Consider the following 227,656-nt stretch of genomic DNA (forward strand, 5'->3'; position numbering starts at 1 on the left):
GAGGAGAAACGCAGTAGCAAGCAGATCCACACAGTACCCCTGGCCCCAAGACCTCCTCCCTTGACCGTCCGTCTGCGACGCTGCGCTGGCCGACTATTTTATCTCGAACTTTACATACACAAAACTATAATTTAACAGATCTCCGCCCCCGCCGGCATTTCTTTCTCCGGAACCATCAGGGCCAGTTCACCATTTTCATTTTCTGCACAGAGTATCATACCTTCGGACACAACGCCTGCCAGTTTGGCCGGTTTGAGGTTTACCAGTACCATAACCTTTTTCCCAACCATTTCTTCTGCTGTATAATGTGCCTTGATTCCAGATACGATCTGCCTTACCTGGCTGCCGACTTTTACCTGGGAGCATAGCAGCTTTTTGGATTTTTTTACTTCCTCGCAGGATAGGATCTCTCCTACCTGGAACTGCATTTTCATGAAGTCGTCAAAGGTAATCTCCTCTTTTGCCTCTATATCAATTCCATTGGATTCCGGAGCGGAAGACTCTTCCTGAGGAGCCTCGGCGGCCTTCTTTTCTTCTACTTTCGCCAATACTTCCTTTACATCCAGGCGGGCAAACAGGATCTCCGGTTTTTCTGTTACTTTACTGCCGGAGGGATATAATCCAAAGGAGGACAGCTGTTCATAGGATCTTTTCTCTGCATGCAGCTGGCACAGGATTTTCTGGGTGGTCTCAGGCATAAAGGACTCCAGAAGGCCGGCACCGATACAGATTCCCTCTACCAGGTTGTAGAGAACAGTGGAGAGTCGTTCTTTTTTTGACTCATCTTTGGCAAGAGCCCAGGGCATTGTCTCATCAATATATTTGTTGCAGCGCTTGAAGACTGCAAATATCTCAGTGATTGCGTCGGCAACTCTAAGATCTTCCATTTTAGCGGCCACCTTTTCTCTGGCTGCGGTGACTACGGACTTCAGATCTCCATCCACTTCTTCCTCAACGCCTGTGTTGGCAACTACGCCGCCGAAATACTTGTTGGACATGGAAATGGTACGGTTCACCAGGTTGCCCAGGGTGTTGGCCAGCTCTGAGTTCATTCTCTCAACCATCAGTTCCCAGGTTATGACACCGTCATTTTCAAAAGGCATCTCGTGAAGTACGAAGTAGCGCACCGCGTCAACCCCGAAGAAATCTACCAATTCGTCCGCATACAAAACATTTCCTTTGGATTTACTCATTTTTCCTTCGCCCTGGAGCAGCCACGGGTGGCCGAATACCTGTCTGGGAAGTGGCAGATCCAGTGCCATTAAAAAGATTGGCCAGTAAATGGTATGGAAGCGGATGATATCCTTGCCGATCAGATGGAGATCTGCAGGCCAGTTTTTCTTAAACAGGTCAGAGCTTTCGCCGTCACATTCGTATCCGATGCCGGTAATATAGTTTGTGAGGGCATCCAGCCATACATAGACTACGTGCTTAGGATCAAAATCCACTGGGATTCCCCATTTGAATGAGGTTCTTGAGACACAGAGATCCTGCAGGCCCGGGAGCAGGAAGTTGTTCATCATTTCATTTTTCCTGGACACCGGCTGTATAAATTCCGGGTGTGCGTTGATGTGCTCAATTAAACGGTCTGCGTATTTACTCATTTTAAAGAAATATGCTTCTTCCTTGGCAGGGGTCACTTCCCGGCCACAGTCAGGGCATTTGCCGTCCTTCAGCTGGGACTCTGTAAAGAAGGACTCACAGGGGGTACAGTACATTCCTTCATAGTATCCTTTGTAGATATCCCCCTTGTCATATAACTTCTTAAAGATTTTCTGGACCTGTTTTTCGTGATCTGCATCTGTGGTGCGGATAAATTTATCGTAAGAGGTATTCATCAGATCCCAGATGTTTTTGATTTCTCCGGCTACGCTGTCTACGAATTCTTTGCAGGTTACGCCGGCCTCTGCAGCCTTTAATTCGATTTTTTGGCCGTGTTCGTCAGTTCCTGTCTGAAAAAATACGTCGTAACCCTGTTGTCTTTTAAATCTGGCAATACTGTCTGCAAGAACGGCCTCGTAGGTATTGCCGATATGAGGCTTTCCTGAAGTATAGGCGATTGCCGTTGTCATATAGAATTTCTTTTTGTCCATGTTCATTTCCTCCTGGCTGGGATGGAACTCTCCCTTGTTTGCTTGTTTAGTAAAGCACGATATAGAGCAGTAAAACAAAAAAACCGCCCTCCGGATGCAGCTGCATTCCAGAAGACGGGACTGTCCCGTGTTACCACTTCTATTTATTCATATCTCGCGATATGAACCTCATGGAGTACCTATACCGGTGCGGTGTTGTCTGTCCCGGGTCTATACTCTTTCGCTATAACAGGCGAATCCTGTTGCAGCCTTGCGGCGGATATACCGTTCGGTGCACCTCTCAGAAGCCATGTTCAGTGATCTCTTACATATCCCTCTCAGCGTTGTATGCATCTATGGAAAGATAACAGACATGCGGGAATTCTCTGTAATGCAGGGGGACAACTTACTCTCTTCGTCATCGTGTTTTCCTATTAAAAGTTATGTTAGCATGGTTCTTCTGATTTGTAAAGGGGGATAAAATTATTCCTTAAGATCCAGACGGCGGCTCCAGCGAAGGAAGGTATCCTGGGATACCTGCAGACGGCGGGCTCCCTCCCGGGAGCTGATAAACCCCTGTGTCCAGAGGCTTTTTACTTCATGAAAGTTATCTGGGATAGGCTTGGAGGGGCGGCCGAATTTGACACCCCTGTATTTGGCGGCGGCAATTCCCTCCATCTGGCGTCTGCGGATGCTCTCCCTCTCTGTCTGTGCCACATAGCTTAAAATCTGCAGGACCAGGTCTGCGATAAAGGTTCCCGTCAAATCATTTCCCTTTGCACGGGTATCCAGAAGGGGCATATCCAGAACCACAATATCTGCCGCTATCACCTTTGTAAGAATACGCCATTGTTCTAATATCTCGTTATAATTGCGTCCCAGCCGGTCAATGCTTTTTACAACCACCAGATCTTTTTTCTTAAGAGTTTTTATCATTTTTTGATAGGCCGGCCGCTGAAAGTCTTTGCCGCTTAGTTTATCTATAAACATATTCTGATCCTGAACGGGAAATTCCCTCAGAGCCAAAACCTGACGGTCTACATTTTGATCCTTGCTTGAAACCCTGATATAACCGTATACCTCCACTGAAAAACCTCCTATTTTGATTTTACTGATATCTCGAGCAACTGTTTCTGTAACACGTGCGAAATCCGGATGCAAGTCAAAAAAATGCCATCTCAGATGTAAACCGGAGGATGGCAATCTCAGAAAAACTTTTTCCAGACATATAAATGCCCAGGCGAAAGAAATGGTAGAATTTACCGTTCTTTTCCTGCGGCAGTTGTTGCAGCACAGTTTTATAGAATATGACAGTAAATCCGCAATATTTACCAGTTTTTACAATGGATTTAATGTGTATTTACTATAGCACAATTGAACGAAAAATTCTACTTTTTCATTCAATTGTTTCTATAATATTATTTTAACCAAGTATAAAAATAATATCAGCAAAAGAAAGTTAAAACACAGGAGTAAGAAATATAATCTGAAAAGGAAGGGATATTTATGCATGTTAGTAAAAAACTAATTGATTTGAATTATTGCCGCAGCTGTCTGAATGAGACATATCAAATGAATCTAAGAAGAAAGGATGTGGTTATTCTGCAGTACCCTCAGGTCTGCAGCTGCTGCGGGCAGGTGAAGAATATTGTGTGTGGTTCCAGAGGTACTTCGAGATTCCTATTGTACCTGAAGGTCAGATAGTTAGATTCTATCCCAAAATACTTTACATGTACATAAAAATGGTACCAGCTGCTGAACACACATCTGGTACCACCTTAGAACTTAAAGAACTTTTTCCCATACTTCCCTGCCAGCAGGGGTATTGGCTATGCCTCCCTTGCCGGTTTCCTTCAGAGACTCATCCATCTTTTCCCCCACCTCTCTCATGGCATCGATCACCTGATCCGGGGGGATTCTGCTTTCGATTCCCGCCAGCGCCATGTCAGCACAGGAAAGTCCGTTTACAGCCCCAATGACATTTCTTTTGACGCAGGGTACTTCTACCAGACCAGCTACCGGGTCGCAGACCAATCCCAAAAGATTTTTCAGTGCCATTGCCGCTCCGTGTACGATCTGCCCATTGGATCCGCCTTTGAGGTATACCAGAGCGCCGGCTGCCATGGCCGAGGCTGACCCGATCTCTGCCTGGCATCCTCCGGACGCTCCGGCTATAAATGCTCTGGCGGCAATTACCTGTCCGATGCCTGCGGCCACATAGAGGGCTTCTATCATTCTATCCTCCGGTGCCTTTCCCTCCTGATAGAGGGGAACCAACACGGCAGGCAGGACGCCGCAGGCTCCCGCTGTGGGTGCAGCTACAATTCGTTTCATGCAGGCATTGGACTCACCCATTTCAAGTGCCTGGACGATAACCCGGGACATAAAATCTCCGCACAGAGTCTGCCCGGACTGTCGGTACGCCTCCATCTTTCCGCCCATTCCGCCTACCAGACCGCTGCGGGACATCAGCTCTTTTTGGTATCCTTCGCTGGCTCTCAGCATTGCGTGCCACATTTCTCTCATTTTGTCATAAGATTCTTCCACAGGTATGGTTCTTTCATTTATATCGTCCTGGAGAATGGCTTCCCAGAAGGGTATGTCCTTTTCTTCGCAGAGCTTTATAATGTCTTCCAGTGATTGGTATGCCATACTATTTATTCCTCCCCGTTAATATAAGTCACTTTTATAACACCCTCCAGATGCTCCAGCCATTTGACTGCATCCGCAGGGACCGGTTGATCTGTCTCCACCACCATAACCGCATATCCGCCTCTCTTATCCCGGTAAAGCTGCATAGTAGCAATGTTCACCGACTTGTGGGCAAGTGTGGATGTGACTTCTGCCACGTGGCCGGGCTGATCCAGGTTGTGTACGATGAGTGTAGGACATTCACCGGTGCAGTTTACGGTGATGCCGTCCAGCTTGTTAATCATGATTCTGCCGCCCCCAAGTGAAGAGGCCTGAACCTCCAGCAGGTTTTTATTTTCTCCCTCTACATTAAGAAGGGCGGTATTGGGATGTGCTCCGGGAATGTGGGCAGTCCCGATGGAAAAGCTAAGACCTGCCTCCTCTGCAATGGAAAAACTGTCCGGTATCCTGGTATCATCCGGCTTCATACCCAGCAGTCCTGCTACAATCGCCCGGTCAGTACCGTGGCCCTTTCCGGTATCGCCAAAAGAACCGTGCAGGCCGATTTCGGCCTTAATAGGACGGCTGCCCAATAACGTTTTTGTGAGTAAACCGATTCTAACTGCGCCTGCGGTATGAGAACTGGATGGGCCCACCATGACAGGCCCTAAAATATCAAATATATTCATATAATTATCATTCTCCTTATGTGCCCGATTATTCTTATAAATAACAAAAAATCCAAAGAAATTCAATGATGCCCTCCGGTCATTCCTTCTTTGGATGAGATCACTATACTACAAAAACCGATGATTAGCAACAGAAAACTCTTTATTCATGAGGGAACGGGAAAAGAAATCGGATCGATTCCGAGGCGTTATATTTTGTGAATGCCTGCCGCCGGTTTTAACCAGTGGATTAAATTTTAGTTTCAAACTGACCGATGTGTTTGAAAATACTTTCATTATTTGTGCACTTTAACGGATATATTTTAGGGTATACTGACTCTATATTATGCATTTTTCTGTATTAGATGAAAGTATTTTCCATAAACTAAAATCTATTGAAATGATTTTCACAAAGAATTATAATGGGCTTACAAACAGAGAACGAGATTAATAACGAAGGGAGTTTGATGATACCATGAATTCAAGCATTGAATCGCTGCAGGGACATTTGATTGTATCCTGCCAGGCATTGCCCCATGAACCGCTGCATTCCTCATTTATCATGGGACGTATGGCACTTGCCGCAAAAGAAGGGGGCGCCTTTGGGATCCGCGCGAACACCAGGGAAGATATCGCTGAAATTCAGAAAAATGTGGATCTTCCGATTATCGGCATTGTGAAGAGGGATTATGAGGACAGCGCTGTTTATATCACACCCACTATGAAAGAGGTGGATGAGCTCATGGAGGTAAAACCTGAGGTTATCGCCCTGGATGCAACCGGAAGCCTCCGGCCCGGCCAGGTGACGCTTGATGACTTCTATCATGAGATTCGGAGAAAATACCCGGACCAGCTTCTGATGGCTGACTGCTCAACCGTTGAAGAGGCACTCCACGCAGATCAGCTTGGATTCGATTTTATAGGAACAACTCTCGTGGGGTATACGCCCCAGAGCCAGGGCAACAAAATAGAAGCGGATGACTTTGAGATAATCCGCACCATTCTCTCAAAGGTGACACATAAAGTTATCGCGGAAGGGAATATTAATACACCGGAAAAAGTAAGAAGAGTCATAGACCTGGGCTGCTACAGCGTTGTTGTGGGTTCTATCATTACACGGCCGCAGCTTATCACCAAATCCTTTGCAGAAGCACTGGATAAGTAAAAGTCGGACTTTCAGCAACGGGACATACGTCACCCTTAACTATTATATATATGAGAAGAAAAAGGAGAACGATTATGATGAAAAACGCAGACATGAAAGGTATCTATAGCGCATTGCTTGTTTCTTTTGACGAGAACGGCAAAGTAAACGAAAAGGGACTCAGAGAAATCATCCGGCATAATATTGATAAAATGAAAGTGGACGGCCTTTATGTGGGAGGGAGCACCGGTGAAAATTTTATGCTCTCCACAGAAGAAAAGAGAGAGATCTTCCGCATTGCAAAGGATGAAGCAAAGGACAGTATCAAGCTGATTGCCCAGGTAGGCTCCATTAACGTGTATGAATCTGTTGAGCTGGCCAAATACGCCACAGAGCTGGGTTATGATGCCATTTCCGCGGTAACTCCCTTCTATTATAAGTTTACCTTCCAAGAGATTAAAGATTACTATAACACAATTATTAACAGTGTGGAGAACCGCCTGATTATTTACTCTATACCGGCGCTTACCGGGGTTAATATGAGTGTAGCACAGTTTGGAGAATTATTTGAAAACGAAAAAATTATCGGAGTTAAGTTTACAGCTGCAGACTTCTTCCTGCTTGAGAGGCTCAGAAAGGCATATCCTGACCACTTAATCTATGCAGGCTTTGATGAGATGATGCTTCCTGCGGCAGTCTGCGGAATCGACGGCGCCATCGGATCTACCTTTAACGTAAACGGTATCCGCGCCAGACAGATTTATGAACTGGCCCAGGCAGGAAAGATAGAAGATGCCTTGAAGATCCAGCACGTAACGAACGACCTGATTTCTGCAATTCTGGCAAATGGTCTGTATCCTACCATTAAGGAACTGTTAAAGCTTCAGGGAGTAGACGCAGGATACTGCCACAGACCCATGGCAAGCGCCGATGAGGGACAGAAGGCTGTTGCCAAAGAAATCTTTGATAATTATCTTGGATAATTCCGATAGGAGGTACCGTAATGCAGGGTTTTACCGTTATTGATTTGATTATTCTTGTTGTATACCTGGCTGCCGTATTATTCGCAGGCCTGCATTTCTCTAAGAAAGAAATGAAAGGGAAAGAATTTTTCCACGGGGATGGAACCATCCCCTGGTGGGTAACCAGTGTATCAATTTTTGCTACATTGCTGAGTCCGATTTCTTTCCTGTCACTGGCAGGAAACTCCTATGCAGGGTCCTGGATTCTCTGGTTTGCACAGCTGGGTATGCTTGTGGCTATTCCCATAACTATAAAGTTTTTCTTACCTATATACAGTAAACTGAACATTGATACTGCCTACCACTATCTGGAGCTTCGTTTCGGGAGCAAGAGCCTGCGTATTCTTGGGGCTGTCATGTTTATCGTATACCAGATTGGACGTATGTCCATCATCATGTACCTTCCTTCCATGGTACTTGCAAACCTTACAGGAATCAATGTAAATATCCTGATCATTGTGATGGGTGTGATTGCTATTATTTACTCATACACAGGCGGCCTGAAGTCCGTGCTTTGGACCGATTTTATTCAGGGGAGCGTACTTCTGGTTGGTGTAACCTTCGCCCTGGTCTTCCTGGTATGCAAAATCAACGGAGGGTTTGGAGCAATCTTTGATGCCTTCGGTCAGGGGAAGTTCCTTACGCCGGATGAGCCAATCTTCTCTCCAAGTATTATGAAAAACAGTGTATTTCTGCTCATCGTGGGCGCTGGCTTTAACACATGTTCCTCCTATATCTCAAGTCAGGATATTGTACAGCGTTTTACAACAACCACTGATACCAAACAGCTGAATAAGATGATGCTTACCAACGGTGCTCTTTCCATCTTTATCGCCACTGTATTCTACTTAATCGGAACTGGCTTATACGTATTTTACGGACAGAATCCGGCGCTGGCGCAGACTGCACAGCAAGATCAGATTTTTGCATCTTTTATCGCATACCAGCTTCCTGTGGGAATCACAGGACTTCTTCTCGCCGCTATCTATGCCGCATCCCAGTCCACTCTTTCCACAGGGCTGAATTCGGTTGCCACCAGCTGGACCATGGATATTCAGGAACGATTATCCAAAAAGGAAATGAGCTTTGAAAAGCAGACGAAGATTGCACAGTATGTATCACTGGGCGTTGGTATTGTAGCTATTCTGGTTTCCATGGTACTGGCGAATGGTGAGATAAAGTCCGCGTATGAATGGTTTAACGGATTTATGGGTCTTGTACTTGGTGTACTGGGCGGAACCTTTGTGCTGGGTGTATTTACCAAGGTTGCCAATACTACAGGAGCATTTGTTGCCTTCGGAGTGTCTGCGGTAGTTATGGTTGTTATTAAGTATACCATGCCCGGAGTTTCTATCTGGTCATACTCCATTATCTCCATTGCTCTTTCTCTGATTATCGGAGTGCCGGTAAGCTATATTTCCAGAAAAATCAAGGGGGATACTTCCGTACCCGTTGCTAATTCCACCGTCTTTAAAAATTAGGAGGCAGTTATGATATTTGGAAATGTGAAAGATTTGGAAGATTATAGTTTTCTTCCGGAAGAGATTAAGCGCTGCTTTGCCTACGCGAAGGAGCATGACCTCACAGGTTATGAAAAGGGGAGCCATACAATCGACGGCGATGACCTGTTTGTAAATATTGTGGAGTATGAGACAACAGCCAGGGAAAACCGTTTCTGGGAAGCCCACAGAAAGTACCTGGATCTGCACTTTATGCTGAGAGGGGAGGAGCAGATTGACCTGAACTTCATTGATAATATGGAGCAGAAAGAATTTGTAGAAAAAGATGATTTTCTTCCCCTGGAGGGTCCTGAAAATGCACAAACGGTTCTGACGGACGGAGACTTTCTTATCTGTTATCCCAGGGACGGGCACAGAACGGCAATTGCGGTGGGGGAACCTGCTGTGATTAAAAAAGCTATCTTCAAAATTAAAATAAAATAAGACCATCCGTCTTCCCCATAGACGGCAGGTACACGCTGATGTGCCTGAATCAGGGAGTACCGCTGACGGCATGTTTGCGGCACTCCCTATTGCCATATTATCAGAAACGGAGGATGTCATGAAGCAATATATATGTATTGATATAGGAGGAACATCAATCAAATACGGGCTGATCAGCCCGGACGGAGAATTTTTAGATACCGGGGAGAGGCCTACGGAAGCCCATATGGGCGGGCCTGCAGTCCTTGGAAAGGCAGTGGAGATTGCCCAGAACTATCTGTCCAAGGGCAACGCCGCCGGGATCTGTGTTTCTACTGCCGGAATGGTGGACTGTGAAAAGGGGGAGATTATCCATGCCGCTCCCCTGATACCCGGATATACCGGCACACAGATCAAAAAAACCATGGAGGAGACGTTTTATATTCCCTGTGAGGTAGAGAATGATGTAAACTGCGCGGGCCTGGCAGAGACCTTCGCTGGTGCCGCAAGAGGAACCAGCAGCAGCCTGTGTCTGACCATCGGGACCGGAATCGGCGGGGCCATTATCCTGAACGGTCAGGTGCTCCACGGGATTTCTAACAGCGCATGTGAAGTGGGATATATGAGTATGGATGGGAGCACATTTCAGGATCTGGGAGCCAGCAGCATACTGGTAAAAAAAGTGGCGTCGAAAAAGGGGCTGTCCAGGGGAGAAGTGAACGGCAAAATGGTATTTGATATGGCAAAGCAGGGAGATCCGGACTGTGTACAGGCTATTGATGAGATGGCGGAGGTGCTGGGTAAGGGAATTGCAAACATCTGCTATGTGATCAATCCGGAGATGGTAGTTCTGGGCGGAGGAATTATGGCCCAAAAGGAGTATTTATATGATAGAATAAAAGCAGCCCTTCACCGGTATCTGATTCCCGCAGTGGCATCTAAAACAAAGCTTGCCTTTGCCGAGAACCAGAATCAGGCCGGAATGCTGGGGGCGTTCTATCATTTTTGTGCAAAACACAAGTAAGGAGCCATCTATGGATCAATATGAGAAAACCATCATCCCGCTTATTGAGTCTATGTATAACAGCTTTACACCTATAGAAAAAACCATAGCTGATTTTTTTATTCATAACACCCAGGCTATTGATTTTTCTTCCAAAAATATCTCAAGACAGCTTTATGTCTCGGAAGCATCCCTTTCCCGCTTCGCGAAAAAGTGCGGATTCAAAGGATACCGGGAGTTCCTGTTCCGGTACCAGCAGGGATTCGGGGAGAATCAGCCTGTGATTACCGATGATTCTGCCAAGCAGGTTCTGAACACTTATCAGGAACTTCTGACAAAAAGCTATGCTCTTCTTGACGAACAGCAGCTGGATCGGATCGTCCATATCCTTTCCACAAAGAAGAGGGTCTATGTATATGGGAGGGGAAGCTCCGGTCTCGTAGCCCAGGAGATGAAGCTGAGGTTTATGCGTATCGGGGTGAATATGGAGTCTATCACTGACAGCCATATTATGAAGATGAACTCTGTCCTTCTAGACGAGGACTGTGCGGTAATCGCCATCAGTATCAGCGGCAGAACCCAGGAAGTTATGACCTCCCTCCGTGCAGCCAAGACAAGAGGGGCTACCACCATTTTGATGACCTCCAGACGGGAGAAAGAGTTTCAGGAATTCTGTGATGAGATTCTTCTCTTTGCAGTGAAAGAGCATCTGGAAAACGGGAAGGCCATATCGCCTCAGTTCCCTATTCTGATTATGGTAGATATTTTTTATTCCAGATTTATGGAGCTGGATACGTTTCATAAAGAAGCACTGCATGACTATACGATGGATATTTTGTACGGAGGACGGTGAGAGGAAGTACTTGCCGTACCGGAAATGAGGGTATGTATATGGAATATATTCCTGCGAAAACAATTGTAACGAAGAATAAAAGCACTGCCTGGTTTGGGAACGACTATACCATGAATATTTATAAAGGGTGCTGCCACGGGTGCATCTACTGCGACAGCCGGTCAGACTGTTATCGGGTAGAGGACTTTGACCGGGTGCGGGCGAAGGAAGACGCGCTTCGGATTGTCCGGGATGATCTCAGGAGAAAGACAAAAAAGGGGGTGGTGGGGACCGGTTCTATGAGCGATCCCTATAATCCTTTTGAGGAGAAGCTCTGTCTTACCCGGCATGCTCTGGAACTGATTGACGCTTTCGGATTCGGAATTACAATTGCGACCAAAAGTGCGCTTCTTCTGCGGGATACGGATGTCCTGAAGCAGATTCAGGAGCATTCGCCGGTGCTGTGCAAGGTGACGATTACAACGGCGGACGATGCACTGTGCAGGAAGATAGAGCCGGGTGTTTCTCTTTCTTCTCAGAGATTTGAAATGCTGGCAAAGCTGAGAGCGTGCGGGATTCCAGCCGGTATCCTGCTAATGCCCGTGCTCCCGTTTTTGGAGGACAGTGTGGAAAATGTGCTGGAGATTGTGGAGCGGGCTCACGAGGCGGGGGCTTGTTTTATCTATCCCGCGTTCGGTATGACCTTGCGGGATAACCAGAGGGAATGGTATTATAAGAAGATAGAAGAGCTTTTTCCCGGAGAAGGACTGGCAGAGCGGTATATTAAAAGATATGGGAACCGCTACGAGTGCAGAAGTCCTCATGCGGCAAAGCTCTGGAAGCATTTTCAAAGCCGGTGTGAAGGGTATGGAATTCTTTATGAGATGAAGGATATTATACATTTTTACAAACGGAGTTATGAAGTGACGCAGCTGAGCTTATTTGATTTTTAGATGCCAGGAGGATGCAATGGAGACGAGAATAGAATTAGAGAATCTGTATAATACCAGAGATCTGGGAGGATACCATACACTGGAGGGAAAGAAGATCCGCCCGAAAAGGCTGCTTCGCAGCGGAACGCTGGAGAGGGCAACGGACCGGGATATCCGGACGCTGACGGATGAGTACCAGATGAAGACGGTAGTTGACTTCAGAACAAGGGCGGAGATGGACCAGAAGCCGGATCCTCCTATTGAAGGGGTCACTTTTATACATAACCCGATCCTCACAGAGGCCCAGATGGGAATCACCAGGGAAGAGGAGAATAATGCAAAGAGTTTTATGAATATGCTGATGGAGTATACCCGGAAAATACAGGATAACCCAATGGCGTTCGGGGAGGATATCTATCCCCAGCTGGTTACCAATGAGGAATCCGTATACCATTACCGGAGGTTTTTTGAGATATTGCTGGAGCAGGAGGAGGGTGCGGTGCTCTGGCACTGTACGGCAGGAAAAGATCGGGTGGGAACAGGCACTGCCCTCCTTTTGAGCGCTTTGAATGTGGACAGGGAAACCATTTTGCAGGACTATATGCTGACCAATACCTACATAGAGCCTGAGACCCAGAGGATGCAGGAAATGGTTTCCAGGTTCACCACAGATCCGGTAGTGTTTCGCACGCTCCGGGTACTGAACGGAGTGGAGAGGGGATATCTGGAATCTGTATTTCAGACGATAGACCGGGTGTACGGCTCGCTGAAGGAATTTCTGGAGAACCAGATGGGCCTGAACAGGGAGCGGCGCATGGAGTTATGCCACAGGTATCTCACAGAATAAAAAGTTTACGCATTTTTTATGAGGTTTCCATTGACAATCCCAGCCGGTTCTTTTATAGTAGAGTTTAGTAAAAGGGAGTAGCTGATGCCTGAAAACCGGGCGTGTGCGGTGTCGTCAATCTCGATGGAAGCAGATTCCGTCCGTATCGTAATGAAACAGCGAGACTTTTATTGCATGACTGATTTGTGCAATAAGAGTCTCTTTTTTGCGTTTACAGAAAATCAGTTGTGTAAACTCCCCCTGGGAAGGGGAAAATATACCTAACCAAAGAACAATTCATAGTGGAGGGATTGGAATGAAGAAGTATTATCAAATGGCTAAGTCAGAGGTCCGCAAGGAGATAAACGGCGGGCTGAAGCCTCTCACAGACGCCCAGGTAAAGGAACACCAGGAAAAATATGGTCCCAATGAGCTTGCCGAGGGAAAGAAAAAAACAGTGCCTCAGATTTTCCTGGAACAGTTTAAAGACTTCCTTGTTATTATCCTGATAATCGCAGCTACGGTATCAGGCTTTTTGGGGGATGCAGAGAGTGCAATTGTAATTCTGGTGGTTATTACCATCAATGCAATTCTGGGAACCGTGCAGACGGTAAAGGCGGAGCAGTCCCTGAACAGTCTGAAAAAGCTGTCCGGGCCGGAGGCAAAGGTGAGGAGAAACGGGAACGTTGTAAAGATCCCCTCCTCCGAGATTACGGTGGGTGATGAGGTCCTGCTGGAGGCTGGGGACTGTGTGCCTGCTGACGGAAGAATCCTGGAAAATGCCAGTCTGAAGATCGATGAGAGCGCGCTTACCGGGGAGAGCCTGGGGGTAGAAAAAACTCATACCAAGCTGGAAGGAGAGAGGCCCCTTGGAGATCAGACCAATATGGTATTCTCCGGAAGTTTTGTCACCTACGGCAGAGGCACCTATCTGGTAACCGGTGTAGGGATGAATACAGAAGTAGGGAAGATAGCGTCTCTGCTGAAAAGCACGTCAGAGAAAAAGACACCTCTGCAGATAAACCTGGATAAATTCGGACAAAAATTATCCGTCCTGATCTTGGTGTTCTGCGGTATTTTATTTGGCATCAGTGTATTTCGGGGGGAATCTATAGGAAATGCATTCTTATTTGCAGTGGCACTGGCGGTTGCGGCCATACCTGAGGCTCTGAGTTCTATTGTAACCATTGTGCTGTCCTTCGGGACCCAGAAAATGGCCCGGGAACACGCTATTATCAGAAAGCTGCAGGCGGTGGAGGGACTGGGAAGTGTCTCTATTATCTGTTCCGACAAAACCGGTACACTGACCCAGAATAAAATGACCGTGGAGGATTACTACACCGATGAGACCAGAATCTCTGCAGAGAATATTGACTGTAATGACAGTGTACAGTATCGGCTGCTGAAATACAGTATTCTGTGCAACGATTCTACTAATCTCAACGGTCAGGAGATTGGGGATCCCACGGAGACAGCCCTGATTAATATGGGAGATAAGCTTGGAGTGACTGCAGCTTCTGTGAGAGAGCAGTACCCCAGGACAGATGAAATTCCTTTTGACAGCGACAGAAAACTTATGTCAACCGCACATATGCTGGAGGACGGATACACTATGGTTACCAAAGGTGCTGTGGATGTCCTTCTGGACAGAATGACACATATTCTGAAGGACGGCGGTATACAGACTTTTACCCCGGAAGACAGAAAAGCCATAGAAGCCCAGAACCAGGAATTCTCCAGAGGGGGACTGAGAGTGCTGGCGTTTGCCTGCAAGCAGATTGAGGAGGGCCGCCCCCTGACGCTGGAAGATGAAAAAGACCTTACATTTATTGGGTTGATTTCTATGATGGATCCCCCCAGGGAAGAGTCTGCCCAGGCGGTGTCTGAATGCATCCGGGCGGGAATCAAACCGATTATGATCACCGGTGACCACAAGGTTACCGCGGCAGCCATAGCAAAGCGGATCGGGATTTTGAAGGAAGAAAGTGAGGCCTGCGAGGGTGCTGCGATTGAAACTATGGATGATGAGCAGCTGAAGGACTTTGTGGAGGGCATTTCGGTATATGCAAGAGTATCCCCGGAACATAAGATACGGATTGTCCGTGCATGGCAGGAAAAGGGGAACATTGTGGCCATGACAGGGGACGGAGTGAACGATGCCCCTGCTCTGAAACAGGCGGACATTGGTGTGGCTATGGGCATTACAGGGAGCGAGGTTTCCAAGGATGCTGCCTCTATGGTATTGACGGATGATAACTTTGCCACTATTATTAAGGCAGTGGAAAATGGAAGAAATGTATACAAGAACATAAAGAACTCCATTCAATTTCTTCTTTCCGGAAATTTCGGGGCCATACTGGCGGTTCTGTATGCTTCGATTATGGCGCTTCCCGTACCCTTTGCTCCGGTGCACCTGCTGTTTATCAACCTGCTTACAGACAGTCTTCCGGCAATTGCACTGGGACTTGAGCCTCACTCCAGTGAAGTGATGGATGAAAAACCAAGACCTATGAACGAGTCAATCCTGACAAAGGACTTCTTATCTAAGATCGGGCTGGAAGGGCTCTGTATCGGTATTATGACCATGATAGGGTTTTATATTGGCTATCAGAACGGGGACGCGCTGCTGGCCAGCACCATGGCATTCGGCACCCTGTGTATTTCCCGGCTCTTCCACGGATATAACTGTAAGTCGGATCGGCCGCTTTTGTTTACTAAAAGATTTTTTAACAATAAATATTTATTCGGGGCATTTTTTATCGGCCTGTTTCTTATGACCTGTGTATTAATGATCCCAGGGCTTCACGGGATTTTTAAGGTACAGACACTTACTCTGACACAACTGTTTACCGTATATGGTCTGGCTTTTTTGAATCTTCCGGTGATACAGTTCTTAAAGTGGGTGCGCGGCAAGCTGGGCATCTGACAGCGGATAGGGGTAGAAAGTATTAGGTGAATCTATGGATTTAGGTAAAGAAAATATAAAAAAATTAAGAGGACTGATCATATTCACCATTTTGATTCTGGTGGGGCTCCAGAATTTTGGAGTGATTATCAATGCAGCCCGGTTTTTGCTGAACATAATATTTCCGTTTGCGTTGGGAGCGGCGGTAGCATTTGTGCTGAATGTACCCATGCATTTTCTGGAAAAGCACCTGTTCCATGAGAGGAAGTGGAAAGAGAATCATGCGGTCAGAAAGCTGGCCCGTCCGGTCAGTCTGATTCTTACCATGTGTATCGTAATCGGGGTTGTAGTGCTTGTAATGTTTGTGGTAGTTCCCCAGCTGGGCACGACTATTATGAGTCTGGGAACCAGCCTCCAGAATTTTGCGGTTAACCTGCAGAGTTGGGGAGAAAAACTATTTCAGGATAATCAGGAGATTGTAGGGTGGATCAACAGCCTTGAGTTTAATTGGGACCAGATGATTCAGACCGGCATTGATTTCTTTAAAAATGGCGCGGGGAGTGTGCTCAACTCCACCTTTTCAGCAGCAAAGACCATTATCAGCGGTCTGGCCAACTTCTTTATTGCATTTGTATTCGCCTGCTATATTCTTCTGCAGAAGGAGAAGCTGAGCAGGCAGATGAAAAAAATCATGTACGCTTTTTTAAAGAAGGATCATGTAGAGGTGCTGACCAATGTCTGTTCCCTGTCCTATAAGACCTTTTCCAATTTCCTCACAGGACAGTGTGTGGAAGCAGTGATTCTGGGAACTATGTTTTTTATCACTATGACTATTTTCCGGTTCCCGTACGCTCTGCTGGTTGGAGTTTTGATAGCATTTACAGCTTTGATTCCTATCTTTGGGGCATTTATCGGGTGTGTAATAGGTGCGTTTCTGATATTAATGGTGAGTCCGGTAAAGGCCATTGGATTTATCGTTATGTTCCTGATCCTCCAGCAGATTGAGGGGAATCTGATTTACCCTCATGTGGTGGGCGGGTCAGTGGGGCTTCCCTCCATCTGGGTGCTGGTGGCTGTAACCCTGGGTGGCAGCCTTATGGGGATCGTGGGGATGCTTGTATTTATCCCTCTCAGTTCCGTGGTTTATACCCTTTTCCGAGGGTGGGTTTACCAAAGGCTGAAAAAGAAAAACATACCGCTGGAACAGATAGAATGACAGAAGAACATAAGAAGCCGGAAGGAGAACGTGAGAGAAAATGGAATGTCCAATGATATTTGACAGCCATGCCCATTATGACGATGAGGCATTTGAACCAGACAGGGAAGAACTGCTGGAATCCATGGCGGACCTGGGGGTAGGCACGATTATAAATGTAGGAGCCAGTCTGCGGGGCGTCAGAGATACCGTGAAGCTTATGAAGAAATACCCCTTTATCTACGGGGCGGTGGGAGTGCATCCCGACGAAGTGGGCGATCTGGATGAGACACAGATGATATGGCTGCGGAGCCTTTGTATGGAAGAAAAGACGGTGGCCATAGGAGAGATTGGGCTTGACTATTACTGGAACAGAGAAAACCATGAGGTGCAGAAGCACTGGTTTGTCCGTCAGATGGACCTGGCAAAAGAAGTTGGATATCCCATAATTGTGCACAGCCGTGACGCAGCCAGGGATACCCTTGACATTATGAAGTCTGAGCGCGCGGATGCCCTTACGGGAGTGATTCACTGTTACTCGTATTCCAGAGAGCACGCCAGAGAGTACATGAACATGGGGTACCTTCTTGGCATCGGGGGAGTCGCTACCTTTGCCAATGCAAAGAAGCTGAAGGAAATTGTAGCATATGCCCCTCTGGATTACATTCTGCTGGAAACGGATTGTCCGTATCTGGCGCCTGAGCCCCACCGGGGGGAGAGGAACAATTCGTCCTTTCTTACGTTTGTTGCCCGGGAGATCGCCAGGATAAAGGGTGTCAGCTATGAGACCGTGGTGGAAACCACGGCCGGGAACGCCAGGCGGTTGTTTGGCATATAATATGGATGGGGATGTCGCTGCCGGCATCTCCATTTTCCATTTGTTGTATTTCGGGGGAAATGTGTTTACAATCTCTATACCGATTGGTATAATAGAATCATATAAAGGAGATGCTGCTATGGATAACAGAGATATGCTGATGCAGGTTGCCCTGGACCTTTTTTATTCCAAAGGCTATGACGCCGTAGGGGTCCAGGAGATTGTGGACAAATCGGGAGTGACGAAGCCTACGTTATATTATTATTTCGGCAGTAAAAAGGGGCTTTTGGAAAGCCTGCTGGATAAAGGATACAGGAACATTGAGGAGTCTCTTGCAGGGGCCTGCGCACACCGGGATTCGCTGTCAGACACCCTGTATCATGTAGCCAGATCCTTCTTTGATTATACGGCATCCAACAGGAAGTTTTACCTGTTAATGCTGTCGCTGTTCTATTCTGCCAGGGAGAATGAGGCCTTTCAGACCGTTTATCCTTATATTCAAAGGTATTACCAGAGAATTGTACAGATATTTGAGGATGCAGCCCCGCAGCTGGGAAATATGAGAGGCAGGCAGAGGCAGTTTGCCGTTGGATTTACCGGGGTTTTGAACCATCATATTATGATGGCCGCAGAATACGCGGCCCCTGACGGAAGAATTGAGATAACCAATGAGGCCACATATGAGATTGTACATCAGTTCATGTATGGCATATTTTCATAAGTAAATCAGTCATAATACTAAAAAGACAGGCAGGAGGTAACAGGGAATGAATAAAAAGTGGTATGAAGAGGCAGTATTTTATCATATGTACCCCATCGGGATGACAGGGGCGCCCAGGGAGAACCGAAAGCAGGAGACCGTGCACAGATTCGCACAGCTTATGGAGTGGCTGCCCCACATAGCGGAGATAGGCTGTACGGCTGTGTATATCGGGCCGCTGTTTGAGTCATCCACCCACGGGTATGATACAAAGGATTATAAGCTTGTAGACAGAAGACTGGGGGACAATGAAGATTTCCGGTGTTTTGTAGAAAAGGCGCACAAGCTGGGAATCCGGATCGTTGTGGACGGTGTGTTTAATCATACGGGGAGAGAATTTTTTGCCTTTAGGGATATCCGGGAGAAAAGGGAGGGATCCCCCTATAAAACTTGGTATAAGGGAATTGATTTCGGGGGAAACAATCCCTATAATGACGGCTTCTCCTATGAGGCATGGAGAAACTGCTTTGAGCTTGTGAATCTGAACCCGTGGGAGCCGGAAGTGAGAGAATATCTCCTGGGGGTGATTGACTTCTGGATTGAGACATTTGATATCGACGGGATACGGCTCGACTGTGCGGACTGCCTGGAGTTTACGTTTATGGAGGAGATGCGCAGAAGAACCCAGGAGAAAAAAGAAGATTTCTGGCTTATGGGTGAGGTGATCCATGGGGATTATGGCCGGTATATAGGAGACGGGCAGCGCCTGCTCCACAGCGTCACTAATTATGAGCTGCACAAAGGACTGTACTCCGGGCATAACGATCACAATTATTTTGAGATTGCTCATACCATCCGGAGGGAATTTGATGAAAACGGAGGTATCTACAGGGGAATGAAGCTTTATTCCTTTGTGGATAACCATGATGTAGACCGTATTGCCAGCAAACTCACGGTCAAAGCCCATATGAATCCAGTCTATACACTTCTCTACACACTGCCCGGCATTCCCTCTGTCTATTATGGTTCGGAATGGGGCATTACCGGGAAAAAAGAGGGGCCTGATGACAGTCCTCTGCGCCCCGCGGTGGAACTGGAGAAGGCGCTGGAGGAAAATAGGGACTCCCGAATCCTGGAATGGGTGAGAATCCTGGGCCGTATCCATAAGGAGCATCCATGCCTTGCACTGGGACGGTATCGGGAGCTGGTACTGACTAACCGGCAATATGCGTTTTCCAGAACCTGGGAGGAAGATTTACTGATTGTTGCGGTAAATAACGATGAAAAGGAAGCGTCTGTAAAGATACCTGTTCCTGACGGGGAGAGAAGGTATCAGAATGCGGTTACAAAGGAAGAGATCCCGGTGGAGAACGGAAGTCTGGGCATTACTGTGGAAGCCGCAGGGAGTGTTCTCATTACCTGGCTGGGCGGAGCGTAAGCCTGGGATTAAAGAATAAAAGAAACTAACGGTAAAAGGGGAAAGCTTATGGGTAAAAAATTAGGATTTTCGGATTTGGATGAGTATCTGTTCGGGGAAGGGACACATTATGAGATATACCGTCTGCTGGGCGCCCATCCGACAACAAAGGGTAAGAAAAAAGGTGTTTATTTTGCAGTGTGGGCTCCTCACGCGGCATCTGTAGCTGTGGTGGGGGAGTTTAATGAGTGGGATGAAAAGAAGCATCCCATGAAGCGCAGAAAGAATATGGGCATCTTTGAGCTTTTTATCCCGGACGTTAAGGAGGGAAGCCTTTACAAATACTGTATTACAACAAAAGACGGCGGGCTTCTCTACAAAGCGGATCCCTATGCCAACTGGTCTGAGAAACGTCCGGGAAATGCATCCAGAGTGGCGGATATCAGCAGATTTACATGGGGAGATTCTGTCTGGATGAATAAGCGCCAAAGTTTTGACGCAGATAAAGATCCCATGTCTGTCTATGAAGTGCACCCGGGCTCCTGGATGAAGCACCCTTTTACCGAGGAGAATAAAGAGGGATTCTACAATTACAGGCAGTTTGCCCATGCCCTGGCGGACTATGTAAAAAAGATGGGGTATACTCACGTGGAGCTTATGGGGATAGCAGAACATCCTTTTGACGGCTCCTGGGGGTATCAGGTGACAGGATACTATGCCCCCACATCCCGCTACGGTACGCCCGGGGACTTTAAGTATCTGGTGAACTACCTGCATAAAAATAAGATAGGAGTGATCCTTGACTGGGTGCCTGCCCATTTTCCGAAAGATGCACACGGTCTGGCGGATTTTGACGGCACACCTGTGTATGAGTATGCGGATCCCAGAAAGGGAGAACATCCGGACTGGGGAACAAAAGTCTTTGATTATGGAAAAAATGAAGTGAAGAATTTTCTCATAGCCAATGCGGTCTTCTGGATGGAGGAATATCATATTGACGGACTCCGGGTGGATGCTGTGGCGTCTATGCTGTATCTTGACTACGGGCGTGAGGACGGCCAGTGGGTTCCAAACAAATATGGGGAGAATAAAAATCTGGAGGCCATAGAATTCTTCCGGCATTTGAATTCGGTTGTTCTGGGCAAATATAAAGGTACGGTAATGATTGCCGAGGAATCAACAGCCTGGCCTATGGTGACAGGCAAGCCGGAGGACGGCGGCTTGGGATTCAGCCTGAAGTGGAATATGGGATGGATGCATGATTTCCTGGAATACATGAAGCTGGACCCTTATTTCAGAAAGTTTAACCATTACAAGATGACATTTTCCCTGACGTATGCATACAGTGAGCATTATGTTCTGGTACTCTCCCATGACGAGGTAGTGCATCTGAAGTGCTCCATGATCAATAAGATGCCCGGGGAGGCCAGGGAAAAGTTTGAGAATCTGAAAGCGGGCTACACGTATATGTTCGGACACCCCGGCAAGAAGCTGCTCTTTATGGGCCAGGATTTCGGCCAGCTTCAGGAGTGGAGCGAGGAGCGTGAGCTGGATTGGTATCTGCTTGCAGAGGAAAGTCACCAAAAGCTGCAGGATTACGTAAAGGAATTGCTTCTCCTCTATAAAAAATATCCAGCCCTCTATGCAAATGATCACAATCCCCAGGGGTTTGAGTGGATAAACGCGGATGACGCGGATAAAAGTATCTTTAGCTTTATCAGAAAGTCTCCAACAGGACGGAACAACCTGCTCTTTGTGTGTAATTTTACACCGGTAGAGAGGACGGATTACCGGGTGGGGGTCCCCAAAAGGAAGCAGTATAAGCTTATACTAAACAGTGCAGATCCCAGATTCGGGGGCTCCTATGGGAAGCCCCGGGAGGTATATAAGGCTGTGAAGAAAAACTGGGATAACAGGGAGTTTTCCTTTGGATATGAACTGCCGCCCCTTTCTGTATCGGTATTCTTGTATTAATAGGAGGTGCCCGTATGAATAAAGAAAAATGGACCGCAGCCCTGGTTCAGATGGATTCCCGGGAGGACGAGTCCCGGAATCTGGAAGCGGCTGCCGGGAAAGTCAGAGAGGCAGCCCGGCAGGGCGCGGATCTTGTTATGCTTCCGGAGACGGTGGATTTTATCGGACGTGACATGAGGAGCCATGGAAAGACTGTTCCGGGCCCTGTGACAGAGATGTTCCGGGAATTGGCCAGGGAGAATCACATTTATCTCCACTGCGGCAGTATCACAGAGGCAGCAGGAGAGGAAAAGTGCAGAAATACCAGCCTGCTCTTTGATCCCCGGGGAGAGATTGCCGGAAGATACAGCAAACTGCATATGTTTGATGTGGAGCTTGCAGGGGGAAAAATGATACGGGAGTCTGCTCAGATTGCGGGCGGCAGCCAGGTGGTCCTGTCCAAAACAGAGCTGGGAATGCTGGGGTTTGGCATCTGCTATGATATTCGATTCCCCGAGATTTTCAGGATTATGGGAAAGCACCAGGCGCAGGTGATACTGGTGTGCGCCAACTTTACGGACCCTACGGGACAGGCCCACTGGGAGCCTCTTCTGAGAGCCAGAGCCATTGAGAATACCTGTTATATTCTGGCCTGCGGGCAGTGCGGGGAGAAGTGGAATTATACGGCCCATGGAAATTCTATGATTGTGGATCCCTGGGGGCGGATTGTGGTCCGGGCCGATAAAAAGGAACAGATTCTGATGGGCGAAATAGATATGGGACTGGCAGTTAAGACAAGGAGACAGATTCCTTCTCTTGATAATATTAGGCAAGATGTCTATGAATTAGTGGAAAAATCAGTAAAAATCTACTGACAGAAGGGGAAAATCTCTTTGCATTTGCTGGAAAAACAAGGTATAATAACAACGAATAGAGCGATAGAATCGGACAGGAAAGGAGAAATTGGAATGAAAGTATCTAATATTAAGGATATTGAGAAATTTTTCGAAGTAATCGACAGCTGCAGCGGAAAAGTGGAATTAGTTACAGGAGAAGGCGACAGACTCAACCTGAAATCTAAACTTTCCCAGTATGTTTCTCTGGCAAATATTTTCTCCAACGGTGAGATACCTGAATTAGAGCTGGTAGCTTATGAGAAAGAAGATATTGATAAATTACTGAACTTTATGATGAATGGCTGATTAGTGAGGCAGATAAAAAGGCATAATTTAGGGACGGAGGTAATAACCTTCGTCCCCTTTGGCGTTACTTGAATAAAAAGAGAGGTAGAAAAATGACAAAGATTGATATTATTTCGGGATTTTTAGGAGCGGGAAAGACAACATTAATTAAGAAGTTATTGAGTGAAGTATTTGCAGGCCAGCAGGTAGTGCTCATTGAAAATGAATTCGGTGAGATAGGGATCGATGGAGGATTCCTGAAGGAGGCGGGCATTGAGATCCGAGAGATGAATTCAGGCTGCATCTGCTGCTCCCTTGTGGGAGACTTTGGGGCATCATTGAAAGAAGTCATTGAAAAGTACCACCCTGACCGTGTATTGATCGAGCCTTCCGGTGTTGGGAAGCTTTCCGATGTTATAAAAGCTGTTCAGGGTGTGCAGGAGGAAGTAGATATACAGCTTAACAGCTATACCACTATGGTGGATGTATCAAAATGTAAGATCTACATGAAGAACTTCGGTGAATTTTTTAATAATCAAATTCAGTGTGCAGGGGCTATTATATTAAGCAGAACGGACAAGACGCCCCAGGATAAGGTGGTGAAGGCGGTAGAGTTAATCCGTCAGATAAATGATAAATCACCTGTCATTACAACACCTATTACGCAGCTGGAGGGAAGCAAGATCCTGGACGTCATGGAGCATCCCCAGTCGCTGGAGGAAGAGATGCTGAAAGAGGAAGTGTGTCCAGTGTGCCAAGAACATCACGTCCATGAGCACGACCACCACCATGCCCATGGAGATGAATGCTGCGGACATGATCATCATCATGGAGAGGAATGCCAGGGGCACGGGGAACACCACCATGAAGAGGAATGCCAGGGGCACGGACATCACCATCACGGGGAAGAATGTTGCGGACATGACCATCACGATCATGGGGACTGCGGCTGCGGTCATGATCATCACCACCACCATGCAGATGATGTGTTCACCAGCTGGGGCAAAGAGACGGTGAGAACCTACAGCAGAGAAGAGATAAGCGGCATACTGACGAATCTAGAGACAGAGGGTATCAGAGAGGACGGCAGTATTCTCCGGGCCAAGGGAATGGTGGCAGGTACGGATGGCCGGTGGATTTACTTTGATATGGTGCCGGGTGAGCATGAGATCCGTGAGGGTGCGCCTGAGTTTACAGGCAGGATCTGCGTTATCGGCTCTAAGCTCAACGAAGACAAGCTGGAAGAGCTTTTCGGACTGAAAATATGATAGGAGACAAATAAATGGCAGAAATAGATGAAATAGATGAGATTCAGGTTCCTGTCTATTTGATGGCGGGATTCCTGGACAGCGGGAAGAGCACATTTTTAAATTTTACCATTGCACAGGATTATTTTGCCCTGGAGGAGACAACACTTCTTATTCTCTGCGAAGAGGGAGAGGTGGAATACGATCCCCGGGAGCTGAAAAAGTATAATACGGTTATGGAGGTAATAGAAGAACCCCAGGAGCTGACGCCCCAGCGTCTGGCAGCCATGGACATTGCCTGCCGACCGGGGCGGATCGTTATTGAATACAACGGGATGTGGCCGGTGAGCGCTCTGGAGGAGATGGAACTTCCCAGGGGATGGGGCATCGTCCAGCATATTACAACAGTGGACGCCAGTACCTTTCAGGTCTATATGAACAATATGAAATCCCTGTTTATGGAAATGGTAAGAGGCGCGGATCTGGTGATTTTTAACCGCTGCGAAAAGGGTCTGCCTCTGGCCACGTTCCGCAGAAGTGTAAAGGTAGTGAATCAGAGCGCGGAGATCATCTTTGAGGACGAACAGGGGGAAATTGAAAATATTTTTGAGGATGAGATGCCTTTTGATCTGGATGCCGATGTGATCTCCATCCGGGAAGAGGATTACGGGATCTGGTATATTGATGCTATGGATCACCCGGAGAGATATAAAGGAAAGACCGTGGAGTTCACAGGCATGGTATTAAAATCAAAAGAGTTTCCGTCTAAGATGTTTGTACCGGGGCGCATGGCCATGACCTGCTGTGCGGATGATACTACCTTTATCGGATATGTATGCAGAAGCCCCTATGCACCCAAGCTGAAGACGGGGCAGTGGGTAAAGGTTACGGCGTCTGTAGGCTACGATTATGTGCGCGCTTACCATGGGGAGGGCCCTGTGCTTGAGGCGAAATCGGTAGAGCTGACAGAGCCCCTCGAGGAGGAATTGGTATATTTCAATTAAGGAAAAGACAGGAGAAAATTATGTATCTGATTGTTGGCCTGGGGAATCCCTCAAAGGAATATGAAAGGACCAGACATAATGTAGGGTTTGATACCGTGGATGAACTGATAGAGAGGCATAATATCCCACAATCCGGGGTAAAGCATAAAGCCATGTTCGGCAAAGGGGTGATCGACGGACAGAAGGTCATAGTGGCCAAGCCTCTCACATTTATGAATCTCAGCGGCGAAGCGGTGAGGGCTATGGCGGATTACTATAAGATAGATCCGGAGACCCAGCTGATTATAATCTATGATGATATCGATCTGGAGCCCGGACAGGTCAGGATCCGGAAAAAGGGGAGTGCAGGGGGACATAATGGAATCAAAAGCATTATCTCTCACCTGGGAACGCAGAATTTTTACCGGATTAAAATCGGTGTTGGGGCCAAACCGAAGGGCTGGGATCTCGCAGATCATGTGTTAAGCCGTTTCTCAGCCGGGGACAGGAAGCTGGTAGATGATGCCATTGAGAGGGCGGCGGCGGCAGTTTCCGTTATTTTATCGGAAGATATCGAAGCCGCTATGAATATATATAATAGAAAGGCAGAATAATTGACCTTTTTAAGGAGATAGATATGGAGGCTTTTATAAGACCGCTGGAGGAGCTGAGCGATTACCAGGCGCTCCGGGGAAGACTGAAAGGAAACCGCGGAATTCTGCAGCTTTCCGGATGCATTGATTCTCAGAAGGCTCATGTAATGTACGCCATGTCCCGGAATTTCCGCAATTGCCTGATCATCACAGAGAATGATCTGAAAGCAAAAGAAATATATGAGGACTACCGCTTTTACGACAGGGAGGCGCTGCTGTATCCTGCGAAGGACCTGATATTTTTCCAGGCGGATATTCACGGGAATCTGCTTACCAGGGAGAGAATGAAAGCTGTGGCTGCCCTTCTTGAGAAGAAGGGAGTCACTGTTATAACCAGTATAGGGGGCTGCATGGACTATCTGCTTCCCCTGGAGACCATCGGCAGGCGGGTGCTGCGGTTTCGCAATGACAGTGAAATTGATATAGACAAGTTAAAAAAAGATCTGATTGGTTTGGGATATGAGAGAAGTGCACAGGTAGAGGCAGCCGGGCAGTTCTCTGTTCGTGGTGGAATTATAGATATTTTTCCTCTTACGGAGGAGAACCCCTGGAGGATCGAGCTTTGGGGAGACGAGATAGACTCCATCAGGAGTTTTGAGGCCGAGAGCCAGAGATCCATAGAAAACCTGGAGGAGATAGCCATTTACCCGGCGTCCGAGATTGTGCTGGATGAGGACTCAGCGGAGAAGGGAATCAAGGCCATTGAGAAAGAGATGAAGTCCTATGTGAAGAGACTCAGGGATAAGTTTCTGACGGAGGAGGCTGCACGGGTAAAAGGCTCTGTGGAGGAAGTACTGGAGAATCTGAGGGAATTTGAGAACCTTCAGGCGGCCGAGCACTTTATCCACTATTTTTATGATGAGCTGGTTTCCCTTCCGGATTATTTTGATCCGGAGGATACCCTTTTCTTTCTGGATGAGCCGAATCATCTTCTGGACAAGGGGGAGGTGATTGAAGAGGAATTCCGGGAGAGTATGCAGAACCGCCTGGAGAAGGGATATCTTCTCCCCAGTCAGGCCAGGCTGATTACCGGGTACAGGGATACCGTCAATACACTGAACCACAAGAACTGTGTTTCTGTCTGCACCATTGACCACAAGCAGGCTGACTGGAAGATAAACGGTAAGTACAGCATTGTGACAAAATCAGTAAATTCTTACAACAACAGCTTTGAGCTTCTGGTAAAGGATCTGAAGCAGTGGAAAAAGGGCGGCTATCGGGTGGCCCTTCTCTCAGGTTCCCGTACCAGGGCGGCCAGGCTGGCGGAGGATCTCCGGGAGGAGGGACTGAACAGCTTCTATTCAGACGATACGGAAAGAGAGATTCAGCCAGGGGAAATTATGGTGGTATACGGACACGCCCACAGGGGATTTGCATACCCTATGGTAAAGTTTGTTATTATAACAGAGACCGACATATTCGGCAAGGAAAAGAAAAAGCGCAGGAAGAAAACCGAGTACAGCGGGAAAAAGATCCAGAGCTTCACAGAGCTTAATGTGGGGGACTATGTTGTCCATGAGAATCATGGGCTGGGGGTTTACCGGGGAATTGAAAAGGTGGAAGTGGAGAATGTAGTCAAGGATTACATTAAGATCGAATATGCCGGCAGAAGTAATCTCTATGTGCTTGCAACCCAGCTGGATATTCTCCAGAAATACGCCGGCGCAGATGCGAAAAAGCCCAAACTGAATAAACTGGGGGGCCAGGAGTGGAAGAAGACTAAGACAAGAGTCCGGGGGGCAGTGCAGAACATTGCCCGGGATCTGGTGGATTTGTATGCGGTCAGGCAGTCCCAGGAAGGATACGCATACGGGAAGGACACGGTCTGGCAGAGAGAATTTGAGGAAATGTTTCCCTTTGAGGAGACAGAGGACCAGCTGTTAGCCATTGATGCCACAAAGCAGGATATGGAGAGCCACAAAATCATGGACCGCCTCATCTGCGGGGATGTGGGGTACGGAAAAACAGAGATTGCCATCCGGGCTGCCTTTAAAGCCATACAGGAGGGGAAACAGGTGGTATATCTGGTGCCCACAACCATTCTGGCGCAGCAGCACTATAATACCTTTGTGCAGAGGATGAAGGATTTCCCGGTACGGGTGGATCTGCTCTGCCGTTTCAACACCCAGGCGCAGCAGAAGAAGACTGTGACAGATCTGGAAAAGGGCTGGGTGGATATTGTCATAGGGACGCACAGGGTACTGTCAAAGGATGTAAAGTTCAAGGATCTGGGCCTTCTGATCATCGATGAAGAGCAGCGCTTCGGCGTTACCCACAAGGAAAAGATAAAGCAGCTCAAAAAAAATGTGGATGTTCTTACACTTACAGCTACCCCTATTCCCAGGACTCTGCATATGAGCCTTATCGGAATCCGGGATATGAGTGTTCTGGAGGAGCCGCCTATGGATCGGATGCCTATACAGACCTATATTATGGAATACAATGATGAGATGGTGAGAGAGGCAATCAGCCGGGAGATGGCCAGGGGCGGCCAGGTTTATTATGTGTATAACAGAGTAAAGCAGATTGACGAGATTACCAATCAGATTGCAAAGCTGGTTCCGGAGGCAAATGTTGCCTTTGCCCACGGACAGATGAACGAGCGGGAACTGGAAAAAATCATGTATGGATTTATTAACGGGGAGATTGATGTTCTGGTATCCACTACTATCATTGAGACCGGACTGGATATCTCCAATGTGAATACAATGGTGATACATGACGCGGACCAGCTCGGGCTTTCACAGCTGTATCAGCTGCGGGGCCGGGTGGGAAGGTCAAACCGTACCGCCTATGCTTTTTTAATGTATAAAAGGAACAAAATGCTAAAGGAAGTGGCTGAGAAGAGGCTTCATGCTATCCGGGAATTTACAGAGCTGGGAAGCGGGTTCAAGATTGCCATGAGGGATCTGGAGCTTAGGGGAGCCGGAAATCTTCTGGGCGCGGAGCAGCACGGCCATATGGAAGCTGTGGGCTATGACCTGTACTGCAAAATGCTCAATGAGGCTGTAAAAGAGGCCAAGGGAATACCTGTACAGGAAGATTTTGAAACCACCATAGATCTGGAGCTGGACGCCTTTATTCCGGAGCGGTATATTCCTAATGAATATCAAAAACTGGATATCTACAAAAGGATAGCAGGGATTGAGAATCAGGAAGAGTATGAGGATATGCTGGAAGAATTGCTGGATCGGTTTGGGGAGCTTCCTAAGTCTGTACAAAATCTCCTTTCTATCGCTAATCTGAAGGCAATGGCCCATAAAGTCTATATGACGGAGGTAAAGCAGCTGCAGGATATGGTGAAGCTTACTATGTACGAAAAAGCGAAGATCAATCCCCAGGGTATCCCTGCGGTTATCGAAATGTACAGGGATGAACTTCAGTTTAAGGCGGATCCCAGCCCGCACTTTATCTTCCGCCCCAAAAAGAAAAAGACCCGGGATACCGCTGAGATAATCGAAGGGGTGGCAGGACTGCTGAGGGATATGGAGGAGAAGCTGAAAGTTTGAAATATTTGCGAATTCTTTACAAATACCGGGAAAAATCTTGCCTGAACCTGGAAAAGAGTCTATAATGAAAAGGCTGATATGCAAAATAAGCCGATAAGATAACTATGGGAGGAAACCATGAACCGATTAACAAAGACAATGACATGCGGTATGCTTGCAGTTGCCTTGGGCGCCACAAGCCTTGCAGGCTGCGGAAAAGATAGTAAAATTGACGGAACAAAGACAGTTGCGACCTGCAATGGGGAGGAAGTATCTCTTGGAGCGGCAAGCTTTCTCATGCGATATACACAGGCTCAGATGATGAGCTATTACTCCATGTTCGGACAGAGCATGAGCTGGGACAGCGTACAGGATGAGGAGAAAGGTACTACCCTTGGGCAGTCTGCCAAGGATAACCTTATGGACCAGCTGGAGGATATGATGCTTCTGAAAGAGAATGCCAAAGAGTATGAGGTAAGCATTTCGGAGGAAGAACAAAAGGCAATTGAGGAGGCTGCAAAAAGCTTTATCGAGGCTAATGACGAGGAGACTCTGAAGAGCCTGGCAGTCAGCCAGAAGGATATAGAGACAGTGCTGGAGCTTTTCACCATCCAGAATAAAATGTATGAGCCAATGACTGCAGATGTGGACACAAATGTACCGGATGAGGACGCGGCCCAGAAAACAGTTACCTGTGTGAGGGTGTCTGCCGCAGGGACGGAGACGGATGAAGAGGGCAACACCATTGAGCTGACCGAGGAGGAGAAAGCACAAAAGAAGGAACAGGCTCAGCAGGTCCTGGATAAGATCGCAGCATCGGAGGATGTGGCGGGGGCAGATATGGATGCCCTGGCAAAAGAGGTGGATGAAAACCTCTCTGCTACCTCCAGCAGCTATGGAAGCGATGATACTGTTGTAGAAGATGCGATCAAGAAGGCTGCGGAGGGTCTGGAGGACGGACAGCTGGCGCCCGAGGTGGCAGAAGGAGAGAATGCCTATTATGTAGTGCGGCTGGACGCTAATTTCGATCAGGAGGCTACAGACTCAAAAAAGAAGTCTATTGTAGACGAGAGAAAGCAGGAAGCCTATCAGGCAAAGCTGGATGAATGGAGCGAGGCTGCCAAGTTTACGGTGGATGAAAAAGTGTGGGACAAGATAGAAGTCACTGACAGTAATCCTTTTGTATTTAAGCAGCAGGAGACAGACGCAGAAGGTACAGATACTGCAGAGCCTTCCTCTGACGCCCCGGATACTGCGGGTGCGCAGGACAGTGCAGAACAGGGAGAGCAGGCAGAAGAATAGTACTGCGGATAATAGCAGCGAGCCGGGTTAAGAATCCTGGTTCATGGCAAAAAAACGGAGGGTATATCCTGGGATATGCCCTCCGTCTGATCACCAGGGAATCCTGGTGATATTGTATTCAATGTATGGTACATAATCGTAATGACGAATGTATATGCCCCTTACAAGTGTTTGGATACAGCGACAAAGATACGCCTCGTTCTGAAAATAATAATCCGGCGTGTTACGCCTCCTGGTAGTCTACCTGATGCATATGCTGGATCATGCGGAAAATCTGGCTGGTATAGCCCCACTCGTTGTCGTAAAAACAGATAAGCTTGAAGAAATGCCCGTTCACCTGGATTCCCTCTCTGGCATCAAAAATGGAAGCATGGGAATCTCCGATAAAGTCAGAGGATACTACCTCATCGTCTACGTAGTCCAAAATTCCTGCCAGTTCGTTTTCTGTGGATTCTTTTACCCTCTTACAGATATCTTCATAGTTTGTCTCGCTCTTCAACATAACATTAAGGTCGACAATTGAGACATCTGAGGTTGGAACCCGGTATGAGATTCCGGTCATCTTTCCTTTTAAGGAAGGGATGACCTTGGATACTGCCTTCGCGGCGCCCGTACTGGAAGGGATCAGGTTTCCGAACACAGCCCGTCCCGTCCGCCAATCCTTTAGGGAACGGCAGTCTACTACTTTTTGTTTCGCGGTAGCAGCGTGAATGGTTGACATAAGGCCCTGCTCAATCCCATAGTGATCTTCAAGCACTTTGCAGATTGGAGCAAGACAGTTGGTGGTACAGGAAGCATTGGATACAACGTTCATATCCCTGGTATAGTCTGCGTGATTGATACCCATAACAAAGGTAGGAGTCTCTTCATCTTTCGCCGGAGCTGATATAATAACCTTTTTTGCGCCTGCATCAATGTGTCCCATTGCCTTTGCGGTGGTGCAGAAGGCCCCGGTGGCGTCGATAATATACTCTGCGCCGCATGAGTCCCACGGGATAAGAGATGCATCACTTTCTGAAAAGACAGGGATTTTCTTTCCGTTTACGATAATCCCCCCATCGCAGGTGGAAAGCTCTCCCCGGAAACGCCCGAATATGGTATCGTATCGGATCATATATACCATATAATCCAGATCTGCGTTGCGGACATTGATTCCGCACAGGTGGAATGTTTCGGGTTGACTGATGGCTATACGGAATGAAACCCTCCCAATACGTCCAAATCCGTTTATGCCAATGTTAATCGCCATTATTTGAATACCTCCTCATAAGATACATTGCCGTGCAGCAGTTCAGGCACGGCTGACCCGGGGCACGTGCAGCCCTTCGGGTATATATTAGTTTTTGCACTGCTCCTTCTTTGTTATGACAGCTATATTCCTGTACCAAGCGATTTTCTTTGTTCTCTGCAATCCAGTGTTAGTTTATCATGTCTGCCAGAGGAATACTATAGAGCGGGAAGTAATTAAAGTTTTAACGTGAAAGTACAGGATGTTGTACAAATGAATTCGGTTTTATGCCCGGTTAACAGGGGATAATTTGAGGATATTGTACAAAAAGCGCTGAGAAATACAAAGATTATTGATAAAATGTTCACAGAATGTTCAAAAAGTTCACAGATAAGACTTCTTTATAAGGTATTCTATTAAGAAGCAGCAGAAAGGAGAGATGAATATGCCGCATATTATCGTGCAGATGTTCCCTGGAAGGGATGAAGCGTCTAAAAAGGAATTGGCAGAAAAACTGGCAGGGCTCACCGCGGAGACCCTGGGGCTTTCTCAGAGTGCCGTCTCTGTCACCGTGGAGGAGGTGGCCAGAGAAGAATGGAAGGACAGGGTGTACCGCAAGCTCCGGGAAGACAAAAATCTTTTGGTTCCTCCGGGCTATGAGATGTAGGAGCGCAGGGTACATATGTATACGAAAGATGATTGGTGCAGGATAGATGGGGATTAGTATTGTAATAATGGAACAGATGATCCAGCTTTTTTTGATAATGGTGATGGGGGGAGTCATTGTTAAAACTGGAGTCTTAAAGGGGCAGGACAGCCATATTCTGTCGGCAGTGACACTGTATCTCATAACGCCCTGTGTGATTTTGGAGGCATTTCAGGTGGACTATACCCCCCGGGTAAGGAACGGGCTTTTGTTGGCTCTGGGGGCAGCTGTCATTATACACATACTAATCCTGCTGTCCCTCCCGGCACTTGGGAGGATATTCCGGCTGGACGCGGTGGAGAAGGCGTCTATAGCCTATTCTAACTCAGGAAATCTGATCATCCCTCTGGTGACAGCCGCCTTGGGGAAAGAGTGGGTGATTTATTCCAGCGCATTTATGTCCGTGCAGCTGTTCTTTATGTGGAGTCACGGAAAAATGCTTCTCTGCGGGGAGAAGAAGATAGCGTTAAGGAAGATATTCTCTAATATAAATATGATTGCTGTTTTAGCCGGAGCTGTACTTTTTATATCCGGATGCAGGCTTCCTTCTCTGGTCCGGGGCGCCATGGACTCTGCAGGAAAGATGATAGGACCCATGTCTATGCTGATAGCCGGAATGCTGATAGGAGATATGAGTCTGAAAAAAGTATTCTCCTACCGCAGGCTGGGGCTGGTTACATTTCTGCGGATGATTGTATTTCCCGCCCTTTCCCTGGTAATACTAAAATACAGCCCACTGGCCGGGCTCACAGAAGACGGGTTTACAATACTTTTGATTACACTACTGGCGGTTGTCACACCAACGGCTTCCTCCATCACACAGATGTCTCAGATATACGGAAAGAATGCGGAGTATGCCAGTGTAATCAATGCTGCAACATCTGTGGTCTGTATGGTCACCATGCCTCTTATGGTTTTTTTGTACCAGTTATAACACGACGTTCCCCAGACAGCGGTGTGTGAACAGCGACTGCTATGGGGTGGGGGCTGCGGCCGGAGAGAAAGGGATTGACTTTAAGAAAAAAATATGCTAATATTCCATCAATAGCAAAAGGCGTTGAGAAGAGATAGTAAGTATCCTGAATACTTCAGAGAGAAGCCGGACGGTGCAAGGCTTTGTGGAGGGGTGCTGAACCGGTCTTTGAGCCGCAGGCCGAAAAGAGATGAGTAGGCCCCGCCGGAGTTCCACCGTTACAGGGAAAGAGTATCAGACACAGGATGTGTTACGTACTCGCAGAGAGCAGAATGTAAGTTCTGAAGTTAGGTGGTACCACGGATAATGTATTTATTCGCCCTAAACCGGAGATTTCCGGTTAGGGCGTTTTTTGCTTTATGACGCGTTCCGGTGCGCGTGTTCAGCCTGCCGGACTCATTTTATGATAATATTTTAAGGAGGAATCACATTATGAAGATGGAAAGAATAGTAGGAGAGCGTTTTAAGGAGCGTCCTGCGGACTGTGTCATTGACAGCCATGCCCTAATGATCCGGGGCGGTTATATGAAATATGTGGCCAACGGTATCTACTCTCAGTATGCCCCTTTGAAGAGGATCTGCAGGAAGATCGAGCAGATTATCAGGGAGGAGATGGATGCCATAGACGGACAGGAGGTGCAGTTTCCCGTAGCGCTTCCCGCCAGTTTGTGGGAAGAGACAGGCAGATATGAGAGCGTTGGAAACGAACTGCTCCGCTTTAAAGACAGGAACGGCAGCAAAATGGTTCTGGGCATGACACACGAGGAGGCTGCGGTTCATCTGGTAAAAGAATACGGGCAGACCTATGCCAAGTATCCGTTCATGATTTACCAGATTCAGACTAAATTCAGGGATGAGGCCCGTCCGAGAGCCGGACTTATCCGTGTCCGGGAATTTACTATGAAGGATGCCTATTCCTTCCATACGTCTCAGGAGGATCTGGAAGAATACTATGAGAGATGCTATAAGGCCTACGAGCGGATCTTCGCAAGGGCCGGCATTCCTGAGACCATAGCAGTGGCTTCCGATTCCGGTATGATGGGAGGCAGTCTGTCCCATGAATTCATGCTTCTGACTCCCGTGGGGGAAGACTCCATTGCCATCTGTCCGGAGTGCGGGTACAGGGCGAACGTGGAGATGGCAGAGAGCATCATTGAGAATGAAAAGGATGCAGTCCAGGAAGAACTGAAGCTGGTCCACACACCTGATATTCACACGATAGAAGATGTGTGCAGATTCCTGGGAACACCGGAGGATAAGTCCTGCAAAGCCGTTGTGTACCAGAAGAATGCCACGGATGAGTTTGTGGTGATCTTTATCCGGGGCGATCTGGATGTAAATGAGACTAAGGTAACCAATTTCCTGAAAGAAGAGATACATCCCGGGGAGATTACAGAGGGATGCGGCCTTCTGGCCGGATATATCGGACCTTATAATCTGCCGGATCATATAACTGTGCTCTATGACAGTTCCCTGAAGGGCGCCACCAATCTTTCCTGCGGAGGGAACAAGGAAGAATACCACTATACAGGGCTGTGTATGGAAAGAGATCTGCCGGAAGCGGAATATCATGACTTTGCCAAGATTAAAGAGGGGGGGATCTGCCCCCAGTGCAAAAAGCCTGCAGTTAAGGTGTCCAGAGGCATTGAAGTGGGAAATATCTTCCAGCTGGGAACCAAGTACTCCAAGAGTATGGAGATGAAATATCTGGATAAAGACGGGACAGAAAAGTATCCAATCATGGGATGTTACGGGATTGGCGTGGGAAGACTGGCGGCCTCTGTCTGTGAGGCACACCATGATGAATACGGCCCCATCTGGCCTATGTCCATTGCTCCATGGCAGGTACATCTGTGCTGTGTCAGACCGGACAATGAGGAAGTAAAGGGATATGCGGATAAATTATATGAGGAACTGCAGAGCCAGGGCATAGAAGTTCTGTATGACGACAGAAAAGTAAGCGCCGGTGTTATGTTCTCAGATGCGGATCTTATGGGGATACCTGTAAGGGTGATTGCCAGCCCCAGGAATATGAAGGAGGGCTGCTGTGAGATTGTAAGCAGAGACAAGAGCATCCAGAAGAAGGCCGGGCTGGATCAGGTGTGCAGTGAAGTAAAACTGCTTGTGGAAGAGATGATGAGATAAATTCTGCAGAAAGAAAGGGGGGGCCGGGAATGCCGGCCCCCCTTCTTTTCTGTTGACAGACGATTTTACATACCCGGACAGGGGCCTGTTGTCTTGCGGATTACCAGGGTTGGCTCCAGGATAATCCGTTTCGGTTCTACCTGAGATTTTGTCATCAGTGAGACCATCAGCTGTGCAGCCTCTTCGCTCATAAGTTCTACGTGCTGGCTCACGGTGGTCAGCTGAATCTGGGAGAGATTGGCGTATTCGATATTGTCAAAGCTTATTATGGACAGCTCCTCCGGTATCTTAATTCCATGGCTGCCGCAGTAATCCATGAAGCCAATGGCCAGAAGGTCATTGGCCAGCAAAAGAGCAGTGGGGCGGCTGTCTGCATCTTTAGCAAAATACTCCTCGGCTGCCTGGTAGCCGGTTTCCAGTCTCCAGTCCTTGTTATAGCTGCAGTACTCTTCCCTGTATTCCAGGTGATAATTGGACAGGGCCTGCCGAAATCCCCGGTACCGGTCATAGGAAGCTGTGGAACTCTGATGATGGCCCGAGATGAAGCCGATCTCCTTATGGCCGAGATTAATCAGGTGACGTGTAGCGATGTATCCGGCCTGGAAGTTATCTGTAACCACCAGGGAGCCATCGTAGTTCGAGGTAATGCGGTTTACCATCAAAAGAGGTATATCCATATTGGTGAGATACTTGTCGGCCGCTTCCGAGTTCACGGTCACAAGGATAATACCCCCGTAGCTGTATTGCTGGGCGATCCTCATGTACTGGGCCTCTTTATCGGGATCATATTCGCTGTTGAAGGTTGTTACAATATATCCCTGCTCTGTGAGATGACGCTGGATGTAAAAGGCCAGATCAGAGTAAAAGGGATTTCTGATGTCTCCCAGGATTAAAGCTACCATATTACTGGTGCCCCGGCTGAGACTTTGGGCGATGGTGTTGGGGTGATAGCCGATCTCATCAACAAAATCCAATATTTTTTCCCGCACGGCCTTGCTGACACCCGGGGAATTATTCATTGCCCTGGAAACTGTGGAGGGGGATACCCCAAGCATTTTTGCCACCTCCGCTATGGTATAAGAATGTTCTTTCATAGTGCACTCCTCATTCTCAATGTTCTGACGCCAATACAAGCTTTATTACATATTATACAGAATCCGGGGGAAAAAGCAATGAAGGCCTCACCCGAAAATAAGAAAACCGCCGCATTCTATGGAAAATGCGGCGGTTTTTACTTAATGACAGGTGAGAGAAAAAAGAATTTCTCTGTAAGTTTCCCGTTTTGACTCAAAATCTTCAGGAGTAGAAGCCAGGCTGGCAATGACAAGACGTTTGGTTACGTCGCAGTAGGTTGTAAGCTGCAGCGACAGTATAGATTCCTCCTTGCCCAGGGTGCGGTATACCGAATGGTTTGCACGGATGGAAGACTCCATGAGATATGCCTTGTGAGGCAGGTCTTCCACAGGGGTCATGGACAGTATCTTAAAACTGTCCTTTTTGTTTTTCTTCTGCTTCTTCTCATATTGGAGCTTTATCTCGTCCATATATTCATCAATAGTGGTTTCCTTTTTCAGCTTGGCCCAGCGCAGGGCCAGAGAGGCCTGATCCGGACAGCTTTTCTCCGCGGAGCGGTCTATCTTGGCAAATCCGTCGTGGAACGCAAAGGTCTTGCTGGGATTAATGTATACCTGCCAGGTATCCGGATGGAGGATGCCTACCTGATATACCTGAAACGGAATTAAATGATAGGTATTGGGGATGACCTCATGAAGGTATTCTTCCCGCGGGGCGGGGGCGAGGCTCGTCTTGTTAAAACCAAACATGTGCAGCGTCCTTTCTTGTTATGTATTATCTTTTATCTGGCATCAGCGGCTTTCGCATTAACAGAGGCAATCGTAGCGTCTGTCAGTGAGGTAAGCTCTGCGCCGGAGTAGATAATGGAGTCAATTCTCTTATGGTATTTTGCAACAATTTCTTCGGGTACTGTTGTGAACATACTGACAGCTACCAGAAGGATGGTGTTTACCACCAAAGCCCAGATGAGTGCGGAAAAGCCTAATGGGGGAGCGATAAAGAAGGTAAATATAATAGCAACAATCAGACCTGAGACAGTGCCTGCGATTGCTCCCTCTTTGGTGGCTTTCTTCCAGAACAGCCCGAATACGGTGGCCGGAAGAATCTGGGCAAAAAATGGTGACGAAAGTTTATAGGCATAATCCGTGATCGACGCAGGTTTAATGGCAACAATTACAAGAGTAACTACCATGAGAACCAGAAGTACAATTCTGCCGAACTTTACCACCTGTTTTGGATCTGAGGTACGGCCCTTCAGCTCATACACATGATGCAGATAAATATCCCTGGATGCCATAGCGCTGGCAGACAATAATAAGGAGTCTGCAGTGGATACGCCGAATGCGAACAGGCAGAGCAGTGAGATAAAAGCAATAAAGGGCGGTGCGTACTGAGTGGATAAAACAGCAACGATGTTGTCAGGCTGTGCAAATCCTTTTCCCAGAATGGCAGGTGCCAGGATGGCCCCGATGATAACAATGGGGGAGTACACAAGTACATAAGAAATCGGCATCATCCAGGACATCTGACGGAAGTTCTCTTTGCTGGAGGCCACGAAGGTACGCATAAAAATATGAGGCCAGACAACGGTGGCAATGGCGCCGGTTAAGGCGTTGCCCAGCATTCCCTTCCAGTTGAAGGTACCGTTGGGACCGGGGCAGGACAGAATATCATAGGTACCATTCTGCTGCATGATGGCAACCGCCTCCGCGAATCCCCCGTTGGGGAAGTAGGTCATAGTGAGATATACAATTAAAGTAATCAGAGTGCCGAATCCCAGCACCATATGAAACGTATCCATCCAGGCAACAGATCCCATACCGCCGCCGATAATATGTAAGGATACTACAATTGTGCCAACGGCCACCGCCACAACGTAGGGTACCATTCCCTCTGTGGTGACAACGACTGCATCCCCGATGGCGATCAGCTGCATGGCAACATAGGGAACGATAAAAAGAACAAGAACGATGGAGATAAATAAGCCAAACCCATCGGAATAGTATCTGGAACGAAGGTAGTCTACTGGTGTGGTAAATCCATATTCCTTCCCTAAAAGCCAGAGACGGTAGCCCAGAATTACAAATAAGAGTCCGGCTACCATACCGCCGGTATTTGAATAAAAGCCGATTCCGTCTTTATAAATGCCTGAGGGTGCACCGTAGAAGGCAAGGGCACTGAAAACGGAAATGGATGTGGTGCACAGAAGCACAAAGGGATTCAGGCCCCTGTCGGCTGTAAAAAACTTTTCAGATGATTCACTTGTGGATTTAAAGGAGCGAAAGCCATGCCAGACGATAAACACGGCATAGACTAGAATTCCTAAACTGATAAAGATTGCTGGTTTCATAATATTCCTCCCGAATCTCTTATGAAAGAGTTAGTATCAATAGATTATTTTAAATCTTTCTGTGTCTTGAAAAAGGCATTAAAGTATATTCCCCAGACGATTGCCGCAGGTACTGGCAGAAACAGAAGAATTCCCAGCTGCAGCGGCAGCCATCCGAACAAAATCGGGTTGGGGAGAACTGTCACAACAATGTAATCGAAAAAGAAATAAATGATATTAAAGATTACAAATGCAATTTTCACTCCTTTTTTCATAAACGTTCCACTCCTTTCTTCATAAATTTTCCTGGATATATTTTAATACAGGGAATCGATAACGAGAAAATCGAAAATAAATACGCAATCGATTTCTCTTTTTCGGTAACCAAATAATAGCACATGAACCATGAAAATACAATGGGGTTTGTGGCAAAAATAAACAAATTGGTATATGAATATAAAAAATGAGTAAATAAATTGTAAAAAATGGACAAAAATAGAGGAAATAACAGGTGGGGTCCTAAAAAATTGCATTATAATAGAAGAATATAAAAAATGCACAAACGGAAGGGGTTTAATATGTGAATGTTATACATTGACGATAAAAAAATCATTTGCTATGATACATAAAAGAGAAATCGGTTGCGTAAGTGCAACCTTTGCGGAGGATAAGCAGTATGAAGGACGGCTATGAACTATGGAAGGGTAGATGCCCCGGAGGGATGGAAAGAAAAACCTTGGGGGAAAAGACAATTGAAACGTTTCCGGGCCTTATGGATAATCTGTACCAGGCCCTGAGACACACAGCAGAAAGATTTCCCCAAAGGCCGGCAGTTACCGATAATTACGGAAAAACCAGCAGTTATGCGCAGCTATTGGAACAGACGGAAATACTGGCAGAGTTTTTGGGGAAGGAAAAGCAGATAGGCGAGGGCACGCATGTGGGGCTTATACTGTATAACAGCGTGGAATTCTGCACGGCATTTCTGGCCCTGCAAAAGCTGAGGGCTGTTGCCGTTCCTCTGCCGGGAAAGTTCAGGAAATCCGAAGTGCTGCCTCTGGCCTGCAGAGCGGAAGCAGAATATATAATCTGCGACGAGGCATACGCAGACTGGTTCCCTGAAATCTATCCCAGAGAAAAGATGGTGGTAGTGACTGACGCCGAAAAGGGGTGGGGATACAGCGATGAATACAGGGCAGCCGGTTTTAATGTAAAAACCAGCGGCCGGGATCCATACCCGGGCGGCGGGTGGGAGAAGCCTGCAATTATTATGTTTACTTCGGGGACCACTTCCAAGTCCAAAGGAGTGCTGTTAAAAAACTATAATATCATGCACGCGGTTGAGGTGTACAGAAGAACCCTGGGAATTACGGAGAGGGATGTGTCGGTGATTGCAACCCCAATCTATCATATCACCGGATTGGTAGCCCTTCTGGGACTGTTTGTCTATACCGGAGGACATCTCTATCTCCACAAGTTTTTTGACGGAGCGCGCATTGTGGAGGAGGCCAGAAGGTATGGCTTCACGTTTATTCACGCCTCCCCTACAGCCTTTAATCTGATCATACAGTCAGGGGAAGGGACGCCCTCCATAGAAAGTCTTCGTTCTTTTGCCTGCGGGAGCAGCAATATGCCGAAGGATAAACTGCGCAGACTGCACCGATGGCTGCCAAAGTCCAGCTTTCATACGGTGTATGGCCTCACGGAGACCACATCTCCCGGAACGGTTTTTCCCGAAGATGCTGCTTCCAGTCCGTATATCGGCTCCTCGGGACTGCCTGTACCCGGTACGCGGTTTAAGATTACAGATGAGAATGGCAAAGAGCTGGAGGATGGCCAGGTAGGGGAAATCTGCATATCCGGTACGCTGGTGCCGGACGGCTACTATAAGCAGACCTCTGATACGCTCCGGGACGGATGGCTCAGGACCGGCGACCTGGGATACTTTAACCGGGACGGCTATTTGTTCGTGGTTGACCGGATCAAAAACATGATAAACCGGGGCGGAGAAAAGATCTGGTGCTTTGATGTGGAGAATGAGCTGGAAATGATGGATGGAATACAGGATGCCGCTGTGACAGGGATTCCGGATGACCTCTACGGGGAGGTGGCTGCCGCTGTGGTCTGCCTGGAACCGGGGAGCGGCCTGAAACAGGAATCCATTCAGCAGTATCTGGGGGAGAGAATCGCCAGATATAAAGTTCCGGTAAAAATAAAAATTGTTGATAAGGTTCCCCAGACACCCAATGGGAAAACCGATAAGATTGCCATCAGGAAAATGTTAATGGAGGAGTAAAGAATGTTGAAAGCTAAGTTTATTACCGCAGAAGAAGCGGCCGGATATCTGAAAGACGGTATGACCCTGTGTCCGGTGGGGATGACGCTGGTGAGCGCGTGCGAATCTATTTTAAAAGGGATTGAGGCTTCCTTTCTGGAAACCGGACACCCCTCTAATCTGACGCTGCTTCACTCCTGCGGGCAGAGCGACCGGAAGGATGGGATACAGCATCTTGCCCATGAGGGTCTTGTGAAGAGAATTATTGGTTCCCACTGGGGTCTGCAGCCCCGGTGGATGGAGATGATTGCCAACAGCCAGGTGGAGGCATACTGCCTGCCCCAGGGACAGATTGCCCAGCTATACAGAAGTATGGCCTGCGGTCTGCCGGGAAAAATGTCAAAAGTAGGGCTCGGTACCTTTGTAGATCCCAGATATGAGGGGGGCAAGATGAATGACCGGACCAAAAAGCTGGATGACATCGTGGAAATTATGGATGTACACGGAGAGGAATATATGTTTTACCGGGAGATACCTATCGATGCATGCCTCATAAGAGGCACGGAATGCGATGAGATGGGGAATCTGACGACTACGGAGGAGGCCATGAAGCTGGAAGTCCTTCCCGCAGTCCTTGCGGCTAAGAGGTACGGAGGAAAAGTAATCGCCCAGGTAAAGCGGGTGGTGCAGACAGGGACGCTGAACCCTAAGGACGTTACGGTGCCGGGCGTTTTTATTGACGGGATCGTGGTGTGTGAAAATCCAGAGCAGGATCACCGGCAGACTTCATCCTGGGTGTTTGACCCTTCCTACAGCGGACAGGCCAGGGTTCCTCAGAATGCCATAGAGCCTCTCCCATTAAATGTAAGAAAGTTTATCGGCAGGAGGGCTGTACAGGAGGTATATGCCGGATGCGTGGTAAATCTGGGTACGGGGATACCCAACGACGTAATAGGGAATATCAGCAATGAAGAAGGGATCAATAACGATATTATGATTACCGTAGAATCCGGTATCTACGGCGGAGTACAGGCCGGAGGAATAGACTTCGGCATCGGCCGGAATCTGTATGCCATGATAGGCCACCATGAGCAGATGGACTACTACAACGGAGCCGGCGTTGACATTACCTTTATGGGATTTGGGGAGCTGGATGGAGAAGGGAATATTAACGCCACAAAAATGGGGCCCAGGTGTACTGGATGCGGCGGTTTTATAGATATCACCCAGAATGCCAAGAAAGTGGTGTTCTGCGGTACCTTTACAGCAGGCGGGTGCGAATTTTCCTTTGAAAATCAAAGACTGACCATAGTAAAGGAAGGAAGGATCCGGAAAATGGTAGGCCGGGCAGCCCAATATTCCTTTAACGGGAAACTGGCCAGAGAAAAGAGTCAGGAAGTGTATGTGGTAACTGAGCGTGCGGTATTCAAGCTTGTGCCGGAAGGGGTAATGCTGACGGAGATAGCTCCCGGCATTGACTTAAAAACCCAGGTACTGGATTTGATGGATTTTGCCCCTATAATAAGCAGCGAGCTGGCTCCCATGGACGTGCGGCTGTTTAACCAGGGACCTATGAATATGAAACTGTAAAAAGAGAGGAGAAACAAGATGAGATTAGAAGGAAAAACAGCTATTGTAACAGGCGCAGGCAGAGGATTGGGAAAGGGAATTGCCCTTAAACTGGCACAAGAGGGGGCCAGTGTAATGATCTGTGACATGGTGGAGGAAAATGCCCAAAGCGTGGTTAAGGAAATTGAGGCGTCCGGAGGAAAAGCCTCTTACCAAATCTGCAACGTAGCGGTCCTGGATGAGGTAAACGCGTTATTTGAGAAGACACTGAGCACATACGGGAAGGTAGATATTCTGGTGAATAATGCCGGGATCAACCGGGATTCCATGCTGCACAAGATGTCTGTGGAACAGTGGGATCAGGTAATTGCCGTGAACCTTACAGGGACTTTTTATATGACGCAGGCAGCCGCAAAGCTGATGCGGGAACAGGAGAGCGGCGCCATTATTAATATCTCTTCCGCCAGCTGGCTGGGTAATGTGGGACAGGCTAATTATGCGGCCTCTAAGGCAGGCGTGGTTGGACTGACAAAGACAGCGGCCAGAGAACTGGCAAAAAAAGGAGTAACCTGCAATGCCATTTGTCCGGGCTTTATAGAGACAGATATGACCAGAGGCGTTCCGGAAAAGGTGTGGGACATTATGGTTGGAAAAATTCCCATGGGCCGCGCAGGCAAGCCTTCGGATGTTGCGAATATGGTAGCTTTTCTGGCTTCAGAGGAAGCAGACTATATTACCGGAGAGGTCATTAATGTGGGAGGCGGCATGGTGCTGTAAAAAAGGGGCAGAGGACCCAAAAGAAAGGATGAGAGGAAATGGAACAGAATAAAGTAGCTGTAATCGGTGCCGGACTTATGGGCAGAGGCATCGCCCAGACCTGTGCGCAGGCAGGATATGAGGTAGTAAATGTGGATGTCTTTCCAGGTGCCCTGGAAAAGGCAGAGGATAATCTGAACACTCTGTTTGACAAAAAAGTGCAGAAAGGGAAGATGACGGAAGAGGAAAAATGTGAAATCCTGGGAAGAATATCCTACAGCAGCACATACGAAGATGTGAAAGGCGCGTATCTGATTGTGGAGGCAGTTCCTGAAAAAATTGATATAAAAAAGGAAACCTTTGCAAACCTGGATCAATATGCAGATGAGGAAACCATCCTCGTTTCCAACACCTCAGGCCTAAGTATTTCAGAGATCGCCGCCGCCACAAAAAGGCCGCACAAGGTAATGGGCGTCCATTTCTTCTATCCGGCACCTGTAATGAAGCTGGCAGAGCTTATCCGGGGGCTTGCCACCTCCGACGACACCTACCGCACGGTGCGTGAATTTACAGGGCGCATAAAAAAGACCATAGTAGATGCCCCTGAATTCCCGGGCTTTATGGTAAACAGGATTCTGGTTCCTATGCAGAATGAGGCGGCATTTATGGTAATGGAAGGCTGCAGACCGGAGGATGTGGACAATGCCATGAAGCTGGGGGCAAACCACCCCATGGGTCCTCTGGAGCTGACGGACTTTGTAGGGGTGGATGTGATGCTGGCAACCATGACGGGTTTGTACGAAGGATTCCATGACAGTAAATACAGGCCCTGTCCCCTGCTGGAGACTATGGTGAAAGCCGGTCATCTGGGACGCAAGAGCGGCCGGGGATTCTACAAATATGAGTAAACAGCAGATGATCTGATAAAATGAGGAGGAAAGTAATATGAAAGAAGTTGTAGCAGTAAGCGGTGTTAGGCTCCCGGTGGGGGCTTTTGGGGGAAGCCTGAAGGACATTTCCGCTATCGATATGGGAGCCATGGTGGTAAAAGAGGCAGTAAAACGTGCGGGAATTGCACCGGAAAAGGTGGACGAAGTCATCATCGGACAGGTAGGGCAAATCGCAGAGAATGGATTTGTAGCCAGGGCCATCAGCCTCAAGGCAGGTCTTCCCAATGAGACTACAGCATACTCTGTAAACCGGCAATGCGGATCCGGGCTTCAGGCCATTGCGGACGCTGTGATGGAGATTCAGACCGGGTATGCTGACGTAGTAGTGGCCGGGGGGGCGGAAAACATATCCCAGCTGCCTTATTATGTGAAGGACGCAAGGTGGGGAGCCAGAATGGGGCACAAAGTTTTTGAGGACGGGGTGATTGATATTCTCACATGGCCGTTAGGACCTTACCACAACGGCGTAACGGCGGAAAACGTAGCCAGGGAGTACCATGTGTCCAGAGAGGAGCAGGATGCCTTTGCCCTGGAAAGCCACAGAAGGGCAGTACAGGCAATCAAAGACGGAAAATTCAGGGATGAGATTCTCCCTGTGGAGTTAAAGGATCGGAAAGGAAATGTCACTGTGTTCGACACCGACGAGGGTCCCAGAGACGGACAGACCATCGAAAAGCTGCAAAAGCTCAGACCCTGCTTTGTAAAGGATGGGACGGTTACCGCAGGGAATGCCTCCAGCCTGAATGACGGGGCAGCTGCGGTGGTTCTTATGAGCCGGGAGAAGGCAGAGGAATTGGGAATAAAGCCGGTGCTTACCATCAGAGGATATGCGGTGGCCGGCAATGACGGGGCGCTTATGGGCTATGCGCCTAAGCTGTCCAGCGAAAAGCTGGCCGGAAAACTGGGATTAGATTTACAGGCCATAGACATGTTTGAGATTAATGAAGCCTTTGCCAGCCAGGCAGTGGCGGTATCCAGAGATCTTGGCCTGGATATGGAGAAAGTAAATATATGCGGAGGGGGAATCTCCATCGGTCATCCCATTGGGGCTACGGGCGCCGTGCTTACAGTTAAGGTAATGTATGAGCTGGCGCGTACAGATAAGAGAGATGCAATGATCAGCATGTGCATCGGCGGAGGCCAGGGAATCTCTATGTATTTTACAAAGTGTGAATAGAACAGCAGGAAAAACCGGATATCAGTCCGGTTTTTCTGCTGTCTGAACGAAGGGCTCAGACAACGGCGGCTTTCCGCATTTTCTTAGGCATTCTTCGTTTTTGCAGGTGCTGCAGTCATGAACTGCGGCAAAGCAATCCTGATTGTGGGTTAGCTCCAGAATATAGCCCATACTCCTGGGGGGATGAAAGACATAGCTGTCGCTTACAGTAACTCCTGTATGCTGGTTTTTTTCTATTTTCTTTAGGATGATCTGCTGTGCTTTCCAGGGCAGCTGGCCGGGAGCTTCTAAACGCCTTTTGATTCCCACCTCCCTTCTTCTGCACTCTGCCTTTACTGCAGCAGCTACGGCCTCATCCATAGAGAAGAGCAGCTCTTCGGCGGCTTTATCTGCCAGCAGTCCTTTCAGGAGGGTGTCCTTTGCACAGGAGACAACATAAGGTTCTGCCTCCCTGCCCAGGGTGAGCAGACAGTACCAGTGAGCTTTGCCAAAGTAGATCCATGCACAGGGGGACACGGCTTTTCGCAGACCCTGTACGATTTCGGGATACATTTTTTCTGCCTTTCGGTACGACGGCCTTCCGGGATAACACTCTGCTGTTTGAAAGATGCGCTCCTTCTTTAAGATAAAATCAAATGCAGTTATAGTTCTTAGTATTTCCACTCTTATTCCCCCGGTTTCTGTCCTGCTGTAGTTATATCTACTTAAATACTACGGTATAAATCTGCACCATCATGATGACGGTCAGTACCATATAAAACATGCGCCGTACCGTCTTCTGACTGATTAAATCCGTAACCTTCCGCCCGATTAGGCCGCCGCAGATCCCTGCAGGAACACAGTAGAGAACCAGAGAGAGATCTGCGTATCCGCTCATGGTATAGCGTACCATAGAACCGGAAGTTGTGAGAAGGGTTATTAAGATACTCTGTATCGCGGCTTCCTTTGGCTCCAAATCCAGGAACACCAGAAGCACAGTCATTAAAAACGGCCCGCCCCCTATACCGAAAAAGCTGGAAAGCATACCGCAGCTCATACCGAGAAGCACCTTGAGGAGAGGATTCTCCACGGCCTTCATCTTTACTCTCTCCCGAACAATTACAGATACCAGCATGACAAGAATTGCAGCCAAATACGCTTTGTTTACAGTATCTGCAGGGACATATGCCATCATAGAAGCGCCTACAAAGCTGCCGGCAATCCCTCCGAAGCCCATATAGACAATATTATTCAGTTTTACTTTATTGCCCTGTGCCTTATAGGTAATTAGATTTGTAGCTGCCATTGCAAGGACGGTAAAGGATGAGGTGAAGGAGGCCAGACCTTTTGAGACATCAAAGAGATTCAGCAGGGGCCGCAGGATCATACCTCCCCCCACACCTACAACTGTACCGATGGCAGTGGCTGCCAAAGCTAATATGAAGTAAACCATGGACTCCCCTCTTCCTTAAAATAGCTTCATGCTTTTGCAGAACTGGTAAGCTCCCATAACAATCAGCATGGTATACACAAGAATAGACACAATTTTTTTGTCGAATTTCTTAAACAGATACAGGCCTGCGATGCTGCTGATGATAACGGCAACGGCCCCGGGTATCAGGTATTTTACTGTCTCAATGGTATAGGATCCTGACATAAATTTGAGGATAGTGGTCCATCCGTATATCATAAAGAAGTTAAATTCGATACAGGCTTTGTATTGAAGGGGAGAGTCCGCCGCTGCATTATAGTAGATTACCAGAGGCGGTCCACCTATGTTCAGCAGTCCTGTAAAAACGCCGGCTATAAATCCCGCGATCCCTCCGTTAACATAGGTAGGCTTGATCTTAATGCTTCTCTTCATGGTAGCAAAGAAATAAATGCCTACAATTACAAGGAATATGCCCAATACCAGCTGCATCGTGGTGACTGTTGTAAATGTCATAATCCACGCGCCGATCGCTGTGCTGATAAAGGATACCACAAGGGGTACAATACTCATTTTCCAGTTGATATTTTTATGGAGCTTAATGGTCATCTGGGTACCAATAATTGTGAGCATAGCCGGGGTCAGTGCCGATGCTTCCGGAAAGGTAATAACCAGGGGAAGAAAGGACATCCACACCATAGCGGATCCAAAGCCTGTGATACCCTGGACAAACGCTCCGGCAAAAGAAATAACAAATACCATAATATAAGTAAACATAATCATTTCACCTCCCAAGGTCTGATTATATTAGATTTGCTACAGCACTTTGTACATGGGGTGTTCTTTTGTCAGGGGACAGATTCCCCCGGAGCGCTTCCCGTAGACGTGGAATGCGTTTACTGCCGCAACAGAGGGCATAACCCAGCGGCATCCGTCTATGGGACCGATAAATAGAAAATTACATCCGTTTGCTGCCAGATAGGAGTTAACTGATGCATCCACGGCTCTGAACTGTTCAGTGCTGATGATTTCCTTGTTTCTTAGCCAGGGGCTGGCGTAGGTGGCGTTGGACGGCGCCGTACCTACCGGAATCCCCAGTTCCTCTTTGATCACTCTGGCGGCATAGGGGATGGTCCCCATATTAGAGAGATCCAGCGCGGGAATATCTACCATAATCTTGGTCATTCCTGCCCGGGCCGCTTTGTCCAGGAAGCCCTCCTTTCCTCCTTTGCCAGTGAGTACCTTATATGGTCCGTCAGCTTTCTTGCTGCCGGGATTGTAAGCCTGAATGACAGACGCCTGAATGGGAAGCCGGGCCAGAACGTCCAGCTCCTCTGAGGTGCTGAAGCCATTAATGGAGTTATAGACGATTCCGTCCAGCATTCCCCTGCGGTTAAGCTCCTGAAGCGCTGCAATCCGTACCTCAGGCAGAGTAGCATTTAATAAAATCGGGGCATCAGTAATACCTTTTAAAAATGTAATATACCGGATCAGGGCTTCAGGGGTATTGCCGATGACGTCAAGCATGTACTTTACCCCCATCTGTTCGGATAGTGTATTGCAGGTTTTTATCAGCGCACCTGCCTTTTCCTCGTCAAAGCTTCCGGTCTGGGGATCCTTTACAATCCGGTGGTTCATATAAAATATACTGCCGATGAGTACCGTGGGGATTTCCCCGTAATCGCCCCCGATCCTTACGTTGCCTATTGTAAAATCCTTTTCAAAACAGTCATATATTTTTTTTTGCTCCATAAAAGTTAACCTCCGCTTGGCGCCGGGCATTCAGGCTGACCCGTTCCGCTTAACATTTTCCGTATTTTTTCATAGCGTTCATCCAGGCTTTTACCAGCTCCGGCTTTGAGGTGTCGTTAAGCATATTGGGTCCCATCAGGAAATAACCTTCATATCCCCTGGCGTATGTATCGATATATTCTTTTACCAGGGCATCCATCTCATCTTCGGTCAGGTTAGCGAAGGCGGCGGGCGCTATTCCGAACCACAGGCATGCCCCGTAAGCCTTCAGGATATCCAGAATTTTTCTGATATCACAGTTTAATGCCCAGGGCGTTGCCACATGAAATACGGTATTGCCGGCTTCACAGGATTCAGTAACAAATTTCTCTATATCCGCGACCTCATCAATGCCGGACTGGGAATGCCATCTTACCCCGGGCGGAGTCATGCAGGCCAACGCCTTCTGGATCTTCATATAGGCAGGCATAAATAAGTCGTTGTATTGTTCAGGACTGCACAGGGACGGAGATCCGGTGGCATCTGCCATGGAGATTCCCACGGCGCCCCGATCCAAAAGTGCCTTTCCTATGGTTATCGTCACATCAGCACAGTAGTCCAGCAATTCCCGGACAAAGTCAGGCCGTCTTTTCATGTCGACTACAAACTTGCTGGCGCCTCTCAGGCAGCAGGCAAGAGAGATTGGACCGCTTAAATGGCCGATAACAGGATAAATATCCCCGATCTTCTCTCTCAGCAGCGCTACGGTATTGAGAACCACGGGAAGCCTTCCGTCTGTTTCCGGGTTAATTGCTTTCAGGAGCTTAAGATCCTCGGGTTTTTTCAGCACGGCAGCCCTTGGAACTGAGACTGCGTCCTCGATCATATCAATGTCCACACCCATGATTTCAGGTGTGACAGAGTAGAGATCCACGTTCGTCCATATGGTGTCAAAGCCGAATTCCACTAACCCGGCAAGCATAGATTCACATTCTTTCAGATAGTCGGTCTCCAGATCACGGACCTTATAGTTTACTAAATATCTGGGGTATTCCCTGTAAAATGCCCAGGCCATAAGGCGGTCAGGCTTTGCGTGGTGGACGTTTACGCAATTGAATCTTTCCAGGGGTGTCATCCGTTCCCCTGAATTTTTTACCTGTTCATGCAGCTGTGCGGCCAGCCTGTCAATTCTTTCATTTGATTTCATAATTTTGAACTCCTTCCCCGGGCTATGCCTGTAAATCATCCATTAAACGGTTGCACACCCGAATGCACTCATTTCCATTTTTCGACCATGCATCCGCCAGTACCTGAGCTGCAGTTTCGGGATTCGTGGAAGCCCCTCCGATGGTGATTTTAACCTTACCTCTCAGTCCCTCAGCTTCCAGCTTTTCTGCAGTTTCCTTCATATACTTCGTAGTCTGCAGCATGGGATTGGACATGGCGAGGATATCGGCATTGACTTCTTTTACTTTGCTGATGAAGGTATCCGGGGATACATTGGTACCTAAGTCATATACTTTGTAGCCCGCACCGCTCAGCATAGCCGCAACTATATTCTTTCCGATTTCCTGGCTGCATTCCTTTACAACCCCAATTACTATGGTTCCTTTGTCCTCTCCGTCTTTTTGCTCCAACAGGGGTTTTAAAATATCCAGCGCTTCTGTCATGGCGTCCGCAGAAGCGGCCAGATCCGGAACAAAATACTCTTTCTGGTCATACTTGTCTGAGACTATCTGCATACCCACAACCAGAGCCTTGTCAATAATATCCGCAGCCGGAATTCCCGCATCCAGCGCTTCCTGGACAAGCTCTGCAGCATCGTCCCCTTCCCCGTCCACAATCACGTCAATGATAGGCTGAAAATCAAAATCGCACATAAAATACCTCCTTTGGTTCACTTTTTACGGGTTACTTATTTAAAATATAGCGCTATAAATAAACACAAAGTGCTTATATACATTTAAACGTATATACGTTTATACCTTTATAAAAAGCGCAAGAATACTTGATGTATTCTAATGCGCATGGTTTTCCTGTTTATCTTGTTACACTAAAATAGTATCGGCATCTGTCGCCGCGGATCAGTGCATGGCTGTATATTGCCGGTTTATTATCATGCTGATAAATGACACGGTCCATGACCAGTGCAGGCAGACCTTCGTCAAGATCTAAAAGTTTTGCATACTTCTCGTTAATAATGGTGGGCTCTACAAAAGCGGAGACCCGGGTCAGATTAATATTGTAATCCTGTACGAGTATCTCAGTCAGCAGTTCAGTGTCAAAGTTGCGCTGCTCCAGACCTGGAAACGCAGCGGCCTCCAGATAGTTTTCCTCGTAGATCCAGGGCTCTTCATCAGCCCAGCGGATGCGGATGAGATGAATTACTTCTGATTTCTTATCTATCTCCAGTCTGTCAGTGATGCTTCTTTTGCCTGGAATAACTTCTTTTAATAAGGTCTGAGTCTTCAGGGTAAGCCCCTGCTTTCGGATTCCCATACCGAAGCTGTAATCCCCGAGAAGGTCGTGGTTCAGACTGGGCCTCCTCACACAGGTGCCCTTTCCCCGTTCCTTTGTGACATACCCTTTTTCCGCCAGCATATTGATTGCCTGACGTACAGTTCCACGGCTCAGTCCAAAGGTATCGCACAGTTCTGACTCTGACGGAAGGAGATCTCCTGACTTCAGGACTCCTGTCTGTATTAAATGGTAGATCTGCTCTTTCAGCTGATAATATAAAGGCACCATACTCTGTCTGTCCAATGTAATGTCCAAAGTGGTGACCAAAATTTTACCTCCTTTTTGTTACTGTTTCTTATGAAGTGGTTTCAATATAACATATAAACGTATAGACGTCAATACAATTAGTGATTAGTATAATATTTAACGAAAATTTCGTGATAACATAATAAATTATCTCATCTTTTTTGTGCATTATATCTTGTAAGACACACATATTGGTTTTTTCCTGACATTCTGTGGAAGTGTATGGAATCATGAACGAAAAGGGTCTGAAATGAAGGAGAGCCAGCATCCTGCGGGGGATGCTGGCTTTAGAAAAAGAAAAAGTTTTGCGTTAGGTTGTTGGCCTCTTAACAATTATTATAATACAGGTAAATTGTGATGAATCTGTGATGAAGAGTTGAAAAAAATATAAACTGTGTATAAAGACTTTGGGAGAGGAACAAACGCTTGTGAAATAAAAACTATTTGATTATAGGGTTTTTTTCGAGAATGAGCATGCTTTGTGCTTTTACGAGGAATTGCTTTCCAAGGGTAGACAGATAATTGTTTTTCCCTTTGATCCATCCGATTTCATAAGAAAAAGGGCAGTCCATAAGACGAAGAGGCTTGATTCCGTCATGGTAGGTGTATTGTTGATAGGCGTTTCTGTTTGAAGTTGCAATATGATAGCAGGGTGTTTTATGCAGAAAGTCAATTAAGGTCGCCCGGTCGGATACCTTTAACAGAGTTGAAGGTACGAATACAGAGGGGGAAATATGCGCATCTGCCCCATCAAAAAGCTTTTGTTTTTCCTCATAATCAATCATTGGCATATCCTTCAGCATCTCGATGGAAATGATGTCTTCATCCGTTTTTTCATATAACGGAGAAGCTGAACCTACCATGACCATGGGTATTTCATCGGAGATCTTCTGATATTCCAGATCATGCTGCTCAATGTATTTGATCCAGTTATTTCGTGTAGAAGTAGGCAGGCTAAGTATTCCCAATTCTGATTCACGGTTATATACGGAATGGATGATATCTCCCCGGGATGCTTCTTCAAAATGAAAAGTAATATTCTTATCCTGATTTTGCTGAAACAGCTCTAAATAAATATAGGAGGCAAACAAAAAATAATAGGAAGATATACTTAGATTCATTGACCACTTATTCTGAATATCTGCCATATTTCTGATATAATCAAACTGTTTTATAGTCAGTTTTGCCTGGGTTAGAAATTCTTCACCAAAAGGGGTGCATCAATGCACAGGCACTTCCGGAAGTAGTTAAACTGCTCTTGGGTAATATTTATCTGGTCATGACAACCATTACCATTGCTCTTAGTACGGCATTTCCAAAGGTTTTTGAAAATATCCATGGAGCAACGGAGTTGGGAACAATTATGATCACCATGTGGTTTGTCCAGGTAGGCGCAGGTGCAAAGATTATGGATGTAATAGCTGTTGCTCCTGCAGTGTTTGGGTTTAAATTGATAATGGCTGTGTTAAATATCGGCGGAGTTATGCTGGTTGGAAAATTCTTCAAATGGAACATTGAGGAATGCTTTGCCGCTTCCAATGCTTCTCTTGGGGGACCTACAACTGCTGCAGCATATGTAATCAGTAAGGGCTGGAAGAGCCTGATTGCTCCGGCAACGCTGGTAGGACTTTACGGTTATATTATCGGAAGCTATTTTGCGGTGTTTACAGCAAATATTTTCCACTAGAGACAGTTTGAATGAGAGGAAAGTCATGAAGAGGATTATAGTTGGTGAGGTGATGCATGAGAGCAGTTCTCTTGCAAAATACCCTACAGAAGAAATAAATTTCAGAAGGACATTGATGTGGTATGAGAAGGAAGATGTTTTTAATCTGTGCAAGATTAGGTTTCGGGACTACTTGACCGGTATTATGGAAGGTGGAGCGGCAATCGGCCTTGAAATAGTTCCTGCATTCTGTGCGTTTGCTTCTCCGTCCGGAAAGATCTCCCAAAGATGCTTTGAGTCACTCAAGGAAAGCTTTTTTGCCGGAATTGATGATTCAATTCCAATTGATGGGTTCTGTCTTGCTTTTCACGGCGCAGGTGTGTCTGAACCGGAGGCGGATCTTGAAGGTGCATTTCTTGAGGAGATCCGCAGCCGCTTTGGCTGGGAGATTCCAATCGTGATGACTCTGGATCCCCATGCTAATATCACAGAGAAAATGATAAAAAATGCAGACCTCCTCGTTCCCTCAAAGCTTTATCCCCATATAGATACCTATGAGACGGGGGAACTGGCAGCCAGGTTCATGAAAACTTTGATTGAAGAACCGGATAAGCTTAAGATGCATGTAGAGAAAATCCCTATTCTTTTGCCCATTACCATGGGGTGTACGGATAATGAACCTATGAAATCGATCCTTCAATACTGTAATGGGAAGGAAAAAATAGAAAATATAAGATACAGTGTCTTCGTACAGGGATTTCCTTATAGTGATATCGAAGACTGCAGCTGTGCCGCAGTTGTAATCACGGATGGAGATATCGTTTTAGCGGAAGCCGCTGCCAAAGATATTGCAGATTATGTGTATGACAGAAGAGAAGAACTGAGATCAGATTGTTTGTCTGTGCAAGAAGGACTTGACGAAGCAGAAACTTACATCACAGAAGGAAAAAAGATTATTGTTATTAACGAAACTTCAGATAATCCCGGAGCTGGCACGCCTGGAGACGGTACATGGCTCCTCAGAGAAATGCTTGAGAGAAATATTGAAAAAACATGTATTGGTGCAATCAATGATCCTGAGGCGGTTCAGGAAGCAATCCGCTCAGGCGTGGGTACCACACTTAATCTACTGGTTGGGGGGAAAACGGATGATCAACATGGGGAACCCGTACGGATCCAAAATGCTTATGTAAAGAGTATTTGCGATGGAAAATACTGTATATTGAGTGATATGACCCACGGTCAGCCGGTTAACTTCGGTGCCTCAGTGAGGATTCAGGCGGGGAATGTGGATGTGATCATAGCTAGCAATAGTTATCAGATTATGGATGATGGAATATTTTCTTTACTGGGAATAGATTTCAGAGAATACAATATCATTGGTGTGAAATCTGCTCAGCATTTTAAGGCGTATTTTAAAAAGTTTACAGATCATATTATTACGGTTGATCCACCTGGAGTCAGTACAGGGAATCTTGAAACATTGAATCTGAAAAAGGTAAAAAGGCCAATTTTCCCCCTGGACTTCTGATGAGATAAACACAATCATCATAGAGCGCCGCGGAGAACTACGTTGAGCCCTCCAATAAAAATAAATGGATGAATAGAAGAGAACAGAGCATTTCAGCAAAAAGAACAGGCATCTAAAAGCTTGCTTCCTTTTGTCGAAGTGCTCTGTTTTATCCACGGATGTGTATACAAAATGAAAGACGGAAAACAGGGAATTCAATTCCTATGGCATATTGTAGGAGAAAATTGTCATGCATAATAGCAAAAAAGTGCTATCATTTATTAAAAAAACTACTTGACACAAAAACATACAGCAATTAACAATTTTATCCTGTTTCATCCATGCTATTCTGGTGATAACAAATAAAATGGGCGGAGAAATGGAAAAAAGACATGGGAGCTATGGCAACCGGACGGTTGCATACGGGTGGAAAATGGTACTATTTGAACGGTTCAGGAGCATGGACAAAGACAAAATAACGGGACTGTAAAAATCCGTCATTATTGGAAATATCTCCGATGATGGCGGTTTTTTTAGACATTTATTTTACAGATTCCTTTGAGGAGTTGTTACTTCTTTTTTATTTTATGATATAGTATAATGAGTAAACAAAGAAAGGCGTATCTGAGATGAAGTATATGAAGAAAGGCATAATACCGGTTATAGCAGTACTGGTTGTATTGGTTTTGATTACAGCAGGGGGATGGGGATATTACCGCCACATCGTTAGAGACATGCAGACCGAAGAGATAGACAGCGGCAAGACCTACCAGTATCATTATATGCTGATTGCCGATAATATCAGTTCCCCTCTGTGGCAGGCAATTTACCAGAGTGCCAAAGAGGCCGCGGCAAAAGAAAATGCATATCTGGAGTATGTGGGCGGCGATATGGTATCAGAGTATAACACAGATGACTACCTGGAGATTGCCATTGCCGCTAAGGCCGACGGTATCATCGTAGAGCCAAACGGCGACCCGGAGGTGGAGCGGCTGATCAACAAAGCTTCTGCCAATAACATACCCGTGGTAACGGTGATGGAGGATGCCTCCGGCACCAAAAGAAAAAGTTTTATCGGGGTCAACAGCTTCCAGCTTGGGCAGGAGTACGGGGAGGTTATCTGTAAAACTATGACAGAGGCCACCAGGAAGATTCTGGTGCTGATTAATGGGGACATTGAGGACCCCAGCAAAAATCTGACCTTTTCACAGATTAAGTCAGAGATAAAAGAACATTCCCCTTATGGTGCTCAGGTGGAGATAGATGCACTGAGGATTAACAGCGGCAGTACCTTTGAGTCGGAAGAGGCGATCCGGGATGTATTCCTGGATTCCCAGATACTCCCGGATATTCTGGTCTGTCTGGATGAGATAGATACCAAATGTGCTTATCAGGCCCTGATCGATTATAATAAAGTGGGACAGATGGATATTATCGGCTACTATCCTACAGAGTCATTTTTAAATGCTATCTCCCGGGGAACAACCTCGGCTGCTTTTGAACTGGATACGGAGCAGATAGGAAGATATAGTGTGGAGGCGCTCCGAGAGTACAGAGAGATGGGATATGTAAGTGAATATTTTAGTGTAGACTTGGAATTGATAACCAAAGAAAATGTTGCGGAGTATATGGAAGAGTAAAGAGAGAATAAAAGAATGAGACATTGGAAACAGATCATAAAGGATTTATCTATCAGAAAAAAGCTGCTCCTCTGCTTTGGGTTCACTTCCCTTCTGCTGCTGATAAGCAATCTGGTGCTCTATAAGGAGGTAAATCGATCCATTAACCGGATCGATCAGATTTATGTGAGCAATATTACCCTCAATGACTTGTCGGATGCGCTGACCAGTACCCATGAGGAGGTATATGAGTATCTGAGCACCAAAAGTTCCTCAGCGTTGGAGAATTATTACAGAAGCGGACAGCAGTTTCGGGATCTGCTGGAGGATTTGAACGGGGAAACCCGGGACAACAGTATGCTTCTGCTGGAGAAAAATATTAAAAACATGTCAGATACGTATCTGGCTACAGCGGATAATACGGTAGCCGCAAAGAGAGGACGCAATATACAGAGGTATAAAAACTGCTATGCAGAAGCGGAGGAGCTGTACCGGTACATTACTTCTTACATAGATAATCTGAACCGGCGGCAGTTTCAGGTGAATTCCAGCAGCTACAAAACCCTTCTGGTTTCTCTGCAATATATGGAGGTCGTAAGCACGGCGATCCTTATATTTGTGGCAGTAGTCAATATCATTTTTCTGGTTCTGCTTACCCAAAGTATTATAGGGCCCCTGATTCTGCTGGCCCGGACTGCGGACGAGGTGGCGGAAGGGAATCTGAATGCTCCGCTTTTGGAGGTTACATCCGCAGATGAGGTGGGCACTGTTACAAAAGCCTTCAACCAGATGGTGTACAGCATCAGGGACCATATTCAGAGAACGAAGGATAGTATGGAAAAAGAGCAGCGGATGATGGAGCGGGAGCTGTTGATGAAAAACCATCTCAAGGATGCGCAGCTGAAATACCTGCAGGCACAGATTAACCCGCATTTTCTCTTTAATTCCCTGAACGCGGGGGCACAGCTTGCCATGATGGAGGATGCGGAGAAGACCTGTCTGTTTGTGGAGCGGATGGCAGACTTTTTCCGGTATAATGTGCGGAAGATGTCCGAGGACGCCACTCTGGGGGAAGAGCTGGAGGCGGTCGACAACTATATTTATATTTTAAATGTGAGATTCGCAGGGGACATTAATTATATGAAAGAGACAGATGCCGGTGTGGAGGATATCCGTGTCCCCAGCATGATCCTGCAGCCCATTGTGGAGAATTCTGTGAATTACGGAATCCGCCACATGGAGGGGGAGGGGTACATCCATGTAACCGTAAAAAGAGAAGTCGGACAGGTAATCATTAGGATTAAGGATAACGGGAAGGGGATGGAGCCTGAGAAGATAAAAGCTATACTGGAGAATACGCCGGAGGGCCATAGGGGGCAGTCAGAATCCACCGGCATTGGAATCAATAATGTAAAGAGCAGGATGGAACTTTATTATGACCGGAAGGGGCTGCTTCAGATAGAGAGCAGAGGGCCGGATCAAGGTACGGTCGTGTCACTTATCATTCCTCTGGAGACAGAGTAAGTACACGGAAAGGAGAAGGATATGTTTAGGATATTGCTGGCAGATGACGAAGGAATTATGTTGGAATCCCTGAGAACCATTATTGAATCAAACTTTAAGGGCACGGTAGAAATACAGTGTGTGAAAAGCGGTCGGGCGGCCATTGAACTGGCAGAAACCTTCCGGCCGGATATTGTCTTTATGGATATCCAGATGCCGGGAATCAATGGGATTCATGCGATGCAGGAGATACGCAAATTCCATACATCTGTACATTTTATCGTTATCTCAGCCTATGATAAGTTTGCCTACGCACAGGAGGCCATTAATCTTGGGGTTTTGGAGTACCTCACAAAGCCTGTAAACCGTAAGGTAGTCATCGACGTTCTGGTACGGGCCATGCAGAAGGTAGAAGAGGAACGGCGGAAACGGAGCGAGTCCCTGAAAATCCAGGAAAAGCTGGAGACGGTGATTCCTGTGATAGAGAGCGGGTTTATTTACAACCTTCTGCTGCAGGAAGAAAGGAACAGGGAAACCGGGAATTACAGGCAGCTTCTGGATATCAGGGAAGAGTATGGATTCATGATGGTGGTCCAGTTTGGGGAATCTATTACGGAGGGAGTCCTAACCAATGCCGTGGGAATGAGTGTAAAAGCCCAGTCCTTTTACTCGCAGTTTCGGGAAATTATCAGAGGTTTTTTCTACTGCTGCATTGGCCCTGTGATGTCCAATAAGATAGCTTTGTTTGTACCCTGGGAACAGGAGGGACTGACCTATGACGAGAGGATCCAGATCATAGAGAAGTCCAGGAATATGGTCCGCCGTTTGGAAAAAGATATAGATGCTAAGTTTAAAGTGGGTATCGGCGGGGTAAAGCCATTTGAGGAACTTCAGGATTCCTATAAAGAGGCATCCAGAGCATTGACAGAGAGCAAGGGGCGGGTTGCCCATGTGGAGGATTTGCCCATCGGATGCGGGTATGTGGGGGATTATCCCGCAGATACAGAAAAGAAGCTTTTCCAGATGGTCCTCAGAGGGGATACGGACGGCGCCAGACAGCAGGCGGATCTCTTTTTTGAGTGGATGCTGCAGAATTACCCGGACTGCCAGGCAGACATTCAGATAAAGGTTCTGGAGTTTGTGATGCGGGCGGAGAGAGAGGCATTTCTCAATGGAGGAATGACGTATGAATTCCGCTACCGGAAGGATTACCTGGAACAGGTAACGGGATGCTCCAGCTACGAGGGACTGCGCGCCTGGTTTCTGCAGAAAATCACCGAAGTGTGCAAAAACATCACCAGTAAACAGGAAGAACAGACAGAAGGAATCGTAACCAGGGTAAAACAGTACATTAAGTCCAATTTCCAAAAGGATATTTCTCTGGACGGGGTATCTGAGATGGTTAACATAAGTCCATATTACTTTAGTAAGGTGTTTAAGGAGGAGGCCGGGGAAAACTTTATTGAGTATCTCACCAAGGTAAGAATGGAAAATGCCAAAGAATATCTAAAGAACCCGGAGCTGAGTGTAAAAGAGATATGTGCCATGTCAGGATACGGTGACCCCAATTATTTTAGCAGAATCTTTAAAAAGTACATAGGAGTTACCCCCAGCGAGTATAGAGAGAGGTTAGGCTAATGAAGAAGGAAAAGAAAATGATAGGGCTGTTCTTGCTACTGGGCATCTGTGCGGCCCTGACCGGATGCGGGAGCCAAGAGAAGAAGGAGGAGCCCGCCCCACAGGAGGATAAGGTAAAGATAGGCCTTTGCTTTGACACCTTTGTACTGGAACGGTGGATACGGGACCGGGATGTGTTTGAGACAACCGCAAAAATTCAGGGAGCAGAGGTCAATGTTCAGAATGCCAACGGGGATGTGGATCAGCAGATTTCCCAGATCCGTTACTTTATCAAGAAGAGAATGGATGTAATCACTATAATCGCAGTGGACGGCAGCAGTCTGACAGAGGTAGTGAGGGAGGCAAAGGAAGCGGGAATCAAGGTGATTGCCTATGACAGGCTGATCCGGAATGCGGATGTGGATCTGTATATTTCTTTTGACAATGAACAGGTGGGAAGGCTTATGGGGGAGGCACTGAAAGAAAGACTCCCGGAAGGGGGCAATATATTTGCCATTAAGGGGCCCCCGACGGATAACAATGTCAGTCAGGTAGAAAAAGGATTTTCGGAGGCAATAAAGGACAGCGGGCTGAATGTGGTCTACCAGCAGTACTGTGACGCATGGACCGCAGAGCTGGCCTACGATGCGGTCAGCAGAGGACTGGAGGCTTACCCGGATGTGGCGGGCATCATGTGCGGCAACGACGGGCTGGCCACAGAGGCGGTGAGAGCGCTCACGGAGAACCGTCTGGCAGGTACCGTAGTAGTCACCGGACAGGATGCGGATCTGAATGCCTGTCAGAGGATAGTAGAGGGAACACAGGCTATGACTGTGTATAAACCGGTGGAGGCCGAGGCAAAGACAGCAGCTGAGTATGCGGTAAAGATGGGAAAGGACATTTACGTCAATGTGACAGGGACCATAAACGACGGTTCTTTTGATGTTCCGTATATCAGCCTGGATCCCATTGCGGTTACGAAAGACAATATGCAGACTGAGATTATTGACACAAACTTTCATTCAGAGGAAGAGGTCTATCTGAATATTACAAAAGAATAGCACATAGCATTTTTTTACCACAAAAATGTCCTGTTGACACGGGACATTTTTTTATTATGGCAATAAAGTACAGGATGTCGTAAAAAAGTCCTGTAGATCCTGTGATATAGTTTATGCATAACAAAAAACAAAAAAATTTGGGAGGTAAGTAAAGAATGAAAAAGAGAGTAGTCAGTATTTTATTATCAACCATGGTAGTCGCAGGACTATTTGCAGGCTGTGGAACTTCAGGCGATGACAGTTCAAGCGCAAGCTCCTCTGATACAAAAACTGAGGCACCTGCTGAAGATAAGGCAGATGACGCCAAAGAGGCTTCTGATACGGCAACGACCGGTGGAAACGTAGTAGGTGTGGTAATGCCCACAAAGGATCTCCAGCGCTGGAACCAGGACGGACAGAATATGGAGCAGCAGCTGAAGGACGCAGGGTACGAAGTAGATATTCAGTACTCCAATAACGACATTGCCACTCAGGTATCTCAGATTGAAACCATGATATCCAATGGCGTAAATGTTCTGGTAATTGCCTCCATTGACGGAGAGTCCCTGGGCACTCCGCTGGAAAAGGCAAAAGAGGCAGGCATTCCTGTAATTTCCTATGACCGTTTGATTATGAACTCCGATGCAATCTCTTATTATGCAACCTTTGACAACTACATGGTAGGCCAGAAACAGGGCGAGTACATTAAGGAAGCGCTGGATCTGGAAAATGCAGAGGGACCGTTTAATCTGGAAATCGTAACCGGCGACCCGGGAGACAACAATGCACAGTTCTTCTATGGCGGAGCTATGGATGTGCTCCAGCCTTACATTGACTCCGGCAAATTAGTAGTACCTTCCGGACAGATTGAATTCGCAAAGGTTGCTACCGCCGACTGGTCCACAGAGAAAGCACAGAACCGTATGGATACGATTATCTCCGGCAATTACTCTGACGGAACAAACCTGGACGCAGTTCTCTGCTCTAACGACTCCACTTCTCTGGGCGTACAGAATGCTCTGGCATCCTCCTACACCGGAGAATATCCGGTTATTACCGGACAGGACTGTGATGTTGCCAATGTGAAGAACTTAATCGCAGGAAAGCAGTCTATGGATATCTTTAAGGATACCCGTGACCTGGCAAACCAGACAGTTAAGATGGTAGATGCTATTATGCAGGGCAAAGAAGCAGAAGTAAACGATACAGAATCCTATGACAACGGCACAGGCGTTATCCCGACCTATCTTTGCGAGCCGAAGGTTTGTACAGCTGATAACTACAAAGAACTGCTGATTGATTCCGGATACTATACAGAAGAAGATTTAAAATAAACATTACTTCAGGTACAGGCGGGCATATACCCGCCTGTACTAAATGATAGAAAAGGAGGGAGACAATTGGCAAAGATACTTTTGGAAATGAAAAATATCACCAAGACATTCCCTGGCGTAAAGGCGCTGGACAATGTAAACCTGAAGGTCGAAGAAGGCGAGATCCATGCGCTGGTTGGTGAAAACGGAGCGGGGAAATCCACTCTGATGAATGTATTAAGCGGTATTTATCCCCATGGATCCTATGAGGGCGACATTATCTATGATGGGGAAGTATGCAAATTCAGTAAAATTAAAGACAGTGAATCAAAAGGAATCGTAATTATTCATCAGGAACTGGCTCTGATCCCATATATGACTATCGGAGAAAATATGTACCTGGGGAATGAAAAAGGGAAAAAAGCCGCCATAGACTGGAACGAAACGTATGGAGAAGCTGACAAATATCTGAGGACGGTAGGTTTGCAGGAGTCCTCCAGAACACTGATCAAGGATATCGGTGTGGGCAAACAGCAGCTGGTAGAAATTGCAAAAGCACTGGCAAAAAAGGCAAGGCTGCTGATACTGGATGAACCTACGGCTTCCCTGAATGAAGCCGACTCAAAAGCCCTTCTGGACTTAATGCTGAAGTTTAAGAAGGAAGGCATGACTTCGATTATAATCTCTCATAAATTAAATGAGATTGCATATGTGGCAGATAAAATCACCGTCATCCGTGACGGAAGTACCATTGAAACTCTGGACAAAAGCAAGGACGATATTTCTGAGGACCGTATCATTAAGGGTATGGTAGGAAGGGAGATGACCGACAGGTTCCCCAAGCGGGAGAATACAGTAAAACCGGAGGTTCTTCTGGAAGTAAAAGACTGGACCGTACACCATCCTCTTTATTCTGAACGGAAGGTATGTGACGGTGTATCTATGAAAGTACATAAGGGAGAAGTGGTGGGGATCGCCGGTCTTATGGGGGCGGGCAGGACAGAACTCGGTATGAGCGTGTTCGGTAAAAGCTACGGCTCCCAGATCAGCGGACAGCTCTTCCTAAACGGAGAGGAAGTCCATCTGAACAATGTCCGCCAGGCCATAGGCAAGAAACTGGCCTATGTCACAGAGGACAGAAAAGGAAACGGTCTAATCCTTTCGAATCCCATTAAAATTAATACAACCCTTGCCAACCTGAAGGCAGTCAGCAGTCACGGGGTAATTGACCGGGATAAGGAATATCAGGCTGCAGTGGAGTACAAAGAGAAGCTGAATACAAAATGTCCTACGGTAGAGCAGAATGTGGGCAACTTAAGCGGAGGAAATCAGCAGAAGGTACTGCTGGCCAAGTGGATGTTTGCACAGCCGGATGTCTTGATCCTGGATGAGCCTACCAGGGGAATCGACGTGGGGGCTAAGTATGAGATTTACTGTATCATTAACGATCTGGTGGCGGCGGGTAAGTCTGTAATCATGATTTCCTCTGAGCTGCCGGAGGTACTGGGGATGTCGGACCGCATCTACGTTATGAACGAAGGCAAGATGGTGGGAGAGCTGCGGCGGGAAGAGGCGTCCCAGGAAGTCATTATGGCCCGCATCTTGAAATCAAGCAAAGGAGAGTAGACAATGGATAAAGCAAAAGTTTCAGAAGTTGTAAAAAAATATACCATGGTAATTGCTTTAATACTGGTAACACTGTTTTTTACCTGGAAAACCGGGGGAAAGATGCTGCTTCCCCAGAATGTGACGAACCTGATAGCACAGAATGCCTATGTATTCATCCTTGCAACCGGTATGCTGCTGTGCATTCTCACCGGAGGAAACATCGATCTGTCTGTGGGATCCGTGGTGTGCTTTGTGGGAGCAGTGGGCGGCTCTTTGATGGTTAACAAACACGTAAACACGTATCTGGCGATTCTCATCATGCTGGGCGTGGGCCTTTTAATCGGAGCGTGGCAGGGATTCTGGATCGCTTACGTCCGAATCCCCCCTTTCATTGTGACACTGGCGGGGATGCTCATCTTCCGGGGACTGTCCAACGTTGTGCTGGACGGACTGACCATTGCGCCTATGCCGGATAACTATCTGGAATTGTTCAACAATTATGTGGTAAACCCATTGGGAGGAAGCGGGATTAACCTTACCTGTATGCTGGCAGGGGTTCTGGCCTGCGTGATCTATCTGGTGGTTGTATTTAACGGAAGACGGGGCAGAACGAAAAAAGGATATGAGACAGAACCTATGGCAGGCATTGTGGTTAAGTCTGTAATTATATGTGCAGTTATCTTTGCATTTATGTTCCGACTGGCACAGTACAAGGGAATTCCCAATGTACTTGTGTGGGTGCTGGTGGTAATTCTGGTGTACGCGTATATTACCTCTAAGACTACCATCGGCCGTTACTTTTATGCGGTGGGAGGTAATGAAAAAGCCACCAAACTCTCCGGAATTAACACAGACAATGTATACTTTATGGCATACCTGAATATGGGATTCCTGTCTGCCATGGCAGCTCTGGTAACCATTGCCCGCCTGAATTCAGCGAATCCTACGGCAGGTACCAACTATGAGATGGATGCCATCGGTTCCTGCTTCATCGGCGGAGCCTCCGCATACGGCGGAACCGGAACAGTACCCGGGGTCATCATCGGAGCAACCCTGATGGGCGTAATTAATCTGGGTATGAATATCATGGGAGTGGATTCCAACTACCAAAAGGTGGTAAAAGGGCTTGTGCTTCTGGCAGCGGTTATCTTTGACGTAGTCAGCAAGAAAAAGTCACAGTAAATATGGAGTGAACGGACGTACGGCTGATGCCGTATGGAGGCAGAAGAAAAATTGCCGGCATTGCAGCAGCGCGAAAGGAGGTAAAACTGCAGCCGGTATTTTTTTATAGCATAAGCAGAAAGGAGAAAATATGGGAAGGACTATTAGAAATGTATTTTTGGGTATTATCGCAGCCGCGGGTACGGCAATCGCCGTACCGTCTCTGACGGTGGAGGCGGCCAATCCGCTTTTGCCCCTGGATGAGTATATCCCGGATGTTGAGGCAAAAGTATTCACAAATGAGAAGGGGGAAGAACGGCTCTATCTGTATGGCTCTCATGACGATTATAATTCCGGAACCTGGTGCTCTTACCAGTACAGAGTCTGGTCTGCTCCTCTGGAGGATCTGGAGGACTGGACGGATCACGGGGTTTCCTTTGCCTCAAGAAAGGGAGAGGGGTATCTCTGGGAGGGACAGGACACTGACGGTGTGGACTGGAGCGACACACAGCTCTACGCCCCGGATGTGTGCAAAATCGGTGATACCTATTATCTGGTTACCTGCAATGCCGGGGGACCCGCGCTGGGGATGGCAACAAGCAAGAACCCGGAGGGGCCGTTCAGTCCTGCCAAAAAAATACTGTACGATGACGGTACCGAGACCAGCAATATCGATCCCAGCCTTTATACCGAAGGTGAGGGAGAGAATCAGAAGGTCTATCTTGTCTGGGGACAGACAACTTCATTCGGCGGGCAGGGACTGCTGGGGGCAGAACTGATCAAAGATGAGAATGGTCTGTATACCGTAGTGAAAAAGGATACCCAGAAGGTGCTGTTTGGAGCGGGCAATGACGGCTTTGGATACTATGAGGGGCCGTCCCTGAAGAAAATAAACGGGAAATATTACATTCTTTATCCTTCCAACAAGGGCAAAGGAGTACACATGATGTCCTATGCCATAGCAGATGAGCCTCTCGGCCCATATACATTCGGAGGAAATATTCTGGATAATGACGGCTGCGATCTGGCAGGGGGCAATAACCACGGATCCTTCTGCAAAATCAAGGATCAGTGGTACCTCTTCTATCACAGGGGCTTTGGCAACAGCAATATGAGGCGAAAGGTCTGTGCGGAAAAAATCTATTTTGATGAAAATGGAAAAATTGGGGATATCAATGGAAATATGGTACAGATGACCAACCATGGCCTGGGCGGCCCTCTGAGCCCTTATGAAAAAGTAGAGGCTGCCTATGCCACCCACGTGAGAATGGACGGCTATCCCTCTGGCTGCTATCTCTCTGAACAGGCAGCGGATCTGCATCCTCTGGTAAATATTACGGATGGGAACTGTGTGGAATACAGAGACTTTGACTTTGGCACCATAGATCAGGAGCTCCAGTTCACCGCGCGGTTAAAGGCTAAGTCTGGGGGAAGCATAGATATTGTACTGGATGATCCCGAAAATGCGCCTATAGGTACCGTGATCGTAGGCTCTCTGGCTTCCTCCGAATGGACAGAGTTCACGGCCCCTGTCTCCAAAGTCCAGGGAATTCATACCGTCTACCTGAAATTCCACAGTCAGAGCAGTGAAAAGATCTGTGAGATGGAATCCTTCCGGTTCTCTGAGAGAAATGCAATGTTTTCAGAGACATTTGATGGAGATTTAAGAGCCTGGAAAAATAAAGCAAATTCCAGAATAATCGGCGGGTCACTTCAGCTAATAAACAATACTAATATGACAGCCCGAGATGGAATTGACTGGAAAAACTATAGTTTTGAAGCAAATGTGAAACTGGAAGATCAGGCAGCGGGGCTGACCTTTAGAAAATCAGATGATAAGAACTATTATCTCCTGTTAATGGGAGAGAACGGTCTGGAACTGAAAAAGTCAGTTCATGGGACGGAAACCACAGTTGGCAGTATGGAACAGGCCATAGAACCGGGTCAGTATACCAGAGTAAAGATAGAATGCTGCAAGGAGTGGATTACCGTATATGTGAACGGAGCTAAGAAAGGCGAATTCCGTGATCATTCTCTGCAGTCAGGTACAATAGGATTCTATCAGCCTGAGGGAAGTATGGCCTCTTATGACGATGTTGCAGTCATGGATACCATCTCAAGAGTAGACAAAATAGAGATCAACGGTATGCCTTTAAAGGAATTCACCGGAGATGTAAAAACATATTCCGTGCCGGCAGACGGCAGCGGGGCAGTTCCTTTTGTGAAAGCTTACTCTACAGCTGCCAAAGTCAGCGTGGAACAGGCCCAAGGGGTGCCCGGAGCTGCCAAAGTGACGTTTGACGACGGGGAGGATACCTCAGAGTATGAAATTAAGTTTTACACCAGTGACGAGATACAAAGTGATGATTTTACCCGGGACAGCGTTGGAGAGTTCTGGCAGATAGTAAATCCGAATGAGGCCAATGTTACATATGAGCAGAACAAGGGACTGACCATACAGACGGAAGGCGGGGATCTGGGAAATCAGTCCAACCCTGCAAAGAATCTGTTTCTGCAGAACGCAAACAGTGACTGGACCATAGAAACGGTACTAAGTGCCAATCCCGCCTTTGATCTCATCGGCGGAAACTGGCCTTCAGCCGGCCTGGTAGCCTATGGGGACGATTCCCATTATGTGAAGCTGGTATACCTTCCTAACGGCGTAGAATTAAATACTGGTGACGGGGACAAGCAGCAGATAGGCGTTACATTAACGGATCCCAATCAAAAATTAAGATTGAAATTAGAGAAGTCAGGCAATACCTACACGGGATACTATGCCCTGGGGGAGACCGGGGAATATAAAACCTTCAGCAGTAGGCGCAGTATGAGCGCTGACCATGTAAAAGCAGGCTTAATGACCACCGGATTCATGGCTTCCGGAAATCAGACAAAGGTCACCTTCTATAACTTTACAGCCACCAACGGCAGTTCATCAGTTCTGCCGGAACTGATACCGGCAGAAGGGGTTGCAGCAGATCAGAGTGTTATAGAACTGACCACGGGGGATACCGTCTCACTAAACGCATCTGTCGCACCTCAGAATGCTACTTATAAGGATGTGGTATGGAGTATTACAGAAGGCGCAGATGCTGTGGAAATCGTAAATGATGTTAAGTCAGATACCATTGTGCTGAAAGGAGTCAGAGAAGGGAATGCAGTAGTGAGGCTGTCTCTGCAGGATAACCCTGATATTTACGCGGATTGCGAACTACATGTCCAATCCCCGGCATTAGATTCTCTGACGGTAACCCCGCCTTCCAGAACGGAATATAAACTGGGCGAGGATCTGGATCTCCATGGTCTTGCCATAGTGGCAAACTATGTAAACGGAACCAGTGCAGAAGTAGATCCTGGGGACTGTGAGATTACCGGATTTGATTCTTTAACACCGGGAGAACAAACCGTTGCCGTTGCCTATACAGAAAACGGAATTACCAAAACAGGAGAATTTACAGTTACAGTTCTAAATGAAAAGGCGCTGACAGGGATTCTTGTAACGCCTCCGGCCAAGACGGAGTACGAAGAGTGTGAACCCTTTGACCGTACGGGTATGGTGGTTAAGGCACAGTTCTCAGATGGCACGGAGGAAGAGGTGTCTGAGTACGTGTTATCTGATGTGAATACCATGACTGCAGGAACAAAAGAAGTCACGGTAACCTATGAGGACAAGGCGGCAGCCTTCACAATCACGGTAAAGGAAAGAATACTCTCAGGCATTGAGATTATTGTGCCGGACAAGACGGATTACCTGGTAGGAGAAGCATTTGACCCTGCAGGAATGATCGTTAATGCAGTTTACAGCAATCAGGTGAAAGAAGAAATCAGCCAGGGGGCTTACACTCTGGAAGGGTTTGACTCAACAGAGGCCGGAGACAAGACGGTGGTTGTGTCGTATGAGGGATATACTGCGGAATTCGCAGTAAAAGTATCAGAAAAGCCAGAGGAGCCGGTATTGGCAAAGCTGGTTCTCACACCGCCCGCCAAGACCGAATATCTTGTGGGAGAGGACGAGGATCTTACAGGTCTTGCTGTCTACGCCTGGTATTCAGACGGGGCCTGCATAGAACTGGAAAGCGGAAGCTATGAAGTGAGCGCACTTGATACGTCAGCAGCCGGTATTCAGTACATTACAGTATCTTATGAGGGTATGACGGAGGAATTCATGATTGTAGTGTCAGAGGACACACAGGCAGAGATTCCCCACTGGGAACATGACCGGAACGGCTGGTGGTACAGCAACGGAGATGGCACCTGGCCGAAATTGTGCTGGAAGTCTATCCATGATACCTGGTATTATTTTGATAAGTACGGGTACCGTATGACAGGCTGGGTGAATGACGGAAGCCACTGGTATTACTGCAATGAAGACGGAGCGATGCAGACTGGCTGGTTCCGGGAGGGGAATACCTGGTATTACCTGAAGAATAACGGAATGATGGCTACGGGATGGCTTCTGGAGGGAAATACCTGGTATTATCTGAGAAATAGCGGAGCCATGGCCACAGGCTGGCTGCTGGAGGGAAATACCTGGTATTACCTGAAGGGAAACGGAGCAATGCAGACTGGCTGGTTCCGGGAGGGGAATATCTGGTATTACCTGAGAAATAACGGAGCCATGGCCACAGGGTGGCTGCTGGACGGAAAGACCTGGTATTATCTAAAGAGCAGCGGGGCGATGGCAACCGGATGGGTTCTGGACAGAGGCACCTGGTATTATCTGAAGAACAGCGGAGCCATGGCGACCGGCTGGGTACAGACCGGCGGCAGATGGTACTATCTGAAGTCCGGCGGTGGAATGGCCACAAACCAATGGATTGGGAAATACTATGTGAATAAAAACGGGGTCTGGACAAAAACCAGATAATTGAAACAGGCGGACAGATCGGTGGAACTTCCGGCAGATCTGAGAGCAAGGCAATCGGGATGAAATTACGATTCCCGATTGCCTATTTGTAGTCAAATAATACACCTTAATTCGTTAAAAAAACTGGATTATTTTACGATTAAAAGGACAAAAATGTGCTATTTACAATGTGAATGTATAATTATGCACAAAATAATGCAGTAAATAGCAAAATTGTCCTATAACTTTAGTGGTATATATATAGTACAGCAGTAATGAAGTAAAGTAACCCATTAATCAAATTTAATGTAAGAGGTGAAAAGATGAAGAAAAAAGGACTGCAAAAATGTATGGTTGCAACTTTATCTCTTGGGGCAATGCTGGGTATGAGCGCTGTGGCCGTTCATGCCGAGAACCCTATTGTACAGACCTACTATACGGCGGATCCATCACCTATGGTAGATGGTGACACTCTGTATCTGTACACGTCCCATGATGAAGACGGCCCAAACTCGTTTTATGAAATGAAGGACTATAAGTGCTTTTCTACCACAGATATGGTGAACTGGACTTACCGGGGAACTCCGGCAGGGATTCAGACCTTTTCTGCCTGGTCCGATCTTGGAAAGGACGGAGCCGCATGGGCTCAGCAGGTAGTAAAGAGGGACGGAAAGTATTACTTATATGCACCTATTCGAATTAAAGGCAAAGCATGGGGAATCGGAGTTGCAGTATCCGACAGTCCCACCGGACCTTTTAAGGATGCGCTGGGAACCTATTTGATTGATGCGGGATGGGAAGGAATCGATCCTACCGTATATGTGGACGACGATGGACAGGCCTATCTTTACTGGGGTAACCCAAATCTCCACTATGTAAAATTAAATGAAGACATGATTTCTTATGACATGGAGTATGGCATTCACACACTGGACATGACAACAGATGCGTTCGGTGAGGGAGACGGTAAGGCTGCATATCAGGAAGGTCCGTGGTTTTATAAGAGAAATAATAAATATTATATGGTATACCCTGCAATAGCAGGCGGCGGGGAATTCATGGCGTATTCAACCAGCGACGGCCCTACCGGTCCGTGGAAATATGGCGGAGAGATTATGAACAGTGACGGCCTGAACAGCTATACCATTCATCCGGGAGTAGCTGATTTCAAAGGACATTCCTATCTGTTCTACCACACTGGCTGGCTGCCCGGAGGCGGAAGCTTTACACGTTCCGTGTGTGTGGAGGAATTTAAGTACAACGAGGATGGAACAATCCCATTTATGGACAAGACCAGGGAAGGCGTAGAAGCAGTAGAAAATCTGGATCCCTATAAGCTGACAGAGGCGGAAACCATGGCCAGTCAAAAAGGTATCCGCCCATTGGAATGTGAAGACGGAAGAATCGCGGTTAAGAACATTCAGGACGGAGACTATGTAAAAGTGAATAATGTAGACTTCGGTGAAAAGGGTGCTGCCATGTTCACAGCCGGCGTAGCCTGCGGTGCTGAGTCTATGGAACAAAAAGGCGGTAACATTGAAATCCGTTTAGACAGTGAGGATGGAAAATTAGTAGGTACTCTCCCCGTTTCTTACACAGGCGGATGGGATGTATGGCAGGATAAAGCAACCAACGTGACAGGAGCCGAGGGCGTTCATGACGTATATTTTGTATATACTGGAGATCACGAGGGTGAACTGTTCCAGGTAGATAACTGGAAGTTTACCGAAAAAGGCGAGGCCCGTGAGCTTGCAGCCCTGAATGCATCTGTAGACGTATATAAGCTTTCCGATACAGCAGAAGGAGCAGCAGGCAAGTACAACAAGACAGCGCTGACAGTCAAGGCAATTTATTCAGACGGCAGCAGCGAGGATGTAACCGATCAGGTAGAATTCACCATGGATCCGGAAGGTATAGTGGAATTGAATGGCGCAGAGGTATCCGGTAAAACGATAGGTGAGACTATGATAACCGCCAGCTATCAGGGAAAAGAGGATAAGGTGCTGGTAAAAGTAGTTGATATTGAAGAGGAATACGGGGTAGAAAGCTTAACTCTGTCTTCCGAATCCGTCAATGTACGTGTAAATGAAGCGATAACGGTAACAGCTACAGCATCCTATAAAAACGGACGTACAGAGGATGTGTCTAATAAGCTGCAGTACAGCAACATCAGTGATCCTGAAGTTCTGGAAGTAAAAGACGGTAAACTTTTTGCAAAGGGTGTCGGTCAGTCTACGGTAGAGCTGTCTTACGCCGGAGAGATAGGGGCAGCGGCAACGGCTGCGCTAGAGGTAAACGTAACTGTCGTAAATCCATATGCCCGTGTGGAAGCAGAAGACTTTACGGATAAACATGGCTCCGTACGCATAGAGAAGTGTGAAGATGAAGGCGGCGGCAGTAACATTGGAACTATTGTAGAGGAAGACTGGGTAAAATACAGTGGCATAAGCTTTGACAAGGGCACATCAAAAATGATGTTTAGATTGGCATCCCTCTGGGGATTCCCCAAGTATATGCAGTTAAAGCTGGATACCCTGGAGTCAGATCCTGTAGCAGAATTTGAACTTACCAGAGGTACCGGTGGATGGCAGAATTACGAAACCTTTGAGTGGGATGTACCGAATATTACTGGTGTCCATGACATTTACTTATATTTCCCATCAAGAGATATGAACATTAACTGGTGGCAGTTTGTAGAAGAAAAGAATCCGGATCAGGAAGCTGCTGACGGCGTAAAAGCGCTGATAGAGGCTATCGGCACTGTAGAGTATACTCCGGAATGCAAAGCAAAGATTGATGCTGCCCGGGAGGCATATGAAGCGCTGACAGATGAGCAGAAGGCACTGGTAGATAACTTCAGCAAACTGGAAGAAGCAGAAAACACATATCAAGTGCTGGAAACAGCAGCAGATAAGAAAGGCCTTGAACTGGCAATTGCCATGGCAGAGAACCTGAAAGAGGGCAGCCAGTCATTCATCGGCGGCAGCTGGGAAGCAGTAGAAAAAGCTCTGGATAAAGCAAAAGAAATTATGGCGAAAGAGGACGCGACTCAGTTAGAGATCGATACTGCCTTCGCAGAACTTCTCAATGCATGTACGAACTTAACTCCCGGTGTGGAAAAGGCCGGACTTGAAGCTGCTATAAAAGGAGCGCAGGAGCTGCTTGCAGATGAGACCTTAGGGACCCGCTATACAAAAGAGAGTATACAGATAGTGAAAGATGCTCTGAGCCATGCGGAAACAGTATTCGGAACTACTTATGATGATGCAAAAGCTGGTCAGAATGCAGTAAATGATGCTACATTAAACCTGATTACTGCTGTAACCCAGATGATGGAGAAGGATCTGTCCCGTGTGGATGCCCTGATCCGTCTGGCAGAAGAGATTCTGAAGGGTGAAGATAAGTATACAAGCACTTCCGTACAGGAATTAAAGGCAGCGATAGAAGCAGCCAGAACCGTTTCTGAAAATCCGGATGCAAGTGCAGAGGACATTAAGGATGCGGCATTCAATCTTCAGAAAGCTATGACAAGTCTTAAATGGAGAGGTAACAAAGCAGAACTGAAGGCAGTGATTGAAAAAGCAGACGCAATCTTGAAAGACTCCTATAAATATCTCACATCCAGTTTAGAAAATCTTTCTGATGTTCTGGAAGAAGCAAGGGGAGTTTACAATGACCCGGATGCTGTACAGACAGATATAAACAGTGTGCTGAAGAAACTGATTGCTGAGTGTATGGAAGCAAGGCTGCTTGGCGATATTAACCAGGACAACAGTGTAGATGCTGCGGATGCTTCTCTGCTCCTTCAGTATACTTCTGAGCTGATTGAGCTGGATGAGATGCAGGAACAGTACGCAGATGTGAACCAGAATGGCGTATCAGATGCAGAAGATGCTTCTTATATCCTGCAGTTATCAGCAGAATTAATTGATACTTTTTAGCTAAGGCAGGGTACAGCCACACAGAGAATATTCTCTGTGTGGCTGACTGAGTATCTGCAATCATTAAAAAGGCAGGGATAAATATGACTAAGAAAAATAAGAAATGGATTGGTTTATGCATTTGCCTGATATGGGCAGCTCAGAGCATGCCGGTACTGGCAGCATCCGGGCCTAAAATCAGTATGCAGGCAGGACCTGTAAAAGAAAAGGATACTCAGGTACAGGTATCCTGTGAAATCGAAGACGGCATTGATGTTACAAGCGGTAAACTCCGTTTTCTGTACGACGCTTCACAGCTTACGCTGCACAGTGACAATGTGGGGGCAGCTCTTCAGAGCGGGCTGTGTAAAATTAACGATCCCCTGACCGGAAATAAAGAGGAAGGCGAGATTGTGGCATCTTTTGCACTGTCTGAGCCTATCCCGGAAGACGGAAGTCTGGTTGATATGACCTTTGAGTTAAATGATAATGTAAAGGCTGGAGATCAGTTAGAAATCTCTCTCTCCGTGGAACAGCTCTCAGGAAATAACGGTAATATCAGCGCCGAAGCAATTCCTCTTTCTGTTCAAATAGAGGCAGGCGGCCATACGCCTGGCCCTCCGGAAGAAAATCAGGAGGAGAAAAAGGAACCTGAGCAGAAGACGCCTCCAAAGAAGGAACCGGCTACGCCCAAAGATAACACAAAATCTTCAGACAATAGCAGCAAAACAAAAAGTAAAGCAGCTAAAACCGGTGATCTCTTAAATCCCTGGCTGTACATCGTTGGATTGGGGGCTGCAGGTGCCGGGATTGCGGCTGTAAAAGGAAAGAGAACAAAAAAACAGGGCAAATAGCTGTTGTCCGGGAAGGAAGAGGTTAAAGATGAAGAGTAAACGGTTGAATAAGCATATTGCCGGAGCTTTCTCTCTTGGATTGGTATTGAGCCTGAGTTCAGCATCCGTCAGTGCAGACAGTTCCGGCATACAGGGATATGACACTGCGGTGTCTTCGGCTCTATCTGGTGATGTCTCCGGGGACAGCCCTGCATATGCCGATCCTGCGGGCAGCAAAGACCAGGTTCTGGCAGACAAAAAGGGATTGGAGCTTGCTGTTTCTATGGCTGAAGAACTGAAAAACGGCGGCCAGTCCTTTTTGGAAGAGGGATGGCTGGCAGTGGACATAGCTTTGGAAAAGGCAAAGGCAGTGCTGGATGACGAAGATGCAACTCAGATAGAGATAAACGAGGCATATACGCAATTGGTGAGTGCCTGTGCGGACTTAATTCCAGGGGTAGAAAAGGAAGGGCTGAAATCTGCCATAGACAGTGCAAGAGAAATCTTAGAAGATGAGGAAACCATCCGGCTTTATACCCAGGAAAGTGTACAGGCGGCAAAGGATGCACTGGCTGAGGCGGAAAGGGTATATAATACAGAATATGCAGTTCCGGATCAGGGGCAGCAGGCTGTAAATGATGCCACATCCAAGCTAATCACTGCAGTTAACAATATGTTAGAGGCAGAGCAGGGCAAGTGGGTACAGGATGAACATGGGTGGAGATATTACAATCAGGATGGAAAGTTTACAGTAAATAACTGGCAGTATATAGATGGAAGCTGGTATTATTTTAATGGAGGAGGATATCGGGTGACAGGATGGCTCCAGCTGGGAAATACCTGGTACTATCTGTATAAAGACGGTACTATGGCAACGGGCTGGCTGCTGGAAGGAAAGACCTGGTATTACTTAAAGGACAGCGGCGTAATGGCGACGGGCTGGGTGTTAGACGGCAATACCTGGTACTATCTGAAAGGCAGCGGAGCGATGGCAACAGGCTGGATTCAGTTAGGGAATACCTGGTATTATCTAAAAGGAAATGGAGCCATGGCAACGGGCTGGCTGCATTATGCAAATACCTGGTATTACCTGAAGGACAGCGGAGCGATGGCGACGGGCTGGGTGTTAGACGGCAATACCTGGTACTATCTGAAAGGCAGCGGAGCGATGGCAACAGGCTGGATTCAGCTGGGAAGTACCTGGTATTATCTGAAAGGCAGCGGAGCTATGGCGACAGGCTGGATTCAGCTGGGAAGTACCTGGTATTATCTGAAGGCCAGCGGAGCGATGGCGACAGGCTGGGTGTTAGACGGAAAAACCTGGTACTACCTGAAAAGCAGCGGAGCAATGGCAACAGATTGGTTATTGGATGGAAAGACCTGGTATTATCTAAAAGGAAACGGAGCGATGGCAACGGGTTGGATAAAAGTCAGAGGTGTCTGGTACTATTGCAGCTCCAGCGGAGCCATGCAGACGGGCTGGCTGCTGGACGGAAAGACTTGGTACTACCTGAAAGACAACGGGGCTATGGCTGCCAACACATGGATAGGAAGATACTATGTAAACGGTTCCGGTGCCTGGGTAAAAACAAGATAAATTTGTAAAAACAGAATCATTATAATAAAACAGGAGATTACCCGACTGAAATCGGTGAATCTCCTGTTTTGCTGCAGAGAAAAAATGACTTATCAGTATGCATATGGTAAAATACAGACAGAATATGCAAATTTTTGTGAGAAAGGAAGAACAAAAATATGGAAGTATTTTACCGCCTCTGCGTCAGTGTGTCCATTGGAGTTATCGTAGGCTTTCTGGTGGGAGGCATTAAGTTTTCTTTAAGAAAAAAGTATACCGATAAACAGATTCAGAAAAACCGCAGAGTAATGAATAAGATATCCTCTGTACTAAAATACAGCACCCTTCTTCTGCTGGTGCTGGGGTTTATCTGGTGTGTTTACTATTTGGTATTAGGAGCCACAGACCGGGGGCAGGCTGACTATGCCAATAATATGTCAGAGAATATTGTAGCTGTCCTGACCGTAATATCAATTATCTTTGCATTTTTTGAGTTTTTGAGACATACAGGAGATAAATAGAGGGGATTCACCCCTCCAGGTATCTCCTTTTACGGATGACAGGATACTGTGCAATCAGTTTTTGATAACAATCGCAGGACTCCTCATGATCATTTATCATCCCGCAGGCCTGAAGATGAGAATATACGGTAACAGAACCGAGATACTTGAATCCCCGTTTTTTCAGATCTTTGCTGATGAGATCGGAAAGTCCGTTCCTGGCAGGGATGTTTCCTTTCTGATGTCCTGCATAAAGTATGGTCTTCCCTTTGGAATAATCCCACAGATACCGGCTGAAGCTGCCGAACTCGTCCTGTATTTTCAGGAAACACCGGGCATTGTGGATGACAGCTTCTATTTTACGGCGTGATTTTATCATTCCTTCGGTATTCATAATACGTTCTATATCTGCTTCTGCAAAACCGGCGACCGCATGATAGTCAAAACCGGCGAAGCACTGCCTGAAGATTTCCCGTTTCCGGATCATCATATTCCAGTTCAGCCCGCACTGCATGACTTCCATCATTAAGAACTCAAACTGCTTCTGGTCATCATGTAAGGGAATCCCCCACTCCTGGTCGTGGTACTGGATCATTGGCTCATTGATGAGACACCATGGACAACGTTTCATATCGTATATTTTATTCCTTTCCTATTGCTGTGCCCCTGTATCTGGCTGGGAAAGAATAAGGATTATTATATTCTCCGTGAATATACCGTATTCTTCTGATTACTTATAAGCAAAATGATACCCTCAAAGATATAATCCGTCAAGTTTATTCTCAGGGACTTACTGGAGTGATGCCAAAGGCTCAGGATACAGACATAATAGATATTATTGTTATTTCATATATAAAAAAGAGGAAAATAACCCGGTGTATGGTATAATTTTATAAAGGTAAAGAGCAGTGTTACCCATAGAATTTACTTTAAGGAGGAAATGAATATGTATTATTCTACGAATTACGATTCTCCCCTGGGACAGATTACTTTGGCAAGTGATGGAGAGCATCTTGTGGGTGTGTGGATAGAAGGCCAGAAATATTTTTGCGGCTCAGTAAAAGAAGAACTGCTTCCAAAAGACGATCTCCCGGAGTTTGAAGCCGCAATAAACTGGCTGAACCGATACTTTGCCGGGGAAAAACCGCAGATAAATGAGCTGCCCCTGGCGCCTATAGGCGGTGAGTTCAGACAGGAGGTATGGAAACTGCTCTGCGAGATTCCTTACGGAGAAGTGACCACGTACGGGGAAATCGCAAGGAAAGCAGCAGAGAAGCTGGGCAAACAGAAGATGTCCGCCCAGGCAGTGGGAGGGGCGGTGGGACATAACCCGATCTCTATTATCATCCCATGCCACCGTGTAGTGGGGGCAAATGGAAGTCTCACCGGCTATGGGGGAGGCATTCAGAAAAAGGTGTGGCTTTTGTCCCATGAGGGGGCAGATATGAAAAAGTTTACTGTTCCCACCAAAGGCACTGCTTTGTGACAGGTACAGCAGTTTAGGAGCGGAAACCGGCAGGTTTCCGCTCCTATTTGCTATAGAAAATGGAAAATTTCCTGTAAATATAAGAGTTTTTTAAATATTAACAGGAATTATTCCATTCATGCAGCACAAATACAATTGACAAGTGAAATGTCATGACATTATAATGAAGTAACAAAAGATGCGATGTGCAGATTAGCGAAAGGAGAATAAAATGAATACATGGTTCTCAGAGTGGAAGCATTCAATCCGGGGGAGGCTGCTGGCGCATTTTACCGTTCTTTTCCTGCTGGTCATTGGCAGCATGGTAGTTTTTTACCACATCTCTATTAATATCACCTATGATACGGCCACGGAATCTGTGAAGAATACCATACGCCAGGTGAATACAGATACCAACCGGGTTTTGAGCAATGCGCTGGACCAGGCCAAGCAGGTGGCCAGAGACGCAGAGATACAGGCAACTCTGCGAAAGCCCCTGCCGGAAACAGAGCAGACCCTGTATAAGCAGAGGGTCCAGTACAACTATATCCTTTATGACAGAAACCGCTTTGTGGATGACATCAACGGCATCTTTGTCCTCGGAGACAACGGCGCCATCTACCGTTCCACCAGGTATGGGCTGCGGGAAAAAGAATTTTTAGACAAGGACTGGTACAAAAAAGTAATGGAGACCGGTGAGGTGTTATGGATGCCTCCACACTTTGGATCGAACATTGTAAATAATCTGGATGACTCTACCATTAGTGTGGTGGTGCCCATTAAAGACCGTGCATCCACCAGAATATTGGGAGTTGTAGTGGTAGACATACTGACGGAAGAGCTGGAGCAGGTGAAGGACAGCGGATTAGTCTTTAAGGGAACTACCTACATACTGGATGAAAAGAATAAAATCATCTACACCAATGCCAATGAGAGCGCCAGGGAGACAGAGGCAATCAGCAGAGCCGTGGCAGAAAGCGCATTGTCTTCAAACTCCTGGACAAAGGATATCCGCATCGACGGGGACAAGTATCTGGTGTCTGTGGCTGAACTCTCAGACAGCGGCTGGAAAGTCATGGGTCTTATCTCTTATGAGGAGATGTATGCAAAAGTCAGAGTGCTGCGCAATTCTATTTTTATCGTAATTGGTGTATTCGCAATTATAGCAATTGCATTCGCGGTAATCGGTTCTAACCAGGTCTCTAAGCCCATCCGGGAGATCCGCACCACCATGAAAGAAGTGGAAAAGGGAAATTTCAGCGTGCGTGTGGAATACGGTGGGAAGGACGAGGTGGGAGAGCTGGTTCACAGTTTCAACCACATGGTACTTAAGATCAATCAGCTGATTGAGCGGGAGCAGGAAAACCAGAAGAAACTGAACCAGGCGGAGTTTAAGGCGCTGCAGTCGCAGATCAACCCGCATTTTCTATACAATACCCTGGATTCCATCATCTGGATGGTCAGGATGAACCGCTTGGAAAAGTTAGAAGAGATGATTACCTCCCTGACTAATTTCCTGCGCATCGGATTAAGCCGGGGGCGCAGTGAGATTACCCTGGAAGAGGAGCTCAAACATGTGGGAAATTATGTGGCAATTCAGAAAATACGCTACGCTAAGCTGCTGAGTTATGAGGTGGACGTGCCGGAGGACTTGAAAAAGTACTATGTTATAAAAATGATTCTCCAGCCCATTGTGGAGAATGCCCTTTATCACGGAATTAAAGAAAAGGGAGTGCCGGGACTCATCCGGGTAAGCATGGAAGCCACAGAAGAAGAGATTTTAATCACAGTCACAGACAATGGCATGGGCATGAAGCCGGAGAAGCTCAGGGAGATAGAGAATATGATGGAGAAGGGGATTGACTTTGATCCCAATGCTTACGGAGTCATCAATGTGCAGAGAAGGATCCAGACAACCTACGGAAGCAGGTACGGACTGCATTTTGAGAGCGAATATACAATGGGGACCCGGGTCTACGTGACACTGCCGAAGAAAGGAGAGGGAGAATTTGCTGAAGGTAATCATAGTTGAGGACGAGGATCTGCTGAGGGATGGGCTGTCAACCTGTGTGAATTGGGAAAAGCTTGGGTGCGAATTGGCAGGCGCTGCTGAGGATGGAATCAAAGCGCTGGCCCTTATGGAAAAGGTTAGTCCGGATGTAGTGATTACAGACATCAAGATGCCCCACATGGACGGGATAGAGCTTTCGGAGCAAATAAGGGAAAAGTATCCCCGGATTAAAATCGTTATCATCAGCGGTTATGATGAATTCGAGTACGCCAGAAGGGCGCTGAAAGCGGGAGTGTCCGAATATATCCTGAAACCTGTGAACCTGGAACAGCTGGACACAGTGATGAAATCCATTACAGAGACCATTTTAGCAGAACGGGAGAAAGAAAGAGAGATCCTGAAACTGAAGGACATGAGCCAGCAGGGATTGGGAACCATACGTCAGACTTTGTTTTCAAAAATCCTTCTGAGGAAGCAGAGTCCGGAAGAGCTTGGGGACCTGGTTTCCCAGATCGGCGAGCATGTAAACGGAAAGTATTATTCGGTGGGCATCCTGGAGCAGCAAAATTTTCCCATCGTATCCATTGACTGCGACTATCTGGAAATCATTGAAATGGACAGGGCCTTTGAACAGATGGTAAACAGGTGTTTACAGGACTATGAGGTGACTGAGGAGGGAAATCATGTGGAGATCCTGCGCTCCAGTAACTGTGAACGGTTATTCTGCATCGTACATAACTCTGCACAGGAAGTCAAGAAAATCATAAAAGACATCAGCAGTCTCTTTGATGTCAAGAGAGATGACATGGAGCATCTGCAGCTGACCTTTGGCTGTGTTTCCAGGGAGCTGACCGGCCTGTACAAATCTTTCCTGAATGCAAGGGGCAGCTGTGAGAAGAAATTTCTGGAGAATTGGTCGCAGATTCTTCATACAGACGGCAAAGCAAGCAGCACCATACAGCATATGAATTATGATGCCCAGTCCCTGTTCTTCGAGGTGAGAAGCGGGACTGGGGAAGGAATTGCAAGCTGCCTGGAGGAGTTCCGGGAAAGTCTTTCCAGGGAGAAGATTGTATCCTATATGCAGATTGTGATGATTGTAAGCAACCTGTATTTTGAGTTAATTAAACTTCCGGAGGAGGTGGGGGCTAACATACAGGATATTATCGGGGATCCTATGGAAGCCTTCCACCGCATTATTGAGAAACGAAAGCGTCACGAGATGATAGAAGAGATAGGAAAAGTCTGTGCACAGATACACGAATATTTCGGCAGTGTCTCCGGCGCAAAAATGCAGGGGGTGTTAAAGCGAATTTTAGAATATATAGATACCCATTACATGGAGGAGGATCTGGCTATGAAGGATGCCGCAGATTATGCCTATATCAGCGTGTCTTATCTAAGTCTTATCTTAAAGAAGGAGATAGGCAAGACATTCATAGAGTATCTGACAGAAGTAAGAATTGAGAAGGCTAAGAATTGCCTGCTCCATACGAATATGAAAAATTATGAAGTGGCAAACGCCTGTGGATATTCAACTCCCGCGTACTTCAGCACGGTTTTTAAAGGCGTCTGCGGGGTAAGCCCGTCGGCCTTTCGAAAAGAGAACCAAACCCTTTCATGAATTTTGAAAGAAAATTATGAAATATTGGATTCATCTTTTGTTCACATTTCATTATACTTACCATATCAAAAAATTCCAAGGAGGAAGAGACTATGAGGAAGAAAGCTTTGAGTCTGGTACTAGCAATGACTATGGGGTTAGCCCTTGCTGCATGCGGAGGAGAAAAAGACGAGGCACCTGCTGCCGCTGCCGAGGCGCCGGCAAAAGATGACAAGGAAGCGGCAGAACCCCAGAGCTCCGGTGAAGTTGACATGAGCGTACTGGAGGGCAAGACGATTGGATTCTCACAGTGTGATAATGGAAATAGCTGGAGAATTGCCGAGACTGAATCTATGCAGGCAGCAGCTAAAAAGTATGGTGTAAATCTTATTTACACAGATGCTTCCGCTGACATAGCAAAACAGGCATCGGATATTGAGGATATGGTTGCACAGGGTGCCGACTATTTGATTATTGCACCCCAGGAAGAAGACGGTCTTCAGGCAGCGCTTCAGTCTGCTATGGACAAAGATGTTCCGGTTATCCTGGTTGACCGTTCCGTAAACGGAGAAGCAGGCCAGTTATACACAAGCCAGATCATGTCCGACTTTGTATGGGAGGCAGAGCAGTGCGCAAAAATTATTTCTGAGACCTTAGGAGGGAAAGGCAATATCGCAATCCTTCAGGGAACACAGGGAGCAACTTCAACAAATGACCGTCAGAAAGGCTTTATGGACGCAATTGAAGGTACCGACTTGAAGGTAGTGGCTGACCAGGTTGCCAACTATGTAATGGATGAGGCTCAGGACGTTATGGCCAATATCCTTCAGGCACAGGGCGATGAGATTGACGCTGTATACTGTCACAATGACGATATGGCCCAGGGCGCAATCGCCGCCATTAAAGCGGCAGGCTATACACCAGGAAAAGACATCTATGTTGTAGGTATTGACGGACCAAAGGCTGCCATGGAATCTATCCTTGCAGGAGAGCAGCTGGCATCCTGTTCCTGTTCCCCTCTGTTCGGCGAGCCGGCATTTGAACTCTGTGCAAAAATTGAAAGCGGACAGAAAGTTGACGCTTCTTATACAAATGAAGATACACTGTATACGAAGGACAATGCCAGTGTAGACGCTGGATTCTAAAGAATGCTAAAAAACAGTATGCTGTTACAAAAGGCAGATACTAAATAGTGTAACGACCATTCTGTCTATATTTCAAAAAAGTATAAATGGAATGGTCGTTTCTATGATTGGAGAGAAGTTATGGCTAGGAATAAGATGTTGTTAGAGATGCGGGGGATCGTAAAGAATTTCCCCGGGGTTCGGGCCCTGAAGGGGGTGGACTTCTCTGTGGCAGAAGGGGAAGTCCACGCACTGATGGGGGAGAACGGTGCCGGGAAATCTACGTTGATTAAGACACTTACCGGGATCTATCAGAGAGACGAGGGGAGCATCACCTTCGACGGAAAAGAGCTTAATCCTAAGACTGCACTGGAAGCGCAGAATGCAGGCATCAGTACAATTTATCAGGAATTAAACCTTGTACCGTTTCAAACAGTGTATGAGAACATGTATCTTGGAAGAGAACCAAGAACCAAAGCAGGGGTCATTGACCGTAAAGCAATGATCACAGGCTGTGAACAGGTGCTGGCGGATTTGGGAATCCATATCAATGTTACCGCCCCCCTTTCTACATATGGCACGGCTGTCCAGCAGATGGTTGCTATTGGCCGGGCAATTTCAGTAAATGCAAAGTTAGTGATTATGGATGAGCCCACTTCTTCCCTGGATACCAAAGAAGTGCGGGTATTGTTTGATATTATAAAGAAATTAAAGGCAAAAAATATTGCCGTTATATTTATAAGCCATCGCCTGGATGAAATTTTTGAAATCTGTGAACATGTGACAATACTCAAGGATGGCGCTCTGTCAGGGGAAGTAGACATCAGGGAGATCGATCAGCTCAGACTGATTAATCTCATGATTGGCAAAGAAGCAAAACAGCTGGAGCGAACCAAGAAGGGATACACCCTTGAGAATGCCGAAACCCTGGTTGAGATGAAGGACATCCGTCAGGGAACCCGACTGAACGGGCTTGGGATTACCATTAAAAAGGGAGAAGTCTTAGGACTGGCCGGACTGCTTGGCTCCGGGCGCACGGAACTCGGAAAAGTGTTATTTGGGGCGACGCAGCCGGATGAAGGAGAAATCTTCTGGATGGGCCAGGAGCAGAAATTTAAAAATCCCAAAGACGCCATAGGACTTGGGATGGGATTCTGCACAGAGGACAGGAAGGTGGAAGGAATTATCCCCCATCTGTCCGTGCGTGAGAATATGACCATTGCTCTTCTTCCTCAGATCAGCAAGATGGGCATTGTATCTGCCGCTAAGCAGAGACAAATCGTAGACGAGTATATCAAGCGCCTGGCAATCAAGACGCCTACACAGAACCAGCCCATCAGGAATTTGAGCGGGGGCAATCAGCAGAAGGTACTCCTGGCAAGATGGCTCTGCATGAATCCTAAGCTGGTGATTATGGATGAACCCACCCGAGGCATTGATGTGGGCGCAAAAGCAGAGATAGAAGCACTGATTCTGGAGCTTGCCTCACAGGGAATCAGCATTCTTATGATTTCCTCTGAGATTGCTGAGCTGGAGCGTAACTGTGACCGGGTAGTAGTTATGCGTGAAGGGCGCAAGCTGGGTGAGCTCATAGGGGATGATATCCATCAGGATAAGGTGATGGAGATTATCGCCAGCGGCGGCGGGGAATTAGAGAACATTGGAGGTGCAGCAAATGAGTAATACAGTCAGAACCAAAGCAGATACAGTTGCAACTTTGAAAAAATACAGTGCTGTCATTCTCCTGTTGGTTTTCCTTGTAATAAATGCAGTGATTACACCCAACTTTTTCAGCATGGGAACAGTCCGTAACATTATTATCCAGTCCTGTACCATTATTCTCACAGGAATGGGGATGACCATGGTCATTTCTACAGGAGGAATTGATATTTCCGTAGGTGCAGTGATGGCCCTGGCAGGTATAGTAACAGTCAAGCTGCTTCCCTATGGGGTGCTGGCAGCCTGTATAGCAGCAATCTTCGTGGGCGCCCTCTCAGGTGCGATTGCCGGCTTTATGGTAGGAAAGCTACGTGTCCAGGCAATGGTAGTGACACTGGCACTGATGATTGGCGTCAGGGGCGTTGCCCAGATATTAAATGATGCCAAGATTATCTATATTTCAGGTGATAATGCAGATTCCTTTAAGATGCTGGGAAGTGCCAGCCTGGGGGGAATCCCCATCCAGATTATTCCCATTGTACTGGCAGTGGCAATCGTATGGTTCGTACTGGAGAAGACCATTCTCGGCCGGCATATTCAGGCAGTAGGAGATAACCCCAGTTCAGCGCAGCTGGCAGGCATTAATTCTACAAGGACACTGATGATTGTTTATATCTCCAGTGCTGTTCTGGCAGCGATTGCCGGTATCTTCGCCACAGCTAAGATCGGTGCTGCTGACGGAAACTCCCTGGGACTTCTCTCTGAACTGGATGCCATTGCGGCTGTTGCGGTGGGCGGGACATGCATGTCTGGGGGACGAGCCAAGATCTTTGGAACAGTGATCGGTGCGCTGATCATGCTGCTGATTACCATTACTGTTAACATGAATAATATTACGTATGAATATGCACAGGTATTGAAGGCCTTCATTATTATCTTTGCCGTATATATTCAGCGCGATAAGGCTGCTTAAGGAGGGGTTGAAATGAATAAAGCAAAAAGTATATATCAATGGTTCAGTTCAAAAAGCTCCATCGCAGCATTTTTGATTCTCTTTGTATTTTCAAGTATTGCTTTTTCCAGCAGGAGCTTTGCATCTTTTGATTCCATAGCCAATCTGTTCCGGAAAGCGGCCAGCGACGGCGGATTCCTGGCATTGGGGATGACGTTTGTCATTCTGATTGCCCAGATCGATCTGTCTGTAGGCGCAGTTATGGCCCTTGGTGGTGTGATTATGGCAATGTTTGGGGCTCAGAATCCTATCCTGGGTATTGCTCTGGGGCTTTTAGCAGGTATATTCTGCGGATTCTTAAATGGGTTTATGGTAGCGAAGATGAGGATATCCTCCTGGGTGGCAACCCTTGCTACTATGCTGGGGGTCCGGGGTATTGTACTGCTGATGACAAACAAAAAACCGGTGTCTGTCAGCAATGATGCGCTGATCGCTTTGGGGAACACCAAAATTTTAGGGATTAATATTCTGGTGTATTTCCTGGTGATTGCAACTTTGATCTGTATGCACCTGTCCCATAATACAAAGTTTGGCATGGGCATCTATGCCGTGGGCGGCAATGAAGAGGCGGCCAAGATGATGGGGCTTAAGGTAGATAAAATTAAGATTCTCTGCTATGTAATGTGTGGATTTTTCGCCGCATTGGCAGGCATGCTGCTGGCTAACAGACTCTATACCGCACAGCCTACTGCGGGTGATACATGGGAGACCACGGCAATTGCCATGTGTGCTCTGGGCGGAATCAAGCTCTCAGGGGGAGAGGGGAAATTCAGCGGGACATTTTTTGGAATTCTGGTAATTGCCACCATCAATACGATATTTAACTTTGCAGGAAACCTGAATTCTTGGTGGCAGAATATCATCATGGGAATCCTGGTACTGATTTCCATTGGTGTTCAGTCGGATGTGCTGAAGATCCGGAAAGGCAAAAAGCATACCTGGAAACAGGAAGAGGCTGCATAAATCAGAAGAGACTGCAATGAACATAAGAGTAAGGAGGAAGGTTGGATGCTAGCACTAGTGAAATATGGAACAGGACCAAGGGAGACGGAACTTCGGGAAGTTCCAGTCCCGGAAATAGGTGATGATGACATACTTATTGAAGTAAAAGCTGCCGGAATCTGCGGCTCGGATATCGCTTACGATAATGGTGACCATCCCAATCATCTGAATTGTCCTGTTGTCTTAGGGCATGAATTTTCAGGGGTAGTTGCCAAAGCTGGTAAGAATGTAAAGGACTGGAAAGTGGGGGCTCGGGTAGTTTCAGATAACACCGGCTATGTGTGCGGGAAATGTTATGCATGCAGCAACGGACAGTTTTTAAGCTGTCCCGACCGCAAAGGGCTGGGCTATGGCATGGACGGCGGGTTTACAGACTATGTGAGAATCGACGGGGAGCTGCTTGCGCGGAATCCCAACACACTCTTTGCCATTCCGGAAAATGTAAGTTTTGACGAGGCGGCAATCCTGGATCCCATATGCAATGCGTATAAAGCAGTGATTCAGGAGGGACGGATTTTGCCCGGCGAGGATATTATCGTGTACGGCGCAGGTCCTTTAGGGTTGTTTGCCATCCAAATTGCCAGGCTTGCCGGATGTGCCAACATCATTGCCGTTGGTCTGGAGGCAGATGAGGAGCGGTTTAAGATCGCTGAGAAGTACGGGGCTAACCACATCATTAAATCAGATAAGCAGGATGTATATGAAGAGATAAAAAGGATTACCAAAGGGGATATGGCAGCGGTTTGTATTGATGCGGCTGGGGCAAATGCGGTTATGAAGCAGGCAGTGCAGATCGTGCGCACCGGAGGCAGAATTGTGCGCATCGGTTATGATAAACGGCCATATGAGCAGACCCTTGATCCCTTTACAGACAGAGGAGTGTCACTGATCGGACATTTTGGCTATGATTATAATTCCTGGAAGAATGTAATGCGGCTGTTAGAACTGGGGAAAGTAGACGTAAAGGGCATGATTTCCCATCATATCAGGCTGGAAGACTGGCGGAAAGGATTTGACCTGGCCAGGAGTAAGAAGGCTATAAAAATCATTATCACCAAGGATGAAAGTGTCCTTTCCCCATTAGAATAGCAGGAAGACCAGAAGGGAAGGTGGTTTATGTGAGCTATATCGATACATATAAGAAGTATTACCAGGCGATTATCCAGGAACATGAAGCCGTATTTGAAAAACTGGATATGGAACAGCTGAAAGGATTTGTGGATTTAATTGTAAAATCCAACAAGATATTTGTCCACGGAGCTGGTCGGGAGGGGATTTCCCTGCGGGGATTCGCCATGCGGCTGGCCCATCTGGGAAAACCCACGTACTGGCTCATGGATGACACCACCATAGGAATGCATGAGGGGGATCTTCTGATCATCTCTGACGGGTTCGGTGATGTGGGGATCCACAGGCGTATTGAGGAGAGGGCTTCCAAGACAGGCGCTAAAGTGGCAATTATTACGGGCCTTCCCGAAGGGGGCAATGTGAAAAACTTTGCAGACTTTGTACTTTTTATCCCGGCTGCCGTCTATATGGGGAAAGACAGGGAGGATCCGGATGCACCCAGGCAGCATGATGTGGTTCCCACCATACAGCCCATGGGTAATCTCTATGAACAGCACTTGTATCTGCTTATGGACATTGCTGCAATCCTGATAAAAGACGAGATGGGTTTGACTTACGATGATATGGAAGCAAACCATAGGAACATAGAATAAGATATCCCCAGGGGAACAGGAGGAGAATGGATGAACCATCAGCTATTTACCAGGTGGGGAAAAAACCTGGACACAGATAAGCCTTTGCAGGAATACCCCCGTCCCCAGATGGTCAGAGACAGTTATCTGAACCTGAATGGCTACTGGGAGTATGCTATAAATTTTGAGAAAAAAGCACCTGTGAAGTACGACGGGAAGATTCTGGTCCCCTTCTCTCCGGAGGCATTTCTTTCAGGCGTGCACAGACAGACCAGGCCGGATGAATACCTTCATTATAAAACGCAGTTTACATTGCCGGAGGGATTTCTCCGAAAACGCGTTTTGCTCCACTTTGGGGCAGTGGACCAGATCTGTGAAGTGTTTTTAAATGGCAGCCCTGTTGGCAGCCATGAGGGGGGCTATCTCCCATTCTGCTTCGATATCACAGAATATCTGGCAAAGGGGGCCAACGAACTGACCCTGACGGTGAGAGATTACTCGGATACCTCCTATCTCTCAAGGGGGAAACAGAAGCTGGGGCGGGGAGGCATGTGGTACACTGCCCAGAGTGGAATCTGGCAGACTGTCTGGATGGAAAGTGTACCAGAATGCTATATCGAACGGGTGAAGCTGGATCCGGATTATGACAATGGATCCATTGGCATAAAAGTGTTCAGTACGGGACGCAGGGGAAGGGACGTGAGGATAAGAATCCTTGACGGTGACTGTGAGGCCGTCTCGGCCTGTATGGCTGCAGATAAGAAAAAAGATATAAAAATAAAAGACTTTAAAAGCTGGTCCCCGGAAACCCCTCATTTATACCATATGGAAATCACTATGGGAGAGGACTGCGTCCGCACTTATTTTGCCATGCGCAAGTTCTCTGTAGGAAGGGATGAAAAGGGGATTCTGCGTTTTATGCTGAATAACAAACCCTATTTCCACAACGGGCTGCTGGATCAGGGATACTGGCCGGACGGTCTGTATACTGCGCCCACAGACCAGGCTCTCCGCTATGACATTGTGAAAATGAAAGAGCTGGGTTTTAACATGATCCGCAAGCACATTAAGGTAGAACCTGCCCGGTGGTATTACCACTGTGACCAGATTGGGATGCTGGTGTGGCAGGATATGGTAAACGGCGGCAGTGATTATCATATGAATTTTATCTGCTTTATGCCTAATTTCTGGATGCCTTTCGGACGCCTGGTAAAGGACAATAAATACAGGGCATTTGCCCGCAGGGAGAAAGCCGGGAGAGCGCAGTATTACAGAGAACTGAAGGCCGCCATTGCTCATCTGTACAATGTGCCCAGCATCGCTGCCTGGGTACCCTTCAACGAGGGATGGGGACAGTTTGATGCGGCAGAGGCAGCTGCCAGGGTCAGGAAGCTGGATGCCCTGCGGCTGATCGACGAGGCAAGCGGCTGGTTTGACCAGGGCGGCGGAGACATGTACAGTATCCACAATTACTGGAGAAGGCTGAAGGTAAAACCCAAGAAAGACCGGGTGGTGGCGCTCACGGAATACGGGGGATACTCTCAGCGGATAGAAGGTCACAGCTTCTGCAGTGAAGTCTACGGTTACCGGATTTACCAGACAAAACAGGAACTGACCAAAGGTTACAGAGAATTGCTTGAGACTGACATCATAAAGGGAATAAGCAAAGGCTTGTGCGGCACGGTCTACACACAGGTAAGTGATGTGGAGGAAGAGGTGAACGGACTTCTGACCTATGACCGGGACCTGGTAAAAGTGGAGGAAGAGACTGTCAAAAAGCTGAATCAAAAAATCTATGAAGAATTTGAGCGCTGTACCCATACAGGGCAGTGAGGGAGGAAGGGATAGGCATGAGAGAGATTCTTATGGAGGTATACCGCCAGATAAAAGAACATGTGGATCAAGAACTGCTTCCGTTCTGGGAGGAACGGGGCGTTGATACCAGGTACGGAGGATACCTGGTATGCTGTGACAGCCAGGGTAAAGTCAATGAGGACGCGGACAAATACATTGTGACGCAGACCAGGATGATCTGGGCCTACTCCGCATATGCCAGAAAATATAAAAAAGAGGAGTATCTGGAGAAGGCCAGACAGGGGGTCCAATTCTTCATCCGGCATTTCTGGGATGCAGAGTTCGGCGGCTGGTTCTGGAAGACTGACTGCAGGGGAGAGGTTTTGGATAAGGGGAAGGTGGTATATGGACAGACCTTTGCCATCTATGCACTGTCGGAGTACACCCTGGCCAGCCAAGACTCTGTAGGACTTGACTATGCCTGCCGCACCTTTGACTTGCTGCAGAAGTTCTGTACGGATACGGCTAACGGCGGATACTACGAGAATCTGGAACAGGATTTTTCCCTGTCGGCGCCAGGATTTGCAGCAGGAGATTTGAAGTCCCTGGATATTCATATGCACACTATGGAGGCTTTTACCACCCTTTACGAATGTTTGGGACAGGAAATCCACAGGAGAAAGCTGGAAGAGGTCATCGATGTAATACTGACTAAGATGGTAAATACCGAGATTGGCTGCGGCTATAATCAGTTCGACATTCATTTTAACCGGAAACCGGCGATCAATATACGGAGGACCTGGAATGCGGAGCGGGAGACGGGGGAAGTGGTGGAGACACCTACAGACACCACCTCCTACGGCCATAACGTGGAACTGGCCTGGCTTTTGAATTATGCGGCGAAGATTCTTGGATATGAGACAGACCACTTCCTCCCTATCACACATAACCTGGTGGAACATGCCTTACGATACGGCTTTGACTATGAACGGGGCGGCGTCTACAGGGACGGACCCCACGAAGGCCAGGCCCTGGTAAAGGACAAGGAGTGGTGGCAGAACTGCGAAGTGCTGGTGGGTTTTTTGGATGCCTATCAGCAGGAGGGTGATACCCGTTATGCCCAGGCATTTGTAAAGACCTGGGAGTTTGACACCACTTATATGATTAACCATGGGGCTGGGGAGTGGAGGCAGCTGGTGAGATTCGACGGCTCCCCCATAGAGACCCAGCTGGGAAATCCATGGAAAGGGATGTATCATACAGGGCGGGCAATGCTGGAGACGCTGCTGCGCCTGGAGAGCATTCTGCAAATGGATAAGTCCGCAGGGAAAGAGGTGGATGGTATAAAATGACCAGAGAAGAAATAATCAGAAACATCAGGGAGAAGAAAGTAATTGCCATCGTTCGGGGATTTCATCCTAAGCAGTGCATACAGCTGGCAGAAGCTCTGTATGCAGGCGGCATCAATATGATAGAGGTAACTTTTGATCAGTCAGGGCCTGATACCTGGGGGGAAACCGTGGAAGCGATCCAGGCGATTTGGGAAAACTTCGGCGGCAGAGTGCTGCCGGGAGCGGGAACGGTGATGACGGTGGAGCAGGTAGATTTGGCAAAAAAGGCCGGCGCCGGTTATATTATATCACCGGACGCTAACCCGGAGGTCATCCGACATACCCGGGAGGCCGGACTGGTCTCCCTGCCGGGAGCCATGACCCCTACGGAAGCTGCAGGTGCACACCGGGCGGGTGCGGACATGATTAAGCTGTTTCCAATCGCCAACCTGGGGGCTGCCTATCTTAAGGCATTGAAAGCACCCCTCAAGCACATTGATTTCATGGCAGTTGGGGGCGTCTCCCCGGATAATATCCGGGAGTTCATCAAAGCCGGCGCAGTGGGCGCCGGGGTGGGAGGCATGCTGACCAGAAGGGAACTTGTGGAGGCAGGTGAGTTTACAAAAATAACAGCTTTGGCACGGCGCTATGTGGAAAATGCAAACGGTGTAATTTAGAATGAGCAGAGGAAGGGAAAGGGGGAGGCTAAAATGCCAAAGATGATTCATACGGTGGGCGGTCTGCTGTCGGTGGATGAGTTGGGGACAACACTGATGCACGAGCATATCCTGCAGGCCAATTGGTCCATGCGTATGTCCTTTAAAGATTGGTTTGACTACGATTCCTTCATAGAATGGGCATCCGAAGATGTAAAGCGTACCAGAGAAATCGGAGTGGAGACCCTGGTGGAACAGACCCCGGTGTGCCTGGGGCGGGACATCCATGCAATCAGGGATGTGGCAGAGAAAACCGGGATGCAGATCATAGCCAGTACTGGATTTTTCTATTCAGAAAACCAGTGGATGTTCCTGCGCTCAGAGGACAACTTTGTAAAATGGCTGATGAAAGACATAGAAGAGGGAATACAGGATACAGCTATTAAGCCGGGATTAATTAAGTGCGGTACTGATACTCCGGGGGTAACCGACCTGAACCGAATCCTGCTGAGAGCCCATGCAAAGGCGTCGAAACTCAGCGGTCTGCCCATAGCGACCCACAGCTGGTATCAGAATCGAAGCGGAATCAGCCAGATGCAGATTTTTGAGAAAGAGGGGCTGAATCCCAGAAAGGTGCTCATCGGACACTGCGGGGATACCAACGACCTCTCTTATCTGGAAGAACTGCTGCGAATGGGATGCTGGATTGGGCTTGACCGTTTCGGAGATGACGCCAAGAATCCGCTGGAGGAACGGGTAAATACCCTGGCAGAGCTGTGTGACCGGGGCTGGATTGGACAGCTCATGATTTCCCACGATTATGTAAGCTTTGTGGATCTGGGAACTTTTGAGTGGGAGACAAAGCGGCGTCAGGATCCGGATGACGCCAAATACAACAGCCGTTATATTCACCGATACGTCCTGCCAATGCTAAGGGAGCGGGGATTCGGGGATCGTGAAATTCATCAGCTTATGAGGGAGAATCCCAGAGCCTATTTTGCAGAAGATTAGATTTCCAAACATGCACAAGGGAGGAAGTACAGCATGAAAATAAAAGAAATCCACACCTATCTGGTACGTCCCAGATGGGGATTTGTAGAAATAGAGACAGACGACGGATATACCGGCTGGGGGGAACCCGTCATTGAGGGCAGGGCAGCCACAGTCAAGGCGTGTGTGGAGGAGATGAAGCCGTATCTTCTGGGTGAAGATCCGGGTAATATCGAGGATATCTGGACAAAGCTGTACAGGGCCGGATTCTATCGGGGCGGCCCTGTGATGATGAGTGCCATGGCAGGTATTGACCAGGCACTCTGGGATATCAAGGGAAAGAAGTTTAATGCACCGGTTTACGAGCTGCTGGGAGGGAAGTGCAGGGAAAAGATGCGCATGTATTCCTGGGTTGGGGGGGATCGGCCCAGTGATGTGGCGGCAGCGGCGAAAGAGCGCATGGACGCTGGCTTCACTGCGGTAAAGATGAACGCTACAGAGGAACTGCAGATCGTGGACAGCTATGACAAGATCGATGCGGTGCTGGAACGGGTAGCTTCCATCCGGGAGGCATGCGGAAAATACTTTGGCATTGCCATTGATTTTCATGGCCGCGTCCATAAACCCATGGCCAAAATACTGGCAAAGAAACTGGAAGAGTTCGCCCCCATGTTTATCGAAGAGCCGGTGCTCTGTGAGAACATGGAGGAGTTTAAAGAGATTGCCCGCATTGCCAATATCCCGATAGCCACAGGGGAGCGCCTGTTTACAAAATACGATTTCAGGCGTCTGTTAAATGCGGGGGGTGTGGACATCATCCAGCCTGACCTGTCCCATGCCGGGGGGATAACGGAAGTGAGGAAGATCGCAGCCATGGCGGAGGCCTATGATGTGGCCCTGGCCCCGCACTGCCCACTGGGACCAGTTGCCCTCAGCGCCTGTCTACAGGTAGATGCAGTCAGTTACAACGCATTTATCCAGGAACAGAGCATGGGGATCCACTACAATCAGGGGCATGGAGTTTTGGACTTCATTAAAAATCCCCAGGTCTATGCTTTTGAAAAGGGGTATGCCAAGTTCCCCCAGGGACCTGGACTGGGCATGGAAATAAACAAAGAATTGATGGCAGAGGAGAATAAAAATCCCCATGAGTGGAAGAATCCGGTGTGGAGGCACGAAGACGGCTCTATAGCGGAATGGTAATGGGGGGCGGGACGTGGCGATGAAAAAATATCTGATTACCATAGACGGCGGCACCACCAATACCAGGGTGGCGCTGTGGAAGGAAAATAAAGAATTTCTCTCTGCCGTGAAGTCGGAGGTGGGTGTAAAAGACACTGCCAGGGACGGAAACAATGCCAGACTGAAAAAGGCAGTAAAATCCATGCTGGAAGAAATCCTGGAGCGCAGCGGTGTTACTTATGAAGAGGTGTGGGCTGTCTGCGCCTGCGGAATGCTCACATCGAATGTGGGGCTTTGGGAAGTGCCCCATCTGACTGCGCCTGCCGGTTTGGAGGATTTTGCTCAGGGGATAAAAAAAATATTGATTCAAGATATCTGCCCATTACCCATCTTCTTTATTCCCGGAATGAAAAATTTTACTGGGGAAGTCAGTCTGGATAACCTGGAAAAAATGGACATCATGAGGGGGGAGGAGACAGAGACAGCAGCCTTAATGGAACTCTGCCCCCAGGGAGAAACCCTGTACGTACTGCCTGGATCCCATACAAAGTTTGTCACTGTAGATAGAAATCTTAAGATGACCGGCTGCCTGACCTCACTGGCAGGGGAACTGCTGGCTCTGCTGACCAGGGGCAGCATCCTTGCGGATGCTGTGAAACGGGAATTTGTCACGGGAGACTACAACCGGGAGATGCTTCTTGCAGGGGCAAGGCAGACCTGGGAGACAGGCCTGTCAAGGGCTGCCTTCCTGACACGGATCGTCGGCCAATTTGTCACAGCCAGCCAGCCGTCCTGCGCCAGCTTCCTGCTGGGAGCAGTAATGGCAGCAGACATCCAGGCTGTGAAAACAAGCAGGGCACTGACAGTGACAGAGGATATGAAAGTGGTGATAGCCGGGAAAGAGCCGCTGCGGGGGGCGCTGAAAGAATTGTTTATGGAGGATGGGACATTTAAGGAAGTTACCGTTTTTCAGGGAGATGAGGATGTTCTGCTGTCAGGGTATGGGATGTGCGTGATAGCAAAGAAAGCGGTGCTGCCCTCACTGCCCAAACCATAGCCAGGGGATTAAAAGCGTCTGTGCTGGAGAACCTCTTTTACAATCAGCCGTATAATGGTATACTGATGGCAGAACTTTATTTCTGTAGGAGGATAAATGGATCGAATATATGTTGTAGAGGACGATATCCGGCTGCGAGAGGAATTGCGGAGTATATTAGTGAAAAATGGTTATGATTGTATATGTGCGGATCGCTTTGAACATGTGACAGAAGATATTATAAAAGCGGCTCCGGATCTGGTTTTGCTGGATCTGAGCCTTCCAGTATATGATGGGTTTTATATCTGCCGCAGTCTCAGAGAGGTGTCAGATCTTCCGGTGATTGTAGTCACCAGCTCAAACAGTGATATGGATGAGCTGATGAGCCTGAATGTAGGGGCGGACGACTATATCACAAAGCCTTACAATATCCACATCCTGCTGGCCCATATTGCCGCAGTGCTGCAGCGTGTCCATGGGCGGAAAAACAGCCGGATACTGGTTCACAAAGGGCTGACTCTGGACATAGGCAAAAGTAGGGCTTCCAGCGGAGAAAAAAGTGTGGAGCTAACGAAAAATGAACTTGGCATTTTGAAACTGCTGATGGATCACAAAGGGACCATTGTGCCCAGAGAAGAGCTAATCCAGGAGTTGTGGGAGATGGAGGAGTTCGTGGAGGACAGTACACTGACCGTCAATATAAACCGCCTGAGGAAAAAGATTGGGGATCTTGGACTTCCGGACTATCTTTTGACAAAACGGGGACAGGGGTATCTGGTATGAGCTTTTTTCGCTATTGCAGGGACAGATGGCTTTCTGTCCTTATCTTTGTTTTTGTATTTGCTGCGGGGGGCGGCATTCTCTGGCTGATTGGCACCCCCTTTGCTGTAGCCTGTGTTGTGGAGGGATTCTACGCCGCAGGCTTTTTTCTGATTCTGCTTCAGGGCTTTCTTGCCAGAAAGGAGTTTTACGACAAACTTCTTGAGGCATCAGATAATCTGGAGGAAATCTCCTATCTATCAGAATTCCTGACCGAGCCTCACTTTCTGGAAGGGGCAATCCTGTACTGCATTCTGCAGAAGGATGAAAAATATTTGAATGACCGGATTGCGGCTTATCAAAGGGATTTGCAGGAGTACATGGATTATGTGGAGACGTGGGTACATGAGGTGAAGACCCCAATAGCAGTCTCCAGACTGATAATGGAAAATAACAGGAACGAGGTAACAAGAAGTCTCTCGGAGGAGATGGATAAGGTGGAAGGCTTTGTAAACCAGATGCTTTATTACAGCAAAAGCGGCAGTCTGCAGGATGACTATCAGATCCGCAGGGTCTCTCTCAGGACCCTTGTGGTAGAGGCGGTTAAGCACAATGCTAAGTATATGATTGCACAGCAGGTAGCGCCGAAGTTTGGGGATTTGGACTATGAGGTGCTCACAGACCCCAAATGGATGGACTTTGTGCTTGGGCAGATTATTTCCAATGGGGTAAAGTACCGAGCTGCGGAGCGCAGTTCGGAGATTGCATTTTCTGCTGTACAGACAGGAAGAACAGTGACCTTATCTATAGAAGATAATGGGATCGGAATTCCGGCAGAGGATTTGGGCAGGATCTTCAGAAAGGGATTTTCGGGCGTAAACGGAAGAAAATATGGAAAGTCTACGGGTATGGGGCTTTATCTGTGTGATACACTGTGCAGAAAGCTGGGGACTGATCTGTCTGTATCTTCCCGTGAAGAGGAGGGCTCTATCTTTGAGCTTAAGCTGACATTAGCTTCAGAGAAAGAAACAGGATTGGTGTAACATTTCAAAATTGTAATGCTGCTGTTAGGTAAGGACGTGGCAGCATATTGATCTCCATGCTACACTGGACCTATCAAATGATGGAGGTGTATGAAATGAATCCTGTGTTAAAAGTAGAGAATCTGCAGAAATTTTATAAAACAAAAGGCGCAGTTACGAAAGCCGTCAACAATATAAGCTTTGAAGTGGAACAGGGAGAATACATTGGGATTATGGGGGCTTCCGGAAGCGGAAAGACAACTCTTTTAAACTGTATTTCGACCATTGACAAGGCCACTGCGGGACAGATCCTGATTCAGGGGCAGGATGTCACAACGTTAAGTGATAATAAGCTGGCCCGTTTCAGAAGGGAACAGCTGGGATTTATCTTCCAGGACTTTAATCTTCTGGATACTTTAACAGGGAGAGACAATATCGCCCTGGCCCTGGCAATCAATGGTGTGAAACCCGGCCAAATATCACGGCTGATCGAACAGGTGGCCGATGACCTGGAGATTAAAGCCATCCTGGATAAATATCCATATGAGATGTCTGGGGGCCAGCAGCAGCGCGTTGCCTGTGCCCGGGCCATTGTGACCAAACCTTCCCTGATTCTTGCAGACGAACCTACGGGAGCTCTTGACTCAAAGTCAGCGGGAATGCTTATGGAGAGTCTGAGCATATTAAATGACAGAAAAAAAGCTACCATACTGATGGTGACTCACGATGCTTTTACTGCGAGCCACTGTAAGCGCATACTATTCATTAAAGATGGACAGATATTTAATGAACTGGTGCGGGGTGAGAAAAGCAGGAAGAAATTTTTTGATGAAATTATGCAGGTAATTTCTTTCTTAGGAGGTGATAACAATTATGCTTTCTAATAGAAAGAGGTGTAAAAGCCAATCCTCCTTACATGGATTCTTCCGGAAGCTGTCTTCTAAGAATGTAAAAAAATCTGCGAAGGATTACTTTATCTATTTTTTTACACTGATGCTCTCTGTCTGTCTGTTTTACAGTTTTAATTCTATCAGTACGCAGTTTGCCTCTCTGGGGCTTGAAGATCCCTTAAGCTATCTTGCATTTTCCTCCACCGTACTGACCGTATTTTCAGTGTTGGTATGTATTATTATGGGAGCGCTGGTGGTTTATGCCAACCGATTCTTGCTGAGACGCAGAAAGAGGGAGATGGGAACATATGCAGTGCTTGGACTGGAACGGAGAGATCTGAACCGGCTTCTTATGAGGGAAACCCTGCAGATAGGAGTGCTTTCACTGCTTTCGGGGATAGCCCTGGGAATATTTGCTGCCCAGCTTCTTTCTCTGGCAACTGCCCGTCTGATCGGAATCAGCCTGGCGAATTACCATTTTATGATCTCTGGGAAGGCAATTATATTAAGCATTCTTTTCTTTGGAGTTCTATTTTTCTTTGTCCATCTGTTCAATGTGAGGGAACTTAAGAAAATGACTCTTCTGGAAATGCTCCATGCAGGAAAGAGGAATGAGACAGTAGGTGAGGGAAAAAGCGGCTTTTCCGTATTGCTGGGTATTATCTCTGTCTTATTTATTCTGGGGGGATATGGAATTGTGTTTGTAATGTCCGAAAAGGATACCTTTAGAGCTTTGGCTCTGGGCGGACTGCTGTTAATTGTCGGCACGGTATGCTTCTTTAGGGCGGCACTCACAATATCTACAGGCTTAATGAAGAAAAATAAGCGGCGTTACTACCGCGGCATTCGTATATTCACAACAAGCCAGTTTTCCTCCAGGCTTAAAACGGAAGGGAGCTCTCTGGCAATGACAGCTGTTCTTCTGTTCCTGTCGTTTTCCCTGACAATATTAGGGCCGGGACTGGGGAAGTTTGTCATGAATGGGATAGAAAATGCAGTGCCCTATGACGGAACTATTTTTTACGCTCCAATGGCAGGGAATAAAGAGGCTGGGGACGATCCTCTGGGATACTTGAGCCAGTCGGGATTCCACATAGATGAGTTTTCGGACGAGTATGCAGACTTCTGGACTTATAAGTCATCCGAAGCTACAGCAGGATTCCTGACAGGAAAAGAAGGCGGTGAATCAGATAAGATTCCCCTTACCGTCCTGGGATTAGAAGACTATAACCGCTTGCTTGCTCTGCAGAACCAGCCCCCGGTTCAGCTGGCAGAAGGGGAATACGCTGTAAGCTATGCTTTTCCGGCCATGGAAGAGGTCCTAAAAGCCTTTCAACAGGAACCCCAGCCGTTGAAGCTTGGGGACAGTACCCTGACACTGGCCGAGGACGGAATATTTCATTACGGCTGGGAGAACACTAACATATTAGCCGAGCAGGGAACACTGATTGTCCCCCAGTCATTGGCTGAGAGCCTTACCCCTCAGAGATGGTTTTTGAACTTTAATTTTACCCGGGAAGGGGATGACCTGAATCTTAAGCTGCATGACCGCTGGGTGGACGCCGGCCTGAACGGGTATGTAATGTGGCCCCGGGAGGAAGTACTGGTGTCATTGAGCTCTGACAATCTTCTTGTGACATATCTGGGTATTTACCTAGGTATTACATTTTTGATTACCTCCGGCGCGGTTTTGGCACTCCGCCAGTTATCCCAGTCTTCCGATAATACGGAACGGTACGGGATTCTTAAGAAGCTGGGCGTATCTAAAAGGGACATGAGACGGTCGTTAAGGAAGCAGCTCAGAGTATATTTCGGGCTTCCGCTGGTCCTTGCAGTCCTCCATTCTGCAGTGACTGTATTAGCCATCTTCCGGTATTTTGAAGGGTTGCAGCTAACGGTAATGGTTTCGGTCATTGGGTTTGGGGCGCTGGTAATTTTATCGGTTTATGGGGTATACTTTATTGCAACCTATTTGGGGAGCAGACGTATCCTGGAACTTTAAAAAAAATAATTCTAAATGCTGCAACTATGGGGAGGCATTCAGAAATTTTTCCGGCCGCTGCTATTGTATGGCAGCGGCCGGAAGTAGGTTCACTTATGCAGATTCAGAAACCGCCCGGTAACCGGCTTTTAATACTGCAATGTTAGATTCATTATTTTTTATTTTTGCCAGATACCCGCAAAGCCCTTTCTCCACATCTTCCAGCGTCAAAAGATCGTCAGCTGCGGCTATTGCAGCCCCAAGTGCACAGAGGTTGGCGCTTCTTGCGTTCTTAAAATGAGCAGCAATATCGTTTGCCGGAACGGAGTATATCTTTACATTGGCAGACTCCGGTATTGTTTTTACTATGGAACTGTTTATAATGATACTTCCCCCCGGCTTTACGCTGGACATAAATTTATGCAAAGCAGGTTCGTTCATGGCAATTAAAACGTCAGGGGTTTTGGGAAATGGACTGGCCACCTCCTCGTCCCCCAGCTTGACCGTACAGTTGGCAGTGCCACCGCGCATTTCAGAGCCGTAGGAGGGAATCCATGTGACGTCCAGATCTTTTGCAGCTCCGGAATAAGCCAGGATCATACCGGCGGTTAAAACACCCTGCCCGCCGAATCCTGCAAATACAAATTCTTTCGTCATGATGCAGCACCTCCTGTCTTAATCTCTCCGATGGGATAGACGGCCATTACCTCAGAGGCAATGCGATCTACAGCAGTTACCGGGTCCATATGCCAGTTAGTGGGACAGGGAGATAAAATCTCTACACAGCTGTACCCGGCTCCGGATATCTGTGTTTCAAAGGCCCTGCGGATATACTGTTTGGTTTTCAGTATACTCTTGGCATCATGGACGCTCCCCCGGGCCAGATAAGCGGTGGATGGAATCGGACGCAGATGATCCATAATATCTACGGGCATACCGTTAAACGCAGCGGTCTTCCCGTTGACTGTGGTTGCGGTCTTCTGCCCGATCAGGGTGGTTGGGGATGCCTGTCCGCCGGTCATGCCGAATACGCCGTTATTTACAATAATTGCAGTTATTTTTTCATTGCGCTGGGCGGCATACACTGTCTCGGAAAATCCGATGGAGATGGCGTCACCGTCTCCCTGATAGGTAAACACAAGCTTGTCGGGACGGCAGCGTTTGATGCCGGAAGCGCCGGCGCCCGCCCGTCCATGGGGGCAGCCCAGCCGGTCTACCTTCAGTGTATTGTTCAGGAGACATGCACATCCAACCGCAAGGGCGCAGATGGCATCCTGCTGTTTTATGCCCATCTCATCCAGTACCTCTGCAATCAGCCGGATAATAATACCATGGCCGCAGCCGGGACAAAAACTGCTTGTACCGGAAATAAGTGCAGGAATATTTTTTGTCATATCAGTATACCTCCTTTGTACCGTTCAGTATTGCTTTGACATTTTCAATGATGTCTTCGCTTGCGGCGATCTCTCTGCCTGTAGGCATAGCATATACAGGGGTAGTTCCGTGAGAGGCAAGGTATACGTCTTCTATCATCTGCGGGATGGGAATCATCTCTACAGACAGATAGCCTTTTACTTTTCCGTTGTATTTTTGGAATGCTTTTACGGGGAAGGGCCATACAGTCATAGGCCGGATCAAACCCAGCTTCAGACCAGCGCTTCGCGCCATCTTAACCGCTTCTTTGCAGATACGGGAGCTGATTCCGTAGGACACAAGCAGTACTTCTGCGTCTTCCGCCTGAACCTCTTCCCATAGCTGCTCCTTTTCTTTCATCTCATTATAACGGCTGCAGATATGAGGAACGTACTCTTCATAGGCAAAGTCGGTATACATGCGGTCGGTCATCTTCCGTCCCATAGGGGGGCGGTCTCCGTCCATACCCAGAGCCCAGTCAAATCGATCCCGTTTGGGATACTGCTGTTCGGGAAGCTCCACGGAACCGCACATCTGACCGATGGAGGCATCGGACAATACAATGACAGGGGTGCGGTATTTTTCAGCGGTCTCAAAGGCCTTTACGACAAAATCTGCATTTTCCTGAATGGAGGATGGAGCATAAACCGGAATAAAATATCCTCCATGCCCGCCGCCTTTGGTAGTCTGGAAATAGTCCCCCTGACCTACGGTTACATCTCCAAGCCCGATGCCGAAACGGGCCACGTCCACAATAACTGCTGGAAGTTCAATGGAAGCGAGATAGGAGATTCCTTCCTGCTTCAGTGAAAATCCAGGTCCTGAGGAGCTGGTCATAACTCTCTGACCGGTGGCGGCGCCTCCGATAATCATATTGATGCCGGCAAGCTCAGATTCTGTCTGGACGAATTCGCCCCCTGCTTCCGGCAGTCTCCATGATAAGTACTCCAATATCTCTGACTGCGGAGTGATAGGATAACCCGCAAATAACCGGCATCCGGCGCGGACTGCTGCCTCCGCAAGGGCATTATTTCCCTTCATTAGCTGCTTCATAGTTATCCCACCTCCCTAAAACTAAATACGTAATCCGGACATACTGTGTAGCACATACCGCAGCCTATACACTTCTCTGTCTCAATATCCACCATGTGATATCCGTTGGCATTGGTCTCTTCAGAGAAAAAAAGTGCGTTTTGTCTGCAGGCTCTGATGCAGTACCCGCAGGACTTACAGATCTGCGGATGTAACATAATTGTGCTCATTGGTATACCCCCTTTCTTTTCTTTACAATTTTGTACTTGTTTGTTGATTGTAAACCAGAAAGGGTTCTGTACTGGAGAATGGCGTTATGTAATTTTTAACATTAGTATGTGTAGTATCTATAAAATTGTCAATAGAATTTAACAAAAAAAATAATGTTTGGATAATATTGACGAAATATTTAATGAAAAATTGTTAAATAGCAACTCTACTTAATCCGTCTGTGTGTCCCAGCACCAGTGATTCAGCACGGCCTTTTCCAGAGCTGGTATGTCTTTGCGTTTGATGGCTGAGAGTACGGCCCTGTGCCCTTCGTTGGAGCGGCGGAAGGTTTCGTACATATCAGAAGCCTGGGAAATGTTAAATGTATGTCTGGGAAACTGACGCTTGATGGACGCAATGACTTCAATTAATGTCTGATTATTTGTTTTATTTATGCAGTAGGCGTGAAACTCTTCCTGCTGTTCCACATAGTGGGGATAGTCATTCAGGTTGATGGCTGTGTCCATCAGATCGATCATATTTGACATTATCACATAGTCATAATCATTCAGAACAGGCAGCACCTGACGGATGGCATAAGTCTCCAGGCAGGCGATGACGGAGTATGCGTTCACTTCTTCCGCATGGTTGTGTTTTTTAACGAAAAACCCTTTACGGGGAACATTGTCCAGCACACGATCGGCTGCCAAAAGGAGCAGTGCTTCTCTGATAGGCGTGCGGCTGGTGCCAATCTCATTGATAAGCCCTGCCTCATCGATCTTTTCCCCTTCCGCTAATTCCCCCAGTTTTATTTTCTCAATAATGTACTCGTAGACCTGATCTACGAGGGATTTCACTTTTGCCATGATACACCTCAACACTTAGATTTATTTGCCGGCTACATTAACAGACGGCTTACTTTGGGCTCCTTCCGCGAGGCCCATGATATTTCCAATTATATCATATACTGTATAAAAGTAAAATATATTTTGTGCAATATATGCGCGAAATATAATATATAATATTTTATGATAAAATATATTGATATCGGTATAAAATATTGGTATTGTGTATTTAGTACTTGTTTGTTGCTTGGAATATATAAATATTGTGCACTTTATACAACTGCTGAAAGGAGATGATTAATTAAAGTGCAGTGTGATGTTTTAGTGAGAGCAAAACCTATTATTTGAGGAAGGAGAAACCTATATGGAAACTCAAATTAGTAAATTTAAATTATATGCAACTTTATTTGCACTTGGAGTTGCGGGTGGCTCTATCTTTATTATTCCGTATATTAAATTTGTATTTTATGATTTGCAGCTGCAGGTAACCGGCATGACGAATACCCAATCAGCACTTTTGATGACTGTGTTTTCCGTGGCATCACTGGTTTTTGATGTTCCCTGCGGTATGATCTGCGATAAGATTGACTCTAAAAAAGGACTAGTCTTCGCGCTTCTCGCCACCACGGCGGTTACACTGCTCTATGCATTTGCAAGCACACATTATGTTGTTTCCCTCTTAATCTGGATCATATTGGCGTTTTTAACCATGGGTATCTACTGGCCCATTTTTTCTAAAGTGCTGAATATTATCGGGAATAAGACCGGCACAGCAGGCCGCTCCGGGTCTTCCTTTGGCTGGTACTATGCCTTCAACGGCATCAGCGCTGCAGTGCTGGAGGCATTGGCTCTGTGGGTTTCCACAAGATTCGAAGATCCTGTCATGAGCTTCCGCATGGCCATTCTGGTAGCGGCAGGCTCCACCATCCTGGCCACTGTACTGATTATTTTCTTATTTGACAGTGAGCTGACAGCTCCGGAAGCGGTTCAGGCTGAGACAGAGAAAAAGCACAGCGGCATAGAACTGAATCAGCTTACGGAGGTACTAAGAAATCCCAGTGTCTGGATGATGATGATAATCTGTATGATTGCCTACTGTATGTACAGCATGATGTCCTACTTTACCCCGTTTTTAACTGCAGTAGTGGGGGTGTCCCCGGAAGCTTCCGGAGTGTTTGCCATCATTCGAACTTACATATTCCTGATCCTGGCGCTGGTGGGCGGTCTGATCGCGGACAAAGTGTTTAAGGGCACGACCAAATGGATTATGCTGGTATTTTTTGTGACGGCTGTCATCATCGGGGGACTCTTTATTATGCCTCATAATGCCAATGTGATGCTCATCAGCATCTATACCCTGATTCCTGCAGCATTGGTGCAGATGTCTTATCCCATCAAGTACTCTGTGATAGGAGAAATCGGTGTAAAGCAGCACCTTTTAGGGACCGCTACCGGCCTGGCGGCTCTGGCGGGGGCGCTGCCGGATCTGGTGCTTGGTCCATTTATCGGCAGCATGCTGGACACCAGGGGAAATGATGCTTATTATATTCTCTTTGGGATTCTCATTGTACTTCTTTTGACAGGCTGCTTCTGCTGCTGGCGCATCGTCCGGAAGCAAAAGGCCGCAAAACTGGCATAGAGACAATTGTTTTGCAGGAGGTGGTTTATGATTGACAAAGTAACAACGCTTATGGCAGCGGTGGATACCATCCATTCCGGCAATACCATAATGGTAGGAGGATTTACTATTTCAGGCTGTCCCCTGGGACTGCTGAAGGAATTATCAAGACGCCCCATAAGTAATCTCACCACAATTTCGGAAGACATAGGCTTTGCAAATACAGCATCCTTCCCCGCAGAGGCGATCCGAGAACTTTTTACCGGCGGGAGGATCCGAAAGGTATGTGCCTCCTTTATCGGGGCTAATCCTTTTGTAAATGAGCTCATTCAAAAGGGAGAACTGGAATATGAACTGATCCCCCAGGGTACCCTGGCGGAGCGCATTCGGGCCGGGGGTTCCGGGATCGCCGGATTCTATACGCCAACGGGAATCGGCACCATCGCTGAAAAAGGGAAGGAGAAAAAAGTAATCAATGGGAAGGAGTTCCTGCTGGAACTGCCTCTCCGGGCAGATGTGGCTCTGGTTAAGGCCTATAAGGCAGATCCCATGGGCAACGCCGTGTTCAAGTATTCTTCAATGAACTTTAATCCGCTTATGGCAATGGCTGCGGATAAGGTTATTTTGGAGGTAGAAAAACTAGTGGAGATCGGTGAAATCAACCCGGAATTGGTGCAGCTGCCTGGTATTTTTGTAGATCAGGTGATCCTGTCGGAGAGGAGGGCTGCAGATGTACAAAAAACGTGAGATCATTGCCCTTAATATTGCCAATATGCTGCACGATGGTGATTTTGTGAACCTGGGAGTGGGAATGCCTACCCTGGTAGGGCGCTATATCCCCAGAGACATTACCGTATGGCTGCACGGGGAAAATGGCTGTGTGGGGCAGGACGCCACCATCACCGGAACCCAGGAGGAGATGCAGCGCTGGAAAGCGGAGCACGGAGGCGAGGACAGTGACTGGAAAACCGGACACAGAGATTTGATCAACGCCAGCTGTGAGTATGTAACACTCCTTCCGGGAGGCTGCTGCTTTGACAGCTCCATAGCTTTTGCAATGGCAAGAGGGGGCCATTTGGATGCCACAGTCCTGGGCGGCTTACAAGTGGACGAAGAGGGAAATCTGGCCAACTGGATGGTTCCCGGCAAGCGGGTTCCTGGCATGGGCGGCGCCATGGATTTGGTATGCAGTGCCAAAAAGGTAATCATTGCCATGGAACACTGCACAAAGGACGGAGAGCCTAAACTTTTGAAAAGATGTACTATGCCCCTGACTGCAGTAGCCTGTGTGGACGTTGTGGTGACAGAATTCTGCATCCTGGAGCGCCGTGGCGGGCAATTTGTGGTGACGGCCATGAACCCGGAGATTGATAGAGAGGAACTGATAAAGATAACAGAAATGGAGCTGGTTTTTGATAAAAGGCTTCATGTGATGGAGATGCCCGCAGATTAGAAGTTTACAGAGAAGAGGAATACGATGGTAATTGATGGAATCATGTCGGTAATCAACAAATACATCGAACTTGGTGATTTCCTCTGGGAAATTCCTATGCTTATATTTCTTACTATAATTGCCCTAATGTATACCGTAGGGACCAGAGGCTTCCAGTTCCGCTATTTTGGGCACAGCATAAACTCTACATTGGGACAGCAGATTCGGGGTACGGCGGCCGGGACAACACAAAAAGGAATATCCTCCTTCCAGGCCCTGTGTATGGCCCTATGCAACACATTAGGGGTTGGCAACATCGCAGGAGTAGCCGTATCCATTGCCCTCGGCGGGCCTGGAGCAGTTTTCTGGCTCTGGCTTGCAGGAATATTGGGACTGATTATCAAATACGGAGAAATAGCGCTGGGTGTAAAATACCGGGAGGTAGATCCGGAGACAGGTATGTACCGGGGCGGCTTAATGTGGTATGTGGAGAAGGGACTGGGCAGGAGGTTTAAATGGCTGGCGGTGTTCTACGCGGCTACCTATGTAGTTTCTAATCTCAATGCGCCCGCAGTACAAGTGAATACCATTGCTTCTTCGGTGACTACGTGTTTTACTCATGTTCCTCCCATGCTGGTTGGCGTAATCGCTTCCGGGTTAATGGGAACGGTATTGTTAGGCGGCTTAAAACGTATCAGTAAGGTGGCAGAACGGATTGTCCCTTTTATGTCAGTGGCCTATATGGCCATTGTAGTGATTATTCTGCTGATGAATTTTACCAAAATTCCTTACATATTTGAACTTATTTTTAAGTATGCAGTGACCGACGCAAAGGCAGCCGCCGGCGGGTTTGGAGGCGCTACGGTGTCAATGGCCGCCAGGTATGGCTTTGCCCGGGGATTTTATTCTAATGGGGCAGGGATGGGCGATACGGCATTTTCTCATGCTTCCAGCGATGTGGATCATCCGGCCAAGCAGGGCATGTGGGGCATCAGCGAGGTGCTCATAGATACCATTATCTGTACCTGCACAGCGTTTGCAATCTTAATTACAGGAAGCTGGGAGAGCGGCGAAAGCGGCGCTGCCCTCACTACCCAGGCCATATCCAGGGGATTAAAAGCCCCTGTGCTGGCGAACCTCTTTGTCATGGCAGCAGTCATCTTTTTTGCCCTTACCACAGCAGTCATGTGCGCTTATTATGGGGAGATCTGTCTTCGTTATTTTACAAAGAGTAAAATTGCTTCTAATGTATACCGCCTTCTGATCTGCCTGATGGCTGTTTTTTCCACCAATCCTGTATTTGTGGAACGCGTGGATATCCTTTGGCGGGTGGGAGACAGCAATGTGGCAATTCTTATTATGCTAAGTTTGGTGGTCCTGGTACTTCTTCGAAAGGATGTGTATGCCATAACGAGGGATTATGAAAGTAAATATTTAAAAGGAAAGAAGCAGTAAGATATATGCCTGCAGCAAAACGATGAGCGAGAGGAAAGGAGAATATATTATGAAACCATATGCAATCGTAGAATGGAACGATACAAAATCAGAGGCAAAGGGATGGCTGTGTGTATACAACCTGGTAGAACATTATTCAGGGGGCGGTGTCCGTATGCATCCCTCTGTAACGAAAGAGGAAGTTATCCGCCTGGCTAAGATGATGGCCTACAAATACAATGCCGCCGGTGCCGACGACTGCGGAGGAATGAAAGCTGGGATTGTATACGACAGCAAAGCACCGGATGCCTATGAGGTACTGAAACGGTTTATACAGGCCATCCGCCCTTATGTGGATCTCGGCCTTGGGATCGGGGCTGACCTGGGAACCAAAGGACCTGACTTTTATAGGATCTTTGAAGAACTGGGGATGCGGGTACCGGCTACTAAGACCCATTGTGAGGACCCGGTCTGCATCAAAGGTCGTGAGCAGATTCCCATACTGGTGGATGCCATGATTGACGGGTTCACGTTAAACGATGCCATGACAGGCTATGGAGTAGCCTTTGCTGCGGATGAGGCATGGAAAATCCGGCACCAGGAAGCCGGCGGTGCCCGTGTGGTAATACAGGGCTTTGGCTGCGTAGGTGCCAGCTGTGCTTCGAAAATGAAGCAATTGGGATATACAGTGATAGGAATTGCAGACGCTCAGAATCTGGTGGTCTGCGAAGAGGGGCTTGATGTAGCCGAATTAATTGCCCACAAGAACCAGTACGGCGAGATGGATCCTGCGTATTTCCCAGAGACCTACGCTGTCCGCCCCAATACAGACTGGCTGGATATAGACTGTGATATTCTGATTCCGGCAGCCCTTGAGGATGTAATCAACGCAGGCAACCCGGATAAACTGGGGGACAAACTGCTGGTAGAGGGGGCCAACATCCCGGTATCTGCTGAAGCAGATGAAGTACTCCGCAAAAGAAATGTGGACATGGTTCCGGACTTCATAGCGAATGTGGGTGCCATCCGATTCTTTTCCCGCTGCCGGCGCTGTCAGATAGAATTCACAGCGGAGGGTGCCATCCGGGACATTGAGGAGGGCGTTCGTGATAACGTGAGGATGCTGTTTGCAGAAAAAGATAATACCGGAAGATACATCCGGGATATAGCCTACGAAAGGTTTGAGCCCACAATACAGACAGAATTTGAATTCACATCAAATCGCTGAGAATGCAGTGATCGCAGTTAGTTATAAGTGGCTGACCGGTGAAATCCCGGCCAGCCGCTTATTTCTGTGCTATGCCATAGAGCATAAAATCAATGGTTTTAGACAGCTTTTCTTCATGAGCGATCATTATGTTTTCCAAATCTCCCCCGGGAATGGTTTCGCTGCTGAAGTAGCCATTAAACATTTCCTGAATAATCTCATAATATTCTAATGCCTCCTCTTGTGTCACACCGTCCCGCAAAGTGATTTCTGTAAGCACCGTCCGATAAAGATTCCGGTTCAACTGGTTAAATTCCTTTTTGGATTCTGCTATGGCATCGGCCAATTCTGGCTGTGGCTGCAGCAATGCCTCAAAAAATATGCGGGCACAACTGGGATGCTCCAAAAAATACTGAAACCGGAGTTCCAGATATCTTCTTAGATCACCTTTAATATTCTGTTCTTTTAAGAAGGCGGTTACATCTGAAAAACACTTTGATACACACGCCAGATAAAGCTCATCCTTTCCCTTAAAGTTATGATAGAATAACCCTTTTGAAATTCCATGGTTATAGCAGACCCCATTAAGGGTGAAGCCCGCATACCCTTTCGTACCGAATTCCTGGATGCCTGCCTCAATAATTTTCTTCTTTGTCAGTTCTGTTCTTTCCTTTTGCTTCATCTGCTTCACCTCTAAAAATAGATTAAACTACTATACAATAGTAAATAGTATAAATAGTAAAAAACATATAGTCAATAAGCGAATTCCTGCGGCCCCTTTTCCCTGTGATTATTGACTAATGTTTATATCTGTGATAATCTATTTATAGACTGATTGGTCTATAAAATAAAGTGAGAGAGTATATACTATGTCTTATGTGTTAAGGTTTTTGACAGTTATTGTATTTGCAAAGCTGATTTGCAAGCTTGTTTCAAAGATTAGGCTGCCCTCCATTTTGGGCTGGCTCATTACCGGTATGATTTTCGGTCCTCATGCGCTGGATCTGCTCAATGAAAGCATATTAAATACCACGTGGTATCAGTCCATGGTACATATCCTGGAATGTGCAGTAGGTTTAATGATCGGTACGGAACTGGTCTGGAAAAAAATTAAAAAATCTGGAAAAGCAATTGTACTTACCACGTTTACACAGTCCATTGGTACGTTTTTGTTCGTCTCCCTCATATTCGGAGCCGTATTTTACTTCTCGGATATTCCGCTGTATCTGTCTTTTATCTTTGGAGGGATTGCCTTGGCTACAGCCCCGGCCCCCGCACTTTCCATTGTCAGGGAATTTAAGACAAAAGGCCCGGTTACCAGTACTCTAATTCCTATGGCCGCATTAGATGATATCATCGGCTGCATTGTGTTTTTTACAACCATCGCTGTTATTGCAGGAAATCTGTCAGCAGGGAAACTTCCATCCTATATGGTTGCACTAGTGGTTATCCTTCCCCTTGTTATAGGATTAGCTGTGGGACTAAACACGGGATTTTTAATAAAAAGGGAAAACAATCCATATAAGTCATTTATCTTAATGCTTCTGGGCATTCTGGCGGCGTCTGCTTTGGGGTTTATTGTTAACCGCCGGGTGCTGCCTGAGCCGGTACTGAACTTTATGCTGATTGGGATGGCTTTTTCAGCTGCATTTTCAAACATAATACAAGAAGAGAAACTGGAAAAACTAATGAAGATGTTTAACCCCCTGCTCAGCTTTTCTATGGTTGTAGTGATTCTCAATCTGGGAGCGCCTTTGGATTACCATTTGATGTTAGGCGCAGGAGCCTTTACTGCTATTTATATTGCGTCACGGGCTGCAGGAAAATATTTTGGAGCATATTTTGGAGCAGCCATTACAAAGTCACCAAAGACAGTAAAAAGATATTTGGGTTTTACACTGCTGCCTCATTCCGGTGTATCTTTAGTTTTTACCGGAATTGCAGTTTCTGTATTGAACGGTCCGGCGCCGGAATGTACAAAAATCATACAGGGCACGATCGCGGCCGCCGCTGTGATCAACGAAATTATTGCTGTAATTATGGCGAAAAAAGGCTTTGAATGGGCTGGTGAGTTTAAAAAGGACCTTGAAAATAAAAAAATACTTACTAAACTTTAGAGAGAAAGTTTAAACATAATTGCCAATTGATTTCTTTTTGGACAGGATTTATAATACAAAATATACAACGTGTGCGAGCACAAGACAAGGAGAAATATGAAGGTAACTATTAAAAAAATTGCAGAGGTAGCAAATGTGTCCCGGGGGACGGTAGATCGTGCCCTGAACCATCGGCCTGGTATCAATGCGGAGGTAGCTCAGAAAATTCTGAAAATTGCAGATGAACTGGGATATCAGCCGGATCCGGCGGCAAAAGCATTGGCGGCCAGGCGGTATGTGCCAAAAAAGATAGGTGTTCTCCTTTGCTCTGAAGGGAACCCGTTTTTCCTTAAGGTCATTGAGGGAGTGAATCATGCATTGGAAGAGCTGCAGCACTTCGGTATTGAAAGCATTCAGGTGAACATCAAAGGCTTTGATTCACAGGTACAGATTCAGAAGATTGAGGAACTGGTAGGCCAGGGGATTAATGGTCTGGTTCTCACGCCGATTAACTCTGAGGAAGTAGCAGAGAAACTGCGGGAACTGCAGCAGCAGGGAATAGAGGTAGTAACTGTCAATACGGATATTCCCAATGTGCGCAAGTTAGCTTATGTGGGCTGTGATTACCTGGCAAGCGGTCAGGTGGCGGGAGAGTTGATGGGAATGATGAGCAACGGCTTAAAGGAACAGATAGCCATTGTAATCGGATCCAGACAGATATTGGCTCAGGACATACGCCTGAAGGGTATTAAGGATACCCTGAAGTCGGATTTCCCTAATGTATCTGTAAAAGCTGTTCTGGAGAACAACGATGATGATGAGAGATCCTATGAACTGGTGAAAGCACTTCTGGAGGAATCTTCCGATATTACCAGGCTATGCTTTGCAGCAGCCGGTGTGGCAGGAGGACTCCGTGCTTTGAAGGAATTGCAGCTTGAGCGCAAGATTAAGGTAATCACCTATGACCTGACAGATATTGTAAGGGAAAACATTGAGAAAGGTCTGATATCTGCTACTGTATGCCAGGAGCCGTTCCGGCAGGGCTACAATGGCGTGGAGATTATGGGAAAGTATCTGCTGTACGGGCAGAAGCCGGAAAAAAGTGTAGTACATACCCATGTTTTCATTTCAACAAAATATAATCTGTAAATAAGCAGATAGTGATTAAAAATTCTCTTTACTGTTTTAAAAATGGTAAAGAGAAAAAAATGGCGCTGACCGTGTTCGCACACAGTCAAAAACAATCATACAAGTTAAGCGGAGGAAAAATATGAAAACTAAAAGTGCGGGAAACGCAGATACCCATGGATTCTGGAAGCGGATGACTTCCAGAGCGGAGTTCAGTGTATTGATTGGACTTCTGGTACTGATAATAGGTATGAGCTTTGCAAGCCCGGTCTTTATGACCTTTAACAACATTTTCAATGTACTGAGCCAGATTTCCAGATATGGAATTATATCCGTTGGGATGGCCCTGATTATTATCACCGGCGGAATTGATTTGTCTGTGGGATATGCAGTGGGGCTCTGTGCTACCATGGCAGCCTATCTGACAACCAATGCAGGCCTGCCCTGGCCTGCAGTGCTGATATTAATTTTACTTCTGGGAGCAGTTATCGGTATGGTAAACGGACTGTTGGTGACCAGGCTTGCCCTTCCCGCATTCATCGTAACTCTTGCAGCCGGTAAGATTATCTCGGGATGCACCATGCTTCTGACCAGCGGACGCCCCATTGATTTTGATTCTCCTTTGGCTGTATTGGGAAGCGGGTATGTAGGTCCTGTGCCTATGTGTGTAATACTCATGTTTCTGATTATTATTCTGGGAACAATTTTTGCACAGTGCACACAGCCGGGGCGGAATATATATGCCATCGGCAACAATCCCAGAGCAGCGGCCCTGTCCGGGATTAAGGTAAAGAAAATGACCTGTCTGGTTTATGTCATTCAAAGTGTGCTCTGCGCTTTCTGCGGGATTGTAGTTGCGGGAAATCTTTACAGCGCCGATGCTACGCTGGGGACCGGATATGACATTGATACCATCGCGGCCGTTGTTATTGGAGGGGTTTCCATGACAGGCGGTGAGGGAACTATATGGGGAGCATTAATCGGAGCGTCTATCATGGGTGTGCTGAAAAATGCATTTGTGTTACTGAGTGTATCATCCTACTGGCAGTCCATCGTGATTGGTCTCGTAATCATCTTTGCGGTCACCATCGATAGAATCAGGGCCAACCGGAAAGCTGTCTGAGGAGTACATATAAATTAAATGGAGAAAGGTAAAGGAGGAAGCAACATGAGAAAAAATTGGAAAAGATTTACAGGGGTATTTTTAGCAGCATCATTGGCAGTCTGTTCTATGGCTGCATGCGGGGAGAAAAAGGAGGAAGCTCCGAAGGAGGATACCGCAGAAGAAGCCTCCGCTGACACAGACAAAGGGGAGGCTGCCGGTGATGTGAAGCCTATGGGCGATATTCCGGAAGGCTTTAACTACGACCCGCTGCCAAACAGTGAGGGCAAAGAGATTAAGATTGCAACGCTTACCGTTTCCAACAACCCATTCTGGAACACAGTAGTAGAAGGTATTGATGCGGCAAAAGAATTCCTGGCGGATCAGAACGTAACGGTGGACGTGATTGAATTTGATGATTTTGACGGACAGGCTTTCGCAGAGGCAATTGATACCTGCGTGGTAAAGGGATACGACGCCATTACAACTGTAGGTGTGGCTGACACCATTGTTCCCGCTATTGACAAGGCAACCAAAGCAGGAATTCCGGTATATACCTTTAACTCTGATACAGAGAAGGAATCCACACGTACTGCTTTTGTAGGGCAGGACCTCTATGCCGCAGGCGGCGAGATTGCCAAGAAACTGGCTGAGCTGACGGAAGATTCCGGAAAGATAGGCGTTATCACTGGTTACTATAATGTAAATGCCCATGAACTCCGCCGTCAGGGATTTGAGAATGAGATTAAAAACCACAGTGGAATGGAAATCGTAGGTTCTGTGGAAAATCACGACTCCGGGGACGAGGCTTATACAGCAACCAAAGACTTTATCACTGCAAATCCAGACTTAAAAGGTATCGTTGTAACCGCAGGGGGGCCTCAGGGCGCAGCCAAAGCAATTGAAGAACTGAATCTGACCGATCAGGTACAGCTGGTATGCTTTGACACAACAGATGAGATCGTGAGCTATCTGGAAAAAGGTGTAATTAAAGCTACGATTACCCAGGATCCATTCGGACAGGGATGCGACCCCATTATCCTGGCCTACAATGAGATTGTTTCAGGTAAAGCGGATGTGACGGGTACGGCCTATACAAAGATGGATATCTATACACCGGACAACGTGGGAGAACTGGCAAAATAGATTGATTTTGCAGCTTTACCGCTGAGATAACTGATAAAAAGAAGGCAGCCTTTTACAGGCTGCCGGACGAAAGGGTATAAAATGAGTGAGCAGATCGTATATCAGATTGAACATATAACCAAAAAATTCCCTGGCGTGGTAGCGTTACATGATATAAACCTTCAGGTACGCAGGGGGGAGATTATGGCAATCGTAGGTGAAAACGGTGCGGGGAAGTCCACGCTGATGAATATTCTGTCCGGCAGCTACGAACCTACGCAGGGAAAGCTGGTATTTGACGGAGAATCCATGCAGCAGATGAACCCGATCTATGCGCAGGAAAAAGGGATTGCCATGATCCATCAGGAATTGTCCCTCTCCAATGCATTGTCAGTAGCAGAAAATATTTATTTAGGAAGACTCCCCAGAAATAAAGCAGGACTGGTAGACAGAAAAAAGCTGTACGAGGACAGCAGAAAGATGCTGACGGAGGTAGGGCTGGAACATCTGGATCCCAGGACCCTGGTCCGGGACATCAACGTATCCCAGCAGCAGCAGGTAGAGATCGCCAAGGCACTTTCCCTGAATGCAAAGTTTCTGATACTGGATGAACCCACATCTTCCCTGACGCCGAAAGAAGCGGATATTCTCCTTTCTATTATGAGAGCACTGCGTAAAAAGGGCATTACTATGCTTTATATTTCCCATAAGCTGGATGAGGTACTGCGTATCAGTGACCGGATCGCGGTATTCCGTGATGGGGAATTAATCCAGGTACTGGATACCAAGACGACAGAAATTGATGATATGATATCCCTTATGGTAGGCAGAAAATATACAGGTGGGTTTGTGAGGGATCATTATAAGACCGACTATGATGCCAAAGAGGTTGCCCTGGAAGTAGAACATCTGACCGTGGGAAATAAGGTCCAAGATGTGAGTTTCCGACTCTATAAAGGAGAACTTCTGGGAATCGCAGGTCTGGTGGGCGCCGGACGGAGTGAGATTCTGCAGGCCCTGTTCGGAGCAGACAAAAGAGATAGCGGGACCATCCGCATTTATGGAAAAGAGGTGCCTCTTAGAAATACCAGCGAGGCCATTGCACATAAAATGGCGCTGATCCCAGAGGGCAGAAAACTGCAGAGCCTTTTTTTGAAGTTTACAGTAAAGGAAAACATCAGCATTGCTTTTTTAAGAAAGGTTCTGAATAAGGCACGGCTGAATACCGGCCGCAAAGAGCGGCTGATTGCCGAGGATTTTGTGGAAAAGCTGAGAATTAAGACAGCTGGGATTAATCAGAAAATCATCAACTTGTCCGGGGGCAATCAGCAGAAGGTAGTTCTCGCACGCTGGCTGGTAGAAAAACCAGACATTCTGTTTCTGGACGAGCCGACCCAGGGAATTGATGTGGGAGCTAAAAATGAGATATACCAGATCATCAATGAACTGGCTGAGGAGGGAACCAGCATTATTATGGTTTCCAGTGAGATGCAGGAAAACCTGAGCCTGTGCGACAGGGTCATTACCTTATATGAAGGAAGAGTAACCGGGGAACTTAGGCATGAAGAGCTGTCAGAAGAAAGTATGATGCAGTATATGTCCCAGGCGAAAGAGGCATAAAAAATGTCGGTTCTTAAAATTTAGAATAATGGAGAAGAGAGATATGTCAACAAGCAGAGAAAGATTAAATATGACTTTAAATCATCAGGAACCGGATCAATTAGTCGTGGATATGGGCTCTACGTCGATTACTGGTATTAATGCAAATGCCCTGCACAATCTGAGGAAAGCGCTGAATCTGGAAGAGCGGAAGGTGAAGATCTGTGAACCTCTGCAGCTGCTGGGGGAAGTGGAAGAGGACTTGAGAAAAACTCTTCATCTGGACTGTGTGGATGTGAGTACAAATATGAATATGTTCGGATTTTCCAATGCGGGGAGAAAGCCCTTTACCATGCCTAACGGCCTGGAAGTGGATGTTCCGCTGGAATTCAACACGACAAAAGATGAGAAAGGGCGCACTTATCTCTACCCTCAGGGAGATACCAGTGTACCTCCTTCCGGTATGATGCCCGACGGCGGATTCTTCTTTGACAACATTACCAGATCTACAGCAACCTGCGACGATGAGAACCTGAATGCAAGGGAAGACTTTAAGGACGATTTCAGTGTCATTACAGATGAACAGCTGCGTTTTATGGAAAACCAGTGTAATGACTATTACAACAATACCGGTTACGGGATAGTAGCCAGCGGTGCTCTGGCCTCTATTGGAGATTTTGCAATTGTTCCGGGGCCCAATGTAAAATATCCAAAAGGGATCCGAGATCTGCCGGAATTCATGATGGCACATTCAATCTGCCCCGAATACATACATGAGCTATTTGAGATGCATCTGGAGTATGCTATTAAAAATGCAGAACTTATCTATCAGGCATGCGGGGATAAGATCCAGGTAGTATACATCTCCGGTACAGATTTTGGCACTCAAATTGGGCCTTTTATGTCCCTGGACTCCTACCGGGAATTCTATAAACCATACTATCAGAAGATTAATGGCTGGATTCATGAGCACACCAACTGGAAGACCTTCTACCACACTTGCGGTGCCATCAGCACCTTTCTGCAGGATTTTTATGAGTCCGGCATTGATATCCTGAATCCGGTACAGCTTTCTGCCAAAGGAATGGACGGGAAGACACTGAAACAGGAATGGGGTGACAAATTTGTATTTTGGGGAGGCGGAGTAGATACCCAGAATACGCTGCCGTTTGGCACTCCGGAAGAAGTATATAAAGAAGTATCAGAGCGTATTGAATTATTTGCCAAGGGAGGCGGTTTTGTATTCAATACCACACATAATATCCAAAGTGCTACAAATGCTGAGAACATACTTGCTATGTTCCAGGCGATTAATGATTATAAGAAGAAATAACTCATTATCATGAAGCACCGGAGGGGCTGTCGCCCGGCGGTTATGAACTGCCTGTGCGCCGGTCTCTTTTTATATACCTGGTGTGCACGCACACTATAGATGAGAATGGGGGTGAGTTTGACATCTGCAATAGGAACGGGACAGCCAGCAGTACATGACTGTCCGTTTATCTTAACATATGGATAAGATTGGAGGATGAAAAATTGAAAATCTGTAAAAAATTAGTCAGCTGTCTGCTGACGGCAGTTCTTGCGTTAACGGCCCTGGCACCTATGTCAGTTGCCGCAGAGCCTGGAGACGAACAGGGATTTCAAATCGTGGTGGGCAAAGCAGCCACTGATATGCAGGACTATGCGGCAAAAGAGCTGCAGAAGTATCTCTACCAGCTTTCCGGTACACACGTACCTATCGTAACGGAGACGGAAGGCATGGAGCTGACAAATGCCTTTGTACTTGGAACTTTAGAGGCTAATAGCCAGATCGGTGCAGTGAAGGAAGAACTGGAATCCATTGCCGGGACAGGTGCCGAAGGCCATGAAGGAGAGCAGGGATATGTGCTGAAAAAGGCAGGTTCCACTCTTTATATCGGGGGTACCGATGACGAAGGAGCTCTTTATGGGGTCTATGGGCTGTTGGATGACTATTATGGGATCGGCTTTTATTTCTCAGGGGATGTAATACCTGAAGAGAAAACAGCCCTCTATATGCCCGAGGTGGAGGAGGCTAAGACTCCCCGGCAGTATATGAGAGGTGTTCTGCCCTGGACAAATTTCCCACAGTCAGCCACCGTTTATTCTACAGAGGACTGGATGCACATCATTGACCAGATGGCCAGAATGCGGATGAATTTCCTGAATATCCACAATTATAACGGGGAACTGGGACATAACGAGATGTACCACAACTTTACTTATAACGGATATACCTCCCGGAACTGGAACCCCACGGCCAAGTCCGGCCATTCCTGGGGAGGACCAGGCTGGGATGTAAACCAATATCTGTTCGGTGCTTCTGACTTATTTGATGATTATGACTTTGGCTCAGACTCAGCCATTCATAATGATAATCTGAGCAACGAAGAGAACTTTGCCAAAGGTTCTTCTCAGTTTCAGATGGTAATCAATTATGCTCACACCAGAGGCGTGAAGATGGGGCTGGGGCTTGACATTAACCTGATTCCGGAGGGCTACGGCGCAGAGGCAAAAGATCCGGGAGTTATAAAGGCCCGGACGGATCAGATCATGGAAGATTATAAGGATCTGGATGTACTGCTTCTCTATTTAAGTGAAAATGTGGGACAGTCGGAAAGCACGCTGAATTACTGGAAAGAGTGCTTTAATGGCTTTTACAGCGCCATGAAGGAAGGGCAGCCTGAGACTCAGCTGGCTATCTCCGGATGGGGTGTACGTGCGGATATTGCGGCCTATGTTCCGGATGACGTAATTGTCGCCCCCATTGCAGACTATTCAGCAGGTTTTGTAAATGGTGAAAAGGTATACGGCGGGAATAAGGAATTCTGGGGTGGCCCCTGGGTGGAACGTGACTTTGACTCTTCCGTTTATTTCTATCCTTTTAATATGGGACTGGATCAGACCATTGCGAGCTATCAGGAGAATAAAGATAGTATGCAGGGTATGTTTACCCTGACCTGGCGTCTGACAGACGGTGTGGATGCTAAAATCTCTTATGTAGCCAAGGCGCCCTGGGATCGGGAAGAGAGATATGGTACAGAGGAGAGTGTATACAGGGAGTATGCAGAGAAATGTTATGGGGACAGTGCGGCAGATGACATGACAAAGCTTATTTATGCAGATGAAAAAACGGTTGTTCCTACTCTCTGGTCTGAATGCAGGTCTACTCCCGGATTTACCAATGGAGACCGATCCGCTGATGTTGAAAAAGTACAGGGGATGATTGACCGTGTTGACGCTGCAATTGCCGGGTCATCTGACCGCGGTTGTATTGAGCGCCTGGAGAAGCTTCGCAGCCGTCTGGTCTGCGCACAATATTACTGTAAATTGGATCAGAGCTTTAACAGCACTCCGTGGGAGAACCTGCAGGATGATTTTTCTGTTTGGGCCCAGTCATTTACAAACCGAGTAGATGATATTTCCTCTCTGGGTAATGTACAGAGTTCCCAGAACCGTTTTGTCCAGCTCCGCTATGTGGGAAGAGAGACAAGCCTGAGAAATGAACAGGCTATTAAAGCTCCTATGAACGTGACAGCCAGAGGAACCACAGACGGCGCAGCACTTACCTGGACTTATGAAGCGGATTCCGCAGAGGGATTCCTTGTGTACCGTGACGGGGAAAAGATTACAGAGAATCCACTGGGAGGAGACGTAAGAGAATTTACAGATACATACGATGGGGAAGCAGCCTACACAGTTACGGCGGTGACAGAAGAGGGAGAGGGTGAAGCCTCTATCCCACAGACCTGTGAGGCTGGTGCTGCCGATCAGACAGCACCGAAACCGATTGTAGTATCTCCCCCCACCTCTGTACGTGCAGGACAGGATATGGCGCTTAAAGTACGCATATTAGACGAGAGAAACTATGATGAACTCAGTGCGGCGATCCACTACCGTGCTATGGGATCCGGGGAATCCTTTGCCGAAATTCCAATGGAACATCGGGTGAAGGGAACCTTCGCAGCCAATGTTCCCACCAGTGGATTTGCGGACAGCGGAATCGAATATTTCATCTCGGTTTCAGACGGCACAAACGCAGAAGTTTGGCCGGCCACTGCCGGTGAAGAAGGGCTGAATGCTGTTTGTACAGTGTATACAGACGGGGACAGTGCCAGTGTATTGCGCGCACCCTCAAATATCGCAGAGGAAGACGGAAACGTAGTGTGGAATGACGCAGGAGGGGATGTGTTCTGGTATAAAATCTACCGCGGCGATACCCCTGATTTTACACCATCGGGAGCTACGTATGTTACCTATGTTGAAAAAGGAACAACCTCCTTCAAAGATGTGAGTACAGATTTTAACGGAACAAGGTTAAGCGAGAAAACCAGCTATTACCGCGTTACAGCAGTAGACCGTCATTTAAATGAAAGTATTCCTACCATGGCAGTACAGGTGGGAAGCCCATTGCCGGATCCATTATCCAATACATTGTTCGCGGATGCAGACCAGCTGTATAAGAGTCGGGTGACGCCTCAGGCAGGCTCCAGCACGGGTTCCATAGTTGGTTATACGGAGGAAGGGGGATATGCCCTGTTTAAGCAGCTGCCATTTTCCAAAACAGTTGTCTGTAATTCTGTAGAGGTAACTTATGCCGCCAGCGGAGCAGGAGCAATGCTGGAAATCCATGGAGGTGCTCCAGACGGAGAGCTGTTGGGTGAGGCCAACTTGCCCGGAACCGGAGGATGGGGGACATTTACAACCGTAACCATTCCAGTGGATTTGGGAGAAGGCGGTACCCGTGACATCTACTTTGTGTACCGCGGAGGCTATAATCTGGATTACTTCCGTTTCAGTGCCACGCCTGAGCCGTCACAGGACGATATTATTATTAACACTAAGGATATGATGGCCTTTAGAAGCGATGCCAAATCAGATATGAAAGGCACTGCTTCAGAGATTTCGGGCTTTGGCAATGAAGGAGACCGCATTGCCCTGGGCAAGGGGTATTATGTAAACGATACGGAACACGCCAGCGCCAGTGGTGCAACAGGCCCTCTTCCGGGATATGGTATGGATTGCTTCTTCTTCGGCCATACGGCTATCCCCACAGCATGGGTACAATTCTCCAACCTTCCCACAGGTAAGGCATGGTTTGCTTATGACAAGGGCTACACGGCCCCGGAGCATAAACTGGGTGTGTATGTGAATAACAGCAAAACATCTGACATTGCGCTTCACGGCAGTTCCGGCTCCAACTGGGATTCCGGAACCTTTAAAATCATGTATGCAGATACCGGAGTTACCCTGGCGGATGGGGATACCATTAAGATACAAAATGATGTGGCCTGTCCGGCAAACGGAATTAAGCTGTTTGTGGAGAATCCTTATTTCGCAAAGCAGATGGATATTACCTATTCTAACAATGCCGACACCCGGTACAGTCTGTATGTCAACGGTGAGAAGCAGGAGAGTATTACCCTTTCCAACTCGGATGGCAGGAAAAAGATTTGTTCTGTTCCGGTTACCGTGGAGGAGGGACTGATTGAGCTGGTGGCAGAAGAGGAAGATATCGCCGCCAATCATAACGCCAGATCTACAATTTATAAAATGGTATTATGCAAAGAAGCAAAAACACTTACCAGGACCATTACTGTGACAGCAGGCCAGGGTGGTACTGTGACGGCAGAAAATGGTGAGATTGCAGAAGATGGTACGATAACTGTGCCTTATGGTGACAGCCAAAGATTTGATTTCCATCCCGAAGATGGATACGGTGTGGAAAAAGTGCTGGTAAATGGTGCAGACTATGGGCAGCGCAGCAGTTATACGTTTGAGAATTTAAATTATGATGCAACACTAGAAGTAACGTTCAGTCAGAATATGACTGTTTCCGAATACAACATAAACATCGGTGATACTCCGGGCGGGAAGATTACTTCTGATTTTGCAAAAGCCCAGAAGAATCAGCCGGTAACCCTAAAAGTGCAGGCGGACGAAGGATACCATTATGCAGCAGGTACTCTGCGGTATACATCAGCGTCCCAGCCGGACGGTGTTGCCGTCAGTGATGCCTCCACCCAGTTCAGCATGCCGGGTGAGGATGTGACGGTTACGGCCGAATTCGTAGAGAATGATCCGATACTGTTAGACAGCATCACACTGGACGGCCTGGAGAAGACAGAGTATGAAATCGGCGAGGAACTGGATCTTGCAGGACTGACCGTAACCGCACATTACAGCGATGGAAGCAGCGCTCAGGTTACGGAGTATGAGACAAGCGGATTTGATTCTGAGACTGCCGGGGAAAAGACAGTCACCGTCAGCTACACAGAGGGTGAACTTACAAAGACCGCAGACTTTAAAGTGACTGTAAAGGAAAGAGTATTAACCGGAATTACAGTGGTTCCACCCGCCAAGACGGAATATGAAGTGGGAGAGCCTTTTGACAGCACAGGAATGGAAGTGACAGCAGAGTATTCCAATGGAGACAGTGAAGCGGTAGAAGAATACGCAGTCTCAGAAGTGGATACCTGCAAACCGGGAGAAAAGAAGGTAATGGTTACCTACCAGGATCAGACCGCTGAGTTTACCATACAGGTGAAGGAAAAAATTCTGACCGGAATCGAAGTAATCGTACCGGATAAGACAGATTATCTTACGGGTGAGGCCTTTGACCCCACAGGTATGGTTGTCAATGCAGTATACAGTAATCATGTAAAAGAGGAAATTGCTCCGGAAGAGTACACCGTGGACGGCTTTGACTCTGCAGAGGCAGGAGAAAAGACCATTACCGTTACGTATCAGGAGATGACGGCAGACTTTACGGTAAATGTAACAGAAGAAGTGGAAGCGCCGGTACTGGCAAAGATTGTCCTGACACCGCCGGAGAAGGCCGAGTATAAGACAGGGGAAACCGTGGATACGGAAGGACTTGCTGTATATGCACACTATTCTGACGGCACCTATACAGAACTGACAGCGGGCAGCTATCAGGTAACGGTACCGGAACTTACGGAAGCTGGAATCTACTACGTAACTGTGACCTATGAGGATATGACTGCAGAGTACATGATTGTGGCAGAAGAAGAACCGGTGAATGTACCTCACTGGGAAGAGGACCGGAACGGCTGGTGGTATAACAATGGAGACGGAACCTATCCCAAGTCCTGCTGGAAGCTGATTGCAGACAAGTGGTATTATTTTGACCGGTACGGCTACCGTATGACAGGCTGGGTGCAGGACGGACAGAACTGGTATTACTGTGATAAAGACGGTATTATGCAGACCGGATGGCTGCTGGATGGAACCACCTGGTACTATCTGAAGAGCAGCGGCTCCATGGCAGCCGGCTGGGTACAGGTAGGAACCACCTGGTATTACATGAGCAGGAGCGGAGCGATGCAGACGGGCTGGGTACAGATCGAAAAGACCTGGTACTACCTGAATAAGAGCGGAGCGATGCAGACAGGCTGGGTAAAGGACGGCAGGACCTGGTATTACCTGAATAATAATGGCGCCATGGCTGTCGGATGGGTGAACATATCCGGGAAATGGTATTACTTGAGAGAGAATGGGGGAATGGCTTCGAATACCTGGATCGGCAAATATTATGTAAATGACTCAGGAGTTTGGACAAGAACAAAATAAAAAATAAAATTATATGCAAGGATTTGGTCTCCTCAATCGTGTTACTTATATAAAACAAAATATAAAACACATTTAGGAGGGAATCTATCATGAAGAAACTGATAACGTTAGGGGCAGCCGCAGCACTTGTATTTACAATGGGCACGGTTGTATTTGGTGCTGATATCAATATGACTGGAGAGAACCAAGGGATCCCATGCGAATATGCGGATACGAACGGGGATGGTATCTGTGATACCTGTAATCAGCGCTGTACAGAGTATGCAGATGAGAACCAGGATGGTGTGTGCGACAACTGCCTGAATAAAGAAACAGATGGAGAGGCACACCATAATTCTAGCGGCCATAACACATGTAAGAGAAGCGGTACCTCTGCGGGCACTCATCACTCTTTTGGGACTCATCATTCTTCCGGTCACGGGCATGGAAATCATCATAAATAAAAAAATATCCGGTATAGGGCAGCGGTCACAAGCGACCGCTGCCTGTTGCCGTACCCGGCAAAGATAAGATGAAAAGTCTGTCAAAGCAGCCGCTGCTGCGGTATACTACATATAAGAATACCGGGGGAGGTGCGTGAGTGAGGAGTGAACATGATGTAAACAGAGCAGTGGAAGCATATGCAGATATGGTTCAGCGCATCTGTTTCTATCATCTGAAAAACAAGGCGGATACGGAGGATATATTTCAGAATGTATTCTTAAAGTATATGCTAAGCGATATGGAGTTTCAGGATGAGGAACATAAAAAGGCATGGATTATCCGGGTTGCGGTAAATGCCTGTAAGGATTTTCTGAAAAGTTTTTTCCGCCAGAGGACAGTTCCCCTGGATGCGATGAATGAAACTGCCGTATACCCCCTGGATGGGGAGAAAGAAGTATTTGAGGCTGTATTGACACTGCCGGGTAAATATAAGGACGTCATCTATCTGCACTATTTTGAAGGATACTCGGCGGCTGAAATCAGTACGATCCTGGGAAAAAAGGAAAACACCATTTATTCTTTATTATCAAGGGGAAGAGGACTTCTGAGGGAAAAGCTGGGAGGTGAAGAATTTGGCGAATAGAATCCATGATATGTTTGAATCTGTAAAAGCGAGTGAGGAACTGAAACAATCTACCGTAGAGTTTCTGCAGGCAGAGCGGCGGAAAAGAACAGCGCATTTCTTACGCCCTGCAGTGTACCGGACAATCGCCGCAGTCTGCGTAATGCTGATGCTTCTGGCCGGCATAGGCGGATATTCTGTCATGGGGACACCTGTCTCCTATGTAAGCATTGACGTGAACCCTTCCGTTGAGCTTGCGCTGAACCGTCTTGACCGGGTAGTCTCCGCTACCGCTTACAATGAGGATGGGGAGGTCATCCTTGAGGGTTTGGCGGTAAAAGGAAAGAAATACACAGAAGCCATTGACTTGATTCTGGACAGCGCAGATAAGAGCGCCTATCTGACCTCGGAATCCGATCTGGTATTTACGGTTGCCGCAAAGAACCGGCAAAAAAAGCGTGAGCTTCGCACGGGGATAGAAAACTGTTCCGGCTGCATGGAACACGGCGGGGAGAGCATCAGTGCAGACCTTGGTACGGTGACAGAGGCTCACCACCATGGGGTATCTCTGGGGAAATATTCAGCCTATCTGAAGCTTTCCCAATACGATGAGACAGTTACCGTGGAGGACTGCAAGGATATGACCATGTCCGATATACACCACCAGATTAAAGAACACGAACAGGATGGGAGCCACCAGAACGGGGAGGAACACAGGGAAAATGACGATGACAGCAGCAGTTCGGATGAAAAGCACCGGAACAGACATCATAATGGGGAGCATGAGTAAAAAACTATTGACTTTTCCGAAATGATAAACAATAATAAAGTTACTTAGATAAAATGATTAATAAAAGATATCCTGAAAGGAGACTGGGAAAATGTACGACGTAACCGCATTGGGGGAATTATTGATTGACTTTATTCAAAATGGCATCAGTGACCAGGGAAATCCGGTATTTGAGGCGAATCCCGGGGGTGCACCCTGTAATGTGCTTTCTATGCTGGAGAAGCTGGGCTATAAGACTGCTTTTATAGGCAAGGTAGGAGATGATTTTTTTGGAAGAATGCTGGGGGGTGTAATTCAGGAGACCGGTATATCGGCAGAAGGCCTGCTCTACGACAAGGAGGTAAAGACAACTCTGGCCCTGGTACATCACAAGGAGGACGGAGACAGAGATTTCTCGTTTTACAGAAAACCTGGAGCGGATATTATGCTGAAGGCAGAAGAACTCTCAAAAGAGCTTATCGAAAACTCCAGAATCTTTCACTTTGGGACATTATCCTTAACAGATGAACCGGCGGCAGAGGCAACAAAAACAGCTCTGTCCTGGGCCAAAAAGGCAAAGTCCCTGATTTCCTTTGATCCCAATTACCGCGCTCCCCTGTGGAGTTCAGAGGAGGCAGCAAAGGAAGCAGTCTGGTATGGGATTAAGAACTGTGATATCTTAAAAATTGCGGATAATGAGATCCAGTGGCTCACGGGAAAATCGTCATACGATGAAGGGATCGAAGAAATACGAAGGTATGCAGCACCGAAACTTATGAATGTCACTCTGGGAAAGGAGGGAAGCATCGGGTACTGCAACGGAAAAAAGGTGTATGGCAAACCATTCATATCGGATCATACAGTAGATACCACCGGGGCCGGAGATACGTTTTGTGCCTGTGTCTTGGGATATGTTCTGGAACACGGACTGGATGATCTGGGTGAGAGGCAGCTGGAAGAGATGCTATCCTTTGCCAATGCGGCCGCGTCCATTGTCACCACAAGAAAGGGAGCAATTCGTGCGATGCCTTCCAGGGAGGAAGTGAAGGCGCTGGTACAGGCATAAACAAATTCTTTTTAGATAATTTTCATCCCTCAGGGAAACTAACGATAATCTAACATTGCATATGGTATTATTCTTCCTGGAACAAGAGAATGCATCACAACAGTTTCGGAAAGGGAAATACCATGAATTATAGAAAAATAAAGAAAATTATGGCTATACTTCTTATAGGAGTATCACTTGCCGGTTGCACTGAACCGGGGGGAAATAAATCTGGTCCGGATACTTCTAACGCAGCAGAGAGTAACGAACCTTCAACAGTAGAGGAGCTTGCGGATTATTTTATGAAGGCTGCAGAGGGTTATGCCTCCTCCACAGAACGGGCAGGAGTGCTCGAGGGTTTAGAAGGATCTCAGAAGGCCACCAGGCTGCAGATGCTTGTGCTTGCCAGCCGCGCGTTTGGCAGGCTTCCGGCTCCGGAGGGGTACCCAAAAAGGATAGCAGCCCCAGCGCCTGATCTGACAGACATACCTAAGTGGGCACAGGCAGACTTGCAGAATCTGGCGGACAGTGGGATTTTGGCTGCTTCCGACCTGGTAAATACGTCAGATGGAGAAAAAGAGGGGGGATCCGCCAAAAGCGGTATTTTAGAGGAGCCGGCCACTATGAAAGATGCCCGGATTATCGCCGCAAGATTTTTTGCATTCTTTGGCACAAATGAGAAAGATGACTTCTATACAGCGGTGAACCGACAGCAGCTCAATACGCTTGAGATACCGGAAGGCATGGACACCGCAGGGGGCTCAAGCGCTGTAGCAGCCAATACGGACGCGCAGCTCAAGGAGCTGATTCTTGAAATCGTAAACAGCGGGGAAGATTATACCAAGGGGAGCCCTGAGCAAAAGATACGTGACCTGTATAAGAACTTTGAAGATACAGAGGCCCGCAGCAGGGCTGGGATAGGACCCCTGAGGAAATACCTGGATGCGGTGGAAAAGGCCGGCACATTTTCAGAATTAAATGCTGCCATTGCCTTATCGGTTCAGGAGCTGGGAAACTTGGCCAATGGTTTACTCCCCGGGATACCAGTTACCGATACGAAGGACAGTAGCAGAAGAGTCCTGCAGCTGATGACGCAGGTTCCCGGATTGGTGAAGAATGATTACGAAAACCCTGATGGGGAAGCATATAAAGAATATCGTGCATTCCTTGTGGAGCAGCTGTTGGCAGCCGGTGAGAGCCAGCCGGACGCAGAACGGCATGCGGATGGTATTCTGCTTCTTGAGAAGGACTTGGCTGACCATATGGAAGAGCAGGATGTATCAGGGAAAATAAAAGATCCGAACTATTATACGCCGGATACGCTGGATGAGATGATGCCTGAGGCAAAAGTCTCCGAATTACTGGATGCCATTGGACTTCCCTCCGATGTAAAGATGATAGTATTTGACGATACTCAATTTGAGGCTTATTCCAAATGGTTTACAGAGGAGAATCTTGAATTGTTTAAGGCTATAGAAAAAATGGCGCTGCTTACGGGATACAGCTCCTATCTGAGCGAGGATTTAGCGGAGAAGTTCGGTACCGGCGGTGTTACATCGGCAGATATTGCTGTGCAGAACTTCCTTTCAGATGAACTGGGACGGCTTTATACAAAACGTTATTTTCCCGAAGAAGCAAAGGCCGGGGTTGAAGAAATGGTTAACTTGCTGACAGATACCTTTAAGGACAGGATAAAACGCCTGGATTGGATGGAAGACAGTACAAAGGAAGAGGCTATCAGAAAACTGGATTCCATTACTGTGCTTATCGGATATCCGGATGAATGGATTTTCAATGATGCAGTGATCGCCGCCGGTGATGAGGGCGGGAGCTATTTTGCAAATGTAGCTGCTACTGAGGCCGCAAAATGGAAGCGTCAGGCGGAGGACCTGCAAAAGCCCGTGGATCCCAGACGCTTTCCTCTGGCTGCCTATACGGTTAATGCCGCAGCCAGCAGAAATACAAATACCATCATCTTCCCGGCTGGCATCTTGCAGGCGCCGTTTTACGATAAAAACAATTCCTTTGAGGAGAACCTTGGCTCCATCGGCAGCACCATTGCCCACGAAATTACCCACATGTTTGATGACGGTGGGTCACAGTATGATGCACAGGGGAATATAAGAAACTGGTGGACAGATGAGGATTACAGCCATTTTCAGGCGTTATGTAAACGTACAGTGTCATTCTATGAGGGATATGAGGCGGTACCTGGCGTCAAAGTAAACGGGCAGGAGACCCTTAGCGAAAATATTGCTGATATTGGGGGGATTGCATGCGGATTAGAGATTCTGTCTCATATGGAAAATCCGGATTATGACGCATTTTTCCGCAGCTATGCGGCTCAGTGGGTGAGAGTGGCAGATTACAGTACACTGAAAGAGTTGGCGGAAAATGACTTCCATGCACCCAATAATCTCAGGTGCAACAAAGTGCTGGCCAATTTTCAGGAGTTCTATGATACTTATGGAATCCAAGAGGGAGATGGAATGTATATACCTGAACAAGACCGTATAAAAATATGGTAGTAAAATAAGAATCTGTCAGGGGTGAGAATATGAAATTATTAGTAGTAGAGGATGAAGAGCTGCTTTCTAAAACAGTGGCAAAGGGACTCAGGCTTCTGGGATACTCGGTGGACTGTGCCTTTGACGGGGAGGAAGCCCTATATCTCTATGAGGTGAATCAGTATGATCTCATGATATTAGATCTTAATCTTCCCAAAATAGACGGGCTTGAGGTTCTGCGGCGCATCCGCAGCCAGGACGATACGTTCCGGGTCTTAATCTTATCTGCCCGCAATACGCTGGAGGATAAAGTGAACGGGTTAGACCAGGGCAGCAATGATTATCTGACAAAGCCTTTTGAGTTTCAGGAGCTGGAGGCTCGTATCCGTGGACTCCTTCGGCGTCGGTTTACTACTGTAAATACTATCATTAACTGTGGCAGACTCTGTATGGATACTGTAGCAAGACAGGTCTGGTGGGGGGATGCGGAAGTGAAGCTGACCAGGAAAGAGTATTCTCTGCTGGAGTATTTATTTGTCCATGCCGGACAGGCAGTGGGAGCGGAAGAACTCATAGAGCATGCATGGGACAGTGGGGCAGACCTATTTTCCAACACCTTTCGCTTTCATATGCACTCCCTGCGCAGAAAACTGGACAATGCAGGGGCAAAAGAGTATATCATTACAGAGCGGGGAAAGGGGTACCGTCTGCAGTGTCCCAAGGAGGACTTATGATAAAAAGACATACGTTGCAGCTTCAAATTACAGGGATTGTAGGCGTCATATTGGTGATTGTTTGTGTTCTCTTAACTGCCAATTCACTTTTTTCAGCCCAAAGCTATTACGGGGATTATGCTTCCCTGATTGAAGAGGGGAGGGCTGAATATGATCCCGCACTGCCTGAGGGCGAGCTCCCCCCTGCCCTGAATCCCGGCGTAACCTATCAGCAGGCTTCCTTGCGGTTTTCGGTACAGGTGGTCACAGCCATGGCGGTGATTGTGCTGCTTGCATTGGCCGCCACATACTGGGCGGCGGGAAAGGCTCTCCGCCCGCTGAAAGACCTGACGCAGTCTGTGCAGGCAGTAAATGATCAGAACCTGGACAGACGTCTGGAAATCAAAAAGTCTCAGGGAGAGGTAAGGGTACTGGAAGATGCCTTCAACAGCATGATGGAACGTCTGGAAGAGGCATTCTTAATTCAGAAAAGCTTCGCTGCAAACGCGGCACACGAGCTTAAAACCCCCCTTGCAGTTATTAAAACCTCCCTTCAGGTGCTGAAGATGACACCCCGCCCTGAAGTAGAAGATTATCAAGAGTTTATGAGTGATACAGACAAGTCTCTGGAACGAATTATCAAGACCGTAGAAGGACTGCTGGCGCTTGCCAGCCTTGGGGAGGTGCCTTTGGACCAACAAGTGGAGATATATTCTCTGCTTCACCAGGCAGTATCGGAGCTTTTGGGGACAGCCGGGGACAGCCGGGTATCACTGTCAGCGGAACAAAAAGCAGACGCATGGGTATACGGAAATCCCAATCTACTCTACCGTGCTTTTTATAATCTGATTGAAAATGGAATTAAATACAACTGTCCGGGGGGCTTTGTCTCTGCGTCTGTTACTGAGGAGGGAGATCATGTAATGGTTCAGATAAAAGATAACGGATTGGGAATTGCGGAAGAAGACCTGAATCATATCTTTGAGCCATTTTACCGCTCGGATAAGTCCCGTTCTCAGCGCATACCGGGTTCCGGTTTGGGTTTGGCAGTTGTGAAAATGATAGTGGAGAGACATGGGGGGAAGATTGAGGCAGTTAGCAAAGCCGGAGATGGCAGCACTTTTAAAATATATTTGCCTTACCTCTGTCCAAAGCTTCCTTCCTGAACTTGCCAGGTTGTCAGATAGGGTATAAGAGACAGCGGACAGCTGAAACTTCTCCAGCGAAACGGCATAAAGAGAGCGTTAACAGAACGTCTAAATAGGTGAAGGGACGGCGGTTGGTCACCGTCCTCCACCCTATTCTATAAAATCCACTGTCTGTTTTACTTTTTAATCTGTGCCTCCGGGTTATAGGATTCCAGTTCAGCAACTACGTATTCTTCCAGATATTTCGGAATCTCCAATCGCTGGGGGCATACTTTTACGCACTTTTCGCACTTAATGCAGGCGGAAGCAGGTCCCCGTCCCTGTTCAATTAAGTTGCCGTAATAGAAGGCCTGGGTGAGGACATCATTGGCAGAGCTGCTCTTCTCCAGCCTTTTCATATCGTTATACAGTGCAAAATAGTCCGGGATCGCAATATTCTTGGGACATTCGCTCTCACAGTATCTGCACACGGTACAGGGAATGGGTGTATTGGCATTAATAATTTCCACAACCTTATCAATGATCTTATATTCCTCGTCATTGAGAGGCTGAAATTCCTCAAAAGTTTTTATATTATCATACAAGAATTCCATCCGGGGCATGCCGGCAAGGACTACCCGGACCCCGGGAAGACTTCCCACAAACCTGTAAGCCCAGGATGCGATAGAAGCATCCGGATTGTATTCTTTCATGATTCTTTTTGCCTCATCCGGTACTTCGGCCAGCGTGCCGCCTTTGCATGCTTCCATAACAACAATAGGTTTCCCGTGTTTTACCGCAACCTCGTAGATCTCTTTGGAACGGATGGCAGGATTTTCCCAGTCGATGTAGTTGATCTGTTCGATAACAAAGTCAATCTCAGGATGTTCCGTCAGGATTAAGTCCAGAAATTCCGGTGAATCATGCAGAGAAACGCCGAATTCACGGAATTTACCCTCAGCTCTTTTCTGTTTCAGGAACTCAAAGGTATCCCATTTCTTACAGTTCTCATAGGTCTCTTTGCCTATACTGTGGATTAGATAGAAATCAAAGTAATCCACATGGCACTTCTCCAGCTGCTCTTCAAAAATGGTTTCCATATCCTCCTTTTTTTTCATAAATTTAATAGGCATCTTTGTTGAGAGCAGAAAAGAGTCTCTGGGATACCTATCTACCAGTGCTTTGCCCAGAGCCACTTCTGATAACCCTCCGTGATAAATATAAGAGGTATCAAAATAATTAAATCCATGATCCATAAAAATATCAATCATATTCTCAAGGGTCTCATAATCAATCGAACGCTGTTCGTTGGGATCTGAGATGGGCAGACGCAGTCCCCCCAGTCCGAACCTTTTGCCAAAATTAATTGCCACAGCATATCCTCCTTCCAAACTATTCATTTTCATTTTTACCTGTGTCTTACTATCAGGCTATAATACATTTCATATACTTATCTATATAATAAATAATTAAAATAGAATTGTCAATTTGTGAATGCCCAATTTATTAACAAAATATTCGATGAGATTTGTGGCATAATCACTAATTGACTTTTTCTGCCATAAGGAACATAATAAATTTTAGATATGTATTTCAAATGCATTTCATATACTAAAAATATGAATAACAGGTGCTGTTAAGATTTTTGTCTTTGTGAGAAGGAGGGATTTTTAATGAAAGATATGTTAAAAGGTCAGATAGCTATTGTTGCCGGGGGTACAAGCGGGATGGGAGAGGCTACGGCTAAACTCTATGCCCGGGAGGGAGCGGTTGTGATTATCGGCGGAACCAATCCCAAAAAGGGAAACCGTGTCCTGAAGGAGATTACAGATGCAGGCGGGGAGGCCCGTTATTATGGCCCTCTTAATGTTGCAAGCAAAAAAAGCTGCGATGATATCGTGGACGCTGTAATCAAAGAGTTTGGAAAGATCGATATCCTGGCAAACTTTGCAGGGAGAAGCTACGACGGTGACTCAAATATGACACCGGAGGAACGCTATCAAACAACTATGGATGTAAATATGACGGGAACCTATAACCTTGCTTTTTCAGTGGTTCCTCATATGAAGGAGGCGAAGAGCGGAAAGATCATCTTATGTTCATCCAACGGAGCCTTTAACCCAACCACTCCTGCTTATGACTATCATATGGCAAAAGCTGCCTGTGAATCCCTGACCATTAATCTGGCCATGGAACTGGCGCCTCTGGGAATCCGGGTAAATTGCATAAAACCTGGTCCCATTGTCACCCCGTTCTGGGATGAGCTGTTTCCGCCAGAGGAAAAGGAAGCTATGGAGGCGGCTTTTCACGGAATTGCAACCAGAGAGGTTCCCCTAAACCGGATGGGAACTCCGGACGATATTGCAGGTCCGGCCTTGTTTCTGGCTTCTGATTTATCGGCATATATTACAGGCCTGCTGCTTTATGTGGGCGGAGGTATGGGATACGTCTATGCCCACGGACAGTCTGCGATTCTGGGCAACGTACCCCTTGCGGGGGAAAAGTGAGAGAACCCCGCATAATATCTGAACCTGTTCCTATGCCAGCGGAGGTTTTATAGATGAATGATGCGAGCAATAACAAGCAAAACAATTATGGAAAAGTAGTCTGCGGTATCCTCTTTTTTGCGCTGATGGTGGGAAATTACTTTCAGTATCAGCTTTCTCCGTTAGCCGGCCAGTTAATGGAGAATATGAATCTGACACAGAATCAGTTTTCCAGTATTTTTACCTCCCCTATGGTGACCTCCATTTTTCTTGGCATTATTGCCGGGGTGCTTGTAGACAAATTTGGGAGTAAGAAGGTTATTATGGTCACGCTGATTATTTCTGCCGCCGGACTTTGTTACCGTCCCTTTGCAGATAGTTATGCAACCCTGTTTTTCAGCATGATATTAGGGGGTACAGGAATCACCTTTTTGAATGTAAATATGTCGAAAATAATCGGGGGCTGGTATCCTCCTGAACGGGTTGGTCCCATCATGGGTCTGATTATGGCGGGAAATACGGTTGGGATGACCCTTGGGACCGCCACAACCGCAATGCTCCCATCGATCCCCACGGCTCTCTGGATCTCCGGGGCTGCCTCAGTGGCGGTAGCTGTGCTCTGGATTCTGTTTGTAAAAGAAGGGCCCTACATCCAAAATGCAGGGGGCGGTTCCGGGGAGTCCCTCCTAACCTCTCTGAAACCGGCCCTGAAGAGTAAGAACATATGGCTGGTAGGCCTTTGCCTGGCCTGTATCCTGGGATGTAATATTTCCCTGGCCTCATTTCTCCCAACTGCGCTGCAGTCCAGGGGGATCAGCGCTTCTATGTCCGGGATTATCGCGTCTATTATGACAGTAGGAAGCTTCTGCGGGTCCTTCTTCGGCCCTACCGTTATAGCCAGGATGCCCCGCATGAAGCCGGCGCTGATTGGATGCGCGGTTCTGGCAGCCCTGTGTGCGGCCTTCTCGTGGATGGCTCCGCCGGTTTTGGCGGCGGTGATTGTATTTCTGGCAGGTATGTTTATCAGTGCGCTGATTCCTACCTTTATGTCCTTTCCCATGATTCTTCCTGAGATTGGCCCGGCTTATGCCGGCAGTGCCGGGGGCGTTATTACCACGCTGGAACTTCTGGGGGCGGTAATTATTCCTACTTATATCATCACACCGGCAGCGGGCAGCAACTTTAGCCTGTACTTTATTATGGCGGGGGTATCCGTTGCTCTTATGTCAGTATTTGCGATTTTCCTTCCTGAACTGAATAAAAAAGAACAAAGATAACAGGATCAATGCTTACAGCCGAAAGGCACAGTTGACAAACACTTTTGTAATGTTATACTTTGATCAGGATGCAGACGCCGGCAGAGAAGCGCTTCGCTTCTCTGCCGGCGTCGATGCGGCGAAAATATTAGATGTGACAAAAGCAGGGAATTGACTATGGATATAAAAGGAATGCTTTATTTTATCAGTGCTGCAGAAAACCTGAGCTTTACAAAAGCAGCCCTGGAAAAGAATGTGACACAGACAGCCATCAGTCTGAGTATATCTAAGATGGAGGAGGAGCTGGGATTTCAGCTCTTCACAAGACAGAAACGATCCGTGCAGCTGACAGAGGCCGGCAAGGATTTTTATGAGAACATTGTGGATGTTGTAAAAAAATATGAAGAGGCAGTAGAGCATGGTATGCTGACTGCCGCCGGAAAGGTAGGGGAGATACGCCTGGGGGTTCCGGACTTTGCCATCGGGATGAGTCTGACCCAGCCCCTTCGCAGATTCCGGGAGGCTTACCCTCAGATCAATATCAAATCTGTAATTATCCCGCCCCATAAAATGATGCAGGCAATTGATGCCAGGGAAATTGACGCGGCCATTGGCTTTCCTCAGGAATTTGAGGCTAACACGGCTCTCACTCATCGGGTATTCCGCAGAGATAAGCTCATGGTTGCTATGGCACCCCACCATCCCCTAGCTTCCTGTCCGGCACCTACCCTGGAGCAGATAAGCTCTTATACCGTTACTGTGGTGCACCCCCAGAAGGCCCCTATGATCTATCTTTATATGTGCGGGCTCTGGGAGAAAGCGGGCTTTAAACCCCGAAATGTAATTCATTCGCCAACCCTTGACGATGCCCTTCTTGAGGTGGCGCTGGGCAATGCCGTCATACTGATTACAGAGCAAAGCTACTCTGTCTACAACACATTTCTCACCTACAGCCCTTTAAAAGAATTGGAGGGGTATAACACCGAGATAGCTATAGCCTGGGGGAAAGACCGGGAAAACCCTATTATTAAAGGATTGGTTTGGACGCTTCTGGAACAATCCTGACAGGTATGAAAAGGTTCTGCTGATCCAGAGCCTTTTTTGCTTTGCCGGCAGGTTTGTTGATATTCCAACTCTGATTTGATATAATCATAAGAAAGCAAAAGCAGGGTATAAATTTTGAAAACAGATAGGGGGTATTCCTTTGCCGTTACATATGTATTGGGGCCTGGGGCTGCTGGTGCCGGTGTGCTGTACACTGATATATGGTTATGTGTCCCGTAAGGCTTTGGAGGCATTGGGGTACCCCAACGCCTCCTCTGTCTGGAAGCATTTTAGCAGGTGTTTTTTTTCTGTGCTGTTGTTTACCCTTTGGGGAATGTACAATATTCCGCTTCCAGTGGTATACATCCTGGCTTATACGGACAAAGTGTTCCGTCTGCTCCGCAAAGAGGAGAGCCGCGCAAAGGAACTGTTCCTGATTAACTTTACCCATTTGACCACTATGGCCCTGCACATGATTCTAATCGGGGTATTCTCTCTCATCACTCATAGTCAGATGTATGAGCTTTTGCAGCAGCCTTTCTGGCGTATTCTCACCATAGGATTGGTGTTTACTGTGAACAGTGTGGCTGCAGGGATGATTCCCCGATGGAATATAGTACTTGAAGTGCTCCGTACCCAATCAGAAAGTGCGGAAGCGCGGCCTTTTATGATATTTCTCTGGTTCTGCAATGCTTTTTTGCTGCTGGACAGTGTGCTCTGTGTCTCAAAGATTGCGTGGGGACTGCTTCCTCTGTTTCTGATTGGAAGTACAGTTTTGCTGGAATTCTACCTTATCCGTTTTCTGAGGCATCTCTATGCTGTCTTAAAGAAGCATTACCTGGAAGAAGAGCACTACCGGCTGATAGAGAAATTGGAACAGCAGGATCGGGAGGCGGCAGTCTTGCGGAGCAAAAGTGTGCTGGATCCTATGACCAATATATTTACCCGCCGCTATCTTGTAGAAAAAATGGAGTCGCTGAAAGCGGCAAAGGAACCTTTCTCCTTCGTCTATATTGACTTGGATCACCTGAAGCAGGTCAATGACAGGGACGGGCATCACGCAGGGGATCTCTACCTGATGCGGTTTGTGCATGAGTTTGGCTCTCTGCTCCGCAGGGACGATATATTTTCCAGGGTAGGCGGGGATGAATTTGTGGTGCTGCTTCCCGGGTGTAAAAAGGATGCAGCGGCAAATCGGTTAGAGGACATCCGTATGAATATGGCAAAGAAGTCTGATTCCTGTATCTCGTTCAGCTATGGCGTAGCCTATGTTTCCGAAAATGCCGGGGACAGTACAGAGCAGATCTTCCGCAGGGCGGATCAGGAAATGTATCTGGATAAACAGGCAAGAAGGCGTTAGGAGAGGAGGCGGTCCTATGTTATTGCTATTGCTGACGGCGGCGGCCTATTTTTATTATCACTGGCAGTACTTTCTTCTGGTATCCCATATCCGGAAAATGCCGTATCCCCGGATGGGTCTTGTGATCCTCGGCTTTCTGGTGAATTACCTTTTTTTCATCATCTGCAGTATTTTGGAATTTCATCTGGTCTTAAATTGGCTTCTGTTTGCATTTTTGCTGTTTTTTGAAACCCTTTTTTGCTTTAAAGGAGATAAACGCTGTGCCCTGTTTCATACTCTGACAGGGATTATCTGCGGACTTGCCGCGAATATTTTCTGCCGCAGTATTATGGCGATTCTGATCCAGCAGCCCATGCATAACTTTGACAATCATATCCGGAGCAGCGGCAATGTAAAGGGGGTCCCTGTACTGCTGGGTTTTATACTGGCAGGACTCGTCCTGCAGTTTATGAGAAAACCGGTAATTATACGCAGATTCCGCCTGATTTTGGATCATCCGCAGCATTATTCCTTTATACTGGAGATGATGACCGGATTGTTTTTCTATCTGTTTATCAATCTGCTCTTGTATTCTGCCACACTCAATGACCTGGTTCTTAAAATATGGAGCATAAAATCTTGTGTTTTTTCCGTTGCAGGGTTTTATATTGCCATACGATATACCTGGAGGATCTGTGAGCTGGACAATTACCGGGATAAGAACCGAACGATGGAAGCAAAATTGAGAGAACAACAGCTGGAGGAGGAACGACTGAAGCATCAGGCGTCCCTGGATCCTATGACAGGACTTTATAACAGGCAGTATGCAGAAGAGACTATCGCATCTATGATGGAACAGAAGGTGCCGTTTACTTTGTGCTTTCTGGATTTGGACGGACTGAAAAGGGTGAACGACGCCTTTGGCCATGAGGAGGGGGATCGCTATATCCTGACCGCCACAGGAGAGATAAGCAGTGCCTGCCGGAATCGGGTGGACTCCCTGTACCGTTACGGCGGAGATGAGTTTCTGGTACTTTTTAGGGACATGTCAGCCGATATTGCCGGGAAAAGGGCGGAGACAATTAATGAGAGACTGCGGGCGGCCGCAGCGGATAAAGCTTTGCCATATTCCATGTCTATCAGCTACGGCATTGTGGAGAGTACAGAATTTTCGGAATGGAGAGCGCTCCTGCAGGAGGCAGATCGCAGAATGTACAGGCAAAAGCAGGAAAAGGGAATGGCACGGTATAGATAGAAAGAATCTGGAGGGATTTCCGCCTCCAGATTCTTTCTATATTAAACGATATCCCAGGGATTCATGGGTATTATATCTCTTCCTCCTCAGCCCTGCAATAGGCACAGGGGTCATAGCTTGAAGCTCCGCGGCAGTCCACAAAAGTCTCGCCTACAGCTACGGATGCACCGAAATTAATAGGAACTTCCACACAGAGGGTTTGGCTGATGGTTAAGGTACATATGCCATTTACTGTACCGGCGCATGTAGTATCACCCGGTATCACCACAGGTTCCCCACAGCATCTGGTACACGGAACCCCTGCATGGGCAAAGGGGGTTATTGTTACAGGAACACAAACGTTTACTTCCTGATAGCCGGTAGCAGGACAAGTTTCATTCAGCTGTTCAGGACAGGCGGTTATGTCTGCAGAACAATTGCAGGTCATATTTTCTGACATTCGGATTTCTCCTTCCATAAAGGACTCTATATAACATATGAAAAGGAAGAGAATTGTGTGAGTGGGGGGTACAATCACGACTGCCAGTCCGCGAAAGAACAGAAAGCCAATTGCTGTTAAAAAGAATCAGGAATGGTATTGGCTGAGTTCGCAGCAGGCGGAAAAATATAATCACAGCCTCCTTGTATCTTTACACTAAAAGAAATATAATAGAGCTCTGAAGAAGTGATACGAGGATTATATATCTTCCGAGGAAAGGATGGTGTAAATGAAACGGATATTTTTGGTTGAGGACGATAAAGCAATTGCGAAGAACCTTGAGCTGCTGCTCCGTTCGGAAGGGTTTGCGGTACTTCATGCCGCTACCCGGGGGGAAGCACTTGCCCTGCTTGAGGGGAATACATTTGATCTGGCACTGGTTGATATCTCCCTGCCTGACGGTAATGGGTTCACAGTATGCACAGAGATCAAGGAGACCCAGGATATCCCGGTTCTCTTTTTGACAGCATCCGGAGATGAGTCCAGTGTTGTTACGGGGCTGAACATAGGGGCGGATGACTATATCACCAAGCCCTTCCGCCCCCGGGAACTAATTGCCCGGATTGGCACCGCTCTGAGAAAATACGGGCGGTCAGGTACAGATTTTGAAGTCTGCGGGCTTCATGTAGATACGGCAAGCGGAGTGGTGAAGAAGAATGGCAGAGAGGTCTTCCTTTCCGCCCTGGAATACCGCCTTCTCCTGGTGTTTGTCAGCAGCCCCAAAAGTATTATCACCAGAGGCAGGCTCCTGGACGAATTGTGGGATGCGGCGGGGGAGTTTGTCACGGACAATACACTGACCGTATACATCAAGCGTCTGCGGGAGAAGATTGAGGACGATCCAAGTGCGCCCCGGATTATTTTAACCGTTCGGGGAACCGGGTACCGGTTGGGAGGCGGAGATGTTTCGAAATAGAGAGGTTCGGCAGTTTGCATACTTCTTTTTCTTAATTACTGCCGTCACAATATTCCTGGGGTTTATCATCCACCCGGCGGCCGGGGTTCTTGCCGGTGTGTCTGCTGTTTTATTCGGAACAGCTTTTTTTCTGTTCACAAAAGCCCGGTATAAAAGCTTAGTTCATATTTCCGAACAAATCGATCTTGTGCTTCATAATGCGGACCATATATATATCAGTGATGCAGAAGAGGGTGAGCTTTCCATTCTGCAAAGTGAGATCACAAAGATGACACTGCGTATCAGGGAGCAGAACGACGCGCTGAGAAGGGAAAAGGAACACCTAGCCGACTCTCTTGCGGACATTGCCCACCAGCTCCGCACTCCCCTCACATCCGCAAACCTTATTCTGTCGCTGATAGAGAAAACTACAGATGAAAAGGAACGGAGAGCGCTGCTGCGGGAAACAGAGGAATTGTTTGTACAGATGGAGTGGCTGATTAATTCCTTATTGAAATTATCCCGCCTGGATGCCGGCATTGTGGCTTTCCAGAGGGTGCCGGTTGATGTGAAACTCCTGCTTAATACTGCAGTCCGCCCTCTGCTGATCTCTATGGAACTGCATAATATTGAACTGCGGACAGATGTACCGGAGGGAATGACCATACAGGGAGATTTGAGCTGGCTCTCTGAAGCTATTCAGAATATTTTAAAAAATTGTATGCAAAGCGCGGGGGATAACGGCAGAATCGGGATTGCCTGTGAAGATACCCCGCTGTTCGGGGAGATCTCCATCCATGACAGCGGCAGCGGCTTTGAAAAAGAGGATCTGCCCCGCTTGTTTGAGCGGTTTTACAGCGGCAAGAATGGCGCCGCGGCCGGGTACGGTATTGGACTGGCTCTCTGTAAGCGGATTATAACCCGGCACGGAGGGACCATTACTGCAAAGAATCATCCCCGGGGAGGGGCGGTTTTCTGCATTCGTTTTCCAAAGTGACGGATCTCTCACGGAAAAGTCACAGAAATGTAAGCCAAAAGTTCTATTATATGGGTAAAGTAAAATAAAGGAGGCTCACATAATGGAGTTTTTACAGATACAAAATTTATGTAAGGTTTACGGCAGGGGTGAAAACCAGATTACCGCACTGGATCACATTTCCCTTACAATCGAAAAGGGAGAGTTTACCGCTATCATCGGCTCTTCCGGGTCCGGCAAATCCACCCTGCTTCACGCAATTGCAGGGGTAGATGTGCCCTCAGGCGGAAAGATATATTTGAACGGACAGGACGTTTATGCCCAGAGCAATGAAAAGCTCGCCATATTCCGCAGACGGCAGGTGGGCCTGATTTACCAGTTTCACAATCTCATTCCCACCCTGAATGTAGTGGAAAATATCACCCTCCCCATTCTGATGGATAAGAGAAGGGTAAACAAAGAACGGCTGAACGACTTGCTGGATCTGCTGGGGCTGCAGGAACGCAGAACCCATCTGCCCAATCAGCTTTCCGGGGGCCAGCAGCAGCGGGTGGCTATTGGCCGTGCTCTGATGAACGCACCCCAGGTTATGCTGGCCGACGAGCCCACAGGCAGCCTGGACAGCCGGAATGGGCATGAAATTATTAAACTGTTAAAAGAAAGCAATAAAAAATATGGGCAGACCCTGCTCCTCGTAACCCATGATGAAAATATAGCCTTGCAGGCGGACCGCATCATTGGCATCTCAGACGGCAAGGTGGTGCGGGATGAGAGGCAGGTGGGGCTTAGATGAACATCTTTCATAAAGTGGCCTTCCAGGGGCTGAGGAAGAACCGTACACGTACGCTGGTTACAGTTATCGGAGTAGCGCTCTCTGCTGCTCTGATCACGGCGGTGGCGACCTTCGCTGTCTCTCTGCAAAACTATATGGTAAATGGCGCCATTGCAAAAAGCGGTGACTGGCACGTTGAGTTTCCGGATGTGGACCAGGATTTTGTCCGGGAACAAGCCGGTGACAGCAGGGTTGCCAATCTTACCTCCTTTGAAAATGTCGGCTATGCAATGCTGGAGGATGGAAAAAATCCTGACAAGCCCTATGCATTTATAGCCGGGTTCTGTGAGGATACCTTCGATACTTTGCCGGTACAGCTTGTTTCCGGCAGACTGCCTGAAAACAGCAGGGAGATACTTGTCCCGGTCCACCTTGCGGCAAACGGAGGCGTAAAATTCTCAGTGGGGGATACCCTTACCCTGACAGCGGGTACCCGTCAGGCGGGAGATGAAGTACTCTCACAGCACGATCCGTACCGCGCCGGGGAGGAAAGTCTGACAACAGGAACGGAGAAAACTTACACGGTGGTAGGGATCTGTCAAAGACCGGCCTTTGAGGAACACTCCGCGCCCGGATATACTCTGATTACCATAGGGGATGGGGGAAATGCTAAGAGACGTGTCAGCGCCTTTGCTGCTTTGAAAAAGACCGGTCAGATCCAAACGTACGCTGAGGAGGCGGCCCGGGGCGGTGCCTATGTTCTGAACGATAATGTGCTGCGTTTTCTGGGTGCTTCTGACGATACCCTGTTCAATACCCTTCTCTATTCCACAGGCATTATTGTGATTTTGCTTGTTATGCTGGGTTCTGTCTTTATGATTTACAACTCGTTCAATATTTCTTTGAATGAACGGACACATCAATTCGGAATTCTCATGTCGGTGGGAGCCACGGCAAAGCAGCTGCGCAATTCAGTGCTGTTTGAGGGAATTTGCATTGGTGTCCTGGGCATTCCCCTGGGTATTTTAATCGGTATCCCTAGTATCAAGCTTGTACTTGAGCTTGTGGCCAGGAACTTTGCAAATGTGCTCTACGATACCGTTCCCTTAACCCTGTGTGTTTCTGCTCCTGCGCTGGCAGCAGCGGCAGCTGTCAGTTTTATTACCATTTTAATCTCAGCCTATATTCCGGCAAGAAAGGCAGCAGGCACACCTGTGATGGAGTGCATCCGCCAGACGAATGAGATTAAGGTAGAGGCGAAAGCTATAAAAACCTCCAGATTGCTGGGACGCATTTACGGCCTTGAGGGGACACTGGCATTGAAAAATTTTAAAAGAAATAAGCGGCGCTACCGCAGTATTGTTTTGTCTCTAACGTTAAGTGTTGTGCTGTTTGTATCGGCAAGTGCTTTTAGTTCATGCCTAAGTGAGATGGGAGAGCAATCGGCGGTGGAGGCAGACGGTGATATATCTTTCTATTCCGCGGATATGGGGGAAAACGAAGCGCTCCGGCTGTATGACGAACTGAAAACCGCAGGCGGTGTAACCAGAAGTACTTATCAGGCGGTATCCACCTATACCTGCACAGTAAAAACCAGTGATCTTACCAGTGAATTCCTGGACAGCTGCGGGGAGGATACAGGTATAGACAGGGAGAGTGACACAGCCGGGATGATGCTGGACGTTCAATTTATTGAGGATGATATCTACCAGAGTTTTCTGGAAAGCCTCGATCTCCCTGGCGAAGAGTATACCGCACAGGACGGAAACATGATTATAGTAGGTAAAAAGATGGTAGATTCCACGATTATTGATGTGTTCAGAGACCGGACCATGGAGTTTACCCTGGGTACTGCATCCGGGGAACAGACAAAGACGATCCATGCGTCCTTTGTGGATACCTACCCGTTAGACCCCCCGCCGGCGGATCCGGGCGAGGTGAAGGGCTATGTTCTTATGGTGATCGCCCCTTACCAGATGAAGCCGCAGTTTGACGCATTGAGTGCCCCCACAAAGATGGCATTTACCTTCTGGTCGGATCATCCGGGGCAGTCTGCGGCGCAGATGCAGACCATGATTGACAGCGCAGGTACTGCCGTGGATTATACTCTGTACAATCTTCATAAGATCCTTGAGGAAAACCGCAATGTCTCCTTCATTGTAAACTTATTTACAGTTATTTTTAGCATCATGATTACTCTGATTGCAGTGGCAAACGTATTCAACACCATTTCCACCAATATCAGGCTGCGAAGAAGGGAACTTGCCATGCTTCGTTCTGTGGGAATGCCTGACCGGGATTTCAATAAGATGATGCGCTTTGAGTGTGCCCTGTATGGTCTGCGGACCCTGCTGTTTGGCCTGCCCATCTCAGGGCTGCTTTCCTGGCTGATTTATAAGGGTATGGTACTGGGCGGTGCTGAGATTGCATATACCTTCCCGTGGAGCAGTATGGCAATCAGTATCCTCGGAGTATTTTTAGTAATATTTATTACCATGCTGTATGCGGTAAGCAAGATACGAAAAGAAAATATCATTGATGCCCTGCGGGACGATATGGCCTGATGGGTGTGCGCTCAGGTCCGTATCGTCTGGCCGCCGCCAGACGATATGGGATTATTACACGGGAGGAGGCAGGCAACATAGAAAAATCATTTCCCTTCCGCTGAAAAGTTGCCAAGGGCAGCAGAACTCTGGTATAGTGGAAAAAACGGCAGATACCACAAAGGAGACGATTATGCGGCTGAACATGCACATTCTGGCGGAGCATTTCCGGCGTGAAGAGGTATTGGATTCACATATCCCTGACACTACGGTATTAGATTTAAAAAATATACGTAAATATACACCAGAGAAGAAACCGGACTGGGAGAACTATGTGTACCTGATAGATGGGGAAATCAGACAGAAGGACTGGTTTGCCGGGTGGGATCCGTGGTCTGATGACAAGCATATGATATTCCTCAATACACAAGACATTCCCGAAGCCTGGAGGGAAGAGCAGTGGATTCTTCTGAAGACCGGGACGTGTGCGTCGGAAGTTCTGGAAAGGATTGCGGGTGTATTTGAATGGTTCCAGGAATGGGAAGAACGGCTTTTGCGTGCACAGATCGCAGGGACAACGCTGAAAGGTGTCCTTCGTATTGCTGCGGAGGCAGTCCCCAATCCAATTGGCCTTTTTGACAGCTCTACCAGTTGTTTGGGCTGGGCGGGAGAGCTTCCTGAAAAAAGAGATGCCCTGTGGGAGTTGGCTGTGGGGGAGAAGGTTACCTTTTCCTCCGAAATGTATCAGCTATACAAGAAATTGGGGATACTGGAAGAAGTGGAGGGCAGAAAGGCTGCGGCAATCTACCGCCTGGGAGATGAAACCTGGCCTGATTTTATGAATGCCAATATCTATGATGCCAAGGGTAAGACAAGATTGGGCAATCTCGGAACAACAGCCTTGAACGCCCCTATGACGGCAGGGCAGTTAGCTGTTTTTGACTATCTCGCATCCTATTTATCACCAATTCTGGAACGGTATCATCAGACATTATATGATGCCAGGAAGCAGAATTTTATTAACTGTCTGGACAGAAAACCGGTTAGCAAAGAATACTTTTGGAATCGAATGTCAGCAGGGGGTGTCTCTGACAAAAGAAGACTGCATATTCTGTATATCCGACAGCTTATCGGAGACGGGGAAGGGCTGTATTCGTTAGAGGCTCTGGAAACCAGGCTGCAGCGGGGATTTTTGGAGCAGAAGAATATTTTTGTGTCCTACCATAATGGCATTGCCGTGTTTGCCTGTGACTTGGACAGCAGTGAAAAGATGGATGCGTGGATTGGACACTTTAGGAAACTCGCAGGGGAGGTACAATTTTGCATAGGTATCAGTGAGATGTTTGACAGCATAGAAGAAATCCCGGATGGCTATAAGCAGGCTGAAATTGCTGTTGGGTATGCTTTAAACAAGAAGAAAAATGGGGCTGTCCGCTTTAGAGAATGCATCTACAAGTATGCAGCCCGTAAAATAACAGAAGACTTATCCATAAAAGCCATATGTCATCCTAAAATCTACGAAATCTATCTCTATGATCAGGAACATAGAACCAGCTATATGGAAACACTGCATGCATATCTGGAAAGCAGCTGCAATGTATCCAAAACAGCTGGAAGACTCTATCTCCACAGAAACACGGTGAATTATCGATTGGAAAAAATGCGTGAGCTCTTTGGCGATAAGTTTATAGAAGAATCTCCGGGAGATATGCTGTTTTCTTTAAAAATATTAATGAATTAGTAGCAGGCAGGTGGAAGCAGGCATTTCCACCTGCCTTTTTGTGCATGATTGCACAAAGAAAGCAGATAAAATAAAACAATAACAGTATCCAGAGACGATGTTTTCCCCTTGCATTCTATTTATAATAAAGTCATCAAGTTACATACGGCGCCGATGATTTATGGAATCAGAAATAAAAATTGGAAGATGCTAGTTTGGAGGTAACTGTTTAATGGAAACTAAGAATCAAAAATGGCTGGTATTTGCTGTCTTATGCCTGGCGTATATGCCGGCCTCCTATGCACAGTATCAGCTTTCTGTATTTGCGCCGGATCTGATGGCGGATTATGGGCTGACAACGTCACAATTTTCTTCTGTGTTCACTTCACCTATGCTTGTGGCCATATTTTTGAGTTTTGCGGGAGGGATTATCTCAGACAGATTCGGAGCAAAAAAGGTTACCAGTATTGCGTTTGTACTGACTTGTATCGGGCTAATTGGCAGGATTTTTGCAGGGAGCTATCTGCCGTTCTTTCTTTGCATGGCATTGACGGGTTTTTCCCAGATGTTTGTGAATACCAATGCATCTAAAATAATGGGAAGCTGGTTTGAACCGAAGAAAGTGGGGATGCTGATGGGTGTTTTTGCACTATGCGGCCAAATCCCGGGAGCATTTGCCACGGCTACAACAGCTGTCTTATTTCCCAATATGAAGGCAGCCTACGGGGCGGCAGCCGTGTTTGGCGTTCTGGTTTTTGCACTGTGGCTACTGTTTGTGAAGGACAGACCGGGTACCTCTGGGGAACAGGAAGTGAAAGAGGAAATCTCAGAAAAGCAGGCTTCCGTTAGGGAGTGCCTGGGCGTTGTGCTGAAGAACAAAGGAATCTGGTGTATTTCTGTCTGCATCATGATGATATTGGGCTGCAATGTGACATTATCCACATTTTTACCGATAGCCCTGCAGAAGATGCACGGGTTGGATCTGGCGGTGTGCGGCACAATTGCATCCATGATCACACTGGGTAACTGTGTGGGCTCAATTACAGGCCCCATTATATTCCAGAAGGTAGGGAGAGTCAAAAGGTTTGTTCCGGGAATTGCAGCGCTGTCTTTCGTGAGTGTTCTCATATGCTGGCGGTTTGATTCCGTGCTGCTTCTGTACGCGTTCTGCTTATTGACAGGGACGCTTCTGGGTGCGGCTATGCCAATCTTTTTTTCAGCGCCGATTCTACTGGAAGGAATTGGAATCAGGTATGCAGGCAGCGCGGCAGGGGTAATAGCAACCTTGCAGCTTCTCGGGGCTGTATTAATTCCCACCTACATTCTTACCCCCATTGCCGGGGAAAATTATGGGCTGCTGTTTAGCCTGGCGGCACTGTGCATGCTGGTTATGTTTGTGTTTGGGCTTTTGATACCAGAGTTTACAACATCTAAAGAAACAATATAAAAAATCTATATAGGAGGGATATTATGACGAAAACAATCAATGAGGGCGTATATACCTTTATGAATTCCGGAGGGATGCTGGTTCCCTTTGTGTATGACGGATGGAGAGCAGAGACACTGGCCTCCAAGGAAACGGCATATTTTTGTACGGTTTTAAGCACTTCGCCAATCTATGATATTAAAGGGCCGGATGCAGCAAGATTTTTAAGTTCCATTTGTGTGAATGACTTTACAACAGCAAAACCGGGAGGGATCCGCCATGCTGTCTGCTGCAATGAAAAAGGTCAGATTACCGCAGACGGTGTTGTTATGACATTGGCAGAAGATCACTTCCGCACTTACTGGATTATGCCGGTGGTTGATTACGAAGCATCGAAGACTACTATGAATATTACGGGGGAAAATATGATGATGAAGGAGTTTTTCCTTCAGATTGCTGGTCCTAAAAGTCTTGAGATTATTGAGCAGGCGGCAAAGCAGGATATTCATGGGCTGAAGTTTGCAAAACACATGATGATCCGGATTGCGGGTGTAGATGTGCGGATTCTCCGTCTGGGCATGGCAGGGACTCTTGCGTATGAACTGCATGGAGATATGGAAAAATTTGAAGAGGTCTATAAGGCGCTTTGGGACATCGGTGTTACATATGGTGCCAAAAAAATGGGAAATCAGGCATATGTTATGAATCACACAGAGGGTGGCTTCCCTAACCTGAACATGCATTATCCTCTGCCCTGGTACGAGGATCCCGGACTGGCCGCCTATCTGGAGAAACATCCAATGGAGGGCTTCTGGAACTGGAACAGGCATCTCGTGGGAAGCTGCGGAGACGATCTGGAAGTGAGATTCCGCACTCCGTATGACGTAGGGTGGGGGAATCTGGTGAACTTTAACCATGAGTTTCCGGGAAAGAAAGCACTTCTAAAGATTGCAGAGAATCCACCCATGGATGTAGTTACTTTGGAATGGAATGCCGATGATGTGGGAGAGATATTTGCGTCTCAGTTCAGAGGGAGAGATGTGGAACCCTATGATGAGATCGGGGAAAACCCGGTAGATATCTATTTTAATCTGAATGTCAGCGGCGGATTTATCTATCATCAGGATTATGTTATGCTGGGAGATGAAAAAATCGGGGTTTCCGCGGTTCGGGCGAGAAGCGCCTACTACCGGAAGATGATTTCGCTGGGCTTTGTGAAAAAAGAGTATGCGAAACCGGGAACAGAACTTTCAGTTCTTTGGGGAAGACCGGGAACACCTCAGTACAAGGTACGCGTAACAGTAGCACGTACACCGTATGTCGATTCCGAATTTGTCAACAATAAATTTATTGATGTGGAGGAGATTCCTCATTATAGGAAAGAATAGGGAAAAAGAACACCCCTGCAGCGTGTGATTGGCTGCAGGGGTGTTAAGCGCCAAGAAGGGCATAATGCTGCTCTATCTCATTTTTTTGAACGTATCTCTGAGCGCATAATAACACTCATCGAATAATTCCTTCACCGGAGTATAAGAAGCTGCAGCCTGAGGAACCGGATCATGAGTGGCTTCTATATGTATGAAACGATCAATTGCTGAAAAATCCTTAAATAAACCTACACCGACACCGCCTGTAACAGCAGCGCCCATGGAACCGGCTTCTTCTAATAAAGTGGGAACCAGGATTCTGGCATTATATACATTAGCCATGATGTCTCTCCACACTTTACCCTTTGCACCGCCCCCTAAGACTAATATTTCTTTAATGTCTACCTGAGTCTTAAGGACATCCAGTATAATAGACAAATTCATTGTGATGCCTTCTAAAACACTTCTAAGCAAATCCCCCCTTGTATTTTCGGGCTTTAGCCCGATCCAGGCTCCTTTGGCATGGGGATCCCATCGGGGTGCCCGCTCTCCAAGGAGATACGGGAGAAAAATCAATCCATTAGCACCTATAGGGCTGTCCTGAATTGCCTGGTTCATATAGTCATAAGGTGATCCTCCGTGGAGCTTAGCATCATAAGATTCCATCTTACAGATACATTCTTTTACCCAGCTGTATGCTCCCCCTGCATACTGCATAGTACCGTTTGGGGCATACAGTCCGGGTATAATATGGGCCCAGGTAACAGTTCTCATCTGTTCATCAAAAATAGGCTTTTCTGTGGTGGTGGTTATCCAGGCCGAAGTGCCCATACAGCTGTATGTCTTTCCGGGTGCAATCGAGCCTGCTCCTACATTGGCTGCAACCCCGTCTCCGCCTCCCAGGACAACCGGGGTATTCTCGGCAAGTCCGGTGGCCGCCGCCGCATCTTTTGTGACGGTACCGGCTATAAAAGTGGATGGCTTCAGCTCCGGAAGCTTGTCTATGTCAATACCTGCATAAGACAGTAATTCTTCAGACCACTGCAGGTTTAATAAATCAAAGCACCCGTTGCTGTTGCCGTCAGAATATTCCGTATAAAACTTCCCGGTCAGACGAAACACAATATAATCTTTGGCATTTAATGTTTTATAAGTCTGTTCATAAACTTCAGGTTCGTTGTCTCTGATCCACATAAGTTTTTGGATACCATAGGATGCCGTATTCCGATGGCCTACAATATGGTAGTAATCCCATTGAGAGATGTGTTCTTCAATCTGGTCGGCTTGTTTCTGAGCCCGCTGATCTGCCCATATCATTGAGGGACGCAGGGGAGTTCCGGAGGAATCTACGCATAGGCACCCCATCATCTGGCCGCTGAAGCTAACTGCGGCAATGTCAGATGGCAGAACGCCGGTGGATTCAATAAGCTGACGGCTTGTGCAGCAGACTGCCCGCCACCAGTCATCAGCGTCCTGTTCTACCCAGGTGCCGTTGAAATAATGAGTATTGTAGGAATAAACCTCGTGGCCAATCAGCCTCCCATCCTCAGAAAACAGTGTGGCTTTATTCCCGGAAGTGCCAAGATCATGTGCTAAAATATACTTGCTCATATAAACCTCCCAATTGTAATGTTATAATGTTTGTTTGTAGGTACATAAAAAATGATAAAAATAAATGTTTATGTAATTGTCCCTGACATACAGCATTTTTTTGTATGTCAAGGGATTCAACTATTCGGGTGCCACTGTTATCTCAAATACATTTCGATCGCCCCGGTATCTTGCCAATGAATATTCAATGGGCTGTCCATATAGGTTATATCCTATGGAAGTAAAAAAGTGGATGGGCTTGCCTTTTTTCATATTAAGGTGCCTGGCGTCCTCACTGTCTGCTTCAACCGCCTCAATCTGCCTCTGTATTTTTACAATTTTTGTGTCGTCGGATTTGCCAAGCTCAGCGTAAAGAGAAATAGTTGTAAAGTCAAGGTTTATAAGATCCTGGCATCTGCTGTAGGGGAGATATGTTTTAATGGTGACCAATGGTTCGTCGTTTGCAAATCGCCTGCGGTATAAAAAGAGTACCTGATCATTCTCACTTAAGTTCAAAAATTTGGCCACGGTGACATCCGCAGGAATAACCTTTAAATCCAGGACTTCGGTGCTTGCTGTTAATCCTCTCCGAGCCATTTGGCTATTAAAGGATTCTATTTTTGTTATAAAATCCTCATTATTAATTTTGGGCTTAGAGACAAAAGTACCTTTGCTTTTAATTCGGTACAGCCGTCCCTCCTGAACTAATTCAGTGATAGCCTGTCTAACCGTCGTACGGCTAATCTTAAAGATATCACTTAATTCATTTTCTGTGGGGATGGGGCTGCCGCTTGGATAAGTTCCGTTTTTTATTTCATCCAAAATAATCTTTTTTAGCTGAAAATACAAAGGAATGGGAACTGATTTATCTATTCGGTCTGCGTTAAGTGCCATATGAACCTCCTATGAAATTACTGCGAAATAACTATCTTTGTCGTTACATTATATCATAACAATGATTAACGTGCAAGCACTTAGCGCTAAATGTTTATTGTTATAACATAGTGACATAAACTAATAATTGTGTTATTGATTTGAAAAAATAAAATAAAAGATATATTGAAAGTTAAATATGTAATAATACCAAAGTATTCAGAAGATTATACATAGATGTTCTTGTAAAAAATAAAATATGACAAAAAATAGGTACATAGCTATGTAGTAACAAAGATACATATTTTTGTTGACTTTTTTGTGCGTACGTGTTATTTTACCATTAAAGGATGTATGATACATAAGAGTCTCCAATGCGCATTAGACAGATTCACCAGTACAGTCCGGTTTCATAAAAAAGCGAACAGACATTTCATTATTTTAGGAGGTATAGTAAGATGACAATGATTCAGCATCAGACGAGAGCTTTCGGGTCACCCAGCAGATATATTCAGGGACGCTGTGAATTAGAAAATTTAAGGGAATATACAGACGCGTACGGAAAAAAAGTATTTATATTGGTAGACACCTTTTTCTTTAAAGAATATAAAGAAAAGTTTGAAGCTATGTATGCAGGCGGCGACAGTACCGTGATCGTAGAAGAGTTTTCAGGGGAGATAACTGCCGAAAAGATTGATGAGATAGCGGAAGGTCTGAGGGCATTTGGTCCTGAGGTAGTCGCTGGTATGGGCGGCGGCAAAACAATGGATACAGCCAAGGCTGTCTCAGACATTTTTAAAGCTGTTACGGTTATTATACCTACAACGGCCTCTACGGATGCGCCTACCATAGGGCTTTCAGTGATATATACAGAGACGGGAGAACATGTGGGTCCCAGACATTATGTTAAGAATCCGGATCTGGTACTGCTGGACACGGATATTATATCGAAAGCGCCTGTTCGTTTTCTGATTGCCGGGATGGGAGATGCGCTTGCTACTTTTATAGAGACAAGGGCGAACCTGCAGTCACATTCTCCTAATTATGTAGGGAAAGGATTCTGCAGTACAATTGCAGTGGGCGCCATTGCAGAGGCATGCCACAAAACGATTCTGGAAAAGGGTGCAAGAGCGAGAAGAGCAGCGGAAAGAGGACTTTGTACCATTGATGTGGAGGACGTGATTGAGGCCAATACACTGCTCAGCGGATTGGGCGTACAGAATTCCAGCTGTGCGGGTGCACATTCTATTGCAGAGGGAATAACGGTTCTTCCGGCCTGCCAGAAGCTGCTGCATGGAGAAGTTGTGGCATTTGGTATTTTAGTGCAGCTGATGATAGAGGGAAGGACGAATGAAGAAATAGAGGAAATATATGCGTTTTTCCGAGAGGTTGGTCTGCCCTCCACATTTGCAGATCTTGGACTTGAGAATGTTACAGATGAGGAGATCATGAGCGTTGCAGAAGAGTCTCTGAAATCTTACTGGGACGTGGAACCCTTCCCGGTTACGGCCCAAATGATCCATGATGCCATGATCCTGGCAGATATCCAGGGGCGCCGGTTCAAAGCCCAGGCATAAGCATATGAAAGGCAGAATATTTAACATACAGAGATTTAGTGTACATGACGGACCGGGTATCCGGACAACCGTATTTTTTAAAGGCTGCAACTTAAGGTGCCAATGGTGTCATAATCCGGAGTCTTATGAGACGGGCATACAGCTGGAGTACTTTGCAGATAAGTGTGTAGGGTGCAGAGCCTGTGAGGCGGTCTGTCCCCAGGGCGCCAGGATTCAGGACGGCCACAGAATTCATAGGCAGGGCTGTACACTGTGCGGGAAATGTGCAGAGGCATGTATGTACGGGGCCATTGCCATAGCCGGATGGGACCTGGAGCCGGAGACACTATTAGAAACAGTTCTTAAAGATAAAAAGTATTATATGAACTCCGGGGGCGGAATTACGTTATCAGGGGGAGAACCGATGCTTCAATGGGAGTTCTTGTCAGAATTTCTGCCATTGGTGAAAGAGAATGGAATATCAGTTGCTTTAGATACGGCAGGTAATGTTCCCTACTGGAAGTATGAGAAGCTTTTCCCGTACCTGGATTTCATTTTATTAGACATTAAGATTATGGATGATACCCTGCACAGAAAGTATACGGGTGTATCGAACAAATTAATATTGGAGAATGCAAAGCGGTTTATAGAGCAGGGTATCAGGATACATATCAGGATTCCTCTGATAAAAGGCATTAACGATACAATAGAGAATGCGAGACAACTGACGCATCTTCTGGGTGATGCCCCCAATGTGGAAGAAGTGCGTTTGCTGCCGTATCATACCCTTGGAGTGAGAAAGTCCCAGAGTTTAGAATTGCCTGTCTGTGAGTTTTCTCCCCCCGAGGCACATACGATGGAGCAGCTTAGGGAGATTTTCGGGGATAAAGGGGTCTGTTAAAAGCAGTCGGATAGAGAAAGGAAGGGATAGCCAGAATGGTAAGACGTGAGCTAAAGAAACGAATAGAAAAATGGTTTGACAGAGATTACCGGGAAACCTTTATGGAACGAATTGACTTGGTTATGGAGGCGGAGCAGCTTTACCAGCATGAGAAGGAGGGTCTGGCATACGGCCATACGCTGGCCCACATTTTGGAAAGCATATCTCAGCCGCTGGAAGACAGCGAACTTCTCGCTGGCGCTGTTGCCATGCGGATTCCCACAGAGGAAGAGGAGAAAACCATACGGGAAGTATACAAACGCTGGTGGGACATTCCGGTAGAAGAACGGCACAAAAAAATCTTTTTCTACTATTCAGAGAACTGGCTGCGCTGCAGACCATACTGGTTTCCCTCTTTTGGCCACTTGGCGCTGGACTGGGAAGGGCTCCTTTCCAACGGACTGGGGAGTATGGAATACAAAGCCAGAGAGCGCATGAAGGATGAGGCGCTTACGGAGGATCAGAAAGGGTTCCTGGAGGGGACTGTTCTGTGCTATCAGGCGGTAAGTGCTTATATCGAAAGATATGCCCAAACAGCAGAGAAAAAGGGCAGAAGCGGCATGGCAGAAGATCTCCGCCAGATCGCCTATGGAGAGGCCAGGACATTTGCGCAGGCGCTGCAGCTTCTCTGGATGATTATATTAATTGCACAGAAGGTATGCGGCTGCGGCGTATTGAACCTGAGCAGGATGGATCAATATCTCTATCCGCTCTATGAGAGGGATCTTAGGGAAGGCAGACTTACCTATGAAAAAGCAAGGGAACTGATAGATGAATTCTTTTTTAAGAATAATGAGATTATGGTGCAGACGGATCATATGTCCATAGAGACAGATTCTACGGACTACACCCTGGAGGTTGCATTTGACGATCCCAATTATCTGATTCTTGCAGGTAAGAAAGCGGACGGAACAGGGGGTGTGAATCCTTTGTCGTGGTTAATGGTTGAGTCGGCGGAAGAGCTCAAGCTTCGAAACCCCTTTGTGGTAGTACGCTATTACCATGGGATTCCCACAAAGTTCTGGCAGCTTGTCTGCAATGCCATGAGAAATAATGCAACTATTGTTATCTATAATGATGAGACTATGCTGCCTGCCTTAAAGCATTATGGGGTTGAAGAGCCGGAAGTATACGATTATGGGTTTTATGGCTGCAATGATCCGAACATCCCCGGGGACGAAGGGGGTCTGCGCCAATTGTGGTTTAACCTGGTGAAGCCTTTGGAACTGGCATTGAACCAGGGGGACTATCCCATGGAACCAAGAGGTAACAGCAGTCCCAGAGACTGCCAATTTGGCCCTGAAGATCGTATGACCGGGCTTATGACCGGTGCGTATTATGGTATAAAAAGTAAGGCTCCGGAAGAGATCCGGAGTATGGATGAACTGCTGGAAGTCTATGAAGAACAGCTTATGTACTTGTTAGGAGAATTCCGAAAAGGCTTTGAGATGGATTTTGAAGCAGAGCAAAAAGAGACGAAAAGCCGCATGAGAATAGAGGACTGTTTCCTGAGGGGAACAGTAGACAATGCACAGACCTGGACCATGGGGGGAACAAAGTACCATAAAATAGTTGCCCAGGGTTGTGGAATTGCGACTGTTATCAATGCCCTTTACGCGATAGAAAAGCTTGTTTTTACTGATAAAGAATTTACGTTAAGAGAGCTGTCGGACATTCTGCGGGATGACTTTTCCGGAAATGATATGTTAGCGCTGCGTCTCAGGAAAAAGCTGGATAAGTTTGGAAACGATATAGATGCAGTGGATAAGTATGCAAAGATTGTAACAGACCTGTATGTCCGTGGGATAGAGAGATATAACGGCGAAGGCTATTTATATCAAATGTGGCCTACCTATTCAACAGACAGGGACTTTACAACTATGGGGCGTTATGTAGGTGCTACCCCTGACGGAAGGCGTGCAGGGGAACCAATCAGTGAGAACCAATCGCCCAGTGAAGGAAGTGACATTAACGGAATTACAGCAATGCTCAATTCTGTTTCTAAAATACCTTTTGACAGGATCACAGGAGGGCCTTTAAATCTGCGCCTGCATCCCAGTGCGGTACAGGGCGATGAGGGACTAAATGCCCTGTGCGCACTTTTCCAGACTTACATGGAAAACGGGGGGATGCAGCTTCAGATTAATGTTGTGGATGCAGAGACACTTCGAAGTGCCCAGTGCGATCCGGAGAAGTACAAGACCCTCTGTGTCAGAGTCACCGGATACAGCGCGTTTTTTGTAGAGATGGGAAGAAAAGCGCAGGATGAACTGATAGCGCGTACAGAACAAATGGTATAAAATGGCTTGGGCCTGTTAAACGACAGGCCCAGTGGCCGGCCCCCCAACACTGGCGTAAAAAATATAAACTTTTGATATCTTGTAATGTAGTATCATTACTATATAGTGATATGAGAAATGGAGAAAATAGCGATATGAATATTTACCAGAAAGCGACACAGCCAACCATGTATTTTATAGGAGTTACCACGAATAGCTCCTCAATTATGAAGGTATTCCCAAAATGGGCAGAGGAATTAGGCTTAAAGGACGCGGTGATTAAGGGAATAGACTTTAAGCCTCATGCAGATCCGGCGCTCTATCGGGAGGCAGTTTCTTTTATAAAGGAAGATCCCATGTCCCTTGGAGCTTTGGTTACTACTCATAAGATTGATTTGTATGAGGCCTGCAAAGATATGTTTGAATATCTGGATCCATTTGCTGTTCAGTTAGGAGAGATTTCATCTATCTCTAAAAAGGACGGAAAGCTTTGCGGACATGCGAAGGATCCTATATCCAGCGGGCTGGCACTTGAGAACTTCATACCAGATAATTACTGGAGAACATATAACGGGGATGTTCTGATTATGGGAGCAGGGGGAAGTGCGCTTGCCATGAGTGTTTATCTGACCCAGAAAAAGTTCGGAGAAAATGTGCCGAAACATATTATCATTGCCAACCGCAGCCAACCCAGACTGGATACGGCAGAAAAGATATTAAGAGATCTGAATCCGGACACCAAGTTTGAATTTGTCCGGGGGGAGGAGCCTGTTGATAATGACCGTCTGCTAAAAACTTTAAAAGAGCATTCTCTGATTGTAAATGCAACCGGTCTGGGAAAGGACGGACCCGGTTCTCCTCTGACAGATGGGTGCGAGTATCCGGAGAATAGTTATGTTTGGGAGCTGAACTACCGGGGAGAGCGTATGTTCCAGAGACAGGCAGAGGCTCAGGCGGAGGCTAAACATCTGCATGTAGAGGATGGATGGATTTATTTTATCCATGGATGGACGCAGGTGATTGCCGAGGTATTCCATATAGACGGCATTGCACGTAAGATTCCCAGACTAAGTGAGATTGCATTAGAGAGGTAGGAGGAGCGCTATGAACAGATTTCAGTGGGACAGCAGTTTTTCTGTTGACTTTAATTTACAAAACGGATTTTCAGAGAAGGCTGAGACAACGAAAAGGTATTTATCCCAGATGAAGGAAATGTTTTATGATACAAATGCCGCAGAGAAAATACTGGAACAGGAAGATCCCTTAGTCTATGAGTTTCATGAGCTGGGGTGCCCAATGAGAGAGGGGGATTTGGCTTTTGGCACTACCATCCTGTATCCGGGCAAAGTAGGGAACGAATATTTTATGACAAAGGGCCATTTTCATACCATATTGGACACTGCAGAGGTCTATTATACACTGGACGGTGAAGGCTGTATGATTATGGAGAACCCGGAAGGGGAAACGATGGAAATGCCTCTGAAAAAGGGAGAAGCACTCTACGTGCCCCGCAGATATGCCCATAGATCCGTCAACACGGGAGATACACCCCTGGTCATGTTCTTTACCTTTGCTGCAAATGCCGGTCATGACTATGGGACCATTGAGACAAAAGGATACCGGAAAATATTGGTAGAGAAGGAATGCGGGCCTGTGGTAATTGATAATCCAAAATGGAGTTAAAAATATGGGAAAAGTAATGACAGTTTCTGGCCCTGTCACTGCGTCTCAGCTGGGATACTGTCAGTGCCATGAGCATCTTCTTATCAGTAGAGGAACATCGTTTCAGATCAATCCCGCTCTATGGATGGATGATATTGATAAAAGTACTGCAGAGGCGCTGAAATATAAAGAAGCCGGCGGAGATACTGTGATTGATGCCCAGCCGGGCGGATGCAACCGCATGGAGGAGGGGCTGCTGGAGATATCTGATAGAACAGGAATACATATCATTTCATCCACAGGCTTCCACAAGCTGATGTTCTATTCCGATACTCACTGGATTCACAAGATGCCGCAGGATGAGCTGTACCATTTTTTCAGAGAAGAGCTGGAGGTGGGCATGTACAAGGAGATAGACTGCGGATATCCGGAAAAACAAACCAAAATACGTGCGGGTATTGTAAAAACAGCCTTAGACAGGGAAGGTCTTTCTCCGCGTTACATGAACTTGTTCAGGGCGGCGGCTCAGGCTGCCATAGACAGCGAGGTACCCCTTATGGTACACATTGAACCTGGGAGCGATCCCAAAAAACTTTTGGAATTTCTGCTGGAGATGGGAGTTTGGCGGCATAGAATTATTTTCTGCCATATGGATCGGGAGATTAAAGAGACAGAGTATTATTTTTCTGTACTAAAAGAAGGAATCACCTTGGAGTTTGATACGATTGGGCGTTTTCACTACCATGATGATGCATCAGAACTTGCATTAATTAAAGAAATCTTGGATCGGGGCTACAGCGGGCAGCTTCTGCTGTCTTTGGATACCACCAGAGAGCGGCTGAAATCATATACCCCCAATGGGGTGGGGCTTACTTATTTACTCTGTAATTTCCTGCCCAAACTTAAAAAAATGGGTGCTTCTGAAGAACAGCTCCTTAATGTGACGGTTCAAAATGTCAAAAATATTTTTCATGAATGATTATGGGAGAGATGGATATGAACAATAATTTATTGCAGCAGATAGAAAAGTATAAGATAGTACCGGTTGTAAAAGTAGAACGTGCCGGGGATACGGGGAGACTGTGCGAAGCCCTGAGCACAGGAGGACTTCCTGTGGCAGAGATAACGTTTCGTACACCGGCAGCCAGGGAAGCCATAAGCGCTGCGGTAAAAGAATTTCCGCAAATGATAGTTGGCGCTGGTACCATTGTAAATGTAGAGCAGGCAAAAATGGCGGTTGATGCAGGCGCCCAATTTCTTGTTTCCCCGGGCATTTCCCACAAGGTGATTGAATATGCCCTGAATCAGAATATTATGATATTTCCTGGCGCATGTACACCTACAGAGGTAATGAGGATAATGGAATATGGCTTATCGGTTGCAAAGTTTTTTCCGGCGCAGCAATATGGCGGCCTTAGTACGATAAAAGCGTTGTCGGCACCTTTCTCAGACATACGTTTTATGCCTACCGGAGGGATCAGCGCTGCAAATGTGAAGGAATATCTGGCATTTCCCAAAATTGCTGCCTGCGGCGGGAGCTGGATGGTACGGCCGGAACTGATTGCCGAGGGAAGATATGATGAAATCCGCAGATTAACAGAAGAAGCAGTCGGTTTAGTGGGCGAATAGGAGGAGAAGAATGAAGATATTAGTTACCCCAACTTCTTTGCAGCCTGGTAAAAATGAAAAAATACTGAAACCTCTCAGAGAGTTTGCCGATGAATTAGTATTTAATCCTCTGGGCCGTCCTTTAGAGGAAGAGGAATTAATAAAGGCTTTGGAGGGGTGTGACGGATACATTGCCGGTCTGGACAGCATTACTGCGAGAGTACTGGAGGCATCCCCTCAATTAAAGGCTATTTCAAGGTATGGCGCCGGGTACGATCGGGTTGATATAGAGACGGCAAAGAACAAACAGGTAATTGTTACTAACACACCCGGAGTCAATGCCGAAGCGGTAGGAGAACTGACATTTGCCTTATTGTTGTCAATCGCCCGGAATATTCCCCACCTGAACCACAAATTGAAGGGCGGTGAATGGGTGCGCGGCAATGGAATAGAGCTGAAGGGAAAAACTTTAGGAATTATAGGACTTGGCGCAATTGGGAAAGTGGTAGCGCGCTGCGGCCAGGGATTTTGTATGAAACTTATGGCATATGATCCATTTATCAATGAAGAGTACTGTGCATGCAATCAGATAAAGGTGAGTACGTTTGAGGAAGTAATAGAGCAGGCGGATGTTATTAGCCTGCACATGCCTCTGACAGCGGTGACGAGACATTTGCTGAATAAAGAGGTATTTGATAAAATGAAAGACGAGGCTATCATCATAAATGCTTCACGGGGCGGACTTATTAATGAGGATGACGCTTACGAGGCACTTAAAAGCGGCAAGCTAAAAGGACTTGGTCTGGATGCGTTTGAGGTGGAACCCCCTGGAGACTCCAAACTTTTTGAATTTCCTACGGTTATAGCAACCCCTCACACGGGGGCACATACCAGAGAAGCCATTGAGAATATGGCAAAAGCTGCGATTCAGAATCTGATTGACGTTCTGACGGGAAAAGAAAATCCCAATATAGTTAGCAGGTAAATGGATAAATACATACTTTAAAGGAGATGGAATTATGGAAATGATGAGATCATTTATTATTGAAAAAGACGGGTCCACAGAGCTGAGAGAGATTCCCAGGCCCAGAATTAACAGGAAACAGGCGCTGGTGAAAATGATTGCCAACGGGATGTGCGGAACGGATGTAAAGATGCTCCATAGGACCTTTAAAGGCTTCCCGGAGTCGATTTATCCGCTGATGCTGGGGCATGAGGGGGTAGGAGAGGTTATCGAAACAGGAGAGGATGTCAGAGGCTATAAAATCGGAGATAAGGTGCTGCTGCCATTTGTCGATCCGGATCCTGAGCTTTACCCGGGATTGGGCTCCGGGTGGGGAGCTATGAGCGAGTATGGTGTAGTGTGGGACAAAGATGCTGTATATGAGGATGGGGAGGAAGCACCTGACTGTGCATATGCGCAGACAGTACTGGATCCTTCTGTAGATCCGGTAGATGCGGTTATGCTGATCACGTTCCGTGAAGTATTAAGCAACATAAGATATTTTGGGGTTCAGCCGGAAAATAATATAGTCGTATTCGGATGCGGTCCTGTGGGTCTTAGCTTTATAAAGTTCTTAAGTCTTTTAGGAGTGTCTGATGTTATTGCAGTTGACATATTTGACGATAAGCTGGAGGCGGCAAAGGAAAGGGGAGCTACCAGAACTTTTAACAGTAAAGAGTGCGATATTGTAAAAGAAATCCGTACTATATACCCCAAAGGTGTTGACTATGTACTTGATGCGGTTGGCTCCCCGTTTATTGTAAACCAGGCAATGCCGCTGATTGCAGACCGGGGAAAAGTGCTCTGCTATGGAGTTCCTGAGAAAGAGCAAATTACCATAGATTTCTCTAAGGCTGATTATAACTGGCAGGTTATCTACCAGCAGATGCCGAGAAAACGAGAGGAAGGCGAAGCTACGGAACAGGTGATGGAGTGGATTAATGACGGTAAACTGATCATTAAGGACTTTATATCAGATTATTTTAGCTTTGACAATGCTGTGGAAGCTTATGAGAAGCTTTTAGACCGCCAGATTTCCAAAAAAGGGATTATTGTATTTTAGAATTGCAGAAAAGCCAGAAACAGCAGATGATGCGGACTGTTTCTGGCTTTTTTATTTTATAAGTTATTGAATCTGAAAAAAGGATTCACTGTATGCCATATTACAAAAGACAAATATGAGAAAGATCCAGTTTGCCGATCAATTCAAAAGCTTCATTAAACTTTTTATCAACCAGTTCGTTTGAAATACCGGCAAAGCGGAAAACGGTGGTGATGGTACAATAGGAGATATTTACACATAGATTGTACCAATCATCCTCTGAGATTTTCTGGTACTGGTCTTTTTCGCAATAGGTAATGAACATTTCCCTTCTCCCCGCAGACTCCTGCATCCGCAGACGGTACAGGGTTTCATGGGACATGGCTTTTTGGTAGTAATGCAAAATAGCATCATAATAAGAATCCTCAATACCGATAGGGTCTCTGAGCGCAGTATCCATTGCGTACATGGACAGGCGGTTAGATTTGGAGGATTCATACTTAAAGCGCCTGCTTTGTGGGGTGCTGTAGGTTATGATATCTACAATTAGATCATAGGCAAATAGAAAAATCATGGGATCCGGAATGTCCTGCCGATGCAGCAGGTCCCAGATTTCTTTGTGAAAATTCTGGTTGATAATCCGTATAACCGTGGGTATATTTTTATAATGATAAGAAAAGAGAGAGGGCTGTACACCCAAGCGTTTGGCAATGCTGCCTACACTGGCATTTTGAAAGCCCAATTCCCGAAACTCTTCTTTTGCTGCTTCCAACAGCAGTTCTTTTGTTTTCTGACCTTTCGTCACGTTAAAACCTTCCTTTAATCATGTTTATTGTAATACGCAGTGACTTTCTTCTGCTATTTTACACAATTTTACTGTATTATGCAATAGAACAAATATAATTTTAAATAAAAATTGAATAAAATAAAAATTATTCAAAAATATGTTGAGATAATTCAAGAATGTGCTATACTGAAAGTAACAAAATGCAAGTGCTTTTATAAAAAGAAAATGGAGGTATGTTTATGGAGGTTGTTAAAATTTTACTGACGCTGGTACTTTTTGTTGGTGTGGTTTATGCGCTGAATAAAAAGTTAAGTCCGGCAATCACTCTGACCATGGCTGGTTTTCTGGCAATTCTGGTGGGCTGTCTGCTCAATGGCAACAATCTGATGGGTGAAGAGAGTACGGGAAATCTTTTATTTGATATTTTTGAGTATTTCCGGCGGGATGCAGTTGTGGGCACCATTTCCAAAATGGGAATCCGTATCATGTCCATTTTGACCTATGTGGCATATATGGATCATTTAAAGGCGACTAAGATGTTTGCCTTGCTGGCATCAAAGCCGGTAATGAAACTGAAAAATAAGTATCTGTTGTCAGGAGGGGCCCTTTTGCTTACGGCAGCCCTGATTATTGCGATTCCCAACGGTACAGGGCGTATGGCCATTCTTATCGGTACCGTGTATCCGATTATGTTAGCCTGTGGTGTGACAAAAGCGACAGCGGCGGTGGCTATTTTTGCGGGAGCCATGTACTCCTGGGGACCGGCCAATCCGAAGATTCCTACCGCGGCGGCATACATGGGGATTGAAGTGAATATGGTGGAATATTTTTTAAAGATTGAGTGGCTCTGGGATATTCTGGCCATTGCAGTAGGGATTCTGGTCTATATTCTTACCTCGCGTTTCTTTGATAAGAAAGAGGATGCAAAGACGGAAACAGAAGGGTATTCCGGACTGACAGTTGAATCCCTTGGGATTCCCAAGTGGTACGCAATACTGCCTCTGGTGCCTATTGTATTAATCATAGCCTTTGGAGGAAATCTCCCCAGCCTTCCCCAGATGGAAATTGCAGCCATTGAATTCATGTCCTTTACTTTTGTCTTTTTGTTTATCACTCTGATCTCCAAAGACAAAAAGCAGGCATGGAATGATGGTAATATTTTCTTTACCGGATTGGGAAATTCTCTCAGCCGTATTGTAGGAATCATCATCGGCGCCACAACCTTTGGTGCTGGTATCACCGCTCTGGGCGGTATCGATTTGATCCTGCAGCCCGTATTAAATATGAGCGCCAGCAATGCTAATTTGTTTATTTTGATTACTGCAATCCTCGCTGTTGTAGTGGGAGTGGTATCGGCCAGTGACTATGTTGCCAATTCCGTACTGGGCCCGGTCTATGCATCCTTTGCAGCATCGGCTAATCTGAATGTGAACGGTTTTTTATTGCTTTCTGTAAATGCGGTTCAGATGTGTATTGCACTTACACCGGCTACTGCACATGTGGCGTTGATCAGTGAAGGTTCAGGGGTGCCTATTAACACAATTATCAAAAGGGCCAGCCTGCCTATTCTGTCATCTATCGCAGTTTATATTATTGGTACTATGGTAATGGTTTGATAAAAAAAGAAAAGAGGGATTGAAATGTCTATCACAATCAGAGAGAATATGTTTAGAGTGTATCATCATCAGGTTCCAGAATTTTTGCCCATGATTTCGGATATTCAGAATATTGCAACCTTAGAACCGGGTTTTCCCTGCTGGATAGTAGGAGGGGAGAAGCCAGGAAAGGTGGAACGGGACTGGTTCGGACAGAACTGGGTGTATGAATCGTCTGTGCGGGCGTATAATCCTGACGCGTCAGATTATTGCATCCATGACATCACCCGGTGGAGAGACTATATAACGGTTCCGGATCCGGATTCTATTGACTGGGAAGCTCAGTTTTCCAGAGAAAATGTTCAGGTTGACCGGGATAATAAATTTTTATTGCTAAAGGATGGTTACGGTTTGTGGGAACGGGCTTTCTGCACCATGCCTATTGTGGATCTGCTTTGCAACCTGGTGGAAGAGCCGGAAGCCTGCGAGGATTTTTTTAAAACCATTGCCGATTATAAAATAAAATTGCACAACTATTATATTGCACAGTATCGTCCGGATGCCTTGTGCATGCATGACGATTATGGAACTGGACAGGGATTATTCATGTCTCCGGAAACCTGGAGAAAGCTAATTAAGCCTCATCTCCAGCGGGTAATTGCGAATATTACCGATCAGGGGGTAATTTATCAGCACCACTGCTGTGGAATGTTAGCACCTATTGCAGAGGAAATAGCGGAAATGGGGGCAGATGCCTGGGAAAATGTTCATGTGGTCAACAATCCGTTAAAATGTAAAGAAAAGTTTGGAAATAAGCTGGCTTTTATCGGGGGTGTGGCAGATACACAGATGCTGGACGGTGACAGGATTACGGAAGAGGAAATCCGTAATCATATCCGTAAAGTGATGGATGAGATGCTGCCGGGCTGCGGAACGGTAATCTATTCTGCCTGTAAGGCGCACCCGGAGCGGATGCAGGTGATAAGAGAAGAAATGCTCAGCTACGGGCAGCAATTCTTTAAAGAAAAAAGGCCGGAATAAAAAGGATATTTGTAGGACAGAGTATGAAAAAAATGGAGGGGAACTATGGAATTGTTGAAGCTGGGTATTACACTACTTTTGTTTCTGTGTATCTTTATTGCTTTAAAAAAGAAAATCAATTTTGCCATATCCCTGACGATACTGGGGCTGGTGGGAATTTTCATTGGCTGTGTGCTGAATGACACCACGCCTATGGGGGAGAAAACCACGGGTGTACTACTGTTCGATGTCTTTGAATACTTTGAAGCTTATGGAATTGCAGATACTTTGACCAGGTCTGGAATGAATATCCTAACCATTATGGGATACATAGCGTATATGGAACATCTGAAAGGATCTACACTATTTGCCGTATTGGTTTCTAAGCCCATTATTGGAATCAGAAATAAATACCTGCTGGTCTTCTGCACCTATTTACTTTCCGCCTTTTTAATTCTGGTAATTCCCAATGGGACGGGAAGGATTGCCCTGTTACTAGGGACTGTTTATCCGGTGCTTTGCGCTGCTGGAGTTCATCAGACGACGGCGGCTACAGCAATTTTTACCGGCAGCATGTACCTGTTCGGGCCGGTTGCCCCCACCATTGCTATGGGAGCCGGTTATATGGGGTATGAGGACTTTAATCTGGCGGAGCATTTTATCCGCTATGAGTGGCCTTGGGCTTTTGCATCAATTTTTACAGGCGCAGTTGCTTTTGTAATTATATCAGCGCGTTTTGACCGGAAAGGGGAGGAGCAGGGAGCTCTTAATCCTCTGGCAGCTTTGGATGTGAGTCAATTGGAAGTTCCAAAGTACTATGCCATATTTCCGGTGATTCCGCTGGTGCTGATGATTTTGTTCAGCGGGCTGTTCCCCTCCCTGCCCGTATTGTCCATTCCCTGTGTAGAACTGATGAGTTTTATTTTTGTTTATTTACTTGTCATACTTGTTTCCAAGGAAAAACGGGAGGCTGTCAATGGAGGTTTCGAGTTTTTTAAAAGTATGGGGCAGACAGTAACCAGAATTATCAGTATTGTTATTGGCGGTGTTATGTTTGGACAGGCGGTACAGTTTATTGGAGGCATTCATGTGTTACTTGGGCCTTTTGCGGATTCCGGAGAGAACTTGAACTTGCCTCTATTCATTGCCCTTTCCGCAGCAGGTGCTCTCCTTATTGGGGTAATCTCTGCTAATAATTATGGCCCTATGAGTATTTTGGGGCCAGTTTATGAAACGATTGTAAAGACTTCCGGGGCAAATCCTGATTATCTGATGCTTGCGCTGTGCAATGTACCCCAGTTTGCGCTGGGAATGTCTCCGGCTACGGCACATGTAGCTATGGTCAGCGAGAGCTGTGGTGTGGAAATTCCTGTTCTGGTGAAACGGGCCTGTATCCCCCTTTTATTATCCGCGGCTGTATATGTGGCGGGGGCAGGCATTATGGCATGACTGCGAGAAACCTTACTGAAAAAATTGTGCAGTATATGGGGTATTTAATGTCACGTCCCCTTATTATCCCGCTGCAAAAATGTTATGGCTGTTGAGACAAGTAAAAACCAGAACAAATACTAACTTGGAACAATAGGTTCGTGGCTTCTCTATAAGCTGACAGGTGGGGAGACGTTTAAGAAGGATTATTCCAATGCTTCCCGAAGTTTGTGACAGCAATGTACTGTTACCGAATATAATAATTAAACATAAACCTCGTAACTGACAGGATAGCCAGTTGCGAGGTTTCTTGTATTTACAAAAGACTCTTCACACTGTCACGTATGACCAATTCCCCATTCACCGCTACTTTAACATAAGAAGTGCAAGGCTGATCCAGCTGCTGTACCAATTGAGATACGGCCTCTGCTCCAAAGCGCTCCTTAGGTACCCGTATGGTAGTAAGTTTTGGTTCAATGAGAGAACTGATAGGGCGATCTGCAATACCGATGAAGGAAAAGTCCTCAGGTATGGCGTAACCCAATTGCTGCATCCCGCGCATTGCTCCAATGGCAACTAAGTCATTGTCAGCCAAAAAAGCCGTTGGTGCATCCGGAGCTTTTAATTGTTCGGCAGCCTTCAAGATTCCCTGGCAGGCCGAATCAATGGGATAACCTACGGTATAGGTGTAATTTCTCATATCATTAATACCAAAATGCTGTAAGGCAATGTCGGACCACATCTCCCGTTCCTGGAAACTTCTGAATGACAGTCCGCTTCTAAGGTAGCCTATGTTTCTATGGCCCTGACTGATAAGGTATTGGACGGCCAGATACGTACATTGCTCATTGTTTACGGTAACGGAATTGATATCTTTATCGTTATAATAATTATCCAGAAGGACAAAAGGAAGTCCCAGATCCTGGAAATTCTGAATCTCATCCCCCTCCATTTCAGTAGCAAATATAATGTATCCAATACAATTGGCATCCAATATGTACTGTATCTGCTTTTCAGCTTCTTTTCGTTCAATGGTAATAATGTTCAGGTTATAGCCGCACTTCCTTGCGGCTGTCTCTACGCTGTCCAGGACTTCCGGATAGAAGGCGTGTTCCCCTAAGATTTTGCCGCTGTTTTTAAATATTACAAAGCCAAGGGTTTTGTTAGGCAGTGCATTGGGGTCGTGCTTTATGAGATTTGTATAACCCATTTCTTTGAGTTTGTCTAATACATTGGCGCGGGTTTTATCGCTGATTCCCGGTTTTCCGTTCAGCACCAGGGATAAGGTCGCGGCGGATATGCCGAGTTCTTTCGCAAGCTCTTTAGCTGTCAATATGTGAACCTCCTTAAAACTATAGGCAGCAAGCTGTCTGATGGTAGATTCTGCTGCCCGAGGATTATTTTAATGATCTAGCTACTATTATATAAATAATTTATAAAAAAGTCAATGTCAGCCTGAAATTGCGATATCTGTGGGTAAGTGCAGGTTTACTCAAAGAATAATAAGGCGATTAAAAAAGTAGTTGCTTAAAGGTTTTCTTTAAATGATTTCGAAATCGTATAAAATATTTATAAATATTGGTAAACGAAGGAGTGATGGTTAAGCATTACAAGAAATGCATATGTGATAATAACCAAAAATAAAAGGGAATAATAGGATAATATACATAAAAAATAGTTATTATTGGGAAATATATTGACAAAAGTGTTTATAAAATGTATACTCCGAATTATAAATTATTTATAAATGATTTAGAAAAATAAATAGTGCACGAAATAGCAAAGTAAAAGAAATCACATAAAATTTTATGCAGTTTGAAAAGAGGAGATAAGAAAAAATGGACACAACGAATATTCGCTATATTATTTTTGATACTTTTGGAACGGTTTTGGATTGGCACCATTCCATTGTATCTCACGGGAAAGAGCTTAATAAAAAATACAGTCTGAATATTGACTGGGGAACGCTCGCCATAGGATGGAGAAATGATGGATATTTTAAGGCAACCTTTGACATAGCCCATGGAAAGCGTGAGTGGGTTCCGGCAGATACTATTTTTACGGAATATCTGGAGGAAAGAAAAGAAAAACTAGGGTTACAGGTACTGTCAGAAACAGATTATAAACAATTATGCCGAATCTGGCACAGACTGTCTCCCTGGCCCGATGTATTGGAAGGGTTGCACAGACTTAAAACAAAGTATGCCATTGGGCCCTTTTCCAACGGGGATTTTAATTTAATGGTTGACATAAAGAAAGCAGCAGACCTGCCCTGGGACTTTATAACAACTGCCGACTTATTTCAAAAGTTTAAACCAGACCCGGAAGTGTATGTGGATGAAATTAAATTGCTGGGGGCAAAACCGGAAGAGGTTGTTATGGTGGCGGCACATCCCTTTGATCTGGACGGAGCTAAGCTGGCGGGGTGTACAACCATATATGTGCCAAGACCAAAGGAGTACGGCGAAGGGACAGACTATAAGGAACCGGCCGGAAAAGAAAAGATTGATTATACAGCGGAAGACTTTACTGCGCTGGCAGAACTGCTGAATGCTTAAAGTGATTAATGAAGGAAATAGACGAAAAGGAGATACATATGTTTAAAATTTAGGTGATTGTGGAAATTATCAGCTGGATCATTGTGTTTGGTGCTGCGCAAGGACTGTATTCAAAAAATACTATAGACAGGAAAGGCGGGGAAGAGTCATTATGATGAAAACTACATTTATAATCTTATTCCTTATATATTTGGTGGCAATGGGGGTACTTGGGGTAAAAGGACTGAAAAAAACAACGGATATGAAATCATTTGCTGTCTCTTCCGGAGATGTAAACCCTTATATTGTGGCGATTACATGGGCCGCTACCTTTATGAGCGCAGGGACTTTTCTGGGTTTGCCCGGGCTTGCTTATAAAAATGGGGTGTCGCTGCTGTGGTATCATATGGGGCACTGGTTTCCTGCTATTCTAATGCTTGCCCTGGTGGCGGGAAGCTATCGGAAGCTTGCGAACAAAACGAATGCGCTGACCATGCCTGACTGGCTGGCTGATGTGTATCAAAGCAAGGGGCTGCGTCTGCTTATCGGGATTGTCTGCCTGTGTAATATTGTCCCTCTTGCTGCCCAGTTTGTAGGCGTTGGAACGCTGATGAATGCCACTCTGGGAATTCCCTATGATGTAGGGGTGCTGATTGGTGTCGTTGTTGTTATGATTTATCTGTTTCTGGGAGGTACCTATGCCCATATTTATACAAATGTCGTCCAGGGAACACTGATGTGTATTGTCTCTATTGTAGTGGTAGTGACTGGCTTTGTTTTGTTCGGAAACGTGTTTACAGAAGTTCCCAGGATGCTGACAGAGATTGATCCCAACCTGTCCTCTACATTTAATCCTTCAGATGCGGCGTTTGCCGGACCTGTTGCAATCGCAGGAATCTTTATTTCAAATGCCTGCTGGTCTTTGAATCCTCAGCTTATGAATAAAGTACAGTATCTGAAGACAAACCGTGATTTGAAAAAATTCATTCTTTTTGCCGGATTCTGCTTATTTATCGGAGGTATGGTTATTGTGGGCGGTTTGTACTCCAGAATTCTGACTCCTGATACACTGGCCAACGCTGACGACGCGCTGCCCACTTTTGTTAAGATGGTATATCATCCTGTAGTCGGCGCGTTTTTTAATGTGGTTCTGGTGGCTGCGACAATGTCAACCACGGACGGCGTTATGGTAATGCTGGCTACTGTACTGGGGAACACGTTATACAGACAGACCTATATCCAGCATAAAATTGACTGCGGGCAGAAGGTGGATGTAGAGAAAGCAGACAAAAACTCTCTGGCAATTGCGAAATGGTCAGTTGTTCTGGTCGGTTTGGCCTCTCTCCCCATAGCATTTAACAGGCCCAGTTCCCTGAATGTATTAAACTGGATTGGGACAGGCGTGATTTTGAGTGCTGTGGCGGGTCCCCTGCTAGTGGCGGTAACCCAGAAGAAGGTTCACAAGCTTTCCGCTATTGTGTCTGCTGTGTGCGGTATCTCTTCGTATCTGATTGTCTATGTGGGGAAACTAGTGTTAAGTGTGTATCTGTCTGTGGGAATCGGATGCGTTGTCAGCCTGGCAGTGGCTTTCATAGTCAACTGGTGGATGATACATCAGAACGCGGATCAGGCTGTCCAGCTGCGGGACTAATGCAGAGATTATATAAATTGTGTGCATTTCACCTGGCAAATGCCGGGAAGAACATAGATATGGGGAAGATGGACCATTTATTTGGTTATCTGTAAAAATTATACGTCTGATGCTTAGGGGCCCCCTCTCCCCAATTTCCGTACCGCCGCCTGATACGTCCGGCGGCGGTGGCTCCTATAATAAAATGGATACCCGGAAGCAAGGATTACAAGCATAACTTGGAATTCTTGTTTGCCGAGGTCTTTTCTTGATATAGAACAGATAAGTCCTCTATTTTTATACTAAATTCCGTGATCCAATTGTCTAATTATACCATAATAGAATAAACATTCCGATGCAAAATTCTTATTTTATTAAGGAACAGAGGTTTACTTCTTATAGCCAACCAGTTCCTTTCAATTCCAGCCTTTGGTGAATATAAAAAAGCAAGGCGGTCATAGCCTCATAATGACCTTCTTGCTTTTTACATCAATTTGATTTTATTTTTCTATAACGTTACATGACAATATCGGTTTATTAACCTAAAATTTTTTTCGATACGTTTACACAGTATATACAGCGATCATGTAGTAATAGCTTACTGCTCCATCTGCCTTCCTAAAAACCCTGCGGCTACTGCAGCCACTTTTTTCTCAGTCTCATCCATTTTCACGCTGCCGTCCCTGCATAATAGGAGGACGGCTCCAATGGCATCTCCCGCGCTTGTTATAGTGTATATGGTTTGTCCGGTATAAGACTGACTGTCATCCTCCACTATTTTAATAAAGTTCCCGCTTGAGGTACAGCTGGACTTTCTTTCTGCAATAAAGCCCTCCAGGTCTTTATTAATTCGTCTGCCCAGATATTCCTTGGCACCGGGACCTGCCGCCGCCACTATCTGGTCATGATCTGCAATACAAACCAGACTTCCCATAGTGGTTGACAATGCCTCCGCATATTCTTTAGCGAAGGCTCCCAGTTCCCCGATGGGGGAATATTTCTTCAGAATGATTTCTCCTTCCCGATCCGTAAAAATTTCCAGAGGATCGCTCTCCCGTATCCGTAATGTTCTTCTTATTTCTTTCGGTATTACAACCCGGCCTAAATCATCGATTCTTCTGACTATCCCTGTAGCTCTCATACAATCTGCTTCCTCCATGCTATATTTTCTATTACATTTTTATCTGTAGATAAATGTATTATTTGTAAAATGAAGGAAATTATGCTTAATTCATTAATTTTTACTTTTAATAAAATTATTCATCTTTAACTCTTAAATTATAGTACTTTAAGGCCGGAAAGGCTTATTTCTTGAGCCTGTTATAACCACATATATTTTTTAAAAGAAAACAGTTGACTTTCTTCTTCTACAAATGTAGTATATATTTAGATACTACATTTGTAGAAGAAAGAGAGGAAGAGTTGCATGAAGAAAGAAATTCAAAAGTTACCGGATTCAGAGTTGGATATTATGCTTGCCCTCTGGAACGGCCATCCGGACATGACAAGACTTGAGATTGAGGAATATGTTAATCAAAAGAAAAAACTGGCCACGACTACGATTTTATCCCTTTTAGCACGCTTAGAAAAAAAAGAGTTCGTAGCTGTCAGAAGAGAGGAAAAATTAAATTATTATACCGCAGTAGTGAAGGAAGAGGCGTACAGGCAGCAGGAAAGCAGGACTATCATTGAAAAGCTATATGGGAATTCATTAAAAAATTTTATCGCTTCTTTCTATCATGGTAAGGGGTTAAAGCAGGAGGAGATTAAGGAATTAGATGAATACCTGCATGAACTGGAGAAGGGGGAGTAGTTTATGATGGATTTTATGATAAATCTGGCAAAGATTAATTTATTTGCGGCTGCCTGTGTTCTTACAGTATTTGTCCTGTCCAGAGTACTTGGCAGTAAATATTCCGCGCGATGGAAATACATTATGTGGCTGGTCTTATCCGTGTATTTACTGTTACCAGTGAATTTGTCAAAGATATCTCCATGGAAGGTTGAGATCCCACTGCCCGGGGTAACTGCCGGTTTGTCTGCGGACGAGGCAGATGGACTGGGACTGGAGCATACAGCTTTAACCGGAGGGGAGAGAGCAGCGGACAAGACTGATATAACACCAGAGGACAGCGCAAGGATAAGTAAGGGAGAGCCTGTGCCCACCGGAGAAGGAGGGATGCTTGGGGATAGAGCATTGTATTCCTATGTTTTTTTCCTGGTTTGGATCCTGATAGCAGTGGGCGTGGGAATATGCAGAGTGTTTTCGTATCAACTTGCTGTGAAAAAACTATACCGCTGGAGCGCACCTGAGACAGACAGCAGAAGGCTCAGAGTATATGATGCTGTATGCAGAGAATATCATATAAAAAATGCTCCCCGGGTTTTTAAAAATAACTTTATCACAGGGCCTCTGCTGGCAGGTATTTTCAAAGCCCGCTTATATTTGCCGGAGAATACTTATACAGATAAAGAACTAAGAATGATCTATGCACATGAACTGTGCCATTACAGGCGTAAGGATCTGTGGTATAAAGCACTGCTTATGCTTGTGAATATCATATACTGGTTCAATCCCGCAGTCTATCTTATGGTGAGAGAAGCGGAACGGGACTTAGAGTTCTTGTGTGACAGTAAAGTTCTGGAGGGCAGGGATAAGAACGATCACTATATATACAGCAGACTTCTGCTGCACACGGCGTTAAAAGCACACGGGAGCAAAGTTTATCTGACGGCAAGCCTGCACGATGGAAAAGCAGAGTTTAAGCGCAGGGTTGCTAATCTAATGGTAGGGGATAAGCTAAAAAGGGGGATAGTTCTTGCCTGCGTTTTAGCGGTGTCTCTTGTTTCAGGAAGCACCCTTATGGGGTGCTCTGTAGGACCGGGGGAGGAGGAAAAGGAAACAGTTAGCGCAGAACAGCGGGGGATACCGGAAGACAGTACGGTTAAGAAGCCTGCAGAAGAACAGACGCCGTCAAAGGTGATTACAGCAGAGGGGAACGAGAATACCGAAAAGGAAAAAGAACAGCCAGCCGCCCTTAAGGAGAAGCTCTCGGATGAATCTGCTCCGGAAGCCGCGGCAGAACCAGATGCCGTAGTATTTCCCCAAAACAGGAAAACTTCTTATTACAACAGCAGTGACCCTACCGTTATTTTTACGGTAACGGATATTAGGGAAAAAGATATTGTCTTTGATTTGATAGATTATGACAGTGAGACACCTAAAGATGAATACGGGGAAGACGCATCCTATAGAGAAATCAAGGGGGCATCTGGTACTCTTACAGATGAAAATACAGTCATTTATCAGGATCAGAACTATAATCTTACGATTGTCTGGGACACCAGTGACCCTAATCTGATTGGAACAGTAACCATCACCGGAACATATCCTGCTAACAGCAGTCTGACAAACGGTACCTGCATAAGCCAGGAGGACAGTAATTCTATGCAGATTAGGTGAAAATTGTATAGATCTGCCTGCCCTGAAAGGAGTTTACTGGACCGAAACAGCTTTATAAGGCAGCCAAGAGTGACTACATTGACATAAGAGCTTAGTAAAATAAAGGAGAATCCAAGATGAGATTATTTGATTTGCACTGCGACACAATCGTTCCATTGTGTGACCGGAAAGAGGACTTTTACTGCCGGGACACACAGTTTTCTCTGGCAGATCTGGATAAGTTTCAATGCCTGTGCCAGACTATGGCAGTCTTTGTGCCGGATATCTGTCCGAAAGGAGGAGGGAAAGCCTATGCGGACCGTTATCTTGACTATCTGGAGGAACTGGCGGTGCTTCAGGGAGATATTGCCGGGCTGGCAGAGTCGGCGGCTGATATAGAGGCCCTTACTAAAAAGGGTAAATGTGCCCTTATCCGCTCCATTGAAAGCGGGAGGGCATTAGACGGCGATTTAGAGAATGTCTCGCATTTTGCGGGCCGGGGTGTAAAGATAATGACGCTTGTGTGGAATGGAGAGAATGAATTAGGTTCAGGGAATAGCGCCAATGGGGGGCTTACTTCTTTTGGCAGACAGGTTATCAGAAAAATGGAAGAAGTGCATATGATAATTGATGCCTCCCACCTGAACGATCCCGGATTTGACGATCTGTGCAGTGCCACGGACGGCCCTTTTATTGCAACCCACTCTAATCTGCGGAGTGTGTGCCCTCATAAAAGAAACTTAAAAGACTGGCAGTTTCAGGAAATTGTAAGGAGAGGGGGACTGGTGGGCGTTAACCTGTACAGACACTTTTTGGGGGAGGATGGATCCGGCTGTCTGGATCAGGTGTACCGGCATGTATCCCATATGCTGGAGCTTGGGGGAGAAGATGTAATTGCTTGCGGCAGCGACTTTGACGGAGCTGAAATCTCCCCGGATTTGAACTCCCCTTTTAAGCTTGGAGCGGCGGCCGCGTATCTGTTATCCCATGGGATTTCCCAGGCTGTTATAGATAAAATGTACTTTGACAATGCTATGGCCTTTCTAAAGCGCACAGAGGCATAAAGAGACCTGGAGCACTGGCATAAAAGCGCAGCCCCCAGGCCGGCATGTACTATTTTATGGAGGCAGACCCCATTTCTTCCAACAATGCCTTTTTTAACTCGTACAGGCGATCCGACAAGTCTACATATACCTCCGAGGGGTTCATAAGCCGCCGGGTCTCATCCCAGAGAGTATCCAGTTCTTTTCTGCAGTAATCCCTGATTTCCATAACAGAGGGGGACTGGTATACACACTCCCCTTTCAGGAACACCGGTACCAGGAGTTCCCGGAGGGTATAGGTTCCCCCAACGATTTTTGTCCGTTTCCAGGTGTCTATGGGATCAAAGATAATCATATCCTGGGATGTATCAAAGGATTCCTCTGCCAGGCAGATGAGATCAGCTCGGATCTTCCCGGTGGCTTTACTGTAGATTCTGTAAATGGTTTTATTTCCGGGATTGGTGACTTTTTCGGTATTCTCGGAGAGCTTAATCTTGGGTGTGAATTCTGCGGCATCCTTATCCCGGATGGCGGCCATCTTATACACGCCACCGAAGGCCGGATGCCCGCTGGAGGTTATGAGGTTGGTCCCCACACCCCAGGAATCAATTTTAGCTCCCTGGGTCTTCAGGCTGTCGATCAGGTATTCGTCGAGATCGCTGGAGGCGGCGATGGTAGCATGGGTAAAGCCTGCGGCGTCCAGCATTTTCCGTGCTTCCTTGGACAGATAGGCCAGATCTCCGCTGTCCAGACGTATTCCGTAGTGAGTCAGAGGATGCCCTGCGTCCTTCATCTCCCGGAATACCCGAATGGCGTTGGGAACACCTGATTTCAGCGTGTCATAGGTATCTACCAGAAGAGTACATGCGTCAGGATACATATCCGCATAGGTTTTAAATGCAGTATATTCATCCGGGAAGCTCATAATCCAGCTGTGCGCATGGGTACCCAGAACCGGCACATCAAACATCTGGCCGGTGAGTACATTGGAGGTTCCCACGCACCCTCCGATCATGGCTGCCCTTGCGCCGAAGATTCCGGCATCCGGCCCCTGGGCCCTGCGGAGCCCGAATTCCATGATGCCTGCGCCCTTGGCAGCGTAGACGATTCTGGAAGCTTTGGTAGCGATGAGACTCTGGTGATTGATAATATTTAAAATAGCAGTCTCAATAAGCTGAGCTTCCATGACAGGTGCTACGACTTTCAGGAGCGGCTCCTGGGGGAAGACAACAGTTCCCTCCGGGATAGCATAGATATCACCGGAAAAAAAGAAGCCCTTCAGATAATCCAGAAAATCCTGCTCGAAGATATGCAGGCTTTTCAGATAAGCAATATCATCGCTTGTAAAATGAAGGTCTTTAATATATTCTACAACCTGCTCCAGACCTGCGGCAATGGCGTATCCGCCCTTGCAGGGATTGGTTCTGTAGAAGACATCGAATACAACAATCTGATGGGTAGGATTTTTAAAATATCCCTGCATCATAGTCAATTCATACAGGTCGGTCAGTAAGGTAAGATTCATAGCTCTCATAACAATAGCTCTCCTTCAAAAGATTTGTAGCTATTATAACACAATTCCAGAAAAAACGTGCAAATATTTGGTATTTTTGACAGTACAATCGGGGAAAATGGAAGAAAAAAACACCGGATGCTTAGATCCGGTGATATTCCTCCAAGGTAAGACCTGTAAGAGATAGATAAAGAGCCAAAGATTTGGATACATATCGGATATGCCAGGGTTCATAGGCGTACCCGGTGACGGCCTCTTTGCCTTTGGGATAGCGGATGACAAAGCCGTACAGAGGGGCATAGGCTTTCAGCCATTTGCCGGCCTGGGTTTCAGCAAATTCTTCTACCAGGTCAAAGGCAACATCGGGACAGGAGACATCCAGGGCAAGCCCTGTCTGGTGCTCACTGGCTCCCGGGGGAGCCACAAGAAGTTTACATAATTCTTCCGGCGGAGAGTCAACGGTCAGATTGGCTTTTTTTAAAGCGGCTTCATAGAGCTCCTCCTGGCGGCTGTAGGGCCGGTAGCCGGAGACCCCCCAGAGGGTAATCTGACAGCTTTTTGCCCTCTGAAACAAGGCGTGCACAGCCTTTGCCGCGTCTTTTCTCAGGAGCCGCTTGGGATCCCCTGCCGGTGCATCAAAGGGGATGGAGGGTTCCACCAGATTCTTTGGAATGTATGAGGCAGGCAGGCGGTACTCCCGGTTTACTAGTACTGAACAAGATGACATGGGTTCCATCCTCCTTATGAAATGGTTCTATTATAATCTTATGCGCCTGGCCAGGAGAATATGTCTTGACGCAGACAGAGAATCCCGATACTATATGGGGGAAAGAGTAAGGAGACGGATGATAAGATGACAGAATATTTAGTGCGCAGATTTGTGAAAGATTATGAGGACATCGGACGTGAGGAGGTCAGGACCAGATATGGAATCCTTTCCAGTATAGTGGGTATCCTCTGCAATGTACTTTTATTTGGGATAAAACTGCTGATTGGAATGCTGATGCACAGTATTGCGGTTATGGCGGACGCATTTAACAATCTGTCGGATGCGGCATCTTCAGTGATCAGCTTTGTGGGGGTGAAGATGGCCGGCAAACCCGCGGATAAGGAGCATCCCTTTGGCCATGGAAGAATGGAATATATTGCAGCTTTTATAGTTGCGTTCCTTGTAATACAGGTGGGATTTTCATTTTTCAAAAGCAGTGCTGGGAAGCTTATGCACCCGGAGGCGATAACATTTCAGCTGGTTCCCTTTTTGATTCTGGTCCTTTCTGTGGGGGTGAAACTGTGGATGGGACTGTTTAACAGAAAGCTGGGAAAGCGGATTAATTCTAAGGTTATGCTTGCCACATCAGCAGATTCTATGGGGGATGCGGTGACTACATCAGCTACCCTTATCTCCATTCTTATCTGCAGATTTGCGGGAGTCAACATAGACGCAGCGGCGGGCCTTCTGGTATCCCTGATGGTTATGTGGGCCGGAATATCCATTGCGAAGGAAACACTGGAGCCGCTGATAGGGGAGGCAGCAGATCCGGAATTATATAAGAAGATATCCGAAATGGTAGAGGCTTATGATGGAATACTGGGAACGCACGATCTGATCGTACATAATTACGGACCCAATAAAAGTATGGCCTCCATCCATGCAGAGGTTCCCAGGGATGCGGATATTGAGGAATCCCATGAGATTATTGACCGGATAGAGCGGGAAGTGGCCAGAGAACTGGGGATATTTTTAGTGATTCATATGGATCCTATCGAAGTCAGGGATGAAGAAGTGCTGAAATCAAAACAGGAGCTGGAAGAGGTCCTGCAGAGTATTGACGAACGGCTGAACATGCATGATTTCAGGATGGTGAAGGGCAAGAGACAAATTAATCTTATCTTTGATCTTGTGGTTCCCTTTGATTACGACAAAAAGGGGCAGGAAGAATTATTAGATAAGGTTATTCGAATGATGCAGGAAAAAGACAGACGGTACCAGTTCGTGATCACGGTGGATCAGGGGTTTGTGGGTACATAATAAAAAAAATAAAAAAAATTCAAAAAAGTACTTGCATTTAAATACGTTATATTGTATAATTCATTTTGTCGCGAAATTGGGCTATCGCCAAATGGTAAGGCAACGGACTCTGACTCCGTCATTTCAAGGTTCGAATCCTTGTAGCCCAGCTTATGAAAGTCCCAAGTCTTACTTGGGACTTTATTTTTTGGTACAGAGAAATTTACCGAAAGGTTTGGATGTATTATGCCCCAGGGAGGCTGATGGGGCTAAGAAGAAAGGAAGGAGCAGCATGTATTCATTTGACAGCAGGATTCGATACAGCGAGGTGGGAGAGGACAGAAGGATTACGTTAAACGCCATATTAAATTATTTTCAGGACTGCAGCACCTTCCATTCAGAAGATGTGGGATTAGGAATCGACTATCTGGCAGAACATAAGAAGGTATGGCTTTTGTCATCCTGGCAGATTGTCATCGACAGATATCCCTCACTGTGTGAAAAAGTAACGGTAAGCACCTGGCCCTATGATTTCAGAAAATTTCTGGGGAGCAGGAACTTCACCCTCACAGACGGGGAAGGGCAGATGGCGGCCTACGCCAATTCCCTCTGGGCATACATGGATCTGGAGACAAATTCACCGGCTCTGGTAGCCCCAGAGCAGATCGAAGGCTATCAATTGGAGGAAAAGCTGGATATGAACTATGCCCCCAGGAAAATCAAGCTTCCTTTGGACAGTCGGATACAGGAGGCATTTCCGGTACGGGCCCATCATCTGGATACGAATCACCATGTGAACAACGGCCAGTATGTACAGATGGCAATGGAGTGGGTGCCTGAGGACTTCACCATCCGTCAGATGCGGGCAGAATATAAAAAGCAGGCAGTGCTGGGAGATATGATAAGTCCCAGGGTACATGCTATAGATGGAGTGTATACCGTAGCCCTGTGCGATGAGCAGGGAGAAGTATATGTGATAGTTGAGTTTCAGGGGACCCAAAAGGGGACGTGTTCTTTCTAGAAAGAACACGTCCCAAAATCGGACTGACCTGTCCCTTTTGATATTTGTTTGGAGAAAGCGAAGGAGTAAAAATGATTCAGTTAGGTAAAAAACAGGAATTGACAGTTGTTAAAATCGTTGACTTTGGGGTATATCTTGGAGAAAAGACTGGCGCCGGGGAGAAGGAAAGGGTATTGCTTCCCAAAAAGCAGGTACCCGAGGGAACCGGGGAAGGGGATGTTCTTACGGTCTTTATCTATAAGGACTCTTCGGACCGGCTGATTGCCACCATACGGGAGCCGGTGGCGGAGCTTGGCCAGCTGGCGGTGCTGAAGGTGGCTGCTGTTGGCAAGATCGGCGCTTTTCTGGACTGGGGGCTGGAGAAGGATCTGTTTCTTCCTTTTAAGGAGCAGACGAAACGTGTGCACGAGGGCCAGGAGTGCCTGGTGGCCCTGTACGCGGATAAGAGCGACCGCCTCTGTGCTACTATGAAGGTTTATCATTACCTGAAAAAGAATTCCCCCTATATTATCGGGGATGAGGTGACGGGAAGGGTCTATGAAATCAGTGATAATTTCGGAGTGTTTGTGGCTGTGGACAATCAATATTCTGGTCTGATTCCCAAGAGGGAAGCACAGGGAGAATATAAGGTTGGAGATGTTCTCTCCTGCCGTGTGACCAATGTGAAGGAAGATGGGAAGCTGGATCTCAGCACAAAACAGAAGGCATATATCCAGATTGACGAGGATGCGGTAAATGTTCTTCAGGTGATTGAAGAATTCGCCGGGGTACTGCCTTTTGATGACAAGGCGGCACCGGAGGTGATCCAGAGAGAATTCGGCCTGAGCAAAAATGCGTTTAAGCGGGCAGTTGGCCATCTGCTGAAGGAAAAAAAGGTAAAGATCGAGGGCGGCAGGATCTATAAACTGTAAGATCAATCTTCACGCGAGGGACAAGTTATGATATAATGAGCGTTAGCGAGCCATGGGGAGTTTTGCTCACTTTTGGCGAGCGGTGAATGGCGATCATGGATTTTTGCTTCCTGATCGGACAGCCCATCATAGGTAAGTAACTGAAATAACAGTTGAATTTTTAAAGGAGGAAATTACGTGGACTCGATTGACTATTATGACCGATACGCGATACCTTATTTTGAGAAAACAGTAGACTTAAGTATGGAAGAGATGCTGAAGCCCTTTATAGAACTGCTCCCTGAGAATGCGGAGGTACTGGACCTGGGCTGCGGTTCCGGACGTGACACCCTTTATATGGAAGAAGAAGGAATCTCAGTAACTCCAATGGACGCTTCTGCAGAGATGTGCAAACTGGCCAGTATCCATACAGGAAAGGAAGTACTGAATTTAAGGCTTGAGGACATGGACTTTGATGACGTCTTTGACGGTGTCTGGGCCTGTGCCGTTATCGGACATTTTACGCCGAAGGAAGTGAAGAAGGCTATGAAAAAGGTGATACGTTCCCTGAAAGAGGGAGGAATCATGTATTTTTCGGTGCGGAAAGGAGACAGGGACGGGCAGTATAACGGGAGATATTTCTGTGATTACTCTAAGAGAACCCTGGAGGATTTGGTTGAGAGCCTGCGTAATGTGGAATTAATGGATATCTGGATTACAGAGGATATCCGCAAAGAGAGCGAAGGCAATGAATGGTTCAATGTATTGCTTCGCAAAACGGAGTAAGCTATGACACAATTTACCCATTTACATGTGCATACAGAGTACAGCCTGCTGGATGGTTCTAATAAAATAAAAGAATATGTATCCAGAGTAAAAGAACTGGGGATGGACAGTGCAGCCATAACAGACCATGGGGTCATGTTTGGGTGCATTGATTTTTATAGGGAAGCCAAAGCCCAGGGAATCAAACCCATTATGGGCTGCGAGGTTTATGTGGCCCCGAATTCCAGATTTGACAAAGAACTCACCGGGGGCGAGGACCGCTATTACCATCTGGTACTGCTGGCAGAGAATGATCAGGGCTATCACAACCTGATGAAAATAGTATCCAAGGGATTTGTAGAAGGCTTCTATTACAAACCCAGGGTGGATATGGAAGTGTTGGAAGAATTCCATGAAGGAATTATTGCATCATCCGCCTGCCTTGCAGGAGAAGTTGCAAGAAATATTACAAAGATATTTTACGAAGAGGCGAAGCAAGCCGCATTAAAATATGAAAACGTATTTGGAAAGGGGAATTTTTTCCTGGAGCTTCAGGATCACGGGATCCCGGAGCAGCAGTACGTGAATCAGCAGCTTATGCGTATGAGTCAGGAGCTGGGAATTCCCCTGATCGCAACTAACGACGTGCATTATACTTATGACACAGATGCTGAATCCCATGACATTCTTCTCTGTGTCCAGACCGGAAAAAAACTTCAGGATGAGGATAGAATGCGCTACGAGGGGGGGCAGTATTATGTAAAGTCACCCCAGGAGATGGAAGCGCTGTTTCCTTATGCTCTGGAGGCTCTGGAAAATACCCATAAAATAGCCGAGCGATGCAACGTCGAGATAGAATTCGGCGTCACCAAGCTGCCAAGATTTGACGTTCCACAGGGATATACGGCCTGGGAGTACCTGAACAAACTGTGCTTTGACGGCCTGCGGGATAAGTATTCCCCAAAACGGGCTGAGGAGCTTTCTCAGCGCCTGGATTATGAGCTGGGTGTTATCTCCAACATGGGATACGTGGATTACTTTCTTATTGTATGGGATTTCATCCGTTATGCCAGGGAAAAGGATATTATTGTAGGGCCCGGAAGAGGCTCTGCCGCAGGCAGCCTGGTAGCGTATACGCTTGGGATTACACAGCTGGATCCCATCCGCTATGATCTTCTGTTTGAGCGTTTCCTGAATCCGGAACGTGTATCCATGCCGGATATTGATGTGGATTTTTGCTTTGAACGACGCCAGGAGGTCATTGATTATGTGGTGGAAAAGTACGGGAAGGACCGGGTGGTCCAGATTGTAACTTTCGGTACTATGGCGGCCAGAGGTGTGATCCGGGATGTTGGGCGTGTCATGGATCTGCCGTATGCCCAGTGTGACACCATCGCCAAGATGATTCCCAATGAATTGAATATTACCATAGATAAAGCGCTGAAGATGAATCGTGAGCTCCGGGAGATGTACGAGGAAGATGATACGGTTCAGAAGCTTATTGATATGTCCCGGCGTCTGGAGGGGCTGCCCCGCCACACGTCTATGCATGCGGCAGGCGTGGTGATCAGCCAGAAACCGGTGGACGAGTATGTACCCCTCTCCAGAGCCTCTGACGGTTCCATTACCACACAGTTCACCATGACGACGCTGGAGGAGCTGGGGCTCCTGAAAATGGACTTTTTAGGCTTGCGGACTCTGACGGTTATCCAGAATGCCCAGAAGCTTGTGGAAAAAAGTCTTGGGCATCCGCTGGAACTAGATGCCATTGATTATAATGATCCACAGGTGCTGACCCTTGTGGGAAGCGGTAAAACTGAGGGCATTTTTCAGCTGGAGAGCGCGGGGATGAAGAACTTTATGAAGGAACTGCGTCCCCAGAGCCTGGAGGATATTATTGCGGGAATTTCCCTTTACCGTCCCGGCCCCATGGATTTTATTCCCCAGTATATCCGGGGAAAAAACCACCCGGAGACAATTACCTATGACTGCCCCCAGCTTGAGCCTATTCTAAAGGCAACCTACGGGTGTATCGTCTACCAGGAGCAGGTAATGCAGATTGTACAGGCTCTGGCAGGCTACACCCTGGGAAGAAGCGATCTTCTTCGAAGGGCCATGTCCAAGAAGAAGGCGTCTGTCATGGAAAAAGAACGCCAGAGCTTTGTATACGGAAATGAAGAGGAAGGGGTGCCCGGATGCATCAACCGGGGAATCAGTGAAAAGACAGCTAATAAAATTTACGATGAGATGATTGACTTTGCCAAATACGCATTTAATAAGTCCCATGCGGCTGCGTATGCGGTGGTATCGTACCAGACCGCCTATCTGAAATGCTATTTCCCTGTAGAATATATGGCTGCTTTAATGACATCCGTAATCGAAATGCCAACCAAGGTTTCCGAGTACATTCTGACCTGCCGCCAGATGGGAATCCAGATTCTGCCCCCTGATATCAATACAGGAGAAAGTGCCTTTTCCGTTGAGGGACACGATATACGCTATGGGCTGTCTGCCATTAAAAGCATCGGCCGTCCGGTGATCCAGGCTATTGTGGAGGAGAGAGCAGAACACGGGCCCTTTAAGACTCTGAAAGATTTCATAGAACGCCTGTCGGGCAAGGAAGTGAACAAAAGGACCCTTGAGAACTTTATCAAGGCAGGAGCCTTTGACAGCCTGCCTGGAAACCGCCGCCAGCAGATGATGGTCTATGCCCAGATTCTGGATGGAGTCAACCAGGAAAAAAAGACTGTTATGGCAGGGCAGATGAGCCTCTTTGATCTGGTTTCTGAGGAAGAAAAGCTGGAGTATGAAGTGAGAATGCCGGATGTGAAGGAATATGAGAAGGAAACATTGCTGGCATTTGAAAAAGAGGTTCTGGGCGTGTATATCAGCGGCCATCCCTTGGAAGAATATGAACAGATATGGAGAAAAAATATAACGGCAGTTACCTCAGACTTTATGCCTGACGAGGAGACTGGTATGCCCAAGGTTTACGACGGAGCAAAAGCGGTCCTGGGCGGAATGATTACCGGCAAAACGATAAAATACACAAAAAACAATAAGACAATGGCCTTCCTTACCCTGGAAGATCTGCTGGGGACTGTGGAGGTTGTGGTATTCCCCCGGGATTATGAAAACAACGCCATGCTGATGGAAGTAGACTCAAAAGTATTTATCCAGGGGAGAATCTCGGTGGAGGATGATAAACCCAGCAAACTTATCTGTGAAAAAATCCTTTCCTTTGAGGCGGTACCCAGGGAACTCTGGGTGCAGTTTGAAGATCTGGAGGAATTTAGAAATGCCCGGGAGGAACTCTATGGGGAAATCAGCAGCTGTCCCGGGAAAAGCCAGGTGATGATCTATCTTCGTTCTGAAAAAGCAAAAAAAATGCTTCCCTCCTCTATGAACGTGGATCTTGAAACCGGCATTTTCGTCAAATTGCGGGAAAAATACGGTGAAGGCAACGTTAAACTTGTAGAAAAGAGTATTGAAAAACTCATGAAAATGCATTAGAATAGGAACGAATAGTGGAAGATTGTTAAAAAATGTGCAGACAATTAATGGAGGGATAAGATGACTGCTAAGAAAGAGATAAAAACTATCGGTGTTTTAACCAGCGGCGGAGATGCCCCGGGTATGAACGCAGCGATTCGTGCGGTTGTAAGGCGGGGATTGTCCAAAGGCTGTAAGATGAAGGGCATTTTAAAAGGATACAATGGTTTGCTGAATGAAGAAATTATTGATATGACGGCAGTTGACGTTTCAGATACCATTGAGCGGGGAGGCACCATTCTCTATACGGCCCGCTGTGCGGAGTTCCGTACGGAAGAGGGACAGAAAAGAGGAGCTGAGATCTGCAGGAAGCACGGGATTGATGCACTGGTAGTCATCGGCGGTGACGGATCCTTTGCCGGCGCCCAGAAGCTGGCCAATCTGGGAATCAATACCGTAGGTGTTCCGGGCACCATTGACCTGGATATTGCCTGCACAGAATATACAATTGGGTTTGACACTGCGGTAAATACAGCCATGGAGGCGATTGATAAGGTACGGGATACCTCAACCTCTCACGAACGCTGCAGTATTATAGAAGTTATGGGAAGAAATGCGGGATATCTGGCCCTGTGGTGCGGAATCGCCAACGGTGCTGAGGATATTCTTCTTCCTGAAAAATATGATTACGATGAACAGAAGGTAATCAATAATATCATTGAGAACCGCAAGAGAGGCAAGAAGCATCATATCATCATTAACGCGGAGGGTATCGGACATTCTGAGGCTATGGCAAAGCGAATTGAGGCTGCCACAGGAATTGAAACCAGAGCAACCATTCTGGGCCATATGCAGCGTGGCGGCAGCCCTACCTGTAAGGACCGTGTATATGCGTCCATAATGGGTGCAAAGGCTGTGGATGTCCTTCTGGAAGGAAAGACGCAGCGGGTAATCGGCTATAAGAATGGGGAATATGTTGATTTTGATATTAACGAGGCGCTGGCTATGACTAAGTCGATTCCTGAATATACCTATGAGATAGGTCATGCCCTATCCCACAATTACAGCAAAAATGTAAAATAACAGTTAAGAGACATTGCTCATGAATTCTTTAAAAAATCTCGGTACAAAATTAAAAACAGCACAAATAATTGCCCTCGGTTTTGCGGGGGTAATTTTTGTAGGCACAATTCTTTTATATCTGCCGATATCTTCGGCTCCTGGAGTGCATACCACCTTTATTGACGCATTATTTACTGCTACCACTTCTGTGTGTGTTACCGGGCTGACTACGGTATCTACAGCAGGCAATTGGTCTGTGTTCGGAAAGGCTGTGATCCTGATATTAATCCAGCTGGGCGGTTTTGGTATTATCACCATGAGTACTATTGTGTTAATGGTTGTGGGAAAGCGGATCACGCTGAATGACAGGAACAGGATACGGGAATCCTTTAATCTGGACTCTATGAGCGGCCTTGCCAGGCTGATCCGGAAGATTGTGGCTGGAACGCTTATTGTGGAGGGAATGGGAGTGGTTTTATACTGCTTTGCATTTATCCCCAGGTTCGGCGCGGGAAAGGGATTCTGTGTGTCTGTTTTTAATGCAGTATCCTCGTTCTGCAATGCAGGAATGGACATTATGGGAGATACCAGCCTGGCGGCGTATGCAACCAGCCCTCTGGTCAACTTCACCACCATCGGTCTGATTGTGATTGGCGGCCTTGGCTATATGGTTTGGTGGGATCTTGTGGGGACAGGCAGAAGAATCGTTAAAAAAGAGATAGAATGGAAGAAAACCTGGAGGTATCTGAACCTGAACTCAAAACTTGTGCTGAGCAGTACGGCGATTCTTATTGCAGGGGGGACTGTGCTAATCTTTTTGTTCGAGAATCATAATCCCGGCACCATGGGAGATTTTACCCCGGGACAGACCTGGATGGCATCTCTGTTTCAGTCGGTTACCTGCAGGACTGCCGGATTTTTTACGATTGCACAGGATAAACTGAGAGAGGCATCGGTGATGGTGTGTATGCTCCTGATGTTCATCGGGGGTTCCCCTATGGGGACCGCCGGCGGAGTGAAAACGACAACTGTCTGGGTACTGGTCCTGACAGCGGTAACTTTTCTGCGGGGAAAGAAGGAGACAGAGGTATTCCGGAGGAAGGTGTCCGATACCTACATCCGTACAGCGCTGATTGTGGTGCTGGTAAGCTTCAGTGTCCTTTTTATATCCGTTGTGGGGATTACCCTGGTGTCTGATGCTCCCTTTCTCGATATTTTATATGAAATGACTTCTGCTGTGGGGACCGTCGGTCTGAGCAGGGGACTGACACCTAATCTTACCGCAGCGGGAAAGTTGATTGTAATTCTTACCATGTATATCGGCAGGATCGGACCGGTAACACTGGCTACGGCGGTAACGATACAGGCCCGCAGGCAGACCTCGAATATACACCTGCCGGAAGAAAAGATATTGATCGGATAGGAGGAACGTGATATGGGAAAGAAATCCTACGCAGTTATCGGCTTGGGTAAGTTTGGATATGCAGTGGCAGAGACACTGGCAAAAGCCGGCTTTGAGGTAATGGCAGTGGACACAGATGAAGAAATTGTGCATAGCATTGCCAAGGAGGTTTCCTATGCGGCCCGGGCGGACATTACAGAGACGGGGGTTCTGGAATCTCTCGGAATCTCCAATGTGGATGTGGTGGTTGTCGGGGTCGCCGAGAATATGGAGGCCAGTATTATGGCTACTATATTTGCGAAGGAGGCAGGCGTGAAGTATGTCATGGCGAAGGCTGTGAACAAGCTCCATGCAACCATCCTGAAGAAAGTAGGCGCGGATGAGATTATCCATCCGGAATGGTCCATGGGAACCAGGGTTGCCAAGAACCTGATGTCAGGGGGATTCGTTGACTTTTTTGAGCTCTCCTCCAAGTTTAGTCTGGCTGAGCTGCCGGTGCCCGAGGAATGGGCAGGGAAGACTTTAATCGATCTGAACCTCAGGGATAAATTTGGGGTGAATGTAGTTGGCGTAAAGGTGGGAGACGATGTGCAGGTAAATGTAAAGCCGGACCAACCGTTTCTCAGAGAGCAGACGCTAATGATAGTAGGTGAGAATGAGAGTCTTGCCAGATTGCAGAGGTAGGTGGAAGATATGATTACCAGTACATCCAATCCCCAGATTAAGAATATTGTACAGCTGGAGAAAAAGCCCAGGGCCCGGAAGGAGCAGGGGCTTTTTGTGGTGGAGGGCAGCAAAATGTTCGCCGAGGCCCCACGAGATAAAATTAAGAAAATATATTGTTCCCAAAGTTTTCTGGAAAAAAAGGAACACAGAGATTTGCTGGAGAGTAAGGGGTTCAGCCCGGACAGTCAGGGGACAGAAGTGGTGGAGGACAGAGTGTTTAAAGGCCTTTCGGATACCATGACCCCCCAGGGGATTCTCTGTGTTATGCAGCAGATGGAGTATACCCTCGAGGAGGTCCTTGGGGGGAATACCAAAGAGGGGCCGCCCTTCCTGCTTCTTCTGGAAGATCTCCAGGATCCGGGTAATCTGGGAACTATCCTGAGAACCGGAGAGGGGGCAGGGGTTACCGGTGTGATAATGAGCAGAAGTACCGTGGACATCTATAATCCTAAGGTGATACGGTCTACCATGGGCTCTGTCTACCGGGTTCCGTTTCTCTATACGGACTCTCTTTTGGAGATACTGCCCCGTCTGAAGGATGCGGGAATTACTACCTATGCCGCGCACCTTAGGGGGACCAGCGACTATGACAGGCAGGACTATACCAGGGGTACAGGATTTTTTATAGGAAACGAGGGGAACGGCCTGTCTGATTCTCTGTCTTTTGGGGCGGATGTGAAGATTAGAATACCTATGTGCGGGCAGGTAGAGTCCCTGAATGCCGCTATGGCATGCGGGATCCTGGCCTATGAAGCATACAGGCAGAGAAGAGGTTAAAGGAGGCGGAACATAATGAAAGAAACGGGTATTTTGCTCCCAGTGGCATCTCTTCCTTCCTGTACGGGGGTTGGAGAACTGGGGACTTTTGCATATGAATGGATTGACATGATAGCAGAGGCCGGGGCAGGAATCTGGCAGATTCTTCCCTTAACCCCTCTGGGGTATGGGAATTCCCCTTATCAGCCCTACTCTTCCAGGGCCGGAGATGAAATCTATATCAGTCTGGAGGAACTGAGGCAGGAGGGGCTGCTGACAGACATACCACCGGCTGGTCCCTGGAAAGACGGGCAGCGTATCCGGTACGGGAAAGTGAGAGCGTATAAGGATGCCATTTTGAGAAATGCATTTTCAGCTTTTCAGGAGGATGAAGAATATCTGAAGTTTGCCCGGCAGGACTGGGTAAGAGAGTATGGAGTGTTCCGGGCGTTCCGCAGGGCTGAGGGGGATGCCTGCTGGAATACCTGGCCTGCAGAGCTTAAGGCATGGCCGGAGGAAAGAACGGCAGATGTAATGCCTTATGAAGGGGAGATTCGATACCAGATATTCCTTCAATATGTTTTTTGCCGCCAGTGGATGAAGCTGAAGCAGTATGCCAATGAAAAGGGAGTCCGAATTATGGGGGATGTTCCTTTTTATGTGGGGGTGGACTCTGTGGATGTCTGGGCGCAGAAAGAGAACTTCCTCCTGGATGCAGAGGGGAATCCGTCTTTTATCGCCGGAGTGCCGCCGGATTATTTCAGCGCCGACGGCCAGAGGTGGGGGAATCCGATTTATGACTGGGACTATATGAGAGAAACCGGGTACCGTTTCTGGACAGACCGTATGGAGTATAACAGCCGGCTGTTCGACATTATCCGAATCGATCACTTCAGGGCCTTCGACACGTTCTGGAAGATTCCCGCCTCCTGTCCCACAGCCATTGAAGGTGAGTGGGTGGAGGCTCCCGGATATGAGGTTTTAGACACCCTTTACCGGGAGATTCCCGAGATATCCCTCGTTGCGGAGGATCTGGGAGAACTCCGCCCCCAGGTCCATACGCTGAAGGAACACTATCATCTGAAGGGAATGAAGATTCTTCAATTTACCATAGACACCCAGGGGAAATATGCCAGGGATAGGTTCAGGGATACAGAAAACATGATAATCTACACCGGAACCCACGATAATGACACGATCCGCGGCTGGTATCAGGAGCAAACAGCTGCCAAAAAACGTAAAATTCGCCGATTTTTGAAGAAAAATGGTTTTAAAAACGGAACCCCTGCCAGCCGTCTCATAGCCTATGCCTTGTCCAGTCCAGCCGAATACGCGATCCTCCCCGCCGCAGACCTGCTGGAGTACGACAGCCGTGCAAGGCTAAACACCCCATCCACCGTGGGAAGCCCCAACTGGGAGTGGAAACTTCCGGATTACCAGGAAATGCGGCAGGCACTAAAAAAATGGACCCCATATTTTAACAGAACATAACAAAAAATAAAAAGTATCGTCTTGTATATCCAGGAAACCGGCAGGGCCCGGGGATGGCAAGGCAAAGCACAGGCAGAGATGCGCAGACTGCGGAATGCGTCCGAAGATCCACTGCCGGCGTTCACTTAGAAGCGAAGGCTCTCCTGAGATTCTTAGTGAACGGCCAGGCAGTTAGCTGAGGAGAAATGAAGCAGCAAGCATCTCTGCCTGTGCTTTGCCTTGCCATCCCCGGGCCCTGCCGGTTTCCGTCCCCTCCCCTTCCTTTCCAAAAAGTGACAGAAAATACCCGCTTGACAATAATACGTAATCTTGATACAATACATTCGTAACAAAAATTAATAAGTTTGTAACAATTTCAAAAAACAAAATTAAAATTTATAGAAATTGTTCAGGAGGTAAGTATGAGAGCAAGAACAAAACATGTAGTATACAGTATGGGCGGTGCGCTGGCGTTGTCCCTGGCAATGACAGTTCCCACCTTCGCGGATACCACAGGCGATACCCCCGATAACACCCAGACAGAAGCGGTCTGGACAGATAAAGTAGCAGCAGATGTGAACACTTATGCCAATATCCGGGTGGATGCATCTATCAACAGTCAGAGAGTCGGACGTCTTCCCAAAGGCGGCGTAGCCGTAGCGGTTGGGGAAAAGGACGGATGGATTCAGGTGTCTTCCGGTGATGTGGAAGGGTACATACGCGGAGACCTTCTGGTATCCGAGGAAGCAGCAAGAGATCTCTATGTTAGTACCTATGGCACGGAAGACATATCTGTATGGGCAGAAGTAATAGAAGCCCGTCCTCAGGAGGCGGAAGCACCCCAGGAGGAGCCGGGAAGCCAGGAACAGGAAAGTGAAGAGACCGCGGAGACAGCAGTTTCCGTCAGCCAGGATGACCTGGATCTCATGGCGGCCATTATAGAATGTGAGGCCGGAGGGGAAAGCTACGAAGGAAAAGTTGCAGTTGGTGCGGTAGTTATGAACCGAGTAAACAGCAGCAAATTCCCCAACACTATCTCTGAGGTTATCTACCAGAGAGGCCAGTTTTCACCGGTGGCCAGCGGAAAACTTTCCCGTGTACTCTCCAGAGGGGCCAGGGAGGACTGTTACGAAGCAGCCAGAGACGTATTAAACGGAGCCAACACAGTTGGAGATAAGCTCTTTTTCAGCGCCGGAAGCGGCAAGGGAATACAAATAGGAAATCAGCATTTTTATTAAAAACTAAAAAGGGACAGGGCTGTCCGATTTTGGGACACCCTGAGTGCAAAAGGGGACGTGTTCTTTTTCAAAGGAACACGTCCCCCATTGTATTTTTGTGTCTGTTATAGTATGATATAACAAAGAATGAGCAAAAATAATAACGGACAAAGAGGGGTGATATTATGCAAGTACCTATTATATGGCTTGTGATTCTGGCAGTACTGTTGATTATTGAGATTGCGACTTTGGGGCTTACAACGATCTGGTTTGCCGGCGGAGCCCTCGTTGCATTTCTTGTTTCCCTGGTGGGAGGTCCTTTGTGGCTGCAGATTACACTGTTTATTGTTGTATCTTTCATTCTTTTAGTGTTTACAAGACCGGCAGCTGCCCGATTGCTCAACAAGAAGGTGGAAAAGACCAATGTGGAAAGTCTTCCCGGGCAGAAGGCAGTGGTTCTTCAGGAGATCAATAATATTCAGGGAACTGGGCAGGTGAAGATGAATGGCCTTGAGTGGACTGCCAGATCCCAGAACGGCAAAATTATTCCTAAGGATGCGATTGTAAATGTAGTAACCGTTGAGGGCGTAAAACTGATTGTAGAAGAGGAGAACTAGTTATGGGATTTATCGTTTTATTAGTCTTTATCATCCTGGCATTGATTGTACTGGCATCTTGTGTAAAAATTGTTCCCCAGGCACATGCTCTTGTTGTAGAACGCCTTGGGATGTTCCGGGGTACTTGGGGCGTAGGCATTCATTTTAAAATTCCTTTTATTGAGAGAATAGCCAAGAGGGTGAATCTGAAGGAGCAGGTGGTGGATTTTGCCCCCCAGCCAGTTATTACCAAGGATAATGTAACCATGAGAATTGATACGGTAGTATTCTTTCAGATTACAGACCCGAGACTCTTCGCCTATGGCGTGGAGAACCCTATTATGGCTATTGAGAATCTGACAGCTACTACTCTGAGAAATATTATCGGCGATATGGAACTGGATGAGACCCTTACATCCAGAGAGATTATCAATACAAAGATGAGAGCATCCCTGGATATTGCCACAGACCCATGGGGCATAAAGGTGAACCGCGTGGAGCTTAAGAATATCATTCCTCCGTCAGCTATTCAGGATGCCATGGAGAAACAGATGAAGGCAGAGCGTGAGCGGAGGGAGTCAATCCTTATCGCTGAGGGTGAGAAGAAGTCCACCATTTTGGTAGCGGAAGGTAAAAAAGAATCCGTTATCCTGGACGCTGAGGCTGAGAAACAGGCTGCTATCCTGAGGGCGGAGGCAGAGAAGGAAAAGATGATCCGTGAGGCAGAGGGGCAGGCAGAGGCGATTCTGAAGGTTCAGGAGGCGAATGCACAGGGAATCCGCATGATCCGGGAGGCCGGAGCTGACAATGCGGTGCTGACCATCAAGAGTCTGCAGGCATTCGAAAAGGCGGCTGACGGCAAGGCCACTAAGATTATTATTCCGTCAGATATTCAGGGGATCGCAGGACTTGCATCCTCGCTGGCCGAGGTTATGAAGGATAAGGAAAAATAGAAACCGAACATCGGGAACGGAGGTATCACTGACGATACGTCCGTTCTTTGCTATCCTGAACCACACCGGACAGTAAACCAGTCAAATTGCAGCAGGGAGGCAGTCCTATGTTACCAGTAATAGACATGACAAAAGAATATGGAATTGTGCTTGAGGGGGGCGGCGCAAAGGGCGCATATCAGATTGGTGCGTGGAAGGCCCTGGTGGAGGCAGGTGTTAAGATCAAAGGGATTGCAGGCACCAGCGTAGGGGCACTGAACGGCGCTCTTATGTGCATGGGAGATCTGGAAAATGCGGAGGAAGTGTGGGAAACCATATCATATTCCAGGATTATGGATGTGGACGATGAGAAAATGGCGCAGCTGTTTAACGGGGAGCTGGGCCTTGCGGAAGCCCTCAGCGATGGCCTGGCATTTATGACGGAAGGAGGGGTGGATATAACCCCCCTGAAGGAGCTGATAGCCAAAAATATTGACGAGGACGCCATCCTTGCCTCCCCCATAGAGCTCTATGTACTAACTTTTTGTGTAGATGAGCTGAAGGAACTGGATGTTGATCTGAAAAAGGTAGACAAATCTCTCATGAAGGATTTCCTCCTGGCCAGCGCCTATTTGTTTCCCGTATTTAAAAATGAGAAAATCCGGGGAAAGAGATATATTGACGGAGGGGCCATAAACAACGTTCCCCTGGGCTCCCTGGTGGATCGGGGATACAAAGATATTATTATGATTCGGATCTATGGAGTGGGCAGAGAAAAGAAGGTAAAACTGCCGGAGGATGCGAATTTGATTACCGTTGCTCCCAGAGTTCAGCTGGGAAATATCATTGATTTTGACAGCAAGAAGAGCCGAAGGAATATGCGGATCGGCTATTATGATGCCATGCGGGCTATCTACGGCCTGGGGGGGCGAATATATTATATTGAAGAAAATCAGGAAGAGTGTTATTATTTAAAGCAGCTGATTGACGTGGACAGAATCATTATGGACTATCTTCTGGAAACCTATCACATGGAACCGGCAGAGGGAATGGAAGTGAGAACGCTTATAGAAGTGATACTACCAGCCATTGCATCCGAACTAAAGCTGGGGAAGGAATGGACTTACAGGGAATTGTATCTGACAATGCTTGAGGCCACGGCAAAAATGTGCAGAGTGCAGAAGTACAGAATCTATACGCTGAAGGAACTGCAGCATGAGGTGAACAGAAGACTGTACCGTCTTGTGGGAGATCCTGTGCCTGCGTTTGTGCAGATAATTTCTAAGGATATATTAATATAAATAAGCAGGAGGATAAGAGAATGAATTTAAAGGGACGTAATTTTTTAACACTAAAGGATTTTTCGCCGGAGGAGATCCAGGGGCTTTTGGATCTGGCAGCTGATCTAAAGGCTAAGAAAAAGCAGGGGATTCTGGGAAACAGCCTGAAAGGAAAGAATATTGCACTAATTTTTGAAAAACCTTCTACCCGCACAAGATGTGCGTTTACTGTGGGGTGTACCGATGAGGGCGCGCATCCGGAATATCTGGGAACCAACGATATCCAGCTGGGAGCCAAAGAGAGTGTTGAGGATACGGCGAGAGTTCTGGGACGTATGTTTGACGGGATTGAATTCCGGGGATTCAAGCATGAGCACGTGGAAATGCTGGCCAAGTACAGCGGTGTTCCTGTGTGGAACGGACTTACCGATGACTATCACCCCACCCAGATACTGGCAGATTTTCTGACTATGATGGAACATCTGGGAACCCTGAAAGGACTGAACTTCGCCTATCTGGGGGATGGGAGAAATAATATGGCAAACAGCCTGATGATTGGCTGCGCCAAAATGGGGGTTAATTTCACAATTATAGCGCCCAAGGCTCTGTGGCCCAAGGAGGAACTGGTGGAGCTCTGTAAGGGATATGCGGACCAGGCCGGATCTGCTATAACCCTCTCAGAATCCACGGATGATGTGGCAGGGGCAGATGTCATTTACACCGATGTGTGGTGTTCCATGGGAGAAGAGAGCAAGGCAGCAGAACGTGTGGAGCTCCTGAAGCCTTATCAGGTTAATGCGGAGCTTATGAAAAAGACCGGAAAGGACAGCACGATCTTCATGCATTGTCTCCCCGCGGTAAAAGGAAATGAAGTGACAGAAGAGGTATTTGAATCTGCCCAGTCTGTGGTATTTGATGAAGCCGAGAACCGTATGCACACCATTAAAGCTGTTATGGTGGCAACTTTAGGAGAGTAGCTGTTCTATTATGAAAGGTGAACTATTAAGGATATTGAGGGAGGCGCCGGGATACGTTTCCGGACAGGAGCTGTGCGAGATCCTGGGCGTCTCCCGGACCGCCGTGTGGAAGACGATCAAGCAGCTGCGAGAGCAGGGATATGTCATTGAGGCTGCGCAGAATAAGGGTTATCATATGGTTGAGGCTCCGGATGTTATACAAAAAGGCGAGATTATAAGCCGTCTGAATACCCGGTGGCTGGGACAGAATCTTTTGTATCAGGATGAGGTGGATTCCACTAATACCTGGGCCAAAAGGGCCGGGGAGGACGGCGCTCCCGGCGGAACCGTTACGGTAGCCGATGTCCAGACAAAAGGGAAGGGCAGAAGGGGGAAAAGCTGGGTGACCCCCAGAGGAACGACCATTGCCATGAGTCTCCTCCTACGCCCCGAGTTCGGCCCGGAACAAGCTTCCATGCTTACTATAGTGGCGGGACTCAGCGTTGCCCAGGCCATAGCCGGGGAAACCGGATTGGAGGCACAGATTAAGTGGCCCAATGATGTTGTAGTGGCGGGAAAAAAGGTGTGCGGGATTCTCACAGAGATGAGCGCGCAGATGGGGTATATTGAATACGTGGTCACCGGGATCGGCATTAATGTGAACACGAAGGAATTTGCCGAAGAAATTAAGGATGTGGCTACTTCTCTTTTTTTGGAAAGCGGCAGGATGTACAGCCGCGCGGCTCTCATAGCAGGAGTTCTAAAACGGTTTGAGGAAAACTACGGACGTTTTCTGGAGTCAGGGGATTTGAAGCTTCTTCTGGAGGACTACCATAAGCATCTGATTAACTGCGGAAAAGAGATAAAGGTGCTGGATCCCAAGGGACATTATTCCGGCATTTCCCATGGAATTAACGAGAAAGGGGAACTGCTGGTGGAGAGAACGGACGGAACGGTGACCAGGGTCTTTGCCGGTGAGGTTTCTGTGCGGGGATTGTATGGATATACAGAGTAAGAATTGCAGAAAATAGAGGTAAGGTTATGTATGATGACAGAGTAGTATTGTGCGGTGCAAGTGCATATGAGGAAAAATACTATTTTAACCAGGATTTTGCCGCCCTTCCCCAGTCCATTCAGGATGAGCTCCATATCATGTGTGTGCTGTTTACACAGGATGTGGGCGGAATACTCACACTGGAATATGATGAGGACGGGAACCTGGAATTTAAGGTGGAAGCACTGGAGGCGGATGCCATGTTTGATGAGATTGGCAGCGCCCTTAAGATAAAAGAACTGCAGAGAACTAAGGGAGATCTTCTGGAATCCCTGGAATTATATTACCGGGTTTTCTTCCTGGGAGAGGATATGGAAGAGGACAGACAAGATACAAAATAAGAGGAGGAGATGACATGCTGCTAGTAATCGATGTAGGCAATACCAACATTACCCTGGGGGTATTCCGGGAAAAGGAATTGATGGGGACCTATCGGATGACCACCAGAATGTCCCGGACATCGGATGAATACGGGATACTAATGTGTAATATGCTTGAGTATAGAGGGATCTCAAGGCATGAGATCGAAGATGTCATCATTAGTTCGGTAGTGCCGGATGTGATGCACTCACTCAGCAGCAGCATTATCAAATACTTTGACATAAAACCCATTCATGTAGGACCTGGAACAAAGACAGGCATCCGGGTAAGCGCAGTAAATCCCAAGGAAATCGGAGCGGACCGCATTGTAGATGCCGTGGCGGCATACACGCTGTACGGCGGGCCTGTGCTTGTTCTTGACTTTGGGACAGCTACTACCTATGATCTGATTACGGAGGACGGAAGTTTTGTGGCAGGTATCACTTCTCCTGGGATCGAGATCAGCGCCCGGGCTCTTTGGGAGGACGCGGCTAAGCTTCCCAAGATTACCATTGAAAAGCCTGTCTCTATTCTGGCAAAGGAGACCATCACCAGCATGCAGGCAGGGCTTGTGTACGGATACATTGGACAAACCGAATATATCATTAAGAAGGTAAAAGAGGAGTCCGGCCTCATTAATCTCAAGGTAGTGGCGACTGGGGGACTGGGAAAAATTATAGCGGATGAGACAGATATGATCGACATCTATGACACCCAGTTAACCCTTAAGGGACTGGAAATTATTTACGAGAAAACAAAGAAAGACAGATAGGTAGCAAAATCATGCAGATTGGCAACGTAGTATTGGAGAATAACCTGATTCTGGCACCTATGGCAGGGGTAACTGACCTGCCTTTTCGTTTGCTGTGCAAGGAACAGGGGGCGGGGCTTCTGTGTATGGAGATGATCAGTGCGAAGGCCATCTATTTCGGAAACAAGAATACAGAGGCGCTCATGGAAATAGATGAGAGGGAGCGCCCTGTTGCCCTTCAGCTGTTCGGATCAGATCCCGATATTATCAGTGAGATGGCGAAGAAAATAGAAGAACGGCCCTTTGACATTCTGGACCTTAATATGGGCTGTCCGGTTCCGAAGGTAGTGAATAACGGAGAGGGGTCTGCTCTTATGAAGAATCCCAGGCTGATTCACGAAATAGTGAGCAAAACGGTTAAAGCAATTTCTAAGCCGGTAACCGTCAAAATACGGAAGGGTTTTACAGAAGACAGTGTAAACGCAGTGGAGACAGCCAAAATTATAGAGGATGCCGGAGCGGCGGCAGTTGCCGTTCACGGGAGAACCAGAGAACAATATTATTCAGGGAAGGCAGACTGGGACATTATACGCCGGGTAAAAGAGGCAGTATCCATACCAGTCATAGGAAACGGGGATGTAGACTCCCCCGAGCGGGCAAAAGCCCTGGTGGAGGAGACAGGATGCGACGGAATCATGATAGGGCGTGCCGCCCGGGGGAATCCCTGGCTGTTTCACCAGATTCTCCATTACTTCCGCACCGGAGAAACAGAACCCAAACCGACAGCGGATGAAGTGTCAGATATGATACTCCGACATACCCGCCTGCAGATAGCGTGCAAAGGGGAATATACGGGAATCCGGGAGATGAGAAAGCATGTTGCCTGGTATACCGCCGGCTTTCCCCATTCCGCAAGGCTGAGAGAGAGAGTAAACCAGATTGAGAGTCTGGAGGACCTGGAGAGGGACGTGTTCCTTTTAAAAAGAACACGTCCCAAATGAGGGATGGCCTGTCCCTTTTTGAGAGTGGCCTGTCCCCAATTGCGACTTCATGAAAAACCTTGACAATCCCTCTGGTATCCGCTATAATACTGTGATTGTTAAAAGGAAAAGTCTAAGCATTTATCACATAAATTTTAACATGAAAGACAAGAATTTTAATATGTAAGAAAGGGTGTAGAATAAGACATGGAAGAAAAGAAGAACTTGCTTACCTATGGGGGACTGAAAAAATTAGAGGATGAGCTTCAGGACCTGAAGGTATACCGCAGAAAAGAAGTGGCACAGAAGATTAAAGAGGCGAGAGAGCAGGGGGACTTGTCAGAGAACGCTGAATACGATGCAGCTAAGGATGAGCAGCGCGATATTGAAGCCCGTATTGAAGAGATTGAGAAGATTCTGAAAAATGCAGAAGTCGTAGTGGAAGATGAAGTGGATCTTGAAAAGATTGGTGTTGGATGTAAGGTAAAGGTACACGACTTTGAATATGAAGAAGATATTGAGTTTAAAATTGTTGGCTCTACAGAGGCGAACAGTCTGGAAGGAAAGATTTCCAACGAGTCTCCTGTGGGCAAGGCTCTAATCGGGGCCAGAGCAGGGGAAACGGTAAGTGTGGAAATGCCGTCCGGCATTATAGAATATAAAGTTCTGGAAATACAGAGAAACGTATAAGGGAGTGGAAAAAGTGGCACAGCAGCAGAAAAATGCACAGGAACAGGATATTAACCAGTTATTAAAGGTGCGCCGGGAGAAGCTTGCGGACCTCCAGGCAAACGGCAAGAACCCTTTTGAAATTGTAAAATACGATGTAACACATCACAGCCAGGAAATCAAAGATAACTTTGAGTCGCTGGAGGGACAGACGGTAAACATTGCCGGCCGTATGATGTCCAAACGCGTTATGGGAAAGGCATCCTTCTGCAACGTACAGGATCTGCAGGGGGGAATCCAATCCTATGTGGCCAGGGACAGCGTTGGGGAAGAACCCTACAAAGATTTTAAAAAGATGGACATTGGCGACATTGTGGGGATCAGAGGCGAGGTATTTAAGACAAAGACAGGTGAAATCTCCCTCCATGCTGCGGAAGTTACGCTGCTGTCCAAGAGTCTGCAGATTCTTCCGGAGAAGTTCCATGGATTGACCAACACAGATCTCCGTTACCGCCAGAGATATGTGGATCTGATCATGAATGCGGAAGTCAAGGATACTTTTATCAAGCGTTCTCAGATTATCAGCGCCATCCGCAGATACCTGGGCCAGGAAGGATTCCTGGAGGTGGAGACACCTATGCTGGTATCCAACGCAGGAGGAGCAGCCGCCCGTCCCTTTGAGACGCATTTTAACGCGCTGGACGAGGATTTTAAGCTGAGAATCTCTCTGGAATTATATTTAAAGAGGCTTATTGTAGGCGGAATGGAACGGGTATATGAGATTGGACGGGTATTCCGCAACGAGGGGCTGGACACAAGACATAACCCGGAGTTCACCCTGATGGAGCTGTATCAGGCGTACACTGACTATAACGGTATGATGGACCTTACGGAGAATCTGTACCGTTTTGTGGCTCAGGAAGTACTGGGTACCACAACCATTACCTACAATGGCGTTGAGATGGATCTTGGTAAACCTTTTGAGCGCATCACTATGCTGGACGCGGTGAAGAAGTATGCCGGCGTTGATTTTAATGAGATTCATACCCTGGAGGAGGCAAGAGCAGCTGCCAGGGAACATCACGTAGCGTTTGAAGAAAGGCACAAAAAGGGAGATATCCTGAGCCTGTTCTTCGAAGAATTTGCGGAAGAGCATTTGATCCAGCCAACCTTTGTTATGGATCATCCCATTGAGATATCTCCCCTTACAAAGAAGAAACCGGGCAATCCTGAATATGTGGAGCGCTTTGAGTTCTTCATGAATGGATGGGAGCTGGCCAACGCATACTCGGAGCTGAACGATCCCATCGATCAGCGGGAACGCTTCCAGGCACAGGAAGAGCTTCTTGCTCAGGGTGATGAAGAAGCGAACCATACAGACGAAGATTTCCTGAATGCACTGGAAATCGGAATGCCGCCGACTGGGGGCATCGGATTCGGAATTGACCGGATGGTTATGCTGCTGACGGATTCAGCGGCTATAAGAGATGTGCTGCTGTTCCCGACAATGAAGTCCTTAGATGGTGTAAATAAGAAAAATGATGTAAATAATACAGCTTCTGAAGCACCTGAAAAAAATGTAAAAACTGAGTCTGAAAAGATTGATTTTTCTAAGGTAAAGGTAGAGCCTTTATTTGAGGAATTTGTTGATTTTGATACATTCAGCAAGTCAGATTTCCGTGCAGTAAAGGTTAAAGAGTGTGTTGCAGTACCGAAGTCAAAGAAACTGTTACAGTTTACTCTTGATGACGGAACAGGCACAGACAGAACCATTTTAAGCGGTATTCATAGCTTTTATGAGCCGGAAGAACTGGTTGGAAAGACTCTTATTGCTATCACAAATCTTCCACCGAGAGCTATGATGGGCATTGACTCTTGCGTTATGCTCCTCAGTGCTATTCATGAAGAAGAAGGCGAAGAAAAGCTTCATCTTCTGATGGTTGATGACCACATTCCGGCAGGTGCAAAGCTCTATTAAGATGATGTAAAGATGTACCGTTTTACCGAATAGACGGGACGTACTTCATTTGATAAAAAACTAAAAAAACAGCGATTTACATCAAACTTACATCATTTGATGCAGAAATCGGTGCAAGCAAGAAAAAATCGCATAATTAGTGCAATGAGTGGGCAATTCCAATCGGAGTTGCCCATTTTTAAAATGAATGGAAATGCAAATAGGAATTTATCAGAAAATGAGGAATAGTTGAAATGGAGGCACTATAATAACATGAAGATTGAAGGGAACCAGAAAGAACTGGATGCAATGGTAGAATTTCATAAGGGAAACCGTGTCGAGGGACTGAGACTGCAAGAAGAATTTGCAGCGGAATTTCGTAAGGAGTATAAAGACAAAGATCACTGTCCTTGCCTGAAAGCCTGTCGTTATCACGGAAACTGTAAGGAATGTGTAGCAATCCACAGAGCGCATCAGGAACATGTTCCTAATTGTATGCGACCATTGATTAATAAAAAATTGAAATTGATGTCAGAATTAACAGAGCATACCTTGGCAAATGAAATAGAAGCTCCACATGAGATTTTAAGAAAATAGGCAAGTCAAATTCCCGTTTATTGGGAAGTCGCAGAGAACGAAAAATCGGAAGTTTACAGCGAGGTGAAAGAGGTTGAATTATGTAGAATATGGAAAAGAAAACAGCGATGTAATTATCCTCTTACACGGAGGCGGTTTATTATGGTGGAATACAAAGAGGTTGCTGAAAGACTTCAAACAGATTATCATGTGGTTTTGCCTATATTAGATGGTCATGCAGGATGTGATAAGCAGTTTACAACGATAGAGAATAATGCTTTGGATATTATAGAATTTGTAAATAGCAAATAAGAAAACAAATATGATGATAATATATTTTTTCAAAAATACAGTCAAATGAGTCGCTCACAGCAGGGACTAGCCGGTGCAGGAGAATGGGAAACATTGAGAAAGCTGCTGCCGGATTTTAAAGATAAGCGTGTGCTTGATTTAGGATGCGGCTATGGATGGCACTGTATTTATGCGATGGAACACGGAGCGTCTTCTGTTGTAGGTGTTGATATTTCTCATAAAATGCTCGAGGTAGCCAAAGAAAAAACACATTTTCCACAGGTTGAATATAAATGCTGTGCTATAGAAGATGTGGAATTCCCAGAGGAGAGTTTTGATGTAATATTAAGTTCACTTGCGTTTCACTATGTAGCAGATTATGAGATTTTAGTAAAAAAGATATATAGAATACTGAAGTCTGGTGGTAAGCTAGTTTTTACGGTTGAACATCCTGTTTTTACTGCCTATGGAACACAAGACTGGCATTATAACGAAAAAGGAGAAATACTGCATTTTCCGGTGGATAATTATTATTATGAGGGCAAACGGACAGCTGTGTTTTTGGGAGAAAAGGTTACAAAATATCATAGAACACTGACCACATATCTAAATACACTGCTTTCAAATGGTTTTATAATAAATCATATTGTGGAGCCGCAGCCGCCGGAATACATGATGGATATTCCGGGGATGCAGGATGAAATGCGCCGTCCCATGATGCTGATTGTATCGGCGAACAAAAAAGTGGATAGATAGAACTAAAACACCTATAAGGTATAAATGGAGGTAATTTATGTTTAAAGAAAAAATTATTATAGAGATGAAAGAAGTATTCAAAGAAATTCCTTTTGGCATAGAGCATACTCTCAAAGTTTTGAAAAATGCAGAAGATATAATGAAAGGAGAAAATATCGGAGAGGAAGAAAAAGAATTCATCAGTATTATTGCTATACTACATGATATTGGTGCGGTTGAAGCACAAAAAAAATACGGTTCTATTGATGGTGTCTATCAAGAAAAGGAAGGACCAGAAGTAGCGAAAGAAATATTAAAAAAGGTAGGCTATAACAAAAATATTGATAGAATATGCTTTATAATAGGCAACCATCATACTCCATCTAAAATTGATGGACTTGATTTTCAAATACAATGGGAAGCTGATTTGCTTGAAAATTTAACGGTTATGGATAAAGAAAAAGAACAGGAAAAGATAAAAAAGTGTATAGATGAAAACTTTAAAACAAACACAGGAAAAAGGATAGCTTATAATCGCTTTATTTTAGATTAGTAGTAGATTATTACAGTTATGTATTTTATATCGCAAAGAAAAAATAGTAGTTAAGTTTAACCCTAGGGTTAAATGATGAATATGTTGAGGGCATTTTTGTTTCTGGTGAAATGCAATCGCAGGGTATAGGTAAAATTCTGCTGAATTATGCAAAGGATAAAAGGAATAAGTTGTACTTGAACGTATACCAAAAGAACGCACGGGCAATATCTTTTTATAAGAGAGAAGGATTTGAGATTCAGCATAGTGGCTTAGATGAGGCTACCGGAGAAAAAGATTATGTAATGACATGGCAACACAAATAGAAATTCCAGTTTGCCAACTTGCCCTTTGAGAGAGGAGAAATCCTTTCCTCAAAGGGTTTTTTCTATTTATACGGATATTCGCAAACTACAAGATAAAGCCAAAACTTCATATACTCTAATCACAGAGGAAGTGGAGGTTTTGATATGAGTAACAGTTTAGCAGAAGTACACCCGGAGCTTGTTTCGGAGTGGTCGGAGAAGAACTTACCGCTTACACCTGATGACATTACTTTCGGTTCAAATAAAAAAGTATGGTGGAAAGGTGCTTGTGGTCACGAATGGAAGACAAGCGTTAAGGCTCGTTCTAATGGAGAGAAATGCCCGATATGCTCTGGTGCAAGAGTAATTGCAGGAATTAACGATTTGGCGACATTAGAGCCATTACTGGTAAAACAGTGGTCGAAAAAGAATAAGATAAAACCGACAGAGGTTTCTATTGGTTCTCATAAGAAAGTGATTTGGAGATGTGAGAAAGGACACGAGTGGGAAGCTGCCGTTAAGAGCAGGACAATAAATAAAACAGATATGGAAGCAATATTAAAATGGCGATCAATGTATCAAGCAAACAGTTAATGGAAGAGGATTTCACTGATAGATTAGTACAAGTATTGGAAAAATATCAGATTCAAAAAAATGATTTTGAGATAGAAATCACAGAAAATATACAGCTTGAAACAAATTCTTTGATTCACGAAGCTCTTGGAAAGTTGTCAGCCATGGGAATTTCAATTGCAATCGATGATTTTGGAACAGGGTATTCATCATTGTATTATTTGAGAGAACTTCCGGTAAATAGAATCAAGATTGCCAAAGAATTAATTGATCATATTGACCATGATATTTATTCGAAATCGATTGTTCAAATGGTTATTTCTGTCGCGAAAGTAAATAATATTAAGGTAATTGCTGAAGGTGTTGAAACACAGAAACAATGGGACTGTCTGAAACAGATGGACTGCGATGAGATACAAGGATACCTGTTCTCAAAGCCCCTTACTCCTGGTGAATTAGAGAATAATTGGCTTAGAAAAAGTGAATAAACATCTAATAATTAATAGGAAGGAGTATGAATGAAATTCATTGAGAATAAGCATAATAGATTAGCTAATGTGAGTCAGTACGTCAATTTTTTTATGGTTGTCGTAATTTATATTCCTTTCGGGGTTGGTTCGTAATAATGATCTTACAATTCTGGGGATAGAGATAGAAACGTCTGCTTTGAGAGGAATTATTACACAAATACAAATGCTTGTTTGCGTTTATCTGGTATTAAGAGAGAACAAGATGGGTTATATCATAAATGTTCTTTTAAATATTTATAGTATGCTAGTGGCGATTGTTTTTATGGTACATACTAAATCCCCAAGTGCACTTTCATGTGTTATTTCATATGGAGGCGCATTTTTGATTATAACATTAATAATCCTATATAAGCAAAGAGCCAGGGGATATGTCAAAAAAATTGAAAGTCAAAGCAGACCTTGATAGAATCGGAAAGTAAGTTACATAAAATGGCATTTTATGATTCGCTTACAGGTTTGCCAAATAAGGAATTATATATGAATCGACTAGATCAAAATATCAGTTTGGCCAATCGGAATGGTACTTTGATAGGAATTATGTTCATTGATTTAGATTCCTTTAAATCAGTAAATGATACCATGGGGCACACAGCGGGTGATATTGTTTTAAAATCAGTGGCGGAACGCTTTGAGCATTGCTTGCGTAGAGAAGATACGGTTTCTAGATTTGGTGGTGATGAATATCTAGTTCAAATATGTAACCTTGATAAAATTTAAGACTTACATAATATTACGAAAAAAATAATGAATTCATTACAAACTACTGTATTAGTTAATAATGTTGAGTTTGTCATCACAACCAGCGTTGGAGTTGCGGTATATCCGGTTGATGGAGAAGATCCGGAAACACTAATAAAAAATGCAGATATTGCTATGTACATAGCAAAAAATAAAGGTAAGAACGAATATGCTTTTTGTTCACCCAAAATGATAAATGATGTTGTAAAAAAAATGAAACTTACAAATTTATATTTGATTTTATATCACATTTTCTACAGATACGAAGAACTCGTTTATCATTCACATGCATTCCTTTATGCCCAAACAATTCATCACGAATTCTACGATATCCCATATCTGGATGTAGTTCATGTATCTTTCTTATTTCTGTAGATAACGATTCATTTTGTAGTTCGTTAGCACTCTTTGGATGATTTAGCCAGTGATAGTACGCAGAGCGGGTGATTTTTAGATATTTACAAAGCTTATCTATCGGATAGCCTCTATCTGAAGACAATTCCTTAATTGCTTCATATGCAGCTAAATGGTGGACTAAAGATAACGATCTCCCCTTTCCAGGTCTCTGACTTTTTTTAATAGATTATTCTCCATTTGTAGGTCAAGATTCTTTTTTTCAAGTTCTGATATATTATCACGTAATTCTTCTTCTGGTGTTCGGCTTGGCAATGTTCCTATACTTCGTCCACGACGATCTTCAAGACCTTCGACTCCCATTGCTTCATATCGCTTTACCCAGTTACGAACTTGTTGATAAGAACAGTTGTATTGGAGTGCCATTTCCCCGTAATTCTGATCATTAATTAAACATTCTTTTTCTATTCTAAGCCTTTCTTCAGGCGTTGTTGTTTTTGCTTTTTTCATGTATGCACCTCCAGTGGAAGTCTTTAAAGTTCCACCAGAATTATACACCTTTATCCAATATTCAAGTTGTGTTTGCTAGCGAATATTGTATTTTTGACAAATATTGTTGAGCGATTCATTACCACTAAGATAATCATTGATAGCGGCAATCTTGGTTTCCTTTGAACATCTACGATTCTGCTTTTGATCTAGCAATCCTGTAGCACCTTCACTTTGATATATTCTAATCCATTTTCTAATACTTGAAGGAGCTACTCCTAATTCATTGCCTGCTTGTTCAATGCCAACTTCCTTGTTAAAATATCGTTCGACTATTTTCACTTTATCAACTGAATTTATTTTTCCTTTTCTAGACATAGAAATACCACCATATAGGACTTTTATATTTCCTTGTCCTATATAGGGGTAGCATATCAGAATCTATTTTTTACAGAACTTACATTTCAGAGTGAAATCGTGTATTTCTAGCAAAGGTGATTTTGAACATATGAAGACAGTGACTTGTTTTCTCTTTTTTATACAATACATTGACATTTATCTATGTAATGCATATAATGTATCACATAGATAAATGTCAATGTGATGTGAACAATATGAATACAATGGATGTAGCACTTATATGTAAGGCAATTGGAGATAGCAACAGATTACAAATCATACAAATGCTCTCAGATGGAGAGAAGTGTGGATGCAAGTTATTGGAAGCTTTTGAAATTACGCAACCAACACTTTCACATCATATGAAAATTTTAAATGAATGTGGATTAGTGAATGACCGAAAAGAAGGGAAATGGCATCATTACTCATTAAACTGTGAAACACTTCATTTATTTAAAGAATACATTGAGCAGTTGTCCTGTTGCAAAGAAGAAGGACGGTGCTGTAAATGATGTGGGATTTTATCCAAAACCAGATTTTTGGAATGAAATGGTTGAATAGATTGATTGGAAATGGACTAGAGAAGTTGGGACTTGATCTAGCAGGCAGGGTAGGAGGCAGTATCCAGTTTTTTATTTACGATGCAATGAAGATTACAATTCTACTTTGCATCTTGATATACTTCATTTCCTATATTCAAAGTTATTTTCCACCAGAAAGAAGCAAAAAAATAATGGGACGGTTTCATGGGATATGGGCGAATTGTATTGCAACTTTACTTGGAACTGTGACTCCTTTTTGCTCATGTTCATCGATTCCGTTGTTTATTGGATTTACAAGTGCGGGCTTACCATTAGGTGTGACATTTTCGTTCTTGATTTCTTCACCAATGGTGGATCTGGGAAGTTTGATTTTGTTAATGAGTATTTTTGGAACCAAGGTAGCGATTATTTATGTAATTGTTGGTCTTGTTATTGCGGTAGTAGGCGGAACAATTATAGAGAAAATGCATATGGAATCTTATGTAGAAGAGTTTATTCTAAAGGCAAGTGCTGTAGATATTGATTCGCCTGAGTTGACTCAAAGAGAAAGACTTGTCTATGCAAAGGGCCAGGTGGTTCAGACATTTAAAAAAGTATTTCCATATATTTTAATAGGTGTTGGGATTGGTGCGATTATTCATAACTGGATTCCAGAAGAATGGATAGAAATGGTACTTGGAAGTAATAATCCGTTTGGAGTAATTCTTGCAACACTTCTTGGAGTTCCCATGTATGCAGATATTTTTGGTACGATTCCAGTGGCAGAAGCACTGCTCTATAAAGGAGCTCAGCTTGGAACCATTTTAAGTTTTATGATGGCAGTTACGACACTCAGCTTACCGTCAATGATTATGCTTCGAAAGGCTGTAAAACCAAAACTTTTAGGTATGTTTATAGCAGTATGTACGATTGGAATTATCATAGTTGGATATTTATTTAATCTGTTTCAATGGATGATTATTTAGGAGGAAAGAAAGATGGCTTTATTTGGATTAGGAAAGAAGAAGGAAGAAAAAGAGAATACTTGTTGTTGTGGTGGAAATTGTACTCCAGAAAAAATGGAGCAGGCAGAAGCAGAAAAAAGTAATAAAGGTATAAAGGTACTTGGTGGAGGCTGCGCAAAATGTCATGAGCTTGAAGATAATACGAAGGAAGCATTAGCTGAGTTAGAAATAGAGGAAAAGGTTGAACTGATCACAGACTTCTCAATCATAGCAACATACGGAGTTATGTCTACACCAGCTCTTGTAATTGATGGTAAAGTAGTAAGCTATGGAAAAGTTTTGAAAAAAGAAGAAATAATAAAATGTATTTCAGAGGTTCGTAAAAATGAAGGATAACAAAGATATAAATTTCTTTCAAAGATACCTCACTTTATGAGTATTTTTATGTATGATAGTAGGCGTCATGATAGGAAAGTTTTTGCCAGTTATTCCTGATATGTGGGGGAAAATGCAAGTGGCTGGCATATCAATACCAATTGCACTACTAAAATGGCTTATGATCTATCCTATGATGATGAAAGTGGATTTTAAGAGTATAAAGCAGGTGGGGAAAAATTCCAAAGGATTGATTATTACATGGATTGTTAATTGGCTGATAAAACCTTTTACAATGTATGGTATTGCATATTTATTTCTATTTGTTCTTTTTAAATCAGTCATATCCGCAGACCTTGCAACTGAATATTTGGCTGGAGCAGTATTATTAGGTGTGGCACCCTGTACAGCAATGGTATTTGTATGGAGCAGCTTAACGAAAGGTAATCCTCCATATACTGTAGTTCAGGTTGCAACAAATGATTTGATTATTTTAATTGCTTTTGTACCAATAGTAAAATTTTTACTTGGGGTTTCAGATATTTCGGTATCTTATAGTACATTGTTCCTTAGTGTGATTCTATTTGTCGTAATCCCACTTATGGGAGGAATTTTAACAAGAATAACTGTCACTAAGAAAAGTGGTGAAAAGTATTTTGAAACAACATTTGTAAGCAAGTTTGATAATTTGACTACACGGGGACTGTTGCTTACGTTGGTATTGATTTTCGCTTCACAGACAGAAGCAATTCTATCTAATCCAATCCATATTATTTTGATTTCGATTCCATTGATTATACAGACATTCCTTATTTTTGGAGTTACATTTGGAATATCAAGAATATGCAAATTGCCTTATGATGTTGCAGCTCCTGCAGGTATGATTGGGGCGTCAAATTTCTTTGAACTTGCAGTAGCAGTAGCGATTGCTTTATTTGGAACGACAAGTCCAGCAGCATTAGCTACAACAGTAGGCGTTTTGACAGAAGTTCCTGTTATGTTGCTGTTAGTGAAATTTGCTAATAGTAAGAAAGGGTGGTTCAATTATGTATAAAAAGAAAGTAGCATTTATATGTGTTCATAACTCATGTAGAAGTCAAATAGCAGAAGCACTAGGAAGGCATTTAGCATCGGATGTGTTTGAAAGCCATTAGGCGGGAACAGAAACAAAGCCTCAAATCAATCAAGATGCAGTTCGTATTTTGGTATACGGTAAACCATGAGTACTAGCTCAAATGTTGACCGCCAAGTTGGCGGTCTGGTTTACTTAGTTGTTTTTATTTTACAGATTTCTGGGATCTGTTCCGACCACGGCAGCAGATCTTTTAAGAAATTCTGGTTTGTGTCACCTTGATGTTCCATCAATTCCGTAAGTAAAAATTCAAGATATCGGAATGGATTCAAATGGTTCGCTTTTGCTGTTTCTGTAAGACTGTATACGATTGCACTTGCTTTTGCTCCATCTACTGAATCAATCAATCGCCAGGTATGCTTATGTACACAGAAGGTGCGTAATGCTGATTCTGTTGCATTGTTGTCAAGTGGCAGATCTCCATCATTTAGGAACTCTTTTAGGTTCGTCTCATGATTGAGGCAATAATGAATGCCGTCCAGGGTTTTGCTTTTTGAGAGACAATTCTGTTCTTTGATGTCTTTTGCCCATGCAAAGAAGGCCTCAACCAGTGGCTTTACGGTGAGCTGTCGTTCCTGTTTCCTTTGCTCAGGAGAGAGATCTGATAACTCATTATCAAGATGATAGATCGCCGCGATCTGCTTCAGTGCCTGATACGCGATGGTATCTTTTGCAGTTTCCCGCTTTTCTTTCGGGATTGCCTTGATAGCTTCTGCAAATCTGCGTCTACCGTGTGCCCAGCATCCTGCAAATACGATATCTGGATTCTTCCGATCCATGGAATCATACACTGAATAAGCATCTGTCACCAGCGTCCCATGGAAATCCTTTAGGAATTCCTGTGGATGGGCGGCCTTACGAGTCTTTTGATACTCGTAAAGAATGATAGGTGTCTCTTTATAGCATTTGCCGGTGCGGTACACCCACATAAAGCTTTTGCTATTGGCAGGACGTCCATCCTTTGTTACGAACACTGGCGTCTCATCTGCTTGAAGAATGCGAAAAGTAAGCAGTTCTTTTTGCAGATAATCAAACATGATTCCAAGGTAACGTTCTGCACACTGGATTACCCAATTCGCAAGGACCTGTTTTGAGATATGGATATCATTTCGTAAATACTCTTTATGAATACGCTCCAATGGCATACCATTGACGTACTTTGCATTGTATACACTTGCAACGAGTGACGGTGTTGCAATACTGTTGCGAAGAAGACTCTTTGGACGATCTGCTTTAACAATCGTCTGATTGTCTTTCCCAGCATAAACTGCCACATGATGTTCTTCCACCGTGTAGACAGCTGGTTCAACCTTGACTCTTTTGAAGACTTCACCTGGAAGCTGCTTCCAACCATTCACACCAAAGATCTCGTTCAGTTGTTCTTCAGATAACATATGCTGGATTTCCTGCACAGGTAATCCTTCCAAATCTTTCTCTCGTTTACCGACCTGCTTCTTTTTCTTAGTAGGAAGAACATCTTCCTCAGCAGGTTCTACTACATAGAGTGTTTCAGTAAGTGCTTCTGCTTCGTTGAAGATGAAATCAAGACCCAATTGTCCATCAATGACTTCGAGCTTTTCAGAAGAGCGACCAAAGCGTTGATTATTGGCAGCTGCCATTTGTTCAATCAATCGCTCCATGTTCTGGTTCAATTGCTCCAACTGATCCTGCATGGAAAGAATAATAATCTTCAGTGAGTCTGCACTTAACGTATTCAGTTCGTCAACGGTGTACTTTTTTGCCATTTATCGCTCCTTTTCTGACATCTATTATACGATAAATGCAGAGAAATAGCGAACTTGATTCAAAAGAGCAGTTGGCATTTTGACGGTGCATAACTCTTCAAAAAACTAAGAAAACTAGCTAGTTTTTCTGGTTTTTTAGAGGCTTATCCACTTGTATTAGTTTTACTAACCATACAGAGATGATTCGTTCACAATAGAAGAATGAAGTAGTGGATAACCAGGTTTTTCTGAAGAATTGCAGCAATCGAAGCTATTTTATTTTCTACGAATTGCACAAAAACTATAGCAACTTTGAGCGTTGGACCTCTTCAATCGGTTTCTTTGCAATAACCTCGATTCCCTTCATCAATAGCTGATATTGTTCCTGAGAGATTGCAATCGCTTCTTCGGTTGTCCGTGGCCAATTGAAACCACCAATTTCCAGTCTTTTATAAAGTAAAAGAAAGCCATCGCCTTCCCAGATCAGACCTTTAATACGATCTGTTCGCTTCCCACAGAAGAGAAATAAAGTGTTCTTTTGGAACGGATCCAAATCGAAGTTGTATTTCACAATGGATGCCAACCCATCAATTCCACGGCGTAAGTCAGTATAGCCGGTGGCAAGATAAATCTTTTGGAATCCATATGCATCATTGAACATAGGATAATGCCCCTAAAAGTCGATGCAGGAATTCATCTGATGCGGAATCAACGATTTCAATGGTACTTCCATTAACAAGGATTCTGGCTGAAATGTTTGATGAAGCAGTTTCTTGTACCTTTGGTAATGTAGGAACTTCAACAAATCCAACCTCGTGATTCACTGGTTTTGAAACCATCTGATGATCATAAGCGTTTTCACGAATCCGTCGTTGCCAGTAATAAAAAGACTTTTCATTCACGTGGTTTTGTAAGCACCATTCTTTTTTCGATAAACCGCTTGAAAGGCAGTCTTGAATGAGCTTGGTCCAATTGGCCATTCTCATTTCATGAGTAATCTTGTCCATGAGATAATCCTCCTTAAAGTTTTGAGGTAATTATCTCATGAATACAACTAATTAACACGGTACTGACTATTTACCGTATACGTATTTTGAAAGAGTTGTATGGAATCGATATGGAGAAGGAACAGTATTCTAAATTGATTAAAGATATTCCAGAGCCGGATATTGCAATTTCAATGGGATGTAATGTAGGCTGTCCATTTATAGGAAGACCTTTTGATGATAATTGGGGATTAGAAGATCCAACAGGAAAATCGGATGATGAATTTATTCAAGTCATAAAACAAATTGAAGCGAACGTTCTTTGGCTAAGAAAAAGTGTAAGTAATTCTATGAACTCTCAAATATAGAATAGATACACCCAAAGCGAGGTAATGGGTGCCTACATGAAAAACAGATCTCAATCAACAAATATTGCTTTTTTTCCGATTTTAGTTTTAGATTTTAGTGGTTAATGTATTATACAGAAATAGATCCTTAAGCCTAATTTATTGGTAATGAATCTTTAGTGCATAGACGTCCCCAACCAACTTGCGAAGTTGGATAGTTTGAGATTCCAGAAAAATAATTGGTACCCTTTATAAGGTAAGCTTTTACTTTTTCTCCGTAAAGATATGGATCATTGTTTCTTACAATTCCCCATTCCATTAGCAAAGCGGCACTACCTGTTACAAATGGTGTGGAAAAAGAAGTACCCGTGTGAGAAGTATAGTTTGTAAGGATATCTACGCCTGGGGCCACCAAATCAGGTTTAGAAATCTTTGTTCCTGCAATTTGTGCAACATATCCTCTTCCTGAGAAAGGAGCTATAGTGTTATTGTTGTGGTTATAAGCGCCAACGGAAATCACTTTTGATGCTGTTGAAGGAATTGTAATTGAAAGAGAACCATCAGCATTTTCAAAACCTGTACCGTAATTTAATGAAGCAATTGAAGGAAGCCATAAATCATATCTTCCGTTTGCAATTTTTCTGGAAGTTATTTTTATCGACCATATGCCAGAATCAATATAAGATTCTGTGGGAATCATATCAATATAAATTTCTTGGCGTATAGAATATGGGGTAGGAGCACTGTAATACATTAATAATGTAGTATTATTTGAAGTGGCTCTAACAACTTGGTTATAAATGTCTATACGTCCTAAATTATTGCCAGTAGGTGTAATGATTTCAACAAATAGATCATCCCAATAATCTTTCCATATTTGTATACTTAACGAGGTTTCATAGTTACTTATATTTAAATTAATTGTTTGCGATTGGAAGCTTCCTATTGTTCCTCCTACGTGGGTAGCACCAAGGCCTTCATTACCTACTCCAACACAAATAGAGTTCTTCCAAAAAAGAGAGGCTTCATTTAGAAAAGTCTCTAGCAGAGAACTTCCAGTATGATCACCGTAGTTATTACCAAAACTAATATTTATCGCTACTGGTTTATTATATTGTAGACTTTTTAATAGAACATAATTTACAGCTTCCATTAGTTGTGTAGTCCTAGGAAAATTTCCAGGTCTTGATAGCCCCATCTTTACAACTATTATATCTGCTTTAGGTGCAACACCACTTTTACCGCAGGCTATTGTTGCGACAGTGTTTCCATGACCATTGCTATCAAATCCTGCAAATGTTGTTGTTTCATTTGAGTTTATATAATCGTTAATTTCGTTTTGACCTACTTCAATATTTTTTACCTGATCCCAAATATTTAGTATTCTAGTAGAACCATCGTCGTTTCTAAATTCCAGACTTTTTGCATTTATTCCAGTATCTATAATGGCTACAATGATACCTTTTCCAGATAGACCATCGCTATTAATGGAAAGCCTTCTCTGAATAGATGTTATACATGATTCACTTTTAGCGCTATATAGTTGGAAGTAAATACGTTTAGGCTTTTCGATATATTCTATGAGTGGTTCATTCGAAAGTAATTCGATATATTTTCCAGATGTAACTATAATGGCATATCTATTAATTAAACTGGAAACAATAATCTCTGGATATTTTTTCATAAATGTGTTAATATCACCTACATATTTTATAATGAGTTCCCAAGTATCATCAATCTCATTGTAACCTGTTTCTAAATTTGGAGATTTAGCTCGTTCTGTAGGAGTTACTTGTAAACTAATATTTAAAAGATTCTCAAATTTTTGACTCATAATATATCCCCCTTTTATAAAATATGACGAACTAGAATAAATAGAATATATATTTTTTGTCATATATAGAAATATATCTCATACAATGTACTGATTAATAATTGACAGGTGAAAGTATGAATAAAATAATTGATGAGGATTACTATGATCTTATATTTAATATATTATTGGGGGAATTAGACAATGCAGATAATACAAATGGAAATATTACATATTTAAATGAAAGGCACATGTTAATTCATACAAAAAGAAATGAGGAAGATATTTGTGAGCTTGGTCAAACTCCATATCATAGATTTCCGTCCTTATTTACTTTAACATCAACAATAAGCATGGAAAAATCCGGAATTGGTGAAGTGCAGAGAAATAATTATTTATCGTTATATGGTCAAGGTGTCCTTATTGGACTAATTGATACAGGAATTGACTATTTAAATCCGGTATTTCGTAAAAAAGATAATACTACAAAAATAAATTGTATTTGGGATCAAACGATAGAATCAGATAATAAACCAAAGGACTTTTCATATGGTACAGAATATAACAAAGTACAAATTAATATGGCATTACAATCTAATTCACCATTAGAAGAGGTCCCGACAATAGATGATAATGGACATGGAACAGCAATAGCCAGTATCATAGTGGGAAATGAAGATTCTGAAAATGATTTTTCTGGGGTTGTTCCAGATGCAGAAATTGCTGTTGTAAAATTAAAAAAGGCAAAAAAAAATTTATATGATATCTTTCTTGTTCCCGAGGATAAATTGTGCTTTCAAGATTCAGATGTGATTTTAGCAATTAGATATTTAGTGACAAAAGCAAGAGAATTGCAAAGGCCACTAGCAATATGTCTTGCGATTGGAACAAGTCAGGGAGGACATGATGGACTTGGAGCCACAAGTAGCTACATCAATTATCTTTCTCAAATTTCTAAAATTGGAATAGTAGTAGCGGCTGGAAATGAAGGAAATAAAAGAAGACATTTCTATTCTAATATACCACGTAATGGTAATTTGGAAAATATAGAAATTAATATAGGAGAAGATGATAAAGAATTTTCTTTGGAAGTATGGATGAATGTACCTGCACGTTGTACAGTAGAATTAATTACTCCTACAGGTGAAACAACAAAAATGGTATATCCATCAATATCAAGTTGCCAAAAATATAATTTTGTTTTTAATCAAAGCACTGTATGGATTAATAATTCATTATTTGAGCAGGAAACTGGAGATCAATTAATTCTAATAAGATTTCGTAATGCTATTTCCGGAATCTGGAATTTAAAACTAGTTAATTTAGATCAAAAACCTTTTGAACTACATGCATGGTTGCCTAATGGGGATTTAATATCAGATAGTACATTTTTTATTAGAGCTAATCCTTACACAACGATAACTTCTCCAGGAAATGCTAGAATTCCATTAACGGTATCATCGTATAACCCAATAAATGACAGCTTTTACATTGAATCTAGTAGAGGATATAACAGAGCAGGTATAATTAAACCAGATTTAGCTGCTCCAGGAGTTGATATACCGTGTGCTTTATTAAATAATAAGTTTGGAACAATAAGTGGAACAGGAGCTGCAGCTGCGCATACTACTGGAATAATGGCAATGATTTTAGAGTGGGCTGATGTTAGAGGAAATTATACATCAATAACAGGAAATGATATAAATCGTTTATTGATTCGAGGAGCCAACCGTGAGGAAAGTATTATATATCCAAATGAAGAATGGGGATATGGCAAAATTGATGTGAATCGTTTCTTTGAAAATCTGGGGTTATTTTAATAAGTCGAAAAGCACACATAATTTATAATTATTACAGCAAATTAATATAGAATTATAGTTGGATTGTATGTAAGACTTTAAACTTATTAAATCCAATATAGAAAAGGAACTACAACAGAAGTACATCCGGAGCTTGTTTCGGAGTGGTCGGAGAAGAACTTACCGCTTACACCTGATGACATTACTTTCGGTTCAAATAAAAAAGTATGGTGGAAAGGTGCTTGCGGTCACGAATGGGAAACAAGTATAAAGGCTCGTTCCAATGGAGAAAAATGCCCGATATGTTCCGGTGCGAGAGTGATTGCAGGTATTAACGATTTGGCGACATTAGAGCCATTACTGGTAAAACAGTGGTCGGAAAAGAATAAGATAAAACCGACAGAAGTTTCTATTGGTTCTCATAAGAAAGTGATATGGAGATGTGAAAAAGGACATGAGTGGGAAGCTGCTGTTAAGAGCAGGACAATAAATAAAACTGGTTGCCCGTACTGCTCCCATAATAAAGTGTTGGCAGGCTTTAATGACCTTGCAACACTTCTGCCGGATATAGCAGCCGAGTGGTCGGACAGAAATTATCCGACACTTCCAACGCAGGTTACGGTCTTTGCCAATCGTAAGGCTTGGTGGAAGTGTAAGGATTGCGGCAGAGAGTGGAACACCCTTATTTCTACCCGTTCCGGTGGCAGTAAATGCCCGTATTGCAGTGGGTACATATTCCTGAAAGGGTTTAACGATTTGCAGACAACACACCCTGAAATTGCTTCTGAGTGGTCGGAGAAGAACTTACCATTGAAGCCTGATGAAGTAAATGCAAAGTCGAGGAAAAATGTCTGGTGGAGATGCGGTAAATGCGGTAACGAGTGGAAATCAGTTATCAATGCCCGTGTGAAAGGTACGGTATGCCCTGTTTGTGCGGAGAGAGAAGTCCTTGCCGGATATAATGATTTGGCGACAACAGACAGTCAGCTTCTCAGCGAATGGGATTATGAACAGAATAAATTGAAACCGACACAAGTATCACGAACTTCAGCAAAGAGAGCGTGGTGGAAATGTTCACTCGGACACTCTTGGAAAGCAAAAATCAGCGACAGAACAATTCTTAAAGGAAAATGCACCGTATGCGAAAGCCAATATCGCTCCGTGTTCCCCGGCTTGGCTGTTGCCTATTACGCAAATCAAAAAGGATTAAAAGTGCAGCTCGGTTCAGATAAACTATTAGGAATACCACTTGAAACCTACATTCCGTCAGAAAAGCTGGCGATAGAATTTACGAGCGGCTCAGAACAGATGGAGGTTCTCAAAAGCCACTTATGCAAGCAGCGAAATATAAAACTCGTTAAACTCCCTTTTAAGACAACCGAAACGGAAGCGGAATATTCCGACAGAGTAAAAGCAGTTTTCAAAAGCGTACATATCTTTATTTATTCTGACACTGATGCAGATGTTTCGGTAATCAGAGCAAAATTTAATGAATGGAGGAAAAGACTATGAGAGAAGAAAAGTTCCATATCTATCTTAATGATGACGAATATGGCAGAGTAATACAATCACTTATCCGTTTGAAGAACAGCCTGATAGCACAAGGCAGATATACCGACGGGGTTGACGATGTTCTCTGCAAGGTAATGTCAGCAAAGAAAAGAAAGCTCAAAATCAAATATTTCTGAATAAGAAAAGAGACCGCCTACACGATGTAAGCGGTCTTTGATTATTGTAGAGTAAGTCCGACAAACTGGAATCTATCGAGTTCTTTGTGTAGTGAAAATAACAATTTCCTTTACTATTGCAAAAACATTTCTGCAAAACCATCGACGCCATATCTTACAGTAATATCTTTCAAACCAGCCTTAATTTCATCTCTGCTATAATTATGTGCTTCCAGAAATTCATCTGACTTATCATTTAAGTAGGAATAAAACAGTAAAGCCATTTCTAAATCTGTCTTTTTCCCTTCTTCCGTTATTTCATATATTTTATTTTCCGCCTCATTAATGAACCCATTATCTACCATATCAAGTAGCTCATCCAGCGTCTGTTGTTCCTTTGCATCTTCCAATAATTCTGCTGATGGTGAATCGGTATCAATATTGAATAACAGCTTTAGTATAGCTCTCACCATTTCCTTTATAAGTCTCATAACATAGTCTTGTTCAAACAAGTTTTATTCTCCTTTCTGCTTTATATATTTGCAGAAAGAATCAATTGTCCATTCGTACTTTAAAAGTAATGATGGTATCTTCTCTAGGAAGTCTAAACATATATTGAATATATATCATACAAATGACACATATCAAAACTTCAAACCATATATTATAAATGTTTATCCCTTTAATCTGTTTTCTGTTTTCAAAAACACGGCTCTCTTGAAAACTCGAATTATCATCATCATTAGTTATAGTCGATGATGTAATCTCTCCAAACAAGCCATGGGTGTTAATTATTCCGCAAGGTAAAACTGCCACTGAAACAGAAACAGAGAATAGGATTATAAACAATCTAATTAACCATTGCTTCTTTTCTTTCATATCCATTTCTCCATATTGGGTTAATCATAAAATAAGAATTTACCAAATCGACAAACAACGATTTGTTTTTCTCTGGATTTCATATTATACACCAAAATTGTGAATATTTCTACCCACCGTCTATTGACCTCAATTTTGAGGAAAATAGGCGGTTTTTTTTCGTTCAGAAAAAATTTTTTCAAGAAATTTTTGCAAAAGGGGCGATTTTGGGTGTGCATTTCATACCCCTTTGTCCAAATGAGTGAAGGGGTTCATTCCGGATAGCAAAAACGGAAGCCTTTTCGCTTGAAAATTGAATAAGTCATTCACTAAGACTTTATTTCTGATGATAGCCACTTTAGCAGGTACGCCGTGATTTCTGTATTTCAGAATAGCGAGAACTCCGGCTATGAGTATCAGGTTGCCCCTGATATGGCGATGACAGTCAGAATGATAATGATACTTCTCTACGGAGCTGGCGGAGTACCCGGCAGAGGTTAGAATCCTATGATACAGATAAGCAGTCTGTTCCTTAGTGACTTCCCATAAGCATTTTGCTTGGCAAGGGGTGTTGAGAACAAATATTGCTATGACCGATTAGGAAATGAGTCGGTCAGGTACATAGCCATAATGCGGTGGCTATGAATTTTCAGAAAGGAGGGCAAAAAGAAGTGTCAAACTGCAAAACGATTTCCGTATGTAACCAGAAAGGCGGAGTCGGAAAAACCACCACAACAGTTAATCTCGGAGTCGGGCTTGCAATGCAGGGCAAGAAAGTATTGCTCGTAGACGCAGACCCGCAGGGCGATTTAACGACTTGTCTTGGCTGGCAGGATACAGACGGCTTGGGTATCACGCTTGCAACGAAACTCACAGATGTAATCAATGAAACGATGACAGACCCTATGGTTGGTATCCTGCATCACGAAGAAGGTGTTGACCTTGTTCCGGCAAACCTTGAGCTTTCAGCAATGGAATTTAACCTTGTGAACGCAATGAGCAGAGAAACTACACTCAAGAATTATCTGAGTCAAGTGAAGAACAGATATGATTATGTAATTATAGACTGTATGCCTTCACTTGGTATGGTTACTCTCAATGCTTTATCGGCGGCAGACAGTGTTATCATTCCAGTTCAGGCTCAGTATTTGCCTGCAAAGGGTATGACACAGCTTGTGCAGACCATTTCAAAAGTAAAGAAGTATATCAATCCTGATATTAAGATAGACGGTATGCTGCTTACTTTGGTGGATAGCCGAACAAACCTTGCAAAGAGTACGGTGGAAGCACTCAGGGCAAACTTCGGTAATCAGATAAGAATGTATCGAACACAAATTCCGATTGCCGTGAAAGCTGCTGAAACTTCTTCCAAAGGCAAAAGCATTTATGCTTATGAGCCAAACAGCACAGTGTCAAAGGCATACGCTGAATTTACAAAGGAGGTGTTAGCTGATGGCAGGAAGAAAGAGCGACTTCACTCTCACGAAGCTCGATGATTTATTTACCACTCAGGCACAGAGAGATGAAGAACAGCTTTCAAAAATCCGAGATATTCCGTTGGAGCTGATTGATGATTTTCCCGACCACCCGTTTAAGGTCAGGGATGATGAGGATATGATGCAGCTTGTGGAGAGTGTCAAGGAAAGAGGAGTTATTACTCCGGCAACGGTAAGGCAGAAAGAGGACGGCAGATATGAACTTGTTTCAGGACACAGACGAAAGCGAGCTTGTGAACTGGCAGGATTTGAAACACTGAGAAGCGAGATTGTAGACCTGAACAGAGATGAAGCGACCATTTTAATGGTTGAGAGTAATTTCCAGAGGTCAGAGATATTGCCAAGTGAAAAAGCCTTTGCCTATAAAATGCGTTTGGAAGCAATGAAAAGACAAGCAGGCAGACCGAGCAAAGAAAATGCGTCGCCACTGGCGACTAATTTTCCACAAGGGCGTTCTGATGTTGAACTTGCTGAACAAGTTGGCGAGAGTAAAGACCAAATACGCAGGTATATTCGTTTGACAAACCTTGTTCCTGAACTGCTTGAATTTGTTGATGAGGGGCGTATTAAAATGCGTCCTGCCGTAGAACTTTCCTATCTTGATGAAGATTGTCAGCGTGATGTGGTTGATGAAATTGACCTGAATGATGCAACACCGTCACACGACCAGACAATCCGTATGCGAAAGTTATTCAATGAAGGCAACCTTACAACAGAAGCAATCCATGCTGTTATGTCTGAGGAAAAGCCGAACCAAAAAGAAAAAATTGTGTTGAGGGGCGACAGAGTAAGACAGCTTATCCCGAAAAACATTCCCGTCAGTCAGACGGAGGATTTTGTCTGCAAAGCATTGGAGCATTACAACAAGTTTTTGCGTAACCGTGCAGAGCGTGACAGCAGATAGCCTGATTTACAGTTCCCCTTTCTCACACTCTAACCCCTTAGTTATACTTTTACCTACCGAAAATGATATATACTATCTCACTTGAATATAACTATCTCAAAGTATATGTCTATCTCTAAGGGGAATCGCACAGTATGAACGGACTGGAGGTGTATGGTAAAATGAAAAATTAACGAAAAATCCGCATTTGTTTTTCGGCAGGTTAATCTTGTCGTAAGAGAAAATCCACAAAGGCACATCGTAGAGATACGGTGTGTTTTTCAATTTTACAGGAGGAAACGCAATGATAAAGTCAAAATTCAAAAGAGTCACGTCGCTTTTCTTGGCGACCCTTATGTGTGTGACCACTTTTGCAGGTATTGGCTCGACAACAGCATATGCTGCTTCAGGAGAAAAAGCCGATGTTTATATGGTCGATTACCCTCGTGATGGCGATGCTAATTACGATGGGGTATGGGGACACAGCAATTTGACCTTGAAAAATGGTTGGCATACCGGACGTTCCAATTTTACCAATCTTAAGGCTATTGGCTCATACTCAGGCAATGTTGCATATTGTATTGAGCCGGGAATTTCGCTCAAGGTCGGTCAGACAATGAATAAATATGACGAAAATTATTTTAATAACCTTGCAGCCAACGGGGTTATTTCCGGAGATGAAATCCGTCTTTTCGTTGGTCGTATTTTACAGTATGGCTATCGTGGGACAATCTCGACATCTTGGAGGTCACAGAATGAAGCAGCAGCAAACAGCATTGCACAGGCTTATGCTACACAGCTTCTTATCTGGGAAACTGTTATCGGAGAGCGTGATGCGAACTTCAATCATGTAGCAGCCAGTGGTTGCAGCAATGTGAAAGATGTCATCAATGCAAAGCATCCGCTCCGCAATAAAATTTTCAGTTATTACAACAGTATGGTGCAGAGTGTCCAGAACCATGCGACCATACCGAGCTTTTGTAATAAATCATCCAGTTCGGCAAAAACAATAGAACTTGAGTGGAACGGAAGTAAGTACACAACTACTCTGACAGACTCCAATAATGTGCTGTCCAAATATAATTTCAAAGCAAGTATCAGTGGAGTGAGCTTTTCAGTGAATGGTAACAAACTTACTGTTTCTATGGATACTGCACCGAGTAAGGAATTTACTATTACCGCAACGAAGAAAAATGCAGTCCGCAGAGGTGTGGTTGTATGGTCAGAGGGTAAACACGGTCAGAATTCCAGTGTGCAGGATGTTGTCAGCTATGCTCAGGAAGTAAGCGACAGTATCAACGGTTATGTGAAAATGAAAGTCAGCTATGGTTCTTGTCAGATTGTAAAGACCAGTGAGGACGGCAAGGTTGACGGTATCAACTTCACGATTACCGGAAACGGTATCAATCAGACGGTTACAACAGCCAATGGCGGTAAATTCCAGATTGATAACCTTATGCCGGGTATCTATACCGTAACCGAGCAGGCATACGATAAGTACGAGCCGCAGGAAACACATAGAGTTACTGTTGTGGCAGGGCAGGTTGCAAAGGTCAATTTCAATAACAAATTGAAGCGTGGCGACCTTCAGGTAGTGAAGTCCTCGGAAGATAACCTTGTTGAAGGTGTGAAGTTCCATCTTTTCGGTACTTCTCTTTCCGGTGATGCTGTTGACCAGTATGCAGTTACGGACAAAGACGGTGTGGCAACTTTCAAAGATGTGCTTATCAGTAGTTCTGAACCATATACTCTTGAGGAAGTGGACACAGCTATCCGTTATGTTGTGCCGAAAAATCAGACTGCACCAGTGAAGTGGAAAGAAGTAACCACAAGAAACTTCAATAATATTTTGAAGAAATTTACTGTAACAGTAACAAAGAGCGACGCTGAGAAAGGCGAAGCACAGGGCAATGCCAAACTTTCGGGAGCAGTTTATGGTATCTATAAGGGAGAAACGCTTGTAGATAAGTATGTTACTGATGAAAACGGTCAGTTCACTACCAAAGAATATGTTTGTGATACCGACTGGACAATCCGAGAAATTACACCGTCAGAGGGATATTTGCTTGATAAGACTATCCATGAAGTAGGTGCAGACCCGAAACTTTATGAGGTGGAACACAACCTTACTTCCAATGATGTAACCGAGCAGGTAATCAAAGGCAATGTGGCTATCATTAAACATACCGACGATGGAGAAACAAAGATTGAAACGCCTGAAAAGGGTGCTTCCTTTGAGATATATTTGAAATCTGCCGGAAGCTATGACGCAGCCAATAAAGACGAGAGAGATACTATCGTTTGCGATGAAAATGGTTTCGGTCAGACAAAAGATATGCCGTATGGTATTTATACCGTACACCAGACTTCCGGTTGGGAAGGCAGAGAGATGATGGACGATTTTGATGTGTTTATTTCGCAGAACGCACAGACCTACCGTTATCTTATCAATAACCGTAACTTTGAGAGTTTTGTCAATGTAGTCAAGGTGGACGCAGAAAGCGGAAAGAGTATTCCGTATGCAGGAGCAGGATTTAAGATTTACGACCCGCAGGGCAATCAGGTTAAAATGACCTTTACTTATCCGACACCGACCACGATTGATGTGTTCTATACCGACGCAAATGGTTCTCTTGTCACACCTGAGAAACTGGATTACGGCAAGGGATATTCTATCGTAGAGGTACAAGCTCCATACGGATATGTACTTGATGATACTCCGGTATATTTTGATATTACCGAAGAAAATTCCACAGAGGAAGGCGGCGTAACTGTTGTGAAAGTCAATAAGCCGAATATGGCACAGAAAGGTACTATCACGGTTGAAAAGACTGGAGAAGTATTTAGTGGTGTCAATGTAAGTGGTTCTGAGGACAGTGATGTTATTTATCAGCCTGTTTATGAAGTGGCAGGACTTGAGGGTGCAGTTTATGAAGTCCGTGCTGCGGAAGATATTAGTACACCGGACGGTACACTCCGCTATTCAAAGGGCGAAGTGGTAGATACTATCACAACAAGCTCCGATGGATTTGTGAAGAGCAAAGAACTTTATCTCGGAAAATACGAGGTCAAGGAAATTACCGCACCTTATGGAATGGTAGTGAGTGGCGAAACACATACGGTTGAGCTTACTTACGCAGGTCAGAATATCTCTGTTACCGAAACTTCCACATCGTTCTATAACGAAAGACAGAAAGTTCAGGTAAGCCTTGCAAAAGCCATTGAAAAGGACAAGACATTTGGTATTGGCGATAACGGAGAAATCAAAAATATCAGCTTTGGTCTTTATGCCGCAGAAGATATTGTATCTGCAAGCGGTACAGTTATTCCGGCTGATGGACTGATTGAGATTGTCAGCGTAAATGAAAATGGAACTGCTGTTATGAAGTCAGACCTTCCGTTTGGCAAATACTATGTCAAAGAGATTGCAACCGATGAGCATTATATTCTCTCTGATACGAAGTATCCGGTTGTATTTGAATACGCAGGTCAGGATACCGCAACGGTTGAAATCAAAGTGAATGACGGAAAAGAAATCAAGAATAAACTTATCTATGGTTCTGTATCAGGTAAGAAGATTGACGAGAATGGAGAAGCACTTGAGGGTGCTGTTATCGGCATCTTCAAAGCCGAAGAAACAGAATTTACAAAGGATACTGCACTTATGACGACTACCTCTGCAAAAGACGGTAGTTTTTCTTTTGCAAAAGTTCCTTATGGCAAATGGATTGTAAGAGAAATCGAGCAGCCAAAGGGATTTGTTCTTGATGAAAAAGCGTATGAGGTCAATATCAGCAAAGCCGAGCAGGTAGTTGAAATTGAGATTGTCAATGAGTATGTTCACGGCAATATCAGACTCACGAAGGTGGACGCTGAATATCCGGACAACAAGCTTACGGGTGCAACCTTTGAGGTATATAAGGACACCAATGAGAACGGAAAGATTGATGATGGAGATGAACTTATCGGAAATCTTGAAGAAACTGAAACCGGAATTTATGAGATGAAAGAGCTGCTTTACGGAAAATATATTGTCCGTGAAACAAAAGCACCGGAGGGCTTCCTGCTTGATAAGGGAGAATACTCTGTTTTCATTGAGAAAGACGAAACAACTTATTCCGTTGAGAATAAGGCTGGAGTTGGATTTATCAATGAAGCTATGCGTGGAACACTGAAAATCGTCAAGACATCTTCAGACGGTAAGGTCAAAGGTTTTGCGTTCAGAGTAACCGGAGCAAACGGGTATGATATGACATTTGAAACAGATAAGAATGGCGAAATCGTGATTGAGGGACTTCGTATTGGCGAATATACCGTATCAGAAGTGGCAAACAATGCGTCTGCCGCATATATCACACCTGCCGATCAGAATGTTACTATCAAACTTGATGAAACAGCCGTTGTAAAAATGCACAATGAGTTAAGAGATACGCCGAAAACAGGAGATGATACCAATATGAAACTTTGGTATGTCCTTGCCGGACTTTCTGCTGTCGGTATCGCTATAACTTCTGTTGTTGCACACAAAAAGAAGAAAAAGGAGAGTAACGAGTAATGGAAGCAAAGACAATTATCGCTATCGCATTAGTTGCCGTTATTGTCGGCGGCTTTATCTTTCTTCAGGTTAAAAACCGTAAGAAGTAAGTAACAAGCGAACATTAACCAGTCGGGGCAGAGCGTAAAAACTCTGTCCCTTTAATTTTTGGAGGAACATTATGAAACAACAGAAAACGGTGGAGAGCCGAGTGCTTGAAATCTTAAAAGAATGCCCGATGTCGAGGTATGATGATATGCTTCTCATTCTGCATTATTACAATCGGTACGGATATATACCTGCCGGAAATCTTCCACTTGAGGATATTGTATTTAATTACCGAGCATACGGACTTCCTTGTTTTGAAACCATACGCAGGGCAAGGCAGAGAGTACAGTCCCTTTTTCCTGAGTATTCACGTAATCCGCAGAAAGAAGAACAGAGCGGCAGTATTTCTATTGTAATCAACATTAACTAAGGAGGTATTTTCGTGAAAGACAAAGCAACTTTTCAGAATAAGGTCAAGGTGCTGAATAAACTCTTTGACTCCGGTTGTGATACGGAGAAAAAGTTGCAGCAGCTTGATATGGAAGCAATCCTGAAAATCCCGAATATCACAATTCCTGATATGGGTGTGATTATGGAGCTTCAGAAGAATACAAAGTCCGGTAAACTCTTGAATAAGGCAATCCGACGTATTATCCGTGATTGCAATGATGAGCAATTTTTAAAAACAGAAAATCCAGAAGTGCTTCTCCCACATTTCAGCTGTCACTCGCTCAGACATACATTTACGACAAGGATGTGTGAAGCTGGAGTAAATATCAAGGTTATTCAAGATACACTCGGTCATAAGGATATAACAACGACCCTGAACATTTATACCGATGTAACCAAGGAACTAAAGAAAACAGAGTTCGAGGGATTAGATAAATATTTTGACAATTCAATAGCTTAAAAAGGAAGCAGCGTACTTTGAAGTTAAAATTCAGTACGCTGCTTTTGTCTGCCCGATTGACTTGCTTCATAATAATGATTATAATATTAGGAAACAAAGACATCAAAATTTAATTAAGAATTTACCCCAAATACATCAAATAATACCCCAATACTGTTGTAGAACGCAAATTTTAAAGCTAAAAAGGGTATTATAATTAGGCGAAAATAGCGATAAATGGCTTTGCTTGTTATTAAAGCCTTTTTCAGAATTGTGGTGGAGAAAGTCCCCACGATGAAGTCACTGGACACGAAAAAGGGCGAGGCAAAGGCGGAAAAAGCTGTTGCACCAGAAGTAAAAACAGAGGAGAAGCCTGATTTTTCTAACGTGAAGATTGAGCCGCTCTTTGAAGAAGTGGTTGACTTTGACACTTTCAGCAAATCTGATTTCCGCGCTGTGAAGATTGAAGCGTGCGAAGCTGTTCCCAAGAGTAAAAAGCTTTTGAAGTTCACTCTGAATGACGGAACAGACCGAAAACGTACAATTTTAAGCGGCATTCACGAATATTATGAACCGGAAGAGCTGGTGGGAAAGACGGCGATTGCCATTGTAAATCTGCCGCCGAGAAAGATGATGGGCGTTGATTCTGAAGGTATGCTCATTTCGGCAGTACATGAGGAAGAGGGCAGAGAAGGGTTAAACCTTCTGATGGTAGATGACCGGATTCCGGCGGGAGCAAAGCTGTATTAAAACCTGGCGAACCAGTAAGCGAATAGATGGTACGGTAAAGGACACTTTTCTAAAAGAAATTTTAGGAAGGTGTCTTTTTGCATGCGCCGCTCAGAAAAAAGCCAAAACCGTAAGTGCGAAAAGGCATGCTAGGGATGGTGGAGAATTTCCAGACACTTAGGGTAAATATAGAAATAATTAACAAGGGGACATTATACCAAACTATTGGTGCGGATGTTCCCTTACTTTTATTTTTGAAACATTTCAGTGTTAAAGGCTCTGAAAGCAGGCCCAAAAGAGCCTAAAATAGGGGGTTGTCCGGTTCATGCATGTAAACGGTGAAATAATATTTCTGGATGAATGAGAAATATTATTTCATGTAATTTCGTAGTAAACAGAATGATGTTGTACATTATGCACAAAAATAAATGATATGAAAGCTTAATATTGACTTATTGTAAAATAGTGATAAAATAAAATTATACGATGAAACAGCCAAACATGCATAACAAATAAAAATTGACACTGAAACTAACAAATTTCGACAGTATATGAAATTAAATTACATGCATGGGGGCGAAAATAATAAAGGGGTTTCCTGTATCATCCAAAGATAGGGGCTCCCGGGAAAGGTGGCTGATAGACAAACCCTCAGCAAATAAGATTACTGATTTTGCCGGTTAGTAAAAATCTTATGGAACAGCGGAGGTATGAAATGAATTGTAACACACAGGACGCGAACATTGCAGAAAGGCACAGCAAGACTGCTGTGATCCCCGGCATGGAGTTGACCGGCATCTATGCAGAGAAATGTTCATTCATTTCGCTCATTGCTCTGAGAACTGAGCAAAATGAAAAAAGTAAAATATTTGACTAAACCCCCATGCCCGCACACTTGGCACCACCATAAATGAAACTATGCAGGCTATAGGGTATTGAACTTGTTAAT

At 45.9% G+C, this 227,656-nt stretch carries 194 protein-coding genes, 1 tRNA gene, 5 pseudogenes and 1 other annotated feature; of the genes and pseudogenes, 159 read left to right on the forward strand and 41 right to left on the reverse strand.

Features of this window, described 5'->3' with window-relative positions:
* Positions 1-131 precede the first annotated feature (131 nt).
* Both metG (GKG41_RS04810) and GKG41_RS04815 read right to left on the reverse strand, forming a co-directional pair.
* Positions 132-2,156, reverse strand: a complete 2,025-nt coding sequence (metG, locus tag GKG41_RS04810; RefSeq protein ID WP_347563271.1) for a methionine--tRNA ligase — start codon at positions 2,154-2,156, stop codon at positions 132-134.
* Between the two features lie 399 nt (positions 2,157-2,555).
* Positions 2,556-3,158, reverse strand: coding sequence for a recombinase family protein (locus tag GKG41_RS04815; protein ID WP_347563266.1), 603 nt, complete (start codon positions 3,156-3,158; stop codon positions 2,556-2,558).
* A 420-nt stretch (positions 3,159-3,578) separates the two neighbouring features.
* On the opposite strand from GKG41_RS04815, the gene GKG41_RS04820 reads away from it, so the two are divergent.
* Positions 3,579-3,776: a hypothetical protein gene (locus GKG41_RS04820; protein ID WP_154257440.1), complete on the forward strand. Its 198-nt coding sequence runs from the start codon at positions 3,579-3,581 to the stop codon at positions 3,774-3,776.
* Positions 3,777-3,857: 81 nt separating this feature from the next.
* Here the strand turns inward: GKG41_RS04820 and sdaAA are convergent, their stop codons facing one another.
* Entirely contained in the window at positions 3,858-4,724 is an 867-nt protein-coding gene (gene sdaAA / locus GKG41_RS04825) for an L-serine ammonia-lyase, iron-sulfur-dependent, subunit alpha (protein WP_154257441.1), read from the reverse strand.
* A gap of 5 nt (positions 4,725-4,729) precedes the next feature.
* A complete protein-coding gene (sdaAB, locus tag GKG41_RS04830) occupies positions 4,730-5,392 on the reverse strand; it encodes an L-serine ammonia-lyase, iron-sulfur-dependent subunit beta (RefSeq protein WP_154257442.1) in 663 nt (220 codons plus the stop codon).
* Between the two features lie 454 nt (positions 5,393-5,846).
* Here sdaAB and GKG41_RS04835 point away from each other — a divergent pair, with 454 nt between their 5' ends.
* From GKG41_RS04835 to GKG41_RS04935, 21 genes are all read left to right on the forward strand, one after another.
* Positions 5,847-6,536, forward strand: coding sequence for an N-acetylmannosamine-6-phosphate 2-epimerase (locus GKG41_RS04835; protein ID WP_154257443.1), 690 nt, complete (start codon positions 5,847-5,849; stop codon positions 6,534-6,536).
* A gap of 92 nt (positions 6,537-6,628) precedes the next feature.
* Complete coding sequence (locus GKG41_RS04840; protein ID WP_199884584.1) at positions 6,629-7,498, forward strand: N-acetylneuraminate lyase; 870 nt, start codon at positions 6,629-6,631, stop codon at positions 7,496-7,498.
* A 20-nt stretch (positions 7,499-7,518) separates the two neighbouring features.
* Positions 7,519-9,018 carry a sodium:solute symporter gene (locus GKG41_RS04845; protein WP_154257444.1) on the forward strand — a complete coding sequence of 500 codons (1,500 nt, stop codon included), beginning with the start codon at positions 7,519-7,521 and terminating at the stop codon, positions 9,016-9,018.
* Between the two features lie 9 nt (positions 9,019-9,027).
* On the forward strand, positions 9,028-9,480 hold the full coding sequence (locus tag GKG41_RS04850) for a YhcH/YjgK/YiaL family protein (protein ID WP_154257445.1): 453 nt from the start codon (positions 9,028-9,030) through the stop codon (positions 9,478-9,480).
* A gap of 118 nt (positions 9,481-9,598) precedes the next feature.
* Positions 9,599-10,483, forward strand: coding sequence for an ROK family protein (locus GKG41_RS04855; protein WP_154257446.1), 885 nt, complete (start codon positions 9,599-9,601; stop codon positions 10,481-10,483).
* 10 nt (positions 10,484-10,493) lie between these two features.
* Positions 10,494-11,315, forward strand: a complete 822-nt coding sequence (locus GKG41_RS04860) for a MurR/RpiR family transcriptional regulator (protein WP_154257447.1) — start codon at positions 10,494-10,496, stop codon at positions 11,313-11,315.
* A 38-nt stretch (positions 11,316-11,353) separates the two neighbouring features.
* A complete protein-coding gene (locus GKG41_RS04865; RefSeq protein WP_154257448.1) occupies positions 11,354-12,247 on the forward strand; it encodes a radical SAM protein in 894 nt (297 codons plus the stop codon).
* A gap of 16 nt (positions 12,248-12,263) precedes the next feature.
* Positions 12,264-13,073 (forward strand): tyrosine-protein phosphatase, encoded by an 810-nt coding sequence (locus tag GKG41_RS04870; protein ID WP_154257449.1) that lies wholly within the window; start codon positions 12,264-12,266, stop codon positions 13,071-13,073.
* 295 nt (positions 13,074-13,368) lie between these two features.
* Complete coding sequence (locus tag GKG41_RS04875) at positions 13,369-15,978, forward strand: cation-translocating P-type ATPase (RefSeq protein WP_154257450.1); 2,610 nt, start codon at positions 13,369-13,371, stop codon at positions 15,976-15,978.
* Between the two features lie 34 nt (positions 15,979-16,012).
* Positions 16,013-17,173: an AI-2E family transporter gene (locus GKG41_RS04880; protein ID WP_154257451.1), complete on the forward strand. Its 1,161-nt coding sequence runs from the start codon at positions 16,013-16,015 to the stop codon at positions 17,171-17,173.
* A gap of 40 nt (positions 17,174-17,213) precedes the next feature.
* Entirely contained in the window at positions 17,214-17,990 is a 777-nt protein-coding gene (locus GKG41_RS04885; protein WP_347563267.1) for a TatD family hydrolase, read from the forward strand.
* A gap of 118 nt (positions 17,991-18,108) precedes the next feature.
* Positions 18,109-18,690: a TetR/AcrR family transcriptional regulator gene (locus tag GKG41_RS04890; protein ID WP_154257452.1), complete on the forward strand. Its 582-nt coding sequence runs from the start codon at positions 18,109-18,111 to the stop codon at positions 18,688-18,690.
* A 46-nt stretch (positions 18,691-18,736) separates the two neighbouring features.
* Positions 18,737-20,107, forward strand: coding sequence for an alpha-amylase family glycosyl hydrolase (locus GKG41_RS04895; protein WP_154257453.1), 1,371 nt, complete (start codon positions 18,737-18,739; stop codon positions 20,105-20,107).
* 48 nt (positions 20,108-20,155) lie between these two features.
* Entirely contained in the window at positions 20,156-22,060 is a 1,905-nt protein-coding gene (gene glgB / locus GKG41_RS04900) for a 1,4-alpha-glucan branching protein GlgB (RefSeq protein WP_154257454.1), read from the forward strand.
* A gap of 14 nt (positions 22,061-22,074) precedes the next feature.
* A complete protein-coding gene (locus GKG41_RS04905; protein WP_154257455.1) occupies positions 22,075-22,914 on the forward strand; it encodes a carbon-nitrogen hydrolase family protein in 840 nt (279 codons plus the stop codon).
* A gap of 93 nt (positions 22,915-23,007) precedes the next feature.
* On the forward strand, positions 23,008-23,241 hold the full coding sequence (locus GKG41_RS04910; RefSeq protein ID WP_072854585.1) for a polya polymerase: 234 nt from the start codon (positions 23,008-23,010) through the stop codon (positions 23,239-23,241).
* 92 nt (positions 23,242-23,333) lie between these two features.
* Complete coding sequence (locus GKG41_RS04915; protein WP_154257456.1) at positions 23,334-24,488, forward strand: GTP-binding protein; 1,155 nt, start codon at positions 23,334-23,336, stop codon at positions 24,486-24,488.
* 14 nt (positions 24,489-24,502) lie between these two features.
* Entirely contained in the window at positions 24,503-25,471 is a 969-nt protein-coding gene (locus GKG41_RS04920; RefSeq protein ID WP_154257457.1) for a GTP-binding protein, read from the forward strand.
* A 20-nt stretch (positions 25,472-25,491) separates the two neighbouring features.
* Entirely contained in the window at positions 25,492-26,064 is a 573-nt protein-coding gene (gene pth, locus GKG41_RS04925; protein ID WP_154257458.1) for an aminoacyl-tRNA hydrolase, read from the forward strand.
* Positions 26,065-26,087: 23 nt separating this feature from the next.
* Positions 26,088-29,612, forward strand: a complete 3,525-nt coding sequence (mfd, locus tag GKG41_RS04930) for a transcription-repair coupling factor (RefSeq protein WP_154257459.1) — start codon at positions 26,088-26,090, stop codon at positions 29,610-29,612.
* A gap of 117 nt (positions 29,613-29,729) precedes the next feature.
* Positions 29,730-30,893, forward strand: coding sequence for a hypothetical protein (locus tag GKG41_RS04935; protein ID WP_194167082.1), 1,164 nt, complete (start codon positions 29,730-29,732; stop codon positions 30,891-30,893).
* Between the two features lie 223 nt (positions 30,894-31,116).
* Here the strand turns inward: GKG41_RS04935 and gap are convergent, their stop codons facing one another.
* Positions 31,117-32,142 (reverse strand): type I glyceraldehyde-3-phosphate dehydrogenase, encoded by a 1,026-nt coding sequence (gene gap, locus GKG41_RS04940; protein WP_154257460.1) that lies wholly within the window; start codon positions 32,140-32,142, stop codon positions 31,117-31,119.
* 424 nt (positions 32,143-32,566) lie between these two features.
* Here gap and GKG41_RS04945 point away from each other — a divergent pair, with 424 nt between their 5' ends.
* The 3 genes from GKG41_RS04945 to GKG41_RS04955 all read left to right on the forward strand — a co-directional run bounded on the left by GKG41_RS04945 (position 32,567) and on the right by GKG41_RS04955 (position 35,945).
* Positions 32,567-32,788: a 4-oxalocrotonate tautomerase family protein gene (locus GKG41_RS04945; RefSeq protein WP_173015514.1), complete on the forward strand. Its 222-nt coding sequence runs from the start codon at positions 32,567-32,569 to the stop codon at positions 32,786-32,788.
* Positions 32,789-32,834: 46 nt separating this feature from the next.
* Entirely contained in the window at positions 32,835-33,761 is a 927-nt protein-coding gene (locus GKG41_RS04950) for an AEC family transporter (RefSeq protein ID WP_154257462.1), read from the forward strand.
* A gap of 114 nt (positions 33,762-33,875) precedes the next feature.
* Positions 33,876-34,127: a binding site (T-box leader), on the forward strand.
* A 105-nt stretch (positions 34,128-34,232) separates the two neighbouring features.
* Positions 34,233-35,945 carry a proline--tRNA ligase gene (locus GKG41_RS04955; protein WP_154257463.1) on the forward strand — a complete coding sequence of 571 codons (1,713 nt, stop codon included), beginning with the start codon at positions 34,233-34,235 and terminating at the stop codon, positions 35,943-35,945.
* A 65-nt stretch (positions 35,946-36,010) separates the two neighbouring features.
* On the opposite strand, the gene GKG41_RS04960 is transcribed toward GKG41_RS04955, so the two are convergent.
* From GKG41_RS04960 to GKG41_RS04975, 4 genes are all read right to left on the reverse strand, one after another.
* Positions 36,011-37,039, reverse strand: coding sequence for a LacI family DNA-binding transcriptional regulator (locus GKG41_RS04960; RefSeq protein WP_154257464.1), 1,029 nt, complete (start codon positions 37,037-37,039; stop codon positions 36,011-36,013).
* A gap of 141 nt (positions 37,040-37,180) precedes the next feature.
* Positions 37,181-37,768 (reverse strand): hypothetical protein, encoded by a 588-nt coding sequence (locus tag GKG41_RS04965; protein WP_072852305.1) that lies wholly within the window; start codon positions 37,766-37,768, stop codon positions 37,181-37,183.
* Positions 37,769-37,800: 32 nt separating this feature from the next.
* Positions 37,801-39,369: a sodium:solute symporter family protein gene (locus GKG41_RS04970; protein ID WP_154257465.1), complete on the reverse strand. Its 1,569-nt coding sequence runs from the start codon at positions 39,367-39,369 to the stop codon at positions 37,801-37,803.
* Positions 39,370-39,413: 44 nt separating this feature from the next.
* Complete coding sequence (locus GKG41_RS04975; RefSeq protein ID WP_154257466.1) at positions 39,414-39,623, reverse strand: hypothetical protein; 210 nt, start codon at positions 39,621-39,623, stop codon at positions 39,414-39,416.
* Between the two features lie 401 nt (positions 39,624-40,024).
* Here GKG41_RS04975 and GKG41_RS04980 point away from each other — a divergent pair, with 401 nt between their 5' ends.
* From GKG41_RS04980 to GKG41_RS05000, 5 genes are read left to right on the forward strand one after another with little or no spacing between them, the layout of a single operon-like run.
* A complete protein-coding gene (locus GKG41_RS04980; protein ID WP_154257467.1) occupies positions 40,025-41,644 on the forward strand; it encodes a class I adenylate-forming enzyme family protein in 1,620 nt (539 codons plus the stop codon).
* A 3-nt stretch (positions 41,645-41,647) separates the two neighbouring features.
* Positions 41,648-43,213, forward strand: a complete 1,566-nt coding sequence (locus GKG41_RS04985; protein WP_154257468.1) for a CoA-transferase — start codon at positions 41,648-41,650, stop codon at positions 43,211-43,213.
* Positions 43,214-43,231: 18 nt separating this feature from the next.
* The gene (fabG, locus tag GKG41_RS04990) at positions 43,232-43,969 is read left to right on the forward strand and encodes a 3-oxoacyl-ACP reductase FabG (protein ID WP_154257469.1); all 738 of its coding nucleotides are present in this window, start codon (positions 43,232-43,234) and stop codon (positions 43,967-43,969) included.
* A 38-nt stretch (positions 43,970-44,007) separates the two neighbouring features.
* The gene (locus GKG41_RS04995; RefSeq protein ID WP_154257470.1) at positions 44,008-44,856 is read left to right on the forward strand and encodes a 3-hydroxyacyl-CoA dehydrogenase NAD-binding domain-containing protein; all 849 of its coding nucleotides are present in this window, start codon (positions 44,008-44,010) and stop codon (positions 44,854-44,856) included.
* Between the two features lie 37 nt (positions 44,857-44,893).
* Complete coding sequence (locus GKG41_RS05000; RefSeq protein ID WP_154257471.1) at positions 44,894-46,075, forward strand: thiolase family protein; 1,182 nt, start codon at positions 44,894-44,896, stop codon at positions 46,073-46,075.
* 21 nt (positions 46,076-46,096) lie between these two features.
* Here the strand turns inward: GKG41_RS05000 and GKG41_RS05005 are convergent, their stop codons facing one another.
* From GKG41_RS05005 to GKG41_RS05040, 8 genes are all read right to left on the reverse strand, one after another.
* Positions 46,097-46,738 (reverse strand): hypothetical protein, encoded by a 642-nt coding sequence (locus GKG41_RS05005; protein WP_154257472.1) that lies wholly within the window; start codon positions 46,736-46,738, stop codon positions 46,097-46,099.
* A gap of 37 nt (positions 46,739-46,775) precedes the next feature.
* Positions 46,776-47,507 (reverse strand): sulfite exporter TauE/SafE family protein, encoded by a 732-nt coding sequence (locus tag GKG41_RS05010; RefSeq protein ID WP_154257473.1) that lies wholly within the window; start codon positions 47,505-47,507, stop codon positions 46,776-46,778.
* A gap of 15 nt (positions 47,508-47,522) precedes the next feature.
* Entirely contained in the window at positions 47,523-48,260 is a 738-nt protein-coding gene (locus tag GKG41_RS05015; RefSeq protein WP_173015515.1) for a sulfite exporter TauE/SafE family protein, read from the reverse strand.
* 39 nt (positions 48,261-48,299) lie between these two features.
* Positions 48,300-49,235 (reverse strand): hypothetical protein, encoded by a 936-nt coding sequence (locus tag GKG41_RS05020; protein ID WP_173015516.1) that lies wholly within the window; start codon positions 49,233-49,235, stop codon positions 48,300-48,302.
* 49 nt (positions 49,236-49,284) lie between these two features.
* Positions 49,285-50,421 (reverse strand): uroporphyrinogen decarboxylase family protein, encoded by a 1,137-nt coding sequence (locus GKG41_RS05025; protein WP_173015517.1) that lies wholly within the window; start codon positions 50,419-50,421, stop codon positions 49,285-49,287.
* 22 nt (positions 50,422-50,443) lie between these two features.
* Positions 50,444-51,094: a corrinoid protein gene (locus GKG41_RS05030; protein ID WP_154257477.1), complete on the reverse strand. Its 651-nt coding sequence runs from the start codon at positions 51,092-51,094 to the stop codon at positions 50,444-50,446.
* Between the two features lie 160 nt (positions 51,095-51,254).
* The gene (locus tag GKG41_RS05035) at positions 51,255-52,001 is read right to left on the reverse strand and encodes a GntR family transcriptional regulator (protein WP_072852333.1); all 747 of its coding nucleotides are present in this window, start codon (positions 51,999-52,001) and stop codon (positions 51,255-51,257) included.
* Positions 52,002-52,420: 419 nt separating this feature from the next.
* Positions 52,421-53,101: a LysR family transcriptional regulator substrate-binding protein gene (locus tag GKG41_RS05040; protein ID WP_173015518.1), complete on the reverse strand. Its 681-nt coding sequence runs from the start codon at positions 53,099-53,101 to the stop codon at positions 52,421-52,423.
* 62 nt (positions 53,102-53,163) lie between these two features.
* Here GKG41_RS05040 and GKG41_RS05045 point away from each other — a divergent pair, with 62 nt between their 5' ends.
* From GKG41_RS05045 to GKG41_RS05115, 14 genes are all read left to right on the forward strand, one after another.
* Complete coding sequence (locus GKG41_RS05045; RefSeq protein ID WP_154257479.1) at positions 53,164-53,667, forward strand: DUF819 family protein; 504 nt, start codon at positions 53,164-53,166, stop codon at positions 53,665-53,667.
* 25 nt (positions 53,668-53,692) lie between these two features.
* Positions 53,693-55,177 (forward strand): M81 family metallopeptidase, encoded by a 1,485-nt coding sequence (locus GKG41_RS05050; protein WP_154257480.1) that lies wholly within the window; start codon positions 53,693-53,695, stop codon positions 55,175-55,177.
* 608 nt (positions 55,178-55,785) lie between these two features.
* Positions 55,786-56,796, forward strand: a complete 1,011-nt coding sequence (locus GKG41_RS05060; protein WP_154257481.1) for a substrate-binding domain-containing protein — start codon at positions 55,786-55,788, stop codon at positions 56,794-56,796.
* 15 nt (positions 56,797-56,811) lie between these two features.
* On the forward strand, positions 56,812-58,299 hold the full coding sequence (locus GKG41_RS05065) for a histidine kinase (RefSeq protein WP_154257482.1): 1,488 nt from the start codon (positions 56,812-56,814) through the stop codon (positions 58,297-58,299).
* A gap of 21 nt (positions 58,300-58,320) precedes the next feature.
* On the forward strand, positions 58,321-59,916 hold the full coding sequence (locus GKG41_RS05070; protein WP_154257483.1) for a helix-turn-helix domain-containing protein: 1,596 nt from the start codon (positions 58,321-58,323) through the stop codon (positions 59,914-59,916).
* Positions 59,916-60,956, forward strand: a complete 1,041-nt coding sequence (locus GKG41_RS05075) for a substrate-binding domain-containing protein (protein WP_154257484.1) — start codon at positions 59,916-59,918, stop codon at positions 60,954-60,956. Before GKG41_RS05070 ends, GKG41_RS05075 begins: the two co-directional genes overlap by 1 nt.
* A 155-nt stretch (positions 60,957-61,111) precedes the next feature.
* Positions 61,112-62,269, forward strand: a complete 1,158-nt coding sequence (gene chvE / locus GKG41_RS05080; RefSeq protein ID WP_154257485.1) for a multiple monosaccharide ABC transporter substrate-binding protein — start codon at positions 61,112-61,114, stop codon at positions 62,267-62,269.
* Positions 62,270-62,335: 66 nt separating this feature from the next.
* The gene (gene mmsA, locus GKG41_RS05085; protein WP_154257486.1) at positions 62,336-63,874 is read left to right on the forward strand and encodes a multiple monosaccharide ABC transporter ATP-binding protein; all 1,539 of its coding nucleotides are present in this window, start codon (positions 62,336-62,338) and stop codon (positions 63,872-63,874) included.
* A 3-nt stretch (positions 63,875-63,877) separates the two neighbouring features.
* Positions 63,878-65,038: a multiple monosaccharide ABC transporter permease gene (mmsB, locus tag GKG41_RS05090; protein WP_154257487.1), complete on the forward strand. Its 1,161-nt coding sequence runs from the start codon at positions 63,878-63,880 to the stop codon at positions 65,036-65,038.
* Between the two features lie 130 nt (positions 65,039-65,168).
* Complete coding sequence (locus GKG41_RS05095; RefSeq protein ID WP_154257488.1) at positions 65,169-69,884, forward strand: bacterial Ig-like domain-containing protein; 4,716 nt, start codon at positions 65,169-65,171, stop codon at positions 69,882-69,884.
* Between the two features lie 302 nt (positions 69,885-70,186).
* Entirely contained in the window at positions 70,187-73,804 is a 3,618-nt protein-coding gene (locus tag GKG41_RS05100) for a carbohydrate-binding protein (RefSeq protein WP_154257489.1), read from the forward strand.
* A gap of 83 nt (positions 73,805-73,887) precedes the next feature.
* Positions 73,888-74,637, forward strand: coding sequence for a hypothetical protein (locus GKG41_RS05105; RefSeq protein WP_154257490.1), 750 nt, complete (start codon positions 73,888-73,890; stop codon positions 74,635-74,637).
* Between the two features lie 28 nt (positions 74,638-74,665).
* Positions 74,666-76,213 (forward strand): FIVAR domain-containing protein, encoded by a 1,548-nt coding sequence (locus GKG41_RS23090; RefSeq protein WP_173016969.1) that lies wholly within the window; start codon positions 74,666-74,668, stop codon positions 76,211-76,213.
* A 158-nt stretch (positions 76,214-76,371) separates the two neighbouring features.
* A complete protein-coding gene (locus tag GKG41_RS05115) occupies positions 76,372-76,713 on the forward strand; it encodes a transporter (protein WP_154257491.1) in 342 nt (113 codons plus the stop codon).
* A gap of 7 nt (positions 76,714-76,720) precedes the next feature.
* Here GKG41_RS05115 and GKG41_RS05120 read toward each other — a convergent pair whose 3' ends face one another.
* Positions 76,721-77,323, reverse strand: coding sequence for a DNA-3-methyladenine glycosylase I (locus GKG41_RS05120; RefSeq protein WP_154257492.1), 603 nt, complete (start codon positions 77,321-77,323; stop codon positions 76,721-76,723).
* A 315-nt stretch (positions 77,324-77,638) separates the two neighbouring features.
* On the opposite strand from GKG41_RS05120, the gene GKG41_RS05125 reads away from it, so the two are divergent.
* From GKG41_RS05125 to GKG41_RS05215, 19 genes are all read left to right on the forward strand, one after another.
* Positions 77,639-78,178 (forward strand): methylated-DNA--[protein]-cysteine S-methyltransferase, encoded by a 540-nt coding sequence (locus GKG41_RS05125; protein WP_154257493.1) that lies wholly within the window; start codon positions 77,639-77,641, stop codon positions 78,176-78,178.
* A gap of 211 nt (positions 78,179-78,389) precedes the next feature.
* Positions 78,390-80,189: a sensor histidine kinase gene (locus tag GKG41_RS05130; protein ID WP_154257494.1), complete on the forward strand. Its 1,800-nt coding sequence runs from the start codon at positions 78,390-78,392 to the stop codon at positions 80,187-80,189.
* Positions 80,167-81,792, forward strand: coding sequence for a response regulator (locus tag GKG41_RS05135; protein WP_154257495.1), 1,626 nt, complete (start codon positions 80,167-80,169; stop codon positions 81,790-81,792). Before GKG41_RS05130 ends, GKG41_RS05135 begins: the two co-directional genes overlap by 23 nt.
* A 92-nt stretch (positions 81,793-81,884) precedes the next feature.
* A complete protein-coding gene (locus tag GKG41_RS05140) occupies positions 81,885-82,916 on the forward strand; it encodes an ABC transporter substrate-binding protein (RefSeq protein WP_154257496.1) in 1,032 nt (343 codons plus the stop codon).
* A 120-nt stretch (positions 82,917-83,036) separates the two neighbouring features.
* Positions 83,037-84,578, forward strand: a complete 1,542-nt coding sequence (locus GKG41_RS05145) for a sugar ABC transporter ATP-binding protein (RefSeq protein ID WP_154257497.1) — start codon at positions 83,037-83,039, stop codon at positions 84,576-84,578.
* Positions 84,571-85,527 carry an ABC transporter permease gene (locus GKG41_RS05150; protein WP_154257498.1) on the forward strand — a complete coding sequence of 319 codons (957 nt, stop codon included), beginning with the start codon at positions 84,571-84,573 and terminating at the stop codon, positions 85,525-85,527. The genes GKG41_RS05145 and GKG41_RS05150 overlap by 8 nt, the downstream gene beginning before the upstream one ends.
* Before the next feature lie 12 nt (positions 85,528-85,539).
* Entirely contained in the window at positions 85,540-86,529 is a 990-nt protein-coding gene (locus GKG41_RS05155; RefSeq protein ID WP_154257499.1) for an ABC transporter permease, read from the forward strand.
* 45 nt (positions 86,530-86,574) lie between these two features.
* Complete coding sequence (locus GKG41_RS05160) at positions 86,575-87,657, forward strand: zinc-binding dehydrogenase (RefSeq protein WP_154257500.1); 1,083 nt, start codon at positions 86,575-86,577, stop codon at positions 87,655-87,657.
* A gap of 29 nt (positions 87,658-87,686) precedes the next feature.
* A complete protein-coding gene (locus GKG41_RS05165; RefSeq protein WP_194167083.1) occupies positions 87,687-88,289 on the forward strand; it encodes a 6-phospho-3-hexuloisomerase in 603 nt (200 codons plus the stop codon).
* Positions 88,290-88,319: 30 nt separating this feature from the next.
* Positions 88,320-90,101: a sugar-binding domain-containing protein gene (locus GKG41_RS05170; RefSeq protein WP_154257501.1), complete on the forward strand. Its 1,782-nt coding sequence runs from the start codon at positions 88,320-88,322 to the stop codon at positions 90,099-90,101.
* Positions 90,102-90,118: 17 nt separating this feature from the next.
* Positions 90,119-91,414 (forward strand): AGE family epimerase/isomerase, encoded by a 1,296-nt coding sequence (locus GKG41_RS05175; RefSeq protein WP_199884582.1) that lies wholly within the window; start codon positions 90,119-90,121, stop codon positions 91,412-91,414.
* The gene (locus tag GKG41_RS05180) at positions 91,411-92,070 is read left to right on the forward strand and encodes a bifunctional 4-hydroxy-2-oxoglutarate aldolase/2-dehydro-3-deoxy-phosphogluconate aldolase (RefSeq protein WP_154257502.1); all 660 of its coding nucleotides are present in this window, start codon (positions 91,411-91,413) and stop codon (positions 92,068-92,070) included. The genes GKG41_RS05175 and GKG41_RS05180 overlap by 4 nt, the downstream gene beginning before the upstream one ends.
* Positions 92,071-92,103: 33 nt before the next feature.
* The gene (locus GKG41_RS05185; RefSeq protein ID WP_154257503.1) at positions 92,104-93,060 is read left to right on the forward strand and encodes a phosphotriesterase; all 957 of its coding nucleotides are present in this window, start codon (positions 92,104-92,106) and stop codon (positions 93,058-93,060) included.
* Positions 93,061-93,093: 33 nt separating this feature from the next.
* Positions 93,094-94,242 (forward strand): galactonate dehydratase, encoded by a 1,149-nt coding sequence (gene dgoD, locus GKG41_RS05190; protein WP_154257504.1) that lies wholly within the window; start codon positions 93,094-93,096, stop codon positions 94,240-94,242.
* A gap of 19 nt (positions 94,243-94,261) precedes the next feature.
* Positions 94,262-95,278: a 2-dehydro-3-deoxygalactonokinase gene (locus GKG41_RS05195; protein ID WP_154257595.1), complete on the forward strand. Its 1,017-nt coding sequence runs from the start codon at positions 94,262-94,264 to the stop codon at positions 95,276-95,278.
* A gap of 96 nt (positions 95,279-95,374) precedes the next feature.
* Positions 95,375-96,040, forward strand: a complete 666-nt coding sequence (locus GKG41_RS05200) for a response regulator transcription factor (protein WP_154257505.1) — start codon at positions 95,375-95,377, stop codon at positions 96,038-96,040.
* Complete coding sequence (locus tag GKG41_RS05205) at positions 96,037-97,059, forward strand: sensor histidine kinase (protein ID WP_154257506.1); 1,023 nt, start codon at positions 96,037-96,039, stop codon at positions 97,057-97,059. The genes GKG41_RS05200 and GKG41_RS05205 overlap by 4 nt, the downstream gene beginning before the upstream one ends.
* 95 nt (positions 97,060-97,154) lie before the next feature.
* On the forward strand, positions 97,155-97,922 hold the full coding sequence (locus GKG41_RS05210; RefSeq protein WP_154257507.1) for an ABC transporter ATP-binding protein: 768 nt from the start codon (positions 97,155-97,157) through the stop codon (positions 97,920-97,922).
* On the forward strand, positions 97,912-99,930 hold the full coding sequence (locus GKG41_RS05215) for an ABC transporter permease (protein ID WP_154257508.1): 2,019 nt from the start codon (positions 97,912-97,914) through the stop codon (positions 99,928-99,930). Before GKG41_RS05210 ends, GKG41_RS05215 begins: the two co-directional genes overlap by 11 nt.
* Positions 99,931-100,023: 93 nt before the next feature.
* Here the strand turns inward: GKG41_RS05215 and GKG41_RS05220 are convergent, their stop codons facing one another.
* The 5 genes from GKG41_RS05220 to GKG41_RS05240 form a co-directional block, all read right to left on the reverse strand.
* Positions 100,024-100,566, reverse strand: coding sequence for a 2-oxoacid:acceptor oxidoreductase family protein (locus tag GKG41_RS05220; protein WP_154257509.1), 543 nt, complete (start codon positions 100,564-100,566; stop codon positions 100,024-100,026).
* Positions 100,563-101,303, reverse strand: a complete 741-nt coding sequence (locus tag GKG41_RS05225) for a thiamine pyrophosphate-dependent enzyme (protein ID WP_154257510.1) — start codon at positions 101,301-101,303, stop codon at positions 100,563-100,565. Before GKG41_RS05225 ends, GKG41_RS05220 begins: the two co-directional genes overlap by 4 nt.
* 1 nt (position 101,304) lies before the next feature.
* A complete protein-coding gene (gene vorB / locus GKG41_RS05230) occupies positions 101,305-102,375 on the reverse strand; it encodes a 3-methyl-2-oxobutanoate dehydrogenase subunit VorB (RefSeq protein WP_199884583.1) in 1,071 nt (356 codons plus the stop codon).
* A gap of 2 nt (positions 102,376-102,377) precedes the next feature.
* Positions 102,378-102,584 (reverse strand): 4Fe-4S dicluster domain-containing protein, encoded by a 207-nt coding sequence (locus GKG41_RS05235; RefSeq protein ID WP_154257511.1) that lies wholly within the window; start codon positions 102,582-102,584, stop codon positions 102,378-102,380.
* A gap of 210 nt (positions 102,585-102,794) precedes the next feature.
* Positions 102,795-103,430: a GntR family transcriptional regulator gene (locus GKG41_RS05240; RefSeq protein ID WP_154257512.1), complete on the reverse strand. Its 636-nt coding sequence runs from the start codon at positions 103,428-103,430 to the stop codon at positions 102,795-102,797.
* Between the two features lie 343 nt (positions 103,431-103,773).
* Here GKG41_RS05240 and GKG41_RS05245 point away from each other — a divergent pair, with 343 nt between their 5' ends.
* From GKG41_RS05245 to GKG41_RS05265, 5 genes are read left to right on the forward strand one after another with little or no spacing between them, the layout of a single operon-like run.
* Positions 103,774-105,048 (forward strand): MFS transporter, encoded by a 1,275-nt coding sequence (locus tag GKG41_RS05245; RefSeq protein ID WP_154257513.1) that lies wholly within the window; start codon positions 103,774-103,776, stop codon positions 105,046-105,048.
* Positions 105,049-105,075: 27 nt separating this feature from the next.
* On the forward strand, positions 105,076-105,774 hold the full coding sequence (locus GKG41_RS05250) for a CoA transferase subunit A (protein ID WP_154257514.1): 699 nt from the start codon (positions 105,076-105,078) through the stop codon (positions 105,772-105,774).
* Positions 105,758-106,480, forward strand: coding sequence for a 3-oxoacid CoA-transferase subunit B (locus GKG41_RS05255; protein WP_154257515.1), 723 nt, complete (start codon positions 105,758-105,760; stop codon positions 106,478-106,480). Before GKG41_RS05250 ends, GKG41_RS05255 begins: the two co-directional genes overlap by 17 nt.
* A gap of 24 nt (positions 106,481-106,504) precedes the next feature.
* The gene (locus tag GKG41_RS05260; protein ID WP_154257516.1) at positions 106,505-107,914 is read left to right on the forward strand and encodes an amino acid carrier protein; all 1,410 of its coding nucleotides are present in this window, start codon (positions 106,505-106,507) and stop codon (positions 107,912-107,914) included.
* A gap of 49 nt (positions 107,915-107,963) precedes the next feature.
* Positions 107,964-109,121, forward strand: a complete 1,158-nt coding sequence (locus GKG41_RS05265) for a Glu/Leu/Phe/Val dehydrogenase (protein ID WP_173015520.1) — start codon at positions 107,964-107,966, stop codon at positions 109,119-109,121.
* 58 nt (positions 109,122-109,179) lie between these two features.
* Here the strand turns inward: GKG41_RS05265 and GKG41_RS05270 are convergent, their stop codons facing one another.
* Positions 109,180-109,782, reverse strand: coding sequence for a TetR/AcrR family transcriptional regulator (locus GKG41_RS05270; RefSeq protein WP_154257518.1), 603 nt, complete (start codon positions 109,780-109,782; stop codon positions 109,180-109,182).
* A gap of 187 nt (positions 109,783-109,969) precedes the next feature.
* On the opposite strand from GKG41_RS05270, the gene GKG41_RS05275 reads away from it, so the two are divergent.
* From GKG41_RS05275 to GKG41_RS05340, 14 genes are all read left to right on the forward strand, one after another.
* Positions 109,970-111,217, forward strand: a complete 1,248-nt coding sequence (locus tag GKG41_RS05275; protein WP_154257519.1) for a cation:proton antiporter — start codon at positions 109,970-109,972, stop codon at positions 111,215-111,217.
* A gap of 96 nt (positions 111,218-111,313) precedes the next feature.
* A complete protein-coding gene (locus GKG41_RS05280) occupies positions 111,314-112,345 on the forward strand; it encodes a LacI family DNA-binding transcriptional regulator (RefSeq protein ID WP_154257520.1) in 1,032 nt (343 codons plus the stop codon).
* A 121-nt stretch (positions 112,346-112,466) separates the two neighbouring features.
* Positions 112,467-113,447: an ABC transporter permease gene (locus GKG41_RS05285; protein ID WP_154257521.1), complete on the forward strand. Its 981-nt coding sequence runs from the start codon at positions 112,467-112,469 to the stop codon at positions 113,445-113,447.
* Positions 113,448-113,492: 45 nt separating this feature from the next.
* Positions 113,493-114,572, forward strand: a complete 1,080-nt coding sequence (locus GKG41_RS05290; protein ID WP_173015521.1) for a substrate-binding domain-containing protein — start codon at positions 113,493-113,495, stop codon at positions 114,570-114,572.
* Between the two features lie 81 nt (positions 114,573-114,653).
* Complete coding sequence (locus GKG41_RS05295) at positions 114,654-116,171, forward strand: sugar ABC transporter ATP-binding protein (protein WP_154257523.1); 1,518 nt, start codon at positions 114,654-114,656, stop codon at positions 116,169-116,171.
* 43 nt (positions 116,172-116,214) lie between these two features.
* Positions 116,215-117,483, forward strand: coding sequence for a uroporphyrinogen decarboxylase family protein (locus tag GKG41_RS05300; RefSeq protein ID WP_173015523.1), 1,269 nt, complete (start codon positions 116,215-116,217; stop codon positions 117,481-117,483).
* A gap of 203 nt (positions 117,484-117,686) precedes the next feature.
* A complete protein-coding gene (locus GKG41_RS05305) occupies positions 117,687-123,764 on the forward strand; it encodes a bacterial Ig-like domain-containing protein (RefSeq protein ID WP_154257525.1) in 6,078 nt (2,025 codons plus the stop codon).
* Positions 123,765-123,853: 89 nt separating this feature from the next.
* Positions 123,854-124,207: a hypothetical protein gene (locus GKG41_RS05310; RefSeq protein WP_154257526.1), complete on the forward strand. Its 354-nt coding sequence runs from the start codon at positions 123,854-123,856 to the stop codon at positions 124,205-124,207.
* A 137-nt stretch (positions 124,208-124,344) separates the two neighbouring features.
* Positions 124,345-124,830, forward strand: a complete 486-nt coding sequence (locus GKG41_RS05315) for an RNA polymerase sigma factor (RefSeq protein WP_256280984.1) — start codon at positions 124,345-124,347, stop codon at positions 124,828-124,830.
* Entirely contained in the window at positions 124,820-125,599 is a 780-nt protein-coding gene (locus tag GKG41_RS05320) for a hypothetical protein (RefSeq protein WP_154257527.1), read from the forward strand. Before GKG41_RS05315 ends, GKG41_RS05320 begins: the two co-directional genes overlap by 11 nt.
* A 91-nt stretch (positions 125,600-125,690) precedes the next feature.
* Entirely contained in the window at positions 125,691-126,644 is a 954-nt protein-coding gene (locus GKG41_RS05325) for a carbohydrate kinase (RefSeq protein ID WP_154257528.1), read from the forward strand.
* 122 nt (positions 126,645-126,766) lie between these two features.
* On the forward strand, positions 126,767-129,151 hold the full coding sequence (locus GKG41_RS05330; RefSeq protein WP_154257529.1) for a M13-type metalloendopeptidase: 2,385 nt from the start codon (positions 126,767-126,769) through the stop codon (positions 129,149-129,151).
* Positions 129,152-129,180: 29 nt separating this feature from the next.
* The gene (locus GKG41_RS05335) at positions 129,181-129,864 is read left to right on the forward strand and encodes a response regulator transcription factor (protein WP_154257530.1); all 684 of its coding nucleotides are present in this window, start codon (positions 129,181-129,183) and stop codon (positions 129,862-129,864) included.
* Positions 129,861-131,009: a HAMP domain-containing sensor histidine kinase gene (locus tag GKG41_RS05340; protein ID WP_154257531.1), complete on the forward strand. Its 1,149-nt coding sequence runs from the start codon at positions 129,861-129,863 to the stop codon at positions 131,007-131,009. Before GKG41_RS05335 ends, GKG41_RS05340 begins: the two co-directional genes overlap by 4 nt.
* Positions 131,010-131,167: 158 nt before the next feature.
* Here GKG41_RS05340 and GKG41_RS05345 read toward each other — a convergent pair whose 3' ends face one another.
* Positions 131,168-132,343 carry an aldo/keto reductase gene (locus GKG41_RS05345; RefSeq protein WP_256280980.1) on the reverse strand — a complete coding sequence of 392 codons (1,176 nt, stop codon included), beginning with the start codon at positions 132,341-132,343 and terminating at the stop codon, positions 131,168-131,170.
* 300 nt (positions 132,344-132,643) lie between these two features.
* Between GKG41_RS05345 and GKG41_RS05350 the strand changes: the two genes are divergently transcribed.
* The 6 genes from GKG41_RS05350 (at position 132,644) to GKG41_RS05370 (ending at position 138,350) form a co-directional block, all read left to right on the forward strand.
* Positions 132,644-133,477, forward strand: coding sequence for an SDR family oxidoreductase (locus GKG41_RS05350; protein ID WP_154257533.1), 834 nt, complete (start codon positions 132,644-132,646; stop codon positions 133,475-133,477).
* Between the two features lie 53 nt (positions 133,478-133,530).
* Positions 133,531-134,733 carry an MFS transporter gene (locus GKG41_RS05355; protein ID WP_154257534.1) on the forward strand — a complete coding sequence of 401 codons (1,203 nt, stop codon included), beginning with the start codon at positions 133,531-133,533 and terminating at the stop codon, positions 134,731-134,733.
* A 31-nt stretch (positions 134,734-134,764) separates the two neighbouring features.
* Positions 134,765-134,887 carry a hypothetical protein gene (locus GKG41_RS23715; protein ID WP_256280977.1) on the forward strand — a complete coding sequence of 41 codons (123 nt, stop codon included), beginning with the start codon at positions 134,765-134,767 and terminating at the stop codon, positions 134,885-134,887.
* A gap of 2 nt (positions 134,888-134,889) precedes the next feature.
* Positions 134,890-135,777, forward strand: coding sequence for a LysR family transcriptional regulator (locus GKG41_RS05360; protein WP_154257535.1), 888 nt, complete (start codon positions 134,890-134,892; stop codon positions 135,775-135,777).
* 139 nt (positions 135,778-135,916) lie between these two features.
* Positions 135,917-137,116, forward strand: coding sequence for a GGDEF domain-containing protein (locus tag GKG41_RS05365; RefSeq protein ID WP_154257536.1), 1,200 nt, complete (start codon positions 135,917-135,919; stop codon positions 137,114-137,116).
* Positions 137,117-137,132: 16 nt separating this feature from the next.
* Complete coding sequence (locus GKG41_RS05370; protein ID WP_154257537.1) at positions 137,133-138,350, forward strand: GGDEF domain-containing protein; 1,218 nt, start codon at positions 137,133-137,135, stop codon at positions 138,348-138,350.
* A 70-nt stretch (positions 138,351-138,420) separates the two neighbouring features.
* Here the strand turns inward: GKG41_RS05370 and GKG41_RS05375 are convergent, their stop codons facing one another.
* Positions 138,421-138,789, reverse strand: coding sequence for a hypothetical protein (locus tag GKG41_RS05375; RefSeq protein WP_226902475.1), 369 nt, complete (start codon positions 138,787-138,789; stop codon positions 138,421-138,423).
* Between the two features lie 268 nt (positions 138,790-139,057).
* Here GKG41_RS05375 and GKG41_RS05380 point away from each other — a divergent pair, with 268 nt between their 5' ends.
* The 7 genes from GKG41_RS05380 to GKG41_RS05410 all read left to right on the forward strand — a co-directional run bounded on the left by GKG41_RS05380 (position 139,058) and on the right by GKG41_RS05410 (position 148,548).
* Positions 139,058-139,744 (forward strand): response regulator transcription factor, encoded by a 687-nt coding sequence (locus GKG41_RS05380; RefSeq protein ID WP_154257538.1) that lies wholly within the window; start codon positions 139,058-139,060, stop codon positions 139,742-139,744.
* Entirely contained in the window at positions 139,731-140,720 is a 990-nt protein-coding gene (locus tag GKG41_RS05385) for a HAMP domain-containing sensor histidine kinase (RefSeq protein ID WP_154257539.1), read from the forward strand. The genes GKG41_RS05380 and GKG41_RS05385 overlap by 14 nt, the downstream gene beginning before the upstream one ends.
* Positions 140,721-140,802: 82 nt before the next feature.
* Positions 140,803-141,492, forward strand: a complete 690-nt coding sequence (locus tag GKG41_RS05390; RefSeq protein ID WP_072854697.1) for an ABC transporter ATP-binding protein — start codon at positions 140,803-140,805, stop codon at positions 141,490-141,492.
* The gene (locus GKG41_RS05395) at positions 141,489-144,035 is read left to right on the forward strand and encodes an FtsX-like permease family protein (protein ID WP_154257540.1); all 2,547 of its coding nucleotides are present in this window, start codon (positions 141,489-141,491) and stop codon (positions 144,033-144,035) included. Before GKG41_RS05390 ends, GKG41_RS05395 begins: the two co-directional genes overlap by 4 nt.
* Positions 144,036-144,207: 172 nt before the next feature.
* Positions 144,208-145,755: a helix-turn-helix domain-containing protein gene (locus tag GKG41_RS05400; RefSeq protein WP_173015524.1), complete on the forward strand. Its 1,548-nt coding sequence runs from the start codon at positions 144,208-144,210 to the stop codon at positions 145,753-145,755.
* Between the two features lie 211 nt (positions 145,756-145,966).
* A complete protein-coding gene (locus GKG41_RS05405; RefSeq protein ID WP_154257542.1) occupies positions 145,967-147,181 on the forward strand; it encodes an MFS transporter in 1,215 nt (404 codons plus the stop codon).
* A 23-nt stretch (positions 147,182-147,204) separates the two neighbouring features.
* Positions 147,205-148,548, forward strand: coding sequence for an aminomethyltransferase family protein (locus tag GKG41_RS05410; protein ID WP_154257543.1), 1,344 nt, complete (start codon positions 147,205-147,207; stop codon positions 148,546-148,548).
* A gap of 72 nt (positions 148,549-148,620) precedes the next feature.
* Here GKG41_RS05410 and GKG41_RS05415 read toward each other — a convergent pair whose 3' ends face one another.
* Positions 148,621-150,138 (reverse strand): FGGY-family carbohydrate kinase, encoded by a 1,518-nt coding sequence (locus GKG41_RS05415; protein WP_154257544.1) that lies wholly within the window; start codon positions 150,136-150,138, stop codon positions 148,621-148,623.
* Between the two features lie 120 nt (positions 150,139-150,258).
* The gene (locus GKG41_RS05420) at positions 150,259-151,011 is read right to left on the reverse strand and encodes a GntR family transcriptional regulator (RefSeq protein WP_072854701.1); all 753 of its coding nucleotides are present in this window, start codon (positions 151,009-151,011) and stop codon (positions 150,259-150,261) included.
* Between the two features lie 437 nt (positions 151,012-151,448).
* On the opposite strand from GKG41_RS05420, the gene GKG41_RS05425 reads away from it, so the two are divergent.
* The 9 genes from GKG41_RS05425 (at position 151,449) to GKG41_RS05465 (ending at position 161,101) form a co-directional block, all read left to right on the forward strand.
* On the forward strand, positions 151,449-152,567 hold the full coding sequence (locus GKG41_RS05425) for a glycerol dehydrogenase (RefSeq protein ID WP_154257545.1): 1,119 nt from the start codon (positions 151,449-151,451) through the stop codon (positions 152,565-152,567).
* Positions 152,568-152,571: 4 nt separating this feature from the next.
* Positions 152,572-153,447 carry a glycyl-radical enzyme activating protein gene (locus GKG41_RS05430; RefSeq protein ID WP_154257546.1) on the forward strand — a complete coding sequence of 292 codons (876 nt, stop codon included), beginning with the start codon at positions 152,572-152,574 and terminating at the stop codon, positions 153,445-153,447.
* A 35-nt stretch (positions 153,448-153,482) separates the two neighbouring features.
* Positions 153,483-155,786 carry a pyruvate formate lyase family protein gene (locus GKG41_RS05435; RefSeq protein WP_154257547.1) on the forward strand — a complete coding sequence of 768 codons (2,304 nt, stop codon included), beginning with the start codon at positions 153,483-153,485 and terminating at the stop codon, positions 155,784-155,786.
* A 134-nt stretch (positions 155,787-155,920) separates the two neighbouring features.
* Entirely contained in the window at positions 155,921-156,859 is a 939-nt protein-coding gene (locus GKG41_RS05440) for a shikimate dehydrogenase (RefSeq protein WP_154257548.1), read from the forward strand.
* 10 nt (positions 156,860-156,869) lie between these two features.
* Positions 156,870-157,448, forward strand: coding sequence for a glucose-6-phosphate isomerase family protein (locus tag GKG41_RS05445; protein WP_154257549.1), 579 nt, complete (start codon positions 156,870-156,872; stop codon positions 157,446-157,448).
* Between the two features lie 4 nt (positions 157,449-157,452).
* Entirely contained in the window at positions 157,453-158,406 is a 954-nt protein-coding gene (locus tag GKG41_RS05450; RefSeq protein ID WP_154257550.1) for a phosphotriesterase, read from the forward strand.
* Positions 158,407-158,423: 17 nt separating this feature from the next.
* Positions 158,424-159,056: a bifunctional 4-hydroxy-2-oxoglutarate aldolase/2-dehydro-3-deoxy-phosphogluconate aldolase gene (gene eda / locus GKG41_RS05455; protein ID WP_154257551.1), complete on the forward strand. Its 633-nt coding sequence runs from the start codon at positions 158,424-158,426 to the stop codon at positions 159,054-159,056.
* A gap of 10 nt (positions 159,057-159,066) precedes the next feature.
* Complete coding sequence (locus GKG41_RS05460; protein WP_154257552.1) at positions 159,067-160,020, forward strand: phosphoglycerate dehydrogenase; 954 nt, start codon at positions 159,067-159,069, stop codon at positions 160,018-160,020.
* A gap of 34 nt (positions 160,021-160,054) precedes the next feature.
* Positions 160,055-161,101: a zinc-binding dehydrogenase gene (locus GKG41_RS05465; RefSeq protein WP_226902456.1), complete on the forward strand. Its 1,047-nt coding sequence runs from the start codon at positions 160,055-160,057 to the stop codon at positions 161,099-161,101.
* Between the two features lie 100 nt (positions 161,102-161,201).
* Here the strand turns inward: GKG41_RS05465 and GKG41_RS05470 are convergent, their stop codons facing one another.
* Entirely contained in the window at positions 161,202-161,885 is a 684-nt protein-coding gene (locus tag GKG41_RS05470; protein WP_154257553.1) for a TetR/AcrR family transcriptional regulator, read from the reverse strand.
* Between the two features lie 221 nt (positions 161,886-162,106).
* Between GKG41_RS05470 and dcuC (GKG41_RS05475) the strand changes: the two genes are divergently transcribed.
* Genes dcuC (GKG41_RS05475) through dcuC (GKG41_RS05485) form a run of 3 tightly spaced genes read left to right on the forward strand, consistent with a single transcriptional unit; the run spans position 162,107 to position 165,931 of the window.
* Positions 162,107-163,483: a C4-dicarboxylate transporter DcuC gene (gene dcuC, locus GKG41_RS05475; RefSeq protein ID WP_173015525.1), complete on the forward strand. Its 1,377-nt coding sequence runs from the start codon at positions 162,107-162,109 to the stop codon at positions 163,481-163,483.
* 24 nt (positions 163,484-163,507) lie between these two features.
* On the forward strand, positions 163,508-164,503 hold the full coding sequence (locus GKG41_RS05480) for a uroporphyrinogen decarboxylase family protein (RefSeq protein WP_154257555.1): 996 nt from the start codon (positions 163,508-163,510) through the stop codon (positions 164,501-164,503).
* Between the two features lie 45 nt (positions 164,504-164,548).
* Positions 164,549-165,931, forward strand: a complete 1,383-nt coding sequence (gene dcuC, locus GKG41_RS05485) for a C4-dicarboxylate transporter DcuC (RefSeq protein ID WP_154257556.1) — start codon at positions 164,549-164,551, stop codon at positions 165,929-165,931.
* Positions 165,932-166,226: 295 nt separating this feature from the next.
* Here the strand turns inward: dcuC (GKG41_RS05485) and GKG41_RS05490 are convergent, their stop codons facing one another.
* Positions 166,227-167,243: a LacI family DNA-binding transcriptional regulator gene (locus GKG41_RS05490; RefSeq protein WP_154257557.1), complete on the reverse strand. Its 1,017-nt coding sequence runs from the start codon at positions 167,241-167,243 to the stop codon at positions 166,227-166,229.
* Positions 167,244-167,748: 505 nt separating this feature from the next.
* On the opposite strand from GKG41_RS05490, the gene GKG41_RS05495 reads away from it, so the two are divergent.
* The gene (locus tag GKG41_RS05495) at positions 167,749-168,468 is read left to right on the forward strand and encodes a haloacid dehalogenase type II (protein ID WP_154257558.1); all 720 of its coding nucleotides are present in this window, start codon (positions 167,749-167,751) and stop codon (positions 168,466-168,468) included.
* A gap of 151 nt (positions 168,469-168,619) precedes the next feature.
* On the forward strand, positions 168,620-170,098 hold the full coding sequence (locus GKG41_RS05500) for a sodium:solute symporter family protein (RefSeq protein ID WP_154257559.1): 1,479 nt from the start codon (positions 168,620-168,622) through the stop codon (positions 170,096-170,098).
* A gap of 577 nt (positions 170,099-170,675) precedes the next feature.
* Here the strand turns inward: GKG41_RS05500 and spoVT are convergent.
* Positions 170,676-171,218, reverse strand: a complete 543-nt coding sequence (gene spoVT, locus GKG41_RS05505) for a stage V sporulation protein T (protein ID WP_154257560.1) — start codon at positions 171,216-171,218, stop codon at positions 170,676-170,678.
* A 285-nt stretch (positions 171,219-171,503) separates the two neighbouring features.
* Here spoVT and GKG41_RS05510 point away from each other — a divergent pair, with 285 nt between their 5' ends.
* From GKG41_RS05510 to GKG41_RS05520, 3 genes are all read left to right on the forward strand, one after another.
* Positions 171,504-171,890, forward strand: coding sequence for a BlaI/MecI/CopY family transcriptional regulator (locus tag GKG41_RS05510; RefSeq protein ID WP_154257561.1), 387 nt, complete (start codon positions 171,504-171,506; stop codon positions 171,888-171,890).
* Between the two features lie 3 nt (positions 171,891-171,893).
* Positions 171,894-173,540: a M56 family metallopeptidase gene (locus tag GKG41_RS05515; RefSeq protein WP_154257562.1), complete on the forward strand. Its 1,647-nt coding sequence runs from the start codon at positions 171,894-171,896 to the stop codon at positions 173,538-173,540.
* Positions 173,541-173,656: 116 nt separating this feature from the next.
* Positions 173,657-174,583 carry a membrane dipeptidase gene (locus GKG41_RS05520; protein WP_154257563.1) on the forward strand — a complete coding sequence of 309 codons (927 nt, stop codon included), beginning with the start codon at positions 173,657-173,659 and terminating at the stop codon, positions 174,581-174,583.
* 49 nt (positions 174,584-174,632) lie between these two features.
* Here GKG41_RS05520 and GKG41_RS05525 read toward each other — a convergent pair whose 3' ends face one another.
* Positions 174,633-176,096, reverse strand: a complete 1,464-nt coding sequence (locus GKG41_RS05525) for a nicotinate phosphoribosyltransferase (protein WP_154257564.1) — start codon at positions 176,094-176,096, stop codon at positions 174,633-174,635.
* A gap of 121 nt (positions 176,097-176,217) precedes the next feature.
* The gene (locus tag GKG41_RS05530) at positions 176,218-176,802 is read right to left on the reverse strand and encodes a M15 family metallopeptidase (RefSeq protein WP_154257565.1); all 585 of its coding nucleotides are present in this window, start codon (positions 176,800-176,802) and stop codon (positions 176,218-176,220) included.
* A 126-nt stretch (positions 176,803-176,928) separates the two neighbouring features.
* On the opposite strand from GKG41_RS05530, the gene GKG41_RS05535 reads away from it, so the two are divergent.
* The 30 genes and pseudogenes from GKG41_RS05535 to GKG41_RS23395 all read left to right on the forward strand — a co-directional run bounded on the left by GKG41_RS05535 (position 176,929) and on the right by GKG41_RS23395 (position 205,074).
* Positions 176,929-178,104: a cation diffusion facilitator family transporter gene (locus GKG41_RS05535; RefSeq protein ID WP_154257566.1), complete on the forward strand. Its 1,176-nt coding sequence runs from the start codon at positions 176,929-176,931 to the stop codon at positions 178,102-178,104.
* Positions 178,105-178,181: 77 nt separating this feature from the next.
* A tRNA-Gln gene (locus GKG41_RS05540) sits at positions 178,182-178,253 on the forward strand.
* A gap of 122 nt (positions 178,254-178,375) precedes the next feature.
* On the forward strand, positions 178,376-179,104 hold the full coding sequence (locus GKG41_RS05545; RefSeq protein WP_154257567.1) for an acyl-ACP thioesterase domain-containing protein: 729 nt from the start codon (positions 178,376-178,378) through the stop codon (positions 179,102-179,104).
* 71 nt (positions 179,105-179,175) lie between these two features.
* Entirely contained in the window at positions 179,176-180,015 is an 840-nt protein-coding gene (locus GKG41_RS05550; protein ID WP_154257568.1) for a S1-like domain-containing RNA-binding protein, read from the forward strand.
* A gap of 177 nt (positions 180,016-180,192) precedes the next feature.
* Positions 180,193-180,780, forward strand: a complete 588-nt coding sequence (locus GKG41_RS05555; RefSeq protein ID WP_226902447.1) for a class I SAM-dependent methyltransferase — start codon at positions 180,193-180,195, stop codon at positions 180,778-180,780.
* A 3-nt stretch (positions 180,781-180,783) separates the two neighbouring features.
* Positions 180,784-184,272: a DNA polymerase III subunit alpha gene (locus tag GKG41_RS05560; protein WP_154257569.1), complete on the forward strand. Its 3,489-nt coding sequence runs from the start codon at positions 180,784-180,786 to the stop codon at positions 184,270-184,272.
* Between the two features lie 60 nt (positions 184,273-184,332).
* Positions 184,333-185,334, forward strand: a complete 1,002-nt coding sequence (gene pfkA, locus GKG41_RS05565) for a 6-phosphofructokinase (protein WP_154257570.1) — start codon at positions 184,333-184,335, stop codon at positions 185,332-185,334.
* A 19-nt stretch (positions 185,335-185,353) separates the two neighbouring features.
* The gene (locus tag GKG41_RS05570) at positions 185,354-186,736 is read left to right on the forward strand and encodes a potassium transporter TrkG (RefSeq protein ID WP_154257571.1); all 1,383 of its coding nucleotides are present in this window, start codon (positions 185,354-185,356) and stop codon (positions 186,734-186,736) included.
* Between the two features lie 12 nt (positions 186,737-186,748).
* Positions 186,749-187,399: a TrkA family potassium uptake protein gene (locus GKG41_RS05575; RefSeq protein WP_154257572.1), complete on the forward strand. Its 651-nt coding sequence runs from the start codon at positions 186,749-186,751 to the stop codon at positions 187,397-187,399.
* 9 nt (positions 187,400-187,408) lie between these two features.
* Positions 187,409-188,218 (forward strand): RNA methyltransferase, encoded by an 810-nt coding sequence (locus GKG41_RS05580; protein WP_154257573.1) that lies wholly within the window; start codon positions 187,409-187,411, stop codon positions 188,216-188,218.
* Positions 188,219-188,233: 15 nt separating this feature from the next.
* Complete coding sequence (malQ, locus tag GKG41_RS05585) at positions 188,234-189,688, forward strand: 4-alpha-glucanotransferase (protein WP_154257574.1); 1,455 nt, start codon at positions 188,234-188,236, stop codon at positions 189,686-189,688.
* A 401-nt stretch (positions 189,689-190,089) separates the two neighbouring features.
* Entirely contained in the window at positions 190,090-190,905 is an 816-nt protein-coding gene (locus GKG41_RS05590) for a cell wall hydrolase (RefSeq protein WP_154257575.1), read from the forward strand.
* Between the two features lie 164 nt (positions 190,906-191,069).
* Positions 191,070-191,501 (forward strand): NfeD family protein, encoded by a 432-nt coding sequence (locus tag GKG41_RS05595; protein ID WP_154257576.1) that lies wholly within the window; start codon positions 191,070-191,072, stop codon positions 191,499-191,501.
* A gap of 2 nt (positions 191,502-191,503) precedes the next feature.
* A complete protein-coding gene (locus GKG41_RS05600; RefSeq protein WP_072854186.1) occupies positions 191,504-192,433 on the forward strand; it encodes an SPFH domain-containing protein in 930 nt (309 codons plus the stop codon).
* A gap of 107 nt (positions 192,434-192,540) precedes the next feature.
* On the forward strand, positions 192,541-193,713 hold the full coding sequence (locus GKG41_RS05605) for a patatin-like phospholipase family protein (RefSeq protein ID WP_154257577.1): 1,173 nt from the start codon (positions 192,541-192,543) through the stop codon (positions 193,711-193,713).
* 20 nt (positions 193,714-193,733) lie between these two features.
* Positions 193,734-194,669: an ornithine carbamoyltransferase gene (argF, locus tag GKG41_RS05610; RefSeq protein ID WP_154257578.1), complete on the forward strand. Its 936-nt coding sequence runs from the start codon at positions 193,734-193,736 to the stop codon at positions 194,667-194,669.
* 10 nt (positions 194,670-194,679) lie between these two features.
* Positions 194,680-195,663, forward strand: coding sequence for a biotin--[acetyl-CoA-carboxylase] ligase (locus GKG41_RS05615; protein ID WP_154257579.1), 984 nt, complete (start codon positions 194,680-194,682; stop codon positions 195,661-195,663).
* Between the two features lie 26 nt (positions 195,664-195,689).
* Entirely contained in the window at positions 195,690-196,043 is a 354-nt protein-coding gene (locus tag GKG41_RS05620) for a DUF6145 family protein (RefSeq protein WP_154257580.1), read from the forward strand.
* 14 nt (positions 196,044-196,057) lie between these two features.
* A complete protein-coding gene (locus GKG41_RS05625; RefSeq protein ID WP_154257581.1) occupies positions 196,058-196,834 on the forward strand; it encodes a type III pantothenate kinase in 777 nt (258 codons plus the stop codon).
* Between the two features lie 11 nt (positions 196,835-196,845).
* The gene (gene dusB, locus GKG41_RS05630; protein ID WP_154257582.1) at positions 196,846-197,814 is read left to right on the forward strand and encodes a tRNA dihydrouridine synthase DusB; all 969 of its coding nucleotides are present in this window, start codon (positions 196,846-196,848) and stop codon (positions 197,812-197,814) included.
* A gap of 186 nt (positions 197,815-198,000) precedes the next feature.
* On the forward strand, positions 198,001-198,483 hold the full coding sequence (greA, locus tag GKG41_RS05635; protein WP_072854193.1) for a transcription elongation factor GreA: 483 nt from the start codon (positions 198,001-198,003) through the stop codon (positions 198,481-198,483).
* Between the two features lie 13 nt (positions 198,484-198,496).
* Complete coding sequence (gene lysS / locus GKG41_RS05640) at positions 198,497-200,440, forward strand: lysine--tRNA ligase (protein WP_347563268.1); 1,944 nt, start codon at positions 198,497-198,499, stop codon at positions 200,438-200,440.
* Between the two features lie 252 nt (positions 200,441-200,692).
* Positions 200,693-201,016, forward strand: a complete 324-nt coding sequence (locus tag GKG41_RS05645) for a hypothetical protein (RefSeq protein ID WP_004613237.1) — start codon at positions 200,693-200,695, stop codon at positions 201,014-201,016.
* A gap of 141 nt (positions 201,017-201,157) precedes the next feature.
* Entirely contained in the window at positions 201,158-201,307 is a 150-nt protein-coding gene (locus GKG41_RS05650; protein ID WP_243126008.1) for a hypothetical protein, read from the forward strand.
* Between the two features lie 45 nt (positions 201,308-201,352).
* Entirely contained in the window at positions 201,353-202,042 is a 690-nt protein-coding gene (locus tag GKG41_RS05655) for a class I SAM-dependent methyltransferase (RefSeq protein WP_117495051.1), read from the forward strand.
* A gap of 37 nt (positions 202,043-202,079) precedes the next feature.
* On the forward strand, positions 202,080-202,574 hold the full coding sequence (locus GKG41_RS05660) for an HD domain-containing protein (RefSeq protein ID WP_008981870.1): 495 nt from the start codon (positions 202,080-202,082) through the stop codon (positions 202,572-202,574).
* Between the two features lie 62 nt (positions 202,575-202,636).
* Positions 202,637-202,879, forward strand: a pseudogene (locus GKG41_RS05665) (GNAT family N-acetyltransferase); the annotation flags it as partial.
* Positions 202,880-203,023: 144 nt separating this feature from the next.
* Positions 203,024-203,452, forward strand: coding sequence for a zinc-ribbon domain-containing protein (locus GKG41_RS23250; RefSeq protein ID WP_243140964.1), 429 nt, complete (start codon positions 203,024-203,026; stop codon positions 203,450-203,452).
* Positions 203,422-203,919, forward strand: a complete 498-nt coding sequence (locus GKG41_RS23255) for an EAL domain-containing protein (RefSeq protein WP_194167084.1) — start codon at positions 203,422-203,424, stop codon at positions 203,917-203,919. Before GKG41_RS23250 ends, GKG41_RS23255 begins: the two co-directional genes overlap by 31 nt.
* 471 nt (positions 203,920-204,390) lie before the next feature.
* Positions 204,391-205,074: pseudogene (locus tag GKG41_RS23395) on the forward strand (GGDEF domain-containing protein).
* A 159-nt stretch (positions 205,075-205,233) separates the two neighbouring features.
* Here the strand turns inward: GKG41_RS23395 and GKG41_RS05690 are convergent.
* The gene (locus GKG41_RS05690; protein ID WP_130179671.1) at positions 205,234-205,563 is read right to left on the reverse strand and encodes a helix-turn-helix domain-containing protein; all 330 of its coding nucleotides are present in this window, start codon (positions 205,561-205,563) and stop codon (positions 205,234-205,236) included.
* A gap of 75 nt (positions 205,564-205,638) precedes the next feature.
* A complete protein-coding gene (locus GKG41_RS05695) occupies positions 205,639-205,920 on the reverse strand; it encodes a helix-turn-helix domain-containing protein (RefSeq protein ID WP_130179670.1) in 282 nt (93 codons plus the stop codon).
* A gap of 236 nt (positions 205,921-206,156) precedes the next feature.
* On the opposite strand from GKG41_RS05695, the gene GKG41_RS05700 reads away from it, so the two are divergent.
* From GKG41_RS05700 to GKG41_RS23400, 5 genes and pseudogenes are all read left to right on the forward strand, one after another.
* Positions 206,157-206,453 carry a metalloregulator ArsR/SmtB family transcription factor gene (locus GKG41_RS05700; RefSeq protein WP_130179669.1) on the forward strand — a complete coding sequence of 99 codons (297 nt, stop codon included), beginning with the start codon at positions 206,157-206,159 and terminating at the stop codon, positions 206,451-206,453.
* A complete protein-coding gene (locus GKG41_RS05705; protein WP_130179668.1) occupies positions 206,450-207,448 on the forward strand; it encodes a permease in 999 nt (332 codons plus the stop codon). Before GKG41_RS05700 ends, GKG41_RS05705 begins: the two co-directional genes overlap by 4 nt.
* Before the next feature lie 12 nt (positions 207,449-207,460).
* Entirely contained in the window at positions 207,461-207,823 is a 363-nt protein-coding gene (locus GKG41_RS05710; protein ID WP_130179667.1) for a thioredoxin family protein, read from the forward strand.
* Positions 207,813-208,856, forward strand: a pseudogene (gene arsB, locus GKG41_RS05715) (ACR3 family arsenite efflux transporter). The gene GKG41_RS05710 and the pseudogene arsB overlap by 11 nt, the downstream one beginning before the upstream one ends.
* Positions 208,849-208,953, forward strand: a pseudogene (locus GKG41_RS23400) (arsenate reductase ArsC); the annotation flags it as partial. The pseudogenes arsB and GKG41_RS23400, both read left to right, overlap by 8 nt.
* A 112-nt stretch (positions 208,954-209,065) precedes the next feature.
* Here the strand turns inward: GKG41_RS23400 and GKG41_RS05725 are convergent.
* The 3 genes from GKG41_RS05725 to GKG41_RS05735 form a co-directional block, all read right to left on the reverse strand.
* Complete coding sequence (locus GKG41_RS05725; RefSeq protein ID WP_130179666.1) at positions 209,066-210,679, reverse strand: IS66 family transposase; 1,614 nt, start codon at positions 210,677-210,679, stop codon at positions 209,066-209,068.
* A 280-nt stretch (positions 210,680-210,959) separates the two neighbouring features.
* Positions 210,960-211,319, reverse strand: coding sequence for an IS66 family insertion sequence element accessory protein TnpB (tnpB, locus tag GKG41_RS05730; RefSeq protein WP_154257584.1), 360 nt, complete (start codon positions 211,317-211,319; stop codon positions 210,960-210,962).
* Positions 211,309-211,665 carry a hypothetical protein gene (locus GKG41_RS05735; protein ID WP_130179663.1) on the reverse strand — a complete coding sequence of 119 codons (357 nt, stop codon included), beginning with the start codon at positions 211,663-211,665 and terminating at the stop codon, positions 211,309-211,311. The genes tnpB and GKG41_RS05735 overlap by 11 nt, the downstream gene beginning before the upstream one ends.
* Positions 211,666-211,742: 77 nt before the next feature.
* Between GKG41_RS05735 and GKG41_RS05740 the strand changes: the two are divergent.
* Positions 211,743-212,012 (forward strand): annotated as a pseudogene (locus GKG41_RS05740) (arsenate reductase ArsC); the annotation flags it as partial.
* Positions 212,013-212,145: 133 nt separating this feature from the next.
* On the opposite strand, the gene GKG41_RS05745 reads toward GKG41_RS05740, so the two are convergent.
* Entirely contained in the window at positions 212,146-213,825 is a 1,680-nt protein-coding gene (locus GKG41_RS05745) for a S8 family peptidase (RefSeq protein WP_158565712.1), read from the reverse strand.
* A gap of 116 nt (positions 213,826-213,941) precedes the next feature.
* Here GKG41_RS05745 and GKG41_RS05750 point away from each other — a divergent pair, with 116 nt between their 5' ends.
* The 3 genes from GKG41_RS05750 to GKG41_RS05760 all read left to right on the forward strand — a co-directional run bounded on the left by GKG41_RS05750 (position 213,942) and on the right by GKG41_RS05760 (position 217,291).
* Entirely contained in the window at positions 213,942-215,624 is a 1,683-nt protein-coding gene (locus GKG41_RS05750; protein WP_154257585.1) for a S8 family peptidase, read from the forward strand.
* Positions 215,625-215,714: 90 nt separating this feature from the next.
* The gene (locus tag GKG41_RS05755; protein ID WP_347563272.1) at positions 215,715-217,115 is read left to right on the forward strand and encodes a zinc-ribbon domain-containing protein; all 1,401 of its coding nucleotides are present in this window, start codon (positions 215,715-215,717) and stop codon (positions 217,113-217,115) included.
* Positions 217,112-217,291, forward strand: a complete 180-nt coding sequence (locus GKG41_RS05760) for a hypothetical protein (RefSeq protein ID WP_117526579.1) — start codon at positions 217,112-217,114, stop codon at positions 217,289-217,291. Before GKG41_RS05755 ends, GKG41_RS05760 begins: the two co-directional genes overlap by 4 nt.
* 113 nt (positions 217,292-217,404) lie before the next feature.
* Here GKG41_RS05760 and GKG41_RS05765 read toward each other — a convergent pair whose 3' ends face one another.
* Entirely contained in the window at positions 217,405-217,782 is a 378-nt protein-coding gene (locus GKG41_RS05765) for a DUF6483 family protein (protein WP_117963307.1), read from the reverse strand.
* 40 nt (positions 217,783-217,822) lie between these two features.
* The gene (locus GKG41_RS05770; RefSeq protein WP_154257586.1) at positions 217,823-218,149 is read right to left on the reverse strand and encodes a hypothetical protein; all 327 of its coding nucleotides are present in this window, start codon (positions 218,147-218,149) and stop codon (positions 217,823-217,825) included.
* 351 nt (positions 218,150-218,500) lie between these two features.
* Here GKG41_RS05770 and GKG41_RS23720 point away from each other — a divergent pair, with 351 nt between their 5' ends.
* The 8 genes from GKG41_RS23720 to GKG41_RS05805 all read left to right on the forward strand — a co-directional run bounded on the left by GKG41_RS23720 (position 218,501) and on the right by GKG41_RS05805 (position 227,584).
* The gene (locus tag GKG41_RS23720; RefSeq protein ID WP_255601781.1) at positions 218,501-218,629 is read left to right on the forward strand and encodes a hypothetical protein; all 129 of its coding nucleotides are present in this window, start codon (positions 218,501-218,503) and stop codon (positions 218,627-218,629) included.
* A 170-nt stretch (positions 218,630-218,799) separates the two neighbouring features.
* Entirely contained in the window at positions 218,800-219,624 is an 825-nt protein-coding gene (locus GKG41_RS05775) for a ParA family protein (protein ID WP_285829636.1), read from the forward strand.
* Entirely contained in the window at positions 219,581-220,528 is a 948-nt protein-coding gene (locus tag GKG41_RS05780; RefSeq protein WP_118357768.1) for a ParB/RepB/Spo0J family partition protein, read from the forward strand. Before GKG41_RS05775 ends, GKG41_RS05780 begins: the two co-directional genes overlap by 44 nt.
* 283 nt (positions 220,529-220,811) lie before the next feature.
* Positions 220,812-225,062 (forward strand): SpaA isopeptide-forming pilin-related protein, encoded by a 4,251-nt coding sequence (locus GKG41_RS05785; protein WP_154257588.1) that lies wholly within the window; start codon positions 220,812-220,814, stop codon positions 225,060-225,062.
* A 160-nt stretch (positions 225,063-225,222) separates the two neighbouring features.
* Positions 225,223-225,519, forward strand: coding sequence for a hypothetical protein (locus GKG41_RS05790; protein WP_044682078.1), 297 nt, complete (start codon positions 225,223-225,225; stop codon positions 225,517-225,519).
* A 12-nt stretch (positions 225,520-225,531) separates the two neighbouring features.
* On the forward strand, positions 225,532-225,999 hold the full coding sequence (locus GKG41_RS05795; protein ID WP_347563269.1) for a tyrosine-type recombinase/integrase: 468 nt from the start codon (positions 225,532-225,534) through the stop codon (positions 225,997-225,999).
* Between the two features lie 216 nt (positions 226,000-226,215).
* Positions 226,216-226,728 (forward strand): methionine--tRNA ligase subunit beta, encoded by a 513-nt coding sequence (gene metG / locus GKG41_RS05800; RefSeq protein ID WP_347563270.1) that lies wholly within the window; start codon positions 226,216-226,218, stop codon positions 226,726-226,728.
* Between the two features lie 694 nt (positions 226,729-227,422).
* The gene (locus GKG41_RS05805) at positions 227,423-227,584 is read left to right on the forward strand and encodes a hypothetical protein (protein WP_154257589.1); all 162 of its coding nucleotides are present in this window, start codon (positions 227,423-227,425) and stop codon (positions 227,582-227,584) included.
* The last annotated feature ends 72 nt before the right edge of the window (positions 227,585-227,656 follow it).

The organism is Lactonifactor sp. BIOML-A5 (assembly GCF_009677585.1).
Lineage (GTDB): Bacteria > Bacillota > Clostridia > Lachnospirales > Lachnospiraceae > Lactonifactor.

Excerpts from the sequence above, each read along its gene's own strand:
- GKG41_RS05175 (WP_199884582.1), top strand. The coding sequence starts at position 90,119 with ATGAGAGAGATTCTTATGGAGGTATACCGCCAGATAAAAGAACATGTG.
- pfkA (WP_154257570.1), top strand. The coding sequence starts at position 184,333 with ATGACTGCTAAGAAAGAGATAAAAACTATCGGTGTTTTAACCAGCGGC.
- GKG41_RS05325 (WP_154257528.1), top strand. The coding sequence starts at position 125,691 with ATGTACGACGTAACCGCATTGGGGGAATTATTGATTGACTTTATTCAA.
- GKG41_RS05125 (WP_154257493.1), top strand. The coding sequence starts at position 77,639 with ATGTATTATTCTACGAATTACGATTCTCCCCTGGGACAGATTACTTTG.
- GKG41_RS05575 (WP_154257572.1), top strand. The coding sequence starts at position 186,749 with ATGGGAAAGAAATCCTACGCAGTTATCGGCTTGGGTAAGTTTGGATAT.
- eda (WP_154257551.1), top strand. The coding sequence starts at position 158,424 with ATGAACAATAATTTATTGCAGCAGATAGAAAAGTATAAGATAGTACCG.
- GKG41_RS05425 (WP_154257545.1), top strand. The coding sequence starts at position 151,449 with ATGACAATGATTCAGCATCAGACGAGAGCTTTCGGGTCACCCAGCAGA.
- GKG41_RS05145 (WP_154257497.1), top strand. The coding sequence starts at position 83,037 with ATGGCTAGGAATAAGATGTTGTTAGAGATGCGGGGGATCGTAAAGAAT.
- GKG41_RS05250 (WP_154257514.1), top strand. The coding sequence starts at position 105,076 with ATGATTGACAAAGTAACAACGCTTATGGCAGCGGTGGATACCATCCAT.
- GKG41_RS05745 (WP_158565712.1), bottom strand. The coding sequence starts at position 213,825 with ATGAGTCAAAAATTTGAGAATCTTTTAAATATTAGTTTACAAGTAACT.
- GKG41_RS05785 (WP_154257588.1), top strand. The coding sequence starts at position 220,812 with ATGATAAAGTCAAAATTCAAAAGAGTCACGTCGCTTTTCTTGGCGACC.
- GKG41_RS05390 (WP_072854697.1), top strand. The coding sequence starts at position 140,803 with ATGGAGTTTTTACAGATACAAAATTTATGTAAGGTTTACGGCAGGGGT.
- GKG41_RS05120 (WP_154257492.1), bottom strand. The coding sequence starts at position 77,323 with ATGAAACGTTGTCCATGGTGTCTCATCAATGAGCCAATGATCCAGTAC.
- GKG41_RS05465 (WP_226902456.1), top strand. The coding sequence starts at position 160,055 with ATGGAAATGATGAGATCATTTATTATTGAAAAAGACGGGTCCACAGAG.
- GKG41_RS05525 (WP_154257564.1), bottom strand. The coding sequence starts at position 176,096 with ATGAGAGCTATGAATCTTACCTTACTGACCGACCTGTATGAATTGACT.
- GKG41_RS05265 (WP_173015520.1), top strand. The coding sequence starts at position 107,964 with ATGAAACCATATGCAATCGTAGAATGGAACGATACAAAATCAGAGGCA.
- GKG41_RS05065 (WP_154257482.1), top strand. The coding sequence starts at position 56,812 with ATGAGACATTGGAAACAGATCATAAAGGATTTATCTATCAGAAAAAAG.
- GKG41_RS05550 (WP_154257568.1), top strand. The coding sequence starts at position 179,176 with ATGATTCAGTTAGGTAAAAAACAGGAATTGACAGTTGTTAAAATCGTT.
- GKG41_RS04875 (WP_154257450.1), top strand. The coding sequence starts at position 13,369 with ATGAAGAAGTATTATCAAATGGCTAAGTCAGAGGTCCGCAAGGAGATA.
- GKG41_RS05580 (WP_154257573.1), top strand. The coding sequence starts at position 187,409 with ATGATTACCAGTACATCCAATCCCCAGATTAAGAATATTGTACAGCTG.
- GKG41_RS05030 (WP_154257477.1), bottom strand. The coding sequence starts at position 51,094 with ATGTGCGATTTTGATTTTCAGCCTATCATTGACGTGATTGTGGACGGG.
- dcuC (WP_173015525.1), top strand. The coding sequence starts at position 162,107 with ATGGAGGTTGTTAAAATTTTACTGACGCTGGTACTTTTTGTTGGTGTG.
- fabG (WP_154257469.1), top strand. The coding sequence starts at position 43,232 with ATGAGATTAGAAGGAAAAACAGCTATTGTAACAGGCGCAGGCAGAGGA.
- GKG41_RS05410 (WP_154257543.1), top strand. The coding sequence starts at position 147,205 with ATGACGAAAACAATCAATGAGGGCGTATATACCTTTATGAATTCCGGA.
- GKG41_RS05735 (WP_130179663.1), bottom strand. The coding sequence starts at position 211,665 with ATGGACAAGATTACTCATGAAATGAGAATGGCCAATTGGACCAAGCTC.
- GKG41_RS04870 (WP_154257449.1), top strand. The coding sequence starts at position 12,264 with ATGGAGACGAGAATAGAATTAGAGAATCTGTATAATACCAGAGATCTG.
- GKG41_RS05535 (WP_154257566.1), top strand. The coding sequence starts at position 176,929 with ATGACAGAATATTTAGTGCGCAGATTTGTGAAAGATTATGAGGACATC.
- GKG41_RS04970 (WP_154257465.1), bottom strand. The coding sequence starts at position 39,369 with ATGAAACCAGCAATCTTTATCAGTTTAGGAATTCTAGTCTATGCCGTG.
- GKG41_RS05595 (WP_154257576.1), top strand. The coding sequence starts at position 191,070 with ATGCAAGTACCTATTATATGGCTTGTGATTCTGGCAGTACTGTTGATT.
- GKG41_RS05370 (WP_154257537.1), top strand. The coding sequence starts at position 137,133 with ATGTTATTGCTATTGCTGACGGCGGCGGCCTATTTTTATTATCACTGG.
- mmsB (WP_154257487.1), top strand. The coding sequence starts at position 63,878 with ATGGATAAAGCAAAAGTTTCAGAAGTTGTAAAAAAATATACCATGGTA.
- GKG41_RS04915 (WP_154257456.1), top strand. The coding sequence starts at position 23,334 with ATGACAAAGATTGATATTATTTCGGGATTTTTAGGAGCGGGAAAGACA.
- GKG41_RS05415 (WP_154257544.1), bottom strand. The coding sequence starts at position 150,138 with ATGAGCAAGTATATTTTAGCACATGATCTTGGCACTTCCGGGAATAAA.
- GKG41_RS05445 (WP_154257549.1), top strand. The coding sequence starts at position 156,870 with ATGAACAGATTTCAGTGGGACAGCAGTTTTTCTGTTGACTTTAATTTA.
- GKG41_RS05225 (WP_154257510.1), bottom strand. The coding sequence starts at position 101,303 with ATGACAAAAAATATTCCTGCACTTATTTCCGGTACAAGCAGTTTTTGT.
- GKG41_RS05780 (WP_118357768.1), top strand. The coding sequence starts at position 219,581 with ATGGCAGGAAGAAAGAGCGACTTCACTCTCACGAAGCTCGATGATTTA.
- GKG41_RS05620 (WP_154257580.1), top strand. The coding sequence starts at position 195,690 with ATGTATGATGACAGAGTAGTATTGTGCGGTGCAAGTGCATATGAGGAA.
- GKG41_RS05215 (WP_154257508.1), top strand. The coding sequence starts at position 97,912 with ATGCTTTCTAATAGAAAGAGGTGTAAAAGCCAATCCTCCTTACATGGA.
- GKG41_RS05660 (WP_008981870.1), top strand. The coding sequence starts at position 202,080 with ATGTTTAAAGAAAAAATTATTATAGAGATGAAAGAAGTATTCAAAGAA.
- GKG41_RS05040 (WP_173015518.1), bottom strand. The coding sequence starts at position 53,101 with ATGAATCTAAGTATATCTTCCTATTATTTTTTGTTTGCCTCCTATATT.
- GKG41_RS04975 (WP_154257466.1), bottom strand. The coding sequence starts at position 39,623 with ATGAAAAAAGGAGTGAAAATTGCATTTGTAATCTTTAATATCATTTAT.
- GKG41_RS05130 (WP_154257494.1), top strand. The coding sequence starts at position 78,390 with ATGAATACATGGTTCTCAGAGTGGAAGCATTCAATCCGGGGGAGGCTG.
- malQ (WP_154257574.1), top strand. The coding sequence starts at position 188,234 with ATGAAAGAAACGGGTATTTTGCTCCCAGTGGCATCTCTTCCTTCCTGT.
- GKG41_RS05430 (WP_154257546.1), top strand. The coding sequence starts at position 152,572 with ATGAAAGGCAGAATATTTAACATACAGAGATTTAGTGTACATGACGGA.
- GKG41_RS05180 (WP_154257502.1), top strand. The coding sequence starts at position 91,411 with ATGACCAGAGAAGAAATAATCAGAAACATCAGGGAGAAGAAAGTAATT.
- GKG41_RS05725 (WP_130179666.1), bottom strand. The coding sequence starts at position 210,679 with ATGGCAAAAAAGTACACCGTTGACGAACTGAATACGTTAAGTGCAGAC.
- GKG41_RS05515 (WP_154257562.1), top strand. The coding sequence starts at position 171,894 with ATGATGGATTTTATGATAAATCTGGCAAAGATTAATTTATTTGCGGCT.
- GKG41_RS04985 (WP_154257468.1), top strand. The coding sequence starts at position 41,648 with ATGTTGAAAGCTAAGTTTATTACCGCAGAAGAAGCGGCCGGATATCTG.
- GKG41_RS04850 (WP_154257445.1), top strand. The coding sequence starts at position 9,028 with ATGATATTTGGAAATGTGAAAGATTTGGAAGATTATAGTTTTCTTCCG.
- GKG41_RS05025 (WP_173015517.1), bottom strand. The coding sequence starts at position 50,421 with ATGAAATCAAATGAAAGAATTGACAGGCTGGCCGCACAGCTGCATGAA.
- GKG41_RS05695 (WP_130179670.1), bottom strand. The coding sequence starts at position 205,920 with ATGTCTAGAAAAGGAAAAATAAATTCAGTTGATAAAGTGAAAATAGTC.
- greA (WP_072854193.1), top strand. The coding sequence starts at position 198,001 with ATGGAAGAAAAGAAGAACTTGCTTACCTATGGGGGACTGAAAAAATTA.
- GKG41_RS04910 (WP_072854585.1), top strand. The coding sequence starts at position 23,008 with ATGAAAGTATCTAATATTAAGGATATTGAGAAATTTTTCGAAGTAATC.
- GKG41_RS05255 (WP_154257515.1), top strand. The coding sequence starts at position 105,758 with ATGTACAAAAAACGTGAGATCATTGCCCTTAATATTGCCAATATGCTG.
- GKG41_RS23255 (WP_194167084.1), top strand. The coding sequence starts at position 203,422 with ATGGCGATCAATGTATCAAGCAAACAGTTAATGGAAGAGGATTTCACT.
- GKG41_RS05245 (WP_154257513.1), top strand. The coding sequence starts at position 103,774 with ATGGAAACTCAAATTAGTAAATTTAAATTATATGCAACTTTATTTGCA.
- GKG41_RS05440 (WP_154257548.1), top strand. The coding sequence starts at position 155,921 with ATGAATATTTACCAGAAAGCGACACAGCCAACCATGTATTTTATAGGA.
- GKG41_RS05335 (WP_154257530.1), top strand. The coding sequence starts at position 129,181 with ATGAAATTATTAGTAGTAGAGGATGAAGAGCTGCTTTCTAAAACAGTG.
- GKG41_RS05655 (WP_117495051.1), top strand. The coding sequence starts at position 201,353 with ATGAGTCGCTCACAGCAGGGACTAGCCGGTGCAGGAGAATGGGAAACA.
- GKG41_RS05375 (WP_226902475.1), bottom strand. The coding sequence starts at position 138,789 with ATGTCAGAAAATATGACCTGCAATTGTTCTGCAGACATAACCGCCTGT.
- GKG41_RS04955 (WP_154257463.1), top strand. The coding sequence starts at position 34,233 with ATGAAGATGGAAAGAATAGTAGGAGAGCGTTTTAAGGAGCGTCCTGCG.
- dusB (WP_154257582.1), top strand. The coding sequence starts at position 196,846 with ATGCAGATTGGCAACGTAGTATTGGAGAATAACCTGATTCTGGCACCT.
- GKG41_RS05350 (WP_154257533.1), top strand. The coding sequence starts at position 132,644 with ATGAAAGATATGTTAAAAGGTCAGATAGCTATTGTTGCCGGGGGTACA.
- GKG41_RS05155 (WP_154257499.1), top strand. The coding sequence starts at position 85,540 with ATGAATAAAGCAAAAAGTATATATCAATGGTTCAGTTCAAAAAGCTCC.
- GKG41_RS04980 (WP_154257467.1), top strand. The coding sequence starts at position 40,025 with ATGAAGGACGGCTATGAACTATGGAAGGGTAGATGCCCCGGAGGGATG.
- GKG41_RS04855 (WP_154257446.1), top strand. The coding sequence starts at position 9,599 with ATGAAGCAATATATATGTATTGATATAGGAGGAACATCAATCAAATAC.
- dgoD (WP_154257504.1), top strand. The coding sequence starts at position 93,094 with ATGAAAATAAAAGAAATCCACACCTATCTGGTACGTCCCAGATGGGGA.
- GKG41_RS05700 (WP_130179669.1), top strand. The coding sequence starts at position 206,157 with ATGAATACAATGGATGTAGCACTTATATGTAAGGCAATTGGAGATAGC.
- GKG41_RS05770 (WP_154257586.1), bottom strand. The coding sequence starts at position 218,149 with ATGAAAGAAAAGAAGCAATGGTTAATTAGATTGTTTATAATCCTATTC.
- GKG41_RS05750 (WP_154257585.1), top strand. The coding sequence starts at position 213,942 with ATGAATAAAATAATTGATGAGGATTACTATGATCTTATATTTAATATA.
- GKG41_RS05690 (WP_130179671.1), bottom strand. The coding sequence starts at position 205,563 with ATGAAAAAAGCAAAAACAACAACGCCTGAAGAAAGGCTTAGAATAGAA.
- GKG41_RS05570 (WP_154257571.1), top strand. The coding sequence starts at position 185,354 with ATGAATTCTTTAAAAAATCTCGGTACAAAATTAAAAACAGCACAAATA.
- GKG41_RS05050 (WP_154257480.1), top strand. The coding sequence starts at position 53,693 with ATGAAGAGGATTATAGTTGGTGAGGTGATGCATGAGAGCAGTTCTCTT.
- GKG41_RS05020 (WP_173015516.1), bottom strand. The coding sequence starts at position 49,235 with ATGGAGCAAAAAAAAATATATGACTGTTTTGAAAAGGATTTTACAATA.
- mfd (WP_154257459.1), top strand. The coding sequence starts at position 26,088 with ATGGAGGCTTTTATAAGACCGCTGGAGGAGCTGAGCGATTACCAGGCG.
- tnpB (WP_154257584.1), bottom strand. The coding sequence starts at position 211,319 with ATGTTCAATGATGCATATGGATTCCAAAAGATTTATCTTGCCACCGGC.
- GKG41_RS05115 (WP_154257491.1), top strand. The coding sequence starts at position 76,372 with ATGGAAGTATTTTACCGCCTCTGCGTCAGTGTGTCCATTGGAGTTATC.
- chvE (WP_154257485.1), top strand. The coding sequence starts at position 61,112 with ATGAAAAAGAGAGTAGTCAGTATTTTATTATCAACCATGGTAGTCGCA.
- GKG41_RS05615 (WP_154257579.1), top strand. The coding sequence starts at position 194,680 with ATGAAAGGTGAACTATTAAGGATATTGAGGGAGGCGCCGGGATACGTT.
- GKG41_RS05395 (WP_154257540.1), top strand. The coding sequence starts at position 141,489 with ATGAACATCTTTCATAAAGTGGCCTTCCAGGGGCTGAGGAAGAACCGT.
- gap (WP_154257460.1), bottom strand. The coding sequence starts at position 32,142 with ATGGCGATTAACATTGGCATAAACGGATTTGGACGTATTGGGAGGGTT.
- GKG41_RS05105 (WP_154257490.1), top strand. The coding sequence starts at position 73,888 with ATGACTAAGAAAAATAAGAAATGGATTGGTTTATGCATTTGCCTGATA.
- GKG41_RS05330 (WP_154257529.1), top strand. The coding sequence starts at position 126,767 with ATGAATTATAGAAAAATAAAGAAAATTATGGCTATACTTCTTATAGGA.
- GKG41_RS05000 (WP_154257471.1), top strand. The coding sequence starts at position 44,894 with ATGAAAGAAGTTGTAGCAGTAAGCGGTGTTAGGCTCCCGGTGGGGGCT.
- GKG41_RS05495 (WP_154257558.1), top strand. The coding sequence starts at position 167,749 with ATGGACACAACGAATATTCGCTATATTATTTTTGATACTTTTGGAACG.
- GKG41_RS05480 (WP_154257555.1), top strand. The coding sequence starts at position 163,508 with ATGTCTATCACAATCAGAGAGAATATGTTTAGAGTGTATCATCATCAG.
- GKG41_RS05420 (WP_072854701.1), bottom strand. The coding sequence starts at position 151,011 with ATGGCACTTAACGCAGACCGAATAGATAAATCAGTTCCCATTCCTTTG.
- GKG41_RS05310 (WP_154257526.1), top strand. The coding sequence starts at position 123,854 with ATGAAGAAACTGATAACGTTAGGGGCAGCCGCAGCACTTGTATTTACA.
- GKG41_RS04945 (WP_173015514.1), top strand. The coding sequence starts at position 32,567 with ATGCCGCATATTATCGTGCAGATGTTCCCTGGAAGGGATGAAGCGTCT.
- GKG41_RS05450 (WP_154257550.1), top strand. The coding sequence starts at position 157,453 with ATGGGAAAAGTAATGACAGTTTCTGGCCCTGTCACTGCGTCTCAGCTG.
- GKG41_RS05235 (WP_154257511.1), bottom strand. The coding sequence starts at position 102,584 with ATGAGCACAATTATGTTACATCCGCAGATCTGTAAGTCCTGCGGGTAC.
- GKG41_RS05590 (WP_154257575.1), top strand. The coding sequence starts at position 190,090 with ATGAGAGCAAGAACAAAACATGTAGTATACAGTATGGGCGGTGCGCTG.
- GKG41_RS04835 (WP_154257443.1), top strand. The coding sequence starts at position 5,847 with ATGAATTCAAGCATTGAATCGCTGCAGGGACATTTGATTGTATCCTGC.
- GKG41_RS05355 (WP_154257534.1), top strand. The coding sequence starts at position 133,531 with ATGAATGATGCGAGCAATAACAAGCAAAACAATTATGGAAAAGTAGTC.
- GKG41_RS05060 (WP_154257481.1), top strand. The coding sequence starts at position 55,786 with ATGAAGTATATGAAGAAAGGCATAATACCGGTTATAGCAGTACTGGTT.
- GKG41_RS05435 (WP_154257547.1), top strand. The coding sequence starts at position 153,483 with ATGGTAAGACGTGAGCTAAAGAAACGAATAGAAAAATGGTTTGACAGA.
- GKG41_RS05625 (WP_154257581.1), top strand. The coding sequence starts at position 196,058 with ATGCTGCTAGTAATCGATGTAGGCAATACCAACATTACCCTGGGGGTA.
- GKG41_RS05530 (WP_154257565.1), bottom strand. The coding sequence starts at position 176,802 with ATGTCATCTTGTTCAGTACTAGTAAACCGGGAGTACCGCCTGCCTGCC.
- GKG41_RS04960 (WP_154257464.1), bottom strand. The coding sequence starts at position 37,039 with ATGAAAGAACATTCTTATACCATAGCGGAGGTGGCAAAAATGCTTGGG.
- GKG41_RS05010 (WP_154257473.1), bottom strand. The coding sequence starts at position 47,507 with ATGGTTTACTTCATATTAGCTTTGGCAGCCACTGCCATCGGTACAGTT.
- sdaAA (WP_154257441.1), bottom strand. The coding sequence starts at position 4,724 with ATGGCATACCAATCACTGGAAGACATTATAAAGCTCTGCGAAGAAAAG.
- GKG41_RS23090 (WP_173016969.1), top strand. The coding sequence starts at position 74,666 with ATGAAGAGTAAACGGTTGAATAAGCATATTGCCGGAGCTTTCTCTCTT.
- GKG41_RS05340 (WP_154257531.1), top strand. The coding sequence starts at position 129,861 with ATGATAAAAAGACATACGTTGCAGCTTCAAATTACAGGGATTGTAGGC.
- GKG41_RS05140 (WP_154257496.1), top strand. The coding sequence starts at position 81,885 with ATGAGGAAGAAAGCTTTGAGTCTGGTACTAGCAATGACTATGGGGTTA.
- GKG41_RS05260 (WP_154257516.1), top strand. The coding sequence starts at position 106,505 with ATGGTAATTGATGGAATCATGTCGGTAATCAACAAATACATCGAACTT.
- GKG41_RS05600 (WP_072854186.1), top strand. The coding sequence starts at position 191,504 with ATGGGATTTATCGTTTTATTAGTCTTTATCATCCTGGCATTGATTGTA.
- GKG41_RS04820 (WP_154257440.1), top strand. The coding sequence starts at position 3,579 with ATGCATGTTAGTAAAAAACTAATTGATTTGAATTATTGCCGCAGCTGT.
- GKG41_RS05790 (WP_044682078.1), top strand. The coding sequence starts at position 225,223 with ATGAAACAACAGAAAACGGTGGAGAGCCGAGTGCTTGAAATCTTAAAA.
- GKG41_RS05520 (WP_154257563.1), top strand. The coding sequence starts at position 173,657 with ATGAGATTATTTGATTTGCACTGCGACACAATCGTTCCATTGTGTGAC.
- GKG41_RS05280 (WP_154257520.1), top strand. The coding sequence starts at position 111,314 with ATGAAGGTAACTATTAAAAAAATTGCAGAGGTAGCAAATGTGTCCCGG.
- GKG41_RS05100 (WP_154257489.1), top strand. The coding sequence starts at position 70,187 with ATGAAGAAAAAAGGACTGCAAAAATGTATGGTTGCAACTTTATCTCTT.
- GKG41_RS05760 (WP_117526579.1), top strand. The coding sequence starts at position 217,112 with ATGAGAGAAGAAAAGTTCCATATCTATCTTAATGATGACGAATATGGC.
- GKG41_RS05095 (WP_154257488.1), top strand. The coding sequence starts at position 65,169 with ATGGGAAGGACTATTAGAAATGTATTTTTGGGTATTATCGCAGCCGCG.
- spoVT (WP_154257560.1), bottom strand. The coding sequence starts at position 171,218 with ATGAGAGCTACAGGGATAGTCAGAAGAATCGATGATTTAGGCCGGGTT.
- GKG41_RS05710 (WP_130179667.1), top strand. The coding sequence starts at position 207,461 with ATGGCTTTATTTGGATTAGGAAAGAAGAAGGAAGAAAAAGAGAATACT.
- GKG41_RS04865 (WP_154257448.1), top strand. The coding sequence starts at position 11,354 with ATGGAATATATTCCTGCGAAAACAATTGTAACGAAGAATAAAAGCACT.
- GKG41_RS04965 (WP_072852305.1), bottom strand. The coding sequence starts at position 37,768 with ATGTTTGGTTTTAACAAGACGAGCCTCGCCCCCGCCCCGCGGGAAGAA.
- metG (WP_347563270.1), top strand. The coding sequence starts at position 226,216 with ATGGCTTTGCTTGTTATTAAAGCCTTTTTCAGAATTGTGGTGGAGAAA.
- GKG41_RS05270 (WP_154257518.1), bottom strand. The coding sequence starts at position 109,782 with ATGAAGCAAAAGGAAAGAACAGAACTGACAAAGAAGAAAATTATTGAG.
- GKG41_RS05645 (WP_004613237.1), top strand. The coding sequence starts at position 200,693 with ATGAAGATTGAAGGGAACCAGAAAGAACTGGATGCAATGGTAGAATTT.
- sdaAB (WP_154257442.1), bottom strand. The coding sequence starts at position 5,392 with ATGAATATATTTGATATTTTAGGGCCTGTCATGGTGGGCCCATCCAGT.
- GKG41_RS05015 (WP_173015515.1), bottom strand. The coding sequence starts at position 48,260 with ATGTTTACTTATATTATGGTATTTGTTATTTCTTTTGCCGGAGCGTTT.
- GKG41_RS04860 (WP_154257447.1), top strand. The coding sequence starts at position 10,494 with ATGGATCAATATGAGAAAACCATCATCCCGCTTATTGAGTCTATGTAT.
- GKG41_RS05650 (WP_243126008.1), top strand. The coding sequence starts at position 201,158 with ATGGTGGAATACAAAGAGGTTGCTGAAAGACTTCAAACAGATTATCAT.
- GKG41_RS05160 (WP_154257500.1), top strand. The coding sequence starts at position 86,575 with ATGCTAGCACTAGTGAAATATGGAACAGGACCAAGGGAGACGGAACTT.
- GKG41_RS05200 (WP_154257505.1), top strand. The coding sequence starts at position 95,375 with ATGGATCGAATATATGTTGTAGAGGACGATATCCGGCTGCGAGAGGAA.
- GKG41_RS05205 (WP_154257506.1), top strand. The coding sequence starts at position 96,037 with ATGAGCTTTTTTCGCTATTGCAGGGACAGATGGCTTTCTGTCCTTATC.
- GKG41_RS05185 (WP_154257503.1), top strand. The coding sequence starts at position 92,104 with ATGCCAAAGATGATTCATACGGTGGGCGGTCTGCTGTCGGTGGATGAG.
- GKG41_RS05210 (WP_154257507.1), top strand. The coding sequence starts at position 97,155 with ATGAATCCTGTGTTAAAAGTAGAGAATCTGCAGAAATTTTATAAAACA.
- GKG41_RS05500 (WP_154257559.1), top strand. The coding sequence starts at position 168,620 with ATGATGAAAACTACATTTATAATCTTATTCCTTATATATTTGGTGGCA.
- GKG41_RS04885 (WP_347563267.1), top strand. The coding sequence starts at position 17,214 with ATGGAATGTCCAATGATATTTGACAGCCATGCCCATTATGACGATGAG.
- GKG41_RS05240 (WP_154257512.1), bottom strand. The coding sequence starts at position 103,430 with ATGGCAAAAGTGAAATCCCTCGTAGATCAGGTCTACGAGTACATTATT.
- GKG41_RS05705 (WP_130179668.1), top strand. The coding sequence starts at position 206,450 with ATGATGTGGGATTTTATCCAAAACCAGATTTTTGGAATGAAATGGTTG.
- GKG41_RS05195 (WP_154257595.1), top strand. The coding sequence starts at position 94,262 with ATGAAAAAATATCTGATTACCATAGACGGCGGCACCACCAATACCAGG.
- GKG41_RS05400 (WP_173015524.1), top strand. The coding sequence starts at position 144,208 with ATGCGGCTGAACATGCACATTCTGGCGGAGCATTTCCGGCGTGAAGAG.
- GKG41_RS05300 (WP_173015523.1), top strand. The coding sequence starts at position 116,215 with ATGTCAACAAGCAGAGAAAGATTAAATATGACTTTAAATCATCAGGAA.
- glgB (WP_154257454.1), top strand. The coding sequence starts at position 20,156 with ATGGGTAAAAAATTAGGATTTTCGGATTTGGATGAGTATCTGTTCGGG.
- GKG41_RS04845 (WP_154257444.1), top strand. The coding sequence starts at position 7,519 with ATGCAGGGTTTTACCGTTATTGATTTGATTATTCTTGTTGTATACCTG.
- GKG41_RS23250 (WP_243140964.1), top strand. The coding sequence starts at position 203,024 with ATGAGTAACAGTTTAGCAGAAGTACACCCGGAGCTTGTTTCGGAGTGG.
- dcuC (WP_154257556.1), top strand. The coding sequence starts at position 164,549 with ATGGAATTGTTGAAGCTGGGTATTACACTACTTTTGTTTCTGTGTATC.
- GKG41_RS05805 (WP_154257589.1), top strand. The coding sequence starts at position 227,423 with ATGAATTGTAACACACAGGACGCGAACATTGCAGAAAGGCACAGCAAG.
- vorB (WP_199884583.1), bottom strand. The coding sequence starts at position 102,375 with ATGAAGCAGCTAATGAAGGGAAATAATGCCCTTGCGGAGGCAGCAGTC.
- GKG41_RS05170 (WP_154257501.1), top strand. The coding sequence starts at position 88,320 with ATGAACCATCAGCTATTTACCAGGTGGGGAAAAAACCTGGACACAGAT.
- GKG41_RS04995 (WP_154257470.1), top strand. The coding sequence starts at position 44,008 with ATGGAACAGAATAAAGTAGCTGTAATCGGTGCCGGACTTATGGGCAGA.
- GKG41_RS04950 (WP_154257462.1), top strand. The coding sequence starts at position 32,835 with ATGGGGATTAGTATTGTAATAATGGAACAGATGATCCAGCTTTTTTTG.
- GKG41_RS05545 (WP_154257567.1), top strand. The coding sequence starts at position 178,376 with ATGTATTCATTTGACAGCAGGATTCGATACAGCGAGGTGGGAGAGGAC.
- GKG41_RS05075 (WP_154257484.1), top strand. The coding sequence starts at position 59,916 with ATGAAGAAGGAAAAGAAAATGATAGGGCTGTTCTTGCTACTGGGCATC.
- GKG41_RS05275 (WP_154257519.1), top strand. The coding sequence starts at position 109,970 with ATGTCTTATGTGTTAAGGTTTTTGACAGTTATTGTATTTGCAAAGCTG.
- GKG41_RS05220 (WP_154257509.1), bottom strand. The coding sequence starts at position 100,566 with ATGACGAAAGAATTTGTATTTGCAGGATTCGGCGGGCAGGGTGTTTTA.
- GKG41_RS05605 (WP_154257577.1), top strand. The coding sequence starts at position 192,541 with ATGTTACCAGTAATAGACATGACAAAAGAATATGGAATTGTGCTTGAG.
- GKG41_RS05385 (WP_154257539.1), top strand. The coding sequence starts at position 139,731 with ATGTTTCGAAATAGAGAGGTTCGGCAGTTTGCATACTTCTTTTTCTTA.
- GKG41_RS05510 (WP_154257561.1), top strand. The coding sequence starts at position 171,504 with ATGAAGAAAGAAATTCAAAAGTTACCGGATTCAGAGTTGGATATTATG.
- GKG41_RS05285 (WP_154257521.1), top strand. The coding sequence starts at position 112,467 with ATGAAAACTAAAAGTGCGGGAAACGCAGATACCCATGGATTCTGGAAG.
- pth (WP_154257458.1), top strand. The coding sequence starts at position 25,492 with ATGTATCTGATTGTTGGCCTGGGGAATCCCTCAAAGGAATATGAAAGG.
- GKG41_RS04840 (WP_199884584.1), top strand. The coding sequence starts at position 6,629 with ATGAAAGGTATCTATAGCGCATTGCTTGTTTCTTTTGACGAGAACGGC.
- GKG41_RS05360 (WP_154257535.1), top strand. The coding sequence starts at position 134,890 with ATGGATATAAAAGGAATGCTTTATTTTATCAGTGCTGCAGAAAACCTG.
- GKG41_RS05295 (WP_154257523.1), top strand. The coding sequence starts at position 114,654 with ATGAGTGAGCAGATCGTATATCAGATTGAACATATAACCAAAAAATTC.
- argF (WP_154257578.1), top strand. The coding sequence starts at position 193,734 with ATGAATTTAAAGGGACGTAATTTTTTAACACTAAAGGATTTTTCGCCG.
- GKG41_RS05460 (WP_154257552.1), top strand. The coding sequence starts at position 159,067 with ATGAAGATATTAGTTACCCCAACTTCTTTGCAGCCTGGTAAAAATGAA.
- GKG41_RS04895 (WP_154257453.1), top strand. The coding sequence starts at position 18,737 with ATGAATAAAAAGTGGTATGAAGAGGCAGTATTTTATCATATGTACCCC.
- GKG41_RS04905 (WP_154257455.1), top strand. The coding sequence starts at position 22,075 with ATGAATAAAGAAAAATGGACCGCAGCCCTGGTTCAGATGGATTCCCGG.
- GKG41_RS04890 (WP_154257452.1), top strand. The coding sequence starts at position 18,109 with ATGGATAACAGAGATATGCTGATGCAGGTTGCCCTGGACCTTTTTTAT.
- GKG41_RS05560 (WP_154257569.1), top strand. The coding sequence starts at position 180,784 with ATGACACAATTTACCCATTTACATGTGCATACAGAGTACAGCCTGCTG.
- GKG41_RS04935 (WP_194167082.1), top strand. The coding sequence starts at position 29,730 with ATGAACCGATTAACAAAGACAATGACATGCGGTATGCTTGCAGTTGCC.
- GKG41_RS05070 (WP_154257483.1), top strand. The coding sequence starts at position 58,321 with ATGTTTAGGATATTGCTGGCAGATGACGAAGGAATTATGTTGGAATCC.
- GKG41_RS04880 (WP_154257451.1), top strand. The coding sequence starts at position 16,013 with ATGGATTTAGGTAAAGAAAATATAAAAAAATTAAGAGGACTGATCATA.
- GKG41_RS04920 (WP_154257457.1), top strand. The coding sequence starts at position 24,503 with ATGGCAGAAATAGATGAAATAGATGAGATTCAGGTTCCTGTCTATTTG.
- GKG41_RS05405 (WP_154257542.1), top strand. The coding sequence starts at position 145,967 with ATGGAAACTAAGAATCAAAAATGGCTGGTATTTGCTGTCTTATGCCTG.
- GKG41_RS05150 (WP_154257498.1), top strand. The coding sequence starts at position 84,571 with ATGAGTAATACAGTCAGAACCAAAGCAGATACAGTTGCAACTTTGAAA.
- GKG41_RS05290 (WP_173015521.1), top strand. The coding sequence starts at position 113,493 with ATGAGAAAAAATTGGAAAAGATTTACAGGGGTATTTTTAGCAGCATCA.
- GKG41_RS05380 (WP_154257538.1), top strand. The coding sequence starts at position 139,058 with ATGAAACGGATATTTTTGGTTGAGGACGATAAAGCAATTGCGAAGAAC.